A 230686-nucleotide genomic window follows, 5' to 3' on the forward strand; every position below is an offset into this window, starting at 1 on the left:
TCGAAGCGCTGGAAAATGAGCTCAAGACGCCCGAGGGCCTGTTTTACCGCTACCGCCACGCCGACGACTTCGGCACGCCCGAAACCACCTTCCTCATCTGTTCCTTCTGGTACGTGGAAGCCTTGGCCTGCGTGGGCCGGCTCGACGACGCCATCCGCGAGTTCGAAAAGCTCATCGCCTACGCCAACCACCTGGGCCTGCTCTCCGAAGACGTGGACGCCAAAACCGGCTCGCAGTGGGGCAACTTCCCGCAAGCCTATAGCCACGTGGGGCTGATGAACGCCGCCTACCGCATTGCTAAAAAGCTGGACCGACCCAACTTCGTGTAAGGCGCTGCTTGCTTAGCAAAGTGTGGCAATGCGGCTTGCGCTCGACGAATAACCGGCTATCATAAAAAAGCCCTGACACTGCGTAGTGTTGGGGCTTTTCTATTGAGCGCTACTATTATCTATCCAACTTCATTAACAGTAATTTCATCCTCCCAAAAACAGGCTACCAAGTAATCCAAATAAGGGTCCTTACCCGTTTCGTTCAAGCACCATTGCCAATCGACAATGTCTTCGTTGGATGGAATGACTAATTCGCTATCGTTCTCAAAATAGATTGTCAGATTGCAGGCTCTATCAAGCATCACGCTTGTGACTTCTTTTCTCATGTGGGCTGCCACTATTGTGCTCTTCGCCACAGAATCTTTATCCACTGCTGTTTCAAATGAACGGTAATGAGCACATAACCAGCCATTCAACACCTCTTCGTCTGGGGAAAGCACATTTTGGGCACAGAGATAGTAATCACCGAAGTCCAGCGTCCAATTATCACCTATATGAAATGAACAGATGAATGAGCCAACCAGCTTATCATTGAGTATTTCCAGCGCTTTCATTGGATTGAATTTTGACCAATACACTTTTACCAAAAGCTTGAAAATAGCTGCTGAATAGTTGGCCGCATTATACCCTGCCCGGACCCCTACAGCAACTCCCGCAGCAGCCCCCGCACCGCCCCCACCCCGTCCACGTGAAAGCGAGCAAGTGAGCGAGGAGCGCTGCCCACTTTCAGGGTGTAAGCGTCGGGCGGCATGGCGCGGAAGGTGTCCTCGTCGGTGCGGTCGTCGCCGATGGCCAGAATGAAATCGGGGTGGTAAGTGGCCACGGTGCGGGCCGCCGCCGTGCCCTTGTTGATGCCGGCGGTTTTGATTTCAACCACTTTATTGCCCTCCATCACCTGCAACTCGGTGTTGGAGGCCATGAAGGTGAGGTGGCTGGTGAGCTCGCGGGCGCGGCTGGCGCCCAGCTCGGCGTCGGCGCGGCGGTAGTGCCACACCAGGGAGTAGTCCTTTTCCTCGATGAAGGAGCCGGCCGTGCGGCTCACATACAGTTCCAGCACGGGACGGATGTCCTGCTTCCAATCGGCGCGCAACTCTTGGAACAGCGTCCACTCTTCGCCCGGGCTTCGCAGCCACACGCCGTGCTCGGCAATGAAATCGAGCGGCAGGTGGCCCAGCCATTCCTGCAGGGTGGCCCGGTCGCGCCCGCTGATGATGACCACGCGGTTGCGGGGCTCGTCGGTGAGGGCGCGCAGCAGCAAGCGCAGTTCCTCGTCGGGCTTGGCGCGCTGCGGGTTGGCGTGGAAGGGCGCCAGCGTGCCGTCGTAGTCAAGCAGCAGCAAGCGACGCTCGGCATCGTGGTAGTTCTTCTTCAACTGCTCGGTGGCGGCGGGTGTGAGCTTGGTGGTGGCCAGGGTCTGCTGATGGCTTTTGGCGTGGGCCAGCCGGTCCATAAACAGCTTGGTCCAGGCAAACACATCGTATTGGCGCACGAGGGCCTGCATGTTGGTCATGCGGGCCACCTGGTCTTCCTCGGGCATCACCAGGGCCTCGTGCATGGCTTCGGCCAGCTGGCCGGTGTCGGTGGGGTTGATGATGAGGGCGTCGGAGAGCTCGCGCGCCGCGCCGGCCCGCTCGCTGAGGATGAGCACGCCGCGCTGGTCGGCCTTGCTGGCCACGTACTCTTTGGCTACCAGGTTCATGCCGTCGCGCATGGGCGTGACGAGCGCTACCTCGGCCATTCGATAGAAACCCGCCAGCTCTTCCAGCGGGAAGGAGCGGTAGAAGTAATGCACCGGGTTCCAGGCAATGGTGCGGTACTGGGCGTTGATGCGGCCCACCAGCTCGTCGATTTCCACCTTCAAATCGGCATATTGAGCCACTTGGTCGCGCGAGGGCACCACCACCATCAGCAGGCTCACCTGCCCGCGCCACTCGGGGTAGCGCAGCAGCAGCAGCTCAAACGCCCGCAGGCGCTGGGCAATGCCCTTGGTGTAGTCGAGCCGGTCGATGCTCAGAATAACGCGCACCTCTTTCAGCGCCTCGCGGTACTCGCGCACGTGGTTATCAGCTGCTTCAGACGCGGCGGCTTCGGCGTAGCGCCGGTGGTCGATGCCCATGGGGAAGGCGTCGACGAGCACCGAGCGGGTGGGCGTTTCAATCTGGCCGTGCTGGTTGGGCAGGCCCAATAGCTGCGACACCGCACTCAGAAAGTGCCGCATATAGCCGAAGGTGTGGAAGCCGATGAGGTCGGCCCCCAGCATGCCGCGCAGCAGCTCGGTGCGCCAGGGCAGCACCCGAATCAGCTCGTAGCTGGGAAACGGGATGTGCAGGAAAAAGCCAATGGTGGCCTCGGGGCGGGCCTGGCGCAGCATCTCGGGCAGCAGCAGCAGCTGGTAGTCGTGCACCCAGATGGTGTCGTCGGGGCCGGCCTGCTCCAGCACGGCCCGGCAGAATTTCTCGTTCACGGCCACGTAGGCCCGCCACATGTCCTCGTCGTACACGGCCAGCTGGGCAAAGTAGTGGAAGGTGGGCCAGAGCGTGCCGTTGCTGAATCCCTCGTAGTAATCCCGGATTTCGGCCTCGGTCAGAAACACGGGGGCCATGCTGTCGGCGGCCAGCTGCTCGGTTACGAAAGCGGCTTCCGCTTCGTCTTCCACAAACAGCCCGGGCCAGCCCACCCACACGTTGCCGTCGGCCCGGTAGATAGAGCCCAGGCCGGTGGCCAGCCCGCCTTCGCTGGGCTGAAAAGTGAGGCCGTCGTCGGTGCGGAGGGCTTTCGTAGGCAGGCGGTTGGAGACAATAATCGTTCGCGACATAGCAATAGCAAGAATGGAAAGTCCTCATGTTTACGGGAAAAAGCCACTTTTCGCCGACACTGCATACTTTTCCGGCCCCACGGCTGCCTTTCCGGCCCGCCCCACCCGTCACCTGACACCGCACACGCGCACAAGAGAAATCCGCCATCCGCTGCGCTCCTGGCACTCGGCGGTGCTGCCCGGATTACGCAAAGATTCGACCACCCTGCCGGGCACCGGAGGTTGTTCCGGGTTATCCAAACGGCCCGTGGGCTGAGCCCCGCCTGCGTCGCGGCCATTGATGCCAAAAGGCCACTCACGGCATCGTAAGTGGCCTTTTAGCGCTTGCTTCTGAATTCAACGAATTTTCGAATCCTGACGCAAGCCTTAAAAAGAATGAGCGGCCCTTAGGGCGTGGTGATGTACGAGAAGACCAACTGGTAGGCGCCGTCCGGGCTTTCGTAGGTGTACGTGCCGCTGCCCTGCGCATTGCGGTCGGCAGATGGGGCCGTGGTGAGCAAGGTCGCCCCAACCATGGTTCGGATAAGAAGCTGGGCGTTGTTGTACTCTTTCATCGCAAAAGTGAAGTTGCCGTCGAGGGGAAATTCCACCGGCGTGCGGGTCAGGTCGATGTTGAGCGGCAAGCTGGCCGGGGTCAGGTCGGAGTACAGCGTCCCAAGCGACACATTCGTCGTGAAGGGCACGGAACTGCCCGCACGGCTGGTGCCCCGAAACTCAAAGCTGATGTCGGGGCCCGTGCCGTCGGTATCCCAGGGCTGGCCGGCGGGCGTCACAAAAGACATGCGCACCACGCGGATGCCGCTGAGCTTGCGTCGGCCCACGGTCACCACCGCCTTCTGGGTGGCGGCCTTGTTTTCGGTGTTGAAGGCCGTCAGGGTCACGGTGAAGGTGCCCGACTGGGCGTAGCGAACTTTCGGGTTGGGCTGGGTGGAAGTTTGCCCGTCGCCGAATGCCCACTCGTAGCGGGCAGCATTGGTGCTGGCGTTGCTGAACTGCAGTTCTTCGTCCACCTCCACCACCGGTCGGCTGGCCGTGAAGGCGGGGGCCGCGGCCGGAGCCGGGTCGCTGGATTTGGAACAAGCCGTGGCCAGCAAGCAGATGAGCAAGCCGTAAAGCGAAAGTATGTGTTTCATACCCGAAGATAACAGGGCCGGGAGCAGCAACCGCACCGGTTTGCTGCCCCTGGCCCGGCGGTGCTCCCTACTGCACATAGGTGCTGGTTGGTGCGGAGCACGGGGGCATCGAGTCGAAAAGACAACCGTGCATTAATGGTCGAGCCAGTGCTTAAAGGCCGGCGCGCGGCCGGCGCTCACGACCAGGGCTTCCTCCGCCACCGGGGGCGCTACCTGCAGCACCAGGCGCCCCTTGAAGTAGGGCCGGATTTCCTGCACCGCGGCTATACTCAGGATGAATTGGCGGTTGATGCGAAAGAAGTTTTGGGCGTCTAGCTGGCCTTCCAACTGGTCGAGCGTATCGGGAATGATGTACCGCTTGCCAGGGTGGGTGACGAGGAACACCACGCCCTCTTCGGCCAGAAAATATGCCACCTGGTCTACCGGCACGGCTTTCAGGGCCTGCCCGGCTTTCACCAAGAAGCGCGCGCGCGGCGTGCTGCGCACCAAGCGCTGCACGTTCTCCACGGCGGCTGGCAGCGCCGCCGGGCGCAGGGTTTCGTACTTCTGCAGGGCGCGTTCCACCTCGGCGGCTTGCAGGGGCTTGAGCAGGTAGTCCACGCTGTTCACCTGAAAGGCCTGGATGGCGTACGCGTCGTAGGCGGTAGTGAAGATGACGGGCGCGGCCACCGCCACCAGCCGGAAAATGTCGAAACTATTGCCGTCCGACAGGTGGATGTCGCAGAAAAGCAGGTCGGGGGCCGGCTGTTCGCGCAGCCATTCCACCGCCTCTTCCACTGAGCCCAGCGATGCCAAGACGCACGTGGCGGGCCGCAGGCGGGTGAGCAGGGCAGCCAGCGCCTGAGCGGCCAGGGGCTCGTCTTCAATGATAACGACGTTCATGCGGCGGGAGCGGTGAGGAGGGGGAGGCGAACGATGAAGGCCGCCGGCGTGGGCACAATTTCCACGGGGCGGTCGGTGAGGTGCTGGTAGCGGCGTTGGATGTTTTGCAAGCCCAGGCGGGTCGATGCCACCGCATCGGTGCGGGGCTGCCGGTTGTTCTCGACCACCAGCAGCCCGTCGGCAGCCGTCACCCTGATGCACAAGGGCTTGCGAATGGTGGAGCCGTTGTGCTTGATGGCGTTTTCCAGCAGCATTTGCACGGCGGTGGGCGGCACCAGGGCCTGTTCCCAGGCGGAAGGAATGTCCCATTCCACGCGCAGGGCCGCGCCAAAGCGGGTTTCCATGAGCTGGGCGTAGGCGCGCACCAGCACCATTTCGCGGTGCAGCGGCACTAGCGGCTGCGCCCCGGCATCGAGTAGAGCGCGGTACACGTCCGACAGCTGGCCCAGAAACTGCACGGCCCGGTCGGCGTCGATGTGAATCAGTGAGCCGAGCACATTGAGGCTATTGAACAGGAAGTGGGGGTCGACCTGATTTTTGAGGGCTTCGAGCTGCGCCTGGAAGGTTTCTTTCTGCAGCTGCGCGCCTCGATATAGCTCCTGCTCCAGGTTTTTGCGCACATGCTCGCGCTCCACGAAGTAGTAGAAGAACAACGACAGCACCGCGCTGACGGCCAGCGAAAGGCGCAGGACCTTGGGCGACACGTCGGCCGTGGGCACCAGGTAGTGCTGCGGCCAGGTGAAAAACAGCAGCCAGAATGCCACGCTCACCAGCACCACGCACTGCCCCTCCACCAAGGCTTTGGCCGAGGCGGGCAGACGCGTTAGGCGGGCCGGCCCGAAGAGGCGGGCAATGGGTGCGTGAATCAAGAAGGTGGCCAGCAAGAAGACAAACAGCAGCAGCAGTTGCCTGTAGCTGGCCTGCGCGCCCACCCACATAGTGCCATACTGGATGAACACCGCCATGTGGAAGACGGCGGTGGCCGCCAGTACCGCCAAGGCTATTTTTCGAATCATGGGGCCGGGTTGGGGCGACGCAGGGCGTCAGGGCAAGGGAAGAAGGCAGAGGCGGCCGCCCCTACTTGTTGTGCTCAGGGCCTCGCCACTGGCCTTGGAGCAACAAGGCAAAATTACCAAGCTGCCCGGCGAAAAGCTTCATTCGGCCGGCCGATTCACCAGACTTCTATCCCAGTTCATTGCCCCGAAATCCGGCTTCGACAGAAAGCCCTTTCGGACGGGTTCACGGCGCGGGATTATTGTCCCATCCTAGCTGCAGCCGGACGCTGCACTTCCCTCTCCCACCCTCATTCCCCGCTGCATGAAACTCCCTTCGTTTGACAAAGCAATGCGCATTTCCCGCACCCGGGGGTGCTGTGGAAAATGGCCAAGGCTGCCCTAGACAAAGACCGGCCGGTGCTGGTGCAAATCGTGGTGACGCGCCGCTGCAACCTGGCCTGCGGCTATTGCTACGAGTACGACAAGGTATCGAAGCCCGTGCCCCTGCCGGAGTTGAAAGCCCGCGTCGACACGCTGCGCAGGCTCAAGGCCGTGTTCGTGACGCTCAACGGCGGCGAGCCCCTGCTGCATCCGCACATTGCCGAGCTAGTCCGCTACATCGCCGAAGCCGGCATGGTGCCCATGATAAACACCAACGGCCACGTGCTCAAGGCTCCGCTCATCAAGAGCCTGAACGAGGCCGGCCTGTTTGGCATGCAACTGAGCTGCGACAGCCTGGAAGACAACGAGGTGACTGAGAAAAGCATGCGCCGGCTGCACCCCAAGCTGGAGCTGCTGCGGCAGCACGCCCAGTTCAGGGTGCGGGTGAACGGGGTGCTTGGGTCTGGCAACCCGGCCGAGATGGAGGAAGTGGCCAAGGCGGTGGTCGGGTTCGGCTTTGGCTTTCAGTGCTCGCTGATGCGCGACAGCCGCGGGCAAGCCCTGCCCCTGAGTGAGGAAGCCCTGCAGGCCTACCTGCGCATCCGGGCCATGAAAGGCCGCCTGCCGCTCGTGCTCCACGACAACTTTCAACTGCCCCTGGCCCGGGGCGAAAGCAAGAACTGGAAATGCCGGGCGGGGGCCCGCCACTTCGAGGTGGACGGCGCGGGCCTGGTGCACTTGTGCCAGCCCAAAACCGGCTCGCCGGCCAAGCCCCTGGCGGAGTACTCCGTGGAAGATATTCGCGCCCAATTCGACTGCGGCAAAACGTGCGCGGCCCGCTGCCCCATTGCCTACGCCCACCTGGGCAGCCGCCTCGACGGTTTTCGAAGCCAAAAAAGTGCCCGCACCTGATGGAACTGAGCCTGATTATCCCGGCCTTCAACGAAGCGCAACGTATCGGGCCCACGCTGCGGCGTGCGCACCTGTTTCTGGCCGCGCGCCCCGCCCGCTTCGAAATCTTGGTGGTCGACGACGGGTCGACCGACGACACGGTGGCCCTGGTCACGGCCCTGGCCGGCGAACTGCCCGGCCTGCGCGTGCTGTGCTCCGCGGCCAACCGCGGCAAAGGCCACGCGGTGCGCCTGGGCATGCGGGCGGCCCGGGGCCGCATCCGCCTGTTTTCCGACGCCGACGGCTCCACGCCCATTGAGGAGTTGGATGGGCTGCTGCAGGCGCTGGCGGCGGGAGCCGACGTGGCCATTGGCTCGCGCTACCTGGCGGCTTCCCAAGTCACGCGGCCGCAGCCCTGGTTTCGCCGGGTCTGGAGCCGGCTCGTCAACCGGGTGGTGCAGCGGGTGCTGCTGCCCGGGGTGGCCGACACGCACTGCGGCTTCAAGGCCATCACGGCCGCCGCGGCCGAGCACATCTTTAGCGCTTGCACCGTCGATGGCTGGTCGTTTGACCTGGAAGTGCTGGCCCGCGCCCGTGCCCAGGGGTTCCGCATCCAGGAAGTGGCCGTGCGCTGGGAAAACGACGACCGCAGCAAAGCCCGCATCCGGCAGCTTCCCCAAGAGTTCCGGCACGTGTACCGCCTCCGCAAGCAGCTCCGGCAGGAAGCGAGAAGGCCGGTAGTCATCCTCAGCGCCGGGTGAGCGGGGCTCGGGCGCTAACGATGGCTACCGAGCAAAAGCCTGCTTATGGGCTAACAATTAGTTCTTTATCTCCGCCCGCAGATGCTGGCAGAACTGTACTTCTTTTCTTTTTCTGCTTATGTCAACCAGCATCTTTTTATTATTTCTCTTTTTGGTGCTAGTGGGGCCTCCCGTGGTCATTCTGGTGCTCGGCCTGCGCTTCTACAAACTCAGCCAAATGGCGGACCTGATGGGCCGGGCCCGACAAATGCGATTGGTGTCGTTGGCGGCATTGGCCAGTGGGCTGACGGGCAGTTTCTACCTGTTGGTCATCGTTGTGTCTGCCAAGCTGCCCGGGGCGCACGGCCCCTCCCGCAGCAGCTTTCCCTGGCTGCACGAACACCCGCTCATCTCGGTGTTGCTCGCCGCCCTGGGCGTGACCCTGATGCTCGTGGCCCAGCCCGCCAAGCGCCCAGCCGGTCTCAGCTTCGGAGCCGGGGCACTGGCGGTGCTCATAGGGCTAGGCATTTATCGGGTTTCTACCGGCTACTAGGAAGACGTCATGCGAAACGCGTTTAGGCGCCGACGCCCCCTGTGCGCAGGTGCGATGCGTCGCGTAACCTACCAGCCACCCAACCTACCTACACGTCGGCAAGGGATTGGGTTTAGAGAAGGGGACGAAACCAGGGGCAATAATCAAAAAAGGCCACTCACGATACCGTAAGTGGCCTTTTAGCGCTCCCTCCTGGGCTCGAACCAGGGACCCTCTGATTAACAGTCAGATGCTCTAACCGGCTGAGCTAAGGAAGCTTTTTCTAGTCCGAAACCCGGTTGTTGTCGTTTCGGAGTGCAAATCTACAAACGCCTTTCAGGAATACACAAGCCTAGCGCAATGTTTTTTCTGAAAATTTATTCACTGCTTCAGTTGATAATATTGAGCAGAGAGCCTTGTTGGCTGACACTGTACTGCTTAAGTGGACGGGGAGCGGGCCCGCCAGTGACTTGCCCTTGCAAATTAAATTGTGAATTGCAGCAGGAATCGCGCATGAACAGGCGCGAATTGCGGTCCAGACTCACCGTGGCGCAGGCGTCGTAGGGCTGGTAGGGACAATTCCGCTCGAAGGCCAAGTAAGAATTTGCGTTTTGCCGAACCACAATCACCCCTTTCACGCCACCATCGCCAGCCGGGCCCTTCACCGGCAGCATTACGGCGCCGTTATCGAAACGCAGGCGGGTGTACTCCTGGCTGGTGAGGTTGATGCTCAAGTTCACCGGCGCGTAGGGGATGGCCGGCTGGTCGTTGTTTTTGCTACCGCAGGCGGCCAGCGCCAAGGCAACACAAGCAGCAGGAAACACCCAGGAATGACGGCTCATGGTTTACGGATTAGGTTAGGAAAGCAATAAGCCACTTCAAGGGCCAATTGGTTCGGCGCCCGAAGTGGCTTGTGCAGCAAACGCCAAGTGGCGGTGATTATTTCTTGAACAGCGAATTCACGAACGTGTATCGGTCGAAGAGCTGCAGGTCGGTCATCTTCTCCCCCACCCCAATGTAGCGCACCGGGATGCTGAACTGGTCCGAGATGCCGATGACCACACCACCCCGCGCCGTGCCGTCGAGCTTGGTGATGGCGAGGGCGGTTACTTCGGTGGCTTTGGTGAACTCCTTGGCCTGCATGAAGGCATTCTGGCCGGTGCTGCCGTCGAGCACCAGCAGCACTTCGTGCGGGGCATCGGGAATGGTTTTCTGCATCACGCGCTTGATTTTGCTCAGCTCGTTCATCAGGTTCACCTTGTTGTGCAGGCGGCCGGCTGTGTCGATGATGACCACGTCGGCGCCCATTTCCACCCCTTTTTGCACGGCATCGAAGGCCACGGCCGCGGGGTCGGTGTTCATGCCGTGGCTGATGACCGGCACACCCACGCGCTGGCCCCAAATGATGAGCTGGTCCACAGCAGCGGCGCGGAAGGTGTCGGCGGCGCCCAGCACCACCTTTTTGCCAGCGGCGTGGAAGCGGTGCGCCAGCTTGCCAATGGTGGTGGTTTTGCCCACCCCGTTCACGCCCACCACCATGATGACGTAAGGCTGGCCGGTGCTGCCCGCGCCATCCAGCACGGCCATCGACCCCGATTTATTGTCTTCCAGCAACCCGGCGATTTCTTCGCGCAGGATGCGGTCCAGCTCGCCGGTGCTCACGTATTTGTCGCGGGCCACCCGGGCCTCGATGCGGTCAATGACCTTGACAGTGGTTTCGATGCCCACATCGGCGTGCACAAGCAGGCTTTCGAGGTCGTCGAGTACGGCTTCGTCAACGGTGGCTTTGCCGACGACGGCCTTGCTTAGCTGCTCGAAGAAGCTGGTTTTGGTCTTTTCCAGCCCGGCATCAAGCGAGGCTTGCTGAGCGGGAGTTTCCTTGTCCTTTTTAAAAAAATCGAAGAGGCCCATGGGGAGGGGTATGAGGGTAGGAGGGCAAGAGGTTAAGAGTCGTAGAAATGAGCAACACGCCATCAGGCAACGGCTGGTGCCCTCTTAAACCCTCACCCTCCTACCCCCATCAACTAAAAAAGTCCCACGAAGGTGGGACTTTTTACGCTTTCAAAACGAAACTGGCGGGCAACTTATTTGTTGCCGGTGGCCAGGTATTCCTGCACTTTGTCGAGCAGCACCATTTCCTCGCGGAAGGTGTAAGCACCGGTTTTCTCCGATTTCACGGCCCGAATCACCTTCGCCCAGTTCTTGGCGTTCTCGGTGGTTTTCAGCGTAGCAACTACTTTCTTAGCCATTGTTCAGGTTATTTAATTTCCTTGTGAACGGTCATTTTCTTGAGGATGGGGTTGAATTTCTTCAACTCGATGCGCTCAGGCGTGTTCTTGCGGTTCTTGGTAGTGACGTAGCGCGAGGTGCCCGGCATCCCCGAGTTTTTATGCTCGGTGCATTCCATGATAACCTGCACCCGGTTTCCTTTCTTGGCCATCTCGACGGGGGTGTATGATTTTAATTTTTTAGGACTGCAAAGGTACGGGGATTTTTGGAAATTGCAAAGGGCTAGGCAACATCATGTAAAACAGCGGTTCTGCTAGGCGGAGTATCACGAAATAAAATTCCGCGGTACTCCGCCTTACTTTAGTTCCGGCAGCCTGAAGCCTTCTAGCGCGCTGGGCTCGGCCATGAGCTTTTCGATGTCGGCCACGGTGCGCGGGGCCTCAGCCGATAAATTCTCATGCCCGGTGGCAGTGATGAGGACGTCGTCTTCGATGCGGACGCCGATGTTCCACCACTTGGGGTCGCAGGGCGAGCCGGCGGGAATGTAGATGCCGGGCTCCACGGTGATGACGTTGCCGGCCTGCAGCGGGCCGTAGCTGCCGCGGTCGTGCACGTCGAGGCCGAGGTAATGGCTGGCGCCGTGCGGGTAGTAGCGGCGGAAATCTTCTTTCTTTTTGAGGATGCCCAGCTTAACCAAACCGTTGGCCACCACTTCCTGGGTGGCTTTGTTGGGCGCATCGAAGGGTGCGCCGGGCTTGCAGGCGGCAAACCCGGCTTCCTGGGCGGCCAGTACCAGCTCATAAATCTGGCGCTGGGCGGGGCTGAACGTGCCGGAGGGCGGCGCGGTGCGCGTCACGTCGGCCGAGTAGCCGTGGTATTCGGCGCCGCAGTCCATGAGCACAAGGTCGTTGTCGAGGCGCTGGCGGTCGTCGGTTTCGTAGTGCAGAATGCAGGCATTGGCCCCGCCGCCCACGATGCTGGGGTAGCCCTGAAACTCGGCGCCGTAGCGGCGGTACACGTACTCGTGCAGGCCCTGCACCTCCATTTCGCCCATGTCGGGGCGCATGAGCTTCATTACCTCACGCTGGCCCTGGGCGCTGATGCGAATGGCCCGCCGCAGCAGGGCCAGTTCCTCGGGCGTTTTGATGGCGCGCAGGCCGTCGAGCTTTTCGCCCAGCGTGGCGTCGTCGAGGCGGCCGGGCGGGTGGGCTTCGATGGCAGCCTTGCGGGCGGCATCGGTGGGGGCAGCCAGAAAAGCTTTTAGCAGCGGCGAAGCACCCAGCGCCGGGTTTTCTTTAATGGCCTGGCTGATGAACCCATTCGCGGCCTTGCCGTCGAGCAGGCCGTAGCGGCGCGTCATGTTTTCGGCTTCCGATACGGCGAGATTGTAGCCGGTGGCCAGGCCCGCTTGCTGGCGGAAGGTGTTCACCAAGCTGTAGAGGTCGGCCGGGTTGCGGGCGTCGTCGCGCGCGTCGGTAGGCAGGTTATCGAACAGCACTTTATCGAATTCCGCCCACTTGATGCCGGCGGCTTCGAAGTCTTTATTATCGGCCGCGAATTGCAGTTGCAGTTGCCCTTTGGCCCCGGCGGCGCCCAGGCGGCGGCCTGTCCACTGCTCGCGGGCGGGGTTGCGGGGCTGGGTAAACAGGGCCTCGGTGATGCCCGGCTGGCCGCCCACGGTGCGTGGTTCCTTGAAGAGCAGCAGCACGGCGTCGGGCTCGTCGCAGCCGGTGAGGTAGTGGAAATCGGGGTTTTGGTGGTAGACGTAGTTTACGTCGTTGGCGCGGTTGCGCACGGGTGCGGCAAACACCACGGCCACGCTGTTGGCGGGCATCTGGGCCCGCAGCAGCTCGCGCCGCTGCTTGTGGAAGGCCGGCGGCAGAAAATCGGTGGGCCGGGCGGGTGCCGGGTTGTTTACCAGCGGCTCGGGAATGGAAGTGGGCGTTTGGGCAGCGGCGCCAAAGCCGGCCAGCCCCAGCCAGCCGACCAGCGCCAGTTGAGAAACACGCTGCCACGGCCGCGGATTCGAAGAACGAGGGTAACGTAGCAGCATAACAATCAGCTTAGTGAGAAGAACCCAGTGCTAACGCAAGACAGATAGCCGCCAATAGACAAAGCCAGCGCCGCTACGGTTGCCTGAGAGACAACCGTAGCGGCGCTGGCTTTAGGTAGCAAGTCTTAAGCAGATAGTAATTAAGAACTTTGAGGTTCTTACTACTTGCTACTCAGTACTAAATACTTGAAAATCTAGTAAACGATGAAGCCCTGCTCCTTGGCCTTCTTCAAGGTGGCCATGATGCCGTTCTTGTTGATGGTGCGGATGGTGGAGGTAGCTACTTTCAGCGTTACCCAGGCGTCTTGCTCGGGCACGTAGAAGCGCTTTTTCTGCAGGTTCGGGTAGAACTTGCGCTTGGTCTTGTTGTTAGCGTGCGAAACGTTGTTACCAACGCGGGTACGCTTGCCGGTCAAATCACAAACACGGGCCATGATATCGGAGGGTTAATTAGTTACAAAGCAGGGAAACGGGCCGCAAATATCGGCAAAAGTCTGGCATTCACCAAACACCCGGGCTTATTTCTGCTCAGAAGGGCCCGGAGGGCTGGTTTTGGGCCGAAATTTCCAGGGACAGTGGCGGCAGCCGCTGCCGCAGCAGGTGCCCCGCCGGAGGTGGTACTGCTCAGTGAAAACGAGGTATCCTTCCGGCGTATAGTAAAAATCGCCGGGCTGGAGCGGCTGGGGCTGGGCTGGGGGCATGGGTGAATCAAAGTTAGAACCGGGCGCGTTGAATGGGAAGTAAGTCGTATCTTGTTCTCACAATCCGCCTATTCGTTCTATGAAAACATCTACTTTCTTCGGACGGCCCCTACTGGCCGGGGTGGCCCTGCTGCTGGCGCTACCCACCATTGCTCAGGGCCCGGCGCCGGTGGTGCTGACGGCCGATACCGCCCCGGCAGGCGTGCGGCCGGCCCTGACGCGGGAGGAAACCGCCCTGGCCGACCCCATGCGCGAGGCCTTGCGCACCCTGCCGCTGGCGAAAAAGAAGTTTTTGGCGGGCCTACCCACCGGCGACCAGTTTCTGCTGTCGGTGCGGGTAATTGCGACGGACACCAGCTTCCGGCAAGCCTCGGCGCGGGTGCTGGGCTGGCACGGCAACACGGTGCAGGCCCTGCTGCTGCCGCCCGCCGATGCGGCCGTGAAAGCAGAGCCCACGCCGGTGAGCTTCCCCGAAACCGCCGTGGTGGACTGGACCCTGCTGCGGGCCAGCGGCCGCGAAGAAGGCAACTACGTGGGCCGCTACATCGACACGTCGAAGCAGATGGAAAGCCTGCCGTTTCGGTAGGCCAACGCCACCCGGCGGGCGGGAAAATCGTAGTTTCGTGGGCTCACCCATTTTCCCACCTGACTTATGAATACGACCTCCTCCCCCACCGCCACCAGCCGCCGCGCTGAGCAGCTCATGCAGCTTGAAGACCGGTACGGCGCCCACAACTACCACCCGCTGCCCGTAGTGCTGAGCCGCGGCGAAGGCCCGCTGCTGTGGGACGTGGACGGCAAGCAGTATTACGATTTTCTCTCGGCCTACTCGGCCGTGAACCAGGGGCATTGCCACCCGCGCATCATCGGGGCGCTCACCCGGCAGGCGCAGCAGCTCACGCTCACGTCGCGGGCGTTTTTCAACGACCAGCTGGGCGAGGCCGAGAAGCAGCTGTGCGAGCTGTTTGGCTACGATAAGGCCTTGCTGATGAACTCCGGGGCCGAGGCGGTGGAAACGGCGCTGAAGCTGGCCCGCAAGTGGGGCTACCAGGAAAAGGGCATTGCGCCGAATTCGGCCCGCATTATCGTAGCCGAGCACAACTTCCACGGGCGCACCACCGGCATCATTTCCTTCAGCACCGATGGCGACAGCACGGGCGGCTTCGGGCCCTACATGCCGGGCTACCAGGTGGTACCCTACGACGACCTGGAGGCGCTGGAAGAAGCCGTGCGGGAGCCGCATGTGTGCGCCTTTATGGTGGAGCCTATTCAGGGCGAAGCGGGCGTGATGGTGCCGTCGGAAGGCTATTTGAAGAAAGCCGCGGCCATTTGCCAGGCCCACAACGTGCTGTTCATTGCCGACGAGATTCAGACCGGGCTGGGCCGCACGGGCCGCATGCTGGCCTGCGACTACGAGGGCGTGGACCCCGATATTCTCATCTTGGGCAAGGCGCTGAGCGGCGGCGTGCTGCCGGTGTCGGCGGTGCTGGCCAACGATATTATTATGCTCACCATTCAGCCTGGGCAGCACGGCTCCACTTTCGGCGGCAACCCGCTGGCCTGCGCCGTGATGCGCGCCGCGCTGGACGTCATTCGGGACGAGAAGCTGACCGAAAATGCTTTCCGGCTGGGCGAGATTTTCCGCGAGCGGATGCGCCAGGTGCAGGCCAAGCGCCCTGAGGTAGTAGACCTGGTGCGCGGCAAGGGCTTGCTGAATGCCGTGGTCATCAACCCCACCGAGGACGGCCGCACGGCCTGGGACGTATGCGTGACGCTGATGGAGCGCGGTGTGCTGGCCAAGCCCACGCACGGCGACATTATCCGCTTCGCCCCGCCGCTGGTGATTACGGAGGAGCAACTGCACGCAGCTTGCGACGTGATTGCGGAAGTGATTCTGGCCTTCTAAGCGCAAGGTTTCGCAAGGTTAAGAGAGGTTTCGCTAGGTTTGATGTGCCGCTAAACGCGGTTTGTGAATACACCTTGCGAAACCTCTTTTGACTTTGCGAAACCTTGCGCTATCGTATTGGGAGCACCAGTCCTTTTTCGGCCCGGCCGACGTGGCCATTATCGGCGCGGGTCTGGTTGGGCTCACGTCGGCGTTGTACTTGAAGCAGCAGCGGCCCAACTGGCGTGTGGTGGTGATGGAACGGGGCGCCCTTCCCAGCGGCGCTAGCACCAAAAACGCCGGCTTTGCCTGTTTCGGGTCGGTTTCGGAATTGATAGAACAGGAAAAGCGGGGCGACTTGCAGGCCGTGGTGGCAGCCCGTTTCGAGGGGCTGCAGCGGTTGCGCGAGTTGCTGGGCGATGCCGCGCTGGACTACCAGCCGGTGGGCGGCTACGAGCTTTTCCGGCACGAGGAAGCGGCGCTGGCGGCGGAGTGCCGCGAGAAAATTAATTATTTCAACGCCCTGCTGGCGCCGGTGGTGGGCCACGGCCGCACCTTTCGGGATGCGAGTGAAGAGGCGGGCCGTTTTGCTTTTGGGGGTGTGGGCACTTTGCTCAAGAATGAGCACGAAGGCAGCCTCGACACCGGGCGCATGATGCGTGGCCTGCTGGCCCGCGTGTGGGCCGCGGATGTGCCGGTGCTCACCAATTGCGAGGTAAAAGCCATCGAAACTGCCGCGGTAGGCTACTCGCTACCACTTGCCAATGGCGCGATTATCGAAGCCAACCGAGTGCTGTTGGCTACCAACGCTTTTGCTACTGAATTGCTGCCAGAACTGTCCGTAACGCCCGGCCGGGGGCAGGTGCTGGTGACGGAACCCCTGCCGGACGTACAGTTGCCGGGTACGTTTCACTACGACCACGGCTATGCCTATTTCCGGCAGTTGCCCGACCACCGCGTGCTGCTGGGCGGCGGACGCAACCTAGACTTCGCCGCCGAAGCCACCACCGCGTCCGGCCTTACGCCCGCCGTGCAAGCATACCTCGAAAACCTGCTGCACGAGGTCATCGTGCCCGGCCGGCAGCCGCGTATTGACTACCGCTGGAGCGGAGTGATGGGCTTCGGGCCGGCGCTGGCGCCCATCATCGACTGGGCGCGGCCGGGCGTGCTGGCCGCGGTGCGCTGCAACGGCATGGGCGTGGCCCTGGGCGCGGGCACCGGCTGGCGCGCCGCCGAAATGCTGGCCAACGCATAGCGGAAAGCCGATAGATTTCGTAGAGCACAGTTCAGATTCCACTTTCGGCTTTTCCTTATGCCCGTCGCTACGCGTACCCGCTTGTCTTCATTTCTGCTTCCTTCGCTTCTTGTGCTTGGAAGCTTGATAAGCAGCTGCCAAAGCAGCCGTCCCGGCTTTGCGTTTCAGCCTGCGCCAGGGCGGGCGACGCAGCTGGTAGCAGTTCCAGAAAACGCAGTGGCTGAAACGGCAGCAACCACAGTTGCGGCGACAACTCTGGCAGCAGTTTCCGCAACACCCATCGCGCCTTCGGTGGCACCTGGGCAACCTAAGTTAAAGCACCAGCGCAGCCTCCCCCGGCTTGCGGTTGTGGCAAAGGCACTGGCAACGCCCAAGGTCGGGCAGCTTAAGAAGCAGCCGCGGCGGGTGCTGCTCCAGCGGCCGCACGCCACGGCCGAGGCGGGGCTGGGCACCACGGTGCTGGGTGTGCTGGGCCTGATAATGCTGCCCATTGCCGCGCTGGGGCTGATTCTGAGCGGTGGCGCGCTGGGCTGGATAATTGTGGGCGGGCTGGCAGCACTGGCGGTGCTGGTGGCGTACATCGACCCGTTTGGACGGTAGAGCCTTTGGCATCAGCCGTTTTATAAAATCGAATAATTATTGCGCCAACTATCTATTAAGCAATTATTTGATAAAAAATCCTTATTTATTATAAAGTCTAACATACTGAAATATGCGTTAGGCTTTCCTTCGGCGGGCTAATGAACTTGGGGCATTGTATTTCATCACAATGTTCCGATGGCACGAGCAAGAAGTTGGGGCTGGCGCCTCTTGATTTTAATATGTTGGGCCGCAGGGTGTCGGAGTGAGCAGGTGGCTTTCCGGTCTCAACCTGTTGATAAACGCCAAGGCACTAGGTTGGCTTCCAAGGCAACAGTAGCTGCACAACCGGGCGAAACGGCCTGCTTCGTGAGTCGTTCGTTGCTGCTAGCTTCCGTAAATTCTCCATCGCCGGCGCTGTCGCGGCACAAACCACGCGGAGTCGGCCTCCCCCGTGCTGCCAAGCGCAGCGGGCAATTGCTACCACATGGCAAGGCGCAACGTCACTCGCTGGCTGTTGCGACTTCTACACTCAGGCATTCTATTGATGACCCGCCGTGGAATAGCATCATGTTTTTGCTGGGTGTGTCGTTGTGTGTAGCCGCGGTAATAACTGGCATCAACATCGGAGGTTGGTCAGGCTTAGGAGTTGGGGTGCTGCTGTATCTGGTCGGTACTTACATAGGGGCCAGGGGCTTTGCCGGGCCTAATAGACCAGCATCACCAAGCCCATCTTCGCGTCCGGCGCGGTTCCGCCGCCAGCTTGCTACCCTTCGCAGCTGGCAGCGGCTCAAGCTGGCGCGCAGCTCGACCACCTCGACCAGTCCTGGCGAAATAATCTTCACCGTAGGGACTTTGATGGTGCTGGTTGCGCTCATTCTGGGGCTTACCGGCGTATTGTCGGGTAATGTGGCTTTGCTGGTTGGATTGATAAGCTTTCTGTTGGCCGGTGCGGCCTACGGCGGCATCCGATAGCGGCGCCTGCCTCCAACATTACCTTTGCGCGGGCTGTTCTAACCCATCTTACCAAACATATCCGCTGTGTCTTTTCTCCCGACCCACCGCCCCCGCCGCAACCGCAAATCCGCCGTCATTCGTGATATGGTGCAGGAAACCCGCCTCACCGCCCACGATTTCATCTACCCCATTTTCATCACCGAAGGCCAGAACCAGACCGAGGAAATCAAGTCGATGCCCGGCATCATGCGCTTCACGGCCGACCGGGTGATTGACGAAATAGGGCAGTGCGTGGAGCTGGGCGTGAAAGCCTTTGCGCCCTTTCCCAACATCAATGAGGTGCTGAAGGACCCCATGGCCCGCGAAAGCACCAACCTCGAAGGCCTGTACCTGAAAACGGTGGCCGACATCAAGCGCCAGTTCCCGGAAGTGGTGCTAATGACCGACGTGGCCATGGACCCCTACAGCTCCGACGGGCACGACGGCGTGGTGGACCCCGATTCGGGCGAAATCCTCAACGACCCCAGCCTGGAAGTGCTGGGCCAAATGGCCCTGGCGCAGGCCCGCGCCGGCGCCGACATCATCGGGCCGAGCGACATGATGGACGGCCGCGTGGCCTGGATTCGGCGCATTCTGGATGAGAACGGCTTTCAGCATGTGAGCATCATGAGCTACACGGCCAAGTACGCGTCGGCGTTCTACGGGCCATTCCGCGATGCACTGTCGTCGGCTCCGAAGAAAGGCGACAAGAAAAGCTACCAGATGAACCCCGCCAACCGCCTGGAAGCCCTGCGCGAGTTGGCGCTGGACGAGGCTGAGGGTGCCGACATGGTGATGATTAAGCCCGCGCTGAGCTACCTCGACATCATTCGGGAAGTGAAAAACCACACCCACCTGCCCGTCACGGCCTACAACGTGAGCGGCGAGTACGCCATGATTAAAGCCGCTGCCCAAAACGGCTGGGTGGATGGCGAGCGCACCATGATGGAGGTGCTTACCAGCATCAAGCGCGCCGGTGCCGATGCCATTCTGACCTACTTTGCCAAGGAGGCGGCCGAAGTGCTGCGCCGCGGGTAGGGAATAACAATGTAGAGACGCGACACTTCGCGTCTCGGCGCTGAACGACCGGGACCGCGCCGCTTTCGTCCCCGCGCCATTCCCACACCATCGTTCGAACGCCGAGACGCGAAGTGTCGCGTCTCTACTTCGTTTCAGCGTCCTTCCATTGCCATTATATCAATGCTCACCATCCGCCGCGCTACCACTGCCGACATTCCCGACATCCTTGCCCTGGTGCGCCGGGTGGTGCCCCTCATGCAGGCCAGCGGCAACTTTCAGTGGACGGCTGACTACCCGAACGAGGCCGTTTTTGCCGCCGATATTGCGCACAACCACTTATGGGTAGCGGAACTGGACGGTGCCATTGCCGGCGTGGCCGCCCTCACGCAGGACCAGGACGCCGAATACGCGCAGGCCGACTGGGACGTGACCGAGCCCGCCCTCGTGACGCACCGCCTGGCCGTGGACCCAGCCACCCAAGGCAAAGGCGTGGCACTGGCCTTGATGAACCAAGCCGAAAAACAGGCCGTAGCGCAAGGTCTGAAGGTTTTGCGCGTGGATACCAACTCCGAAAACGTGGCCACCCAGCGGCTGTTTCCGAAACTGGGCTACCGCTTTGCGGGCGAGATTACGCTGGCGTTTCGGCCGGGGCTGCGGTTCTTCTGCTACGAGAAGCGGCTGGCATAGTGGATTTCTCGCGGCTTGGTTTGGTGGTGTTGCTGCTGGGGCTGGGCATGTTCTACAGCGTGCGCGCGGGCAAGCTGACCGTGAGCGCCGCAACCACCGGCGGGGTGCTGGGACTGCTGATTTACCTCGGCAGCGGCTTTGGTGGGCTGGGTCTGTTGGCGCTGTTTTTCGGCCTGGGCACAGCGGCCTCGGGCTGGCGCGTGGCCGAGAAGCGCCGCCTGGGGCTAGCCGAGGAGAACAAAGGACGCCGCACCGCCGGCCAGGTAGTGGCCAATGCCGGCGTGGCGGGCCTGCTGGGCTTGCTGGCCTGGCAGCTGCCGCAACACGCCCCGCTTGCAGACCTGATGCTGGCCGGCAGCTTTGCCGCGGCTACGGCCGACACGCTGTCCTCCGAGTTGGGTAACGTGTATGGCCGCCGTTACTTCAATGTGCTGACTTTCCGCCCCGATACACGCGGCCTGAACGGCGTGGTGAGCCTGGAAGGCACTTTGCTGGGGCTGGCCGGCACGGCCGTGCTGGCAGCAACCTACTGCCTTGGGGCAGGCTGGGGCACTACATTTGGCTGGCTGCTGGTAGCGGGCACGGCCGGCAACCTGATGGATTCGGTGCTGGGCGCTACGTTGGAACGGCGGGGCGTGCTGGGCAATAATGCGGTCAATTTTATCAATACCCTGACCGGGGCGCTGGTAGCGGGCGGGCTGGCGCAGTGGCTGGGGTAAGACCAGGAATCAGTGTATTACTTGGCCGTTGCAAAATCGGTTAGCGCGGCCAGTTCACTGGCTATCTGGCGCTCCCATTCCAGTTGTTTGTCGAGAAACAGGCCGTATTTGGTTTCGTCGGCGTACTGAACGACGCGTTTGTGGGCCTCGTCGTAGGCGGTGCGGAATAGTTCGTTGGGGTCGGGCTTACCGATGAGAATGATGCGCTTGGCCGAGGCCCGCAGCTGCTGGCGGAGCCGCCGGGAGGCCACTTCGTAGATATCCCACTCGGTTTGCATATAGCGTAGCTCCAGTGCGGTATGCAGGGTGTCGACGGGGTTCAGGTAGGAGGCAGAATGCTGAAAGAAGTTCTGCACCATGTGGTTGGCGCCCTTGCCCAGCAAGTCCAGGTTCATGCCTTGCAGCTGGATGCCGAAGAAGGCAAAGCTCTGGTTCAGGTTGTTTTGCGGCCGCACTTGCATTTGGAAGTCGCTGGGCCGAAGCCGGCGCGTGGGGCTCCAGAGCAGGTAGTCGGCCGACAACGGCTTTACCGGCTGCCACAGCTGAGCCCGACTCTGAATGCCGCTTAACAAAAACGCTACCAGTAACGCCCACTTGGCCATAATAAATCGGTTAGCAACCCGGTAAAACTGTTCTATCTGGCCTCAAACGGCCAGCGCCCCAGCCGCCGGCTCCACAGCAAAAACGCCACGGTGCCCAGCGCCATCATGCCCAATGCCGCCAGCTGGAAATAAACTTTAAAATGCACGCCGCCCCAGGTCACCTCGGCCGGGGCGATGCCCACAAACACGAACAACCACACCGCAATAGCCACGATGACGGGCAGCGGATAAAGCGGCATTTTGAACGGCAGCGCCGCCGTGCCCCGCCGCTTCCGGAGCAGCATCAGCCCCACGGCTTGGCCCACGAACTGCACCAGAATGCGCATGGCCAGGATGGCCGAAATGACTTCGCCCAGCCGGAACAGCAGGCTGAACACGAAGCCCACGCCGCCCAGCAGCAGCAGCGAGATGTAGGGGAATTGCTTGGTGGGGTGCAGCTTGCCGAACACGGGCAAAAACTCGCCATCGGCCGCCGCGGCGTAGGGAATGCGCGAGTAGCCCAGCAACACCGCAAACAGCGAGGCGAACGCTACCAGCAGCACCAGCCCGGTGGCAAAAGTGGCGGCGGCCGGCCCGTAGAGCCGCTCCACAAACACGCTCACAATGAACTGCGACTTGTCGCCGGCGCCCGCCTGCCAGGCCTGCACCTCCTGCCAGGGAATGACGGTGCCTACGCTCCAGTTCAGCAGCAGGTAGAGCGCCGCAATGCCGAGAATGCTCAGGAAAATGCTGCGCGGAATGACGCGCTGCGGGTTCACGATTTCGGCGCCGAGGTGGCACACGTTGTAGTAGCCGAGGTAGGAATAGATGGTTTTGACGGCCGCCTGGCCCATGGCCACCGAAATCAGCAGGCCCGGCAAGGCCGGAAAGCCACCGCTAGGGAAGATGTCGACGTGGTGGTTGGGGTGGGTGACGCCGCCGAAAATCAGCCAGCCCATGAGGCCCAGCACGCCCACCCACAGCGCCACGCCCAGCTTGCCAATGTCCTCGATGCGGCGGTAGAGCAGCACCACCAGTAGCAGCACCACGGTGCCGGCCACAGCTTTGGGCTGCCACCATTCGGTCATGGGCACGAGGTAGCCGAAGTATTGGGCGAAGCCGATGGCGCCCGAGGCCAGCACCAGCGGCGACTGAATGAGCGTTTGCCACACATAGAGAAAGGACATGTAGCGGCCCCACTTCTGCTCGCCATAGGCCAGCTTAAGGAAGCGGTAGCTGCCGCCGGCTTCGGGGTAAGCCGCGCCCAGCTCGCTCCAGATGAGACCATCGACGGAAGCGAGGGCGGCGCCCACCAGCCAGGCCAGCAGGAAATTCGGCCCCATAAAGCCCATCACGAGCGGCAGGGTGACAAAGGGGCCAATGCCCACCATGTCAATCATGTTTAGGGCGGTGGCCTGAACCAGGCCGAGGCGGCGCTGCAAAGAAGGTGCGGACATGGGGGCGAAAGTAGCGCGGAACGAGTACGCGGCACGCCTGGCACGAGTACTCCGAAGCTCCTGCTTCGGCCCGCCTGCACCAAACCCAGCAAGTCGTTCAGGGCGGGCCGAAGCAGGAGCTTCGGGGTACTCGCTCATCCAACCCCTACCGCCGCGGCCCCGTAAGCCTCGCCAATACTTCACCAAATCTTCATCTAAAATCCATGGCGGGCAGTTCTTCCAAAATTGTGGTGTACGGCGCCATTGGGGCCAACCTGGCCATTGCCGTGTCCAAGTTTGTGGCGGCGGCCTTCACCGGCAGCGCGGCCATGATGTCGGAGGGCATTCACTCGCTCGTCGACAGCGGCAACGGCCTGCTTATCCTTTTTGGCATGAACCGCAGCGCCCGGCCCGCCGATGCGCGCCACCCCTTCGGCTACAGCAAGGAAATCTATTTCTGGACGGTGATTGTGGCGGTTTTGATATTTGCCGTGGGCGGCGGCATGTCGCTCTACAAGGGCTACCAGTACATTCGCAGCCCTGCCCCGCTCACCGACCCTACCTGGAACTACTGGGTGCTGGGGCTGGCCATTGTGTTTGAGGGCGTGGCCTGCACGCTGGCCTACCGCGAGTTTCAGAAGACGCAGGGCGAGCAGGGTTTCTGGCAGGCGCTGCGCACCAGCCGCGACCCGGCCGTATTCGCCATTCTGCTCGAAGACTTAGCCGCGCTGGTGGGCCTGGTCATTGCGCTGGCTGGCATTTTCTTCGGGCACTTGCTCAACAACCTGTACCTCGATGGCGTAGCGTCCATGACCATTGGGGCGCTGCTAGTAGGCATGGCCGTGTTTATGCTCAGCGAAGCCAAGGGCCTGCTGGTGGGTGAAGGCGCCAGCCCCGACGTGCTGCGCCACCTCGAAACCCTGACCCGCCAGGACGCCGCCGTGAGCGAGCTGCGCGCCCCGCTCACCATGTACCTAGGCCCGGCCGACGGCATTCTGGCCCTCGACATCGCCTTTCACGACCACCTCACGGCAGTGGAAGTAGAGCAAGCCATCCAGCGCCTGCAAACCGCCATCAAAGCAAAATACCCCGAGTTCAACAAGATTTTTATCGAAGCCTCCTCGTTGGCCGGGCACGCCGACGCCAGTCCGGCCGTCGCGTCGTAGCGCGGGCTTTCAGTCAGCGCCCTACCCGATGATGCAACGCAGACTGGCAGCCCACGCTGCGGTCCAAACACTGCCTTAACCTCCCGCGTAAGCCCCCGTCATGAGTTCACCAAACAGTTCGAAATTTGCCATCTATGGCGCCATCGGGGCCAACGTGGCCATTGCCGCCAGCAAGTTTGTGGCAGCGTATTTCACGGGCTCCTCGGCCATGCTCTCCGAGGGCATTCACTCGCTGGTGGATAGCGGCAACGGCATTCTTATTCTTTATGGGGTAAAGCAAGCCGAGAAGCCCGCCGACAAGCGCCATCCCTTTGGTCGCAGCAAGGAGCTGTATTTCTGGGCTTTGATTGTGGCCATTCTGGTTTTTTCGGTGGGCGGCGGCATGTCGTTCTATGAAGGCATTGAGCACCTCAAGCACCCCGCTCCCATCACCGACCCCACCTGGAACTACTGGGTGCTGGGCCTCTCGCTGCTGTTTGAGGGCATTTCCTGTTTCCTGGCGTTCAAGGCCTTTAATGCCGACCGGGGTGACACGGGCTTCTGGGAAACCCTGCGCCGCAGCAAGGACCCGTCGGTGTTTGCCATTCTGCTCGAAGACCTGGCGGCGCTGCTGGGCCTGGTCATCGCGCTGGCGGGCGTGTACTTCGGCCATTTGCTGAACAACCCCTACCTCGACGGCGCGGCTTCCATTGCCATCGGCGTGTTGCTGGTGGGCGTGGCGCTGTTTCTCATCTACAAAACCAAGCGCCTGCTGGTGGGCACCGGCGTAGACGACGAAACCGTGGACGCCATCGAAGCCCTCGTGCGGGCCCAGCCCCATGTGGAGCAAGTGGGCCCGCCCCTCACCTCCTACCTCGGCCCGGCCGACGTCATTCTGGCCCTGGATGTGGAGTTTAAGGACAACCTCACGGCCGAGGAGATTGAGCACGCCATCGACAAGCTACAGGACGACATCCGGGCAAAATATCCCGAGATGAAACGCATTTTCGTAGAAGCTAAGTCGCTGTCGAGCCGGGTAGTAGCACGCTAAAAGACCATCATGCAGCGCGCAGCGAAGCATCTGGCCCGCTTTAACTAAACCCAATGGACTGGATTGCATTGCGCACGCGAGATGCTTCGCTGCGCGCTGCATGACGTTCTTTGCCTTCAACACCCCACCCCTACCCCGCCGCATGGCCAACGCTAACGCATCCAAACTCTCCCTCTACGGCGGCATCGCCGCCAACGTCGCCATTGCCATCAGCAAGTTTGTGGCTGCTTATTTCACCGGCTCATCGGCCATGCTCTCCGAGGGCATCCACTCGCTGGTGGATACCGGCAACAGCGGCCTGCTGCTCTACGGCACCGCCCAGAGCCAGCGGCCGGCCGATGCCGAACACCCGTTTGGCCACAGCAAGGAGCTGTATTTCTGGGGCCTGATTGTGGCGGTGCTCATCTTCGCCATCGGCGGTGGCATGTCGTTTTATGAAGGCATCAAGCACATTCAGCACCCCGAGCCCATCGAAGACGCCACTTGGAACTACGTGGTGCTGGGCTTGTCCTTTCTGTTTGAGGGCTTGGCGTTTTTTCTGTCGGTGAAGGCCCTGCTGGCGACAGCGGACCGCAACGTGGGCTTCGTGCAGATGCTGAAGACCAGCCGCGACCCGGCCGTGTTTGCCTCCGTGATGGAAAACCTGGCCGCGCTGCTCGGTCTGGCCATTGCCGGACTGGGCGTGTTTCTGGGCCATTTGCTGAACAATCCTTACTTCGACGGCGGCGCTTCCATTGCCATTGGCTTACTGCTGATGCTGGTGGCCGTGTTTCTGGTGGGGCGCACCAAGGGCTTGCTGGTGGGCACCGGCGTGGATGCCAATACCCTAGCCAACCTGGAGCGCATTGCCCGTGCCGCCCCGCAGGTGCGCGAAATCCGCTCGCCCCTCACCATGTACCTCGGCCCCAACGACGTCATCATGGCCCTCGACGTGGATTTTGCCGACAACATGAGCTCGACCCAGGTGGCCACCGCCGTGGAGGAACTGCAGGACGCCATCCGCAAGGAGCACCCCGAGGTGCAGCGCATTTTCATCGAGGCCAAGAACCTAGTGCAGGCCGCCGGGAAGTAGAACGTGTACCCCGAAGCTCCTGCTTCGGCTCGCGGCAGCATCGTTCAACGAGCCGAAGCAGGAGCTTCGGGGTACTCGTTCTATTTGCCGTCTCCACTAACCTCGGCCTTAACCTCCGGCGCCTTTTTTCAGTTTAAGCCATACCCTGCCCGTGCCCGCCTCAACCAGCGGGCGCGGGCATTCGCCTATTACCCCGTTTCCAAGCTATGGCCATTCTTACCCCCGAGCCCAACCCGTTTCAGTCCTTTTGGTGGGGCGGCTACGAGTGCACCGACCAACTCAACGCCTTTGGCAACCGCGTCGATTTCCTGCCCCTCACCGGCCATTTGCAGTTGATTGACGAAGATTATGCGGCCCAGAAGCCGTTCAACATCGGCACCGTGCGCGAGGGCATTCGCTGGGCCATGATTGAGAAAACGCCCTACCACTACGATTTCAGCACCGTGAAAACCATACTGGACGCGGGCAAGCGCCACGGCGTGCAGCAAATCTGGGACCTGTGCCACTTCGGCTACCCCGACGACCTCACGCCGCTGCACCCCATGTTTGCCCGGCGCTTTGCCGCGCTCTGCCGCGCGTTTGTGGATTTCTACCGCTCCGAGCGGCCCGACGACGTTCTCATCGTCACGCCCATCAACGAGGTCAGCTTCATCAGCTGGCTGGGCGGCGAGGCCAACGGTACCTCGCCCTACTGCCACGGCCAGGGCTGGCGCGTGAAGTACGGCCTGATGCGCGCCTACATCGAGGGCAGCTACGCCCTGCGCGAGGCCGACCCCAGCATTCGCCTGCTCACCACCGAGCCGCTCATCAGCATTGTGCCGCCGCCCAACCCCTGGCCCCAGCACCGCCGCGAGGCCCGCGACTCGCACAACAACCAGTTTCAGGCCACCGACATCCTCTGCGGCCGCCTGTGCCCCGAGCTGGGCGGCTCGCCCGAGCTGCTCGACATCGTGGGTTTTAACTACTATTACGACAACCAGTGGCAGCTGCACCCCTACCAGAAGCTGGGCTGGAACGACGTGCAGATGGACCCGCGCTGGGTGCCGCTGCACAAGCTGCTGCGCAAGGCCTACCAGCGCTACGGCCGCCCCTTTGCCATCACCGAAACCAGCCACCCCGGCGTGGACCGGCCCATTTGGTGGAAAATGATAGCCGAAGAGTGCGCCCACGTGCTGCGCAAGGGCCTGCCGCTGCAAGGCGTGTGCATCTACCCGCTCATCGACCGGCCCGACTGGGACCACCTCGACCAGTGGCACCGCTCCGGCCTCTGGGACGCCGACCTTTCGCAGCCCGGCCCGGCCCGCGTGCTGCACCAGCCCAGCGCTGAGGCCCTGCTCCGCGCCCAGGCCGAAGTAGCCGCCGCCAAGCCGCCCCGCCGCCGGCAAAGCGCTACCAGTATGCAAGCCAGCTTGTCGCTGGCCGCGCCTATTTTCAAGCCGTGAACCCAGTCACGGCCTACCTCAATACTCCCCTCGGCCTGCTGGCCCTCACCGGCTCCGAAGCGGGGCTGAGCGCCGTCACGTTTCTCAACGACGCCACCGAAACAGCTACTGCAGCGGCGGCCGTGCCGGAGTGCCTGCGCGAGGCGCACCGCCAGCTACAGGCCTATTTCGGGCGGGAGCTGCGGGAGTTCAGCCTGACGTATGCACCAGCTTTCGGCACCGATTTTCAGCGACAGGTGTGGCAGGCGATGCTGGGCATCACCTACGGCCGCACAGCCTCTTACCTGGATGTGGCCAAGCTGCTGAACAATCCCAAGTCGGTGCGGGCCGTGGGCGCGGCCAATGGGCAGAACCCGCTCGCCATTGTGTGCCCCTGCCACCGCATCATCGGGGCCGATGGCAGCCTGACGGGCTACGCCGGCGGCATGCACCGCAAAAAGTGGCTGCTGGAATTTGAGCAGCCCACGCGGCAGGGCGGGCTGTTTTAAGTTAAAACGAGTACCCCGAAGCTCCTGCTTCGGTCGTTGAACGATTCCAACGCGAGCCGAAGCAGGAGCTTCGGGGTACTCGTTCTTACGCCCCCACAAACTTCAGCAGCCCCTGGTAAATAACATTGTGCTGCCAATACAGCTGCAGCACCATGGGAATGTGGTGCCGGCCGGGAATGATGTTATAAGACGCGGGCTGCCCGATGGCATTCAGTCGGTCGCGAAATCGGCCTGAGCTGCCGCTGATGCTCGGGTACGTTTCGCCGCCCAGGTAGAACAGGAAGGGCGGAATTCCTGGCCGGATTTTGTAGATGGCCGACATTTCCTTCCACACCGCGGGGTCGTTGCAGAAGGGCACTTTGTACTGCGCGTCGCCCTCGTAGCGCATTTCCTTGAGGTAGCTGTACATGTCCAGCCCGGCCGGGTCGTCCATGATGGCGCCGCGCACGGGGTTTTGCGGGAGGCCGTTTCTTGCCAGCAAGGCGTCGTCGGTGGCCAGCAGGGCCGCCAGTCCGCCGCCGGCCGAGTGGCCCATCACGAACACGCGAGCCGGGTCGCCGCCGTACCGGGAGATGTTGGCGACGGTCCAGGCCAGGGCACGGGCACAGTCGGCGGCTTGCTCGGGCACGTGCACGGGCGGCGCCAAGCGGTAGTTAATGATGACGGCCACTACGCCCTGCTTGGCCAGGCGCCGGCCGATGAAGGTATAGATGTTCTTGTTGCCGCTTGTCCAGCTGCCGCCGTGAATGAACAACACCACCGGGTAGCCGGCCGCCGCGGATGCCGGTTTTTTAGGTGAATACACATCCAGCACGTGCCGCTCCTTATCGAAATCGGGCGCAGAAATGGCCACGTACGCCACGTTTTTGGTGCGGTGGCTGGGCCGGGCCATGGCAAACTCAGTGGCCAAAATGACCACCACGGCAGCCAACAACACGGCCACGGGGCCCAACAACAGAAATCGACGCATAAAACGGAAACGAATGAAATATCGCCAGGTTTGAGAAAGCGCCCAGCTGCGGCTCACCTACGCCCGGGCGGCGCCAGCAGTTTGCCGGGGGCCGCAATAGCGCAGACTTTTCATGCGCTTCGCCACACGGCCTGGAAGTGGCTCGGGTTGCGCCGGGGGCGCACGAAAAGCCTGCGCTACAGCCTCTGGCTTTATCTTTGTCAGAAACCGCGGCTAGCCCTTTTTAATAGCCGTCAGCTTTACTCATTCATTTATTTTTCAAGGTGTTTATCTCTGCTTCGCTCAAAATGATTTCCTCGGCGCTGACGGCGGCTTTGCTGCTGGGCGTGCTGCTGGCGACGCCGGCCCAGGCCCAGCGCCGGGGCAAAACCTCGGCCGCCAACCCCGACGGCAGCCTCGCCACCACCTCCACCGCGCCCGGCCGCCCAGCGCGCCTGCAGCCCATGTTTGGCGGTCTCAGCCCCGCCCAGGCCACCCAGCTTATTGGCGAGGCGCAGCTCAAGGCCATTGCCGCCAGCTTTGGCTCCACGGCTGAGGCCAGCGCGTTTTTCACCAGCAAAGGCTACGAATACCTGCGCGAAAACCAGCCCGACACGGCCGTGTACCGCTTCAACCTGGCCTGGCTGCTCGACCCCAAAAACGCCGAGGCCTACCGGGGCCTGGGCGTGGTGGCTAGCAACGCCTCCACGCCCGACGCCGCCATTGGCCTGCTAACCAAGGGCTTGGCGCTTGCCCCCAGCAGCGCGGTGCTGATGAGCGACCTGGGCACCAGCCACCTCATCCGCTACAACCAGACCAAGAAGAAAAAAGACCTCGCCACCGGCATGGAGCTGCTGCAGCGCGCCACCGCCGCCGACCCCGCCAACGCCGTGGCCTGGCAAGAGCTGGCCCGCGGCTACTTCTACCAGGAGAAATACACCGAGGCCTGGAACGCCGTGCACAAAGGCCAGTCCATCAGCCCCACCAGCCTCGATTTTAACCTCGTGTCGGACCTGCTGGCCAAGCAGCCCGACCCGCAGGGCACCTTCAAATAACTGCGGGCCGACAGACGGATTCCGGCAGCTTTGGCGTTGCGGTTCGTATACGCGCTTTCATCACCCATTTCTAATAGCATGCGGTTTCGCCTTTTTATCCTGGCAGTGTTGGCGGCTGGCTTTTTCAGCAGCCAGACGGCTCACGCCCAATACCATTACTCGGTGCGGCACTACAACCGCCAGGGCCGCCCTTATTACCGGGGGCCGCTGCACGTCACGCTCGGCGGGGGCACGGGCCTCTACAACGGCGACCTGGGCAACAGCCCCGGCGACAATTTCTTTGGCCCGGCCATCAGCGCGGGCATCCTCTACCGCCTCACGCCGCACCTGCACCTGGGCAGCGAGTTCAGCTACCTGAAACTGGGGGCCCGCGACAAGGCCAAGGAGCGGGGCCTGGCCTTCAGCAGCACCAACGGCCTGGGCACGCTTTTCCTGCGGTTCGACCTGCTGCCCGACGAGTCCATTTTCGCATCCTCCGTAACCGAGGCACCCACGTTCCAGGTGTTCGTGCAGGGCGGCGCCGGCCTGCTGCTGTTCGACCCCCGCTCCTACCTGGGCACCACGAGCCCAGGCGATAAAACGGTGTACCTAGCCCCGGAACGCAACGACTACCCCTACCTGGCCGGCGTGGCGCCGGTGGGTGGCGGCTTCAGCGTGCGCCTCACCGACCAGCTCCGCGCCAACGTCGAAGCCAACTACTACTTCACCACCACCGACCAACTCGACGACATCAGCGTGAAGCTGGGCGGGGCCTCGCGCGGCAACGACGGCTTTGGCACCGTGATGCTCAAGCTCGACTACTCGCTGGAGTAGGTTTTTATTTTCTGTCATCCTGAGCATTCTGCGAAAGCAGAGACGAAGGACCTTATCACGCCCGGACAAGTCGCTTCAACGTGGTAAGGTCCTTCGCTGCACTCAGGATGACAAACAACAAAAAGGCCCGCCAGCATTGCTGACGGGCCTTTTTAATGGCATTCGGTTAGCAAAAGGCTATTCCTTCACAAAGCGCTGGTGGAACACTTTCTGGCCGTCGCTCACGCTGATGGTGTACATGCCCTTGGCCAGGCCGCTGATGTTGAGCACGCCGTTGTTGAGCGTAGTGCCGGTCATGCGGGCGCCGCGCACGTCGCTCACCGTCACGGCGGTTACTTCAGCGTTGCCGGGCAGCACCAGGCGCAGGGCGTCGGTGGCCGGGTTCGGGAACAGCTCCAGGGTGCGGGCCAGCTCGTTGCCGAGCGGCGTAGCATCACCAGTCAGCATGGTGGGCGCAATGGCCGCGCCGCCCGTGATGTTGAGAGTGTAGTCTTCGGCCTCGCCGTAGCTGAAGGTGCCGCAGCTGGTGGTGGCCGAGTTGTCGCTCATAATCACGCGCATCACCGTGCTGCCGTTGCGGGCCGTGGTGGGCACCGTGAAGGTGGCGCTCAGGGTGCCGGCGCTGGCGCTGCTGCCGCTTACTACCAACTCGCCGGCATCGGTAAACACGCCGTTGCGGTTGTAGTCGATGTACACCTTCCAGTACTCGGTGTAGGCGGTGCTGGTGAAGCCGGCCGAGAAATACACCGTCTGCGACGAGCCGGCGGCTACGCTGGTGCTCAGGGCCGTGCCATTGTAGTAGCCGGCATCTTTGCCCGAAGTGCGGTTGATGCTGCCCAGTTGCACAAGGTCAATCCACTCGTACGACTGGCTGGTGCCCTTGATGGTGCAGTAAGTGGTAGTGGTGGGGGGCGGCGTGGTGGTGCCACCGCCGCTGTAGGCGGCGCCTACGCCCACGGCGTACCAGGCGTTGGTCACGGCAATTACCTGGGCTGACCCGGCGCCGTAGAGGTCGGTAGCCGCCTGAATGGCGTAGGTGCGGGCCTGGGCGTAGGTCGAGCTGGCCGTCATGTACACGCTTTCCATGCGGTAGGTGATTTTGGCAGCCGCATCAATGCCCTGGCCGGTCACGCTGTAGGTGTTGCCGCCTTCGTTGGTGCCCGATTTGCCCACCGCCAGGATGTAGAACCAGTGGTTGAGCACGCCCGAGTTGGTGTGCACGCCGCCCTGGTCATTCGCATTCGAGGGCGACGACGACAGCGGCGCCCAGTACTGGCCCTTGTAGTAAGCCGGCTGGCCCAACGACTTGGGGTCGCTCATCGAGCGCAACGCGGCCTGCTGCTTGTCGATTTCCTCGCCGATGAGCCAGGTGTTCTTGGCTTTCACGCCGCCCGAGGTGAAACCCAGGTTGGCCACTGCATAGGCTTCAATGCTGGCACCCCAGATGTCAGACAGGCCCTCGTTCATGGCGCCCGACTCGTTGGCGTAGGTAAGGTTGGCGGTTTTCTCGCACACGGCGTGGCCGATTTCGTGGCCGCACACGTCCAGCGACGTCAGCGGGCGGAAACGGGTGGCGCCGTCGCCGTAGGTCATGCGCACCCCGTCCCAGTAAGCGTTTTCGTAGCCGGCGCCGCCGGGCACATCGTCGAAGTGCACGTAGCTCTTGATGATGGCGCCGTTGTTGTCGAAGCTGTTGCGGCCGTGCACGTTTTTCCAGTAATCGTAGGTGGCCTGGGCGCCCACGTGGGCGTCGCCGGCCACGTTGTCGAAGTTGGCGTTGTTGTATTCAGCCGACGTCCAGTTGTTGTCGGCGTCAATGAAGTCGACGGCCGAGGTGTAGCTGTTGCTCTTGCGGCAGTTGAAGGTCTGGATGCCCAGGCCGCGGGTGGTTTCGCGCAGGAAGTAGCCGCCGGTGGTAGTCCCGTCGGCAAACGAGCGGGAGCCGCTGTAGGCCGTGGCAAAGGTGCCCGTAGCCGCCGCGTGCTTGATGATGTTGTCCTGCAGCACCACTTGGCCGGTGTTGGCGTCAACGTACACGTAGGAGCGGCTGATGGGCTGCGCGGCGTACACGTTGAACTTCCAAGCCAGCACCAGTGGGCCATTTTCGGGGTTCTGGCGCAGGTCGCGCACAATCACCAGCTCGCCGGCCGGCGCAAATTCGCTGGCGTTGGCCTCGTTGGTTTGCCACATGTACTTGCGGGCGCCCACGTGGGCCAGGGCCCGGCTCAGGGCCGTGCTCTCGTTCAGGCCGGGCGTGGTGTTCAGGCCCGAAATGCGCTCAAAGTCGCCGCTGATGCTTTCCACCGTGCCGCCCTTGGCGTGCACCGTGTAGTCGGCGTGCTCCACGCGAATGCCCTGGTAGTACTGCAAGAATTTCTGATGCGTGAAGCCGAGCTGGTCGGTTTCGACGCGGGCCACGCGCATCTGGTCGGCGTTGGTGAGGGCCAGCTGTTGGCGCAGCACCTGCTCGCCGTTGAGGCCGCGGTTGGCCATCTTGCCTTCGGTGTTGAACTGCACCAGCACGGGCTGCTTGTCGTCGCCCAAAACTTTGGTTTGGATGCGCGCGGCATCCTGAGCCTGGGCCGTGGTAGCGGCCAGTGCGCCGAGCAGGGTTAATGCTACAGCTGAGTATTGTTTTCTCATTTAATGGATGAAAAATGTGGTGGGAAGGACTTAGCACGTTTTGCAATATTCGTGCTTTAACAGCCGCAACATAGTCATTATTTCAGTCCGCAAACGTTACCGATTAAAAATTTTAATACAAATGACAAAATTTTGAACAAATGATGAAGACGGATTTGCACTCAGGCAAATTGAAATAATCCTTTACCCTGAAATGGCCAGACTGGACTTATTTTTGCTGCGATTGGGCACGGCTGAGGTAGTCGGCGGCTAAGGTCGACAGTGTCTTTACGCCCAAGGTCAGCCCGCTCTCGTCGATGCGGAAGCCGGCCGTGTGGTGGTCGGCCGCGGCAGCGGGGTCCTGCCCTTTGGCCATGCCGCCCACGAACAGAAACAGACCCGGCACCTTCTCCTGGTAGAAAGAAAAGTCCTCGGCACCCGTCACGGCCTTCATTTCCTGCACGTGCGCCGGGCCGGCCACGGCTTGTAGCGTGGGCAGCATGCGGGCCGTGAGGGCGGGGTCGTTGGTAGTGACGGGCACGTAGGGCTCGATGCTGACGTCGGCGGTGGCGCCGGCGCTCTCGGCAATGTTGGTGGCAATGCGGCGGATGCTGGCCCAGATTTGCTTTTGCACCTCGGGGTTGAGGGCGCGGATGGTGCCGCTCAGCTCCACATCGGGCGGAATGACGTTGTAGCGTACGCCGCCGTTGACGGTGCCCACCGTGACCACGGCCGCGTCGTCAATGAGCTTCACCTGCCGGCTCACGATGGTTTGCAGGCCCAGGATGATTTGGGCGGCCGTCACCACGGGGTCGACGCTGTTCCAGGGGTAGGCGCCGTGCGCGCCCTTGCCGTGCACCTTGATGGTGAACCGGTCGGAGGAAGCCATTTCGCCGCCGGGGCGGTAGCTCAGGGTGCCCACCTCGGTCTGGGCCTGAATGTGCACGCCGAACACGGCGTCCACCTTGGGCTTGTCGAGCACGCCCTCTTTCACCATGAGCTTGGCGCCGCCTTCCACGCCGGGCAGGGAGCCTTCCTCGGCAGGTTGAAAGATGAACTTCACGGTGCCGGGCAGGTCGGCTTTCACCTGGCTGAGCACCTCGGCGGCACCCATGAGCATGGCCACGTGGGTGTCGTGGCCGCAGGCGTGCATCACGCCCACGGGCTGGCCCAGGTAGGTGGCTTTCACCTTGGAGGCAAAGGGCAGGTCGTTGGCTTCGGTGAGGGGCAGGCCGTCCATGTCGGCGCGCAGAGCCACCACGGGGCCGGGCTTGCCCCCTCGCAGCACGCCTACTACGCCGGTGCGGGCCACACCTGTTTGCACTTCCAGACCCAGCTTCTTGAGGTGCGCGGCAATGAGGGCAGCGGTGCGGGTTTCCTGGTTGCCTAGCTCGGGGTGCTCGTGAATGTCGCGCCGCCAAGCAATGACCTTGGCTTCTTCTTGGGTGGCCAGTTGGGCAATGCGGGCATTGAGGGCGGCGTTTTGGGCCTGCGCGGCGGGGGCGGCAAGGCCCAAGGCAGCTGTGGTGGCCAGCAAGGAAAGCGTATAGTTGAAGCGCATAAGCAAAGCAATTTTTCGGCGGTGAATGAGCCCGTAGCGGCACCTGCGGGCGGGTTGCAATGTTACGCCAACGCTACCAACTCCCGCGCGGCAGTCAAGCTTATGCCGTATTTTTGTGGGATAATTCATTCCTGGTTAATTATCTGACTGCCTTCGCCCTGTGGCTACGCTTCTGAAACCGGCCGACTCCTCTTCTACCATTCCCGGTGCCCGCCCGGCCCCATGGGCGGCGGCCTGGGCCCGCACTGCCTTCCGGCTGCGCCTGGCGCTGGTGGTGTTGCTGATGGCCGCGCTGCTATCGGTAGTGCCGGGCTTCTTCCAATTCATTCAGGCGCGGCCGGGCCACTTGCTGGCCGACCCACTACTGGCTCTGCTGCCGGTACACGACGTGTCGGTGCCCACCTTCGCGCTGATTTACGGGGCCATTGCAGGCACGCTGGTGTACCTGCTGCCCCGGCCCAACCTGCTGCTGCGGGCGCTGTGGGCCTATTGGTTTCTGCAGCTGCTGCGCATGGGCACGCTGTGGCTGCTGCCGCTGGAGCCGCCCGCGGCCCTGGTGCTGCTGCGCGACCCGGTGATGGACCGCATTTTTGAAGTCACCACGCAGCCCATCGTGCGCGACCTGTTTTTCTCGGGCCACACCGCCACCATGACGCTGCTCGCGCTGGCCGTGCGCGGCCGCAAACTGCGCCGGGCGCTGCTGCTGATGACGGCGGCCGTGGGCGTGCTGGTGCTGGTGCAGCGCGTGCACTACAGCTACGACGTGCTGGCCGCGCCGCTCTTTGCCTGGCTGGCGTATTGGCTGGCGGGCCGGGTGTGCCGCAAAAAGCCCGCCGGCCAACAGGCCAGCGGGCTTTAAAACGGTGCTTAACCCGCTGCTTAAGGCGTAACCTTACGAATCTGGTTACCCTGCGGGCTCATGGTTTCCAGGCTGTAGCGTTCCAATAGTAGGTTGGGAGTGGTGGACGACAGGGCCGCATCGAGGCGGGCCACCAACAGGCGCTGCCCATCCGCCGACACGTCGAAGCGCCCGAACTCGTGGCTCGGAATGGCACTGGCCGAGGTGATGGGACAGGAGCCGCGCAGCTGCCGGGTGCGCCGGGTGGTGAGGTCCGTCACGCTTACCCCGGTGCTGGCCGCCCACGCCACTTCGCGGCCATTGGGCAGCCACTGCACGCCCCACAGGCCCGCAGAGCCCTGGGGCAAGACATTTAGGGTGTCGAGCTGGTTTGTGGCCAGGCTGTACAAGCACAGGCGCGGTTCGGACGCGGGCGAATTGGGGCCGCCCGCGTACGCCAGTCGCTGGCCATCCGGCGACCACCCAATTCCCTCAAACGCGCGGGTGCCGGCATCGGGCAGCAGCCGCACGAAAGCGCCCGTGGCCGAGTAAATGGCCAGGCCCGTTTGGGCATAGCTGGCGGCGCGGTACCAGCACAGAATCCGGCTCCCGTCCGGGCTCCAGTCTTCAATTCCGTTCAGGCTGCGGTTGGTAGCCGTGAACTGCCGCGCACTGTCGCCGTTGGCTTTCACTTTCCACAGTTCGCCGCCCCGCAGAAAGGCTATCCAGCCGGTGCGGCTCCAGGTGGCGGTTTTGCTGGCCACGCCGTCAAACAGCAGCTGGTACTGGTGCGTGCGCAGGTTCAGCCGGTACAGGCCGTAGGCCCCGCCGGTGAGGCCGGGCAGTTCGGCCACCACGGCGGCCTCGTCGGCGTTGGCCGGGTTGAAGCACCCCGAATACCACAGAGCATTGCCTTCAATCAGGGATTGATAGCCCAGCCAGCTCGCTGAATTGGGAATATTCACGCAGGGCGGGTCCACAGCTTCGGGTTCGGCCGCTGGCGGCGGCAGCGGCAGCGGGATATCGGGCAGGGAGCAGCCCGCCAGCCCGGCGGCCAGCCCCAGCGGCCCCGCCAGCCAGCGGCCCCAAGCCCGTACAATCGCAGGTAGTGCAGTCATTTTCTTTAATCAACTTTGGCCAGGCGGCCTTGCCGGACCCCGGTGCCGGTGATAATGCGGTATAAGTAGAGGCCCGCCGGCAGGTTGGCCAGCGATACCTGCACCGCGCCCGTCCGGTCATCCTGCCGGGCAATGGGCTGCTTTTCTGTCCGCACCGGCTGTCCATCCAAAGTAGTGAGCTGCACTTGCGCCGAGGGCTCGGCAAAATCGGCCGGGAAATAAAGCGTTGCCTGCCCGGTGGTTGGGTTGGGGTAGGCGCCGGCCATTGCCTCGGCGCTGTCTTCGGTTTCGCCGAAAGCGCTACGGGCACTGACGCCTTCCCGGTTGGGGTTGTACGTCAGCATGGCCAACCGCACGGCGCGGCCGTCCTGGCTGGTGTTGTCATTGGGATTGAACGGTATCCACGGCATGGCGGGCGTCGCTCTAGTGGTGCTGATTTCATAGGTAGGAGCAGGCAGCAGCTTATTCACCCTTTTATAGTCGAACAGCTGGTAAGCGTACCCTTCCACGATGACGGTCGTTTTGCTGCCGCGTCCCACTACCCGCACTTCCGGCTCCATGGTCACCATTTCCGTCGGCGTATAATTGGTAAACCCGGGGCCCGTGAAGGGCACGGGTGGCCCAAACAACGACTTGGTCTGCTCAATGCCGTTCAGGGCCCACAGGCGCACATCGTAAAAGCCCGCATAATACGGGACCGGAACCGTTATCTGCACCTTATATGCCTGGGCATTGTATATCCCCGGAAACAAGCGCGTGCCCCCTTCCATGTAATAGTTCTTCGCCCCGCCCGGCACCGGCGTCACCACCACGTTGGGCAAGGAAGGGTCGGCGGAAATAGCCGGCGAATGGTACATCCGATACATCGGCCCGTACAGGCTGCGCAAGGTGGCGGAGGCGTTGATTAATCCGGCGCCGCTGGCATCGTCTACGCCGGCTTGGGCCGGCGCGGGCGTCGTGATATCGCGCGCAAATATTTCCAGCAAATTTTCGACGTCCTCGGGCCACAGGTTATCGGCCGGCAGGCTGGGGTTGTTATACTGGCTCATCATCAGGGCCGCTACGCCGGCCGCGTGCGGTGCGGCGGCCGACGTACGGCGGAAAGAGACGTAGCTGTTGGGGGCCGTGTGGCCCAGCGTATTCACCGTTTGCGCGCCCGTGGCCGAAGTATTAGAAGCCGGAGCGGCCACATCCACAAAGGGATGGGGGGTGGACATGAAGCTGTTGCTTTCCTTAAAATAATTGCCGTTTTGGTCCGAGCCGCCCACGGTCAGCGTCCAGCTGTCGCGGGCCTGCGCCGGGTAAACCGCCTGCCAAGGCGTGAGCGCATTGTTGCCGGCCGACACCACCATCGTCACTTTGCTGAGGTGAGCCTGCCGAAGCGCATCCGTCAATACGCCATAGTCCAAGAATAGCCGGTACCCGTCGACTATCTCGCCGCCGCTGAAATTGAGCACCTGTGCTCCGGCGCCACCGGCACTCACGGGCAGTACGCCATCGAATATGGCCGACGCCACATCACTCATAGCGGCTAGCCCGGTATCATCAAAACATTTCAAGCTGTACAGCGAAACGCCCTGCGTGGTGCCGTTCCCCCCGGCGATGCCGGCTATTCCCAGGTTATTGTTGCGCACGGCGCCAATGATGCCCGCCACGGCCGTGCCGTGCCCATTCACATCCTGCAACGGGTTGGTGTTGGTACCGCTATTCGAACCCGTGGGCGTGACTTCGTTTTTCCCCCCGACAACTACCGATTGGTTGCCGAATTGCAAGTCTTCGTGGTCGGCCCGAATACCCGAATCCAGCACCCCTACTTTAATGCCACTCTTGCCGGTGGTGTGGTCCCAGGCCCCTTCCACGTTAATATGCGCGTTGGTGAAGGTCGCAGTAGGATGGAGTGAAGCTTGACTATTAGGGTAATTATTATCGTTGGCCGCACCGGTCAGGGTCATGGTCCAGTTCAGGTGGGCGAAGCCTACTAACGGAAACAATTCTCGCAATCTATTACATACCCCTTCTTCATTGGCATTCAAGGGCAAAGCCAATCGAAACATCGTCCAAAATTTTTCCAATGGTACTACTTCACCTACATTATCCATTCCGGTCGTTTGCTCCGGGTCTTGATTTGGTGCCAGCTTGTAGGCGGTTACGCCCGCCATATCAAAGCCCGCAGCTCTCGAGAGGGAATCCAGGGCATTGTCACTCACAAAAGCTGACAACGGAAGGCTCAGCACGCTTGGGTTGTTCAGCACGGTCACATCCAATGCTCTGGCATCAAGCCGAATCAGTATTTCGTCGTCGATATGGCAATTATTGCCCTTATCGTCGCATACAATTGGCCGGCTTACCTGCGCATTCGCTTCGGGAATGCGGCTTAATAACAGGCCGCTGAGCGCTAACAAAAAGGTAGTTTTGATTTTCATACTGGAGAAAGAACAAAGCGTAAAAAACAACAAACCATTAGGGCGAGCAAATTATCAATCAGGGTTTTACCATAAGCCGAAGGGTTTGGGTGAAGGAATTGCCCGTTATCCGACACAGGTATAAGCCTGGGGACAATGCGGCTACATCGACTGTCCATTCCCAACTGGTGGCCGTGGACCGCACCACTTGCACCGGTTCGGCTACGCGGTGGCCCACGGCGTCCAGCACCGTCAGGTGGCCCCCTACACCCGCCGGCAACGTGGCCGACACGCGGACCAGCCCGGCGGCCGGGTTTGGAAACAAGCTCATCATTGGGTTGAGCGCCCGGCCCACTCCCGCCGCCAGCGGCCCGAGCGCCAGCCGCCGGATGCGGTGGTTGCCGGCGTCGGCAATGTATAGTTCCCGCCCGTTGGGGCTGATGCTCAGCCCGTACGGAATGTTGAACTGGGCCTGCAAAGCCGGACCATCGGCAAAACCGGCCACGCCCGTGCCGGCCACGGTGCTCACCGCGCCCGTGGTCGCGTCGATGCGGCGCACGCGCGGGTTGTCGCGGTCGAGCACGTAAAGGTTGCCCGCCGCGTCGAGGGCCAGGCCCGTGGGGCTCGAAAACTGCGCGCTCAGCGCCGGCCCGTCGAGGCTGCCCTTCACGCCCGTGCCGGCGTAGGTACTCACCACGCCCGCCGGGCTGAGCTTGCGGATGCGGTGGGCGGTGCGGTCGGCCACGTAGAGGTTGCCGGCCGCGTCGCGGGCCAGGCCCTGCGGCTCGCGGAACTGCGCCGTGGCAGCCGGGCCGTCCACCATGCCGCTCACGCCGGTGCCGGCCAGTGTGGTCACGTTGCCGGCGGGGTCCACGCGCCGCAGGCGAAAATTGCCGGCATCGGCCACGTACAGGTTGCCCGCCGCGTCGCTCGTGACGCCGGTGGTGGTACCAAACCGCGCCGCCGGCCCTGGACCGTCCTGGTAGCCCCGCTGCCCGTTGCCGGCCCAGGTGCTCACGCCACCAGCGGGCAGCGCGACTTGACGAATGGAGCCATTGCCGGCGTCGGCCACATACAGGCTGCCGGCCGGGCCCAGCGTGAGGCCGTACGGCAGGCTAAAGGCGCTGAACAGCCCGTTGGGGTGGTCGAAATAGCCGAAGCCGCCGTTGCCGGCGATTTGCGTCACCACGCCGGCCGCGCTTATCAGGCGGATGGCGTTGTTGTTGGAGTCCGACACGTAGCAGTTTCCCTGCGCGTCCACCACCACCCCGTTAGGGCCGTTGAACTGGGCGGTGGCGGCCGGGCCGTCCGCTGTGCCGGCCGTGCCCGTGCCGGCTACGGTGCTCACCACGGCTTGTGCGGCCGCGGGGCGGGCATTGCCTAGGACCAGGGCCAAGGCGCATGAAATAGCGGTAGCCCGCACGGCAGCGGGCAGGCGTAAGTGCTTCATAGCCGGTAGAATGCGTGAGCGCCGTAAAGCTACCGGAAGGATTTACAAAAGCAAGCTATATTTTAGAGTAAGTAGAAAAGCTATGGCAGGGTACTCCTAAACCGTCATGCTGAGCGCAGCCGAAGCATCTTTACTGCAAGAGTAAATCAATTACTACTCGGTAGAGATGCTTCGGCTGCGCTCAGCATGACGGCTTATTGCTTCCGCTCACCTGCCCGCACTTTCTACAAATACTTCTCGTAAATCCCGGCCGCAATTTTTTCCACGATGCCCTTGGGCACCACGCTGGTGAGGCCGGCCGATACCTTGTTGAGCACGCCGGGGATGATTTCGGCCTCGCCGGCCAGCAGGCCGTTCACGGCGGCTTCGGCCACGGCCTCGGGCGTCATCGACACTTTGTTGGCGGTGGCCTGCAGCTCGGCACCCATGCCGGCGCGGTCGGCGAAGCTGGTGGTGGTGGCGCCGGGGCTCAGGCACGTCACCGATACATTGCTGCTTTTCAACTCGTAGCGCAGGCCGCGGCTGAAGCTCAGCAGAAAAGCCTTGCTGGCCGCATAGAGCGAGAGCGACGGCACGGCCTGATAGGCCGCCGTGCTGGCTACGTTCAGGATGTACGCTTTGGGCACTCGATGCAGGGCCGGCAGCAGAGCATGCGTGAGGGCCACGGGCAGGCTCATATTTAGCTGCAACATGTTTTGCTGCTCGGCCAGGCTGAGCTGCTCGAAACGGCCCCAGAGGCCGTAGCCGGCGTTATTCACCAGCACGGCCAGCTGGTCGGTTTGCTGGGTGGCCCAGGTGGCCACGGTTTCGGCCGCGCCGGGGGCGGCCAGGTCGAGGGCCAGCACTTGGGCCTGGCGCTGGTGCTTCTGGCCGATTTCCTCAGCCAGGGCGGTGAGTTGGTCTTCGGAGCGGGCCACCAGCAGCAGGTCGTAGCCGCGCCGGGCCAGCAACAGGGAGATGGAACGGCCAATGCCGCGCGAAGCGCCGGTGACGAGTGCGTACATGGTGGGTTGGTGGATTAACGAGTGGGAAATAGACCGTCATGCTGAGCGCAGCCGAAGCATCTCTACCGCGTAAGTAATTATCTACTCTCGCGGTAGAGATGCTTCGGCTGCGCTCAGCATGACGGTCAGGCGGCTTTGCTTTACTTCACCAAGTGCAGGAAGCGCAGGTAGAACGGCGTGGGGCTGTCTTCGCTCTTGGGCTGGTACTTGCCCGAGATGATGGGCACGTACATGACGCGGCGGCGGCTGGCGTCGCCGATAAGGGGCGACTGGGCCACGCGGTGCCACATGCGGCCGTCGTGCACGGTGAGGTCGCCGGGCTCGGTTTCGATGGCCATTTCGTTGGGGTCGTAGTACACGTCCTTGTAGTACTTCTTGCGAAACAGCATCTTGTGCAGGCCCTGGCGGTGGGTGCCGGGAATCACGCGCAGGCCGCCGTTGGTGGCCTTGGTGCCGTCGAGGTGCAGGCCCACGTTGAGCATGGGCCCGATGCGCTTGCCGTAGAACACGTCGCGCAGCGAGTCGGTGTGCCAGCCCATCTGGCTGAACTCGGAGCCGGGCACGTTCACGTAGTGGTTCACCACGAGGCCGTCTTTCTCGTTCTCGCCCACCCGGCCGCCTTCGGCTTCGAGCAGCGGAAACAAGGCCCGAAACCGCTCGTCCTGCAGCAGTTCGTGTAGCACAGGGTGGTGCTGCGAGGCAAAGGCGAAGCGCTGCACGATGGGCGCGCCGTCCACGTCCTTGCCGTACTTAATGGGCACGCCGTTCACTTTTTCCACGCCCTCGGCCAGCCACTTTGCTTGCACCTCCTGGGTGGCTTGCAGGATTTGCCGGACGTGTTCGGGCGAGGCAAAAGGACGAAAATGCAGGAAACCGTATTTAGCGAAAAAAGCCCGCTGCTCGGCCGTGAGGGCAGGGCCGAGGGTGAAGCGTGGGTAATCAGCAGATAGAGCCATAGCAGAAAAGGGCGGCCGGCGGGAGGGCCAACCGACATACAAAGATAACATGCCCGGCGCCGCCCCTGTCGGGCCGAAAGGGCGCTGGCGGCTGCGCAGCCGCTATAAACCGCCCCGACGCGCGAGGGTTTTAAACCGCCCAAGTACGCCCCCGGTGGGTGAACAGATTGTGAAAATGCTGCCGCCCCCCGCCCCTGCCGACGGCCAGCTTCGCTAAATACTTTACCGTCCCCAACTTAGCGGCCCCAGCCACGCGCTAAACCACCAGCTGCCCGCGTTAGATACCTGGCCCGGGCCCACGCCGGTTGCCAGGGTCCTGCTTAATTTTTATTTTCAATGCTTTTCCAATTACCCACCTTCCGGGCAACGCTCAATGCCTGTTCCGTAGACCGAGCCACTTTCACAGCGCACCCGGCCGGCCGCTTCTGCGGCCAGTGCCAGCGCGTGGTGCAGGACTTCAGCCAGAGCGCCGACCCTATTGCCGACCTGGCCGCCGCCCGCGCCGCCTCGCCCGACGGGCGGGTGTGCGGCACTTTCCGCCGGGCGCAGGTTGCCCCTGCCCCTACCCTGACGCGGCGGCTGCGCTGGTTTGTGATGGCGCTGGTGCTGGTGATGGGCCAGGGCCTGACGGCGCGGGAGGCCCTGGCGCAGGTGCGCAAGCCGGTGCCGCACAAGGCCGTTGCGCCCCGCAGAAAGTATACGCCGGTAAAGAAGCCAAAGCACGTGGCGGAGGCGGTACAGGAACAGATAATACCCGAAGAATTCATTCAGGGCGGCGTGGAATCGGTGGTGATGGAAGAAACGCTGCCGCTACCCGATAGCGCCGCTGTATATGGCTACGTGGAGCAGATGCCGGAAGCCCCGCAGGGCGGCGGCATGGCCGGAATAGTGGCTTATTTCCAGAAGAATATTCACGTCTCGCGGGCCGACCTGGACGAGGCCGAAGGCAAAGCTTTCGTGCATTTCGTGGTGACCGAAACCGGCGCTGTTGCCAATGCGCAAATTATAAAGAGTAGTGGTAGCGACGGGCTGGACGCGGCGGTATTGCAAGCTGCCCGCAACCTGACCGGCCTGCGGCCGGGCCGGCAAAATGGCCGGCCGGTGAAGGTGAGCATCAACCTGCCAATCGATATCAAACCGCAATAAGTCGGGTTGGTCCTCAGCATTTCCTTGAAATCCCCCATCTTCACGGCGCGCCTTCCGGCCCGCCTTGTTCATTCATCCTCCCAAGCCCACCGCTCCCATGGTCTTCACGCCCAGCCCCATGCTCCTCAAGCTGCTCTACACGCGCGGCAGCCTGCACAACCTGCCCAACAACGCGGGCGTGGCCTTCAGCATCAAAAACCGGCTCGACACCGTGAAGGTGACCGGTTTTAAGCAGGTGAAGATTGGGGAGACGGTGGTGCCGGCCGAGAACATCACCGTGGACCTGGGCGACGGCGAGCAGCGCCCCGCCAGCCAGATAAACGCCGACGGCCAAGCCATCGACCTGCCGGTGGGCCGCTCCCTCACCATTCGGCTGGCCACGCCGGCCCTGGCCGAGGGCATGCACCCGGTGCAGGCCTGGTTCTCGACCGATGCCTTCGGCGACCTGCACGTGGAGGTAGAAGACGCCATTGTGAGCGCCGCCAACCACAAGCCCCGCATCCCCCGCTCCGACGAAGACGACTACGCCGAAGCCGCCATTGCGGCCCGGCAGCGCTTCGCCGAGGAGTTTTCGGGCCAGGAGTTCAAGCACCTCAAGCAGTATTCGTTCGATGCCCACGTCCTGAAGGGCAACTGCGAGCATTTTGTGGGCGTGGCCCAGATTCCGGTGGGCCTGGCCGGGCCGCTCACCGTGAACGGCGAGCACGCGCAGGGCGACTTCCTGATTCCGATGGCCACCACGGAGGGCACGCTGGTGGCCAGCTACAACCGCGGCATGCAGGTGCTCAACCTGTGCGGCGGCGTGAAGTGCACCGTGGTGGGCGATGCCATGCAGCGGGCGCCGGTGTTCGTGTTCGAGGATGCACGCGGGGCCCGCGACTTCGGCAAGTGGGTGGAAGACAGCATCGACCAGATTCGGCCGCAGGCCGAAAGCACGTCGAGCGTGGCCAAGCTGCAGTACATCGACACGTATCTGAGCAACAAGTTTGCCTACCTGCGCTTCAATTTCAGCACCGGCGACGCCGCGGGCCAGAACATGGTGGGCCGCGCCACCTTCGCGGCCTGCTCTTGGATTCTGGAGAACTACAAGGGTCCGAAAATCGAGCATTTCTACCTCGAATCGAACTTTGCCACCGACAAAAAGGCCTCGCAAATCAACGTGATGCGCACCCGGGGCAAGCGCGTGGTGGCCGAGGCCGTGGTGAAGCGCGACGTGCTGATGCAGCGCATGCGCGTGACGCCTGAGCAGCTGGCCTATCACGGGCAGGTGAGCAACGTGGGTGCCTTCATTTCGGGCGCCAACAACAACGGCGCGCACTCGGCCAACGGCATCACGGCCCTGTTCATTGCCACCGGCCAGGACGTGGCCAACGTGAGCGAATCGAGCGCGGGCATCCTGTATTCGGAAGTGAACAAGGACGGCGACCTCTACATCAGCATCACCATCCCCTCGCTCATCGTGGCCACCCACGGCGGCGGCACCGGCCTGGCCACCCAAAACGAGTGCCTGCAGATGCTGGGCTGCGTGGGCCGCGGCACGGTGCGCAAGTTTGCCGAAATAGTGGCCGGCGTAGTGCTGGCCGGCGAGCTGAGCCTGGGCGCTGCCATTTCGAGTTCCGACTGGGTGAGCAGCCACGAGCAATACGGCCGCAACCGGTAAGAACGTGTACCCCGAAGCTCCGCTTCGGCCCGCGTCGGGAATCGTTCAACGGGCCGAAGCGGAGCTTCGGGGTACACGTTCTTACCGGTTCTACCATCTTCCACTTCATCCCCCATGAAACTCCCCTTTACCCTCCTGTACGCCGCCTTTGCACTCATCATCAGCAGCTTGCTCACGCCGGCCCGTGCCCAGCCCACCTACTCGCGCGACCTGGGCGAGCTGGCGCTGGGGATTTACCAGCAGGCCAACTCGCCCGGTGCGCTGGAGCGGATGCGCAAAGACCTCATCAAGGCGCCGGAGGCCTACCTCGTCAGCATCGACCAGCCGGGCGTGCTGGTGCTGCCCAACAAGCGCCGCGTGCGGGTGCCGGCCATGAAATACAACGTGGCCCTGCGCCTGCTCGAAGTGCGCGACTCGACCGGCAGCCACGTGTGGCCCCCCGGCAGCCTCGACGGCTTTTACATGGGCAAGGGGGCCGACACGCGGCACTTTCGCACTTTTCTGGTGCGCAACAGCGGCACCGAGCGCAACTTCGTGGAGGTGCTGACCGCCGACGACAATGCCTTTCTGGTGCTGGCCGTGCTGCACCACTACGTGCACGACGACGCCGTGCTGGACCCCGTGCTGCGCACCGAAGTTCGTCCGGCCCGCACCGAGATTGGCCAGGTCGTCGTGGCCGGCCCGTCCGTGACGCCGCAGGAGCCGCTGCGGGCCATCTCCCTCAACCGGAAGGAGGTAACGCGGCTGTTTGGCACCCGCGCGCCCCAGGTCGAGGCCTACGCCGCCAAGGAGCACCTCAGCTACACCGACCTGGCCCAGGTGTTGCGCATGGTGGAATACTACAACCTGCAGGGGAAATAGCCATATTCCGACGGTGATGCGGTGAAATTCAACCGTTAAGCTCTTGGATACTGGCCACATCTTTGCACCGCGGCCGCCGCTGACGTTGTAATTTTGCGTCTTGCCTCGGCTCTTTTTAACCTCATTATTCGTGAAATCCTTTTATTCGTTATTGACCTTTTTCGCCATGAGCACGGCCTGGTCCACGCCCGCCGCTGCCCAAATCTCGCGCGACGTTGCCGATGCACGCGCGGCCTACCAGCAAGCCAACACGGGCGCGGTGGCCGAAGGCTACCGCGCTTCGCTGAAGCAGCAAACCAGCGGGTTCGTAGGCGGCTCGGCTTTTCAGCTGGGCTTCCTGCGCACCGCCGATGGGCGCACCCTGCTGGTGCCCGGCTTGCGCTACCACGCCGGCCTGCACCTGCTCGAAGCCCAGGATTCCATTGACCTCGAATCGTCGCATTTGTGGCCCACCGGCAGCCTGCGCGGCTTCGACCTGGGCGAGGCCGGCGACCCCGCCGCCCCGGTGCGCCGCTTCCGCTCGCGCCTGGTGAAAGAAGGCAGCGCCGGCACGCGCCGCGAGTACGTGGAAGTCCTCACCGCCATCGACGCCGGTCCGCTGCTGCTGGGCTGGCTGTACGCCCCGGCCGACGATACGCCCACCAGCAAGCGCCCCCTGGTGGGCACGCTGGTGGCCGGCCCCGGCACCGTGGGCAACGAGCCCCTGCGCCCCCTCGAGCCCTCCGAGGCGGCCGTACTGCGCCTCTTCGGCGGCCGGGCCAACGACGTGCGCACCTTCGCCACCACTCAGCACCTCGACTACACCCGCCCGGCCGACATCGCCAAAATGATGGACCACTACAACCGCATTGCAGTGGTAAAATAACGCGCCGGCCCGGCAAGACGCGCGCTAAAGTTGTTAACAAAAAAGCCGACCCTTGCAGGTCGGCTTTTTTGCTATATGCCCGGTTAAGTCGCCTTATAGCGAGTTGGCCGTCACCTTAAAGCGCGTATCGGAGCGGATGGTGAGCGAGTCGCGGATGAAGTAGTTAGGCCGCTGCCGGCTGTACACCGTCAGCTCGTAGGTTTCCGATTTCAGGTATTCGTCGAGCCGTTCGGTGGTGGGCACCAGCGTCAGGGTTTTGGCTCCTCGGGGCGGGTTGTAGAGGTAAGCCAGCATAATCCGGTTGTTGGTTTTCGGCGTATTGATGTACACCTTGAGGCTGTCCAGAAAGTCGAAGTTGAGCGTGCTGGGGCTCACCAGCGTGAGCTGCATCTGGTCGAGCAGCACGTTTTTGACTTTGTCGCGCGTGGTTTTGTTGTTGCGGAACGAGGCCTCCGAGTTCGTGATAATGGAAACCGGCTTGGGCAGGCCCGTGTAGAAGATGCTGGGCGGGGGGATGCGCGAATTCTGCGACACATCTACCGTAAACGTCAGCAGCTCATCGAGCGCGTTTTTTTTGCAGCCGAATACCGTTAGCAGCACCAGCGCGGGGCCGAGGAAAAGCAGTTTTTTCATAGATGGTCGAACGGTTGGTTAGGTTTCGGTATACGCAGCCCGGCCGCTAAAAAGTTTGCCACCCGGCAGCATTCTAAAGTTAAGCACCCGCCGCTTAATCCATCATATCGGCCGAACGGGGCGGGTCGGGCACGAAGCCGGGGTTCCAGCTCATGGGGTAGCGGGCGTCCACATAAGGCAGCGCCGCCTCGGTGAGGTAGAGGGGGCGGAAGGTGTCCACCATCACGGCCAGCTCGTGGGTTTCGGTTTTGCCAATGCTGGCTTCCACCGTGCCGGGGTGCGGGCCGTGCGGCAGCCCCGTGGGGTGCCAGGTAAACGACGCCAAATCAACCCCTTTGCGCGACATGAAATTGCCGGCCACGTAGTACAGCACCTCGTCCGAGTCCACGTTGGCGTGGTTGTAGGGCGCCGGAATGCTGAGCGGGTGGTAGTCGAACAAACGCGGCACAAAGGAGCAGATGACGTAGTTGTGCCCCTCAAACGTCTGGTGTACGGGCGGCGGCTGGTGCAGGCGTCCGGTGATAGGCTCAAAATCGTGGATGCTGAAGGCGTAGGGGTAGAAATACCCGTCCCAGCCCACCACATCGAAGGGCGTGTGCGCGTAGGTCAGCTCGTGCAGCATGCCTTCCTTCTTCACGCGCACCACGTAGTCGCCCTCGGGCTGCTCGTGGGGCAACAACTCAGTGGGCGGGCGCATGTCGCGCTCACAGTAGGGCGAGTGCTCCAGCAGCTGGCCGAAGTGGTTGCGGTAGCGCCGCACCGTTTCCACGGGGCTAAACGACTCGATAATCATCAGCCGCACCGGGCCTTCCTCGAAGTGCAATTGGTGGATAATGGTGCGCGGCACCACCACGTAGTCGCCGGGCTCGAAGGCCACCTTGCCCATCTGGCTCCACAGCTCGCCGCGGCCTTCGTGCACAAAAATCACCTCGTCGGCCTGGGCGTTCTTGTAGTAATAATCCATCCGCTTCTCCGTGGGGTTGCAGATGCTCATGGTGACATCGGCGTTGCCGAGCAGGGTTTGTCGGGCGGCCAGGTAGTCGCCGCCGGTGCTGGTTTGGGCCAGCGTGCGCAGGTGCTCGGGCTGCAGCGGCCGGTCCTTCAGCAGCTTGGGCGCGTAGGGCCTGGGCTCGCCCACGTGCTTAATCTGGGTGGGCGGGTGCACGTGGTAGAGCAGCGACGACACGCCGTGAAAACCCAGCGTGCCCACGAGCTGCTCCGAATACAAGGAGCCGTCGGGCTGCCGAAACTGGGTGTGGCGCTTGCGCGGAATCTGGCCGAGGCGGTGGTAATGCGACATGGGCGGGTGGGATTTCAGGGGTGGATTGGGCCCGTGAAGTTACGAGTACCGTTTGTCATTGCGAGCGCAGCGAAGCAATCCGTCCTGTCAAAGCCAGACACGTTCTTTTGCGACAAGCTCCGGTAATGCACAGCGCTAAGGCTTTGTCACACTTATCAGGCTGGTCGCTGAGAACAGGACGGATTGCTTCGCTGCGCTCGCAATGACAACAAGGCCTCCATTACTTCCCCAGCAGCGCCAGCTGGGCCGAGCTGTCGCCCACGGCGTGCAGGGCGCTTTGCAGCTCGGCGTCCTGCTCGCGCAGCACCGTGTAGTAGGGCACTAAGCCGTAGGCGCTACGGGCGATGTAAGCCTTGAGCAGGTTGCGCAGCAGCGGCGCGCAGCGGCGCACGGTGGCCGGGTCGGCCTTCACGCCGTCCTGGGCAGCCTGGGCGGTCAGGCTCGCCAGTTGCGTGTCGGAGATGCGGAAGGTGGCGTTGAATTGCTCGAAGCGCAGGCCTTCCAGCTCGGCCTTGTGGCCCTGGTAGAAATTCAGGGCGAAGGCGCGGGCCACGCCGTGGGCAAGTAGCTTGGTGTAATAGGCCGAGTGGGCCACCGAGTCGCGCGGTACAAACACGTCGGGCATGATGCCGCCGCCGCCGTACACCGGGCGTCCGTGGTCGGTGCGGAATTTCAACTCCTTGGCAAAGCGGACGCTGTCGGCCGACTGCAGCTCGCCACGGGCGGCGCGGTGGGCCACGTCGGCGCTGTATTCGGCGTAGTTGGCGCCGTAGGGCTTCTGAATGGAGCGGCCCGCCGGCGTGTAGTAGCGGGCAATGGTGAGGCGCAGCTCGCCGCCGTCGCTCAGCGCGATGGGCTGTTGCACGAGGCCTTTGCCGAAGGTGCGGCGGCCCACCAGAATGGCGCGGTCGTGGTCTTGCAGGGCTCCAGCCACTACTTCGGCAGCCGAGGCGCTGCCTTCGTCTACTAATACTACTAAGGCGCCTTCCTCAAATTCGCCGGCCACTTTGGCGTAGGTCTGCGAGTCGTACTGCTCGCCCTTGCCGTCGGTGTACACGATTTTACGCGAGCCGCCGATGAACTCATCGGCCAGGCGAGTGGCGCGGTCGAGGTAGCCGCCGGGGTTGCCGCGCAGGTCCAGCACGAGGCGCGTGAGGCCCTGCCGGCGCAAATCGACCAGCGCGGCTTTGAACTCATCATAAGTATTCGAGGCAAAGCGGCTCACCTTAATGTAGCCGGTCTGGTCGTCGACCAAATAAGCGGCGTCAATCGACGAATTGGCAATGCGGCTGCGGGCAATGCTCAGGCGCAGCGGCTGGGCCAGGTGCCGGCGGCGCAGCTCCAGCATGAGGCTGCTGCCACGCGGGCCGCGCAGCAGCTCGCTGAGGCGGGCCGTGCTGAGGTGGGCGCCCGACACCCGCTTGCCAGCTATGCTCAGAATCTGGTCGCCGGGCTGCACGCCGGCTTGCTCGGCCGGGCCGCCGCTGAGCGGGGCCACCACCGTCATGGTATCGCGGAAAACGTTGAATTCGATACCGATGCCGTCGTAGTCGCTTTGCAGGAAGGCATCGGTTCTGTCCCGGTCACGGGCCGGGATGTACACGGAGTGCGGGTCGAGCTTTTCCAGCATCTGCACCACGGCGTAATCGGCCAAGCCCTCGGTGTCGACCGAGTCGGCGTAGTCGCGGTCCACGTAGCTCAGGATTTCTTTGAAACGCAGGTAGCCGCGGGCCGTGGCGTCGGGGTTTTCCGAGGAGGGCCGGAAGGGGTTGTTGGCCACCAGCGCGCCGGTGCCCATGGCCAGCAGTAGCATCAGGATTTGCCGCAGCCCGGCCCGCCGCTTCGTCGCGACGGGCCGGGTCTTCCCTAAAGAATTGAGCGGCGAAATAGGCATGTAAAGTATAGAAGTGCTCGAATAGAGTATAGCGTAGCGTAGGTCAAAACTATTGAAATTTTCTTAGCTCAAAACCTCAATACGTTCAATAACCTGAATTTATTCAATAAATACAACAATGTGTCTCTAAAACGCAAAATAAAGCATATCACAACGGCATATTGCAATTATTACCTTAGCCGAAGCGCTTATTTAATGCATGGCAAAATTATAATTTTGCTAATACATATTTTAAAGCAATTCGATGAGCCTGCAGGGTTTGTCGCTCAATCGGCTCTTTTCCGATGCCAGTGATATACAGCGCGAAAATTCGATACGAATACGGTTGAGCTTTGGATTTGGTCCTATCTGCGCGGGGCTTCCACGGCTCAAAGCGGCGTCGTTAGTAGGAGGTAGGCGCGGGGCCTGCCCCCGCCTATCGTTGAACGGAATCTTGCGGGCGGCGCGGATGGATGGACGGGGGCAGGCCCCGCCCCTACCTCGTTCGATGGCTTGCCACCGGCCTCACCATCTGAAAACAAAAAAGGCTGGCCCCTTGCGGAAGGCCAGCCCTTTTTTTCAACTATCGAAATGTCCGACTACGCCTTGCGGGCGCGACGCAACCGCCGCAACGCGTAGCCCACGCCGCCGGCCAGCAGCAGCGAGGCGCCGCCGTCGATGGGCACGTCGGTGGGCGTGACGGGCGGAGTGGGCGTGCCGGGGCCAGGACCGCCGGAACCGGGCTGCGCCCCGGCCGAGAAGCTCAGCAGCAGGCCCAGCCCGCACAGCAGCAGGAAGCCCGGCCGCCGCGTGGGGCGCGTGGTGCCCCCGGCACGAAGCCGGGGACACGGGAGCGAAACAAGTTTATTGTTCATAGCGCGTTAGTTAAGTACCAGTTTGCGGGTGAGCACGCCCGTGGCGGTGCTGAGGCGCACCGTGTACACGCCGGCGGCCAGGCCGGTGGTGGGCACCGACAGGCGCAGGGTGCCCGTGGGCGACGTGGCGGGGCCGGCGGCGCTGTACACGCGCTGGCCAATGCTGTTGAGCACTTCCAGGCGGGCTTTGGCCAGGGCCGTGGCCTGGCCCGACACCACTACTTGCACCACGGCCGTTTGCGAGTTGGCTGGGTTGGGGTACACCTGCAGCTCGGCGAAGGGCTGGGTGCTGGCCGTGGTAGCCAGCGGCCCGGCGGCCGGGTTAAGGTGCAGCACGAAGCGGCTGGTGCTCAGGCCCTGCGCCAGCGTGGCGGTGTAGGCGCCGGTGCGCAGGTTGTGCCAGGTGCCGCGGAGGCGGTCTTCCAGGTAGAGCGTGGCCGTGGCCGGGAAGTTGTCGAGGCGCTGCGGCGTGAAGGTGAACGTGCCGCCCGTGGGGGCATTCACGCCCAGCGGCAGGGCCTGGGGCTGAGTACCCTCGGGCAGGCCCTGGATGCTCAGGCTTTCGGGGCCGGCCTGCTGGTAGAGCGTGGGCTGCTGCCCACCGTTGAGCACCACCTTGAGGGCGTCGTAGTGGCTATCGAAGGCGGCGGTGGCGCCGGCTTCCTGGTACACGTAGAGCACATCGGCCAGGCTACCGGCGGCCGGAGCCTGCAGGGCCAGCTCCAGCATGGGGCGGGTTTCGGCCGTGTTGCGGTACTGCGTGGGGCTGGTGTAGGTGGTTTCGCGGGCGGCGTTGGTGAAGGTGAGCGTGGGCGAGCCACTGCTTACCCGGCCAAAGAAAGCCTGGCCCGAAGCCACAAGGTTAGCCCCGGCAGGCCCGGCGCCGTTCACGTAGCCCACGTAGGAACCCGCATACGGGCCGCTGCTCTGGTACACGTACAGCGCGTTGTCCATGCCCGTGGGGCGGGTTAGGTTGTTCCAGTTCAGCGGGGCCGGGTAGGGGTTGCCCAGCAGTTGCCAGCCCGAGTTGGCGGTGGCGCCGCGGCTCATGGTCAAGGCGTAGTTGCCGGTGCGCAGGGTGCCCGTCAGGTTGAGCGTAGCCGGGGCCAGGTTCACGGTGAAACCCTGGCCGGCCGTCAGCGGGTCGGAAGGGGCGGCGGGCGACTGCCAGCCCTGGTCAAACGTGCTGCTGCCGGCGGCTGTCAGGCGCGTCTCGTTGTAGGTGAATACCGTCGGGAAAGGGTTCACGGTATTGCCGGCCGTGTTGTAGGCTGGGTTCACCACCGGAGCGGGGCTGCCGGCGCCGTGCAGGTCGGCCACCGTGGCGCCGTTCACCGGCGAGGCAAAGTGGCGGTAGCCGAGGCCGGCGTTCAGGGCCGGGCTCACGTAGCGCTGGGCCGTGGCCGCGCCCGTCACCACGCCGCCCCCGGTGCGGTTCACCACCATGGCGGTGCCCGTTGCGTCCGATTCCAGCGTCAGGTTGCCGTTGGAAGCCAGGTTGCCGAGGTTGAGCGTGAGCACGCGGCGCAGGCCCAGGGTGGTTTGCAGCGTCACGCCCGCGGGGTTGTTCAGCGTCACATTCTGGAAGCGCACGGGGTTGCCGCTGATAACCTGGGCCGTGGGACCGCCGCAAATCAGGTTGCCCGAAGCCGCGTTGAGCGTGCCGTTGTTGGTCAGGTTGCCTTTCAGGTACAGGTTGCCGCTGATGCTCATGGTGGCGCCGCTGGCCACCGTGAGGTTGGTGAGCGGGAAGAAGCCGGCGCCCAGGGCCGGATAGTTGCCCAGGCTGCCCGGAATCATCACCGTGCTGGTGCTGTCGGGCACTTGGTTGCAGCTCCAGTTGGCGGCGTTGTACCAGTTGGTGTCCGTGGTGCCGAGCCAGGTGTTGAGGCCGGCGGCGGTGACACTCAGGTTGGTGCCGTTGTCGGCACCTACGGTGTTCGGCTGGCTGCCCACCACCCGGATGCGGTAGCCAATGCCGGCCACCGTATTGCCCGGCACGAAGCCGGCGATGGTGCCCGTGCCGGTACCCGTCAGGGTGCCCAGGCTCACCGGACTGGCAAACGAGCCGCTGGCGTTCGATAGCTGGGCCGTGAACACATTGCCGGCCGTGAAGCCCGTGGCCGTGAACGGCACGCTGAGGGCCGTGCCCGCGCAGTAGCCGCCCGTGAGGGCCGCCGTCTGAATGCTGGCCACCACTACCGGCGCGTTCACCACCACCGTGGTGCTAACCGTAGCCGAGCAGCCGTTCAGCGACACCGTCACCGAATACGTGCCGCCATTGGCCGTGGTGGCGCTGCTGATGCTCTGGTTGGGGCCGGTGGCGGTGTAGCCGTTCGGGCCGGTCCAGGCGTAGGAGGCGCCGCTGATGCCCGTGGCCGTGAGCGAGATGGTGCCGCCCGAGGCCACCGGCGAGTTCGAGCCGGCCGAAACCAAGCTCAGGTTCGTGATGGTCAGACTGGAGCCGTTGTCGTTGCTGACGATGGCCGGGCTGGAGCTTTGCAGGCGAATGCGGTAGCCGGTGCCCGACGCCGAGGCCGGAATGGTTACCATCAGCGTATCCGTCGTGACAGCCGTGCGGGCCACCGAGCGGATAACCGTACCGGGCGAGAACGCGCCGCTGGCATCCGAAAGCAATGCCGTAATGGTGTTGCCGGCGTTGAAGTTCGGGCCGCCGGCCGTGTAGCGCAGCATGTATACATTGCCCGCGCAGAGCGGACCAGCTAGCGGGGTCAGCGACAGCGTGGTCACGGGCACGGCGGCATTCACCGTCACGGGCGTGCTGGCCGAAGCCGAGCAGCCGGCCGCGTTGGTGATGGTGAGCGTGTAGTTGCCCGACTGCGCCGGGGTGGCGTTGGTCAGACTCAGGTTCTGGGTGTTGCCCACGGTGGCGGTGCCGCCGCCGTTGTACTGCACCGTCCACAGGTAGGAGTTACCAGTGGCGGCGGGGCCGCCGTTCAGCACGATGGTACCACCCGAAGCCACCGGCGAGTTGCTGGTCGCCGTCACCGTCGGCAGAGCGTTCAGGGTGATGTTCGAACCGTTGTCGTTGCTCACGATGGTGCTCGGGTTCGAGCCCACCAAGCGCACGCGGTAGCCGGTGCCCACCGAAGTGCTGCCGGGAATGGTAATCGAAACCGAGCCATTACCCTGGCCGCTGAAGGCCACCGAGCCAATGCTCACCGGCGCCGCAAACGAGCCGCTGGCATCCGAGAGCTGAGCCGTGATGGTGTTGCCGGCCGGGAACGGGTTGCCCGACACCGCGAAGCTGATGCTGCGCGACGCACCCAGGCAAATCGGACCATTGAAGGCCGTCAAAGCCAGAATCGGGTCCGTCGAGGGTTGCACGGTCACGTCCACGAAGCTGCTGTAGCTGCAGGTTCCCAGCGTCACGGTCAGGTTGTAGCGGGCTACGCCGGCCGTGGTGGTGCTGGCCGTGGGGCTGGCTAGCGTGGAGCTGAAGCTGCCCGGGCCGCTCCAGGCGTAGGTAGCGCCGCTGTAAGTTGGCGACACGCTCAGGTTGATGGGCGCGCCGTTGGCCACCGAGGCGGGGCCGGCGGCCTGGCTCACCGGCGTGGTGCCAATGGTGAGGTTGGCGCCGTTGTCGGTGCCCGTCACCGCCGGGTTGGAGGCCACCACCCGCACGCGATAGCCATTGCCGGCCGGCGTGGCCTGCGGAATCACGCCCGTGAGCACACCGCCCGTGGCGTTGATGCTTTGCAGCGTGCCCAGCAGCGGCGCATTGGCCGCAAACACCCCGCTGGCATCCGACAGCTGGAAGCTATACGTGTTGCCCGTCGCGAAGCGCGCCGTGTTGGTGCTGAAGGGCACCGTGAGGGTGTTGCCCGTGCAATACGAGCTGGCCGAAATCGTGCCCGTGGCAATGGCCGGCGGGTAGAGGTAGCTGGCCGAAGTGCAAGCTGTGCCGCCCGCCGTGGTCACGCAAATCTGCCCATCGGTGCCGCCCACTGGGGCTACCACCGTCAGGCCGGTGGTCGTGTTGTTGGTGATGGAGGCGGTGGCGGGCGTGCCGTTGAAGGTCACGGCCGTGGCGCCGTCCAGGTCGGTGCCCGTAATGGTCACCACCGTGCCGGCCGGGCCGGTGGCGGGCGTGAAGTTGGTAATCACCGGCACCGGGCAGGTAGTCGGGAAGAAATACACCCCGGCGTTGGTGAGCTGGATGCCCTGTGAGATGCCACTGGGTAGCGTGAGGCGCAGGCGCACCCCGCGCACGTTGTTCTGCACCGTGGCCAGGGTACGCGTCACGTTGAGCGGCGCAGTCATGCTGGCCGGCAACGTGGCCGTATAAGTGTCAACCTGGCTCCAGGCGCTCAGGTTGCCCGATACCTCCACGGTCAGCGTGTAGCTTACGGCCGTGCCGTTCACGTTGCGCAGGGCTAGTTGCACCTCCGAAACGGTGCGCAGCGTGCTGGCACCCAGGTCTGCCTGGGCGTAGTAGCCGTTGAGGAAGGTCGAGGAGCTACCCGTCACGGACCCGCCGTTGAACATCTGCTCCACGGCCGTGGCCGTGATGCCGGAGCCCGTGTAGCTGGCCGCGGGCTGCCCGGCCGCGTAATTGGGCGAGTTGCTGCAGCCACTCTTGGCAAACGCCCGGCTCAGCACCTGGCTCCACATGCCGTTGGCGTCGCGCACCCGCACGAAAATCCGGTGCTGGCCGCTGGTCAGGCCGCTGGCGTCGGCCAGCAGGTTGAGGTTGGTGAGGTTGGTGGCCGGCGTGGGAACGGGCACATTGGTACCCAGTCCATAGCCGGGGTCGGCGTCGAAGTAATACTCTGCCTTGTTCAGGTTAGGAATAGCCGCCACCGTGGGGTCTTCCACGTAAAATGCCCGGTTTAAGGTCTGGCTCCATTTGTTATTAACGTCGCGCACCCGGTAGTACAAGGTATGGAAGCCCACAGCCAAGGTGCCCAGGCCCACCGAGAAGCTCACGCCCGTGGCATTGGTGCCGCCGCCTGTGATGGGCGCGCTCTGGCCCTGGCCGTAGCCGGGGTCGCTGTCCACAAAGTACTCCACAGCCGCCAGGTTGGCGGGCGCAGCGGTGCTGCCGGCCGGCTCCACGTAGAAAATCTGGCGGTAGGTCTGGCTCCAAGCGCCGTTGGCGTCGCGCGAGCGCACGCTCAGCGAGTGGAATCCCGCGCTCACGCTGCCCAACCCCACCGTGAAGGCTACGCCTGCCGCGTTGGTGGCGCCGCCCGTGATGGCAATGGCCGTGCCTTGGCCGTAGCCGGGGTCGGTGTCGAGGTAATACTCGGCACCCGCCAGGGCGGGCACCGGGGCCGTGCTCGACGCCGGCTCCTTGTACAGAATCTGGCGGTAGGTCTGGCTCCAGTTGCCAGCGCCCGCCCGCGAGCGAATGAACAGGCTGTGGAAGCCCGAAGAAAGCGACGTCAGGTTGACCGTGAAGGGCAGCGCCGCAATGTTGGTGCCTGGCGTGGCGGGCAGGGTCACGGCCGTGCCCTGGCCGTAGCCGGGGTCGGTATCGAAGTAATATTCCACCCGGTCGAAACTGGGTGCGGTTTGGGCGTGCAGGGGCGAAAACAAGGCCCCCACCGCCGCCAGCAATAGCATCGCCAGGCCTAGCCCGGTATGCCGTATCAAGCGCAGCAGGTCCATAAACAGACGCAGAAAAACACCCCGCAAAGGGCGTCGTTCGCTTTAGTTATTGGAACGGGTGCTGATGGTGGCGTTCAGGCTGTTGCCCGACACCGCCTGGTTGAACTGGTAAATCGACGGCACGTTGGGAATGCCCGCGATGCGGTAGGGCAGCGTGCCGCCAAAGGCGCCCACGTCGGTACCGCTCTCGCCCGTGCCAAGGGCCGGGCTGCCCGTGCGCAGCTGAAACGCACCGTCCGTAGAGGCGGTGCCGCCCACGAAGATGGACGAAGGCGCAACACCCGACTGGTTGCCATTGGCCGTGCCGAAAGCCGCGTTGCCGCTGATGTTGTAGCTGTAGGCGTTGTTGCGCGGGGTGAAGTTGCTGCCTGTGCCACTGGTGTAGGTCAGGATGTTATTCTTGATTACCGCGTTGTCGATATCGATGCCGTAGCCGCTGTTGCCCGCCAGGTCGCCAATCACGTTGTTGGAAATAAGGATGTTGCCAAGGCCAGCGTAGCTCCCCGAAGTCGAGATGCTAGCACTAGCCAGAATGTTGTTGTTCAGGCTCACGTTGCTGACGGTGGTGGCGCCGTTCGTGTAGAAGGCCACCGTGCTGGTGATGTAATTCTGACGCACAATAGCCGTATTCAACGTCGCATAAGCACCCGAAGTGGCATTGTAGCCAATGTAGACCGTGCTGTTAATCCGGTTCCGCTCCACCGTGATGCTGCTGGCCGCGATGGAACAGAAGCCGTTGATGTAGCAGCCTGTGATGCGCGAGCCCGTGCTGCCTGCGGCGAAGGTGACACTCCCGGTCACCGATTCCCGCTTGTCGAGTTGCAAGGTGGGGTTCTGGTTCAGGTAATACCCGTTGCCGATAATGGTGAGCGGGCGCACGCACAGCAGGTTGCCGTAGGAAATGTCCGAGGGCTCCAGGTAGATGATGTCGCCGGCGCTGGAAGCGTCGTGGGCCGCCTGCAGGGTGGAGTAGATGTTGACGCCCGCGATGGTGAGGCCCGTGTTGTTCACGCGGCGGATGGTTTGGGCCTGGGCCAGGTGGGCGGCGGCCACGGCCAGCACGAAAAGGAAGGAAGCGAAAAGGTTTTTCATGGTACTGAAAAAAGGTTGAAAAATGGGATGAAAGGATGGGTGAAGGGAGCCCGAAAAGCCGGCTCCATAAGCTCAGCCGGATGCAGATGATTGCCTGTTGCCCAGCGCATGGCCAGTCCGCAGAGCCGCCACCATTGGCAGAAAAGGCAGGTCGAGAAGAGCGTAATTATTTACTCTTTCCAATATTTAACTGAACATTTACTATTCGACTACTGCTCTAAAGACAAAGTTTCCGTGCTGCGTAGGGCTTTATCAATACTTAATTTTAAGTATATTTCACCCGTTCTTCATCTTTCTAAAAACCCTCACCGTTATAGCGCCAGGGGATTTTTTCCCGAAAGCTGAACCATTCATCCACACCGAATACAGCAAAAATTCATCTACAACTATCCAGTATTCAAATACCTGCATTACCTACCCTTCTGTTCCTTATGCCTTACCCCCCGCCGCCCGCCTACCAACAAGTCCAGGCTGCTTGGCGACAGATTCATTCCGGCAGCCCCACGCTGGAAGTCGACGAGGCATCGGCTGTAGCCGCCGGCCGCCAAATGGCGCAGTACCTGTTCCACAACCAGTTCATGCTGCTCATCGACCTGCGCGTGATGCAACACCTCTTCGTGAGCCCGGGCGTGCAGGCGCTGCTGGGCTGCCCGCCGGCCGATTTCAGCATGGCCTGGCTCTACAGCCGCGTGCACCCCGACGACGCCGACCTGCTCGGGCAGGCCACGGCGGTATCGGCGCGCTGGCTCAACAAGCACCGGCAGGAGGCCCTGGGCCACGCCTTCACCGCCGACTACCGCCTGCGCCACCAGGCCGGGCACTACCTGCGCGTGCTGCGCCAAAATTTCCCGCTCGATTTCGCCCCCGATGGCACGCCCACCGTGGCCGGCAGCACCTTCACCGACATCACCCACCACAAGCGCACCCAGGACCTGTGTTTCCACGGCACCCACCCGGAGCTTCAGCAGTGGCTCGATGAGCTGCTGCGCCCCGCCGCCCACCTGGCCCTGACCTCCCGTGAGCGTGAGGTGCTCGACCGGGTGCTGCAAGGCCAAGGCTCGCAGCAGATTGCCGACCAGTTGCACGTCAGTGTGCACACCGTGAACACGCACCGCCGCAACATCACCGCCAAAACGCAGTCGCGCAATCCTTCCGAGCTGCTGCGCCACCTCCACGAGTAGCCGCGGGCCGCGCCGGGGCTACGGGAGGGCCGTGGCCGCCGCAAACGCCAGCAGCAGCCGGTTGAACGCCACCGGATTTTCCAGAAACGGCAGGTGGGCCGCCCCGGGCAGCAGGTGCAGCGACTGGCCCCAACGCGTGGGAGCGGCCAGCGTGTCGAAGTAGGCAAAATCGAGGGCCCGCTCCTGCTCGCCGGTGGCGAAGGCCAGCGGCACGGAGGTGGCCGCCACGTGGGCCCGCTCGTCGCGCAGCAGCCCGTTGCCGATGTAGGCGGCCAGCTCCGTCCGCACGCGCCCGTCGGCCCGCAATACGTCGGCCGCCACCAGGGCTTGTTCGGCGGCCGGGGCGTCGGCGCGCAGGCACCAGGCGGCCAGGGCTTCCGCCTGCGCGGCCGACAGCTCGGGCGCATACAATAGCTGCCCCGTGGCATCGAAGCGGAAGGCGGCGGCCAGGTCAGCAGTCCCCACGGGCGGGGCGCCGAGCAAGAGCAGGCCCCGCAACCAGGACAGCCGGGGCAGCTCTTCCAGCAGCAGGTTGCCGCCGTAGGAATGGCCCACCACCAGCGCGGGTCGGCCTTCTGCCAGGGTTTCAACAGCTGCCACGAGCGCCGCGCCCAGCCGGTCGGGCGCGTACAGGGCCGCCACGCGCGGCGAGAGCCCCAGCCCGGGCAGGTCCAGCGCTACCAGCCGGAATGCCTGCAGCTCCGGGGCTTGCAGCTGGCCCTGAAATAAGTCGGCGCCCATGGAATTGCCCGGTACGAAAACGACCAGCGGCCCGGCCGGGTCGCCCGCCTCGTAGGTGTGCAGGGCTGTTTCGAAAGCGGGCAGCGGCAGCAAAGCAGGGCGCATAAGGGAGTGTTTAAACCAAACCGGGGCTTGAATAAGCAGCGGCTTGCCGCCTGGCTAATGCCTATATTTCAGAAGACTGCATTGCCGATTGCGGCCGCCACAGAAAGCGCGGTACCAGCTGGCGGTGTCAATGAAAACGGCTGTACCAGGTTGCTATTAGGCTTATATTAGGCTTAAACCTACTGATGCTTCCCATGGGAAGCATTATTCAGGCATTTGATTTTTTAGTCATCTCATCCGTTCCGACCCGTTAGCTTGACAGCGGCAGGCATCTCGGGACAGCCGTACCTTTGTGCCAAACCGGGCACCTGCCCTCCCCTTTCGCCATGCCCCGCATTCTTGCCATCGACTACGGAAACAAGCGCGTAGGCCTCGCCGTGACCGACCCGTTGTGCATGATTGCCTCGCCGCTGGAAACCATCCACAGCAAGGACCTGGTGGCCTACGTGAAGGCCTACCACCAGCGCGAGCCCCTGCGGGCCGTGGTGGTGGGCATGCCCCGCACGCTGCTCAACGAGCCCACCGATGTGACCAGCGCCGTGGTGGGCCTGCTGCGCACGCTGCGCCGCGAGCTGCCCGAGGTGCCCATCCACGAGCTCGACGAGCGGTTTACCTCGCGCATGGCCCACGCCACCATGCTGGCCGGCGGCCTCGGCCAGAAAGCCCGCCGCGACAAAGCCACCGTGGACCGCATCAGCGCGACCTTAATTTTGCAGTCGTTTCTCGAATCGCCGCTGATGCGGGAAGTCTGATTTCAGTGGTTAGTGATGAGTGGTTAGTGGTTAATTCAACGGCTGGCCTTTTGAAACTAACCACTAACCGCTAATCACTAGTCACTAATACCATGATTTATTCCATTGTCGCCATCGGCGACCCCGTGCTGAAAACCAAAGCCAAGAACCTGCCCGCCGACCTACCCGCGGCCGAACTGCAGCAGCTCATCGCCGACATGTTTGAAACCATGTACTCGGCCAACGGCGTGGGCCTGGCCGCGCCCCAGATTGGCAAGGCCATTCGGCTGTTTGTGATGGACTCGGGGCCAATGGTGGAGCTGGACGAGGAAGACCTGGCCGAGCTCGAACCCGGCGAAGTGCCCGAGCAGGGCATCAAGCGCGCCTTCATCAACCCCCAAATGGTGAGCGAAACCGGCGAGGAATGGGGCTTCGAGGAAGGCTGCCTGAGCATTCCCGGCATCCGGGAGCTGGTGACGCGCCACGCCGACATTGTGCTGCGCTACGAGGATGAAAACCGGCAGGTGCACGAAGAGGCATTCTCGGGCATGGCCGCCCGCGTTATCCAGCACGAGTACGACCACTTGGAGGGCGTGCTGTTCACCGACAAGCTCTCGGGCTTCAAGAAGCAGCTGCTGAAAGGCAAGCTGGCCCGCATCAGCAAAGGCGACGTGCGGCACGACTACCGCATGAAGTTTGCCGGCGACGGCAAGCGGCGGTAAGGCAGCATTTAGCTCGCATTAAACACCATCTCTTGTCATCCTGAGCGTAGCGAAGGACCTTCTCACGACTGAACGGTTTGCAGTAAACCCAACGGCACAAACGTGAGAAGGTCCTTCGCTGCGCTCAGGATGATAGGTTTTATATTGGTTCTTTGATTAATTACGCAGCCGGCGCCGTATCTTGTTAGCCGTGAAAAAATACGGTTACGCTCTGCTGATTTGTTTGCCCCTGGTGTTTGTGGCCTACCGGGCGCAGGCCTGGGGCTTTTTTGGGCACCGGCTGCTCAACCGGCTGGCGGTGTACACCTTGCCACCGGGCATGATAGGCTTCTACAAGGCCAACATCGACTACCTGACGGTGAACGCCACGCGGCCCGACTCGCGCCGCAGCATTGTGCCCGACGAGGCGCCCAAGCACTTTCTGGACGTGGACCGCTACGGCGACAGCGCCGAATACAAGCTGCCGCGCAAGTACGCCGACGCCGTGGCCCGCTACGGCGAGGACTCGCTGCAGCGCCACGGCATTGTGCCCTGGAACGTGGTGACCATGAAAAACCAGCTCACCGCCGCCTTCAAGGCCAAGGACACCGACCGCATTCTGCGCCTCTCGGCCGATATGGGGCACTACGTGGCCGATGCCTGCGTGCCGCTGCACACCACCAAGAACTACAACGGCCAGCTCACCGGCCAGCGCGGCATTCACGGGCTGTGGGAGTCGCGCCTGCCCGAGCTATTGAGCTCTGATTACGACCTGTTTACCGGCAAGGCCGAATACATGGCGAACCCGACCGACGCCATCTGGGCGGCCGTGATTCGCTCGCACGCAGCCGTCGATTCGGTGCTGCTGTTTGAGAAGCAGCTAACGGCCCAGATGTCGGGCGACCAGAAATACGGCTACGAGCAGCGCGGCAACAACACCGTGCGGGCCTACTCGCGCGAGTTCAGCCGGGCCTACCACGCCAAGCTCAACGGGCAGGTGGAGCGCCAGATGCGCTACGCGGCGTCCCTCATCGGCGACTTCTGGTTTACCTGCTGGGTCGACGGCGGCTCACCCGACCTGCGCCAGCTACCCCGCACACCCTCCGAAAAAGAGCAGCTGCGCCTGGAGCAGGAGGCCAAGCAAACTGCCGTGGCCCCCACGCGGGTAGTGCCGGGCCACGACGAGTAAGCGGACTGGCTTATACTGTCATGTACGAGCGCAGCGAAGCAATGACAGGCATTACCATGCCGGGCTTCAATTCAACGGTTCCGTGGTGTGGACTTCGTCCAGGTTGACGACGGCGATGCCGTCGTCGGCTACTTCGTAGGCCCGAATGAAGCGGCGGTGCCACTCAATCTCGTCGTGGGTGTAGGAGTTACGGGCGTGCACGTCTTGGGCAAAGGTGTCGTCGTAGCCCTTTAGCTGCACGATGACTTCGATGCCCAGCCGGGCGTAGTCGTGGGCCTGCAGCCCGTAGAGCGGGCTCTCGGGGGTAATGTCGTGCACCAGCGTCCAGGTGAGGGGAAAAAAGCTGATGGCGCTACGCTCCAGGGGCAGCAGGTCGTAGCGCTGGTCGAGGGTGGCTTCGTCCACGGTTTTGAGGATGACGCGGGCCTGCAGGTCGATGAGGATGCTGTTGCGCAGGTTGGCGATGCGGAACTGCAGGCAGGGTGTGGCATCGGCCCGGCGGCTGATGAGGGCCGTGCGGCTGAACAGGATGCGTGCCGTGGGCCGCGAAAACCGCCCGTAGAGCAAGCCCGTGGCCAGCGCAAACGTGAGCACGCCCACCAATGCCTCCACGCTGGAGAGAAAGCCCGAGCCGTTGCTGCCGGGGTACACGTGCCCGTAGCCAACGGAGGTGAAGGTTTGGATGGAGAAAAACAGGGCGCTGAGAAAGTCCTGCCACCAGCCGTGCGGGGCGGCCACGCCGGGCAGGTCGTCGAGCCCCAGCGCAATGTAAGCCAGGGCGAAACCGACGTTCAACACCGTGAAAAACACCACCACAATGCCGATGAACGGCCACCACGGCATGGTGATGAGCCATTGGTAAGGGTCGTGCTGGTGCGGGCCGCCGCGCCGCCGCACGTTGAAAGTGCCGTCGTGGTTGATGGCGCGCTGGGTGCGGCGCGAGAATTTTTCGCCAATGCCGGGGTCGAGCGTGGGCATGCTAGGGGAGTTGATGATAAGCCTACGGCAAAGGAAAGGCAGTCCATCGCAACGGTCCGAATGAAAGCAGGAGCGGCGGCTCGCGATGAGGGAGTTCTTTTGGCTGCCCTTCTGAGCAGGGGCTTATCGACGAGCTACCTGTGCCCATTTCCAAAGGTGTTCCCAGGGTGAGCGCCGGCCCGCCGCTATTGCTGGGTGAGGTAGATTCGGTACGGCGATTCCTTCCCGACCACTCGCAGTGAACCGGCCACCAGTGGAAGACTTTCGCCCTGTTCGTAGCGGGGTTTGGCGCCGATGGGAGCGAAAAACCACAGCGCGGCCACGGGGTAGGGCATGCCGAGCAGGACGAGGTAATGAAAGAACTGCCGGCCGCGCTGGCCGGGGCCGACGCCGAGCAGCAGCACCCCTATCCCCACCAGCGGGCCGCCCAGGAGTAGCGCCAGCGCCAATTCCTCCCCCTCATATTCCGGCTCGTAATAGACGGTCTCGCTTATCCAGCGCTCCTCGCGCACGTAGCTCACGGTGTGGGCGCGCTCATATACGGCCGTTTTTACACCTGCCGCCAAGAGCAAGCAGCCCAGCAGCAGGGCCGGGGCCAGCCAGGAGCGCAGGGCCCGTTCCGCGTACACCCACCGGGCGTAATAAACCAGCAGCCCGACCGAAGCCAACAGGATGAATACGGTTCGGGCGGCCTGGGCAATTGGCTCCCAGAACCATACGAGCAAAGCCACTCCCAGCAGGCCACTCAACAGGCCGAACACCAGCCGCTCATTTGAAGTCATAAAAACACTCGATTCGGGATGAGGCAAAGCAAAAGCTATTCGCGGCAACCTGCCTTGCGGCGCACGCCGGTGGTGCAAACAGTGCCTCAATAGCCTCCCGCTTGGTGAATAAAAGAAGAGCTAAGCCGTGGCCCAACCACAGGACGCCCTGGGCTCCTTCCGCCGTTCATTACGGGGCCTGCCGCCCTCATGCGCGACGTGGCAGCTTACTTTCAACCAGTTCCAGCTCGCTCTGAAGAATATCCGTCATCAGGTAGTGCGCCCACAGCCGGGCATACCAGTTGAAAGGCGTGTTGATGTAAAACCGGCTCGACAGCGTGAGCCGGGTGCCGCCACCGGGCAAGGATTCCAACTCGTAGACGTCCTCCAGAATGTCGAGGTGTTTTCCGCCAATCAAGATGTGCTCGTCCATGACCGCCGGGGGAATGGCGTTGGGATTGGCGTCGACGCGCAGGACCAGTAAGCGCGCGGGCTGGTACTGGGTAATCGTTTCGTCGAAGTACAGGCCCTTTTCGTAGTAAGCCGTTCGTTTGCCGCCCACGCTCCGGGCATCCAGCGTGGTGCTCTTGTGTTTGGGAAACCCCAGCAGTGCGGAAACCGACATTTTGCTGGTGGGCGCACTCATCGCATGGCTAGTGGTCAATTGCTGCCAGACTTCTGCCGCGGGCGCGTTGAGGATGACGGCCCTTTGGATAACCATTTCCTGGGGTGCCGACGCCTTCTCCCCTTCTACCAGGCCCAGCGCCAAGGGCATCGCAACCAGCAGCGACACGTTCAAGGTGTTGGGCCGCTGCCATTTATTTTCATCCGAATCGTTTGGACCGCCGGACCTAGCGTTGCGCACGTGGTAGGCAATCAGGCCCCCAATGCCCGCGAACGTCGCGAAAATCGGGAAAATCATAATCCAGCAAATCGAGCCCTCTATCTTCAACAGAATCGTTACCAGGAGCACAATCAAGCTGGTGAGCCAGGGCTTGAAGAAGGCGGCGGTGCCGGAGGTCGTTTTGGCGGCCGGCATCAGAATGATGGTCAGAAACCCAATGACCACCGGCACCAAAAACAGGAACGTGACGCTCATGATTTCCATCAAGCCGTTGGCGGAACCAAAAAACAGTCGAATAACTAACCCGTACACGGCGGCGAAGGCGGCAGCAAACACGAACTTCATGGCACTTTTAATTAGGGACGTTGGGAATGGGGTTTGACGGTGACGAACACGACGTCTTTTTTGCAGTTATAGCGCAGGGGCAGCGTGTCGCCCAAGCCTTTGCTAATCAAATACAGGCAATTGCCGACCGTGGTCTTTAGCCTGTTCCACCGATAGAATAAGCGGCCCGGAAACAGGCCTTGGCCCGAACGCCACAGCACCACCTGGCTGCCGTGCAAATGGCCAGCAAAGGCCAGTTCGTACCGGCCGGGAAGCGCCGCTACGTCCACGGGCTGGTGCAAGCACAACACGCTGAAATCGACGTCTTCGGGCCGGTCACTCGTGCCGTTGTTCGTGATTTGAACCCGGCGGCCGTCCAGGCAAATCCGGACGGGCTCATCCGCCAGCCACACGAGGTGGTTTGCTTCGACCAGCTGCTTGATTTTCTGCACACCGAAAAAAACGTCGTGATTGCCGGCGATGACGAAGACGTTTTCCCGCCCCGCGATGAACTCCACAAACCGGGTGAAGTGCCGAAATCCAGCGGCGCTGTCCACGTAGTCGCCGCCCAGCAGCAGCACGCGGGGGTTCAACCGGTCGATTGTTGCCATCAGCCTGGCCACGGTGGGGCCGCTGAACCCGGTCAGGTGCAAGTCGGAGAGGTACAGCACGGTGAAGGCCCTGCCCGCCGCGACGGTGCACACTTCTTCCCGCACCTCAAAGTCGTGGTTGTATCCGATTTCTAACTTCATGCTGGTACCAGAGAAGGACAGACAAACAGCCGATGTGCCACCGACGCAGCGGCTGCCGCCGGTTTAGCAGCCCCGACAGCATGAAAACGCCAATGGCCAGCACCCAAATCAAGGCCCTGGCCAGGCCGATTCGGTGCGTTTCCCGGATGCTGGTTCGCAGTGGGTTCCTGGCCCGGTCGAGCAGCAAAGGAAACAGAAACAGGAAATGCACCTCCACCAGGTAGAAAACTAGCACCGCCAGCGGCGTCAGCAGTAAGCTCACCTTGCCCAGCGCCCAGAGCGCGCCGGCGAAGGCCAGCAAGCTGAGGCCGTATTTTAAGCCGCCGTATAATCCAAAACGGGTGGCGGCGTCAAACCCTGAGTTGGTTTTTGGCCCGTTTTCCGGCAGTTGCTCGAACATCCACCGCGCCCCCGTGGCAAAAATGCGGTGGGAAAACACCTGCTGCATCTGATGGGGCTGCCGATTGAATTGCCGTGCGGCTTGGGCAATCAGGGCCTTGACGGTCATGTTCTTAGCAGAAGATGAAATGAAACCAGGCCAGCCAGGCAATGCCGTTGCCGAACACGAGCATGCGATGGTAGGCGTTTTCCACCCGCCCGCAGCGTTTGATGTGGAAAACAAACTCGTCGTAACTGATGGCCACCACGGTGTAAATCAGAACCACCAGGATGGGAATTAACCAAAGCGTGGGCTTAGGATGCATCATGGCCCCCCACATGAGCACAAACATCGGCACCCCGCCCAGCCCCAGGGCCGCGGCCTCGGCGTCGCGCTCCTTCTTGGGAATTTTCATGTTGAGGGGGCTGCGGTGGTAGCGCCAATCCAATGCCCCGCCGAGGGTGGCCACCCCGCCCGCCACGGCCACCACCAGAAACTGCCACGGCAGGTAGGGCCATTCGCTGGCCAGTTTTAAGTGGTCGCTCCCGCGAAACGCCAGCAACAGGGCCCCAAATAAAACGGGGGGAACAAAGAGCAGAACCAAAGAAACGTATTGGCGGTACGGCTGGAAGTGGGGCATTTCTTAAGATATTACGAACGTCATCTAAAGCGCAGGCGCATCAATGGAATAGCCGGCCTTCCTGGTGAACGGCCCGGTTCAGCCACCAAGGGAGAATTGGTGTCAATTGGCGCGGAAAGCCAACGAAACAAAGCTACTATAAAGAACTTTGTATTACAAAGTAAATTATTTTGTTTTAGGCACTGGCGTCGCTCGTGCACGGCTTATAAACCATGTAGCAAGCACGCTGTCAATATATTACACCAAACCCACCATTGCTGCTTTTGCTCATGAACTTCTCTGACCTGTCCCTATGAAACCCTGCCGTGGTTGGGCGCATGCAACGTGACCGTGGCCGGGTGAGGGCTCCCCGCTTCTGCTGTTAGGAAGTAACGGCTGTCCAAGGCGTAAGCTTCCCGGGTGAGCACGCCTTCGCGAGTTCGAGCAGAGCCTCCTCCACGGATGCGCCGCTGGTCAGCAAGGGGTGCTGGGCGCGCACGGCCGGGTTGTATTCCAGAAAGTTCACCAGAAACCAGCCGTCAATCCCGGCGCACCCGCCTTCTTTGGCGTAATCAAAATCCACTTCGAGTCCGGGCATTGTCACCAAGCAGCCCGCGCCGTGAAAAGCGTACCGAAACTGCTGGTGCGCGTCCAAGTAGCCGGTTCGGCGCCGCTGGAAACCTGGCTCTTGGGCCGACTTGGCGTTTAACAAGGCCACGGCCCGAAACACCGCGGCTTGGTAGGCGTGAATCAGGCGGACGACTTGTTGCTTAACCGGGTGCATGGGACAAGAGAGGCTTGGTTCAGTCAAAGGGTCTGACCATCTGACCAGAAGAAAAAGCGTTTCAGATGGGCTATTGCTTGCCGTCAATCAGAGCGTGTACTTTTTGCGGAACTTCAATCCCCTCGGGTCTCCACCACAGCCCCCAAAAATCGATGGCAGTTTCATCCGGCAGCAGCAGTTCCCATTCCTTCAGCAGTTCTTCGGCATCCTCGCCTGCGTTCATGCACATATGCGTCCGTGGCGGTGGGCAATACTGATTCCACATGCCCACCACGACCCCAAGGGCGTGGTAGAGTTGCTTCTCCCGTTCGGCCAGTTTCGCTTTCAAGGCATCGTTTTCGACTTGTAAAGCAGCGAGGGTTGGGATTGCTTCCATATTCCAAGATAAGATAGCCTCATGCCGTATACCGCAACGGTGAGTTAACCGCATGTTGGCGGAGCCGGCCCAACCAGGAGACCCCAACGCGCAACTGCACTGCAATAGTAAAGCTGAACCATCGGCCGGGTTGCACAGTAGAGAGCGCAGGCGTTCAATCAATCCGCCACCCCTCTCCTCCTCGCTCGACCTCTATGAAAGGCGTTTATTCCCTCATCCTGCTCACCATTTCTAACCTGTTCATGACGTTTGCCTGGTACGGACACCTGCACTTGTTCAAGAAAATGGCCTGGTTTGCCAAGCTGGGGCTGGTGGGCGTCATTCTGGTGAGCTGGGGGCTGGCCTTGTTCGAGTACGTGTTTCAGGTACCGGCCAACCGGCTGGGGTTTGAGGAAAACGGTGGGCCGTTCAGCCTGTTCCAGCTCAAGGTCATTCAGGAGGTCATTTCGCTCGCCGTGTTCACGCTGTGCGCCGTGTTCGTGTTCAAAACCGACAAGCTGGGCTGGAACCACCTCGTGGGCTTCGGGCTGCTGGTGGCGGCTGTGTATGTGATTTTCAAGAAGTGGTGAGCCAAAGGCGGCAAGTGCGCTTTGGATAGCCGTAGCTCTTTCAGGCGGCCTTTGCGCCTGAACCTCAGGTGCAAGCTGCACCCGCCCGCTGGCCCGCTGCCGTTATGTTGGGCCAAGGCAGCAATGCCGTTGCCAGACCTGCAGCAGTCGCCGTTTTCGCCCCTACTTTACTGCGATTTATAATACTGATAATCAACCGGTATCTTATTGTCTACGGCCAATAAAAACCTAGCGACCCGGCCCGGCGTACCAGCCGCAGCGGCGTGGCTCTGCACGGCACGGTTTTTCTGCATTTTATGGCTCAATTTTTCTCTCGGATGCTGCTGGCGCTGCTGCTGGCAGGTGTTTTTAGGTTTTCGGCTCAGGCCCAGAAGGTGGGCCTCGTACTCAGCGGGGGCGGCGCCAAGGGCCTGGCCCACATCGGCGTGCTCAAGCAGCTGGAGAAAAACCACATTCCCATCGATTACATTGTGGGCACGAGCATGGGCGCCGTGGTGGGCGGCATGTACGCGGCCGGCTACTCGCCCGAGGAGATTGAGCAGATAGTGCTCAGCCCCGAGTTTCAGCGCTGGACCTCGGGCAAGCCTTTGGAGAGCAAAACCTTCAACTTCCTCACGGCCGAGCCCTCGCCCTCGGCCCTGCGCCTGGGCATTGCCATCGACTCCACCTTCAAGGCGCGGGTGAGCACCAACCTGGTGAACGACCTGAACCTGAACCTGGCCCTGGCCCGCCTGCTGGCGCCGGCATCGGCCAGCAGCGGCTACAATTTCGACAAGCTGTTTGTGCCCTTCCGCTGCATGGCCTCGGAGGTGTTTACGCGGCAGGTGGTGGAGCAGAAGTCGGGCTCGCTGTCCGACGCCATTCGCAACTCCATGTCGTTTCCGCTGGCGTTCCGTCCCATTCGCAACCTCGACGGCAAGTACTACTACGACGGGGCGGTGTACGACAACTTCCCCACCGGCACCATGAAAAAAACCTTCGCCCCGGACATCATCATCGGGGTGAACGTGGGCGATGTGGCCTTTAAGAAATACCCCAAGAACGACGACCAGTTGCTGGCCAGCACGGTGGCCTTTCTGGGCACAAGCGTGGCCGACACGGGCAGCGTGGGCAAAAACGGCATTTACATTCAGCCCGACCTCGACGGCATGGGCGTGGGCGATTTCGACCGGGTGAAGGACTTCATTGCCGAAGGCGACACGGCCGCCCTGCGCAACATGGAGAAAATAAAGGCCCGCATCGGCCGGCGCGTCGATTCGACGGAGCTGCAGAAGCGCCGGCTTGCCTTCCAGGCCCAGGCCCCGAAGCCGCGCTTCATCGACGTGAAAGTGAACGGCCTGCGCCCCGACCAGAACGAGTACGCGGCGCGGTTTTTCCGCAAATCCGGCCGCGAGTATTCGCTCGATGACATTGAGGAGGGCTACTACCGCCTGGCGTCGGACGACTATTTCAAGAACATTTACCCGCGCATTCGCTACGACGCGGCGCGGCAGGGCTACGTGTTCAGCGTGGATGCGCAGCGCAACAACAACGTGAGCACCGAAGTGGGCTTCGTGCTCTCGAACCGTCCTATTGATAATCTGTACTTTGGCATCGAGTACCGCTACCTGCGCCGGCTGCTTTACACGGCCTCGGCCGATGTGAGTTTGGGCCGTTTCTACAACGGCGCGCACGGCTCGTTCCGCATCAACATTCCCGCCAAGTTCGCCTACTTTTTTGAGCCCGAAATCACCTACAACCAGTGGGATTTCCAGAACACGGGCGGCGTGCTGGGGCGCGATGTCATCAACACCCAAGTGCGGCAGCAGGACACCAAGTTGGGCGGGCAGTTCGGCATCAGCCCCACCTACCGCAGCCGTTTCCTGCTCGATGTGGCCACCTTCGTGACCAAAGACGAGTACACCAATTCCAAGGAAATCAGGTCGGCTGATGTGCTCGATGCCACCGTGTTTCGGGGCGCCACGGCGGCCCTGCGCCTGGCCCGCAACACCCTCAACCGCAAGCAGTACGCCACCAGTGGCCACCGCTACGTGTACACGCTGCGCGGCGTCACGGGCGAGTCGGACTACACGCCCGGCTCCACGGCCCAACAGGAGGCCAGCACCAGCCACCGCGAGTGGGTGCAGTTCCGGGCCACCGTGGAGCGGTACTTCGGGCTGAAGGCCGACCGCCACGCCTGGGGCTATTTCGGGGAGCTGATGGTGAGCACGCAGGGCACGTTTTCGAACTACCGGTCGTCGCAAACCACGTCGCCGGTGTTTGCCCCGCTGCCCGACTCGCGCACGCTGTTTATGGATGCCTACCGTTCGTCGCGCTACGCCGCCGTGGGCCTGCGCTACAACCAGCCCTTCCTGAAAAAGCTGGAATGGCGCACCGAAGTGTACGTGCACGTGAACGGCCAGCCGCTCCGGCAGGGTGAAAACCAGGTGGCCGTGCGCCAGTCCGGCTTCGACCGGCCCCGCGTGACGGGTAGCACCGGCCTCATTTTCCAGACGCCGGTGGGCCCGCTGGCCCTGCACGCCCGCTTCTACGACGACCCGTCTGAGCGTTTCGGTATCTACGGACACCTGGGCTTCCTGCTGTTCCGCAGCCGCGCGCTGGAATAGGGCGTTAGGTGTTGGGTTTTAGGTATTCGGTGTTGGGCATTAGGTGTTGGGTACTCGGCAATAGACCGGAGGTTTCTGGCTTATATTCTAAAATCCAAACACCGAAAACCAACACTAAAACCTAACACCTAAAACCGCTGCCACCTCTTCCGGCGCCTCAAGCGGCAGCAAATGCCCGGCGCCCGGCACCACTTGGAACGGCGTGCCGGCTGGTAGCAGCGGCAGCGTGAGGTGCCGCTGGCTCTCGGGCGTGATGGCGGTATCGCCCTCTCCTACCAACAGGCAGCAGGGCACCTGCACCCGCGTCATCAGGGCGGTGATGTCTTCGCGGGCGCCTTCCAGCAGCCAGTGGGTCCAGGCGGCCTGCGTGGTGCGCAGGTTGTCGGCGATGACGCGGGCGCGCAGGTCGGGGGCGATGGGGCGCCGGGTAATTTTGCGAAAAGTTTTTTCGGCTTCCTCGGGCTTGCCGTGGGCGGCCACGGAGGCGGCGCGGTCTTCGTCGGTCATGGGCTCGCCGGCGGGCGGCGAGGGCGAGAGCAGCACCAGCCGGCGCAGGCCGGCCGGTTGCCGCGCGGCCAGGGCCAGGGCCATTTTGCCGCTCATGCTGTGGCCGATGAGGGTGAATTCTGCCACGTTGTGCTGCGCTATAAAGGCGGCTATCCAGTCGGCATAAGCCCGCACCGAATAGTCGAACCCCGCGGGCACGGCCTGGCCGCCAAAACCGGGCAGGCTAGGCGCGAGCAGGGCCGTACCGGGGGGCAGGAGTTGGCGCAGCAGGTCGTATTCGCGGCCCGAGCTGGCCCAGCAGTGCAACGCGATAATGGTGTGGGGCATAAGAGGAATGAGTAGCGTAAGCACTACCGTACGCAGTAGGCTTGAATAAGCTGTAGCCGGCCCTACTTGTTTGAGTCCGGCGGATAACCGGCTTTGGCAACCCGATGCCTTAAGTCGCGCAAAGGCTCGCCGGTACAGCACTTGTTTCAGCAGCTGCCGACCAAGCCGCTTGGTGGCGCAGCCAGTTGGCTGTCAGGACCTGGCCTGCATAAAACAACTTTTTTCACCAACGATGCAAACCGCTGCCCCTTTATTTCCCGTAAGTGCGCCTCAATTACTTATTCGCAGTGCCATAGCACGACTTTGGACATTCTTATCGTCCTTTAAATTACGTATTTCTACGCCGCCTCTATCTGCAATAAACCCGTACTATCCCGGTCCACTCTCCTTTTATTGCAAGCCCTGCCCTTGGTCGCCTGCCGGCCAGCGCCAGTTATTCTATTCTACATGAAATCAACTCTGGCGCTGCTGACGGCAGCGGACGAAGAAGCGCTGGTGCAGCGCCTCCTCGCCCGCGACGAACAAGCCCTCTGATTGCTCCACGACCACTACGCCCGCAACCTGCTCACCGTCATCCTGCGCCTGGTGCGCCACGAGGAACTGGCCCGCGACGTGTTGCAGGAGGGCCTGCTGAAGGTGTGGCTCAGCATTGCCCGCTACGACCCCGCCCGGGGCCGCCTCTTCACCTGGATGGTGCGCGTGTGCTGCAACCAGGCCATCGATGCCCTGCGCAGCCCGCGCCACCGTTTCCACAGCGCCAACAAGTCGCTGGAAGTGGGCGGGGCACAACAAGCCTTGGCGCCCGTTTCCTTCAACCCCGAGCACATCGGCCTACGCGAGTTGGTAGTGCGCCTCAAGCCCCGGCAGCGCGAAGTCATCGACCTGCTATATTTCGGCGGCTGTACCCAGGTAGAAGCCGCCGAGCAGCTCGGCATTCCGCTGGCCACGGTGAAAACCCGCGCCCGCGCCGCCCTGCTGGTGCTGGGAAATCTGGCGAAGTAAGGCTTGGAGGTTGGTTTTAGGTGTTGGGTGTTGGGTATTGGGTTCTAGGAATTAGAAAAGAAAATACCGCACCGCCTAACACCTAAAAACCAACACCTTACCGCGGGCATTCCTCCCGTGTCAGGCTCTCGTTGATGAGAATGGCGGCGCGGTTGCCCTCGGCGGCGGCTATCAGGGCCTGCTGGGCGCCGGGCGTGGTGTCGCCGGCCGCGTAAAGGCGCGGAATAGACGTTTGCATCCCGCCATCCACCCACACGGCCCCCTTGCTGGTGATGCGGGCACCCAAGTCGGCGGCCAACGAGCTGCGCTGCAGCTGCGGCGCGTGCAGAAACAGGGCGGCCCGCTCCAGCTGGCTGCCGTCTTCGAACTCGATGCATTTTAAATCGCGCGCTGCCGTGCCAATGAGCCGGGCAATGGGCGCGTCCTGCACCCGGATGTTCTGGCGGCGCAGGCGGCGGCGGGCGTTGGGCGTGAGGTGGCCCGGGCCGTTGGTGACCACCACAATGTCGGGGCTCCAGCGGCTCACCAGCAGGGCCAGGCCCGTCACGGTGCGGCCCTGGCCGTACACGGCTAGGGGCTGGCCGCGCACCTCCCAGCCGTGGCAGTACGGGCAGTGCAGCACGCCCCTCCCCCACAGCTCCCGAAAGCCCGGCAGCGGCGGCAGCACGTCGGACACGCCCGTGGCCAGCAGCACGCGCCTAGCGCTGCACTCAAACGGCGCGTCGTTGGCGGTGCCGCGGCCGGTGGCCACAAAGCCGCTGCCTTGCCTGGCCAGGGTTTCGATACGCAGGCACTGCACTTCCACCGTTTCGTAGGGGCGCAGCTGCTCGTGGCCCAGGCGCAGCAGTTCGTCGGGGGCCACGCCGTCGCGGGTGAGGAAGCCGTGCACGCCCGGCGAGCATTCGTTGCGGGGGCGGCCGCCGTCGGCCAGCAGCACGCGGCGCAGGCAGCGCCCCAGCGTGAGAGCCGCCGAGAGCCCGGCGCTGCCCGCGCCAATAATCAGGACATCGTATTGCATCAACTGCGGGAAAGGTCGGTTGCTGTAACTGCCCGCGCGGCGCTGGGGTTGTGCTAAAAGCAAAAAAGCCCTCCCCGGCGTGGGGAGGGCTTTTAGGTCGAATCACCGGCCAGGCCGGAAGCAGCCTTATTCTTTGATGAGGCGCTTGGTGAGGTTGATGGCCTGGCCGTTGTTCTGGCCACGCACCAGCACCATGTAGGTGCCGCTGGCGATGGTGTTCACGTCCAGGGCCTGGGCCACACCGGCTTCGCGCGTCACGCTCAGCACTACGCGGCCCGTGGCATCGAGCACGCTCACCTGGTAGGTGCCGGCGGGCAGAGCCGTCAGGTCGAGCTGCGTGGTCGAGGTGGCGGGGTTCGGGAACAGGCTGATGGCGGGCTCGGCAGTCGTGGCCGTGAAGCTCACGGTGCGCACCGGCGAGTAGGTGGCCGTGCCGTCGGTGTCTACCTGCTTGAGGCGGTAGTACACCAGGCCCGTGGCTTTGCGGCCGATGCCGGCGTCGGTCAGGGCGTAGGCCGTGGCCACGGAGGTCGAGCCCTGGCCTTTCACTTGCGCGATTTTCACGAAGTCGGTGGCGTTGAGGCTACGCTCCACGTCGAAGTGTTCGTTGTTCTTCTCCGAAGCCGTGTGCCACACCAAGGCGGCGTCGATGTTTTTCACCGCCGTGGCCGTGAAGTCGGTCAGCTCCACCGGCAGCGGGTTGTTGCCCGTAGTCAGCGTGAAGCTCTGCACCGTCACCCCGCCGAACAGGTCGACCGTCGTGATGCTGACCGTGGTCGAGCGGCCCGCGCGGGGCAGCAGGTTGCGGTTCACCACCGTGAACAGGCCGGTGCTCGAAGTGTAGCGGATGCCGATGGCGGCCAGTGCCGTCGAGTCAGCTACGCTCAACTTGCCAAACGAGATACCATCTTCCACAGCGCCGGTACCGGTGGCGGGGGCCCCGCCGTTGGTGGCGTAAATCAGGCCAGCCGTGTTATACACTGCGCCGTTCGGGTCGATGCCGTAGGCCAGCACGTCGCCGTTCTGGTACTGGTTGTTGTTGCCGCCCTTAGCGGGCGTAGCCGTGTACACAGCGGCGTTATCCGAGCCGACGGGCACCAGGTAGATGGCCGTGTTCGAAACTGCACCCAGCGCATCGGTAGCCGTGTACTGGAAGGCTACGTTGCCCACGAAGTTCGGCGTCGGGTCGAAGCGCAGCGTGCTTGCCTGGGTGGGCGTCAGCCCCGACAGGCCATCGGTCACCAGCGTGTAGGTGCCGCCGTTGTTGTAGTAGAGGCGGCCCTGCGCGGCATCGGGAGCTTTCGTTATCGTGTAGGTAATGGCGTTGCCCTCGGGGTCGATGGCGCTCAGGGGCGAGATGGCCAGCTGGTTGGTGTTGGCCGAGTTGCTCTGGGGCGCCTGCAGGGTGTTCACCACGTAAGCCGCCACCGGCGCCTTGTTGATGATGGCCGTAGACTGGGTCGAGGTGTTGTTGCCCGCGGCACCCGCGTCGCCGGTAGCCGTGGCAAAGCCCGTCACATCATACGAAGCAGCGGGGGCTGCGAAGGTGATGACGTTCGACACCGCGTTGGCCACGCCGGGGTTCAGGGAGCTGGGCACCGGGATGGTGATGGTAGCACCCGAGGCCACCGTAATCAGCGCGCCGCCGTTCAGCGAGTAGGAAGTAACGCCAGCAGGCAGTTTCACCGTCTGGGTCACGTTGCTCACGTTCGACAGACCGGCCGTGCTCGTCACCACCGTGTAGCTCACCGGCGCGCCGGCAATGGTCTGGTCGGGGCCGGTGATGGCCGTGGCCACGTCCGGGGTCAGCGTCACGTTCACGGCGCTGGTGGCGATGTTAGCGAGGACAGAGCCCGAGGTGGGCTCGGCCTGGTCGGCGCGCACGATGGCCGTGGCCACTTGCGGCGTGGTGCCGGGCACCACCAGAGTCAGCGTGTTCGTCACCGAGCCGGTGGGGAACGAAGCCGTCAGGAAGGTCACCACGCCCGTGGCCGGGTCGTAGGTGCTCGTGGGGTAGGTGGCTACACCGGTCGTGGGGTTCACGCTGGTGGGAGCCACACCGTTAATGAGCAGGGCATTGGCGCCCGAGGTGGGCAGGCCGGGAGCCAGCTCTACGCGCTGCACCACGTTGGTGGCGGTGGTACCGGCCGTGTTGTTGCGCGTCACCACCGAGTAGGTGATGGTGGAGCCCGCGGCCACCGACGACGGCGTGGCCGGCGTGGTGATGCTGATGCTCGTGCCCATGTCGATAATCGTCCCGCTCACCGGTTTGATGGTGGTGGCAATGGTAGCGGTGTTGTTGCGCTCCACCTGGTCCACCACGCCGCCGCTCACCACCACGGTGGCCGTGGGCTGAATCAGGTTGGTGTTGGTGGGCACGTCGAAGGTGATGGTGCCGGTGCTGCTGTCGAGCGCACCCACCGCCTGGTTGGTTTGGGTGGTGAAGCGCACGATGCCATCGGCCGAGTTGTAGCCCGTCGTGGTCGAGTTGGCCAGCGCCGTACCGTTCACGTCGCGCACCACCACGCCAGTCAGGCCGGTGGGCAGCTGCACCGTCGTTACCACGGTGTTTGCCACGCTGGGGCCGTTGTTGGTGGTTACCACGGTGTAGGTCATGGTGCCGCTAGCGAAGGCCGAAGTCCGGCCCAGGATGGCCACCTGCACGTCAGCCGCCGGGGTCAGGGCCGTGGTTACCACAGCCGCATTGTTGATGGTCGTGCTTTCCGGCGAGCTGGTGCTCACCTCGGCCGTGTTGGTCAGGTTCGTGTTGCCGTTGGCCGGGGCGTAGTAGGCAATGGTGTTGCTGGCTGTGGCGCCGGCCGCCTGCGAAGTGAGGCTGGCGAAGGTCACGAGGCCCGTGTTCTGGTTGTAGGTGGCGCCGCCGTAGGTGGCAGTCGTCACGCCGGCTACGGTAGCCACCGAGGTCGGGGCCGCGCCGTTGATGAGCAGGGCGTTGGCGCCCGTCACGGGCAGGCCGGCCGGAATGTTGGCCAGCTGCACCACGCTGTTGGCGGGGGCTGGGCCGTTGTTGGTGGTCGTCACGTTGTAGCTCAGCAGCTGGCCAGCGGTGGCCGTGGCAGGACCGGTGATGGTGGTAGCCACGTCGGTCAGGGCCGGGTTCACGGTCAGCTGGGCGGTGGCCAGGTTGTTGGCCGGCACGTTGTCGATGGTCGAGGTCGACACATCGGCCGTGGCCGTCACCACGCCCGAAGTCGGGGCGTTGAACACCAGCGCGTAGGTCAGGTAGTTGGCCGAGCCCGTGGCCTGCGAGGCTGTAGAGCCCGAAGTCACAATGCCCGTGCTCGAATCATAGGTGATGGCCGTCGTGCCCGAGCCGTAGGTGGCCAAGGTGCCCGAAGTGCTAGTGGGCGCTACCGGCGTACCGCCATTCACGCCAATCTTCAGCGCGTTGGCACCCGTGATGGGCAGGCCCGTGGGAATGGCCACGCGCGTCACCACACCGGTGGCGGCATCGCGCCCGTTGTTGCCTTCCGTCACCGTGAAGGTCACCGACGTGCCGGCGTCCACGCTCGTTACCGGCGTGCCGGGAGCAGCCGTGGTAGCTACGCCCACCGTCACGAAGGCGTTGGCAAACTTGGTGGCATCCGGCATAGCCGTTACCGTGGTCGAGGCCGTGCGCGAGTTGTTGGTCCCATCCGTGTCGCCGCCCGTCGTCGAGGGCGTCACGTTGGCCACCACTGAGTAGTTGCTGCTGGGGACCGTGAAGCTCACCGTGTTGTTCACCGTCTGGCCGGCGGCCAGCGAGGCGATGGCCGGGAAGGTCACCGTGCTGCCGCTGATGGTGGCGTTGCCCGTCACGAAGACGTTGGTGGCACCGGCCGGCAGCGTCACGGCTTGCACCACGTTGGGAGCGGCCGAGGGGCCGTTGTTCGAGGTGGTCACGTTGTAGGCCACCTGCGTGCCCGCGGTAGCCGTGGTCGGGCCGCTAATGGTCGTGGCCACGTCAAACACCGTGTTCGAGTTGATGGTGGCCGACTGCTGGTTGTTGGCCACGAGGCCGGCCTCGTTCGAGGCGGTGCTGATGGCGGCCGTAGCCGCTACCGCGCCCTGGGGCTGGGTGTAGCTGATGGTGGCCGTGAGGGCATTGCCCGCACCAGCCGCCAGCGAACCAATCGCGCCGCCGGTCGGGGTGGCCGTGAAGGTCACCAGGCCCGTGGCCGAGCTGTAGATGAAGGAGATGCCCGTAGGCGGGGTGATGGTGACGTTGGTCAGGCCGGTGGGCAGCTGAATGGTGGGCACCACGCTGGTAGCCGCCTGCGGGCCGTTGTTGCTGAAAGTAGCCGTGAAGGTAGCGAGGGCGCCAGCATTCCGCGGGCCGTTGCCCGAAATCGTCGCCACGACATCCGCCACGCTGTTCACCGTCACGCCCAGGTTGAAGAAGTCGGGAGCGGCCGTCACCGTGCCCTGGCTGGTGGTGGTGGTCACGTTGCTGGTCAGGGTGGCGCTGCCGGTGGTATTAGCCGCCGTGTAAGCGAAGCTGTACGAGTTGGTAGCGCCGCTGGCCAGGCTCACCGGCGCGCCGGTGAAGTAAATCACGTTGCCGCTGAAGGAGGTGCCGGGGTAAGCAGCCACCAAGTCGGACCGCTGCTGGCTGCTCAGCGATGCGCCGGCCGGCAGGGTCACGCGCTGCGTCACGCCGGCGGCCGTGTTGGGGCCGTTGTTGGTGAAGCTGGCGATGTAGGTGCCCGAGGGCTGGCCGGCGTTCAGCGTAGCCGGGCCGGTTACCACCGTCGTCACGTCGGCCACTTCCACCACCGGAATGGTGTAGGTAGCCGGGCCGCTGGTGATGGTGCCGCCGTTGTTGTTGGTGGCACTCGTGATGCCGTTGGCATCGGTCGAGGTGTAGGTGAAGCTCACCGTGGTGGCGACGCCGAATACTGGCGTGTAGGTCAGGGTGCCCAGCAGCGCCGGGGTAATCTGCGTGGCGGCAATGTTGGCCGCCGTCAGCACCGTGCCGTTGTAGGTCAGCGTGCCCGTGGCGGGCAGCGACGTGAGGGTGTAGTACTGAATGGTGTTGGCCGTGCCATCCGAGAGCGTGCCCGATACCGAGCTGCTCAGGTTGGGGTTGAGCACCGTGGCGCCGTTGTTGTCCGGGATGTTCACGTTGGTCACGGTGTTGGGCACCGGAGCCGCGTTCAGGGTCGCATTACCCGAGAATTCCGACGTCACGCCGCCCAGCGTGGCCGTGCTCGTGAGCAGGTTGCCGGCCACCAGGCCCGTGAAGCTGCCCGTGAGCGGAATCGTGAACGTGAAGCGGTTGGTGGCATCGGTGCCCTGGTTCAGGCCGTTCACGTTGCCGGGGCCGTAGGTGCCCGTGCCGGCGTTGGTGTCCACGCCGGCCGCGCCTTCTGTGTAGGTGCCCAGGTAGGTCTGGCCTTCACCAAAGCCGCTGGGGTCGGCGGTAGCGCCGGGGCTGAAGAACTCAATCACCGAGTTGGGGCGGGCATAGCCCTGCACCACCAGGTTGGAGCCCACCACCGTGGCCGAGGTAATCACCGGGAAGTTGAGCAGGCCATTGGGGCCGGTGTCGCCGTCGCCGTTGTCGTTGATGGTCACGTAGGGAGCCGTGCCGGTGGCTTCGGCGCCCGTGTTAAGGTCGATGCCGATTTGGCCGGACGCGGCGCCGCCATTGGCCGCCAGCACCGTGCCGTTGTTGTAGATGGAGTTCTGGGTAACCAGCGTGGCAGCAGCGTTGCCCTGCACCTGCACGCCGGCGCCGTAGCTACCGGTCACCACGTTCTGGCTCACGGTGTTCTGCGTGCCGTAGATGCGGATGCCGGCGGTTTCGTTCGGCGCCAGGGCCGAGGTGCCACGGCCGTTGCCGCTCACCGTGTTGTTGCTGATGGTGATGGAACCCGCCGACACGTAGCTGTCCACGCCCACCCCGGTGTTGTTGATGATGAGGTTGCCCGTTACCGACGAAGCGCTGCCCTGCAGGTCAATGCCGTCGAAGCGGGTATCAACCAAAGCGTTGCTGCGGATTTCGTTGTTGCTGATGGTGATGTTCGTCACCCCGCCGTTCGTCGAAATGCCTTTGCCGGCGTTGAAGCCGATGAGGTTGTTGCTCACGGTGCTGGCCGTGGTGCCGCCCGTGAAACGGATGCCGTCCGAAACGCCACGCGTGGTGCCGAGGTCGGCAAACGAAGTAGCCGAGGTGCCAATCATGTTGCGGGAGATGGTGACCCCACCCACCGCCACGCGGATTTCAGCGTTGGCGTTGTCGTCAGCCGTAGAACCGAAGCCGTTGATGGCCAGGCCCATGATGCTGGTGCCCGTGCCGCCGGCAGCAATGTCGAGGCCCACGCCGATGGTAGCGCCCGCGGCTTTGCTAATCTGCACCTCGGGGCCGTTGAGCTGGCTCAGGGCCGTGGTGCCGGTGCCCACGTTGCCACCAACGCCCAGCAGACGGTCGTTGGAGTTGCCGATGTTGTAGGTCTGGGTGGCGCCGTTGATGGCCAGGTTGGGGCTCGAAATCGCCGGCAAAGCCGTGGCGGCATTGATAATCGCCACCCCGCCGGTCAGTTGAGTGGCCGGAATCATGAAGATACTCGTTTCTACACTGGCCGGCAGAGGCACACCAGCGCGGCCAGCAGCCGTAGAAGTAGCGGCCAGGTTCTCGGCGTTGGTGTAGAAACCGGCTTGGGCCAGCAGGTTTTCGCCGCCCAAGGCGTTGGCGTTGGTGATGAACTGGCGCAGCGAGCCCTGGCCCACGTCGTTGGTGTTCACCACCACGTCGAAGTTGAAGCCGAAGTCGGGGCCGTTGTTGGCGCTCCCGCCGGTCACCGCTACCGTGGCAATGCTTTCGGTCGTGACGGTGCCGCTGCGCAGGTCGAGCAGCGTCTGCGAGCCGTTGTTGGCGGCCGCGTCGGTGAAGGCGGGGTTGAAGCCGCCCACGGCGGTCGTCGTGCCGTTGTAGGTCTGCACCGCTACCTGGGTGCTGGTGTAGCCGGCCGTGGCCGAGCCCGTGAAAGTGGCGCCCGCGCGGCTCGAAATCACCGAGCTGTTCACCACGCGCACCGTGTAGCCGGTGCCCGTGGGCGCATTGAAGGTGTACTGGCCGTTGGCATCGGTGATGGCCGTGGCCACCAGCGCGTTGCTGCTGTTGTAGAGCTCTACTTTGGCACCCGGGCGGCCCACGGCGCCGGTGGCCGTGCGGGGCCGGCCCGCGCCGCCGCCGTAGTTTACGTCTTCAAACACATAGCCCGTCAGGGCCGCCACGATGGTGGCGTTGCCCGAAAATTCCGACGTCGAACTGCCCACCGTGGCCGTGCTGGTCAGCGCCGAGCCCACCGCCGGGGGCGTGGTCAGCGGAATGAGGAACGAGAAGCGGTTGGTGTTGTCGGTGCCCTGGTTCAGGCCGTTCACGGGGCTGGTGTAGGTGCCCGTGCCGCCGTCGAGGTCAGCGGCGCTGCCTTCGGTGGCGCTGCCCAGGTAGGTGCGGCCCTGGCCGAAGCCGACGTTGGCCGCCACGCTGTTGGCCGTGCCGTCGGCCGTAAAGAATTCGATGACCGAGCCGGGGCGGGCGTAGCCCTGCACCAGCAGGCCGCTGCTTGTCACGGCGGCGTTGGTAATGACCGGGAAGTTGAGCACGCCGTTGCCGCCCGTGTCGGCGTCGGTGTTGTCGTTGATGCTGACGTTGGAGTTGGCGCCGGTGGCCCCGTTGTAGGTGGTGGCTGTCGTGTTGCCCTCGGCCGTGGTGAGGATGTCAATGCCCAGGCGGGTATTGCCAAAGGTCGAGTTCTGCGAAATCGTGACGTTGTTGGCGGCAGCTTCCACCAGCACGCCCGAGCCGTTGTTGCCGCTCAGCACGTTGCGCTGAATGACGGTCGGGTTGGTCGAGCTGAAGACGCGCAGGCCCGAGCCTTCCACGCCTGTGCCGCTCACAATGCCCTGGCCGTTGTTGCTGATGGTGTTGTCCTGGATGGTGTTGCCGCCGGCCGCCACAATGGCGCCGTTCACGATGTTGCCGTAGCCGTCGATGCCGTGGCCCAGGCTTTGCGTAATCAGGTTGCCCGACACGGTGTTGCCCGTGCTCGCGCCCTGCAGCTCTATGCCGTCGAACACCAGCCCTTCGGTGGGGTAGGTTCCGACCCGCACTTCCTGGGCGTTGCCGCGCAGTTCGTTGTTGCTGATGATGTTGTTGTTGGCGCCGTTGCCGTCGCCAAACACCCAGATGCCCATGCCCCCGTTGTAGCCAATGAGGTTGTTGCGCACGGTGCCGCCGTCGGAGTTGTAGAGGTAAATGCCCTGCTCGGTGCCGCGCACGCCCGTGCCGGGGTCCGCAAAGTTGATGGCCGTTGCGCCAATGATGTTTTGCTCAATCAGGGTGTTGGTCACGTCCGTGGCCACGCCTACCTGGTTCTGGTAGCCATAGATGCTGAGGCCGCGCACCGTGGCGTTGTTGGCTCCGGCTACGAACTCCAGACCGGTGCCGGTGCGGGTGCCTTTCAGCTGCACTTCGGGGCCGTTGAGCTGGCTCAGGGCCGTGTTTGCGGTGCCTACGTTGCCGCCGGCGCCCAGCAGCCGGTCGTTGGTGTTGCCGATGTTGTAGGTTTGGGTAGCGCCGTTGATGGCCACGTTGGCGCCGTTGATTTGCGGCAGCACGGTCAACGTGTTGATGACGGCCACGCCGTTGGTGAGCTGGGCGGCCGGAATCATGAAAATGCTCGTTTCGCGCCCGGTGGGCAGGGGCACGCCGGCCCGGCCGGCGGCCGTAGAGCCGGTGGCCAAGTTTTCAGCGTTGGTGTAGAAGCCAGCCTGGGCCAACAGGTTAGAACCCGTCAGCGCGTTGGAGTTGATGATGAACTGGCGCAGCGAGCCCTGGCCGCTGTCGTTGGTGTTCACCACGGTGTCGAAGTTGTAGCCAAAGTCAGGGCCGGCCGTTGCCAGACCGCTGACGCTGATAGTGGCAATTGATTCAGGCGTCACGGTGCCGCTGCTCAGGGCGGCCAGTGTTTGCGTGCCGGAGTTGGCGGCTGCGTCGGTGAACCGGGGGTTCTCGCCGCCCACGCGCGTTGTGGTGCCGTTATACGTTTGCACCGGCACGAGGGTGTTCACATAGCCCGTGCGCGAAGAAGTCACCGTGCTGTTCACCACGCGCACCGTGTAAGAACCGGCCGGCACATTGAAGGTGTATTGGCCGTCGGCATCGGTGGTGGTGGTGGCCACAAAGGCCCCGGAGCTGTTGTACAGCTCTACCGTAGCGCCCGACCGGGCCGAAGCCCCTGCGGCCGTTATGGGCCGGCCCGCGCCGCCGCCGTAGTTCACGTCTTCAAACACGTACCCGCTCAGCGAGGGCGTGCTCGACGCGGTTAAGCCGAGGTAAAACACGTCGCCCCCCTGCCGCTCGTTGGCAACGGGCCAGCTGCCGCTGCCGTCACCGTGCACATACAGGTTAAACTGCAGCGACGTAACGCCACCCGCCGGCGTATTTGCCACTACCGAGCCGCTCGCAAAATTACCCGCCGTAAAGGTGGTGCTGGAGTTTCGGATTTGTGCGGCGCTCACAGCCAGGTTGGCGGTGCCACTCAGCTTGCCAAGCGTCACTCCCGAGGTAACCAAATCAAGGTCGGTGGTGAACCCAACAATGCCGGTATTGCCACCCAGGTCGGTGATTTGAATAACCGGGTTGGCAATGGGCTGGCTGAAGGTGATGGTCAGCGTTGAGTATAAGAAGCGGGTCGTGCTCGGGGTCGTGCCTTGGCCCTGCAGGGCATTCACCGAGTTGTACATGCCCACCGACCGGTTAACGGTGGTGTTGATGCCCGTGCCCGTCGGGCCTGTAGGCGCCGAAGTGTAAATGTTATTTGCGTAAGTGGTCCCGAAAAGCCCCTGCATCGTGGGGAAGAGGGCCGTTCCGGTTGCGTTGACGTTGTTGCCGTTGATGGTTGCGCCAAACGACGTTCCCGTGTTCGTCGTCGGAACGCTGGTCACGTTGGTGTACTGCTGCGGGGCGCCAAGGCTAAACGTGGCCGTCACGGCCGGATTCACCGCCGTAAAAACGTTGTCGTTCGGGTTGTTAGCGTTGTTTTGGAACGTGATGACTTGGTTCGCAATGCTTGGGCCGTTAGCCGTCGTATTGCCCGCACCGGTCGCAAACTCCAGCGTCGGCGTCTGGGCCAGCGCCACGCGGCCAAAGGTAGGCAGCAGCAGCAGCAGCGCCAGGCGCCACCGGGGTTGTGTTGGATGATTGATGGTACGGGCTGCCTTTAGAGGAGGGCCCAGCACCATACTTCGTAAGGATGTTTCCATAAGTCTTACGTGGTTGGAAAAGAAGTAAAAAAGTAAAAGGGTTAAAATGAATTCGAAATCAAAAAGGCACTTTATTAAATCGTAAAGGCACTATTCAGCTACAAAACTAGAATTGCCCCATTTTTATCGGTAGTGCTTTTCGCCTAACTCCCTCCCCTTGCCGGTAAATGCCCAAAATGCAGGGGCGAACGGCCGGGATTTACCCGCTCTAAAGCCAGTCCAATGCATGCTCCCAAAGGGTATCCCGGCAGCAAATACGTTAGCGAGAGTAAATTCCAAAACCATAAAGTGCAATTTTACGTAAGCATAAAATCAAGCTTTGGAGCTCCGATAATGCCAACTAAACGCGCTTTAAATCACATCTATAGCATTAACTGACCCGTAGTTACGATTCGAGAAAACGCTCGGATTGCGACCTGTGTAAAGGTTTTATTATGTTCCTCAAATTCATTCAGAAAACGCTATAACAGTTTAGCTATTAGACCTGAAATGGGCGTGTTGCGACGCAGCACAAAAGCACAAAGCCCCGCCGGATACCGGCGAGGCTTTGTATTTCTATCAGATTGCCCGCGCACCGGGGCAACCTGCGTGCGTTAGCGGCGGATGAGCGGCAGGGTTTGGCTAATGCCGGCACCTTGCACCCGCACAACGAAGGCGCCCTGCGGCAGGCCTTGCAAATTGAGCGGCGCGGCCACGGCGTCCAACTGTTGCGTGCGCAGCACGCGGCCGGTCAGGTCGAGCACCTGCACCCGGTAGCTGCCGGTGGGCAGGCCGCTGAGGTCCAGCGTGGCGTTGCCCGGGCTGGGGTTGGGGTAGAGCGACACCGCCGTCTTGCCCAAGCCAAACACTACCTCGCGCACCGGGCCGTAGGAAGCGGTGCCATCGGCATCGACCTGCTGCAGGCGGTAGTACACCGTGCCCTGGGCCAGGCGGCCCACGCCGGCGTCGGTGAAGCGGTACTCGGTGGTGCGGGCGGTATTGCCCTGGCCGCGCACCGTGCCCACGGCCGCAAACGTGGTGCTGTTGAAGGAGCGCTCCACCACGAAATGGTCGTTGTTTTTCTCCGAAGCCGTGGCCCAGGTCAATAAGGCGTCGGCCTTCGCGGCGGTGGCTTCGAAAACCGTCAGCTCAACGGGCAGCGGCGTGCTCACGGCCGCGTTGCGGAAGTTGGCATCGGGCTGGCCCGTGCCGGTGCGGGGCGCGGCCGAAGGGGCACCGCCGTAAGCGGGGTCGTACAAGTCAACAAGGCCGTTGAAGTTGTCGTCGTGGTAATAAGCCGAAGCGGGGTCCAGGAAGGCGGGAATCTTGTCGCCGGCCACCGTTTTGCTCAGTTGCAGGAAAGCCGACACCGTGGTGCTGCCAGCCGGGCTGGCCACAACGTAGTAGGCGGCCTTTTCCGTGTTGGCAGCGGCAAAGGCGCGGGCCTTGGCCACAATCTCGTCGCCGGCGTAGCCGTTGCCGCTGGTGTCGAAGCCTTCGCTCCAGTCGGCCGTTTGCCGGTAGATGGGCAGGGCCGATTTTGACGCGTTGTCGTTGTCTGAGTCGGTATCGAAGATGTCGGCCGTAGCATCGCCGTCGGTGTTGGCCACGGTGGTCAGGGCTGTGCCAACCGTCTGGCCGGAGCCGGGGGTCGGGTCGTACGTGTTGTCGATGCCGTCGCGGTCGGTGTCGGTGCCGCTGGGAGCGCGGTAGGCCGCCGTGGTCTGGGCCTCCAGGTTGTCGGTGATGCCGTCGTTGTCAGAATCGAGGTCCAGGAAGTTATAAGCCCGGCTGGTCAGGGTTCCGTTGGTGCGCGAGTCGCCGTCGGCATCGCCCAAGGTGTATTTGCTAACGCCGGATTCGGTGGTCGTCACGGTTTGGCTCGAACCGTTGCCGGTTACCGTACGCGTTACCGAAGTTTCCACGGCATCGGGCAAGCCATTAGGCCCTACACCGGCAGAGGCACCGGCAGAGCTTGCAGCGGCGGCGGCGCTGGTGGTGTAGCGCCCCAAAGTCGCGTCAAACGAACTCTGGTAGATGTAGGTTCTCGCACTTCCCCCGTTGCCCGTATTGTAGGTAGCCGGTCCGTAGGTATACGTCGGGTTGGCATTGCCATTGGCCTCAAAGGCATCGGTCAGGCCGTCGCCGTCGGCGTCGAGGTCCTGGTGGTTGGGAATACCGTCCTGGTCAACGTCGAAAATATCGTTCACGCTGTCGCCGTTGGCGTCGCGGAAGGCGCCCAGCACGGGGTGCACGTAATTGACATCGAGGTAGGCGGGTACGCTCGCACCGGCCACAAATTTGCTGGGGTCCACGTAGTTGGTGTTCGTAGAGGCCACGCCCACGGGCGAAAAGGCCTCCACGGCGTCCACCACGCCGTCGTTGTCGTCGTCGATGTCGACCAGGTCGTCCACGCCGTCGCTGTCGTTGTCGCAAGCCGTGGTGTAGGCAAAGGTTTTGGCCCCCTGAAACACGGTGAAGCCGTAGGTCCAGCTGTTCACGGTGTAGGTGTCACCTTCGTTGTTGTTGGCGCCCCAGATGTGCACACCCGGCGTCGAGTCCAGGCCAGTTAGCTGCACGCCTTTGGTGGTGAAGTTGGTCAGGTTGGTATCGTCCCAGTACAGCAGGTCGTAGGCCGCGTTGCCGGGGCGGGCGTTGCGCACCCGGAAGCCGTCGGGGTTGCCTTCAGCATCGAACACCGGGAAGTTGATGGTGGCGCCTTTGCTGGTGAAGTTGTACTTGATGGTTTGGCCGGTTGGGTTCACCACGGCGTTGTTCTTGTCGCGGCCGTTCCACACAATCGTGTTATAGGTGCCGCCGGTCACGAATTGCTGCAGCAGCACGTCGTTGTTGTTGTTGATGCCGTCGCCGTTCAGGTCAATCAGGATATCAAAAGCGCCCGTTTCGTCGCTGCGGGTGGTGAAGGCCACCTGGGTCACGCCGCTGCTGCAAAACGTGGCGGCGCTGGTGCTCACCGTCGGAATGGCCGCGCTGGGCCAAATGGCCACGTCGGGGCTGTTCACGAAGTTGGGGTACTGCGCGTAGCTGGTGCGGGTAGTTTGGCTGCGCTGGCGCGTTGCCACCGTGTTGCGGGAAGTGGCGTCATAAGTCGAGCCGAACTCGTTGCTCACGAAGTAGAACGACAGCGGGCGCATGCCCGCCAGTTCCACCTGCTTCACGAAGTACTGGCCTGGCGTCTTGCGGCTCTCTACCATAGGATAAAGGTTGAACGTGGCCGACAGGCGGTTCTGGAAATTGTCGGTCGATGTGCTGGAGGCACCTGCCGAGAAAGCCCAGTGCTTGCTATACAGACGGCCGGGCTTTTCCACGCCGCCGCTGCGCACCGTGAAATCCCAGAAGTCGTATTCCGAGCGCTTGTTGTCCTCCGACATGGTGCTTTCGCCCACCTGGGTGAACTCGATGTAAAACTCTTGGGCGCTGCCCGTGGTGTTGGTGTAGGTCAGCGGCGCGTAGCCGCCCGCGTTGGGTTGGGGTCCGGCCAGGGCCTCGGTGGCCGTGTTGATGACGCCCGTTTGGGCCAACAGCAGGGCTTGGTTGGTACTGGCCGTGTTGCGCGCCAGCGTGGTGGTTTGCGCCACGGTGCCCGCCCCGGAGCCGTAGCGCAGGGTCAGGGTCAAGTCCGATTGAACGATGGCCGCATCAGCGCCTGCCCGCACGATGCGGTGCACGCCGTAGTAGAGCACCTCGTTGGGCTCCAAATGCACATAGAGGCGGTAGTCTTCCGAAAACGCCTCGCTGGTGGGTCCCACCCAGGTCGAGGGCTTCAGGAAGCCCAGCGACACGGCCGCCGGCGAGTTGTCGTCGTGCGACAGGTAGCCCGAGCGGGTGTTGGCGGCATCCGTCAGCGCAACGGTGGGGTTGGTGTTGGGCGTTAGCTGCTTCGAGCCCTCGGCCAGGGCGCTGGCCGTTGAGCCCAGCAGGGTCAGCGCAACCAGCAAGCTTGTTTTTAAAGGTAAGGGTATGTTCATGTGAAAATCTGATAAAATTGAAAGGAGTACTGTTTAGATGCGTTGTCGTCAGGGCCGCTTCCCAATGGGTTTCTTCGCCTAAAGCCCAGTTTGTCAGTGCAGATGCCGCTGGCCCACCGGTTTGGCCCTGGCGCTGTAGCTGGTAGCGGAGCAACCGCTGGCTCAGTGAGCCCAGCGTGCAGCGCCCTTTGCGCTTTTATAGAACTATCCTAGGGGAATATCTTTTATTTTTATTACAGGATAAAGCGTTAAAGTACAAAATAACAATCATTGCCCAATCAGGCACACACGCAGATTAATTGTACAAAGTAAATACATACTGTCCAGTCATCATGCATTCTTTGTCATAATTTAATTGTGAATAAAATCCACAAGGTGCCTCTTTCAATGCCAATGATGCCATTGACAAGCTAAAGGAGCAGGCCGTATAAAAACACATGCCCTATTGCGACAATAGGACTTACAACGCAATCAAATTATTTTACCTTTAGCAGCATAAACAATAAATTATAAATTATCAAAAAATAATTTATTGATTTTTTTATCTTTAATTTACACTATGCCATTAAATACAGAAAAGGCGAGCCCTCCCGCTTGGGACGACTCGCCTTCCGGCAATTAAGGGTGGAATGGCTTCGGGGCTAGCGTCGGCCGCTCGCCTTGACCAGCTCGCGCAACGGCTCGTTGAAGCCCACGGCATTCACCAGCTCTTCCAAGGGCAGGTGCAGGCGGTACTTCCAGAAGTGGGTGGGGTTGCTGGGCACGTTGATTTGCTCGTCGTGCGGGTTGGCGCGGCGCAGGTGGCTGTCGATGGCCAGCAGGTCCTGCAGCGGGAAAATGGCCCACATGGCCGGCGAGTGCAGGTGCTGCACCAGGATTTCGCGCGCCACCCAAGGCTCGCAGTAGAACGGCGCTACCTCGCGCCAGTGGCCCAGCATGGTTTCGAAGAAGCGCTGGGTGCGCACCCGGTCTTCTTCCCACCAGCCGCGCACGGTGCTCATGTCGTGGCTGCTGGTCGTGACCACGCTCAGGTAGGGCGCCGCGTCGGGGTGGCCGAACTCGGTGGCGGGGTCCGAGGGCATGCGCTGGATGTTGAGGCCCAGGATGCCGAGCTCCTTCATCACGCCGGGCACCGAGGCGGGCACCATGCCCAGGTCTTCGCCGCAGATGAGCATGTCGGTGGCGTAGCGCACGGGCGGCAGCTTCACCAGGCCCTGCTGGCGCCAGAATTCCTCGTGGCGACGGAAGAAAAAGTCAATGTAAATGTCGTCGTAGAGGCGGCGGCGGTCCTCGTCGCTGTCCAGCTCGCGGAAGGAATAGCTCTTGTTGAGCGTGATGCGCGGGTGGTAGAAGTCGTCGCCGGCCGGCACGAACAGTACCTCGTTCACCAGCGCAAACAGGCCCTTTTGCACCCAGGCAAAGTATTCGGCGTGCTCGGGCTCAGCCACTACTTTGGCCGCGATGTAGGCTTCAATCTTACGCTGGGTGTCGACTTCCTCTTTCAGGTGAATGCGGCCGTAGCTGGCGTCGTACATGTATTCGTCGAACACCTGCTGGGCCTCACCTTGGAAGATGTCCTGCAGCATGTGCCAGCGGATGTAAGGCTCGCATAGCCGCGAGTAGTCGAACCAGCCCAGGCGGCGCTCAATCTCATGGCGGTGCAGTGGCAGCGCGGGCGAGAAGTGCCCCAGCAGGCCCTCCACCGACTCAATCGGCATCTCCCAGATGCGGAAGAAGCCCAGGATGTGGTCGATGCGCAGCGTGTCGAAGTAGCGGGCGAGGTGGCCCATGCGCTGTTTCCACCACTGGTAGCCGTCTTCGGCCATGCGCTCCCAGTTGTAGGTGGGGAAGCGCCAGTTCTGGCCGGTGGTGGAGAAGTCATCCGGCGGGGCGCCGGCCTGGCGGTCCATGTGGTAGAGCTCGGGCTGCGTCCAGGCGTCCACCGAGTGGCGGTAGATGCCGATGGGCAGGTCGCCCTTCAGCACCACGCCGCGGGAGCGGGCGTAGTCAACGGCAGCCAGCAGCTGCTTGTCGAGGTGGTATTGCACGAAGAAGAACAGGCCGTACTCGTCGTAATCGGGCGCAGTTTCCGCGGTGAGGGCTTCCAGGTTTTGCGGGCTGCGGAATTCCTCGGGCCACTGCTGAAAGTCAGCGGTACCAAACCGGTCGCGCAATGCGGAGAAAGCCGCGTAGGGCACCAGCCATTCGGCCTGACTGGCGAAGAAGGCGCGGTAGCCGGCATCGGCAAGGAAATTCTGCTTCTCCTGTTTATATAACAGCTTCAGGAACTTCCACTTGGCGTTCATCACCGGCTCGTAGTCCACGAAGTCCTTGGCGTTAAATTCCTGTTTAAGCTGAGCCAGTTCCTTGGCGGCTTTCTTGTCCTTGAGCGCGGCAATGCCTTCGAGGTGGATGAACTGCGGGTGCAGCGCAAACACCGAAATGGCCGCGTACGGGTACGAATCAACCCAGGTGTGGGTGGCCACGGTGTCGTTGATGGGCAGAATCTGCACCAGTTGGAGGCCGGTTTGCACGGCCCAGTCGGTGAGCAGCTTCAAATCGGAGAACTCCCCTACCCCAAGGCCCTGCCCTGAGCGCATGGCAAACACGGGCAGCGCCACGCCGGCCCCGCGCCAGGCGTCGGGGTAGCGGTAGCCTTCGTCGTTGAAAACGCGGGCGGCGGTGTGGTCCTGGCTGGCGGGCACCACGCGGTTTTCACCGCCTTCCATGTCGAGGGCGTGGCCGGCGGCGGCATCCCACATGGCGTATTTGTAGTGGCAGTCCTCGCCGGGGTTTTGCAGCGTGATGCGGCCGGTCCAGGTCGGGTAGTCGGCATCCGAAAGCACCAATCCCTTGGTGTTGTCCCAGGCGCCCAGCGCCGGGTCGGAGCCGAGAATGCACAGGCCCAGGTGCGGCGCCACGCGGGGCGCCACCAGTTGAAACACGGTTTCGCCAGCGGCCGGGGCGGGGTTGGTGCCTGGTGCTTGGTGCTGGGTGCCTGGGTCGGTTTCTTCCGTAGCAGCTTTAGCGGCTTTTGTGCCTTTGGCGGCTTTCCTGGCTTTCGGGGCCGGTGCCTCAACCGGCGCGACCGGCCGGCTGGGGCGGCGGAACAGGGCTTTGGTGAAGGCCGCCGTCAGCAGCTCGTTTTCGGGCTGGGCGGGGGCGCGCCAATAGTCGGCCAGCCGCACGGCCGGAGTGCGGGCGGCGTCATAGGCCACCGAGCGGTTGGGGCCGTACTCCCAGTGCTGGGCGCCGGTGTTGGCATCGAGCAGTACATACTTATAGGTGAGGGCACCGGCGGCATCTGGTACTTCCAGGTCGAGGCTCCAGCAGGTGGTGGCTTCGTCGTAATGCATCAGGGCAGCCCCAGCCAGCTGCCAGCTGCCCAGCGCGGGCAGGGAGCCGCACACGGCCATTTGCTGGCCAAACACGGTGCGGTAAGGAAGAGAAAAACGTACGGTCATGGGATGCTTGGTGGGATTTCGGGCCGAAGATAAGGCGGCGTTTAGTGAGGATGGAGGAATGAAACTCAGTCGCGTGGGGTGAAGTCGCGGCGCGGCCCACGCTTTTGTGCAATCGATTGAACATATGCCCGGCACAGGCCGCCCCAACCCCGCTCATACGGACGAGCTTATTGCCTCGAATTATTCGTTTCGCATTCCACATTCTTAGTGAAGCCCGGCGCCCGCGTCCAACCCCGGCGTACGATTTTGCGTTTGGAATAGCTGCTTTGCCCCGTGTAGCTGCTAATCCCGTCCTGCTTTGTCCACTTTTCTGCGTCGTGCCCTTTACGGATTGTTGGGCTTAATTGCCCTCGTGCTGCTGCTTGTCATTGCAGTGGTGGTATTTCTGCAATTCGATGCCGGACAGGACTTTGTGGCGAAGAGAGCCGAGAATTACCTGCGCGATAAGCTCAGTACGGAGGTGCGCATTGGCAAGTTCCGGACCGATTTCCGCCACGCCATCAACCTCGACGGCGTGTACCTCGAAGACCAAAAGAACGACACGCTGCTGTCGGTGGGCCATTTAGGCGTCGATGTCGCCATCTGGGACCTGCTGCACAAGCAAATCAACGTTTCGAATATCGAATTGAACAACGGCCGCGTGCGCCTAACCCGCACCGAACCCGATTCGGTGAACAACTACGATTTTATCGTTAAAGCTTTCACCGACCCCACCGCGCCGGTCGATACCACGGCTTCGGGCTTGAAGTACGACATCGGCAAAGCCCGGCTTACCAACATCTACTTCACGCAGGACGACCAGGTCACCGGCTCCGCTATCCGGGCGCGCATCGGCGAGTTCACGGCCAACATGGACGAGGTAGATGTGGACAACTCCATCTACAAGGTGGATAACGCGGCCCTGCGCCGCTCGGCCATCAGCATCACCCAAACCAAAACGGCGCCCGAGGTGGAAAACCCTGGCCCGACCGAGCCGCTGACCCTGCAGTTTGGCCTGAACCGCGCCACCCTCGACAGCGTGCGCTTCACTTATAAGAACGAGCCGGCGGCGCAGTACATCAACACCAACATCGGCCTGGCCGACGTCACGGCCAAGGACATTGACCTGCAGCGACAGCGCGTGAACCTGGGCAAGCTCACCCTCAAAAATACCACCTTCGCCTACGCCCAAAACGAGCAGGTGCCCGTGGAGCAGCGTGTGGTGAACCCCGCCGAGGCCGTGCGCAAGCTGGACGAAGCCACCGACAAGGCCAAGGCCGCTACCGGCCAAACCGCCGCCTCGCCCGGCTGGCGCGTGAACCTGGACCAGTCCGACATCAACGGCCTGGCCGTGAAGTTCGACAACTTTAACCAGCCGCAGCAGCGCACCCGCATCCCGGCGCTCGATTACAACCACCTCGACTTCAGCAACCTCGTGCTGAACACGCGCAACCTGCGCTATTCCGAAAACCGCACCACTGGGCGCGTCGATAACCTGGCCGGCCAAGAGAAAAGCGGCTTTCGGGTGGATAAGTGGCAGGCTAACGTGGTCTACGACTCGGTGCAGATTCGCCTCGACAGCCTCGATTTGGTGACGCCGCACACCCGCATTCGGCGCACGCTGGCCATCGGCTACGAAAGCCTGGCAGCGCTGGGCGACACCAAGAACCTGCCGAATCTGAAGATTGAGGGCGACCTGCACGACGTGCGGCTGGGCTTCCGCGACATTCTGTACCTGGCGCCGGACCTGGCCGGCACCTCGCCCTTCAATACTGGCCCGAACCAGTCGGTGCTGCTGAATGGGCAAGTGGTCGGGCGCGTGGGCGACCTGACGATTCGCAACTTCGAGTTTGTGGGCTTGCGCAACACCATTGTGAAAGCGCCCCGCATCCGCATCACCGGCCTGCCGGAGGTGGACGGCCGGCTGTACGTCGATGCGAACCTGCGGCAGTTCAGCTCATCGCGGGCCGATGTGCTGAGCCTCGCGCCGAAGGGCAGCATCCCCAACAACATCAGCATTCCGCCCACCTTCGCGGTGAGCGGCACCTTCAAGGGCTACCCCACCACGCTGCAATTCAACACCGACCTCACGGCCCGCACCAGCTACGGCAACCTGGCCTTCAGCGGCAACCTCGGCCGCAAGCAGGCCAATGGGCGGCAGCCGCTGGTGGGCACGTTTGCCATTGGCGGGTTCGATTTTGGCAAGCTGCTGAAGGACCCCACGATTGGGCGCGTCACGGCCACGGGCCGCATCAACGCCACGGGCAACCTGCAGGACCCCGGCACGCTGGTGGGCCAGGTGCGCGCCAACGTGCAGAGCGCCCGCTACAACGGCTACACTTATAAAGGAGTGGCCGCGACGGTGGACCTTGACCGCAACCGCTACGTCATCAACGCCAGCAGCAAAAACGACCCCAACCTCAACCTCGACCTGAGCGCCGTGGTGAACCTGCGCGACCCGCGCAACCCCACCTACGAGGTGACCAACCTGAACCTGCGCGGCGCCAACCTCACGGCGCTGGGCTTCTACACCGGCGGCGACCTGCGCGTGCAGGGCAACCTGAAAGCCAACCTGCGCGGCTCCAGCCTGAATACGCTGAACGGCACCTTCAGCGGCCAGAAGATTGTGATAGTGCGCGACAACCAGCCCTTCGCGCTCGACTCGCTCAACGGCCGCATTGTGCAGACGGCCACCCGCACCACGGCCACCATCACCTCCGACATTGCCAACGTGAACCTCGACGGCAACGTGCACCTCGGCGACATCGCTCCCGAGTTGCAGCAGCACCTCGACCGCTACTTCGATGTGCCGGGCGTGAAGTACGTGCCCAGCTCGGCCGACCGGCATTTCACGTACTCGCTCAAGCTGAAAGACCCCAAGCTGGCCACCAAGCTGGTGCCGGGCCTGAAACGGATTTCGCCCTTCACGCTGGCCGGCGACTACTCGCGGCAGGCGGCCCGCCTCACGGCCAACACCAGCATTCCCGTCATTCGGTACCAGGACCCCAAAGGCAAAACCCAGTACAGCATTGATTCGCTTCGCCTGAACGTGGACTCCGACCCCAGCAAGCTGAACTATGCCCTGCGCCTGGCCCAGGCCGCGCAGGATACCACGCTCCGGCTGCGGCGGCCGAGCATTGTGGGCAACGTGGCCAACAACAAGCTGTTCAGCCGCGTGGCCATTCTGGGCGACTCGGCCAACCGGGAGCGGCTGGCGGTGGCCGGCACTTTGCAGGCGTTGGCCCAGGGCAGCGGGAAAAATAGCAGCGTGGTGTATGAGTTTCAGGCGGCGCCCGAGCAGGTTATAAACTACGAGAACTGGACGGCCGGCGCCAACAACTTCGTGCGCTACTACCCCAGCGGCGCCGTGGTGGCCGATGGGTTGAACCTGACCAACGGCCGCAGCACCCTGGCCCTGCAAAGCCAGAACCCGCAGGTGCCTACCTCGCCGCTGGGCGTTACGTTCACCAATTTCGAGCTGGCTGAGCTGGTCAAGATTGTGCAGCAGCAGGATTCGCTGGTGGCCGGGCAGCTCAACGGCACGGCCCGCATCGACAACCTGGGCAAGCCCAACCAAGCTTTCACGGCCGATGCCACCATCAAAAACCTGGTGTTCCAGAAGGCCTCCATTGGCGACATTGCCTTGCGCGCCACCAACCCCGCCCCCAGCCGTTACGACATCGACGCACGCCTGACCGGCGGCGCGGCCGGCACCGTGGGCGGCGCAGGCAATGATGTGCACGTGACGGGCACTTACCTGGCCAGCAGCGCCACCCCGCTCAACCTTACCGTGGACGCCAACCGCCTCAACCTGAAACTGGTGGAGCCCTTCTCGGTGGGGCAGGTGCGCAGCGCCACGGGCTACATCCGCGGGCAACTGACGGTGACGGGCGCGCCCGCTGCGCCGGTGGTGCGGGGCACGCTCAATACTTCCGATGATGCCGGTTTCATCGTGCCGCAGCTGGGCTCACCGTTCCGGCTGCCCAACCAGGCGCTCACGTTCGATGACCGGGGCATTGCCTTCAACAACTTCACGGTGCTGGATTCGGCCTCGAACAAGGCCGTCATCAACGGCTACCTGTTGAGCAAGGACTTCGTGAACTACTCCTTCGACATGCGGGCCACGACCAACAACTTCCTGGCCGTGCGCAGCACCCGCGAAAACAACGAGCTGTTCTACGGCCGCTTGGTGCTCGATTCGGAAACGCGCCTGACCGGGCCGGTCGAGCTCATTAAAATCGATACCCGCGTAACGGTGGCCAATGGCTCCAACCTCACGGTGGAGTCGCCGGCCGCCACGCCCACCACGCAGGAGCGCACCGGCATCGTCGAATTTATCGACAAGAGTGCCCCGCTCGATACCATGCTGGCTCGCAAAGTGGCCCTCGACACCACCAAAGTGAATGCCACGGGCTATGACATCACGGCCGTGGTCACCATCACCGACCGCACGCCCTTCACCATCGTTATCGACCCGGTGAGTGGGGACAACTTGCGCGTGCGTGCTGCCGGCACGCTCAACACCAACATTGCCCCCGACGGCACCATCTCGCTCAGCGGCCGGCTGGACGTGGCGCGTGGGCAGTACCACATGTCGCTCTACAGCCTGGCTTCGCGCGATTTCCTGCTGAGCCGCGGCTCGTCCATCACCTGGGACGGCGACCCCTACAACGCCACGCTCGACCTCACGGCCATCTACAAGGTGCAGGCCGCGCCGGCCGAACTGCTGGCTGGCCAGGGCACCGACGACCTGACCAGCGCCACGGTATCGCGCAACCGCCTGCCGTTTAACGTGCTGCTGAAGGTGACCGACCAACTCAGCAAGCCCACCATCGGCTTCGACATCACGCTGCCCGAAAACCAGCGCGGCGCCCTCGGCGGGCAGGTGGAGGCCAAGCTCGCCCAACTGCGCCAGCCCAACCAAACCTCGGAACTGAGCAAGCAGGTGTTTTCGCTGCTGATTCTCGGCCGGTTTGTGGCCCAAAACCCCTTCCAGACCAGCAGCGGCGAAGGCATCGTCGCTTCGCAGCTGCGCGGCAGCGCCAGCGCCGTGCTCACCGACCAGCTCACCAATCTCACCGACAAGTACCTCTCGGGCCTGGGCCTCGACCTGGGCGTGACCAACCAGGCCGCCTACGGCGCCGACGGCAGCCAGGGCAGCCGCACCGACCTGAACGTGGGCCTGCGCCGCCAGCTGCTCAACAACCGCCTCACCGTGCGCGTGGGCACCGACATCAACCTGAGCGGCGGCACGGGCACCCAGGCCACCCGCGGCCAAAACAGCGCCAGCAACCTGGCCGGCGACGTGAGCATCGAGTACCGTGTGCTGGCCGATGGGCGCCTGCGCGTGCGCGTGTTCCGCCAAAACAGCTACGAGGACATCGACGGGCAGATTATCCGGACCGGCGCGGGCCTGGTGTTCCAGCGCGACTACCAGGACTTGAAAGAACTGTTTTCGAAGGTGCCCAAGGACATTAAGGCTGAACGCCGGGCCGACAAGAAGGAAGCCAAAGCGGAAAAGAAGGCCGAAAAGGACTCGGTGCAGAACCAGCCCTCGGCCCGGGTGGATACCACGCGGACGCCTAAAAAATAGCGCAACGAAGAATGAGGAATGGAGAATACGATATGACTAACAGAGACTCGGGTACGGGCGGTCTGAAATTGCTTATGAAGCCGTTTCCACTGCTTTTCGCTGTGTTGCTGGCGCTCTCCGCTTGCTCGGGCCTGAAGTATGTGCCCGAGGGTCAGAAGCTGTACACGGGCAGCAAGGTCATCATCAAGTCGCCCGAGAAGCTGCCGAACCAGAGCGCGCTGCAAACCGAGCTCGAGTCCGTCATCACGCCCAAGCCCAACGGCTCCATTCTAGGCATGCGGCCCAAACTGTATTTCTGGGGCCGCGGCCAGGGCAAGAAAAAGGGCCTGGGTAAGTTCCTCGCCGACAAGTTTGGCGAGCCGCCGGTGCTGCTGAAAGATGTAAAAATCAAGGCCACCAGCGGCCTCATCACCAACCGTCTCTACAACAACGGCTTCTTCAAGGGGGTGGTGACCAACGAGGTAAAAACACAGGAGAAAACCGCCCAGGTGAACTACACCGCCACTACGGGTGAGGTGTACACCATCCAGGAAATCCATTTCCCCGACCGCGACACGCTGGTTGACAAGGACATTCGCGCCACCCAGCCGCGTACGCTGCTGAAGGTGGGCGATGCCTACAACCTCAACACCTTCACAAATGAGCGGGTGCGCATCGACAACGAGCTGAAAAACGCCGGCTATTTCTATTTCAACCCCGACTACATTCTGTTTCAGGTCGATAGCACGCTGCACAACAAAATCAACGTGTACCTGCGCGTGAAGGCATCGGCCCCTACCAAGGCCACCCGGCCCTACTGGCTCGACCGCGTGAAGCTGAACACCAACTATGTGCTGACCGACACCACTACCCGGCAGCCCATTATCTACAAGAAATACGAGTACTACCCCGACGAAGACGTGTTCAAGGCCAAGGCCATTACCAACGCCACCTTCCTGTACCCGGACAGCTTGTTCCGCCGCAAGCGCCGCGACCAGACCATCAGCCGCCTGATGAGCCTGAACACGTTCAAGTTTGTAGAAATCCGCTTTTTGCCGTCCACGGCCGGCGACTCGGCCGGCCGCGCCCGCCTCGACGCCGACGTGCGCATGACGCAGCTCAAGAAGAAAAGCCTGCGGGCCGACCTACAGCTGGTGAGCAAGAGCAACGGCTTTACCGGCCCGGGCCTCACTGTATCGTTCCGCAACCGCTCGGCCCTGCGCGGCGGTGAGCAGCTGCTGGTGAACGGCGTGGTATCGACCGAAACGCAGACCGGCAACGGCAATGGCGCCCTGGGCCTCACCAGCTACGAGTACGGCATCAACGCGCAGCTGCTGTTTCCGCGGCTCGTGGTGCCCAATCTGCCCCTGCTTGATGTGCGCCTGCCCAACTCCGATTTCCAGCCGCGCACCACGCTGGGCGCCGGCATCCGCACGGTGACGCGGGCCAACTACTTCTCGCAGAACTTCTTCAACCTGAACTACGGCTACACCTTCAAAACCAAGATTACCAACGAGCAGGAAGTCCGGCCGATTGATATCACCTACGTTCAGTTTGCCCCTACCGACACGTTCAACAGGATTCTAGCCGAGCGACGCTACCTGCGCACGGCCTTCGAGCAGCAGTTCATCCTGGCCAGCTCCTACCGCTACACCTACAACCAGCAGGTGCTGGAGCAGCGCCGCCAGCAGATTTACTTCAGCGGGCAGGTGGAAGGCAGCGGCAACTTGGCCAGCCTCATTGCCGGCTCCACGGGCCAGACGCGCAACCCTCCCGAGCGCGGCTACACCGTAGGCGGCCAGCAGTTCAGCCAGTACCTGAAATTCGACCTGGAGCTGCGCGAGTACTACCGCATCAGCCCGAACCCCGCTTCCGGCAATCGCATTGTGGGCCGCTTGCAGGCCGGCGTGGGCATGCCCTACGGCAACTCGGTGGTGCTCCCCTACCCCCGCCAGTACGGCATTGGCGGGCCCAATAGCATCCGGGCTTTCGCGGCGCGCGGCATCGGGCCGGGTACCTACAAGCCTGCGCCCGGCGAGCAAACGCTCAACCAGTTCTACGACCAGGTGGGCGACATTCGCCTCGAAGGCAACCTCGAATACCGCCAGGACCTGGTGCCCTACCTCAAAGGCGCCGTGTTCGTGGATGCCGGCAACATCTGGCTGGCCAACGAAGACCCCGACCGACCCGGCGGCAAGTTCAACCCCAGCACTTTCCTCAAAGAGCTGGCCGTGGGCGCCGGCGTAGGCTTGCGCGTCGACGTGCAATTCTTCGTTATCCGTTTCGACTACGCCATTCCCTTGCAAGCCCCCTACGGCACGCCCGACAGCAAAACCGGCCGCTTCAACCTGGCCATCGGGTATCCCTTCTAAGCGAAAAAAATAGTGCCGGGTGCAAGGTGGCCCCTGCCGCACGCACGCAAGCCGCGGCCAGGCGTTAGCTTTGTGGTTGCTTACTGCACCCCGACATTGTTTTTGCTTATGAAACCTTCGCTACTTGTAACGGCGCTGCTGGCTGGCAGCATCAGCGCGGCCGCGGCCCAAACCACGGAAGCGACGCCTGCCCCCCCGGCTCCGGCCGATTCCACCTCGGCTAAGACGTGGTGGGCCGTGGGCGCGAAGGCCGGCGGCGTCTACAGCAGCTTTCAGGGCAGCGACGCCCGGGCCGTTTCCAGCAAGTACAAGCTGGGCTACCAGGCCGGTCTGACGGCCGATTTCCGCCTTGCCAGCACCCTTTCGCTGCACCCCGAAGCGCTGTACACACGCAAAGGCTCCGACTTTGCCGAGGCGGCCCGCAACCGTACCCTTACCTACCTCGACGTGCCGGTGCTGCTGCGCTATCAGCCATCCGGGCTGTTTCGCGCCAGAGGCGTGTTTTTTGAAGGAGGCCCGCAGGCCAGCCTCCTGCTCAGTGCCGAAAACGAAGCCAAAGACGACGTCAAACCGGAGTTCAACAAGCTCACCTATAGCTTCGCCATGGGCGCCGGCTACCAGCTCGCCAATGGTCTTTCGGTAGGCCTGCGCTTCGACATCGGCATCAGCAACGTCTATAAGTCAGTGCCCGCCGCCGCATCCCTGGGCCGCGGCGATTACCAGAGGAATGCCAAAAACGACGCGTTTTTGCTTTCCCTTGGCTACTCGTTTGCCCGGAAACACTAGCCCGCGCCCATTGCCGCAGCCACCGGTGGCCCGGCCTTAGCGAATTATCGGCATCCGCTCAAACGGCCGCTCCCGGTCGAACAGATAGCGGTAGGTGGCGTGCGTCTTCAGAATTTTGGCGCCGATGGAGCGAATGGTGACCAGCATGCGCGGGTTGAAGTCGCCAATCCAGTTCATTTCGATGTCGGCATAGCCTGCATCGATGAATGCCTGGCGGGCATACACCAACATGGCCGCGTCCACGCCCTTGCCCTGGTGCTCAGGCACCACGCCGTAAATGATGCCAAACAGCTTCTTGTCGCGTCGCTGCATGTAGTGCCGTTGCTCCCACAGGAAGCGCAGCTTGCCCACCAAGTTCAGCCGCCGGCCCACGTGCTTGAAAATCTGGTTCAACTCGGGCAGGCTGATGAAAAAGGCCACTGGCTCTTGCCCATGGTAGGCAAACCAGAGCAGGCGCTCGTCCACCACGGGCTTCATTTCCTTCACAATCTTACGGGCCTCGTCCAGCGTCATGGGTTTCACCCCCGAGTGCTTAGCCCAGGCCAGGTTATACACGTGGTGAAAATCCTGGGCAAGCTTCTCGGCGTCCTGCTTGCGGGCGTGGGCGAAGCGGTAAGTTGCGGCGTGCTCCTCGGCCCGCTTGGCAAAGCTGGGGTGTAGCTCGGCCGCCGTGGTACGGTAGCAGGTGTATTGCTTAAAATACAGTTCGAACCCGTATTGCTCAAACAGCACCTTGTAGTACGCCGGGTGCCAGAACATGCCGTAGTTGGGCTCCAGGTCGTAGCCGTCGATGAGCAGGCCCCAGAACCGGTCCCGCTCGCCAAAATTGATGGGGCCGTCCATGGCCTGCATGCCCCGCGCCGCCAGCCACTGCCGCGCCGCCTCAAACAGCTGGTTGGCCGCTGCCTGGTCGTCGATGCACTCAAAGAAGCCCATGCCGCCGGTGGGCAGGTCGGCGTTTTGCACGTCCACGGCGTCGCGGTTCAGGAAGGCGGCCACCCGGCCGATGGTTTGGCCACCGGCGTTGGTGAGTACCCAGCGGGCGCACTCGCCGTTTTTGAACTTCGGGTTTTTGGCGGGGTCAAACACCGCCTCTACCTCGTTTTCGAGGGGGCCAATGTAATTGGGCACGGCGGCGTGCAAGCGAGCCGGTAATTCAATAAACTCCCGCGCCAGGCGGGCATCAACAACTTCCAGTAGCGGCATATGCAAGGCGGTGCACCGCGGCCCAGCCACGCAAGCGCGCCGCCGAAAGCCCGGTAACAGCGCAAAGAAACGGCCTAACTACGGCTTCATACCTGTTGCTCCTGGCAAGGGCTGGCCCTCATGCTATCAACAGTGCTTGCTCGCCTTCGGTTGCCAGCGTTAAATCTGCTTGGTGGCCAGTTGGCCGGCTGAGCTGGTCGGGTTGGGCATATCGACCAGCCGGGTGGTGCGCAACTGCCCCATCACGAAACAAAAGGGGCATTCTCTTCGGCCGTCGCCCATACCGGATACCCGGTCGGCTGGCTCAATTTTCTGCCCTACCCGGCATTTAGGATTTGTATGATAAACCTCTGACGCGGGTTTGCCCAATGAAATTGAATAAAATGGTGTGTTGTATTTCATAGCGTTGCGTTGGTGGCGGGCAGATTACCATGCTTGCTTTCGCTGCACACAAACACTCATCTGCGAAATAAATGTACTAAAAACATAATATATATACCTCTTTTAAGTAAAAATCTTCTTTATTATTTGAAAAACATTATTTGCTACAACGATTAGTTCACCCACACCCATTTGCCTAATTTCTAAATATTCTATGTTGCTTCTGAATATTATTAACTGAAAATTCTTGTAATTTATCAAATTAGTAATATAATTTATATGGTTGAAGCTGGCGAAAAAGAACAAAAAAACCCGACCGTGAGAATGACGGCCGGGTTATGGTCGCAGGCAGCAGTTCACTGCTAGTCCTTGGGCTTTACTTTGGTTTTACCGCTGCGCTTGCCCTTAATCTTGGTATCGCTCGGAATGACCGGAGCCTGAGTTACACTGGTTGTATTAGACGGCTCCACTGTTGTGGTCGTGGACTCGGTGGTAGTGGACGAAGCGGGGGCTTGCGCCGGAGTGGCCGGATAAGCGGGCGTGGCCGGCGTTACCGTGGTCTGCCGGGTAGTGGTGGTTGTCGTGCTCGACTGCGCACTAGCCGAATAGCCCGCCGTGACGAACAGTAGCGCCAAAATGAGTTGCTTTTTCATAGGAAGAATATGTTTAGGAGAACGTTGAGCCGGCATAAATCAAATACAGGCTGTGCGTTGGCTTAAACGACAGCGCAGCCCAAAGGGTTGAGTCTCTGTTTTCCGCCCGACTGCGGGCAGGCCACAAAAAGACCAAAGGCCCACCAGCATTGCGCCAGAGGGCCTTTAGCAGCGTCGGCGGAAGCCGGGTTTAGTTGGAAGCCATTGCTTCGGTGGCAGCCGGGTTGCGGGCCATCGCATTCTTTTTCAGGTAGCGGTTGGCTTCCTGGTACAGGTCCGATTTGCGCTCGGCCTGTTGCAACACCACCTGAAAGTAGCGTTGCGCGAGGGGCCGGTTGCTGGCTTGGGCCGCCAGCCGGCCCAGCCCGGCTGCGGCAAACAGGTAGTAGCCGCCCTTGGTCTGCCCCACCGACTCGGAGAACACCATACAGCGCTGGTAGAAATCCTGCGCGGCCGCGAAATTGTGGTAGCGGTGCTGCTCCACGTAGCCCAGGTAGTAAGCCGCGGCGCGGCCGCTGAAGCCTTCGTAGCCGGGCAGGCCTTTATTCACTTTGGCCAGGATGTCGCGGCTGGTGCGCTCGCACTCGGTCAGTTCGCCTTCGGCAAAGGCGTTTTGGGCACGGGCACGCTGAAAGCAGCTATTGTCGGGAAAGTCGCGGGTGAGGTCGCGGGCAACGGCGAGGGCGCCCGCCGTGTTGTTCTCGCGCGGGCTACCCAGAATGCGCATCCGAAAAAAGCGGGCCTCGGCGGCGGTATAGAAGCCGTGTTGGGCCACGTCGTCGAGCTGGGCCAGGCCGGTGGTGCGGTTGCCCTTGGGGAAGAACCAGAGCACTGGGCGCAGCCAACGGTATTCCTCGGCAATCCAGACGGCGTAGTAGTTGAACAAGCCTTCGCCGAACACAAACTCGGGGCTCAGGCCGTTGGCCTCGCGGCTTTTCTGCAGGTAGGTGAGGGCGCGCTTGCTGCTCACGGTGGCCTTGCGCCAGTCGTGGCGCTCGGCGTGCAGGCGGGCATCGAAGCCGTAGGCAGCCGAGAGGAAGAAGCTGGCTTCGTAGTTGTTGTTGTCGGCGTCGTAGAGCTTCTGGGCCTTCGTAGTGGCCGTGTCCATATAGGCGAAGAAGGTCTTGTCGTACTGCTGGTTGTAGGTGTTGCTGGGCATGATTTTCCACCACGTGCTCAGGCCCAGCAGGAAATAGGGCATGGGGTGCTGGGGGTAGCGCCGTCGCAACGACCGAAACTGCCGCTCGGCCTGGTCAAACTTGAAGTTGTAGAGGTTGTGCACCGCGCCGTCCAGTTCCGTCTGAATGTCGGCATTGAGCAGCAGCCACTCTTTGGTATCGACGGCGGCCGGGGCCACCACCACGTCGTCGAGCGCCACCTCGGGCATGGCCCGCACCGTGTCGGCCGCCGAGGGCAAGGCGGCTGGTACCTGGGCCAGCGCGCTGGTTAATGAAAAAAACCCAACTATTCCTGCGCTCGCCAAACGCAGGGCACGACGAAATCGGTAGAAATTTGCCATGTGAGAGACCTAGTATAATTTAACCGATATTTTACTTGATAAACAAGAGAGGAAAGAAGCAGGAATTCGCTTTATAAAGCTTAATTCAAACCAATTTAGACACTTTAATAAATTATCGATACAAATTTAACAGATATAATTTTGCCAATTTTTTGACCAAACAATTCTTTATGCAATACCCAGGTATAATCCAATAAATAGCACATTGAGTAGCTACCTGGAAAACTCAACCAAGCCGTGGAAAAGCTGAGCTGCGTTGAAAACCTCACCTACGATTTTGGAGTTGAAATCAGATTTCACCGCCAACAAACCACCGGCTGGCCCTTGGTCAGCTCCTTTCCCTGATTTTTATGGAATACTTACGTTTGGGCAATACCGGCCTACAGGTTTCGCGCATTTGCCTGGGCACAATGACCTACGGCACCCCCACCGAGCGCTGGCCCTGGGCCCTGAACGAAGACCAGAGCCGGCCCTTCATTCAGAAAGCGCTGGAACTCGGCATCAACTTCTTCGACACGGCCGACGTGTACAGCAACGGCGCCAGCGAGGAAGTGGTGGGCCGGGCCCTGCGCGACTTCGCCAAGCGCGACGAAGTGGTGCTGGCTACCAAGGTTTATAACCCCATGGGCCCAGGTCCCAACGATAAAGGCCTGTCGCGCAAGCACATCATGAGTGCCATCGACGCCAGCCTCAAACGCCTTGGCACCGACTACGTCGACCTCTACCAGATTCACCGCTGGGATTACAACACGCCCATCGAAGAAACCCTGGAGGCGCTGCACGACGTGGTGAAGGCCGGCAAGGCGCGCTACATTGGGGCGTCGTCGATGTACAGCTGGCAGTTTGCGCAGGCCCTGTACCTGGCCGACAAGCACAACTGGACGCGCTTCGTGAGCATGCAGCCGCACTACAACCTGGTGTACCGCGAGGAGGAGCGCGAGATGCTGCCGCTGTGCGAAGACCAGAAAATAGGCGTCATTCCATGGTCGCCGCTGGCGCGGGGGCTGCTCACGGGCGGCCGCGGCAAGGAGCGCAACGAAACCGAACGCGCCAAAACCGACGCCTTCGGCAAAAGCCTCTATGGCCGCGACGACGACTTTGCCGTGGCCGACCGCGTGACGGAAATTGCCCAGCAGCACGGCCTGCCCAACGCGCAAATTGCGCTGGCCTGGATGCTGAGCAAATCCGTCATTACGGCCCCCATCGTGGGCGCCAGCAAGCCCGGCCACCTCGAAGACGCTGTGGCGGCAGTAGGCGTAAAGCTCAGCGCCGAAGAGATAAACCGGCTGGAAGAGCCGTACCAGCCGCACCCTGTGCTGGGCTTCTCATAGGATTGGGCAGAATAAATAAAAGAAGGGTCAGGCTGAGCGCAGCCTGACCCTTCTTTTATTTATTCTAAACGCCCTACTTCTTCAGCACCATGTATCCGTAGGCTGGCAGTGAAATGGTGCTGCCCACGGCGTAGGTCCCGCCCTGCAGGGCATTGGTCCAGCTTGTGTTGGCCAAGGCGGTGGGTACGGTGAAGGTTTGCACCGAATTGCGCACGTTGACGAGCACGAAGGCCTGCTCGGTGCCGGCGGTTTTGGTGAAGGCGCACACGTTGGTGGTGCTGTAGGCGGTGGGCGTGCCGGCGCGCAGGGCCGGGCTGGCGGCGCGGGCCGCCATCAGCTGCTGGTAGGCGCGCTTCACATCGGAGTTCACGCCCCACTGCACCTTCACGGAGGTGAAAGGAAAGGGGATTTTTGCGGCCATGCCAGCTTCCTGGCCATTGTAAATCATGGGCACGCCCTTGTAGAGGGCCGCCACCACAAAGGCCGACATGGCGCCCGCTTTGCCGCCAAACTGCGCCACGGGTGTGCCGTCGGAGCTGTTCACGTCGTGGTTGGTGGTGAAGCGCACCACCTGCTGCGTGCCGGTAGCGCCCGTGTATTCGCTGGCATTGAGGGCATCAAACGTGGTGGCCGGGGCGTTGCTGGCGTACACGCTGCGGATGCCGCCGTAGAAATTGAAGCCGAAATTGTAGTCGAAGCCCGAAGCGAAATTGGCGCTGCGGGTGGCCTCGGCCAGCAGCAACAGCTTATGGGTTTTCACGTTGCGCAGCGTGTCGATGGCCTGCTTCCAGAAATCGTTGGGCTGAAAGTCGGCGTAATCGAAGCGGAAGCCGTCCACATTGGCCGTATACACCCACGACTTGATGGCCGAAATCATCTCGGCCCGCATGTAAGCGTTGCTGAAATCGAGCTGGGCCACATCGGGGAAGGTGGTGCCGTTGTTCGACACGGCCGCGATGCCGCCGGCTGGGCTGGCTTTGTACCAATCGGGGTGGGCGGTAATCCAGGCGTTGTCCCAGCTGGTGTGGTTGGCCACCCAGTCCAGCATCACGGCCATGCCGCGGGCATGGGCCGCGTCTACCAGGGTGCGCAGGTCGGCAAGGGTGCCAAATTCCGGGTTCACGGCGCGGTAGTCCTTCACCGCGTAGGGCGAATTTACCGATTTGCTGTCGGTGCCCACCGGGTAAATGGGCATCAGGTATAGCACGTTCGTGCCCACGGCCTTGATGGAATCGAGGCGGGCCAGCACGCCGGCAAAGTTGCCGCTCTGGCTGAAAGCGCGCATGTTCACCTGGTAAATCACCGCGTCCTCGCGGTTGGGCACCCCATTGTAGGGCGTGCCGTACTGCGGCGGCGTGGGCGTAGAGGTGATGTTCGGCGTGTCAATGGTGGGGAATGCAGCATCCTTGTTGCAGGCGGCCAGCAGCCCCACAGCGGCCAGCACCAGCGCCTTGGCACGTAAAATTTGACGAATCGACATAAGAAACTGATTAAGAAAGCGAAAAGAAGGAACGGCTAACAACGACTATTTCAGCGGCTTGAAGCTGACGGCCGCGCCGCCGCCCGGCGCCAGCTGCAGCTTCAGCGACGACTTGCTGGTTACTGTTTGCTTGGTGATGCGGTAGGCCATGGGGTTTTTCTGCCAGTCGGCCCCCTTGCCATCGGCATAAATAATGGCCTCGTAGCGCTGGCCGGGCGTCAGGAAATCCAGCTTCACGGGCTGCTGGCGGGCGTTTTCGTCGGTGATGCTGCCCAGGTACCATTCGTCTTTGCCTTTGGCCCGGCGCACGGTGGTGAGGTAGTCGCCGGGCTCGGCGGCTAGGATGCGGGTATCGTCCCAGTCCACCGGCACGTCTTCAATGAACTGAAAGGCATCGAGATGCTTATTGTAAGCCTCGGGCAGGTCGGCGGCCATTTGCAGGGGCGAGTACATGGTCACGTACAGGGCCAGCTGCTTGGCCAGGGTGGTGTGCACCTGCTTGCCCTGGTTGCGGGCAGGGTTCCAGTCGTCGAGCTTGATTTGGAAGATGCCGGGCGTGTAGTCCATCGGTCCGCCCATAAGGCGGGTGAAGGGCAGAATGGTTTCGTGCTCGGGCGGGTTGCCGCTGCTCCAGGCGTTGAACTCGTTGCCGCGGGCGGCCTCATTGGCCAGCCAGTTGGGGTAGGTGCGGTGCAGGCCGGTGGGGTGCACGCTCTCGTGCATATCCACCATAATGCGGCTATCGGCCGTGCGCTGGGCCGTGTGCACGTAGTGGTTCACCATCCACTGCCCGTCGTGGTGCTCGCCGCGCGGGATGATGCGGCCCACGTAGCCGGTTTTCACGGCGTCGTAGCCGTGCTGCTGCATGAAGCGGTAGGCGGCATCCTGCCGGCGCTCGTAGTTGGTGACGGAGCTGCTGGTTTCGTGGTGCATGATGAGCTTCACGCCCTTGCCGGCGGCGTAGCGCTGCAGCTCGTCCACGTCGAAATCGGGGTAGGGCGTCACGAAGTCGAACACCTCCTCCTTCCAGTTATTTGCCCAGTCTTCCCAGCCCACGTTCCAGCCCTCCACCAGCACGCCGGGGATGTGGTGCGCAGCGGCAAAGTCGATGTATCGCTTCACGTTAGCGGTGTTGGCGCCGTGGTGGCCGTTGTTTTTCAAAGCGCTCCAGTTAGTGCCGGCAAGCTTGATGTTGCTGGTATCGGCGTAGTTCCAGCTGGCGCGGTTCACGTGCATCTCCCACCACACGCCCACAAACTTCTGGGGTTGAATCCAGCTCGTTTCGGGCAGCTTGCTGGGCTCGTTCAGGTTCAGGATGAGCTTGCTGGCCAGCACAGCCGGGGCATTATCGGCCACCACAATAGTGCGCCAGGGCGTGTGCTCCGGCGCCTGCAGGTAGGCTTTGGCGCCGGTGCCGGTGGCGTCGGGCACCAGTTGGCTGCTCAGGCTGAAGGTCTGCGTGTTCACATTCAGGAACAGGGCCGGGTAGTTCACCAGCGCCGCCTCGTGGATGTTCACGTACAGCCCGTCGTCCGATTTCAGCATCAGCGGCGTTTGCACCCGCTTGGGGTCGGCCTTCTGCTGAATGGCCTCGATGGGCGTGGTGTTCACCTCGCTCAGGCGGCTGGTGGTGTAGGCATACTCGTTCGAATCGTAGTCGCCCGGAATCCAGAACGCCTTGTGGTTGGCCGGCAGGTTGAACTCGGTGTGCTCGTCCTGCACCTTGAAGTACTGCAGCCTGGGCTGCTTAGGAAATTCGTAGCGAAAGCCCACGCCATCGGCAAAAACGCGGAATACCACGTCCAGCTTGCGCCCGTCGGCCGCTGGCTGGCGCAGGTGCACCGTGAGCTGCTGGTAGTGGTTGCGAATGGTTTTTACCTCGCCCCACACCGGCGTCCAGGTTTCGTCCACGTCCTTGGTTTCGCTACCCGCCAGCACCAGCGGGCCGTCAAAGCCCTTGCCGTCGGCAAAGCTCAACCCCAGCCGGGAGGGCTTGACCACGGTTTTGGCCCCATAAGCCACGGCATAGGTGGGGCGGCCGTCGGCCCCCAGCGCCACGGTCAGGCTCACGTTATCGAGGCGGGCTTTCAGGGGCGTGGCAGGCTGGGCCTGGGCTCGGTAAGCGGCCGGGAGCAGGCAAATTGCCAGCAGAAATTTTCTCATAAGATAGATAACGGACAACGCTCAAGCCCACACTGGCCGCAGCGGTGCCCAAGGGTCAATCCTCTAAAATAAGTGGTTTAATTTGATGGAACGACGGCGCGGAGCCCGGCCCCGCGCCGTCGTTTGGCATTCAGGAAAGCAGCGCCGCTACCGCCGCACCTCTACCCAGCGGCTGCTCACGCCGGCCGCCGTTTGCAGGCGCAGCACATACACGCCATCGGCCACGCCGGCCAGCCCAAACGTGAAGGCGCTGCCCGTGCCTTTTTGCTCAGCCACTACCTGCCCCAGCGGATTCAGCAGCGTGGCGCGCACAGCCCCAACCGGGCCGGCCAGCCCACCCAGCTGCACCGTCAGCTGGTCAGTGGCGGGGTTAGGATACACGGCTACGTCAGGTGCAGCGACCGACTTGCTCGTGGCCAGCGCGGTAGCTACCGGCGCGAACGCCACGCCCCGGAACGAGGTATTGGCCGCCAGCGGCACAAAGGGCGCGGGTAGGGCGGTGGTGCTGGGCGCGGCATTGTAGCCCGCCTGGTCGGTCACGGTGTAGAGCCCTCCCCCACCGCTGGCAATCAGCTGCACGGCCGCGCCCACACGCTGGCCCGTGAGGCCGCGCAGCAGCGCCGTCGTCGAGCCGCCGATGGTGCCGTTCAGCGTCCAGGTGCTGCCCACCAGGCTCCATTTCTGGATGCCGCCGGTGGCAGCGTCGTCGGTCACGTACACCACGTCGAGGCCCGGCACGGTGCTGCTCAAATCAGCAAAGTAAAAGCCGTAGGGGCTGGGGCCCGTGGCCGTGGGGAAGCCCGGCAGCAGCGTCACGGCGGCGCCGGCGGCCGTGGGCAGGCCGGTACCAATCTGGTTCAGGCCGTAGTTGGAATTGGCGGCCGAGGTGGCATACAGGTGGCCGCCGGCAATACCCAGAATGCGAAAATTCACCACCGAGCCGGTGTTCAGCGCCGTAGTCGCCCCCGTGTTGCCGAAAGGCACGTAGCGGATGCCGCTGTTGCCGCCCGACACGTAAAACGCACTGCCATCGGTGCTCACCGCCGTGCGGATGTTGGAGCCCGAAAAAGCGTCGTTGATGCGGGTGTTGGTGTCCACGCTGCCGTCGGCGCCGATGCGGGCCACGAGGCGGTTGTTGGTGGTGCCGCTGTTGGTGCTCGTCACGATGCCGGCCGTGCCGGGCACGGCGTTGTAGCCGGTGAGCAGCAGGTAGCGGCCGTCCACGGTGCGGGTGATGTTATCGGAAGTAGCGGTGCCGCTGTTGGTAAAGGCCCGCACGGTGCCGTTGTCGGCCGTGGGCAGGGCAATGCTGCGCACCAGCGTGCCGCTCAGCGTGTATTCGTCCACAAATTCGGGTGTGGCGGCCGTGGTCAGCGTGGCCGAGCCGTCGCCCACGCGCACCGTGGCGATGTTGCCGGGCGTGAAGGCCGTGGCGTTGGCTGGCGACGCAACCTGTTGGTAGGCAACTTGCTGCAAAGCGACGGCTTGGGTGGGCGTAATGCCTAGGTCGGCCGCGGCCTGCTCGGTGGCGCCCAGGGTGCGCGGGTCCACATTCGTGAGCTGGTAAAACAGCACCAGCGCGCTCAAATAGCTGCCCGTGCTGCTGGGGTGCACGTAGTCCACGTTCCAGAGGTTGACCTTAGTGGGGTCGGGCGTGTAGGGGTTGCGGGTGGCCACGCCGTTTGTGATGGCGCGCAGCCAGGCATCGCCCACCGAGGCCACGGCGGCGTAGCGGCCATTGGCCGCAAACTGCCGGTAGTAGCCGTTGTGCAGGTCGGCCGTCATCGTGTCGATGGGAAAGCCCGTGTAGGCCTGGCCGGCGGGGTAGGTGAAATCGGGGCGGCCCCAGGTTTGGTAGAGGTAGACCTGCGCGGCCGGGTTGGCGGCGTGAATGGCCTGCTCCAGTTGCGTCGCGGCGGTGTAAAAGGCGGCGCGGTTGCCCCCGCGGGCCGTGGGCACCGGCCTCACGCTCTGCTCCTGCAACACCACCTTGTCCCAGTTTGGCTGCGCGATGACCGACAGCGCATTGGTGTTATGAAATTGCAGCGACGTGCCACTGACGGCTTCAATCTGCACGTTGTAGTTCAGGCCAGCCTGCACCGTGAACTTCTTGAAAATGCCGGGCACGCCGCCAAACGCGTTGGGCATGCCCGCGTCGTGGGCGCGCGGGTTGCCGGCGGGCAGGCCGAAGTTCAGGTCCGTGACGGCGGCGGAGTTGTAATACAGCACCGGCGTGTATTGGCCGTGCGTGAAGCTGTTGCCCACGAACAGTACGCGGGTCTGGGCCTGGGCCGCAGTGCTCAAGCCAAGCGCCGCAACGGCCAGCCCAAGCAGGCGCCGGGCGCCCCGAGGGGTAAACGATGTCAGCATAGTAAGAAGGGAAAAGTGGGAATTGAACAGGCCCTTGCATCCGCCACGCCGCGCCAACCGGGCCGTGCCCAGCGTCGCGTTGCCGCAGTCGTTTTGGAGGAGAAAGTGCTCAAAACTACCCCGCGCGCCAACCGGCCGGAATTTGTCAAACCCCAGTATGAAAAATATCAACCCGTATTCATAACAAATATTTCATTATCAATTAATTAATTCAATAATTTCACCCCGAAGTATAGAAGATATATCACCAGAATTGCCGCCAATATGCCATAAAAAAAGGGGCAAAGTCCCTTCCAAATCACCCAATTCTCACTTGTTCCCTCCCGTTTCACTACACCGCCTCGATGGCCTGAATGCGCGCCTCGAACTCCTCGTTCGGCACCACCGACCGGTTTTTCACCCGCGTTTTGTAAGTGTAAATCGTGTTGATGGAATAACCCAGCATGCGGCTGATTTGCTCGCTGTCGGCGATGCCCAGCCGGATGAGGGCAAAGATGCGTAGCTCAGCCGTGAGCAGCTGGTCGTCGGCCAGCACCACCCGGTCTTCCTCCCGAAACAAGGCGTTGAACTGCGCAATGAAGTTGGGGAAAAGTCGCAGGAAAACTGTATCGAAGCCGCGCAACAGTTCATTGCGCTCAGTCTTGATGTTGACGCCATCGACCAGCTTTTGCAGGCCAACGTACTGCTTGCTACTGAGCAAAGCTTCCACCCGTTTCTTCAGGTTTTCGAGCTTGTCGATGTACTGCGAGTTGTTGTGGAAGTAGTAGCCGATGTACTCTTCCTTAATCTTATTGGCTTCGTTGAGGCCGTGGTTGAGCTGGTGCAGCTCGTCGTTGCGCGCCTGCAGCGCGCCGTTGGCGGCGGAAAGAAGCTGGTCGGCCCGGCGCAGCTTGCGCAAGGCTAGTCCACTCACCACCGCAAAGGCAATGACCACCCCGGCCAGCGCCGTCATGATGATGGCGTAGGTTTTCAGCGACTTGCGCTGGCTTTCGATGATGTTAATTTTCTGCCCCTCAATGATGGACGATACGTGGCTGATTTCAATTTGCCGCTGCCGTGCTTTGTAGAAAGCGGCATTTTCGCGCGCTTCGCGGATGAACGTGTAGGCGTTTTGGAGGTCGCCCTGCCGGTAGCAATAGTCGGAGAGCTTGAAAATGGCCGTGGTTTCCTTGGTGGCCGTTTTCACGTCGGCAATGGCCGCCCGTAGCAGCAGCTCAAACGCCTTGCCGGGCTGGCCAGCCAGTTCGTAGAGGTAAGCGGTGGTGCTGGCGCTCACAGCTAACTGGTGCAGCGTGAGGTGCGGCAGCCGCAGAATTTGCGCATAAATCATTTCTCCGGCCCGCAAATTGTTCATTTTCTGGGCCCGGAACTCCTGTACCGACAGGTAATCGTAGGAGCCGGGCCGGCTGAACTGCAGGGCCGTGTCGGCATACGCTAGGGCCCTGGCATAGTAGCCCGGGCGGTACACCTGGTCCTGGTTGAAATTGCCCAGGTCGCTGTAGGCTCTGGCTTTCAGGAAGTAGAAGCTTTGTTTGTCGGACCCACTCAGCAGCGTCGGATTGATGCGGTCCAGGGTGTCGAAGGTTTCCTTGAATAAGCCCGACGACAGCAGCACAAACGCCAGCTTTAGCTTGGCCAGTTCTATTTTCTCCGGGTTGCGCAGTTGGGCCGCCAGCTGTGTAATCCGCTGGCAGTAAGCAAACGCCGAGTCGTACTTAAACGCCTTGTACTCCTCGTAAATGCGCACTCCCAGGTCGAATCTGGCATTGTCGCTGGCTTCGCTGGAGGCGAAGTCGGCCGTCAGGGCCGCAATGCGGTTCAGGCGCTGCCCATCGTATTCCTTCTTGTGAGCCAGCACTTGGTTCAGCTCCGTGAGCAGGCTGTCGGTGGTGCCCGCTCGGTCGTTTGCACCAGCCAGCAAACCGTTGAGCAGCAAGCCACAAAAAAGAAGGAAGCGCTTCACGAAATAGCTCAGGTTGCTAAAAGGGAGTGATAACGGGCGGACTGGCCGGCCTGTCAGCTTTAAAGCAAGCCGCGCCAAAAGCAAAACCGCCACTCAATCTTACAACTGAGTGGCGGTTTCTGTGTGGGAAGTAAAGGATTCGAACCTTCGACCTCTTCGGTGTGAACGAAGCGCTCTAAACCAACTGAGCTAACCTCCCAAATGCATCAACACAAGCGTTGGCTACACTTGCGGTAAAAAAATCAGCCACTCAGCTTGACGCCTAAGTGGCTGATTTTTACTGTGGGAGATGTAGGGTTCGAACCTACGACCCTCTGCTTGTAAGGCAGATGCTCTGAACCAGCTGAGCTAATCTCCCGTGGGGTTGTTCCCGTTTGGGATTGCAAAGATGGGAGGTGATTTTGAAAATGCCAAACGCAACACGGATTTAGCACCCTGATTTTTTCGCGCCAAGGGCTGTTTCAGCAGCAATTCGCTCATTTTCAGGCCAAGAATTTTTACTGAAAAATGTCGCTTGGCAACGTCATTGGGCAGGCGCCTGGGCTGGCAACGTATTCAGGCCGCTCCCGTTAAGCTTCCAAATCTCACTTTCCAACCAAACTTTCTTTCCCGATGGACACCCAACTCCTTCAAAACTACTCCGAGCAAGAGAAAACGGCTTACCTGAGCGCCATTGCCAGCCTCGCCACCGCCGACCGCCAGGCCTCCCAAGCCGAAGGCCAGTTCCTACAGGCCCTGTGCCAGCAAGCGGGCCTCTCCGAAAGCTCGACCCAGCAGGTGGCCGCCGCGGCCCAAAACGCCAGCAATGAAGGCATCCAGCAAAACCTTGACGCGCTGAAAAGCAGCGACCTGCGCTTCTCCCTCGTCACCGACCTCATCAGCTTCGCCCGCGCCGACGGCTCCTACGCCAACGACGAAGAGGCTATGATAAGCAAAATGGCCCAGTACCTCGGCATCAACCCCGAGCAAAAACAGGCGTTGGAAACCGTGGTGGACCAAGCCGCCACCGTGGCCCACGACCCGCAGGACCCCGCCAAGCAAGGGTTCTTCGACCGCATTGGCGACAAGCTCTCCAACGTGGGCATCCCCAAAACTGCCCTGATGACCGGCCTGCTCGGGGTGGTAGCCCCCATGGTGATTTCGCGCGTGATGAGCGGCGGCAGTCATAACCAAGGCTACGGCAACCAGGGCGGCGGTGGACTGCTGGGTGGCCTGGGTGGCGGTGGCAGCCTGGGCGGCCTGCTGGGCGGCGCGGCAAGCACCGGGCTGGGCGGTATGCTCGGCGGCCTGCTTGGCGGCGGCATGCTCGGCGGCCTGATGGGCGGTGGCAACCAGGCCGCCAACTATCCGCAGCAGGGCTCGGCCATCGGCAACGGCGGCCTGGGCTCGATGATGTCCATCCTCGGCGGCCTGGGCGGGCGCCCCAACTCGCAGCCGGCCAGCGCGGGCGGCAGCGGCCTGGGTGGCCTGCTGGGCAGCAGCAGCCTGGGCGGCATGCTCGGCGGCCTGTTTGGCGGGCGCTAGGACCACGGATTCGCTCGGATTTATCGGATTCCACGGATTTTGTGGACGACTACCTAATAATATCTCCAACCAAAAAGGCCGCTCGTATGAGCGGCCTTTTTGGTTTTTAAACCAGCTTCAGTCCTACAAATTGCGCCGTCCACGAAATCCGCGGAATTCGATAAATCCGAGCGAATCCGTGGTCTGTGGGTCAGGGTTTGGCGGGCGGTGCTACCACCGGCGTGCCGGCAAACACGCCGCCGTGCTGCTCCACCATTTCCACGAGGCGGTAGTTGAGGTCTTCTTTCACGTCGAGGTATTCGTCGTAGCTCGTGGTGTCGACGAAGTACTGCACGGTGACTTCGCGGCCGGCAGGTGTGAGGGCATTGAATTTCATCTGCACGTCCTGCGTCACCAGCGGGTGGGCCTGCATGGCCTTTATTGAGTCGGCGATGATGGCGTGCAACTGGACACTGGTGGTTTTCTGGTCGAAAATGAGGGTGAAGCCCACGCGGCGCGAGGTGCGCAGCGAGAGGTTATCCAGGGGCTTGTCAATCATGCTTTTGTTGGGCACGGTGACGTAGCTTTTCTCGGCGGTGCGCAGGCGGGTGCTGCGGAAACCAATTTTCTCCACGGTGCCGCTCACGTCGCCGGCTGTCACCAAGTCGCCCACGCCAAAGGGCTGGTCGAGGAAGATGGTGAAGGAAGCAATGAGGTTTTCGAGGCTTTCCTTAGCGGCGAAGGCCACGGCCAAACCGCCGATGCCGAGGCCGCCAATTAGGGCCGTCACGTTCACGCTGAACACTTCGCCCAGCACCACCAGCACGCCGATGATGATGACCAGCACCTTCAGCAAATCCTTGGCGAAGGGCAGAAACTGACTGTCGAGCCGGGTGGCGGTGGCGGTTTGGCGCAGCTCGTTGCGGCGCTGCACCACCAGCAGGGCAAAATCGACCAGCCGCAGCACCACCCAGGTAATGGTGAGGATGATGCCCAGCAGAAACACCCGCAGCAGTGCCACCTTGGGCCAGGGCTCGATGCCGGGCACCGCGTCGGGCGGCATCGGGTAGCGCAGCACCCCAAACGCCAGGTACAGGGTGGCCAGCAACAGCAGCACCGACAGCGGCTGAATCAGCAAATCGTGCAGCTCCTGTTCGGTCACGCCGGCCGTGTAGCGCTTGGTGAGGCGAAACAGAATGGCACTCAGCAGCCGCGACATCAGCCGCCGCAAGGCCGCGCCCACTAATAGAATAAACCCGGCCAGCAGGTACTGGCCAATGGAATTGCCTAGAATTTCGTGATTCAGAAAGGGAGGAAGCGCCATCAAATAGAAAAATGGTGTGCTGTAGAGACGCATAATGGCGTCTTGTTGTTTGCGCCATTCGCCCGTCATCGCACAATGACGAGACGCCATTAGGCATCTCTACTTCGCCCGAATGGCAATTACCGGGTCCAGGTTGGCCGCCACGGCCGCGGGCACAATGCCGGCAATGACGCCGATGGCCACTGAAATGAGCAAGCCCAGCGCAATGCGGGCCGTGGTCATGGTGAGCGGCAGAGCGTCCTGCGGAATCGTTGTCACGAGCCAGACCAGGAAAAGGCCGGCCCCGCCGCCAATGAGGCACAGGCAGATGGCCTCGAACAGGAACTGAAAAAGGATGAAGAAGTTCTTGGCCCCCAACGACTTCTGAATACCAATGATATTGGTTCGCTCGCGCACCGACACAAACATGATGTTGGCAATGCCGAAGCCGCCCACCAGCGTGGCCAGCCCGCCAATCACGGCCCCGATGACACCGATGCGGCTGAACAGCGTGCCAATCATCGAGGCAATCATTTCGGGTCGGTTCAGGGCGAAGTTGTCTTCCTCCCGAGGCTTGAGGCCGCGGATGTTGCGCATCACGCCCTGCAGTTCATATTCCAAATCGAGCAGGCCCGCGTCCTCGTCGCGGCCTTTCACGGCGATGGACGTGCTCGGGCCGTTACCGTAGCCGGAAGTACTCACGCTGAACAGCTTGGCGAACAGCGGGAAGGGAATGATGCAGTTGTCGTCGTTGCTGGCAATGGTGAGCAGCTTTTTGCCCTCTTTCTCCATCACGCCGATGACGGTGAACGTGCGGCCGCGCACCTTAAACTCCTTGCCCAGGGCATTGCCGTTGGGAAACAGGTTTTCGGCAATGATGGCGCCGATGATGGCCACCGGCCGACCCGCGTCCATCTCCTGAGTAGTGAAATAGCGGCCTTCCTTGAGGGGCACGTTGCGCACCGTGCGGAAATCGTAGGTCACGCCCTGCAGTGCACAGTCAGCCACCGAGTTGGAGCCGGCTTTGAAGGTGTTGCTGCCGCTGGCGGCAAACATGGCCACACCTTTGTTATTCGGCCCAAGCTGACGGCGCAGCTGCTGAAACTCGCGCGGCGTGGGGTTGGGGCGGTTGAAGTATTTCCACCAAGGCGAGTCGGGCGAGAAAATGAACGGCCATTTCTGGACGTAAATGATTTTGTCGCCCACAAAATCGAGGCTGCTGCGAATGTTGGTTTCCAGCGAATCGACGACGGTGAAGACGGCGATGATGGAAAAAATGCCCACCGTGACGCCCAGCAGCGACAGAATGGTGCGCAACAAATTGGCCTTGAGGGCGTCGAGGGCGAAGCGAAAGCTTTCGAAGACGAGACGAAGCGTGAGCATAATGAACGGAGCGAGTGCAGAAAGAAGGAACGATGGCCGGTAGCGCCTGCAAAAGTGCACCGGATAACTTTCGCCGCGGGCGGCGGTTTTTCGTAGAGGCGATTTACAAACTCAAAAGACGGGATTGCGCGGGGAAGTTGCTGACGGTGAAAGCCCGCCCGCAAAGCCAGCCTTCTCCAAAAAAACGATACTCCCGAAAAAAGCCGTACTTTTGCCTCCCCAAATTTCCGTATATTCCCCAATTACTGCCCTATGGCGATGAAATTGCATGAGTTCAAATTTGAACTCCCCGAGGAGCTGGTGGCCATGCACCCGGCCCGCAACCGCGACGAAAGCCGCCTGATGGTGGTGCACCGCGCCACCGGCCAGATTGAGCACCGCAACTTCAAAGATATTCTCGATTATTTTGACGAAGGCGACGTGTTGGTGTTCAACGACACGAAGGTATTCCCCGCCCGCCTCTACGGCAACAAAGAAAAAACCGGCGCTAAAATCGAAGTGTTCCTGCTGCGCGAGCTGAACAAGGAGCTGCGCCTGTGGGACGTGCTGGTGGACCCCGCCCGCAAAATCCGCGTGGGCAACAAGCTGTACTTCGGCGAGTCGGACATGGTGGCCGAGGTGATTGACAACACCACGTCGCGCGGCCGCACCATCAAGTTCCTGTTCGATGGCACCGACGAGGAGTTCCGTAAGGCGCTCTACGAGCTGGGCGAAACCCCGATTCCGAAGGAGGTTATCAACCGCGAAACCGAAGCGGCCGACAAGGAGCGCTACCAGACCATCTACGCCGAGCACATTGGCGCGGTGGCGGCCCCATCGGCCGGCCTGCACTTCACCCGCGAGGTGATGAAGCGCATGGAAATCAAGGGCGTGGAGCCGGCGTTTGTGACGCTGCACGTGGGCCTGGGCACCTTCCGCACGGTGGACGTGGAAGACCTGACCAAGCACAAGATGGACTCGGAAAACTTCATTGTGACGGCCCCGGCCTGCGAAGTGGTGAACAAGGCCCTCGACACCAAGAAGAAGGTGTGCGCCGTGGGCACCACCACCATCCGCGCCATGGAAGCGTCGGTGTCGGCCAATGCCCGCATGAAGCCCACGCAGGGCTGGATTGACCGGTTCATCTTCCCGCCCCACGATTTCAAAATCGCCAACTGCATGCTCACCAACTTCCACATGCCGGAGAGCACGCTCATCATGCTGGCGTCGGCCTTCGCCGGCTACCCGCTGCTGATGGAAGCCTACAAGGAAGCCATCAAGGAGAAGTATAAGTTCTTCAGCTACGGCGACGCCATGCTGATTCTGTAAGCATTCGAGCCGCTGGCTTTCGGAACGCCGGAATTCCTTGTCAGGAGTTCCGGCGTTCTTTTTTGATAGAACTTCGCGCCGATGAAAACCCCTACCCTTCCCCGCCAGGCCCCCGGGCTTCCCAGCGCCCAGGCACCCCGGCTCGCCATTCTGGTAGCCGGCGGCAGCGGCACGCGCATGGGCGCCGACCGGCCCAAGCAGTTTCTGCTGCTGCGCGGCGAGCCCGTGTTGCTGCACACGCTGCGTCGCTTTGCCGAGCCGGCGCTGGGCGTGCGGGAAATTGTGCTGGTGCTGCCGGCCGACCAGATTGATACCTGGCAGGCGCTGTGCGCGCAGTTCAGCATTGATATTTCGCACCGGCTGGTGACGGGCGGCGCCACGCGCTGGGCTTCGGTGAAGGCCGGCCTAGCAGCGCTGAAGGACTATCCGGAGGGCCTAGTGGCCGTGCACGACGGCGTGCGCCCGCTGGTGTCGCGCCAGGTGGTGGAGCGCACCTACGCCGCCGCTGCCACGCACGCCGCCGCCGCCGCCGCCGTGATGCCGAAGGACTCGGTGCGGCTGGTGTCGCAGCACGGCTCCGCGGCCCAGAACCGCAGCCGCCTGCGCCTGATGCAAACGCCCCAGACGTTTGAAATCGACCTGCTGCGCCGCGCCTATGTCATGCCGGAGCTGGCCTCCTTCACCGACGACGCCACGGTGGTGGACGACCTGTGCCGCGTGCAGCTGGTGGATGGCGACTACCGCAACCTGAAAATCACGACGCCGGAGGATTTGGTGGTGGCGGAGGCGCTGCTAGCAGCCGCACTGTAGCGCGAACTTTGTAGTTCGCGTGCCAGCACGATACCCGAACGGCGCGGGCCACGCGAACTACAAAGTTCGCGCTACTTTCGCCCTCCCACCCATCAATCCCCCCAATGCAATACACCAGCCTGCTCTACGACGTGCGCCCCGACGGCGTGGCCACCATCACCCTGAACCGCCCGGAGGTCTTCAACGCCTTCAACGACCCCATGAGCTACGAGCTGCAAGACGCCCTGAAGCAGGTGGCGCGCGATGCGGCCGTGCGGGCCGTGGTGCTTACGGGTGCCGGCCGCGCCTTCTGCTCGGGCCAGGACCTGAAGGCGGCGCAGGAAGCCGCGGCCGCCGAGGGCAAGCCCCGCTCCTTCTACGACTCGCTGCACCAGCGCTACAACCCCATCATCCGGGCCATGCGCGGACTGCCCAAGCCCATCATTGGGCGTCTCAATGGCGTGGCGGCGGGCGCCGGCTGCTCGCTGGCCCTGGCCTGTGATGCCATTGTGGCCAGCAGCGACGCCTCGCTGATTGAGGTGTTCATCAACATCGGGCTGGTGCCGGATTCGGGCTCGTCGTGGTTTTTGCCGCGGCTGGTGGGCACGCTTAAGGCGTTTGAGCTGTGCAGCCTGGGCTCAAAAGTGCCCGCCGACGAGGCGTTGCGGCTGGGCCTGGTAAACCAGGTGGTGGCGCCCGAGCAGCTGGATGAAGCCACTTACGCGCTGGCCGCCCGCTACGCCTCGGCACCTACCAAGTCCATCGGCCTCATCAAGCAAATGTTGAACAAGGCCGGTGCAGCCACCCTGGACGAGATGCTCGATTACGAAGCCCACTGCCAGCAGATTGCCGGTGAATCGGCCGACTATCAGGAAGGAGTGAAGGCTTTTAGTGAGAAGCGCAAGCCGGCATTCACCGGAAACTAAAACGCTGTACTAACTGATTTTCGCAGCACGCACTTTCCATCAATGAAAAGAGCCGTCCCAAAAAGGACGGCTCTTTCTATATGCAGCGGAAAACTGTTGGGCCGAAGCCCCCGGTGTACTAGCGGAGCGTGATGGTGCGGGTGCGGCCGTTGATGGACACCGTGGCGGAATTGTCGCAGGTGCCGTTGCCGTAGTCCATTACCATGGTTTTGCCCTTGGTGTTGCTGATGCTGATGGCGCCCTGCACGAAATACTTAAAGCAGTCGCCGCGCTTGATGAGGGGCGTCTGGATGGTGGTGGTGTAGGCTACGCCTTTGCGGTTGGTGCCGGCCGAGGAGCCGGTCACGCTGAACACGTCGTCGGCAAACTGGGGCGTGCCGAAGCCGGCGGTTTGGGTGAAAGTCCAGCTGGCGGTCCAGGAGTGGGTGCCGCCATTGTTGGCGCGGATGATGCTGGCGTTGGTCACATCCACCGAGAACGAGCCCAGCCCCAGGTCGGTGAAGGTGCGGGTGGCGGTGTGCTGGTTGCTGTTCACGAAGTAGTTCTGGCGCGTGACCACGGCGCCGGCGCGGCGCGTCAGCACATCGGTGGTGAAGCGTACCAGAATCTGGCCGCGGCGGTTGCGGCCGTCGGGGCACAGGCAGTCGGTGGGACCGAAGTCGATGGTGAGCGTGCGGGTGTTATAGTCGTAGGTGCGGGTGGCGCAGGCGCCGAAGCGGGTGCGGAACTCGGCGTCGGTGGTGGCGTAGGCCGAGCCCTGCACGCTGGGGTCGGTGGGGCCGGCCAGCTTGGCGTCGGAGCTCACGGCGGTTTCAATGTTGTCCTCGCTGCGGTCTTCGGCGGTGGTGATGTCGTCGGGGGCGGCATCGTCGGCTTTGCGGTTGCAGGCGGTGGTGAGCAGCAGGCCGCTGGCGAGGCAGGCAAACGTGAGGGAACGGAGTGAAAGAGTGCGCATGGCTAAAAGAAAGTGAAAATATAACGATGTTGAAAGATGAACTGCCGTTGTGGCCGGTTGGAAGCCGCTGTTGCAAACAAGTTTAAAGCCCGCTTAAAAAATCTTCAAAAACCCCCTACCTGGCCCCTCGTATAGCGGGCAACGCCTTTTCACCCCACTCAAACTCCACTCCTATGCGCCTTTCACTGACTGTTTTGCCTGCCGTGCGGCGGCTGTTGCTGGGCGTGGCCGTGCTACCGCTGGCTGTGGCTTGCTCCTCCAACGGGAGCGGTGGCCAGGACGCCGAAGCCCTGAACGAGCGCAAAATCAACGAAGCCGACATCACCGACAAGCAGGAGGCCGACGCCAAATTCCTGGTGCGGGCCGCCAGCAACGCCCTGCTGGAAGTGGAGCTGGGCAAGCTGGCCCAGGCCCGGGCCACGGCGCCGGCCGTGCGTGCTTTCGGCACGGACGTGGTGAAGAGCCGGCTCGACCTGCTGGCGGCCCTGCGCACCCTGGCCGCGGCCAAGCAACTGGCCGTGCCTTCGGCGCTGGGCGACGACGAACAGAGCGCCTACCACGAAGCCAGTACCCAAACCGGCAGCCAGCTCGACAAGCGCCTGATGGCGCTGCTGGTGAAGGTCCAGAAGCAGGACGAGGATGCTTTTGATGACATGAAAGACGACGCTTACGACGGCGACATCCGCGGCCTGGCGGCGAAGTACCACGCCCCCCTTGAGGAGCAGCTGGATGCCGCCAAAGAAGCGGCCGAAGCGGCGGAAAAACTGCCGTAACGGCTTCGGCACGGCTTCAGCATTTGCTCACGTAGCTAGCTGAATTTTAGCACTTCACCAACACCTTTCTTTTCCGATGAAACGCCCCTTCATTACCCTCTTTAGCACGGCCATAGTGCTTCTGGCCGCTACCAGCTGCAATTCCAACGACTCCGTGAAAGAAGCCCAGAAAACCAACGAGGTGAAAGCCGACAGCGCAACGGCCAATACCGAAATGGGCAAGGTTGAGAAGACAGGCATGGACTATGATTCCGAGTTCCTGACCAAGGCGGCCAGTGGCGGCATGCTGGAAGTAGAGTTGGGCAAGCAGGTAGTGGCCCGCGCCATCACGCCGCAGGCCAAAGAGTTTGCCCAGCAAATGGTGGACGACCACTCCAAAGGCAACGCCGAGCTGATGGCCCTGGCCACCAAAAAGAACATCACTCTGCCTACTACGCTGGGCGACGACCACCAGAAAGTGCTGAAGGAAGTGACCGAAGAAAAAGGCGTGAAAATGGACCAGAAATACCTCAAGGAAATGCTGGAAGACCACGAGGAAGACGTGAAAGAGTACACCGACGCCTCCATCAAAGCGGCGGACCCCGACATCAAGGCCTTCGCGGCCAAGACGGTGCCGATGCTGAAAATGCACCTCGACATGGTGACGAAGATGAAGCCGGCCGTTGACGCCGCCAAGTAGGCTGCTTCTGCTCAATTCCTAAGGTTCGCTCCGGGTTCGGGGCGAACTTTTTTATACCCGACTACGGCTCAGCTTACTGATATTCAACGGTTCTGCTTAGCAATTTTATTAACCAAACCGTGCAACTACAACCCGTAATTATTCCGTACCACCCGCAAGCACGTCATTGCTAACACCTTTTTCTAACTTTTCCTTTCCCACACCATGGTACGTTCCTCCCTTCTTCCCCTGCTGGCTACGGGCCTGCTCACGCTGGCCTCCTGCGGCGACGGCAACAAATCGACCACCGAAAGCAGCACCGACAGCAACATGGCCAATACGCCGGCCACTGGCACTGATACTACCGCCGGGGCAGGCTCCGCCATGGGCGATAGCAGCGCGATGGGCGGCGATGCGATGAGCGGCGGCTCGGCCAAGGCGGACCCCAACGGCCCCACCGGCCCTCACAAAGACGACAAGGAATTCATGATGACGGCCGCGCACAGCGACCAGAACGAGATTCAACAAAGCAAAATGGCCCTGGCCAAGGGCGTGACCGGCATGGCCAAGGAAATGGCCAACAAGATGATTGCCGACCACACCAAGTCGACCAACGACCTGAAAGCCATTGCCGCCAAAAAAGGCCTGACCCTGCCCACCGACATGGACGCCGAGCACAAAGCCCTGGCCCCGGCCATGGAGAAACTCTCGGGCAAAGAGTTTGAGACCCGCTACCTGGCCCAGATGCAGACCGACCACCAAAAGACGGCCAATACCATGGCTTCCCACGAGAAAATGACCCAGGACGCCGACCTGAAAGCCTTCATCGGCAAGACCCTGCCGGTGGTGGAACAGCACTTGGGCATGGCCCAGCAAGGCTCGAACATGAAGATGTAAGCATCGGTTTTCGACGCTTCATCCTGCAAAAACGCCGCTTCGGGAAACCGGGCGGCGTTTTTCATTGGTCGCCATCCTAATATTGCCAGGCTGGCCTTTGGGCCGCACCTAATCCCATGGATGGCAACGAGAAAGCCCAACACAACCGCGACGCGTTTCAGCTGGAGCGCCTGATTTTGTTCACCGATGCCGTGTTTGCCATTGCCATCACGTTGCTCGTCATTGAGCTGAAGGTGCCGGAGCTGGAACACCGCACCGAAAGGGAGGCCTGGCACGGCTTTTTGCAACTGATTCCCAAGCTAGGAAGTGTTAACAGTGATTGGTAGTTTGGGGCATGGAAAGAATGCTCACGGATGCGCAATGGGCGCGGTTGGCGCCCCTCTTGCCGGGTCGGGAAGGCACGAGCGGTGGGCGCGGGCGCGACAACCGCCAGTTCGTGGAAGCCGTGCTCTGGCTGGCGCGCAACGGGGCGCGGTGGCGGGCCCTGCCGCCGGAACGCGGCAACTGGCACACGACGTACACGCGCTTCCAGCGCTGGGCGGCCGCGGGTGTGTGGCAACGCGTGTTCGAGGCCGTGCAGGACGAAACCGCCCTGCACACGCTGCTGGTGGATTCGACCACCGTGCGGGCCCACCAGCACGCGTCCGGGGCGCGCAAAAAAACGGACCGCAGGCCCTCGGCCGCAGCCGCGGCGGGCTGACGTGCAAGCTGCACGCCGTGGCCGACGCCCGCGGCCGGCCCGTGCGCTGCTGCCTCACGGCGGGCCAGCGCCACGACGCCCCGCAAGCCTTGCCCCTGCTCGAGGGCTTGGCCCCGGTCCACCTCATCGCCGACCGGGGCTACGATTCCGACCCGCTGGTGGCCGCTTTGGCTGCCCGCGGCACCCACGCCGTGATTCCGCCCCGGCGCAAGCGCCGGCACCCGCGGGCCTACGACCCGGCCCGCTACGCCCAGCGCCACCCCATCGAGCGACTCTTCAGCCGCCTCAAGCAATTTCGACGCGTGGCCACGCGCTACGACAAGTTGGACCGGCATTTTCTGGCTTTTATTCACTTAGCAGCAACTGTGCTCTGGCTGCGCGATTGTTAACACTTCCTAGTAGGCTTCTTCATCAGCTTCTTTATCATTGCTATCTACTGGGTGGCGCACCACCGCATCTTCCGCTTCGTGCGGCACCTGGACAGCCGACTGATTTGGCTGAACATGCTGTTTCTGCTCTGTATTGTTCTCATGCCCTTCACCACGGCCTACCAGAGCGAGTACGCCATGCTGCGCACGCCCTGGATTATCTACAGCATCAACATCATTGCCACGGGGCTGATGCAGGCCCAGCTGCAAAACTACCTGCGGCACCCAGGCCACGGCGTCACGGCCGCCCACGAGCGCACCCACCCCGACCTCGACCTGCTGCGGCCCCTCTCGTCGCCCATCGTGTTTGGCACCAGCATTTTGCTGTCGTTCTTCGTGCAGCCCTGGATGCTGCGAATGGTGCCCGCGGTGGCATTTCCGCTGCTGGCCCTGCTGCTGCGCCGGCGGCACCAACGCCTGGAGCAACGCTACGCTCAGTCGGCAGTTGAACGGCAACATTCGTGAGGTTACTTCTCGGGGAATAAAAAGAGGCCGGCAAATACTTATTTGCCGGCCTCTTTCGCAGTGTTTGTTATGGTCAGGCCGTGGCGTACTTGCTCGTGCGTAGTTCCTCGGCCAGGAAACGGGCCGTATGGCCTTTGCCGGCCTTGGCCACCTGCTCGGGCATGCCCTGGGCCACGATGGTGCCGCCTTGGGCCGACCGATGCCATTGCCCAATCTCAGCGCCCTCCTTTCAGACGAGCCACCGCTTCTTCGAAGTTCTCGGCGCGCAGGTATAAGATTCTCAGTTTGCCTTCACGACGCTTGTCGAGCAAGCCCATGTTTTCGAGGTGCATCAGGTCGTTCCGGGCCGTGTCGTACACCACACCGAAACGATGTTGCACTTCCCGAATGGTCCAGATGGCGTCCGGGTCAGTTATCAACTCTTGCAATATGGAAACCTGACGCTGATTGAACTGGTCGAACTGCCGGAAGCTGCGCAGCTGTTTTTTCTCGGCCACCTTGCGCTCGATGTATTGCTGCAGGCTGGTGAACGCTAGGTCGAGGGTCTTCACCTGATAATTGATGAAATACGTCAGGTCGTTGCCGTCGTATTCGGTATAGAGGTAGGCCCGTGCATATTGGGAGGCCGATTTATGAATGATACGCGAAATCGACATGTACTCCAGTTGCCAATAGCCCTTGCGCAGCAAATACCAATAGAACACCGCCCGGGCCGTGCGGCCATTGCCGTCGGCAAAGGGATGGATGTATCCGATAAGAAAGTGCAGAATGGAGGCCCGCACAATGGGGTGAATAAACGAGCCCGACGTACCGCTTTGGCTGGGAATCTCGTCGTTAGCCAGCGCGCAGTACCAGCGCAGCAGTTCCGGCAAATGCCGCTGCAACGGCGGCACGTGTACCACCTCCCCGGTCGTAAAATCCTCGACCCGCACGTCGTCGTTTTGCCGGAACTGGCCTTCGTGCGCGGGGTCGCCTAGGGAGCCCTGCGTCATGCGGGCCTGAATTTGACAAAGCATCTCCGGCGTAAGAGCTTGTTTTTTTTGCTCCAGAATGTATTGAATGGTTTGGTAATTATTGAAAATCATCAGTTCCGAAGCATTGCGTGGCTTGCGCTTCTTCCGTAGCATGTCTTTGGCTACTTCCCGGGTTGTCGCAGCTCCCTCTAGCTGGCTGGAGGCAATAGCTTCCTCCATAATAGAACCCACCAGATAGCGTGTACGGTCCTCAGCCGGTATCAGGCTGTCGGTCTGCATAATTCCCCCCATGTACAGGTCAAACCGGTGCAACTTTTCTAAGGTGGGCTCAGTCACTTGGTACCGAAACCGACACCCGGGGATGTTTGGTACGGCTAATTCCCGTAAATTACCCAGCCGGCTGCTCTTAACTAGCAGCCACACCGGCCCCGGAACAAAACCATCGGGCAGTTTTTGCCTTTTCAACTCAGACCAATAAAGGTATTCGTAATTGGCTTTTCGAACCACGTTATTCACGTCTCCGCTGGTCCAATAGCGGACCATCTCTTCGGAGCCAAAATTTTCAAAAGAACTAGCAGGCGGGTGCTCAATGTTCATAATACTAAAACTTACCGATTTATATAACAATCGGTAAGTTTTAGCAAAGATAACCCGTCCGACCGAAACTTACCGATTTGTGTAAAAATCGGTAAGTTTCGGTCGGACGGGTTATTTATGGCTAACCGGCGGTGTATTTCTACAACTTATTATCTCCTGCGTACTTGCCTGTGCGTAGCTCCTCGGCAAGGAAGCGGGCGGTGTGGCCCTTACCGGCCTTGGCCACCTGCTCGGGCGTGCCCTGGGCTACAATGGTGCCGCCGCCCGCGCCGCCTTCGGGGCCAACGTCGATGATGTGGTCGGCCACCTTAATCAGGTCGAGGTTGTGCTCGATGATGAGGACGGTGTTGCCCTTGTCGGCCAGCTTCTGAAGCACGTCGGCGAGGTGATTAATATCCTCGAAGTGCAGGCCGGTGGTGGGCTCGTCGAGGATGTAGAAGGTCTTGCCCGTATCCTTTTTGCTGAGCTCGGTGGCCAGCTTCACGCGCTGGGCCTCGCCGCCGCTCAGCGTGGTGGCCTGCTGGCCCAGCGTGAGGTAGCCCAGGCCCACGTCGTTCAGGGTCTTGATTTTGCGCAGGATGCGGGGCTGGAACTCGAAGAACTCCACGGCCTTCTCCACGGTCATGTCCAGCACGTCGGTGATGGACTTGCCTTTGAAGCGCACTTCCAGCGTTTCGCGGTTATAGCGGCGGCCTTTGCAGGTTTCGCAGGGCACGTGCACGTCGGGCAGGAAGTTCATCTCGATGGTGCGAATGCCGGCGCCCTCACAGGTTTCGCAGCGCCCACCCTTCACGTTGAAGGAGAAGCGGCCGGGGCCGTAGCCGCGGATTTTGGCTTCCGCCATCTCGCCAAACAGCTGCCGTATTTCGGTGAACACGCCCGTATAAGTAGCTGGGTTGGAGCGCGGCGTGCGGCCAATGGGCGACTGGTCCACTTCAATCACCTTGTCCACCAAGTCCAGCCCTTCGATGCTGCCGTACGCCAGTGGCTCCTTCTTCGAGTTGAAGAAGTGCTGGTTCAAAATCGGGTACAGCGTGTCGTGGATGAGTGTAGACTTGCCTGAGCCCGACACGCCCGTGACGGCCACCAGCTTGCCTAATGGCACTTTCAGGGTCACGTTTTTCAGGTTGTTGCCCTTGGCGCCTTTCAATACCAGCTCGGTGCCTTCGCCCTTGCGCTTTTTCTTTTGCAGCTCGATGTGCTTCTGCCCGCTGAGGTACTGCGAGGTAAGCGAGCCGGAGTTGAAAATCTCCTGCGGCGTGCCCGAGGCCACAATGTGGCCGCCGTGAATGCCCGCGCCGGGCCCAATGTCCAGCACATGGTCGGCGTTGAGAATCATGTCCTTGTCGTGCTCTACCACAATCACCGAGTTGCCGATGTCGCGCAGGTGCTGCAGGGCCTTGATGAGCCGCTCGTTGTCGCGCTGGTGCAGGCCGATGCTGGGCTCGTCCATGATGTAGAGCACGCCCACGAGCTGGGTGCCAATCTGGGTGGCGAGGCGGATGCGCTGGCTTTCGCCGCCGCTCAGCGTGCGCACGGGGCGGTGCAGGTTCAGGTAGTCGAGGCCCACTTCGAGCAGGAAGCCGATGCGCTTGCGGATTTCCTTCAGCAGCTCGCGGGCGATGACGTTCTGGCGCTCCGTCAGGCGGTCTTCCAGGCCCTCAAACCAGCCAGCCAGCTCGTTCAAATCCATCACCGACAGCTCGCCGATGTGCTTGTCGTCCATCTTGAAGTGCAGGCTTTCCTTTTTGAGGCGGTAGCCCTGGCATTCGGGGCAGGGCTGGGCCTGCGCGTACTGCGCAATCCACTCGCGGATGTTGTCCGACTCCGAATCCATCTGCCGGCGCAGGAAGGGAATAATGCCCTCAAATGGCTCCGTAAAGGCGCCCTTGCCACTGTCAGCTTCGTCCTCCGAAATGCCGTGCAATAGGCGCTTCAGCAACTCCTCGGGCAGCTTGTCGATGGCGGTGTTCAGCGTGGCTTTGTTCTTCTTGAGGATGAGCGAGAGCTGCTGGAAAATCCAGATATCGCGGTACTCGCCCAGCGGCGCGATGCCGCCGCGGCTGATGCTCAGCTTGCGGTCGGGCAGCACGGCTTCTTCCGTGATTTCCTGCACCTCGCCCAGTCCGTTGCAGGTGGGGCAGGCGCCGTAGGGCGAGTTGAACGAGAAGGTGTTGGGCGCCGGGTCGTCGTAGGCGATGCCGGTGGCCGGGTCCATCAGGAAGCGCGAGAAGAACTGCGGCTGGGCCTTTTTGGCGTCGGGGTCGAGCACCAGCATGGTGCCCTTGCCGTGCGTGAGGGCGTTCTGCACCGAGCCCGAGAGGCGGAATCGGTCTTCTTCCTTCACAATGAGCCGGTCGATGACAATTTCGATGTCGTGGATTTTGTAGCGGTCCACCTGCATCTTGGGCGTGATGTCGAGGATTTCGCCGTCTACCCGCACCTTGGCAAAGCCCAGCTTGGCAATCTTCTGGAAATCCTCGCGGTAGTGGCCCTTGCGGCCCTTCACCACGGGCGCCAGCACCACCAGCTTCTTGCCGTCGAAGTGCTTGAGGATATAGTTGATAATCTGGTCATCCGACTGCCGAATCATCTTCTTGCCCGTGGCGTAGCTGAAGGCTTCGGCCGTGCGGGCGTAGAGCAGGCGCAGGAAATCATAGATTTCGGTGATGGTGCCCACCGTGGAGCGCGGGTTGCGCGAGGTGGTCTTTTGCTCGATGCTGATAACCGGCGACAGGCCCTCAATCTTGTCCACGTCGGGCCGCTCCAGCCCGCCCATGAAGCTGCGGGCGTAGGCCGAAAACGTCTCCATGTAGCGCCGCTGCCCCTCGGCATAAATGGTGTCGAACGCCAGGCTGCTCTTACCCGAGCCCGAGATGCCCGTGAACACCACCAGCTTATTGCGCGGAATCTGCACGCTCACGTTTTTGAGGTTGTGCTCGCGCGCGCCGTACACTTCAATGAAGGGCGCGTCGATGTGGTGCGTGGAGCCATTGGCTGCGGGCGTGGTCTCAACCGGCGGCAGTGTCTCGGGCGTCTGGTGTTGCAGGGCCACTGCCACGCTGGCCGGGTTGGGCTGGCTGGCCGCGGCGGCTTCCGGTTCGGTGAGGGCGCCGGCGAGCTGCTTTTTGAGCGCGGCGGCGGGGGCAACTGGTTTTTTCTTGGCGGAAGCGGCGGCTTTGGGAGCTTTGGCAACCGGGTCAGCAGTGGATTTTTTGGCCATTCAGGAACGCAGCGAATAAGTGCGTAAAGGTACGTAGATAGGGCGCCGAAGGCTAACCCGAAAGGCATATTTGCCAGTCGGGTTAGCTTTTGGTGCGTCGGGGTGTAACAGCAAGAGCGGCCCGTTTGTCCCCGGCTTTCTCACAGAAAATAAACGGGCGAGGGTTCCTGGCATTTGGGCGACGTTTTCTGCCGCTGAATCTACCTTTTCCGGCACATTGGCACTTGCCTTGCACCTATGCGGAAGCAGCGCCGTTAGTGGCCTGTTAGTCCATTTTTTCCAACCCAATAGCATGAAACCCCTCGCAAGACTTTTTGGCGCGACCCTGGTGGGCGCGTTTGCCCTGTTGGCCGCACCGGCCGCCCAGGCGCAGGTGGGGGTGAATATTAATATCGGCGTGCCGGCCTGGGGCCCCCAGGTGCCCTACGGCACGCAGTATTACTACATCCCCGAAATTGATGGGTATTACGACCTCTACAACCAACAGTACATCGTGTTCCAGGACGGCTACTGGGTGCCCCAGCCCGAGCTGTATGGCTACGACCCCTACCTGTTTCACCCGGTAATAGTGGACTACCGCGGCGCGCAGCCCTGGTCCCGCCTCGATTACTACCACCAGCGCTACGCCTACCAGCCCTACCGCTACTACGCCCGCCCCGGCTACTATAGCGGCGGCTACGGCTACAACGGGTACGGCAGCTACGGCCACCCGCGCGCCGGCTACTACTCCAACGGCCGCGGCTACAACGGTCCCGGCGGCTACCGCGGCCACGACAACCGCGGCGGCAACGCCTACCCCGGCGGGAATTACAACCCGCCGCGCGGCAACCAACCGGCCCAGCCGCAGCCGCCTCAGGGTGGCTACAACCCCGGCCCGGGCCAGAACCCGGGCAACCACGGCGGCTTTGGCGGCAACAACGGTAGTGGGCGCAATAATGCCCCCCTCCGGCACGGCCGCAGCTAGACTGGCCACCTGAGTGCCATCAACCTACCATTTACCAATGCAGTATAATAGCGCCCGGCCCGGTGCCGGGTGTTGCCTGCTTCATTCAATACTTTCCTCATGAAACTGATTCCCAACCTGCTTTGCGCCGCGCTGTTTGGTGGCGCCTCGCTGGCCGCGGCCCCCGCGGCCCAGGCCCAGATTAACGTCAACATCAACACAGGGCCGCCCGCCGTGGTAGGCGCCCCAGCTGATGCTCAGTATTACTACGTGCCCGAAATAAAGGGCTACTACGACGTGCCAGCCCGCCGCTACATTGTGCAGCGCAATGGCCAGTGGACGCGCGTGGAACGGCTGGAGGGCTACAACCCCGCCAACTTCCACCCGCAGTACATCGAATACCGCGGCAACTCGCCCTGGACCTACCGCGGCGGCAACCCCAGCAACGGCGCCCTGCCCCCCGGCCAGGCCAAAAAGATGGGCTACCCCGCCAACCCCAGCAACGGCGGCCTGCCTCCCGGGCAAGCCAAGAAGATGGGCGGTGGCAAAGGCCACGGCCACGGCAAGCACTAGCGCAGTATTCATCCGATTTTAGAAAAGAAAAGAGCCGCCCATCAGGGCGGCTCTTTTCTTTTCTAACGCTGCGTAGTTGCTGATTTATTCTATCACCAACCGTTTCGCGATGGTGCCTGAACCCATGCTTAAGCGCAAAGTGTAAATGCCGGTTTTGAGATGGCTGGTGTCAACCTGGCCTTTGGCACCGTTGACCGTAGCTGGCAGGACCTGGCGCCCCACTTCCTGGCCCAGCGCGTTAAACAATGCGGCCACAACGGGCCGGATGGCTAGTTCGGCCGGAATGGCAATGTTCACCACTCCGTGGGCCGGGTTCGGATAGAGGCTAACCAAGGCCGCTTCGCGCGTTTCACGGGCGGCCAGGCCGGTCCGGCTGATGACAAACTGGGTATTGGGCCGGTTGCCGGCAAAGCGCACCGTGGGAATGGCCGAACTGTTCACCTGTGTGGCGTGAATGCCGGTAGTGCCCACGGCCGTGTACTGCCAGCTGATGTCGGCGGTGGGGGTGCCGTTGCGGTACCAGTCGACCAGCACTTCCACGTTGCTGGTGCCATTCCAGGCAAACGGCGTGCTGAGGGTGAACGTTTTGTAGCCCACACCGGTGGGCAACGACAGCGTGTTGTTGCTATACACGGCGGTAGCACCTGCCACTTCGGTAGCCCAGTCCACGGGGTTAGGAGCCAGGAGCGTAGCCGAAGTACTTTTCATGTACACATTGAGCTGCGAATCGGCACTGGTCAGCTCGCCGGTGCCGCCCTTCAACCAGGCAATGCTCACGATATTGCCGGCCACCGCGCCCGCCGCCGCCAGTTCAGCTGCGGAGAAGATGGACACCGTACGGGCGTATTTGTTGGTGGTAGTGCTGGTACTCAGCAAGACATTGGTGGAAGACGCCGATGTGCCAGTGCCAACCGTGGCAGTGACCGTGACCGGAGCCTGCGCCCGCGCCGCGGACATGCCGGCCACCAACAGCAGCCCCAAGCTGGCCCGCTTCAGATTTTGGAAAAGGGTAACGAGTGCATTCATAGCGTTATGGCTTTATGAAGAAAGCATGAAAAAGTACGTCAATGTAGTCATTTAAAATTGCTTACTTATTGAATGGCAATACTTAGCTTTTTCGCCTAGTACATGCCGCAAACAAAAAAGCGGCTCCCGTGGGAACCGCTTTTTTTGTTTGCATACTTGTCGGACCGGCTTTAAAACGCCGCGTTCTTGGGGTAGCGCGGGAAGGGAATGACGTCGCGGATGTTGCCCATGCCCGTCACGAACAGCACGAGGCGCTCGAAGCCCAGGCCGAAGCCGGCGTGCGGGGCGCTGCCGAAGCGGCGGGTGTCGAGGTACCAGTCCAGGTCCTCGGTGGGCACGTGCATCTCGGCCATGCGGGTGGTGAGCTTGGTGTAATCTTCCTCGCGCTGCGAGCCGCCGATGATTTCGCCGATGCCGGGAAACAGCACGTCCATGGCGCGCACGGTGCGGCCGTCGTCGTCCAGCTTCATGTAGAAGGCCTTGATTTCCTTGGGGTAGTTGGTGAGGATGACGGGCTTCTTGAAGTGCTTCTCCACCAGGTACCGCTCGTGCTCACTCTGCAGGTCGGTGCCCCAGTCCACGGGGAATTCAAACTTCTGCTTGGCGGCTTTCAGGATATCGATGGCCTCGGTGTAGGTGAGGCGCTGGAAGGCGTTGTCGACCACGAAGTTCAGGCGGCCCAGCAGCTCCTTGTCGTACTGGTCGTTGAGGAACTGCAGGTCGTCGGCGCAATTGGCCAGCGCGTACTTCACCAGGCTCCGGAGGAAGTCCTCGGCCAGGTCCATGTTTTCTTCGAGCTCGTTGAAGGCCACTTCGGGCTCAATCATCCAGAACTCGGCCAGGTGGCGGGCGGTGTTGGAGTTTTCAGCCCGGAAGGTGGGGCCGAAGGTGTAGATGCTGCCCAGCGCCATGGCCGCCAGCTCGCCTTCGAGCTGGCCCGAAACGGTGAGGTTGGTTTGCTTACCGAAGAAATCCTGGGTGAAGTCCACCGAGCCATCGGCGGTGCGGGGCGGGTGCTCGGGAGGCAGCGTGGTCACGCGGAACATCTGGCCGGCGCCCTCGGCGTCGGAGCCCGTGATGATGGGCGTGTGCACGTAGTAGAACCCGTGGCGGTTGAAATAATCGTGAATGGCAAAGGCCAGCGCGTGCCGAATGCGCAGCACCGCCCCGAAGGTGTTGGTGCGCGGGCGCAGATGGGCGATGTCGCGCAGGTGCTCCAGCGAGGTGGCTTTCTTTTGCAGCGGGTAGGCTTCGGCATCGGCGGCGCCCAGCACGATGATTTCGGTGGCTTGGATTTCCACCGCCTGGCCCTTGCCCTGCGAGGCCACCAGCGTACCCCGAATGGCCACGGCGGCGCCGTTGCTCACGTCTTTGAGGCTTTCCTCGGGGAAATTTTCGGCGGCGGCCACGGCCTGAATGGTGTGGAGGGTGGAGCCGTCGTTCACGATGATGAACTGCACGTACTTGTTGCCGCGGCGGGAGCGAACCCAGCCTTTGACGAGGACTTCGCGGTCGAGCTCCTGGCTGGCCAGAAGCTCTTTGACGGTGGACCGTTTGAGGGACATAACTTGCGGGGGAGCGGATTGTAAGAGGGCAAAGGTAGGGCAGTGAACGTGTACCCCGAAGCTCCTGCTTCGGCCCGGACGAACGATGGACGTTCTGCCAATCCGAAGCAGGAGCTTCGGGGTACTCGAACTGTGCGGCGCTTGCCAACTAACTTTTCAGGCCAAGATTTAGTAAAATTGACCTCCGCTTCCGCCTTTCCGTACTTTCGTTACTATGCAACGCCTCGACCTCAAACAGCTCCTTTCCCAAAAGCTCAGCCCGCAGCAGATTCAGTTCATCAAGCTGCTGCAAATCCCGACGGCGGAGCTGGAGACGCGCATCAAAGAGGAGATGGAGGTGAACCCGGCCCTGGAAGAAGACGAATCTGACGACGCCGAGGAGCTGGACCGCGACGATGACGACAGCGACGACTCGGACGACCCCGACGCCAGCCTCGACAACGACGAGAACACGCTGGACGAGGATTTTGACGACCGCAGCGGCAACGACTCGGAAATGGCCGACGAAATGCCCGAGCCCGACCTGGCGGCCAAGGAAGACCTGGCCTCGACCGACGACGCGCCCGACAACACCGACCTCGACCTGAGCGACTACCTCAACGACGACGAAATAGCGGGCTACAAGATGCAGGGCGACGGCCCCGGCGAGGAGGAAGAACGCGACACCCCGCTAGCCGACACCAGCGCCTCGCTCATCGACTCGCTAATGGACCAGCTGCACTTTGCCGACCTCGACGAGCGGCAGGAGGCCATTGGCCAGCAGCTCATTGGCTCCATTGACGGCGACGGTTACATCCGGCGCGACCTAGCGGCCATTGCCAACGACCTGGCTTTTAGCCAGAACCTGGAGGTGACCGTGCCCGAGATTGAGGCCGTGCTGCGCGTGGTGCAGCAGTTCGACCCGCCCGGCATTGCGGCGCGCGACCTGCCCGAGTGCCTGCTGCTGCAACTGGAGCGCCGCCCGCAGGACGACAATACCGTGAATGCCGAGCGTATTCTCACCGAAACCTTTGAGGAGTTCACCAAGAAGCACTACCCGCGCATTCAGCAGCGGCTCGATTTGGAAGATGATGAGCTGAAAGAAGCCATCAACGTCATTCTGAAGCTGAACCCCAAGCCGGGCGGCAGCGGCCCCACGGGCCTGGGCAAGACGCAGTACCTGATGCCGGACTTCATCCTGACGAACGACAACGGCGTGCTGAACCTGACCCTGAACGCCCGCAACGCCCCTGAGCTGCGCGTGAGCCCGGCCTACACCGAGATGTTCCGGACCTACGACAAGGCCGCCAAGAAGGACGCCAAGATGAAGGAGGCCGTGACCTTCGTGAAGCAGAAACTAGACTCGGCCAAGTGGTTTATCGACGCCATCCGGCAGCGGCAAAACACGCTGCTGCGCACCATGAACGCCATTGTGGAGCTGCAGCGGGAGTTCTTTGTGGAAGGCGACGAGAGCAAGCTCAAGCCGATGATTCTGAAAGACATTGCCCAGATGATAGGCATGGACATCTCGACGGTGAGCCGGGTGGCCAACTCCAAGTCGGTGCAAACCGAGTTCGGCATCTACCCGCTGAAGTACTTCTTCTCCGAAGGCATTGCCACCGACTCGGGCGAGGACGCCAGCAGCCGCGAGGTGAAAAGCATCCTCAAAGACCTCATCGGCAAGGAAAGCAAGGAACGGCCTCTCAGCGACGATAAGCTGGAAAAGATGCTCAACGCCCGCGGCTACAACATCGCGCGCCGCACCGTGGCCAAGTACCGCGAGCAGCTCAACATTCCGGTGGCCCGGCTGCGTAAGGAGCTGTAAGGCCTCGTTCTGGCGGGCGCCTCCCCCCGTCCCCCTCTCCCCAGGGAGAGGGGGAGCCAGACGCTGGGAGCATAACCGGTGCCCCCTCTCCCTAGGGAGAGGGGGTCAGGGGGTGAGGCGCCCGCTAGAACGAGGCTCCTTCACCGCCATTAACCCTGCCGTCATCATATTTACAGGGTGAAAACTGACGCCCTGCCTTCCCCCACCCTGCCCACCGACGTAGCGGAGCTGCAAGAGCTGCTGCTCACCGAGCGCGCGCGCCGCGAGCTGGCCGAAGCCGAAGCCCAGCGCCTGCACGCCCTGGCGCAGGTGCCGATACTCAACCCCAACCCCTCCCTGCGGCTGGACGCCAGCGGCCAGCTGCTGTATGCCAACCCCGCCGCCGAGGCCCTGGCCCATGAGCTGAAAAGCAACGGCCCCTCGCGGCTGCGGCCGCAGCTGCTGCACGCCGCCACCCAGGCCCTGCGCACCGGCGAGGTGGGCCGGCGCGAAGTGGTGGCCAACGGGCAGCACTTCGTGCTGCACGTGGTGCCGCTGCTGGAAGAGCAAACGGCCCTGCTCTACCTCACCGACGTGACCGACCAGCGGCAGGCCGAAAAGCGCAACGACGAGCTACGCGAGTTTTATGAAACCGTGCTGGCCCACCTGCCGGCCGTGGTGACGGTGCTCGACCCCGACCAGCGCTACCGCTACATCAACCCCTACGCCGAGCCCGACCCGGCCGCGCGCCAGGCGCGCATCGGCCGGTCGTTTGCCGACCATGCGGCCACCGTGGGCCTGCCCGGCGCCGTGGTCACGCGCCGCCGCCGCCTGTTTGAGCGGGCTGTGCAAAGCCGCCAGCTGGTGAGCTGGGAGGAGCGTTGGCCCGGCCCCGAGGGCGAACCCAACCTGTACTGGCTGTGCTATTACCAGCCCGTGTTTGGGCCCGATGGCGGGCTGCGCGAGGTGCTGTGCTACGGCTTCGACATCACGGTGCGGCGGCAGGCCGAGGCCCGCAGCCGGCAGAGCGAAGCCGAGCGCGACGCCCAGCAGGCCTTCACCAACCTGGTGCTCGACCTCAACCCCAACCTGATTTGGGTGCGCGACGCCGAGGGCCGCACCATTTTTGAGAACGCTGAGATGCGCCGCCAGCGCCAGCACATTGCCGACGTGGGCAAGGCCGTGTCGATGGAAGCGGCCATGAGCAAGGAGGAAATTCAGCAAGCCATTCTGGCCGACCAGCAGGTGCTCAACACCGGCGAGCCGCTCACCACGCAGTTTTCGATGCGTCTGGCCAACGGCGAGACGGTGTGGTACCAAACCGTGCGCTGCCCCCTGGTGCCGGCCGACGGTACCACCCAGGTGCTGGGCGTGAGCACCGACATCACGGCCCTGAAGCAGGCCCAGCACGCGGCCGAAGCCGCCGCTACGGCCCGCGAAAACTTCCTGGCCAACATGAGCCACGAAATCCGCACGCCCCTGAACGGGGTGCTGGGCATGACCAGCCTACTGGCCAAAACCGGCCTCAACGAGCAGCAGCTCAACTACGCGGCCATCATTCAGCACTCGGGGCGCCACCTGCTGAACGTGGTGAACGACGTGCTCGACATGGCCAAAATCACCTCCGGGAAGCTGGAGCTGGAGCAATCGGCTTTCAACCTCTGCGACTCGATGGCACACGCAGGCCAGCCGCTGGCCATTCAGGCCCAGGAGAAGGGCATTCGGGTGGTGGGCACGCTGCTGCGCGACTCCTGCCCCCACCCCTGGGTGCTGGGCGACTCCTACCGCCTCAACCAGGTGCTCATCAACCTGCTTTCCAACGCCATCAAGTTCACGCCCGTGGGCGGCACTATCACGGTGGGCGGCTACTTTGTGAGCGAAACCGAAGACACCCTCACCACCGAGTTCCGGGTGACGGACACGGGCATCGGCATTGCGCCCGAGAAGCTGGAAACCATTTTTCAGGAGTTTACCCAGGCCTACGCCGACACCACCCGCCAGTTTGGCGGCACCGGCCTGGGGCTGAGCATCAGCCGGGCCCTGGTGCAGCAAATGGGCGGCAAGCTCACGGTGCAAAGCGAGCTGGGCAAGGGCAGCTCGTTTTCCTTCATCACCACCCTGCCCAAGGCCAGCCCCGAAGCCCGCGCCGCGGCCCTGGCCCCGCAGGTGCCGGTGCAGGAGGCGGCCGTGCGCGGCGCCCGCGTGCTGCTGGTGGAAGACAACCCCGTGAACCGCGAAGTGGCTCAGCTGCTGCTCGAAGGCCACGGCGTCATCGTCGACGAAGCGGCCAGCGGCATCGAGGCCCTGGAGCTGTTTGAGCTGCACCGCTACGACGTGGTGCTCATGGACATTCAGATGCCGGGCATGAACGGGCTGGAAGCCACGGCCCGCATCCGCGCCCACGCCGAGCCCACCAAGGCGGCCACCCCCATCCTGGCCCTCACGGCCAACGCCTTCCGGGCCGATGCCGAGAAGTACGCCGCCGCCGGCATGAACGACACGCTGCCCAAGCCCTTCGACGAGGCCGAGCTGCTCAGCAAGCTGGCCTCGCTGATGGCCGGCGGCAGCGCCCTGCCCAAAACCAAGGCACCCGAGCCGGTAATCGCCGAACCGGAACCCGCGGCTCCTGCACCGCCTGAGCCCGCGCCCGTAGCGGCCCCGCCTACCCCATCGGCGTCCGCCGCCACGGCCCCGCTCTACAGCCTGGGCTTGCTGCGCGAAACGGCCCACGGCAGCGTGGCCTTCATGAACCGCATTCTCACCTCCTTCCACACCAACACGCCCGCCAGCGTGGCGGAGCTACGCACCGCCCTGGCCGCCGCCGACTGGCCCGCCGTGGCCGCCGTGGCCCACCGCCTGCGCCCTTCCCTGAACCTGGTGGGCGCTGCCCGGGTAGTGCCCCACCTGCAAGTGGTGGAATCGAAAGACGCCCCCGAGGCCGGGCGGCGGGCCGCCACGGAAGGGTTCATCCGGGAGCTAACGGCTTTGCTGGACGGGCTGCCGGAGCGGGTGACGGCTTGATGAGAGCGACTGGAGCCAGGGCAGCCGCAGCGGCGCAGGCCCCGTTTTCAAGAAGCCGGTGGCTGGTCTGGCTAGGCGCAGCTGGCTTGCTGGGCGCTTGCGAAAGCAAGCCCGGGCCGCTGGATGCCGCCGCGCTGCCCGTGCCCACGGGCTCTCCTGCCGGCTTGTTTGCGGGGGTTGATTCTTTTGCGTACGTCCTCCCAAGGGCCACCGTCACCGGTGGCTGCTATCTGCTGGCGCCCGAGCGGGGCGAACCGTTCGCAACCGTGTTTTACCGGCCAGCGGCTGCCCAGGCCTGGCAGGAGGTGGGCAGCTTTCCCAACGTGCAGGCCCTCGACACGGCCAATATTGACGGGCGAGACCGGGCGGAACTGTTGGTCACCAGCGAGGTGCAGGCCTACGGGACCGGCGGGGGCACGGCTTGCCAGACCCTGACCATTTACCAGTGCGAAGCGACGGCGCGCAAAGTATTTGAAGCGCCTATTCGCTACGTTGACGAATGGTACGGCCACGACGAGCCCAACAGCCGCCATTACTACGAATCAACGCAAGCCGTTCAGGCCCGCTACGGGGCGCTTTGGGTGGGCCGGCCCCGCAGCAGCAAGGCCCTGCGCTGCAATGGCTACGACCTCTGCATCGGCTGCACCCCCAAACTAAAACCGGGCCGCTACGCTCTGCGCCGCGACACCGTGGCCTGGGTTGCTCCCTAGCGGAGCAGAGCCACGGGCCTCCGCCAGCCAGTCGATTCCGGGCAAAGGCCGGGAAGCAGAAGACGTATTCAGCTGCCGCTGCGTCAGGGCTGCACCACCAGCCGCTGGGCAGGGCCCACGCCGGCGCCGTCGGCACCCACCACCCGAACTAGGCAGGTCTTCGGCGTTGGCGTCGGTGAGGTGCATCAGGCCCTGGGGCAGCAACTCCTTCAGCTTCTCGGGGTGCTGGCGGTAGGTGGGCACCAGCTTCACGGCGTTGGCGTCCTGGGCAAACACGCGCATGGCGCGCAGCACGTCCTTCTTCGAGCGCGTGAGGGTTTGGCCGGTGGCGCCCTGGCCCTCGCGGGCCACCACGCTGCCAGCCAGGGCCTGGGCGGCGGCCTGCAGGTCGGCGCTCAGCTTCTTGAGGGCGGCGTGGGGGCTGGCGGCGGTGGCCGTGGCGGTGTAGTTCAGGAAGCCCAGAAATGTGGCCCGGCTGCACCGGATGTTGGCAAAATGATTTTCGTAAAGGTCGTGGTAGGGAGCGGCCATGGGCGGGAATGGGTTGAGGTTAAAGGATGGCGGGAAGGCAGGGAAAAGAACGGATAATGAGGTAGAAGAGAGAATAAAAAAACACGTCATGCTGAGCGTAGCCGAAGCATGACGTGTTTTCCTTTTTATCCCTCCTCAGCGCAGTTCCAGCCGGGCGGCGGCGCGGGGTTGGTCGGCCTGCTCGGGCACGAGTTCGACCAGGTAGAGCCCCGGCGGCAGCCCGGCCACCGGCAGCGTTGCCTCAGTTGTGCCCGCCACCACGGCCACCTCCCGCAAGGTGCGGCCCAGCGCGTCGCGCACAAGCAGCCGCCCCGCCCCGGCGCCCGCTGGCAGCACCGCGCGCACGGCCTCCCCCGCCCCGGCCGGGCTGGGGTATGCGCGCAGCGGTTCGCCCGCCCGCATTGTGCTGGCCGCGGCCGTGGGCAGGCGCGCCACCAGCTTGTAGCGCCCCAGCCAAGCCTGCTGGGGGCCGGCCCCGCCGCGGGCCGTCAGCCGCTCGGCCGAGCCGGCCACCACTATCGAGGAGTCGGCCTGCGCCTGCCAGTCCCACACCCCCACCGCGTACATCCCGCCAATCGCAAACTCCTCCTCCCGCACGATGGCCCCGGTCACCGGATTGAGCGTGGTCAGGTACAGGTAGGGCGATTGCCGTTCGGTGAAGCTGAGCACCTGCAGCGCGCCCGAGGGCAGCTGCCGCACCCGCGTGGGGCGCTGGGCCCCGCCCCGGCGGGCGGGCAGGCGCGTGGTCCAGCGCAGTTGCAGGGCCGTGTCGAAGCAGGCCACGTACCCCCAGCGCCGCGCGCTCGTGCCCTGCACCGAGTCGGCCCACCCCGCCAGGGCGTACGCGCCCCCACCGGCCAGCGGCAGCGTGTTGTTGAAGGTGCGCAGCACCTGGGCCTTGGCTTCCAGGGAAGCGGCCACGGGCAGCGTGGCCTGGCGCAGCTGGGTGCCCGCCGCGTCGGTTTCCACCAGCCAGGGCCGGTTGGTGTAGCCGGCGCGCGTGCCGGGCGCCAGGTAGCCGGCAAAGCCGGTGAGCAGGTAGCCCCCGCGGGCCGTGCGCAGCACTTCGTTGGGGTAAGGGATGGCCCGCACCGGGTAATGGTAAACCCGCGTCCAGACCACATTGCCCAGCGAGTCGGTGCGCGTGAGCGTGTAGACATCGGTGTCGGCCGTGGACGGGGTGCCCGGGTCGTAGCCGAAGCCCGTCATCGTGAAGCCCCCGTCGGCCTCGCGCAGGGCGTTGCTGGGCGTGGTACGCACCTGGGCCATGGGCAGCACCTGTTTGCGCACCGACACGCCCCCGGCCGTGAACCATTCCAGGAAAGGCACAGCCACGTTGACGCTGCCAACCGGCACATAAGCCGTGCCCACGAAGGCAAAGCCCGCCCCCCAAGGCAGCAGCGCCTGCTCACAGGTAAACATGTCACTGGCCCGGTGCTGCCACACCACCTGCCCGCCCGCGCCGTACGCCCCCAGGTACGCCGGCCAGCCCAGGTTCGCCTGCACTCCTTCGCAACCGCCGGCCAGATACTGCCCCCGGTAGGAGAACACGCGCAGGTAAGCGGCCTGCGAAGCATCAGGCGAACGGGGCGCCAAGTTTTCCCACACGGTTTGCGTCAGCAGTTGGGCGCGGCCGGGCAAGGCCACACCCAGCAGCGCCGCCACGAGGACGGCGCTACGGTAAAATCGGTGCAACATTTGGTGGCTTTACTGAATGACGACGCGTTGGGTAGCCTGCACCGCGCCATCGACCACCAACTGGCAACCGTAGATGCTGGCCTTGAGCCAGCGCTTGGCGCCGCAAGCGGCAGCGGCGGTTCGGGAAAACGTAGAGAACTGCATCATAAAAAATGGGAAAGGGGGACGAAACGGCGACTGGATGGCCGCCGGGCAAGCAGTCGCTTGCCGACAGCAAGGTAGCCGATTTTGCTGTATTTCAATGCCTTTAGCTAAAATACTACCGCCGCCCCAGGCGCCATTCTGCCGTCAGCTCGAAGTAGGGCAGCACCCGGTTGGTTTCGCGCTCCAAATCCGCGGCCGCGTAGCTGGTGCCGATGTAGCTGCCCCGCCCCACGGCGTAGGTGGAGTAGGTGCGCAGCCACTGCAGCCACAGGCTGGCCGCGAGGTTGAAGCCGGCCGTGGCGCGGCGCTCCACGGCCACCTCGGGCCCCTGCTGCCGGGTGATGTTGTGCAAGTAAATCAGGCTGCTGGCGGGGTTCAGGGCCGAGGCGTCGGGCAGCAGGGCGGCGCGGCCGTAGTTGCGCTGCTCCAGCAGGCGGTAGCCCAGGCGCAGGCTGGTGCTGCCGCGCGGCCCGGCCCAGCTTTGGCGGGCGCCGATGTTGAGGTCGTGCGTCACGCTGGTATCGAGGGGGCTTTCGCGGAAGCGGGTCCAGTCGAGCTGGCCCACGCGGTTTTCGCGGCGCACGTAGTCGGCCAGCAGCAGCAGGCGGGGGCGCAGCTGGTAGCTGAGGCTTTGGGTTTGCTCCAGCACGCGGCTGGCGCGGTTGCGGGCCTGCTCGGTGGCCTGGTCGCGCACCTGGTAGCTCACCCACAGGTGGTACTGCGAGCGGATGCTCCACTTGCCTGGCGCCCACGTGAAGCCCGGCTCCCAATGCAGCAGGTGGTCGGCGTAATTCTCCGCGCTTAGCCCGGCCCGGATGAACACTGTTTGGCGGTATTCGCCGGCCACGCCCAGCGTGGTGCGGAAGGACCCGGCCCAGCGCCCGGTCCACGTCAGGCGGGCCAGGTGCTGGGCCTCGTCGCGGATTTGCTGGTTGTCTTTGCTGGGGGCGTCCACGCGCAGCAGCTGGGCGCTGCCCAGCAGCGCCAGCGCGTGGCGGGCCGTGGGCAGCCAGGTCAGGTTGCCCTGCCAGAGAATGGTTTGCTCGGTGATGTCCTTCACCTGCTCGCGGGCCAGGGCCGCGGCCAGGCGGGGCGCGCTCAGGCGGCGGGAGTTGTCGAGGTAGTAGGCGCGGGTGCGCTCGCGGTAGTTGAAGGCGATGCTGGCCTGCAGCTGGGGCCGGGCAAAGCGCAGCTCCTGCCGGGTGTCGATTTCGCGCTGGCGGTAGCCCACGTCCTGCAAAGTGTCGGCCCGCTCGCTCAGTCGCCGGTACCGAAAGGCCCGGGTGGGCAGCAGCACGCTGTTGTCGGAGCGCAGCGTGGCGTATTCGCTCAGCTTGTAGGTGGCGCCGGCCTGCGCCAGCACCGTGTCGGACTGAATGCGCTGCACCGAGCCCAGCAGGTAGTCTTCGGCGCGGTTGGTGCGGTAGCCCAGGCGGCCCTGCACCAGCAGTGGCGCATTTTCCAGAAAAGCCTGCTCACCGGCAGCCTCGGCCACCAGCCGTTGCAGGGTGCGCGGGCCCAGCTGGGCGCGGGTGCCCAGCACGCGCACGGCCAGCGGCGGCGCGGCCGTGCCGTTGAGGAAATAGAGCGCGGCCGCGTCGAAGCCCAGGGCCACGCCGGCGTCGGAGCGGCCATTGCGGTGGTCGGTGGCCAGGCCAGCCAGGGCCGTGAGGTGCAGCTGGCTCAGGGTGTCGAGTGGGCTGGCGGGGCGCAGGCGGCGGTGGTAGCCCAAGCGGCCCAGCCACAGGCCGGTGCGCGTGGCGTTGGCGCGGCTCTGGTCGTAGTGCAGCTGCTGGCCCAGCTGCCAGTGCTGGGCGTCATCAAGCGTGAAGACGTGGGCCACATCCGCGCCGTAGTCCTGGCGCACGAAGGGCGGGGTGCCGCGCGAGTCGTAAATCCAGTCACTCCCCACGCGGTAGCGCAGCTGCTGGCGCGGCCCCAGCTGCAGGTAGCCCAGCGCGGCGCTGGTTTGCACAAAGGTGCTCACGCCCACCCGCCGGGCCCGGGCCAGCAAAAACAGGGCCGTGTCGGCCCCGGCCGGGCGCAGGCCCCGGAACACCGGGCCGAATGTGGTGGCCCCTACCTGCGCCGCGGCGCGTGGGGCCGGCACTAGGAAAAACAATAAAATCAGTCCGGCCACGGCACGCCGAATGAGGGGCCGGCAACCCGCCTCCATCCACCTTTCGCGCACCGAAAAACCTTGAATTGCCACGCAGCCATGCCCCGCAAAATAGTGCCTCACGGAACGGTTTCGGGAAGGTAATACATTCGCGCGGCAGGCGCTGCAAATCCTTTTTCAAGAGGTGATTTGCAGCAAACTTCTTCCCAGTTCCATTCCTATTGCCGTTATTTGCCAAACCTACTCCTGTTGCTAGTTTTTCATCCTGCCGCTACAATGAATCATTATCTTATCCGAAACTCCTTATTGGCAGTGCCCGCGGCGCTGCTGCTCTCGGCGGCGCCGGCCCTGGCCCAGCACGTGCAGTGGGCCGCCCGCCTCGTCGCGGTATCGTCCTACAAGTCGGAAGGCAAAGACCCCTTCTCCCCCAACCAGGTGTTGGGCGTGCCCAACGCCCTGCCGCTGGGCCAAATCAGCAACGACGCCTGGATTCCGCGCAAGGAGGGGCCGAATGAATTCATTGAGGTGCGCTTTGCCCGCTCCATCGCGGCCCAGCAGGTTACCATCATCGAGAACTTCAACCCCGGCTCCATTACCAAAGTGGAGCTGGTGGACACCAAGGGCGAGCACCACGAGGTGTACGCCAACGCCAACCCCGGCCCGCTGCCCGAAACCTTCCGCACGCTGGAAATTCGCTTCCCCGCGGCCGACTACCGCACGCTGGGCGTGAAGGTGTACATGAACACGGCCAAAGTGGAAGGCGTGAACCAGATTGACGCCATCGGCGTGGCCGACGTGGCCTCCACCATGGTGAAGCAGGACTTCACGGAGCCCAAGGGCCCCGACGCGGTGAAGTCGACGCAGTTTGACTCGTCGCTGGTGAGCCTGGGGCCCAACATCAACACCCGCTACGTCGACACGCACCCCGTGATTTCGCCCGACGGCCGCACGCTCTACTTCGCCCGCCAAAACCACCCCGGCAACGTGGGCGGCGGGCGCGACCCGCAGGACATCTGGTACTCGAAGCTGGTATCGGGCCGCAACAAAACCTGGAGCCTGGCCAAGAACATGGCCGAGCCCAGCAACAGCCCCGAAGACCCCAACGGCCTGGCCTCGGTATCGGCCAACGGCCGGTCGGCCCTGCTCATCGGGGTGTACGAAGACGGCCTGATGCAGCCCAAGGGCTTCAGCATGAGCAAGCAAACCCCCGGCGGCTGGACCAAGCCGGTGAAGGTAGAAATCGACGACTTCTACAATAAAGACCCCGAACACATCGACGGCTTCCTGGCCACCTCGGGCAAGGCTCTGCTCATGGCCGTGCAGCGCAACGACGGCGCCGGCGGCCAGGATTTGTACGTGAGCTTCCCGAAAGTGGACAAGCTGCCCGAGGGCGTGGCCACCGTGAAAGCCCAAACCGAGTGGACCAAGCCGCTCAACCTGGGCCGCACCATCAACACTGCCGGCGCGGATTTTGCGCCCTTCCTGGCGGCCGATGAGAAGACGCTGTACTTCGCCAGCGACGGCCGCGGCGGCTACGGCAAGTCCGACATCTTCTACACCAAACGCCTCGACGATACCTGGACCAACTGGAGCACCCCGCGCAACCTGGGCCCGGTGGTGAACTCGCCCGACTTCGACGCTTACTACACCATCTCGGCCGCCGGCCAGGATGCCTACCTCGTGTCGTCGCGCAATGGCGTGGACGGCTCGAAGGACATCTTCCGCATCTCGCTGGCCCCCGCCTTCCAGCCCGAAGTGGTGACGCTGGTAACCGGCCAGGTGCTCGACGTGAACACCAAGAAGCCCATCCGCGCCATCATTCACTACGAAAACCTGCTCACGGGCGAGGAAATCGGCGTGACCGAAACCGACCCGCGCGACGGCTCCTACACCATTGTGCTGCCCAGCGGCGTGCAGTACGGCATGCGCGCCGAGGCCAAAGGCTACATCGCCGAAAACGCTAACCTCGACGTGACGGCCAAGGACAAGTACTCGGAGCAGAAGCAGGACCTGTACCTCGTGCCCTTCGACGTGGGCCAGACCGTGAAGCTGAACAACATCTTCTTCCAGCAAAGCAAGTACTACCTCAACACCAGCTCCTATCCCGAGCTGCTGCGCCTCATTCGCATCATGAAGGACTACCCCACGGTGGAAATCAAGATTGCGGGCCACACTGACAACCAGGGCGACCCCGCCCTGAACCTGAAGCTGAGCCAGGACCGCGTGAACGAGGTGAAGAAGTACCTGGTGGCCCACGGCATCAACGGCGGCCGCATCACCACCGAAGGCTTCGGCGGCACCAAGCCCATTGCCAGCAACGACCAGGAGGAAACCCGCTCCCGCAATCGCCGCGTGGAATTCACGATTACCAAGAAATAGCGCGCCGCGCGCCGCTTGGCCTTCCAAACGAAAAGCCCCGGTACCGCTTGGCACCGGGGCTTTTCGTTTGGAAGGCCAAGCGCTTACTGCTTGGCCGTGGCCTCGGCTTCAACAAAGGCGGTGAGGCGCCCTTCGGAGCTTTCGATGCCCACCAGGTCGAGCAGGTCCTGGTAGAAGGAGGCGGTTTGCTGGCGGTCCTCCAGGGTTTTCATCAGCGGGTTGATGCGGCTCAGTCCGGCGTCGAGGCTTTGCAGGAAGGCCTCCTTGGTGGGATTGGTGCGCGTGGCGAGGGCCAGAAAATCCGAAGTGGACTGCGCCAGCATGCGGTTGGTCATCGGGCGGGCCTCTACGGGCAGAATTGCCGCCTTCTTGCCCACTACCACGGCGTCCTGCGTTTGCTTAAGCAGCTTTTCAAGCTTGCTTGCCGCTTTGCTGGGTATGGTAATGGAGGTTTGGGCATAGGCGTTGCCTGCCAGGAAAATGAGGGCTGCGAGCAGAAGTTTGCGCATAGGAGAAAGGGTTTGTGCCGCGTTGTAACACGGCAGATTCATGGTCAAAGATAATTTGAAAGAACAATATTCATACCAATTAAATTAAATAATTTGTAGAAATATAAATAATCAAGCTGGCTTTGGGCATAGTCTTGCTCGCTGAGTAGGGCCATAAAAAAAGAGCCGCAGCGTGGCGATGAACTCGTTATGAGCCCTTTACCACACTGCGGCTCAAACCATGCATAAGCTGGTTAGCCTGACTGCCGCTGCCGTCACTCGAAAGAATAAATGCAGCAGCTATGTCTAATTAATAAGCGCGGGCGAAATACGCGCGGCGCGGGCTCGGCTTGCCGGTTACCATGCAGATGCCTTCCTCGTCGGGCTCGGCCAGGGCCAGGCAGCGCACGGTGGCTTTGGTTTCGTCCTTGATGCGCTCCTCGGTTTCGGAGGTGCCGTCGTAGTGGGCCAGCAGGAAGCCGGGCTCCTCGTCCAGCATGCGCTTGAACTCGTCGTAGCTGTCCACACGGGTGGTGTGCGTGTCGCGGAAATGCCGGGCCTTGCTGTAAATGTTGGTTTGGATGTCGGTTAGCAGCTGGTCGACGGTGGCCACGATGTCGGCCAGGGGCAGGCTCATTTTCTCCTTGGTGTCGCGGCGCACCACTTCCACCATGCCGGCGTCGAGGTCGCGCGCGCCAATGGCCAGGCGCACGGGCACGCCCTTCAGCTCCCACTCGGCAAACTTGAAGCCGGGCCGCTCGGTGTCGCGGCTGTCGAGCTTCACCGAAATGCCGCGCGCGATGAGGCCCTGCTGAATGGGCCGGATGCGCTCGATGAGGGCATCCAGCTCGCCGGTTTTGTAGATGGGCACGATGACCACCTGGATGGGGGCCAGCTTGGGCGGCAGCACCAGGCCCTCGTCGTCGGAGTGGGCCATGATGAGGGCGCCCATCAGGCGGGTGCTCACGCCCCAGCTAGTGCCCCACACGTGCTCGCGCACGCCTTCTTTGTTCGAAAACTGCACGTCGAAGGCCTTAGCGAAGTTCTGGCCCAGGAAGTGGCTGGTGCCGGCCTGCAGGGCCTTGCCGTCCTGCATCAGCGCCTCGATGCAGTAGGTGTCTTCGGCGCCGGCAAACCGCTCGTTGGGCGTTTTCACGCCCTTCACCACGGGCAGGGCCATGTGCTCCTCGGCAAATTCGGCATACACGTCGAGCATCTGGCGGGTTTCGGCCACGGCTTCTTCGGCGGTGGCGTGGGCCGTGTGGCCTTCCTGCCACAGAAACTCGGCCGTGCGCAGGAACAAGCGGGTGCGCATTTCCCAGCGCACCACGTTGGCCCACTGGTTGATGAGCAGCGGCAGGTCGCGGTAGCTCTGCACCCAGTTTTTGTAGGTGTTCCAGATGATGGCCTCGGAGGTGGGGCGCACCACTAGCTCTTCCTCCAGCTTGGCGTTGGGGTCCACGCGGAGCTTGCCCGGCTTGTCGGGGTCGGTCTGCAGGCGGTAGTGCGTCACTACGGCGCACTCTTTGGCGAAGCCTTCGGCGTTTTTTTCCTCGGCTTCGAACAGGCTTTTGGGCACGAAGAGCGGGAAGTAGGCGTTTTCGTGGCCGGTGCGCTTGAACATGTCGTCGAGCTGGCGCTGCATTTTTTCCCAGATGGCGTAGCCGTAGGGCTTAATAACCATGCAGCCACGCACGGCCGAGTTCTCGGCCAAGCCAGCACGCTTCACTAACTCGTTGTACCAGAGAGAATAATCTTCTTGGCGGGTAGGCAACTTTTTGCTCATAAAAGGCATCTGAAGGAGTAATCGAAAAAGTTCCAACTCTGGTACAACATTTGAATTAACCCAGGGGCACCGTTTCGGGGTCAAATTACGTTAGGAATACGCGTACCTCATACGGGGCCAGCCCGGCCCGGCCACCCCGAGGCCCTACCGACTTTCCGGTAGACGCCGCTCCCGGCTTACCAGTATTTTGGGCCGAAGGGGGGCTGATTATTAGCCTCTTCATCCTGCTTCCACCGTATAGTGCGTTACTTTACAACAGCTACCCACCCTCACCTTTTTGCCGTCATGAAAAACACACTCACCGCCTTGTTGCCCGCCCTGGCCCTGCTCGCGCTGGGTGGCTGCGCGAGCACCGCCGGCCTCGCCACGTCGGAAGACGACGGGGTCTATTACTCCTCGAAGGACCGCACCACAGCCGTGGTGGCTGCCGCGCCAGTGCCGGCCAACGCCGACGAAGCCGCCAACCCCGACTACAACGGCAGCCCGGCCCGCTCATCGGCCCGTCAGGGCAGCGGCTCCGACCAGTACTACGACAACACGTACACCTACATGAAGGGCGTGCCCACCAGCCCGGGCCTGGGCTACTACGCCCCGTATAGCCCCTACACCACCCTGAGCTACGCCGGAAGCTATGGCTACGGCTGGGGCGGCGGCGCCTGCGGCTTCTCGCCCTACCCCTGCGTTGGGGTTTATGACCCGTTCTACAGCTCGTTTTATAGCCCCTTCTACAGCCCGTTTGGCTATGGCTACCGCTCGGGCATCAGCATCGGCATAGGGTTTGGCTACGGCCGCTCGTTTGGGTATGGCTACTCGCCCTTCGGCTATGGCTACGGCGGCTACGGCGGGTTCTACGACCCGTTCTATTCGCCTTACCACTACGGTGGCCCCTTCTACGGCGGCTACTACGGCCGCGGTGGCTACTACGGCAACAGCTACAACGGCGGCAGCTACGGCAACAACGGCTACGACAACCGTGGCAACGGCCGCACCTACGGCCACCGCACCGACCGGGCCTCGGAAGGCCGGGCTTCGGCTTCCAGCGTGAGCGGCGGTACCACGTCGGCTCCGGTGCCGGCCAGCGGCGGGCGGATGCGTAGCGAGATGGCGACCCAGCCCAACTCGACGGCCGGTGGCGTGACGCCTGACCGGAACCGTGGGCGCGGCGAGGCCGGCTCCGTCACCGCTTCCCCGGCGCAGGAACAAAGCACCGGTGGCTTCAACCGCCCCCAGCGCATCGACCGTTCAGCACAGCCGCAATACGGCGACATGGGCCAACCGGCCACTATTTCCCGCCAGCCCGAAATAGCGCCCGCGCAGAGCCAGGATGGGCGCGACAACGTTCGCGGCCGGTGGCGCAACGCCGACGTGAACGCGCAAGCCGGCCAGGCACAGCCCATGGCCACTCCGCAGCCGGTGGAGGGAGAGCGGCGCCGCGGTGGGTTCTTCCGCAGCTTGGGCGGCGACCAGCCGGCCAACAACGGCGGCCAGATGACCCAGCAGCCGCAACGCAGCTACGAGCAGTCGCGGCCGCAACGTACTTATGAGCAGCCCCAGCGCACTTTCGAGCAGCCGCAGCAGCAGCGCAGCTACGAGCAGCCCCGGCAGGAGCGCACCTACAGCCAGCCCAGCCAGCCTTCGTATTCGGCTCCGTCGTACGGTGGGGGCAATAGCGGCGGTGGCGGGGGTGGCGGCCGCCGGGGCCGTGACTAATTGAATCGGTTTGTTTTCTGCAAAAATTCCCTTTAGCGAGCCGGCCAAACGGCCGGCTCCTTTTCTTTCCCATTCTTATGAAAAACCGGATATTATGGCTTAGCCTGGCCCTCGTAGCGGGGCAGGCCGGCCACGCCTTTGCCCAAGGCGCCAGCGACGCGCTGCGCTACTCACGCCTGCAGTTTGGCGGCCCGGCCCGCACGCAGGGCATTGCCGGGGCCAACGTAGGCCTCGGCGCCGATTTTGGCAACCTTACCAGCAACCCGGCGGGCCTCGGCCTGTTTCAGAAGTCGGAGCTGCACATCACGCCGGGCGTGGGCGTGGGCCAAAGCGACGGCCGCATCGAAGGCATCTCCGACGCCGCCGTGAACGACACCAAGAACAGCTTCCATATTGCCAGCACGGGTGTGGTGCTGGCCAACCGCAAGGCCGACACCGAAGAGGGCGATTGGCGCGGCGGTGCGTTTGCGCTGGGCTTCACCCGCTTGGCCGACTTTAACATCAGCTCCAACTACAAGGGCACGTTTGGGCCAGGAACCCCTTCTTTTCTGGACCGGCTCCGGCCCAGCGCCGGGGTGCAGCCGCAGAGTTTCTACGACGACCTGGACGCCCAAGTAAACAACAGCCGCTACACCTCCGACCTGGGCCTGGCCTACGGCGCGTATCTGGCTAACATCTCGGCTTACCGCCGGGGCACCCGCGGCGACTCGGCCGTGGTGCTGCGCGTGCAGGGCGACCAGATTACGCAGAGCGAGCTGGTGACCAACTCGGGGTCGGTGTCGCAGTTTGATTTGGGCTACGGGGCCAGCTTCCGCGACCGGCTGTACATCGGCGGCGGCATCGGCATTGTGAGCTCTAACTTCACCCAAACCCGCACGCTCACGGAGTCGGACAGCGACCCCACCACCCACTTCCAGAGCCTGACCAGCAGCACCGAGCTGCGCACCAAGGGCAGCGGCTTCAACGCCCGGCTGGGCGTCATCGTGCGGGCCCTGGACAATCTGCGCATCGGCGCATCGGTGCAAACGCCGACCTTCATGCGCCTGAGCGATACCTACAACGAAAGCCTGGTGGGCAGCTTCAGCGCCACCGGCACCGACCGCGTGCCCGGCGACCTGCCCGTGGGCACCGGCCCGAAGGTATCCTTTCAGCCCAACGACTACGACTATACCCTCACCACGCCTTTCCGGGCCAACGGCGGCGTGGCCCTCACGCTGGGCAAGCACGGCTTCGTGACAGGCGACGTGGAATACGTGGGCTACCGCCAGGCGCGCCTGCACAACGACCCCAATGGCGCCAACGGCGACGACTACTCTTTCTCGGCCGAGAACATCGCTGTGCGCAACCTCTACAAGAACACCGTGAACCTGCGCTTCGGCGCCGAGGGCCGCTTCGACGTGTTTCGGGTGCGGCTGGGCTACGCCCGCTACGGCGACCCGTACGTGGCCGACGCCAAAGACGACCGGTCCCAAAACTTCTACACCGCCGGCCTGGGCTTGCGCCAGGGCAACTTCTTCCTCGACGCGGCCGGCGTATACACCACGTTCAACCAGGTGTACACGCCCTACAACGTGAGCGGCCTGGAGCCCACCATCAAGGTGACCAACTCGCGCTTCACCACCAGCGTCACAGCCGGTATCACGTTCTAGCCGCACGGCTACAAGCAACTTGTTCTGCACTAAAAAAGGCGTCCTCTTCAAGAGGACGCCTTTTTTATTCGCTGGCGGCAGGGTCTATTTTGTCACCTTTACCGAGCAGGTAAACTGCGGGGAAGTGCCCAGCACGATGTTATTCACCAGCAGCAGGCCGGTGTACGTCACCGATTTCTCAGTGACCTGAAAGGCCACCACTTGGTTGCGCGCCAGCACATCGGTATTGAACGGATTGATGAAAGCCGTCCCGGCCGTGAAGGCATTGTTAATGGCCGCCACCGTGGTGATATTGGTAAAATCGGTGTCGTTGAGCCGCGTGGCGCGCAGCACGGTGGCCTTGCGGTTGTTGCGGGGCCAACGCTGCGGGCTCAGCTTGAAGATGCTGGTGTCGGCAGGGGCGTTCAGGCTTACATAATTGCCGTCGGGGCTAAAGGCTATTAAATCGACCAGCAGCTGATTGCTCTGCACCGTGGTTTCGCGGTTCAGCACGGCATACTTGGGCAGCAGCAGGCCCGTGCGCAGGTTTAGAAACACCCGGCGGCTGTCGCGCGTGCTGGCAGGCACGGCGCGGTTGCGGGGCACGGGGCGCAGCTGGGCAGTGTAGCTGTGGTACACCGCCGCCGAATCGGCCTTGCGCACCGTGAGGCGCAGGGCCCGGCTGGCCGACTCCCCCTTTTTATCCTTGATGGTGTATTGCCACTGCTCGGTACCCGACGTGGCGCGCGCCACAAAGGCGTTGTTAAACAAGTACTCGCCTCCAGCCGGTGGCGGGTCAGACGCCTTAAAAACCGGCTTGATGAGGGAATCGAGGTACACAATGGTTTGGTCGTCGGGGGCTTTATCGGGGTCGAAGCTCGACACCGGCGTGGGGTAGCTGATGGGGCTGAGGCCCGGGCTGTAAGCCACTTCCACATGCAGGCGCTTCAGGGAATCGTCGTTGCTCACGGCGTAGACGCGCGTGGTGAGGGTATCGTTGGGACTCACCGTGCGGTTGCCCGACGTGAGCGAAGACGCGCCTATCAGGTCGAGCCGGACGGGCCCGTTGGTTTTGGAACAGGCCGCCAGCAGCGCGGGCAGGCAAATCAGCATCAGATGGCGGAAACGCATGGTGCAAAGGTAACGGTGAGCCGGGCTGAGGCTGAGCGCCGGCCCGGCGTGGTCATCAACGGCGCCGGGCCGCCCATATTTTGCCGACGGCGGCAGCGACTCCCTTTTGCCAGCGTTGGTGAGCCTGGCCGGTACGCCCAAACCGTGTATGCCCGCTCTTCGTGCCCTGCCAACACTTCGTCGGCCTGCAACGACGGTTCGGTTGCTTCCGCTTGAAGACCGATAGGCAACGGCTCCTTCTTTGGAGCATGAAAACGCTCCGCCACCTCCGCCCTGCCCTTTTTGCCCTCATATGCGCGCTGCTCTTCGCCGCCCCGGCGGCCCACGCCCAAACCCTGCGCAACGGCACGCCCGCCCTCACCACCTCCGACGGCGTGCGCCTTTACGTGCGCGTGGCAGGTCAGGGGCAGCCCTGCGTGTTCGTGCACGGCGGGCCAGGTGCCGGCTCCGATGTGATTGAAAAGCTCGCCGGCCCGGCGCTGGAGCCGAATTTTCAAATGATTTACCTCGACCAGCGCGGCAGCGGCCGCTCAGCCAGCGCACCCGCCGGGGCCTACGAGCTGCCCCGCCTAGTGCAGGACCTGGAGGAATTGCGCCACCAGCTGCACGTGGAGAAATGGGTGCTGATGTCCCATTCCTTCGGAGGCATCATCGCCACGGCCTATGCCCGGCAATACCCGCAGCGGGTGCTGGGCCTGGTGCTCACCAACAGCATCCTGAACCTGCCCGCCTCGATGGAAAGCATGGCCACACACGGCTACGCCCTGCTGCCCACCACCACCCGCCCGCCGCTCGATGCCGCCGCGCCCCTGCCCCAACGCTTCGGCATGGTGATGGCCCTGCTCAACCAGCAGCACCTACTCAATCAGCTGATGTACGCCGACGACTCCACCGCCGCCCGCGTGAGCCGCGTGCAACGCCAACCAACTGCTGCCAACCACGACTTCGCCGCCTCGCTCTACCGCCCGGGCGTGATTAATGGCTACCTCGAAGACTTCACTGCCGCCACGCCGCGCCTGACCATGCCCGTCCTCGTACTGCCCGGCCAGTCCGACGACGTGACCGGGCCACAGCACCAGTCCTTCCGCTTCCCGCACCAGCGCGTGCTGCCCCTGCCCGGCAAACACTTTGTCTTACTCGAAAACCAGCAGGGTGTGAGCCAGGCACTGGCCACGTTCAGCCGGCAGTTGGCTCAGGCGAACAAGTAGTAGTTGTCATGCTGAGCGCAGTCGAAGCATGACAACTCCCCGAATGCCAACAAAAAAGGGCTCCCGTTGCCGGGAGCCCTTTTTCTCACTCAATCAATCGAAACTAGTACGGCTTGGCGTCGTGCGCCACGGCCTCGGCTTCAGCCACGGCTTCGGAGCCCTTGGCTTCGTTGTACTGGTTGCCGCCCTCGGCGTTCTGGCCGCCGCGGGCAGCGGCCAGGCCGTCGGCCAGGCGCTTGCCCCAGTCGGGGTCGCAGTTGGTGCACAGCTCCACCATCTTATCGCTCACGGTGCGGTTGGCCGTGGCCAGGGCGCCCACCATGTTGTTGATGAGGTCGTCGCGCTCCCAGTCTTCGTGCAGGCGGTAGCGCTCACCGGCTTGCTTGAAGTTGTTCTGGCGGTCGATGGTTTCGCGAATCAACCGGCCCTTGTACTCCGGCATGTGGTCGGGGGCGGTGCGGGGCGCCTCCTTCAGGCCGTTCAGCGAGCTGGGCTCGTAGTTGATGTGGTTGTTCTGGCCGGGGGCCGAGTCCACGTGGTAGGCCATCTGACCGTCGCGCTGGTTAGTGGCCACGTGCTTCTTGGGCGCGTTAATGGGCAGCTGCAAGTAATTGGTGCCCACGCGGTAGCGCTGCGTGTCCGAATACGAGAACGTGCGGCCCTGTAGCATCTTGTCGTCGGAGAAGTCGAGCCCATCCACGAGCACGCCGGTGCCGAACGCCGACTGCTCCACTTCGGCGAAGTAGTTCTCGGGGTTGCGGTTCAGCGTCATCATGCCCACGGGCAGGTGCGGGAACTGGTCTTCGGGCCAGATTTTGGTGTCGTCGAGCGGGTCGAAGTCCAGCTCCGGGTGCTCGTCGTCGCTCATAATCTGCACGCGCAGCTCCCACTTGGGGAAGTTGCCCTTCTCGATGTTCTCGAACAGGTCCTGGGTGGCGTGGTTGAAGTTCTTGGCCTGAATGGCTTCGGCTTCGCTGGCGGTCAGGTTTTTGATGCCTTGCTGCGGCTCCCAGTGGTATTTCACCAGCACGGCGTCGCCGTTTTGGTTTACCCACTTGTAGGTGTTCACGCCCGAGCCCTGCATCTGGCGGTAGTTGGCCGGAATGCCCCAGGGCGAGAACAGGAAGCTTACCATGTGCATGGCTTCCGGCGTGTTCGAAATGAAGTCGAAGATGCGCTCGCCAGTCTGGCGGTTGTGCACCGGGTCGGGCTTCTGCGAGTGAATGAGGTCCGGAAACTTCATGGCGTCGCGGATGAAGAACACCTTCAAGTTGTTGCCCACCAAGTCCCAGTTGCCATCTTCGGTGTAGAATTTCACCGCGAAGCCGCGCGGGTCGCGCAGGGTTTCGGGCGAGTGGCCGCCGTGGCCCACCGTGCTGAAGCGCACGAACACCGGCGTCTCCTTACCGGCCGTGTTGAACAGTTTGGCGCGGGTGTACTTCTCAATGGGCTCGTTGCCTACTTTGCCGTAGGCTTCGAACACGCCGTGGGCGCCGGCGCCGCGGGCGTGCACCACGCGCTCGGGCACGCGCTCCCGGTCGAAGTGCGAGATTTTCTCAATGAACTGGTAGTTCTCCAGCGTGGCCGGGCCGCGGTTGCCCACGGTGCGGGTGTTCTGGTTGTTGGTAAGGGGGTGGCCCTGGCGGGTGGTCAGGGTCTGGGCGTTTTCGCCGGAGGCCATGCGGCCGTCCTGCGAGGTACCCGCGCCGTTTACGGCCGTGCCCGTGCCGTCGCCGGAGGTGGGATTTTGCTCTTCACTCATGGTTGAATAAGATTAGTGGAAGGAATGTAAACCGCTGTGTTTGCTGCGCAAATAACGCCAAACAAGCCGGGCATGTTTGATAGAATTTGGTTATACAGCCATTAGAAAAGAGTCGAAAATGGCCAATGCACAGTTTAAGCTGGGCAGTAGCCCCTGCAGCGCTTTGCCTATACTCGTCTGGCATGTTGGGCTCTACCATCCTGAGCACAAGCAATACAAGTTGGCTCTACCGCCGGGTTCCGCGCACCATCCGTGCCTTCCCAAACATATCGGGCACCACGCGCACGTCCTCAAAAGCTTCCGGCAAAAGCAAAGCGGCCGTTTCGGCCCCAAGCGCTTCGTTGATTTCCCAGTAAACGCTGCCACCAGCGGCCAGCAATTCCCGGCCCACCTCAGCCAGGCGGCGGTAGAACAGTAGCGGGTCTTCATCGGGCACAAACAGGGCCGTGGCGGGCTCCCAGGCCAGCACGTTTTCGCGCATCAATGGCCGCTCGCTTTCGCGCACGTAGGGCGGGTTGCTCACCAGCACATCGAGCGAGCCAGCGCCCATGCCATCCGGCATTCCCTGCAGAATATCGACTTCCTGAAAGGCCACGAGCGGAGCGTAGCGCGCCGCGTTGCGCCGGGCCACGGCCAGCGCCTCGGCCGAAATATCCACGGCCAGCACCTGGGCCTGGGGCAGTGCGCGGGCCAGCGCCAGCGCCAAGCAGCCCGAGCCGGTACCCACGTCGAGCATGCGCAAACCTCGGCGCCCGCGCTGCTCCTGCGTGATGAGGTGCACCAGCTCCTCGGTTTCGGGACGCGGAATGAGGGTGGCGGGCGTCACTTCCAGCTCCATGTCGGCGAAGTAGGCGGTGCCCAGCACGTACTGCACGGGCTCGTGGGCCAGCAGGCGGGCCTGCAGGGCCGGCAGCGCCACCTGGGCGGCTTCGGGCACGGGCTGCTGGGCATCCATCATGCGCTGCAGCGAGTCGATGCCTAATAGGTGTTCCACCACAAGGGCGGCAATGTTTTCGGCTTCGCGGGTTGGGTAGAGGGGCTGCAGGGCAGCAGCGAGGTCGGTAGTGAGGCGGCGGACGGTCATCGGGACAAATGTAGGCGGCCGGCGTAGCTGCGGCGCGGCTGCTACCTTCGTCATGATGAAAACAGACGACGCCACTTTCATGCGCCGCGCCCTCGATTTGGCGCAGCAAGGCACCGGCTACGCCCGCCCAAACCCGCTGGTGGGCTGCGTGGTCACGCACCAGGGCCGCATCATCGGCGAGGGCTGGCACCAGCAGCACGGCGGCCCCCACGCCGAAGTGAACGCCCTGGCCGCCGTGGCCGACCAGGAATTGCTAAAGCAAAGCCGTGTGTACGTGACGCTGGAGCCCTGCGCCCACCACGGCAAAACGCCGCCCTGCGCCGACCTGCTCATTGCCAAGGGCGTGCCCGAAGTGGTAATATGCAACGACGACCCGTTTCCGCTGGTAGCCGGGCGCGGCCTGGAGAAGCTGCGCGCCGCCGGCGTGCGCGTCGAAACCGGCCTGCTGGCCGAGGAAGGCCGCTGGCTGAACCGACGCTTCTTCACTTTTCACGAAAAGAAGCGCCCCTACCTGGTGCTGAAGTGGGCCGAAACGGCCGACGGCTTCCTGGCCGGGCGCTACTTTCAGCCGGTCCAAATCAGCGGGCCCCAGGCGGGCCTGCTCACCCACCGCTGGCGGACCGAGGAGCAGGCCATCCTGGTGGGCACGCGCACGGCCCTGCACGACAACCCCCGCCTGAGCGCGCGCGACTGGCCCGGCCAGCAGCCCACCCGCCTCGTCATCGACAAAAACCTGAGTTTGCCGCCCACGCACAACCTACTCGACGGCTCGCAGCCCACCCTCATCTACACCTACCGCCAGCCTTACCACAAAGCCAACCTTGACCTGGTGCACCTTTCCGAAGCCGACGACCTGCTACCCCAGGTGCTGGCCGATTTGTATGAGCGCCAGGTGCAGTCGGTGCTGGTAGAAGGAGGCCCCACAGTGCTCAACGCCCTGCTCAATGCCGGCTTGTGGGACGAAATCCGCGTGTTCCGCTCGCCCATGACGCTCGGGCAGGGCATTGCGGCGCCGCGCCTGGGCTTGGGTGGCCTGCGCAGCCAGGAAAACGTTGGGCCGGACCAACTGTTCTGGTACGTAAACAAATAAACAGCTGCCCTCGCTGAGCGCAGCGAAGGACCTTACCTGGTTTGAACAGCTCTGCTGTAATTAAAACAGCGCAAGCGCGCTAAGGTCCTTCGCTGCGCTCAGGATGACAAACAAATAACTATTGAAGAATCTCATGGCCGAATCCCTCACCCTCGACACCACGCTCACCAAAGCCGAGCAATACCAGCAGCTGCTGCCTCAAATCGAAGCCCTCACCGCAGGCGAGCCCGACCTGACGGCCAACCTGGCCAACACGGCGGCGGCCCTGCGGCAGGCGTTTGGCTTTTTCTGGGTGGGATTTTATCTGGTGAAAGGCGATGAATTGGTGCTGGGTCCATTCCAAGGGCCCATTGCCTGCACGCGCATCCGCCATGGCAAGGGCGTGTGCGGCGCCAGCTGGGCCCGGGCCGAAACCGTGCTGGTGCCCGATGTGGAGGCCTTCCCCGGACACATCGCCTGCAGTTCAGAGTCGAAGTCGGAAATCGTGGTGCCAGTCCTGAAAAATGGTCAAGTAGTGGCTGTGCTGGATGTGGACAGCGACCAACTCAACCATTTCGACCAGAACGACCAAGCCGCCCTGGAGCAGCTGATGCAGCTAGCAGCGCAGTGGTTTTAGGCCTTTTTTCTTCTACCCGCTGCGATGCATTTCCCTTTATACAACGGCATATGCGGGTTGGTGATGGGCCTGTGGACGGTCAGTGCTGCCAACGTCCAGCCGGCCCGGCCCGCGCTGGCGGGCGTGGTCGTGGACGCAGCCTCCGGGCAGCCCGTGCCGTTTGCGGTGGTCGAACTGAAGCGGCTGGCGCTGGGGGTGCAGGCCACCGAGCAGGGCGCGTTCCTGCTGGAGTTGCCGGCTACCCTCAGCGCAGCTGACTCTTTGCAAGTCTCGTCGCTGGGCTTTGAAAAGGCGGCGGTGGCCGTACCTGCGGCATCGCCGATGCGGGTGGCGTTGCGGCGGCTGGCAGTAGCCCTACCCGAAACCGTGGTGCGGCCGCCAGCGCCGCCGGTACGCCTGGGGCCCACCGCCCACGGCACGAAATTCGGCTTTAGCGGTGGAAGCAGGCTAACGGCCGAGCGCGCCCAGGGCTGGCAGGTGGCCCGCAAATTCACCGATGCTCCCGCAGGCACGGTGCAGGCCGTCCGGTTCTACGTGAAACCCGGCGTGCACTGCGGCAAAACCAGCCTGCAGGCGCCTTTTCGGGTGCGGCTGTACGCCGCCAACGGCCCGGCCGGGGCACCGGGCACCGATTTGCTGCTCACCTCCGTCGTAACCCACGCCCTCGCCGCCGGCTGGCACGAAGTCGATTTATCCAGCTACTGTGTTCCAGTGCCGCCCGAAGGTTTTTACGTGGCGATGGAGTGGCTTTATACAAATGCCGGTTTTGGGTGTAATTACACCTATACTTCGGCGAATAAAGAGCGAAAATCCGGCTATAACTACGGCCAGACCTTGGGCGGCTACCTGGGGCCAACCTCTGCGCCCGGCTGGTACCTGAGTGCAGGCTACCCGTGGCAGGAATTTCATCAGCCTGCGCAGCTGGCCGCTCACGGCGACCCCAGCGCGGCCATTCAGGCCCTGGTGCAACCAGACTAACGTTTATTCAATCTCCTTTCCTATGAAAAAGCATTTCCACTTTCTCGGCGACTGGCGCCGCAACGTGCTGCTGCTCGCCGCCGCCAGCAGCCTCGGCCTCACGCTGCCCGCCTGCTCCGATAGCAACGACACCCGCACCGACGACAACGGCGCCGAAGGCAACTGGGGCGGCGAAACCTACAGCCAAGGCGTCATCACCGAAATGACTGAGGTGAGGCCCGGCGAGTGGAAAATCACGGCCGAGCGCCCCGCCGGCAAGGAAGAAGTGGCCGCCATCCTGCACCACGCCGATGGCAAAACCGATACCCTGCAAGGCCAGGCCCTGCAACGCCAGATGCAGGACTACAGCCGCCGCAACCCCGAAAACCACGTCGGCAACAGCAGCATGATGAACGTGCTGATGTGGAGCGGCATCGGCTACATGGCCGGCCGCTACATGACGCCCAACCCCGCCTACTACGCCAACCCCGGCGTGATGCAGCAAAACCAGGCCTGGCGCAGCACCGTCCAGGACGAGCGCCGGGGGGGGCGCGGCTTCTTCGGGCGCGGTTTCAGCGGCGGGCGCACCTCTCCGTCGGCCGGCATTCAGGAAAGCCGCTCCACCATGCGCAGCTCGCCGCGGCCCAGCTTCCGCAGCAGCGCACCGGCGGGCCGCAGCAGCGGCTTCGGCAGCCGCGGGGGGTTCCGTGGGTTTGGAGGGTAACATCTGTCAATGCTCAACAAGGCCGTCATGCAGAGCGCAGCGAAGCATCTCGCGTGTGGTAGCAAATCTTTTCCAGCGCTTGGGTTAGCTGAGACAAGCGAGATGCTTCGCTGCGCTCTGCATGACGGCCCCTTTTCTCAATCAAAATGATAAACCTTCTCCCCCTTTCTGGCGACGTGGCCCCGGCCGTGCGCACCCTGGGCTGGGACTGGGCCATCGAGGACGCCTGCCAGCATTACGTAGCCCGCGAAGCCGTGCAGCTCAGCGAAAACGAGGCCGAAGCCCTGCTGCAAGCCGCCGACACGCTCTATGACATGCTGGTGGAAGCCATTCCCGACCCCATTCCCGACGAGCTGCTGCGCAAGCTGGCCATCCCGGCCAATCTGTGGGAGGCCGTGCGCCACTCCTGGAACGACGAGCGGCACTGGCACCTCTACGGCCGCTTCGACCTAGCCCTGACCGCCGATGGACCCAAGCTCCTGGAATTCAACGCCGACACCGCCACCAGCCTGCCCGAAACCGCCGTGGTGCAGTGGGCCAGCCTGGTGGCCGCCGGTCAAGCCAGCGACGAACGCCAGGCTAATGGCCTGTTTGAATGCCTCGAAGACCAGTTCCGCCACTGGCGCGGCCTCAACAACGACCGGCAAGCCACCTTGCTGCTCGTGCACCTGCCCGACAGTGCGGAGGACGAAGCCAACTGCGCCGTTCTGGCTGAAGCCGCCCGCACGGCCGGCTTTGCCGACGTTTTTATCTGCTCCGTGGATGCCATGACGGTATCGGTGCAGGGCGAGGAACGGGGCGTGTGGGCCGAATCGGTGCCCGGCGAGTGGCAGAAGTTCGACTTTCTGTTTAAGCTGGTGCCCTGGGAAATCCTGGCCGAGGAAGAGCCCGAGCTGACCGCCGACCTCGCCCATCTGCAACTCACCCGCGACGTGGTAACGGCCAACCCTGCCTACACCCTGCTGTTCCAGAGCAAAGCCCTGCTGGCGCACCTCTGGGACGTATTCCCGCACCACCCGCTGCTACTTGAAGCCAGCCTGAGCCCCCTGTCCGGCCACCACGTGCGCAAACCCCTGCTGGGCCGCGAAGGCCAGAACGTCACCGAAATCCAACCCGACGGCCGCCCCGGCGCCGAAGTCCCCGGCGAGTTTGGCCAGCAGCCCCAGCTCTACCAGCGCTGGGCCGAGCTGCCCACCGACGCGCAAGACCGTCGCTATCAGGCCGGCGTGTTCTGGGCCGGCGAGGCCTGTGCCATCGGCTTCCGTCGCGACACCGGGCTCATCACCAACTTGTCGGAGTTCGTGCCGCATATCTTGGTCTGAACCGCAGATTTTCGCAGATTAAACGGATAAGAACGGATTCACATGGGTCCGTTCTTTTTTATTGTAATAGATTTTGATTCAATAAGTGAATCTGGTTTTGACAAAGCGTTTAAATTCTAACGAAGGACCTCCGAAGTTTATGAGCAGGCCGATGGGTAGACGGTACGCCTCCAAATAGTTGATAATTTGGGCGTGGTGAGTTTCATTCAAGGCGCTCAGAGCTTTTAGCTCTACCAATACAGTATCGTTCACAAGAAAATCTACCCGGCGCGAGCCAATTTCATTTTGGCGGTAATAGATGGGCATCTCCAGTTCACGCTGCGCCACCACCCCGCATTGCTCCAATTCAATAGCTAACGCCCGCTGGTAAATCACCTCTTGAAAACCAGGGCCCAGCACCCGGTGCACCTGCATAGCACAACCAATGATTTTGCCCGTCAATTCTTTGTACGAGCCTAAATCAACTTGCGCTTTCTCCATACTTGAATTTCTATTTCAACAAGATAGCGAATTTGATAAAGCCAAAAAAAGAACGGACTCATGTGAATCCGTTCTTATCCGTTTAATCTGCGAAAATCTGCGGTTCAGACCTTCAGCTGGCAAATCACCGTTTCGCCGCCTTTTACTTTCTGGCCCAACTCCACCTTTACTTCGGTGTCAAGGGGCACGAAAACGTCGACGCGCGAGCCGAACTTGATGAAGCCGAACTCTTCGCCTTGGCTCACTTCGTCGCCCTCGTTCACGTACCACACAATGCGGCGGGCCATGGCGCCGGCAATCTGCCGGAAGAGCACCAGCGGGCCAGCGTCGGACTCCACTACCACGGTGGTGCGCTCGTTTTGGGTGCTGCTTTTCGGGTGCCAGGCCACGAGGTAGTTGCCGGGGTGGTACTTGAAGTATTTCACCAAGCCCGAAATCGGGTTGCGCGTCACGTGCACGTTGATGGGCGACATGAAAATGCTGATTTGCTTGCGCTCATCCTCGAAGTACTCGGGCTCGAACACGTTTTCAATCACCACCACCTTGCCATCGGCGGGCGCTATCAGCAGGTCTTCGTGGGTGAACATGTGCCGGAACGGGCTCCGGAAGAACTGCAGAATCAGCAGGAAGATGATGACGGTAGCGCCTGCAAACAGGCGGTTCACCAGCGTGTTACCCCGGTTGAAATAGAACATCAACAAGTTGAGCGCCAGCAGAATCAGCAGCGTCACAAACAGAATGCGTCGTCCTTCTTTATGTATTTTCATGAACCGCGGATTGAACGGATATTTTACGAGTAAACGGGTTTTCTCAGATTGCGAGGGGCCGTCAGGGTGATGCGTCGGGGTGAATTCCGGCAAACAAAGGTCGGCAGGAAAACTAAAAAGGCACGAACCTCGCGGCCCGTGCCTTTTCAAGAACAATTACGTCAGGATTTTAAAAACGGTTGAAGCACTGCCTTCACAACCCGCGGAACCACAGAAAATCTGTTTAATCCGTTAAAATCCGTTCCATCTGCGGTTCTTAGAAGCCGCCACGGAACTTGTAGGTCTGGGCCACTTTGTCGATGGCCACCACGTAGGCGGCAATGCGCATCGGCACCTTGTACTTCTGGCTGGTCTGGTACACCTTCTCGAAGGCCTCCGACATGATGCGGTCGGCGCGCTCGGTCACCATGTCGAGGCTCCATTTGAAGCCTTGCTTGTTCTGCACCCACTCGAAGTACGACACCGTGACGCCGCCCGAGTTGGCCAGAATGTCCGGCACCACCATAATGCCCTTCTCGTTGATGATGGGGTCGGCCGAGGCCGAGGTGGGGCCGTTGGCGCCTTCCACGATGAGCTTGGCCTTGATGTCGTGGGCGTTGTGCTCGGTGATGACGTCCTCCACGGCGGCGGGCACCAGCACGTCCACGTCGGAGGTCAGCAGGTCGTTGGGGTCCATCGGCGTGGCGCCGGTGAAGCCTTCGAGGCGGCCGTTGTGGGCGTTTTTGTAGGCAATGGCTTCGTCAATGTTAATGCCGTTCTCATTCCAGTAAGCGCCCGAAATGTCCGACACGGCCTTGATTTTCACGCCTTGCTGGTGCAGCAGCACCGCCGCCCACGAGCCCACGTTGCCGAAGCCCTGCACGGCGGCCGATACTTCCGTCGGCTTCAGGCCCAGTTTCTTGAGCGCGGCCAAGGCCGACACCATCACGCCGCGGCCGGTGGCCTCGGTGCGGCCCAGCGAGCCGCCCATTACCAGCGGCTTGCCCGTCACCACGGCGGGCGAAGTCATGCCATTGGTTTTCGAGAATTCGTCCATCAGCCACGCCATTTCGCGGGGGCCGGTGCCCATGTCGGGAGCCGGAATGTCGCGGTCGGGGCCGAAAATGTCTTTAAGGGCCAGCGTGTAGCCGCGCGTCATGCGCTCAATTTCGCCGGCGCTCATGGTGGTGGGGTCGCAGATGATGCCACCCTTGGCACCGCCGTACGGGATGTCGACCACGGCGCACTTCCAGGTCATCCAGGCCGCGAGGGCCTTCACCTCGTCGAGGTGTACGTTCTTGTCGTAGCGGATGCCGCCCTTGCTCGGGCCCAGAATGGTGTTGTGAATGACGCGGTAGCCTTCAAAAACCTTGATTTTGCCGTTGTCCATCGTCACCGGAATATGCACAATCACCTGCTTGTCAGGTGCTTTAAGCACGTTGTAGGTTTCGTCGTCGAGGCCAAGGATTTCGGCGGCGATGTTGAAACGCGACATCATCGATTCCAGCGGGTTTTCGCGGTCGACTTTCGGGGCCGGTTCTTTATACACGGTATTAGCAGCCATGCGGAAGGGGGTTGGTTTAAGGAAACGTTGGGTGGGACGATAGGTACGTTTTAGGCCCGCAAAGGTATTGGTTTTGGCAGGATGCGGAAGGAATTTGCCGCAAACGTTTGGGGACGGTTGTAACTACCTGTCACTACGGAGCATCCAGCTGTCATTGCGAGCGCAGCGAAGCAATCCGTCCTGTCAGAATCGGACACACCCTTTTACCAGAAAGCCCCGGCACTGCGCAGTGCCGGGACTTTCTGGGTTTAAAAAGCTTTGTCACATCATTGAGTGGGTCGCTGAGAACAGGACGGATTGCTTCGGCTCCGCCTCGCAATGACAGGCTCTCCGTCTTTTCGCTCGGCCCCTACCCCGCCAGCAGCTGCAGCAGCGCCAGCACCGGCAGCACCAGCAAAAACGCGTCGAACCGGTCGAGCAGGCCGCCGTGGCCGGGCATGATGCTGCCCGAGTCCTTCACCCCCACGCTGCGCTTGAGCATGGATTCGGCCAAATCGCCCAGCGGCGCGAACACGGCCACCACGCCGGCCGCCACCAAACGGTGCGTGAGCGGCATGTCGGGCAGCATGAAGCCGATGGCCCAGCCCACCACCAGCGTGAGCACGAAGCCGCCGGCCCAGCCTTCCCAGGTTTTGCCGGGCGAGATTTTGGGGGCCAGCTTGTGCTTGCCGATGGCCCGGCCCACGGCGTAGGCGCCGATGTCGGACGCCCAGATGAGGAAGAGCAGGACGAAGATGCGGCGGTAGTCGTAGCCAGTGCCATTAAACGACAAGAGACTTAGCGTCACCATCGGCATAGTCACATAGAGAAGCCCAAGAAGAGTTACGGCAACATCAGCAAACGGCTGCTTACTTTCAGGCCATTTGCGCATTTCTCGCAACAGCAGAATAACAGGGGTCAAAAACGCGATAACTAGCAGCGCATTGTAACAAATGAACCAAGCTTCAGAGGTCAAACTTGAGACCAGTGAACCACTTGTTATGGCTACGTAGCCATCGGAAGGACCTTGCGTGCCAGGTTTAAATATGTGTTCCAGATGCCCTGTCAGGCTTTGTCTTGTATGAAACAAAGCAAAGGCCAACGTACTAACCCCCACCCCAATCCACGTGGCCGGCGCGTAGCCGCCCGCCCGCATCATGCGGTAAAACTCCCACAGCATCACGGCCTGCACAGCGGCGAAGAACAGCCCAAACGTCCAGGGGCTGAACCAGACGCTGCCCAGCAGCAGCGCGGCGCCGATGATGCCCCAGGTGATGCGCAGCTGTAGGTTGCTGGGGCCAGTTTTGTCGGCGTTGGTTTCGGAAGAAAGCGGGGGTGTAGAGTCGGCCAAAGTAGGAAAGGGTGTAGAGACGCGACCCTTCGCGTCTCGGCGTTTGAGCTTGAATTAGGGCAATTACGGTTGTTCGGACGCGTCGTTCAACGGGCAGAAGCGAAGGGTCGCGTCTCTACACCGTTCGGGTTACGCCTTCGCTGCTGAGGGTGAGCATCTGGGTGGGCGGGGCCACGGCGGCGGCCGTCATGCGCTGATGCAGCAGGTAGAGCACCACCACCGTGAGCAGGCCCGAGGGCAGCACCAGCCACCACGGCAGCGCCTCGTTGGAATCGGCATCGAAGCCCCAGCCCAGCGCGCCCTGCTGGGTGAGATAGAGCAGCAGCAGCTGAAAGGCATTCTGGGTGAAGTGCGCCGCCATACTCACCAAAATATTGCCGCTCCAGAGGTATAGATACCCCAGCACCAGGCCCAACACAAAGCGCGGCACAAACCCGAAAAACTGGAGGTGAATGGCCGAAAAAATGGCCGCCGCCACCCACACGCCCACGTGCGGCGAAAACCAGCGCACCAGGTTTTTCTGCACCACGCCCCGGAAAACCAACTCCTCGGCCACGGCTGGCACCAGCGCCACCACCACCACGCCCACCAAAAACCGCGTGCCGGTATTGAACCGGGTGAGGAATTTGGTGAGCACGGCAGCGCGGTCTTCGCTGGCGCGGGCCCACACCTCAAAATCGTGCAGGGCGGTGGGGAAGTGCGCCCCCGCGTTCCAGGCAATGATGACCGACATCAGCGGCATGATGACGAGAATGAGCGCGGCCGCCGCCGCCAGCCACCAGCCCGCCCCCAACCGGCGCGGGCTGAAGTACTCGGCCCAGCCGTAGCCCAGCGCCGAGGCCAGCGCCAGCGCGCCACCCCCAAACACCAGCCCCAGTGTCACGCCCTGAATCATCATCATCACGCCCCAGCCATTGGGCGATTCGGTGGGGCGCTGCATGGCCGTCATCAGCTCACCCATCGACAGGCCGAAGCCGCCTATGCCCCAGGCAAATATCACGGCGTAGGCCACGCAGAGGCAAAGCACCATGAAGACCAGCAGAAATATAATCTGGAGGCCGGGGTGCAGCGTGCGGGACAGGAAACCTTTCATGGCGGGGCGCAAGTTGGGAAGGGCGTAAATTTACCGCAGTTTTTAACTTAGGCTTAATCAAACAAAGAACGTGCTTCGTTTCGGCGTGGCGCCTCACCCCCAGCCCCTCTCCCAAAGGAGCGGGGTGCCAGCCGACATTTAGAGCCGAACCGGTGCCCCCTCTCCTTTGGGAGAGGGGGTCAGGGGGTGAGGCGTAAGACCGGAACGAAACACTCTTCTTCATCCAACTCCTTATTTCCCGTGGTCAAAATAGGCAACATCTCCCTCCCCGACTTTCCGCTCCTGCTCGCGCCCATGGAGGACGTGAGCGACCCGCCCTTCCGCGCCGTGTGCAAGGCCAACGGGGCCGATTTGATGTACACCGAGTTTATTTCCTCGGAAGGCCTCATTCGGGCGGCCGCCAAGAGCCGCAAGAAGCTCGACGTGTTCGACTACGAGCGGCCCATCGGCATCCAACTCTTTGGCTCCGACGTGGAGACCATGGGCGAGTGCGCGGCCATCAGCACCGAGGCCGGACCCGACCTCATCGACATCAACTACGGCTGCCCGGTGAAGCAGGTGGCCTGCCGCGGGGCCGGCGCCGCCCTGCTCCAGGACATTCCCAAAATGGTGGCCATGACGGCCGCCGTGGTGAAAAGCACCCACCTGCCCGTGACCGTGAAAACCCGCCTGGGCTGGGACGAGGGCACCAAAAATGTGGAAGAAGTGGCCGAGCGCCTGCAAGACGTGGGCATCCAAGCCCTCACGGTGCACGGCCGCACCCGCGCCCAGCTCTACAAGGGCGAGGCCGACTGGCGCCTCATCGCCAGCATTAAAAACAACCCGCGCATCCACATCCCCATCTTCGGCAACGGCGACATCGACTCGCCCCAGAAGGCGCTGGAATACCAGCAGCGCTACGGCGTGGACGGCGTGATGATAGGCCGCGCCAGCATCGGCTACCCCTGGATTTTCCGGGAGGTGAAGCACTACGTGGCCACCGGCCAGCTGCTGGCCCCGCCCACGCTGGAAGAGCGGGTGGCCATGTGCCAGATGCACTTCGACCGCAGCGTGGAGTGGAAGGGCCCGAAGGTGGGCATCTTTGAGATGCGCCGGCACTACGCGCACTATTTCCGCGGGCTAGAGGGCGCCAAGGCCTGGCGCACCCGCCTGGTGGAGGCCGGCACCCCGGCCGAGGTGTACGAGATTTTGCAGGAGATTGCCAGCAGCGACGCCGTACTGGTGGGCTAGCAGAACACGCCTAGAACGTCATGCTGAGCGCAGCCGAAGCATCTCTACCGCAATAGTAATCCAACCATTTGAGTTACTGTTGCGGTAGAGATGCTTCGGCTGCGCTCAGCATGACGTTTTTTCTAACACATACATGATTCCGATTTACGAAAAGAAAACCCGCATCAAAATCCTGGTGGCGGCGCTGGCCCTGCTTATCGGGGCGGCCACCGTCATCTACACCAACTGGTTGGTGAAGCGGGTGGCCGAGCGCGAGCAGCAGCAGATTCAACTCTACGCCAAAGCCCAGCAGTTTACCGTTAATTCGGAAACCATCAATCCGTTCATTTTTGACCAAATCATCAACGGCAACACGACCATCCCGGTCATTCTCACCGACGGCACCAACATCGTCAGTGCCAAGAACATCGACATGCTGCCGCGCCTGCCCGAAGCCGATTCGATGGCTGTGCTGCAGCAGGAGCTGGCCAAGATGAAGCTGCTGCATCCGCCCATTGTGGTGGAGCTGGGGGCCGGGGCGCGCAACTACATCTACTACCGCGACTCGCAGCTGCTGCGGCAACTGCGCACCTACCCGCTGGTGCAACTGGTGGTGATTGGCTGCCTGGCCGTCATTGCCTACTTCGCGTTCAGCGCCTCGCGCCGGGCCGAGCAAAACCGCGTGTGGGTGGGCCTGGCCAAGGAAACGGCCCACCAGTTGGGCACGCCCCTCAGCAGCCTAGTGGGCTGGCAAAGCTACCTGCGCGAGAGCGACCGGTTCCGCGACGAGCCCATTGTGGAGGAGCTGGGCAAGGACATCCGCCGCCTCGAAATCATCACGGAGCGGTTCAGCAACATCGGCTCGGTGCCGGTGCTCAAGGACGAAAACCTGCTGCAAACCACGCGCAACGCCATCGAATACCTGCAAAGCCGGGTGTCGAAGAAGGTAGTGTTCAAGATTGAATCGGACCTGCCGATGGATACGCCGGCCCGTATCAACGTGCCGCTGTTCGACTGGGTCATCGAAAACATCTGCAAAAACGCCGTGGACGCCATGGACGGGCGCGGCTCCATCACGCTGCACCTGCGGCGGGTGCGCACGCGCCGTACCTGGTACCGCCGTGGCGCCCCGCCCCGGCAGGTGGCCGTCGACATCACCGACACGGGCAAGGGCATTCCCAAAAACAAGATGGAAAGCGTGTTCATGCCCGGCTACACCACCAAAAAGCGTGGCTGGGGCCTGGGCCTAGCGCTGGCCAAGCGCATCATCGAGAACTACCACGAGGGCAAGCTCTTCGTGAAGTGGAGCGAGCAGGGCCGCGGCACCACCTTCCGGGTGGTGCTGAACCAGTGAGAGGTGGGACTGTGAGAAGTGAGACTATGAGAATGGCAAGCGGGCTTATTCCATTCTCATAGTCTCACTTCTCACAGTCCCACCTCTCATCGGTTCGTAATCTCCACGTAGGCGTTGCCCGTGACGGGCTTGCCATTGTGCGTGCCGGTTACGCGGCACATGCCTTCCCAGTAGCGCAGGTTCAGCACTTTGAAGACGCGCAGGTTCAGCTCCTGGTTGGGCACGAGGGGCGTCACGGTGAGGTCGTAGCCTTTGCTGGGCACGCTGATGTGCCAGGTGGCGGGGTATTTTTTCTTTGAAGTGGGGCTGGTCCAGTATGTGACAGGCTCCAGCTTGAAGTCGGTTTCGGCGAGGTGCAGGTTTTCGCCCTTGGCCCCGAAATGCGAGCCGCCGCCGATGTGCTGGCCGGTTTTCATGTCGTGCACGGTGTAGAGCATCAACTCCTCGCGGGGCTCGTCGAGCTGCAGGCTGAGCCAGTCCCAGGCCACGTTGCGCTTGTTCACGCCGCCGCAGTTCCACTGGCGGTCGTACCACAGCTCGCCGGTCACTTCGTGCGTTTTGCCCGCCACTTCGATGGTGCCGGTGGCCGCGAGGCGGGGGTAGCTGTAGTAGCCGGCCTGGGCCACGGGGCCGTACTGCTCGTAGCCGGTGCCGCCGTGCAGCAGCACGGGCTTGGCGGGCGTGGTGCGCAGATTGATGGCTTGGCCGGCGTGGTTGGTCATGCGGGCCTGCAGCTGGTAGGCGCCCTCCTGCCCGGTCAGCGTCCAGGTTTGGGCGGCTTTGGGCTGCTGGAGGCCGATGGGCAGCGTGGCCGTGAGCGGCTGGGGCAGCTTGCCCAGGTAGTAATCGTAGCGGAACTGCTGGGTTTGCGGGTCGGTCAGGGCGAAGTGCACCATTTGCTGGTCTTGCTTGCCGCTGGGGTTGAAGTGGAAGAAAACGTATTCTACCCCAAAGGTTTCGCCGGTTTTCACGTCCTTCAGATGGCCCGTGAAATACCACCATTCCAAGGAGTTATTCACGTGCGGCGCCTCCTCCTGGGGCAGCTGGGCGCGGCCGGGGAAAACGTCGTTTTTGGTGGTGGGCTTGAGGATGGAACAGGCCGAAACGGCCACGAGCAACAGGGCAAAACGCAGAACCTTCATACCCCTTGAGAAGGCTTTTCCGGGCAGAAAGGTTTGGGGCTAAAGTCCCTTTTATCCCTCCTGCCAACGCCTTAACCCGCCTCGCGCGCTCATATTCCGGGCCGTCAGACCGGCTTCATAAAGTCCTTATTGTGTAAATTTTGAATTGACAAAGCCAGTTTCTGATAACGTACTTCCGGCCATGAGCAAAAGCTACTGCCTGCTACTTAATCCAGCCGCGCTGCTACTGTCATTTTTCGTTGGCAGCGCGCAAGCCAGCCACGCCCAGTCCCCCATCGAACCGGCGGCAGCGGCCAGGCGCAATATTGTTTCGGTCTCGCCGGTCGAGCTGTTCTACAAAACCCAACTGGGCTACGAGCGGGGTGTAGGCCCGCACAGTTCGGTGGGCCTGCTGGGCAGCTACCACTACGGCAACCTAGCGGGCTACCAGGGCTGGCAGACGACGGGCTATTACCGGCACTTCTTCACCCGGCAGTTTCCCACGGGCCTCTACCTGCAGCTGCAAGCCAGCGTGTGCAGCTACTGGCAAGACGCCAACCTGATTAATCAGAAAACCAGCAAGCCCTACTCCTTGCGCTACCGGGGGCTAAGCGGCGGCGGCGGCCTGGGCCTGGGCTACCGGGGCTACTTTCTGCGCCGGGCCACCGGCGGGCGCCTGCTCTGGAATGCCCTGCTGGGCCTGCGCGGCCAAGCCCGCCCGGTTGCTACCTACGATGAAACCATTTACAGGCCCGAAGTTGGCTTCCTGGGTATCAGCGACGACGCAAACTGGTACTTGGGCCCCAGTCCAGGCTCGCTGGCGCACGGCCTGCTGACGCTGGATTACCAGTTTTGACCCTTAAAGCTTAGCCCCGTGGCGGCGCTACCGGCGGCGTAGGCGGCACCATGCGGCCCATGATGTGGCCCCGGCCTTCAGTCGATTCCATCTTGATGTTGAGCTCGATGGGCTGCGCGGCCGTGCGCACATTCACGGGCACATCCTGCGGCTTGAGCTCAAAGGGGTTGCCCGTCACGTGCAAGGTGAGTGCGCCGGCTTGCACGGGCTCCCAATTGGGGGCCAGCACCAGCTCGAAGCGGCCATTTTCGTCGGCGGTAGCGCCGTATTGGGTTTTGTTGATGAACACGAAGGCTCCCGCCACGCCAGGGCCCTTTTCGCCATCCAGTACCTGCCCGCGAATGACTATTTGCTTCTGCGAGGCAGCCGGGTCGGCCACGGCGGCGGTGGGTGTGGGGGGCGGCGCCTGGGGCGGCTTGCTGGCGCACGACGATGCCAGCGGCTGCCAGCCCAGTAGGGCCAGCGCCGCCCACAGCCAGCGCCGGGGCCCTTGCAGCCGCACGACGGGCCGGGGCGTGAGCGGGGCGGCCAGCAGGCCGCACACCCGCTGCCCGCCGCGTGCCGCCAGAAACGCCAGCACCTCGGCCTCGCTCATGCGGGTGAAATCGACCACTTCGGTGGCGCACACGGCGCAGTGGCGGCCCTGGGCGGTGGGCGTCATGGCGGCCCAGCTTTCGGGGCAGGGCTGCGGAATGCGGAGAGCAGGGCTGGTAGTCATGCGGCGAATGTAAGGTTTTGGCGGCTTAGCCGCGCCGGAAGGGGCGCGTGAGCCAGTATTTGCTCCAATTGTAGAAGCGGCGCGGGTGCCAGGGGGCAGGCGGCATTTTGCTGTAATAGGCAGTAATTACTACCTCACCCATCATCCGGTCATCAACTTGCAGTTGAAACTGCTGTTTCACACCTACCTCGGCCAACGGCAGGGTGTGCTGCTGCTTCTTATAGCCAACGTAATTCACTAAGAACTCTACACTTCCTTTGCTAAGAAGCTGTGCGGGTACAGGTAATTCGAAAGCCCCATCAGCATTTGTAACCGTGCCTATAAGGGTATTATTGAACAGAATCGTGACGTACGGCAGCCCCTGATGAGTCGAAGCATCGGTCACGGTGCCGCGCAGCACCAGCGGCTCGGCAGCTCGGGCAGCAACAGCTGCCGCAGCGGATTGCACCACCACGGTATCGCCCATTATTTCCTGTTGCGGCGGCAGTGGCTGGTGTTCTTTGAGCGTGGTCGTCTCTTTCGCCGGGCCCGGCGGCGCGGACGGCACCGGGCCGCCCCAGTAGCGGGCGCGCCATTCCGCGGGCACCTGGGCTTTGGTTTCTGTTGCCGTGCCTTCGCGCACGCCCCATACGGCCGTGGCGGCCGCCAGCCAGGTGCGCCAGCGCGCCGGCATTGGGGCAGCCGGGGTGGCGCGCTGCAACGGCCGCCCGAGCTGCCCCGCCGCGAAACGGCCGCAAGTGCGGCCGCCCGCGGCACCGGCCAGCAGGGCCAGAATTTCGGCGTCGGTTTTGTGCGTGAAGTCGACCACCGTTTTCTGGCAGGCGGCGCAGTGGCGGCCTTGGGCGACGGGCCTCATGGCATCCCAGCTTTCGGAGCAGGGCTGCGGGATATGAAGGAACGTGGTGAGGCGCATGAGCACAGGCTTTGGCTAACTGATGCCCAAACAGTGAAAACTGCACACATTGCTACCCAAAATCTCGTACCTTGTTCATCACCAACCTCCTTTTCCGACGTGCGATGACTACTGCTCTACGCGTTGCCCCGCTGGCGCTGCTGCTGGCACCATCGTTTGGCCACGCCCAGGCGGGCGCGGCCGGTGCCATTGGCCTGGAAGTGCCCGCCCCCGCGCCGCCCAGCAAAGGCCACTTCCTGGCGGGCGCTTATGCCGTGGGCGCCTACTCGCCGCTGCCCACTACCGGCGGCTATGGCTACGGCGTGCAGCCGTTTTTGCGCTACCAGCTCGGCAGCAGCGCCAGCAGTCGGCGCCGGCCGTATGTGCAATACAGCTTCGCACCCTACCGCGTGCCCACCTACGGCGCCGGCCCCTTCGCCGGGGCTGAGGCGCAGGGCCTGCCGGCCAACCCGGGGTTTGCCCCGCTCGCTCTGCGCAACGCGCCGTATGGCGCGCTGCCCTACGGCAGCTACGGCGGATTGGGGGCTTTTTCAGTGGGAATTCCGATGCAGATAGGTCGCAGCTCGGCCATGCTGAACGTGGGCGGCACGCTGCTGCAGGGGCTCCTGAACCCGGCGTATTGGTAAGTGCTTTGCGGGCGGCGAGGCAGCAAACCCGCGCCGGGGCGCTATCTTTTGCCCTTCAAACCCGCCCCTCCACCTTTCATGAGTTCCCAGAAGTCCTTGTTTCGCCGCAAAACCATTGCGGCCATTCTCCAAAACCCACCCGCCGACCACGAAGGCCAGGCCGGCGGCCTGGCCCGCCACCTCACCGTGCGCGACCTCACGGCGCTGGGCATTGCGGCCATCATCGGGGCAGGCATCTTCAGTACCATCGGCAAGGCCAGCCTCGACGGGGGCCCGGCGGTGTCGCTGCTGTTCGTGTTCACGGCGGTGGCCTGCGCGTTTTCGGCGCTGTGCTACGCGCAGTTTGCGGCCACCATTCCGGTCAGCGGCTCGGCTTACACTTATGCTTATGCCTCGTTTGGCGAGTTAGCGGCCTGGATTATCGGCTGGGCGCTGATAATGGAGTACGCGGTGGGCAACATCGTGGTGGCCATTTCTTGGTCCGATTACTTCACCGGGCTGCTCGATGGAATTGGGTTACACATCCCCGACTACCTCAGCACCGGCACCCAGAGCGCCTACCAGGGCTATCACTCGGCTCTTAATGCCATGATTGCGCATCAGCCGCTCACGGCGGCGCAGGAGGCCAGCTACAAGCTCTGGGCCACCGCGCCGCTGCTGTTCGGCGACTTTCACCTGGTGTGCGACCTGCCGGCCTTCCTCATCACGGTGCTCATCACCGCGCTGGTGTATGTGGGCATCAAGGAAAGCAAGAACGCCTCCAACCTGCTGGTGCTGCTCAAGCTGATTGTGGTGTTCGTCGTCATTGCGGTGGGCGCCTTCTACGTGCAGCCGGCCAACTGGACGCCCTTCGCCCCCAACGGCGTAAGCGGCGTGCTCAAGGGCGTGTCGGCCGTGTTTTTTGCCTACATCGGCTTCGATGCCATCTCGACTACGGCCGAGGAGTGCAAGAACCCGCAGCGCGACTTGCCCAAAGCTATGATGTATGCCCTCGTCATCTGCACGGTGCTCTACGTCATCATCACGCTGGTGCTCACGGGCATGGTGAGCTACAAGGAACTCGGCGTGGGCGACCCGCTCTCCTTCGTGTTTGCCAAAGTGGGCCTCTCGCGCCTGTCGGGTCTGGTGGCGGTGAGTGCGGTGTTTGCCATGGCCTCGGTGCTGCTGGTGTTTCAGCTGGGGCAGCCGCGCATCTGGCTCACGATGAGCCGCGACGGGCTGCTGCCATCGGTGTTTTCGCGCATCCACCCGCGCTTCCACACGCCTTCGTTCAGCACCATTGTCACGGGCTTTTTTGTGGCCGTGCCGGCGCTGGTGCTGAACATGGATTTGGTGGTGGACCTCACCAGCATCGGCACGCTGTTCGCGTTTGCGCTGGTGTGCGGCGGCATCCTCATCATCGACCCCTATGGCAAATCGGAGGCCCGCTTCAAGGTACCTTACATCAACGGGCAGTGGCTGGTGCCGCTGATTCTGGTCATCGGCGCTTTCCTGGTGATTCGCTACAACGCGGCCGCCAACCACGAGTTCTGGCTCGACGCCAGCGGGGCCCATGGCTGGCTGCAAACCGATGCCGTGAGCGGCAAGGTCACGGGCGGCTTCGCCCACCAGATTCCCACGCTGGTGTTCTTCCTGTTCTGCATCGGGCTGAGCATCTTGTCCTTCCGCAAGAAGCTGTCGTTGCTGCCCACCTTGGGCCTGCTCATCAACCTCTATTTGATGACCGAGCTGGGCATCAGCAACTGGACCTTGTTCTTCGTGTGGCTGCTGATTGGGCTGGCGGTATACTTCGGCTACGGCTACCGCAACTCCCGGCTGGGCAAGTCCGGCCCGCAGCCCGTGGCGGCGTAAGCACCCAACTTGACCTGGCAGCAAAAAGGCCGCGACGAGGATTTCGTCGCGGCCTTTTTGCTGATTTTCTGAGCGATGCCGCCTGGACCACCGCGCAGCCAACGATGCTCAGCCGCTACCTGCCTAACTTGCTGAGGCGACAAGCGTACCGCCTGCCGAGCCGCCCCACCTTCGAGAAACGGGACCGAATTTTCGTTTAGGGCTATATTTCGAAAATTCGGCGGGTGCCATAGCACCCTTTCGGCCGCGTTTTTTGACCTTTCCTCCTTGCTTCAAACCCATGCTGGCACCTTCTCCGGAACCGTTTCATTACCTGCTCGAAGGTAGCCGCCAAACGTCTTTTATCTACAACGTGAGCATCGGCGAGCTGGTGTACGTGAGCGCAGCCTACGAGCAACTCTTCCCCGGCCACCGGCGCGAAGACGCCTCCGCCGACCTGCCGCACCTGCTGAGCTACCTGCCCGCCGACGACCAGGCCTACGCCCGCCAGTGCTTTGCCGAGCTGGCCCACGGCCAGCTGCACGACGACCTTTTGCTCCGGGTGCAGCCGCGGCCCGACCAGCCGCCGCGCTGGCTGTGCGTGCGGGCGCACCGCGGGGCCACGCCCGAGGGGCAGGTGCTACTGGCCGGCACCGTCGACGACGTGACGGTGGAGCAGGAATACATCCGCAACGCCGACAAGTACATGGCCAAGAAGAACACCACGCTGGAGATTCTGTCGCACGACCTGGCCGGGCCGTTTAACATGCTCCAGCAGCTGGCCGAGTTCATCGGGGAGAAAACCCAGGCGCTCAACGACCCGCAGGTGGAGAAGCTGATTCGGGTGATGCAGGACACCTGCCGCGACAGCGTGAACCTCATCCGCGACTTCGTGGACGGCGAATTCATGGAGTCGGCCAGCGTGGAGCTCAAGCGCGCGCGCGTGGAGCTGGTGCTGGCCCTGCGCCAGATTATGGAAACCTACCAGCAGGGCGAGCACCTGGTGGCCAAGCGCTTCAGCCTGCGGGCCGCCCAGCCCAAGGTGTTCGTCGAAATCGACCACAACAAGTTCCTGCAGGTCATCAACAACCTGATGTCGAACGCCATCAAGTTCACCCGCGAGGGCGGCCACATCGTGGTGAGCGTGGAGCAGCAGGCCCAGCACGTGCTCGTGGCCGTGGCCGACGACGGCATCGGCATTCCGGCCGAGCTGCTGCCCGTGCTCTTCGACCGCTTCACCAAGGCCCGCCGCCCGGGCCTGCGCGGCGAAAAAACCACCGGCCTCGGCATGCACCTCATCCAAACGCTGGTGCGGCTGCACGGCGGCACCATTTGGGTGGAAAGCGAGGAAAACCGGGGCACCACGTTCTATATCCAACTGCCCAATTCTGCGGTTCAGCCCGCGGAGTAGCCGGGTTCTTCTGCGTTGCCCTCCGTTGGCCCCCCTGGCATGAGCCCCGGCGAAATCCACTTCCTCACCTTTCGCCTGCACGGAAGCATCCCGGCCGCCACTGGGCGCGAGTTGAAAGCCGAGCTTCGCCAGGCGCAGGAGGCCGGCACCGACCACCGCCGCGCACAAAAGCAATTCTTTGCCAAGTTCGACGCCGTGCTCGACCGGGCGCCCATCGGCCCGCGCCACTTCGAAAACGAGAAAATAGCCGAAGTACTGGCCGGCGAAATCCTGATGCTGGAAGAAACCGGCTTCCGCGTGCACGGCTTTGCCATCTTGCCCAACCACGCGCACTTCGTGCTCGAACTGGCCAAGAATAGCCGCCTGTCCTTCGCCAAAGCCATCGACCTGCTGCACCTGCGCACCGGCACCGCCTGCCGCCGCCTCGTGCGCCCCAAGCTCCCGCCCGAAGCCGAGTTTTGGCAGGTGGGCTGGCACGAATACGAGGTGCAGGACGATGCCGAACTCACCCGCCTGCTGGCCTACGTGCGCGGCAATGCCCGGCAGGCGGGATTGCCGGCGCGGTTTGGGGAGTGGCCGTACGTGAATGAGTAATTGAGGGAAGCACCTGTCATCCTGAGCGCAGCGAAGGACCTTATTACGTCAGAAATTTCCAGCGTAATAAGGTCCTTCGCTGCGCTCAGGATGACAGGTGCTTGCTTACTACTTGGCCCGGTGAATGATGAGCACGCCGCCCAGAATCACGACCATGCCCACGAAGTGCCAGATATTAAACGCTTCGCCATCGAGCGCGCCCAGGGCCAGCGCTACGATGGGAATGAGGTAGGTGCTGGACGAGGCAAACAGGGCCGTTGACTGCTGGATAAGCTTGTTGAACAGCACCATGGCCACCGCCGTGCTCATGGTGGCCAGCAGCGCAATGTAGCCGAAGGCCGTCCAGGCGCCCGGCGCGGTGGCCATTTTGTGGAGGAAATCGGTGGCCAGCAGCAGAAACGCCAGTGCCGGCCCGCCGATGAGCATCAGCAGCATGGATGTCACGGCCACCGGCGTCAGGCCATTGAGCTTGTGCTTAATCACGTTCACGCTCACGCCGTAGCCGATGGTGGCGGCCAGAATGTAGAGGCCGTACCAGGCGTTGCCCTCGCCGGCGGGCGTAGCATCGCCGCCGCTGCCGCCGAGCTGCAGCATCACCACCGTGCCCGCCAGCCCCAGCGCTATACCCAGCACCCGCGGCCCCGTCAGCTTCTGCCCAAACAGCAGCGCCCCCACCAGCAGCACGAACACCGCCGTGAGGGCATTGAGCACGCCCGCCAGGCCCGAGGCCAGCTTGGTTTCGGCATAGGCAAACAGGAAGGCCGGCAGCAGCGTGCCGACCACCCCGCTCAAAGCCAGCCACTTGAAGCGGCTGCGTGCCACGCCGCCCACGTGCCGCAGCGCAAACGGCAGCAGCAGCAACGACGCCACGCTCACGCGAATGGCCCCCAGCTCCAGCGCTGAAAACACCACCAGGCCCTTCTTCATCAGAATGAACGAAGTGCCCCAAATGCAGGCCAGCACGATGAGCAGCACCCAGGCCATGGGCGTGGTAGCGGCCGGCGCAGGAGGAGCCAGGGCCTCGCTGGCTTCGAGGGAAGCCGTTTCATCGGTGGCGCCCACGGCCCCGGGGTTGCCGCTGGCCTGGAACCCGCCCGAGGCAACCCCGGCGGGGCGGGACGCGAGTGAGGAATCAGTGGCAGCAGGGTCTTTCGATAACATGGGGCAAAGGTACGCGCCCCCCGCACGGCGGTTATGCCGGAAAGTTGCGGCTTTGGGACGGGGCGCCCGGTACGGGGCGGCTGATTTTCGTCAGCCATCAATTGGCCGGTTGCCCTCACTGCCCCTGGGGCCGGCCGGGCAGCTGATATTCGTCAGGTTTGGGGGCGAACCCTGGCTTCGCCTTGACTGTTGGTAGGGCGTACCGAAATCCTGCCGTAATTTTGTCGTCCGATTTCGTGTCGTTTCTATCTATGTCGCATCCGTTCAAGGCCGTTAGCCTATCCTTCAAGAAAGCGCCGCTGGCCATCCGCGAGCTGCTTTCTTTAGACGAGGCCGCCTGTCGCCGCTTTCTACACACGCTGCACAACGAGCTGGGCCTCAGCGACCTCCTTGTACTCAGCACCTGCAACCGTACCGAGGTATACTACGCCGCCGAGGACGACCGCAGCCGCGAAATTATCCTCGCCCTCGGCGACCTCAAAGGCCGCCCCGACGTGGGCCAGTTCCTCCCCTACTTCGACCTGCTGCCCACCGCCGACGCGGCCGTGCAGCACCTCTTCGAAGTGGCCATGGGCCTCGACGCTCAGGTGGTGGGCGACCTGCAAATCAGCAACCAAGTGAAGACGGCCTACCAGTGGGCCGCCGATGCCGACGCCGCTGGCCCTTTCCTGCACCGCCTGCTGCACACGGTATTTTTCACCAACAAGCGCGTGCAAACCGAAACCAGCTTCCGCGATGGCGCCGCCTCCGTGAGCTACGCCGCCCTGGAGCTGGTGGAAGAATTGACCGCCGACGTGGCCAACCCCAACGTGCTGGTGGTGGGCCTGGGCGAAATCGGGGCCGACGTGTGCCGCCACCTTGCTGCCAGCAAAGGTTTTGGCAACATTACCATCTGCAACCGCACCCGCGCCAAAGCCGAAGCGCTGGCCGAAGAGTGCGGCATGAACATCGTGGACTTTGAGAACCTGGTGCCTGCTTTGAAAGAAGCCGACGTTATCATCTCGTCCATTAACCGCGCCGAGCCTTTCTTCACCAAAGAGCTGGTGCAGCACCTCGACGTGCTGAGCTTCAAGTTCTTCATCGACCTGAGCGTACCCCGCAGCATTGCCTCCGACGTGGAGCAGGTACCCGGCGTGCTGGTCTACAACATCGACGCCATTCAGAGCAAGGCTTCCGCTGCGCTGCAAACCCGCCTCGACGCCGTGCCGCAGGTGCGCGCCATCATCGGCGAGAGCATCGCCGGCCTCAGCGAGTGGAGCAAGGAAATGATGGTATCACCCATTATTCAGAAAGTGAAAGCCAGCCTGGAGCAGCTGCGCCAGGAAGAGCTGGACCGTTTCCAAAAGAAAGCCACCCCCGCCGAAAGCAAGTTGCTCGACGAAGCCACCCGCTCGCTGATGCAAAAGGTGCTGAAGCAGCACGTGCTGCAGCTCAAAGCCGCCTGCAAGCGCGACGACGCCGGCCAGCTGGTGGAGCTGCTGGGCGAGCTGTTCGACTTGGAGAAGCAGCCGGCGGTGGTTTAAGCCCTGTTCGTCTGTCATTGCGAGGGCGTAGCCCGTGGCAATCCGTCCTGTTCTCAGCGACCAACCCATTAATGTGAAAAGCCCCGGCACTGCGCAGTGCCGGGGCTTTGTGGTAAAAGAGCGGGTTTGGTTTTGACAGGACGGATTGCCATGGGCTACGCCCTCGCAATGACAGACGCTTATGCCTGTTCCATAATCTTCTCCCGCTCCTTGATGCGCAGGTCGTTGTTGGCGGCGGTGGGTACCACCGTTACTACCACGTATTTTGAGGTGGGGGTGTTGCTCACTTTGGCCACGCTGCCAATGGGCACCAGCGGATTGGCCTCGGGGAAGTAAGCCGATACGTTGCCTTTCGGGATGTCGTAGGGCACGGCCACGAACTTCTCCACGCGGCGCTGCTCGCCTTTGTAGTGGCTGGTGATGTCGATAAGGTCCTTGGCCTTGAGGCCGCGGGCGGCCATGTCGGCCGGGTTCATGAACAGCACGCGGCGCTCGCCGTGGATGCCGCGGTACCGGTCGTTGTACTCGTAAATGGTGGTGTTGAACTGGTCGTGCGAGCGCACGGTCATCAGCACCAACTGGTCGGGTTCGAGGGGGTACTTCTCCAGCGTGGTTTTGCTGAAATTGGCCTTGCCGTTGTCGGTGGTGAATTTGCGCTCACGGGGGCCGTTGGGCAGGTAGAATCCTCCCGGCTTGCGCAGCTTCATGTTGTAGTCCTCAAAGCCGGGGATGACGCGGGCAATGTGGTCGCGGATAACGTCGTAGTTCTCCGTCATGGCCACCCAATCGGTCTTGGTTTTGCTGCCGAGCGTGGCAATGGCCATGCCGCAGATGATGGCCACTTCGCTGAGCTGGTCGCCCTCCACGGGCACCAGCACGCCCTTGTTCTGGCTCACCACGCCCATCGAGTTTTCGCAGCTGGTCATTTGGTGTCCAGCCTTTTGCATGTCGATGTCGGCGTGGGCGAAGGTGGGCAGCAGCAGGCTGGTTTCGCCCGTTACCAAGTGGCCGCGGTTGAGCTTGGTGCCCACATACACGGTCAGCTTCTGCTTGCGCATGGCTTCAGCTATCACTTCGGTATCGGGGCCGGCGGCCAACAGGTTGCCGCCCAGGCTGAAATACACCTTGGTGTGTCCCAGCCGCATGGCCTTGATGGACTCCACCACGTCGAATCCGTCTTTGGTGGGCGGCGTGAAGCCGAATTCCTTCTGCAAAGAGTCGAGAAACGATTTGGGCATGCGCTCCCAGATGCCCATGGTGCGGTCGCCCTGCACGTTGGAGTGGCCGCGCACCGGGCAGGTGCCCGCGCCGGGCTTACCGATGGCGCCCTTCATCAGCAGCAGGTTCACAATTTCCTTCACCGTTTCGACGCCCTGGCGCTGCTGCGTGATGCCCATGGCCCAGCACACGATGATTTTCTGCTTGCGGGCAATAATGTTGGCCGCCTCCAGCAGCTGCGCCCGCGAAATGCCGCTGATTTCCTCAATGTCCTCCCAGCTGGTATTGAGAATGTTCTGCTTGAATTCTTCAAAACCAGTCGTGAATTCTTTGACAAACGCGTGGTCGAGCACCTGGCCGGGGTTCAGGTCTTCGGCCTCGAACAGGTGCTTCATGATGCCGCGTAGCAGGGCCATGTCGCCGTCGATGCGCACCTGCAGGTACACGTCGGTTATTTGCGTGCCGCCCCCCACCAGCGCGCCCAGCGCTTTGAGCGGGTTCATGAAATCCTGCGGGTTGCGGAAGTGGTTGAGGCCGGCTTCAATCAGGGGGTTCACGCTGATGATTTTGGCGCCGTTCTGCTTCGCGATTTGCAGGGCCGAGAGCATGCGCGGGTGGTTGGTACCCGGGTTCTGGCCCATGATGATGAGCACCTCGGCCTCGTGAATGTCGTTGAGTGTGACCGAGCCCTTGCCCAGTCCGGTGGTGGGCGTGAGGCCCGAGCCGCTGCTCTCGTGGCACATGTTGGAGCAGTCGGGCAGGTTGTTGGTGCCAAACTCGCGGGCAAACAGTTGGAACAGGAAGGCCGGCTCGTTCGGCACCTTGCCCGAGGTGTAGAAAATGGCCTCCTCCGGCGACTTCATGGCGTTTAGCTCCCGGGCAATGATGTCGAACACATCGGGCCAAGCAATGCGCGAGTAGTGGTTGTCGCCGGGGCGCTTCACCAGCGGGTGCGTGAGGCGGCCGGCGTTGTTGAGGTCGCGGTCGGTCATGCGCGACAGTTCAGCCAAGCTGTGCTTGGCAAAGAACTCGGGGCCGGCGGCGCGGTGGTCGGAGTCGGAAGCGCTGGCCTTGGCGCCGTTCTCGCAGAACTCGGCCACCGAGCGGTGCTCATCCGGGTCGGGCCAGGCGCAGCTGGAGCAGTCGAAGCCGTCCTTCTGATTCATTTTCAGCAGGGCATGGGTGCCACGGGTCATGCCGCCTTCGGTCCAGCTAAACTGCATCGACTTGAGCACGGCCGTGACGCCGGCCGCAATTTTTTGGCGCTCCTCCAGCTGCAGGCCGGTGAGGGCTTCGGGCGGCTGGGCCAGCACAGGGTGTTCATACTTGGCGTTGGCCACGTCGGGGGCGGGAATATGGGCGTGCACGTGCGTACGGTTGGGGTCGGAGCGGTAATGGTTGGGCGCGGGGGCGCTGCCCTGGTCGGGCCGCTCGCCGCTTTTGGGGGCGTTGGCTTCGGCGCCCTGCTCGTGGGCGCGGCCGGCCTTGCTGGGGTCGTTTTGCGGGGAGTGCGGGGTATCAGGCATCTTGAAGGGTTGAGTTTTAAGTGTTGAATGTTGAATTCAAAAGGGCCGAATCTTAAGAGGCTGCCGGAGTACTCAACACCCAAAAATCAGCCCTCAACATTTCCTTAGTGCTTGCAGTCTAAATCCTTCTCTACCAGAATGCGCAGGTGCTGATTGTCGGCCAACGGCAAGTTGTGCGAAAAGCCGTTCTGGTCGGTTTCGAGCCAGGTTTTGGCCAGCTCGAAGGGCACCAGCACGGTGAGCGCGCCGGGCTCGTAGTGAATTTGCACCGGCTCCTCGTTGAGCATGGTTTGGGGGCGCTCGGAGCCGCGCTCCAGGGCGTAGGTCAGGCGTTGCTCGGGGCCGAGGCCGAAGTGCACGGCACCTTCCACGCGGCCTTGCTGGGCAAATTCGGCTAGCTCGCCCTCGGAGAGGCGCAGGCGCAGGGTGTCGTCTTCGATGCGGAGTTTCATGACAAGGTAGCTGTGAGGGAGGTGATGTTTAATGTAACGTAAGTGGGGATTGACCGTTGCCATCGGCTGTCTGCGGCAAATCCTGTACCTTAGGAGGCCATATTGCGTTGTACGGTCATCTTTTCCTTTCGGGGTGCGGTTGGCTTCTTCCTTCAAATGAAAAAAGGGCTTGCCTGCTGCCTCCTTGCTTTCCTGCTGCTGCCTAGCGCTAATGCCCGGGCGCAAACCAATGCGCTGCCCGACTCAGCACGAGCGTCCGCTTCGCTGCCTGCCGCTTTGTACCGGCATTACGCGGCCGACATGGGCTTCGAAACCCGCCTGTACAATGGCCCGGAACACGCCAACTACCTGGCTGGCAATATCCGCGGGCATCAGTACTTCGGCGCGGCCGACTCTCAAACGGGCTCGGTTTACTACAGTGGCGTGCTGTATCCGGAAGTGGAGTTGCGCTACGATTTGATGCGCGACCAAGTGGTCATCAAGGCCCCTGCCGACGATTACTACCTGCAGCTGGTTTCCGAAAGTCTGGCCCGGTTCACCATCGGCACGCATGCCTTTACGCGCGTAGTGGTGGCCGCCGATGAAGAGGCCCCGCTTCGAACCGGTTTTTACGAAGTGCTGGCCGATGGCCGGGCGCGCCTGCTGGCGGCGCGGCGCAAATCGGTCCAGCACCGTTCCACAGGCACCAGTATGCAAGACGAAGTGGAAGAACAGGTGTCCTACTTCATCAGCAAGGACGGCCATTATTACAAAGCCAGCAGCGCCAATTCGGTGCTGAAGCTATTTCCCGAGCAAAAAGCCGCCCTCCGCAAGTTCCTCAAAGCACAGCAGCTGGATTTCAGCACCGAAGGACGCGAACGAGCCTTGACGGAGCTGGTGCGCTACGCGGCGGCCACAGTGCCCCTGCCTTAGTGGGGCGCCGCCTCTCCAACCAGCTTGCTCTTTGCCCAAACGCCTGTCGCGCCTTAGCAGAATCTTTTCTACCTGTTTCGCCTGCATGAAAAAGCTTTACCGCTTCGTTGTTTTGATTGTGTGCTGCCTGAGCAGCCGATTGGGCTTGGCTCAGCAGGCCGAGCCGCTCATCAGCGGGAGCTTTCAGGACCTGAGCGTGGAGCAGTTGGCCAAGCAGCTGGAGGCCCGCAGCAGCTACCGCATTTATTTCGATTCGGCCGCGGTGCGGGGTGTGCGGGTGCGGGTAGAAGCCCGGGAGCAAACCGTGGCTTCGGTGCTGCGGCAGGCGCTTGAACCCACCGCGTTGCGGTTTTCGATGGACGCAGAAAACCACGTTTTCATCACCAAAGGCGGGAGCCTGCCGTTGGTGCTGCCCAGTGGCTTTTTTGAAAAGCCAGCGACGGCCGCGGTGGCCGATAGTGCGGCGGGCACGCGCCGGCCGGTGCCGGTGGCCGCCAGCCCGTCGCAGCTCTACGAAATTGGGCGGCCGGGCGCCGCACCGGCCAGCGGCCGGGCCACGCTGAGCGGGCACGTGCGCGCGGCCAAAACCGGCGGGCCGGTGGCGGGCGCCACGGTAGTAGTGGATGGCTCCGGCGTGGGGATGGCCACCGACGCGCAGGGGTATTACGCGCTGACGCTGCCCGTGGGGCCGCACGTGCTCAACATCCGGGGCATTGGCATCAAGAACACGCGGCGCCGCGTGCTGCTGCTGTCCGATGGCCAGCTCGACGTGCAGATGGAAGAAGACGTGGTGGTGCTGAAGGAAGTGGTGGTGGAGGCCGAGAAAACCAAGAACGTAACCGGCATGCAAATCGGGGTCGAGAAGCTCGACATCAAGACCATGCGGCAGGTGCCCACGGCTTTCGGCGAAACCGACGTGATGCGGGTGGTGCTGATGCTGCCGGGCGTGAAATCGGTGGGCGAAGGCAGCAACGGCATCAGCGTGCGCGGCGGCGGCACCGACCAGAACCTGATTCTGTTCAACGACGCCACCGTCTACAATCCGTCGCACTTGTTCGGCTTTTTCTCGGGCTTCAACCCCGCCATTCTCAAGTCGGTGGAGCTGTACAAAACCGGCATTCCGGCCAAGTACGGCGGGCGCCTGTCGTCGGTGCTCGACATCACCACCCGCGAGGGCAACAAGCAGAAAATCGCCGGGGCCGGTGGCATTGGCCTGCTCACCAGCCACCTCGCCCTAGAAGGCCCCATTGTGAAAGACAAAACCTCGTTTCTGCTGAGCGGGCGCACATCCTATTCCGACTGGCTGCTGGGCAAGCTGCCCAGCCGCACCCTGCGCGAAAGCACGGCGTCGTTCTACGACGTGAATGCGCAGGTCAACCACACGTTTGACGCGAATAACTCGCTTTCGGTCAACGCCTACCTCAGCCGCGACCGGTTTAAGTTCGGCTCCGACACCACGTACGCCTACCAGAACCGGAACGGGAGCGTGAAGTGGCGCCGCACCTTCAGCAGCCGGCTGTTTGGGGTGCTCACCGGCACTTACAGCCGCTACGATTACCAGATAGAAAGCGAGCGCAACCCCGTCAACGCCTCGGTGCTGCGCTTCGACATTGAGCAGGTGGGCGGCCAGGTCGATTTCAGCTATTTCCACAGCTCGGCGCACACGCTCGACTTTGGGGGCAGCACACTGCGCTACGGCATGTCGCCGGGCAGCTTGCGAGCCCGCGGCGACCAGTCGCTGGTGGTGCCGCAAACGCTGGCGCGCGAGCAAGCCCAGGAAAGTGCCCTCTACCTCTCGGACCGGTGGGACGTGACGGCGCGCTTTTCGGTGTACCTGGGGCTGCGCTACTCTTTTTACCAGGCGCTGGGCCCGCGCGACGTGTACCGCTACGAGGACGGCCGGCCGCTGAGCCCCACCACCGTGCTCGACACGATGCGCTACGGCGGTGGCAGCACCGTGGCCACCTACCACGGCCCCGAGTACCGGGCCTCGCTGAAGTACTCGCTCAACGACAACTCGTCGGTGAAAGCCGCCTACAACCGCACGCGCCAGTACATTCACCAACTCACCAACACGGCCTCCGTGTCGCCGACCGACACCTGGAAGCTGAGCGACGCCTACGTGCGCCCGCAGGTGGGCGACCAGGTGTCGGTCGGCTACTACCGGAATTTCAAATCCAACACCATTGAAACGTCGGTAGAAACCTATTACAAGGTGATGAGCGACTTCCTGGACTATAAAGGCGGCGCCAAGCTGCTGCTCAACCCCCACCTCGAAACCGACGTGGTGAGCGCCCGGGGCAAAGCGTATGGGGTGGAATTCTCGGTTCGCAAGACCGCGGGCAAGGTCAACGGCTGGCTGAACTACACCTACGCCCGCACCCTGGCGCAGGTGAACCCCGACAACCCGGCCGAGCGCATCAACGGCGGCGCCTACTACCCCAGCAACTACGACAAGCCCCACGAAGTGAACCTGGCCGGCAACTACCGCTTCAGCAAGCGCTTCAGCACGTCGGTCAATTTTAACTACAGCACGGGGCGGCCCATTACGCTGCCGCTGTCGAAGTACTACATCGACGGCACGGGCCGCGTGTATTATTCCGACCGCAACGCCTACCGCGTGCCCGACTACTACCGCGTGGACTTTTCGATAAACATTGAGGGCAACCACCGCATCAAGAAGCTGGCCCACAGCTCCTGGACGGTGGCCGTGTACAACGTAACCGGCCGCGCCAACCCGTATTCGGTTTATTTCAAGTCGGTGGCCGGGCAAATCAAGGGCTACCAGCTGTCCATTTTTGCGCAGCCCATTCCCACCGTTACCTACAACTTCAAATTTTGACCCGCCCTATGTTGCGCGCCTTGAAATACTGTGTGCTGGGGCTGTTGCTGAGCCTGACGGCCTGCGTGGAACCCTACGCGCCGCCGGTGATAAGCTCGCCCGCCCGCTACCTGGTGGTCGACGGCTTCATCAACCTGGGCGGCGTCACCGTTATCCGGCTGACGAGGAGCCAGAGCCTGGCGGCCAGCACCGTGTCGCCCTTCGAGCTAAAGGCCATGGTAAGCATCAAAGACGATGCCGGCGCCCTGTATCCCCTCACCGAACGACTGCCGGGCACCTACTCGTCCCAGCCTCTTACCTTGAGCGCCAACCGCCGCTACCAGCTGCAGATAAGCACGGCCACGGGCCGGCGCTACGCCTCCGACCTGGTGGTGGCCAAAGTGGCCCCGCCCATCGACAGCGTCACCTGGACCGCTGACAGCAAAGGGGTGCAGCTCTACGTGAGCTCGCACGACCCCACCAACGCCACCCGCTACTACCGCTGGCGGGGGCAGGAAACCTGGCAGTTCAACTCGGCTTTCCGGTCCGAGTACGAATACATCAACGGGACTATGCGGCCACGCATCGAGAATATCTACACGTGCTGGGCCACGGCTAATTCCACGTCCATCCTGCTGGGCAACACCCTCAGGCTGAGCAACGACGTGGTGGCCAAAGCTCCGCTTCACCTGCTGCCCCGCAACTCGTATAAGTTGCGCGTGAAGTACAGCCTGCTGGTGCAGCAGCTTGCCCAAACGGCCGAAGAATACACCTACTGGGAAATGCTGCAGAAGAACACCGAAAGCCTCGGCACGCTCTTCGACCCGCTGCCCACGCAGCTCACCGGCAACGTCCACTGCCTGGACGATGCCGACGAGCCCGTGCTGGGCTACGTGGGCGCCACGTCCGTGACCGAGAAGCGCCTCTTCATCGACCGGGCGCAGCTGCCCCTGGGCACACTCTACGAAACCGGCTACGAAAGCTGCATCTATCAGGACACGATTCCGGTGCGCCTGGTCAACGACATTTTTCGGAACCCCATCAACGTGCCCACCATTGCCCTGCTCGACGCACGCTTCAACCCCACCTTCTACCTGGCCGCGTCGCCCGACTGCGTCGACTGCCGTCGGCGAGGCACTAACGTGAAGCCAATTTTCTGGCGTTAAGCACTTTCACGAGCCGCGTTGCGCGGCCTTTTTCGCGCTCCTTTTTTCAATGGAATACTACCCGCTTCTGACGTATTGCCGACGGCGGGCGCGCTTGCTTGGCGCGGCCGCGGCTTGGCTGCTGAGCCTGGGTGCGGCCCGGGCTCAGCAGCCAGCCGACTCCCTGCTGCCGGCCATTGGCCCGCGCTTTGCCGCCTACAGCCAGCGCGTGCCCACCGAGAAGCTCTACCTGCACGTGGACCGGCCCAGCTACTTGAGCGGCGAAACCATGTGGTTCAATGCCTACACCGTAGCCGCCGCCCCCCACCGGCCCCTGGCGGCGAGCAAAGTGGCCTACGTGGAAGTGCTTGACCGCGAGAACGTGCCCGTGCTGCAAACCAAAATCGGGTTGGTGAATGCCACGGGGTGGGGGTCGTTGGTGCTGCCCGTTTCCCTGCCCTCAGGCCGCTACACGGTGCGTGCCTACACCCGCTGGATGCAGAACGGCGACCCCGAATTGTATTTTCATACCACCGTGGGCGTGGTGAACACCCACACGCAACCGGGCCTGCCGGCGGCCGGCCCGGCCGCCGCGCCCGATGCTCAATTTTTCCCCGAAGGCGGGCACCTCGTGCAAGGCCTGCTCAGCAAGGTGGGTTTTAAAGTCACGGACGGGGCCGGGCACGGCGTGGCGGCCACCGGCGTCGTGCTCGCCCCCAACGGCGCGCGCGTGGCGCAGTTTGCCACGCTGCGGCAGGGCCTGGGCAATTTTTCTTTCGTTCCGGCCAGCGCGGGCGGGGGGTACCGGGCCGAAATCAAGCTGGCCAACCGCCCGCCCATCTCCGTGAGCCTGCCCGTGGTGGAAACCCGGGGCTACGTGCTGCGCCTGGAAGATGCCAGCCCCGACCGGCTGCGGCTGGTGGTGCAGGCCACCGGCACCGGCGATGCAGAAGAGCGCCTCTTCCTGTTGGCGCACGCCGGGCAGCAGGTGGCGGTGGCGGCCACCGGCCAGCTCTTCGAGGGCAAAGCCATGTTCAGCGTGGCCAAGGCCGGGCTGGCCGATGGCGTCTCGCATTTCACGCTGTTCAACAGCCGCCGGCAGCCGGTGTGCGAGCGGCTGTATTTCCGGCCGCCGACCCAACTGCTCCGCCTCGCCCCCCAAACCGACAAGCCGCAATACGGCACCCGCGAAAAAGTGAGCCTGCGGCTAACGGTCCCTGGTCCGGCCAACTTGTCGGTGGCCGTGTACCAGCTCGATTCGCTCTCGGCCGCGGGTGGAACCGACGTTGCGCCCTACCTGTGGCTGACCTCGGAACTGCGGGGCGTGGTAGAAAACCCGGAATACTACGTGACAGGCCAAGGCCCTGACCGCGCCGAAGCCGCCGACAACCTCATGCTGACCCAGGGCTGGAGCCGCTTCAGGTGGGCCGACGTGCTGGCCCCCCGGCCCGAGCCGCTGCAGCACCTCCCCGAACTCAACGGCCATGTGGTGCGGGGCCGGGTGGTGCAGAGCGCCACCGGCGCGCCGGTGGCCAACGTGCCGGTGTACCTGACGGTGCCCGGCCGCCATTTTCAGCTTTATAATTCCGTGAGCCGGCCCGACGGCAGCATCCGCTTCGAACTGCCAGCCCTGCACGGCCCTACCCAGCTCATTGTGCAGCCCAATACCGAGCGCGATACCCTGTACCGCGTCGACCTGTTATCGCCGTTTTCCACGCGCTATGCGCAGCGGCCGGCGGCTTCGCTGCAGCTGCCGCCCGGCTGGGCAGCCAGCCTGCGCCGGCGCCATGTGCAGTCGGAAGTGCAGCTGCACTTCCAAAGCAAGCCACCGGTCTACCCCATTCCCCGCCCCGATACGGTGGCCTTCTATGGCAAGCCCGACGAGCGTTATTACCTCGACCAATTTACCCGGTTTAAGACCCTGGAAGAGGTGATGCGCGAATACGTGCCGGGTGTGATGGTGCGCACGCGCAAAGACGGCTTTCACTTCCTGGTGCTCGACCACAACGCGCGCAACGTGCTGGAAAGCCCGCTGGTGCTATTGGACGGAATGCCCGTTTTTGACACCAACAAAATCATGGCCATTGACCCCCTGAAAATCAAGCAGCTCGATGTCATCACGGCCCGCTATTTCCACGGCCCGCTCGTGTACAACGGCGTGGTGAGCTACACCACCTACAAAGGCGATTTAGGCGGGGCCGCGCCCGACCCCTACGCCCTGCTGCAGGACTACGAGGGGCTGCAGGCCCAGCGCGAGTTCTACGCGCCCCGCTACGACACCCCGCAGGCCGCCCAGAACCGCTTGCCTGACTTCCGTAATCTGCTTTACTGGAACCCCAACGCCAGTGGGGAGGAGCTCACGTTTTACACCTCCGACCAGGCCGGCAAATACCGGGTGGTGGTGCAGGGCCTTAGCCCCAACGGGGCGGCGGGAAGTGGCAGCTTCGATTTTGAGGTAAAACCGCCCCTATAGCGCCCCGGCAGCAGCGTCGACGAGCCCTTCGCCGGGGTTCTCCGCCAGCCGCCAGCCGTGGCTGTAGATGTTGAACCGCTCGTTGCGCACAAAGCCTAGCACCGTCATCCCGAAGCTCTCGGCGGCTTGCACCGCCAGGCTGCTGGGCGCCCCCACCGCCGCCAGAATGCCGATGCCCGCGGCGGCAGCTTTTTGCACCAATTCGAAGCTGACGCGGCCGCTCACCAGCAGCACGTGCTGGTGCAGCGGCAGCCACCCCGCCAGCAACGCGGCTCCTATTAACTTGTCCAGCGCGTTGTGGCGGCCCACGTCTTCGCGCAGCAGCAGCAGCTCGCCTTCCGGCGAAAACAGCGCGGAGGCGTGCTGCCCGCCGGTTTGCTCGAAGCCGGCCTGGGCGGCGCGCAGCTTCTCGGGCAGCTGGTGCACCACCTCGGCGCACAGGTACGGGCCGGCGGTGGGCAGCACCGGGCAGGAGGCGGTGCGCACGGCGTCGATGCTGGTTTTACCGCACACGCCGCAGCTCGAACTGGTGTAGAAATGCCGCTCTATCGCCTGAAAATCGACTTGCACGTGCGCGGCCAACTCGGCTCGCACCACGTTGCCGGCTTCTTCGGCCTTCTGCACATCGGGGCAGGGAATGACGCCGAGCAGGTCGGACTGGGCGTGAATCAGGCCTTCGGTGAGTAGAAAGCCGGCGGCCAGCTCCTCGTCGTGGCCGGGCGTGCGCATGGTCACGGACAGGGTGCGGTGCTCACGCTGGCCCTCGGCTTCGTAACCAACGCGGATTTCCAGCGGCTCCTCAGCGGCCAGCTGGTCGGAGGCGGACACGGGCGGGCCGGCGCCGCTTACTTTTTGAATGGTGACAAATTCGTAGCTGGCGGCGGGAAGCAGAATGGCGGGGTTCATGGGCGGGCGAAACAGAAATCTGGAACGTCATGCAGGGCGCAGCGAAGCATCTTGGCCGCTTTCAGTAAACCAATCGTCCAACGAAAGGATTAGCGGTGGCGGGCAAGATGCTTCGCTGCGCCCTGCATGACGTGCTTCCGAACGGACGTTCTTGGTGGCTTGACGTTCTTGCGAAACCATCCGCCTCCTTTCCCTCGCTCCTTCCGCTGCCCATGAAAATCAAGAAACTCACCCGCAACCTCACCTTCTGGGTACTGCTGGCCATTGTGGCGGGGGCGCTGCTGGGGCACCTTGCGCCCGCCAAGGCGGTGCAGATGGAGTCGCTGGGCAAGCGGTTCATCGACGTAGTGAAGCTGTTCATCAACCCGATTATTTTCCTCACCATCACGCTTGGCATCAGCACCATGGGCGATTTGAAGAAGGTGGGGCGCATTGGCGGCAAGGCGCTGCTGTACTTCGAAATCGTGACCACGCTGGCGCTGCTCATTGGGGTGGGCGTGGCGGCGCTGGTGCGGCCCGGCGCGGGCGTGAGCACCGGGCGGCTCGATACGGGAAAGGTAGACGAGTTCACCAAACGGGCCACGGAGTTTTCGTGGGGCCACTTTCTAGCCGATAACCTGACGCTGCAAGTTCTGCTTGTGGCCATTGTGCTCGGCATTACGCTCAGCAAGTACGCCGGCCGCAAGCCCATCATTCACTTTCTGAAAGAAGCCTCGAAATACGTTTTCCGCGGGCTGCACCTGGTGATGCTGCTGGCGCCCATTGGCGCGTTTGGGGGCATGGCGTTCACCATCGGCAAATACGGCATTGCCACGCTGCTGCCGCTGGGCAAGCTGATGGCGACGGTGTATCTGACCATGGGCGTGTTCGTGTTTCTGGTGCTCGGGGCCATTCTGCGCTCCTGCAACGTGGGCATGTGGTCTTTTCTGAAATACCTCAAGGCCGAGCTGCTGATTGTGCTGGGCACCTCGTCGTCGGAAGCCGGCCTGCCGGGCCTCATGGAAAAGCTGGAGCGCATGGGCTGCGCCCAGCCGGTGGTGGGGCTGGTGGTGCCCACGGGATATTCCTTCAACCTCGACGGCACTACCATTTACCTGTCGCTGTCGACTTTATTTCTGGCGCAGGTCTTTCACGTCGACCTCTCCGGCGCCCAGATTCTGACCATGATGGGCATTCTGATGGTGACCAGCAAGGGCGCGGCGGGCGTGGCGGGCAGCGGCTTTGTGGTGCTGGCCAGCACGCTCACGGCCATGAAGGTGATTCCGGTGGAAGGCCTGGCCCTGCTGCTGGGCGTCGACCGGTTTATGTCGGAGGCGCGCAGCATCACCAACTTCATTGGCAACGGCGTGGCCACCGTTTTCCTGGCTCACCACGAAGGCGCCCTCGACCACGAAATGGCCGTGGAGGCGCTGGGCAAGCGCCTCAAGCCGCTACGCTTCCGCCGGGGCTACACCAGCGGCGAATACCTGGGCGAGGCCGCCGAGCAGGCCAGCGAAATGGCGCGCCTGCTCAAAAACAGAAAGTAGAACGTGTACCCCGAAGCTCCGCTTCGGCCCAGCGGAATTGTTGAAAAACCTCCGCCGAACCGAAACGGAGCTTCGGGGTACACGTTCTAAAGCCGCACCTTTGCCCCGATGCAACCAACCCTCCCGCCCCCCGCCCCCACGCGCCCGCCCATCCGCTTCGACCGCAACGAGGTGGCCGGTGCCTTTGGCGACCTGGGCACCGACCTGCCGCTGCTCATCGGCGTCATCGCGGCTTCAGAAATCGACAGCGCGAGCGTGCTCATTCTGTTTGGGTTGATGCAGGTGCTCACCGGGCTGTGGTACCGCATGCCCATGCCCGTGCAGCCGCTCAAGGCGTTTGCGGCGCTGGTCATTGCCCAAAAGCTGCCGGGCAGGGTCATTTTTGGGGGCGGGCTGGCCATTGGCGTCAGCATGTTTTTCCTGTCCGTAACCGGGCTGATTGATGCGCTGGCGCGGTTGGTGCCCAAGGCGGTGGTGCGCGGCATTCAGTTTGGGCTGGCCCTGCAGTTGGCCACGCTGGCCCTCACCAAGTACGTGGGCGCCGACGGCGCGGCCGGCTACGCGCTAGCGGCGGCGTCCTTCGTGGTCACGGTGGTGCTGTTTGGCAACCGGCGCTGGCCGGCGGCGCTGGTGGTCATTGCCCTGGGCGTGGCCTATGCGCTGGTTTTCAAGCTCGATTTGGACACGGCCCGGAAAGCCGTGGGCCTGCATCTGCCCGCCTGGCACCTGCCCCAGCGGGCCGATATCCTCACCGGCGCCGTGCTGCTGGCGCTGCCCCAGATTCCGCTGTCGCTCGGCAACTCCATCCTCGCCACCAAGCAAGTGGCGCATGATTTATTTCCGGAGCGGGCGCCGCTCACCATCAAAAAAATCAGCTTTACCTATGCCCTAATGAACCTGGCGAATCCGTTTTTCGGCGGCTTTCCGGTGTGCCACGGCTCGGGCGGCATGGTGGGGCACTACGCGTTTGGGGCGCGCACGGGCGGCTCGGTGGTTATCTACGGCGGCATTTTCCTGGTGATGGGACTGTTTTTCAGCCAGGGCTTTGCCGATGTGGTGCAGATTTTTCCGCTGCCGGTGCTGGGGGTGCTGCTGCTGTTTGAGGCGCTATCGCTGGCCACGCTGCTGCGCGACGTGAGCAGCCAGCGCCCCGACCTGCTGGTGGCGCTGCTGGTGGGTCTGCTCTGCGCGGGGCTGCCCTACGGCTACCTTGTGGGGCTGGTGGTAGGCACGGCCATCTACTACGCCCAGCAGCGCGGCTGGGTGGGACTGGGGAAACACTAGCCGCCTTCCCAAGTCAGGAAGGCCGGCTACGGGGCCGCATAAGGCGCTGCCGGCGTTGGCTCCACGGCGGCTTCTTCGGGCAGGATGCGAACCGGCCGCTTGTGCTCATCCACGGCCACGAAGGTGAACAGGCCGGTTACGGCTTTGTGGCGGTCTTCGGAGTACATCTGCTCCACAAATAACTCGACGCGCACCTTGAGGCTGGTGCGGCCCACGTGCTCGATGCTGGCCACCAGCTCCACCAGCGAGCCGCCGGGAATGGGGTGCGTGAAATCGACCCGTTCGGACGAAACCGTCACCATTTTCAGGCGCGAGAAACGGGTGGCGGCGATGAAGGCCACTTCGTCCATGAGCAGCAGCGTGGTGCCGCCGAATAGCGTATCGTAATGGTTGGTGGTGTTCGGAAACACGGCTTTGAAGATGCGCGTTTCGGCGCGGGCAATGCGGTCGGCCAGGAGCATGAGGCAACGGGAGAAAAGGTGAGAAATGGCCTCCGTTTGCGCTCAAGCCCCCTATCCATAAGCCTGCCACCGGCCGCACGCTGCCCCGGCCACGCCCAAAGCGCAGCGGCACCGCACCGCCGATGCCAGCCCCATAGCGCGAGGGCAGCATCACTCGGCGGCCGGCAGGTCTCCTGACTTGTTTCGGGCTGGCCCCGCCCTTCTCGGCCTGCTTGCGCACGGCCAATGGGCATGAGTGGGGCCGCCTGCTCCGGCCCCTTGGCGGCCGGAAAACTCACAGTAGCGCGTCTGTTCGGGAGTTGCACCCGATTCCCTTTTAATCTTTACCCCGGCCGAAGCCCGGGTGAAAAACCGTCCGCTGATTGAAGGAATTCAAACCGAGAACCAACGGGGCGAAGGTACGGCGCGGGCGGAGTAATAAGTGGTGAATACCATTTCGCCTGTCATCCTGAGCATTCTACAGCAGCCCGCGAATCCAGCCGCCGTCCACCGGAATGGAGGTGCCGGTGATGTAGCTGGCCCGCTCCGAGCACAGAAACGCGGCCAGCGCGGCAAACTCCCGCGGCTCGCCCAGCCGTCGCATTGGAATCTGGTTTTCCCAGCGCGCCGTAGCATCGGCGGCCGAAATGCCTTCTTTGGCGGCCGTGGCATCGGCTAGCCCCACTACCCGCTCGGTGCGCGTGTAGCCGGGCAGGATGTTATTCACCGTGATGCCTTCGGCGGCTACTTCGGTGGCAAGGGTGCGGGCCATGCCGGTCACGGCCGCGCGCAGGCTGTTGGAGAGCATCAGGTTTTCCACCGGCTGCTTCACCGAGATGGAGGTGATGTTCAGGATGCGGCCCCAGCCACGTGCCTTCATGCCGGGTAGCACGGCGCGCGTCAGCTCCACCACGCTCGTGAGGAGCAGCTGCGTGGCAGCCTGCCACTGGTCAGCGTTCAGCGTATCGAAGGTGCCGGCGGGTGGACCGCCGGCGTTGGTTACGAGGATGTCGATGCGGCCGAAGCGCGCCTGTGCAGCCTGCATCAGGCGGGCTACGTCGGCGGGGTTGGCCACATCGGCCACCAGGCCCAGTACTGGCACGCCGGCGCTTTGCTCAATGGCCGCGCAGGTTTCGCGCAGGGCTTCTTCGCCCCGCGCGCAGAGCACCAGCGAGGCCCCTTCGGCGGCCAACTCTTCGGCCACGGCGCGGCCCAGGCCCTTGCTGGAGGCGGCCACCAGGGCCACTTTGCCTTTCAGTCCGAGGTCCATGGGCTTATTTCTGGCGCAGGTAGTCGTCCGATTTGTCGAGCCAGTCCTGGCGGGGCGGGCTGAAGATATCCACGTCCAGCGTGTCTTCGAGGGCTTCGGCCTTGTGGGGCACGTTGCCGGGGATGTGCAGCACTTCGCCCACGCCTACCACAATGGGCTCGGCATCTTCGGAGCCAATCCAGAAGCGCAGCGCGCCTTCCAGAATGTAGGTTATCTGCTCATTCTCATGTTGGTGCAGGGGCACGATGCAGCCTTTCTTGAGGTAGACGTGGGCCAGCATCATCTTGTCGCCGGTGATGAGGCGACGCGAGAGCTGCTCGGTCACCTGCTCCTTGGGCATGGCGTCCCAGGTGTATTTGGTGGCGGTGGGGTTTTCGGGCATTGAATTAGGCGTAAGGCTGTGGGCTGATTAGTAGACCGGTCATGCTGAGCGCAGTCGAAGCATCTCTACCGCGCAAGTAACCTAAATGTTAGAATTACTGGTGCGGCAGAGATGCTTCGACTGCGCTCAGCATGACCGGTCTTTTTCATTTCCTACTTTCCTACACCCGCACCCGGCCCGCTACCGCCGACACGCACAGCCCCATGAAGGCAATGAAGGCGAACGACACGCGCAAGCTCGTGGCCCCGGCCACAAACCCGATAATGGGCGGCCCCAGCAGAAAGCCGAAGAAACCGATGGTGGACACCGCCGCCAGCGCCATGCCCGCCGACATGTGCGTGGACCGGCCCGCCGCCGAGTACACCAACGGGACCACTGCCGACGTGCCAAAGCCCACCAGCAAAAAGCCCAGCAGCGCCGCCGGCAGCACCGGCAGCAGCACCGCAATGCTGAGCCCCGTGGCCGTGAGCAACCCGCAGAGCTGAATCACGCGCTTCGGGCCGAGGCGCGCCGCCAGCCAGTCGGCCCCGAAGCGCCCGGCCGCCATGGTGCTCATGAAAGCCGTGTAGCCCGCCCCCACCCAGGCTTTATCGGCCTGGATGACTTTCTTGAAGTACACCCCGCTCCAATCGAACATGGCCCCCTCGCAAATGAGCGCGCAGAAGGCAATGGCCCCCAGCCCCAGCAGCTCTTTATCGGGCCGCACAAAAATGGGCTGGTCGGGGTCGACGCCGCTGTCCTGACGCACGGTGTAGCCGGCGCTTACCACCAGCCCGGTCAGAATAAACAGCGCGATGCCCACAAAGTGCAGGCCCGGCGGCACCGCGTGCCCAATCATAAACGAGCCAATGGCTGCCCCCACGAAGCCTGCCAGGCTCCACAGCCCGTGAAAGGAGCCCATGATGGGCTTGTGCTCGTACAGCCGCTCTACCCCCACGGCCTGCGTATTCACCGAGATATTGGTCAGGTTGCCACCCACGCCAAACAGTATCAGGCAGGGCACCAGTTGGTAGAGGTTCTGGGCCCAGCCCAGGCCCAGCAGCGCCGCGGCGTAGAGCACCACGCTGCCCAGTATCACCCGGCGGCTGCCGTGCCTGGCCACCAGCCAGCCGGCCAGCGGCAGCGTGAGCAGCTGCCCCAGCGGTATGGCCAGCAGCACGCCGCCCAACCCGGCCTCCGAAATGCCCATGCGCTGCTGAATGCTCGGAATGCGCGAGGCCCAGGTGGCAAAGCATAAGCCTAACAAAAAGAACAAAGCGCCCACGGCCACGCGGTGGGCTTGGCGCGAAATCGTGCGCGCCGGAGAAATCACTGAAACCATATTGTTTGCCGCCCACCGCCGCGCCGAAGTGCCGCGTCCCGCACGTTGTTTGCCGTAAAAGTAAGTTTGCCAAACGCCCGCGGCGCTCGGGAAGTTTTCTCCGACGCCCATTATTGAACAGCAAAAGGCCCGGCGCACTTAAAGTGCGCCGGGCCAAAAGTCGACCTTCCGTCCTGCTTAGGCGTTGGTGTCGAGCGTAATCTGCGTCACCACATCGCGCAGCAGCAGGGTAATGGAATCAACCAGCGGCTGCAGGGCTTCGGCCTGGAACGGGCCTTCCCACTGGTCGAGCGCCTCCACGGGCGGCAGCACGTGCAGGGCGTGCAGGTGCTCCACGCTGGGCTTGAGCGTGTGGGCCGTGGTTTTCAGCAGCTTGATGTCGCCTTCCTGCATGCCGCGGCTCAGGTTTTGGGTGGCTTCCTCGCAGCTTTCCACAAAAGTTTCGAGCATAAAGGCCACAAATTCCTGGTCGCCTTGGCCTGCCACCAGCAAATCGGCAATGGAGTAGAGCTTTACCTCTGCCGCTACCGGCGGGGCTGCCGGCGGGGCCAGCAGCTCGGGCGCATCAGCCAGGCTGGGAAACGGAGCCAGCTCAGGCTCTAGGGCGGGCAGGGGCATGGTCAGGGTCCAGTCGCCCACCACGCGCAGCAACTCTTCCTCTTTGAAGGGCTTGGCCAGGTAGCCGTTCATGCCGGCCGAGAGGCACTTCTCGCGCTCGCCTTTCACGGCGTTGGCGGTGAGGGCCACAATGGGCGTGGCCAGCCCCAGCTGCTGGCGCAGCAGCGCGGTGGCCGCGTAGCCGTCCATCACCGGCATCTGAATGTCCATCAGAATCAGGTCGAAGCGCGTGTGCTGGGCCAGCTCCACGGCCATGGCGCCGTGCTCGGCTTCCGTCACCTGCACGTGGGCGTGGCTGAGGAAGGTTTTGGCAATCTGGCGGTTGAAGCGGTTGTCTTCTACCAGCAGCACCTGCTTGTTGCGCAGGTACTGTATGGTTGGGCTATTGGGCGGCAGCACCACTTTGGGCGTCAGGTCCTCGGCCGTGCCCGTGGGCAGGCGCAGGGCAAAGGTCATGGTGGTGCCCTTGTTGCGCTCGCTCTGCAGCTGCACGTCGCTGCCCATCAGCTTCACCAGGTTGCGGCAGATGCTCAGGCCCAGGCCCGTGCCGCCAAACTTGCGCGTCACCGACGAATCCTGCTGGCTGAACTCGCTGAAAATGTGCTGCACAAACTCCGGCTCGATGCCGATGCCCGTATCGGCCACCCGGAACACCACTTCGCCGATGCCGCCGTCGGCGTCGGGCTGGAAGTCGCAGGTGATGGCCACGTAGCCCGTTTCGGTGAACTTGATGGCGTTGCCAGCCAGGTTCAGTAGCACCTGCCGGATGCGGTAGGGGTCGCCGAGCAGCACGCGGGGCACGGCCGGCGCCACCCGTGTGAGTAGGCGCAGGCCCTTTTCTTCGGCCTTATAGTGCAGGGTTTGCTCAATCTCGGCCAGCAGGTGGGTGGGCGTGAAGCCGACTTGCTCCAGCGCCATCTTGCCGGCTTCCAGCTTCGAAAGGTCCAGAATGTCGTTGATAATCACCAGCAAGTGCTCGGCCGACGTGCTGATGGCCTGGCGGTAGCTGTCCTGGTCGGGGGCCAGCTCGGTTTTGGCCAGCAGCTGGCTCATGCCCAAGATGGCGTTCATGGGTGTGCGGATTTCGTGGCTCATGTTGGCCAGGAAAATCTCGCGGGCCCGCACGGCACTCTCGGCCGCCAGCTTGGCGTGGCGCAGGGCCCGCTCGGTGGCCACCCGCTCCGTGATGTCGAGACCATAGGCCACCAGCATGCGCGGCGAGCCATCGGGGTGAAACACGGGCTGCAGGCAGCGGAACTGGTGCCGCAGGCCCTCAGGCCGGTCAAAGGTTTCTTCAAACGTCACCAGCCGGCGCTCGCGGAAGGCCTCGCGCAGGCGTTCCTGGCGCTCCTCGGCCAGCGTCAGCGGGTAACCGTATTGCGCGCAGTACTCAAAATTGTCTTTGCCAATCACCCATTCGCGCTTCACGGGGTCTTTGATACCGCTTTGATTCACAAACAGGTAGCGGCCATTGGGGTCGAACACGCCAATGTCGCTGGGAATGTGGTTGAGCGTGAACTCGAAGAACTCGCGCTGCTCTTCCAGCTTCTGCTCAGCCCGCCGGCGCTTGGTGATGTCGGTGCCCGTGCCCACCACCATGCGCACGGCCCCGTCGGGGCCCAGCACCGGCACGTAGTAGCGCAGCAGTTGGCACGGGCCATCGGGCGTTTGCAAGGTTTCCTCCCACTTGGCTTCGACGCCCGTGTCAATTACTTGCTGTAGCAGCCGCTGCCGGGTGGCCCCGATTTCGGGCGCCACCCCCCGGCGCTCGCAGTATTCGGCGTTGGTCTTGCCGATTACCCACTGCCGCATTTCGGGGTTGCTAAAGGCCTTGGCGTTGACCGCCTGGAAACGCTGCTCGGTGTCAAACACGGCCACGTTCACCTTCAGGTGGTCGAGCGCGGTTTGGTAGAATTCTTTTTGGTCGGCCAGCCGCTGCTCGGCGCAGCGCAATGCTGCCTGCGCTTCGGCCAAAGCCTGGCGCAGCTGAGCCACCTGCCCGTTTTCCTGGGCAAACTCGGCGGGCAGCAAGGTTTGGCCTTCGCTTATTAATGGCCGAAGGGTAGAATTGTAAAAATCAGTCATAGAATATAATTACGACCTTGTATAGCACTAGCAAATATACGGTAATACCCTATGCTAACACTCTTATTGTCTACTTATTAAAATAAATAAAATTGCACTTTTATTTTTAAAATTATAAAACGCATTTAACCCAATGTGCAATAGAACGGGGTTAACTACAAGAAAGCCTAAGGCTTGTGAAAGACTTACGGGGCTGTGGATATTTCCGGATTTAAGCTGGTTTTTTGCGCGATTTTCCACTCACAGCAAAGCCGACAGTTCCCGCTGATACGCGGCGTTGTCGGTCATGCCATTGTGACCCGCGCCGGGCAGCAGCACCAACCGGTCGGTGGGTTTAAGCAGCGCTTTCAGTCGGAGCGACGACTGGTGGTATATGACCTCATCCCGGTCGCCGTGAAACAGCACGATGGGGGCTTTGACCTGAGTTATCAACTCATTGGTAGGCAATGGGTAGCGCACCAGGAAACCCGGCACAAACGGATACAGCCGCGCCGCCAGGTCGCGCATGCTGAAATAGGGCGCCTGCAGAATCAGCAGCTTCGGGTGCTGCTGGGCGGCCAGCCAGGTGGCCGGGCCCGTGCCCACGGAGTAACCCAGCACCACCGTGCGGCTTTCGGGGTATTCGGGCAGCAGCTGTTGGTAGGCCGTCTGCACGTCGCGGAGCAGCTGGGCTTGGCTGCTGATGGCGCCCTCGCTTTTGCCGTAGCCGCGGTAGTCTAGGAAGAACACATCGTAGCCCAGGCGGGTGTAAACGGGCGCGGCCTCGGCCCAGCTGCTCACGTCGCCGCCGTTGCCATGCAGGTAAAACACCAGGCCCTTGGAATGGGGCGCGTGGAATAGCAGGCCGTGCAGGCGGGTGTCGTCGGCCATTTTGAACCACCGCTCCTCGAAGCTGCCCGGATAGCGAAACCGGTGGTCGGCCGGCAGTCGGCTGGGGAAAAACAGCAGCTTTTCCTGCTTGAAATAAAGTACGGCGCACAGCAGCACGTACAGCCCGGCCAGCACGCTCAGAATAATCAAAACAACTTTCATAGCACCAGGGCCGGCTATAAGGCCGCGAGCCCGGCGGCAAGGTAAAGCAGCCGAGGCGGCCTAGCCGCCAATGGTGGCCATGCTCTCGAAGCTGAGTTGGTGCAGGGGCCGCTGCCGCTCGGCCTCGAAGCCGTTGGCGGCGCGGTGGCGGAAAGCGGCCGACAGGGCCGCCACGATTTCCTCGTCGGTTTTGCCGCCGCGCAGCAGGGCCCGGGTATCGAGCACGCCCTGGTCGTAGAGGCAGGTTTTGATGCCGCCTTCAGCGGTGAGGCGCAGGCGGTTGCAGGTGCCGCAGAAGGTGCGCGAGTAGGCCGCGATGATGCCCACTGTGCCCTGGTGCCCGGCAATGGTGTACTCCGAAGCAGTGGCACCGGCGGCCATGCGCACCGGCGTGAGGTCGCCAAAGTGCGCCTCCAGATGCTGTCGAATGCGGACGTGGTTCCAAGGCAGGGAGGCGGGGCCGGCCTCGTGGCTGCCGCCGTTGAAGGGCATTTCCTCGATGAAGCGCACGTCCACGGGCAGGTCGCGGCTGAGGGCAGCCAAGGGCACGAGGGCGTCGATGTTCTGGCCGTCCATCACCACGGCGTTGATTTTCACCTGAATGCCGGCATCAAGCAGGGCGTAAAAGGTTTCCAGCACCTTGGGAAGCTCGTCGCGCCGCGTGATTTGGAAGAACCGCTCGCGGTTCAGCGTGTCGAGGCTGAGGTTCACGGCCTTCACGCCCAGGCGGGCCAGGGCGGGCACGTGCGGCGCGGTGAGCACACCGTTGGTGGTCAGGCTTATATCGTCAATGCCGGGTAGCTCGGCCAGGCGCTCCATGAAGGGCACGAGGTCGCGCCGCACAAAGGGCTCGCCGCCGGTGAGGCGCACTTTGCGCACGCCCAGCCCGGCCAGCAGGCCCGTGAGGCGCAGCATCTCTTCGTAGCTCAGCAGCTCGTGCTTGGGCATGTACTTGATGCCTTCTTCGGGCATGCAGTAGAAGCAGCGCAGGTTGCAGCGGTCCGTCACGGCCAGGCGCAGGTATTCCAGCGGGCGGCCGTGCTGGTCGTAAAGCGGCGTGCGGGCCGGGGCGGCGGAAGCGAGGAGAGATGGAAGCACGTTTATCACCAATTTTGCCGGGCTGTACGTAAGACTGCCGGCCTGTGGTAAACCCCGGACGCCGGGCCGGTGTTCAGGCCACAGCCCAAAGTGCCGCCTGCGGCTGATTTTCGCCCAAGTTTACGTCGAAAGATATGTCCTTAAAAGTCGCTCTCTTCGGCATCACCCGCGACATCGTGGGTACGTCCGTCATCGAATTGCCGGCTCCCGCTCCAGCCACCGTGGGCGAGCTGCTGGCCGAAATGCGCCGCCAGTACCCCGCGCTCGGCGAGCTGCGCAGCTGCGCCGTGGCCGTCAACAACGAATACGCCAACGCCGACCAGCCGCTGCACACCGTGGACGAAATTGCCTTGATTCCGCCCGTGGCCGGCGGCTGATTTTTTAGTATTCAGTAGTCAGTATAGAGTAGTTAGACAATTGCTCTTGCCCGATACTCACTACCCAATACTTCCTACTTGACACTCCATGACCCCTACCCTTTCCATCACCGACCAGCCCATCGACATTGCTGCCGCCCTCGCCGCGGTGCAAACCGACGCGGCCGGGGCGGTCAATTCTTTTATTGGCACGGTGCGCAACCAGTCGGGCGGCCGGCCGGTGCGCCGCCTGCACTACGAGTCCTACGACAGCATGGCCCTCACGCAGCTGGGCCACGTGGTGGCACAGGCCTACGAAAAGTGGCCCATGCTGCAGGAAGTGGCCGTGGTGCACCGCAAAGGCACGCTTGAGCTGGGCGACGTGGCCGTGGTGGTGGCCGTGGCCACCCCGCACCGCGCCGAAAGCTTCGCCGCCTGCCAGTTCATCATCGACACGCTGAAGCAGGTGGTGACCATCTGGAAGCGCGAGGAATACGAGGACGGCACGGAGTGGGTGGCGGCGCACCCGTAAACTATTCGTCATGCTGAACGCAGTGAAGCACCTTATCACGCCAGAACCAACCGTTCCAGCGTGATAAGGTGCTTCACTGCGTTCAGCATGACAGGCGTTGGTGAGTGTGCTGCTTACTTCGCCGGAATCAGGTAGCCCAGCGACAATTGGAACGCCGAGTGGCGGGCGTTTTTCAGGTCGCCGTTGAAGTAGGTGCCGTTGTCGGACTTCACAAAGTCGCTGAAGGCGCCGGTGTAACGCAGGTTCAGGCTCAGGCCGTTATCGGCCTGGTAGCCGATGCCGGCCAGGTAGCCCAGCTCGTTGCGGTTGAGGCCGCTCACGTCGCGCTTGTTCTGGGATTCCGTGGTAGTGGGCGTGCCGTTCAGGGCCGAGGTGGTGGTGACTTTCGTCTCGTCGTTGGCGCTGATGAGGTAGGAATACTGCGGGCCGGCCTCGGCAATGAAGCCACCGGCATTGATTTTCAGGAGCACCGGCACGTCGAGGTAGTTATAATTTACCTGGCCTTCGCGCTTCTGCTTGGTACCGAGAAGGTTGGTGTATTCAGCAGGCTTGTTTTCGAAGCCTTTTTGCGAATACAGCACTTCGGGCTACACCGAGAAGAAGCCGTCGCTGATCACGGGCACGTTCACCAGCACGCCGCCCAGAAAGCCCACTTTGTTGTTGTAAGTCGATTCGTTTTTGATGTCGCCGGCCAGGTTGGAGTAGTTGGCTCCGGCGCGCAGGCCAAAGCGCACATCCTGCGCCTGAGCCGAAGAAACAGCGGCCGTGGCCAGAAGCAAGGCGGCTGGAATGAGGACTTTTTTCATGATAGTAATAGCGAGTGAATGAATAAACGCTGGCGGGCGGAATTCGAAAAGTGTGCCAACCTGTGCTGCAAACGCCCTTTTCTTCCCTCACATTGCATCCATCGCGCACGAAAAAAGCCTGACTACCGTGGCGGCAATCAGGCTTTCAGAAAGTTAATCAAGAATCTTTTTTCTGGGCTTTGAGCTGCCTGGCCGCCGGCCTGGCTGCCTTTTCCAGCAAATCAGCGGGCCAGCTCCTGCTCGGCGGCGGCCCGCTCCTCGGGCGTGTTCACGTTGCGCAGCTCCTCGGCCACGGGCGCGGTCAGCAGCTCGATGTCGGAGTTGATGAGGGCCTTGCGCGGGCAGGAGTAGCCCAGGCTCAGAAACCGCAGCAGCTGCCCGTAGCTGCGCGGCTCCCAGATGCTGACCAAGGGCTCGGGAAATTCATCCCAGGGGCTGCGGAACGAGGTGGCCATGCGCGCCGGCTGCCGGTTGCTCACCAGGTGTTCCAGCGTGTCGCGGGTGAGGAAAGGCAGGTCGCAGGCCAGCACCAGCCACGCCGCATTCGGGTCGGCCTGAAAGGCCGATAGGATGCCGCCCAGCGGCCCCAACCCCAGAAAGGTATCGGGCAGGGGATTGAGCCCGGCGGGCAGATTCGCTGCCTGGTCGGGCCGCACGGATACGCGCACGTCGGGGCAAAACTCGCTGAGCAGCGCGGCGGTGTGCTGGCGCTGGTCGAGGTCGTGGTAGTGCAGGGCGCCCTTGTCGGTTTGCATACGCTCGCTGCGGCCGCCGGCTAGCACGAGGCCGCGCAGCACCGGCACGGCCATTTGGTACCACTGCTTGATGAAGGCGGCTATTTTTTGGGTTTCGGGCAGGCGCAGCACGGGCGGCAGCGGCGCGGCGCTGAAGTGTTCGGCCAGCACGGCGGGCAGCTCCGTCTGGCCTTCAGCCAGCAGAATAAGTCGCACATCGGTGAGGCGGTCGAGCTTCTTGTCCAAGGGCTTGCGCGGGTCGACGATGACGACCTGCTGGCGGGCGCGGAAGTGGTTGCCATTCACCAGCACCACGCTTTCGTGAGCCAGCAGCTCGGGCTGCGTGAAGCGGTCCAGCACCCTTGTGAGGTTGAGCTGACGGTGGGTGATTTTATCAACCAGCTCTGCCGAAAGGCCGTTTTCGGCCACATAGGGCATGGCTTTGCTGGTCGCGGCCGGTGCATCCGCGGCGGCATCGCCGGCGGCGTGGTCGGCATCCACGTAAGCGACGCGCAGTTGGGGCGCCAGCAGCGGCAGCAGCTGCGCTACCAGCGTCTGAATGTCGCCGCAGGGCGCGCCGAGAATGGCGAGTTCGTGGCGGCCAAATTCGCCCACGTCGGGGCGGGTGAGGGCGGCGTGCTTGAAGCGTTTTACGGTTGAGCTAGGCAGACTATCCATGCCGGAATTTACAAATTTTCGAACCGATTGAAATCTTTCTTGCCGCCGGTTTTGGCGATAAGCTGCACGTTATCAATCGTGATGTCGTGCGAAAAGGCCTTGCACATGTCGTAGATGGTGAGGGCGGCCACGGTGGCACCGGTCAGGGCCTCCATCTCCACGCCGGTGCGGCCCGTGACCACGGCCGTGCACACCACGCGCAGCGCGTCAGCGCCCTCGGGCTCAATGGTAATGCTGCAGTCATCGAGGCCCAGCGGGTGGCAAAGCGGGATGAGGTCGGCCGTTTTTTTGGCGCCCATGATGCCCGCCAGGATGGCCGTGTGAATGACCGGGCCTTTGTGCGAGGGCATCTCGCCGGCCTGCACGCGGCTCAACAGTTCCTCGCCCAGCACCACGCGGCAGTGGGCGCGGGCCACGCGGCGGGTGGGCGTTTTCTGGCCCACATCCACCATGGTGGGTTGGTTGGCGGCGTTGACGTGGGTAAAATTCTTGGTAAGCATAGGTCGTAGAGACGTGGTTTGTCTACTAATCGTTGAGTGAAATGCGCTGGCTGTAGCGCGGACTTTGTAGTCCGTATCGACAAGCTAAAATCCGAAATGACACCCGAACGGTGCGGGGACGCGGACTACAAAGTCCGCGCTGCTTCTCATCTAGCTAACTCAGCCCCCAAATGTTTTGTGGCAAACTATTGAGCCAGGCAGCCGTTTTCTAACCGGCGCCGGCCCGCATGGACCGCGCCTGCTGCGGCAAATCCGCCGCGCCGGCCCATTTAAGGCCGCTCCTTTCCCCTATCTAATTATGAACAATACCGCATTAGTCGTCGGCGCCAGTGGCATCATCGGCAGCAACTTAGCCCAGGAGCTGCTGGCCCACAACTGGACCACCTACGGCCTGGCCCGCCGGCCCGATACCAGCATTCCCGGCCTGCAACCCGTGGCCGCCGATTTGATGAACCCTGCCAGCCTCGAAACCGCCCTGGCCGACATTCAACCCACGCACGTGTTCATCACCAGTTGGATGCGCCAAGACACCGAGGCCGAGAACATCCGCGTGAACAGCGCCATGGTGCGCAACCTGCTGGCTGTGCTCGGGCCAAAGCACTCGGTGCAGCACGTGGCCTTGGTTACGGGGCTGAAGCACTACCTGGGGCCGTTTGAGGCCTACGTGAGCGGGGGTGTGCCGCCGCCCACACCTCTGCGCGAGTCGCAGCCCCGGCTGGCGCTCGACAACTTTTATTACGCTCAGGAAGACGAGGTGTACGCCGCGGCCGAGCGCGACGGCTTTACTTGGAGCATTCACCGGCCGCACACCATCATCGGCAAGGCCGTGGGCAACCTCATGAACCTGGGCACCACGCTGGCCGTGTACGCCAGCATCTGCAAGGAAACGGGGCGGCCCTTCCGCTGGCCCGGCTCGCAGGCGCAGTGGGAAGGCCTGTCGGACGTGACCGATGCCCGCGTCATTGCCAAGCAGTTGGTGTGGGCCGCCACCACCGAAGCCGCCCGCAACGAGGCCTACAACGTGGTGAACGGCGATGTTTTCCGCTGGAGCCAGCTGTGGGGCCGCCTGGCCGAGTGGTTCGGGGTGGAGGCCGTGGGCTTCGACGGCACCATTCACCCGCTGGAAACCGAGCTGGCGCAGGATGCCAACACCTGGCGCGAAATCGCAACCAAGCACGGCCTGACCGAGCCGGATTTGAACCGCCTGGCTTCGCCCTGGCACACCGATTTGGACCTGGGCCGGCCCATTGAGGTGATGACGGACATGGCCAACAGCCGCAAGCGCGGCTTCACGGTATTTCAGAGCACGGAAGACTCTTTCTTCGACTTGTTCGCGCAATTGCGTCAGAACCGGCTGATTCCGTAGCTTCCCAGAATTGGTAGGGGCGGGGCCTGACCCCGCCCGTCGTTGAACGGTCAGATGTAGTATTGTTCAACGACGGGCGGGGGCAAGCCCCGCCCCTACTTTCTATCAAACTCCATCCCATGCTTTCCCCCGCCGAAGCCATCGCCCTCGTCCTCGCCACGGCCCGCCCGCTGCCGCCCGAAACCGTGCCCCTGCTCCACGCCGCCGGCCGCGTGCTAGCCGAAACGCTGACGGCCGACCGCGACTTTCCGCCTTTCAACCGGGTGGCCATGGACGGCATTGCGGTGGCCCACGCCGCCTGGGCTGGCGGGCAAACGGAATTTGAAATTCAGCACGCGCAGTACGCCGGCGCCCCGTCCCGGCCCCTGCTCGACCCCAGCAAGGCCGTGGAGGTGATGACCGGCGCGGTGCTGCCCGCCGGCACCGACGTAGTGGTGCGCTACGAGGACATCCTGCTACACGACAACCGCGCCCGCATCCAGATTGCGGCGCCCGAAACGTCCGGCGTCAACATCCACCACCAGGCCGCCGACCGCCGCGCCGGCGATGCCCTGCTGACGCCCGGCACCCGCCTGGGTCCGGCCGAGCTGGCCGTGGCCGCCACCGTGGGCGCCGCCGAAGTGGCCGTGACGCGCGCCGCCCGCGTGGCCGTGGTGAGCACCGGCGACGAGCTGGTGGGCATTCAGGAAACGCCGCTGCCGCACCAGATTCGGCGCTCCAATGCCTACGCGTTGCAGGCGCTGTTCACGCAGGACGGAGCCGCGGTTTCGCTCTTCCACCTGTCCGATGCACTCGATGAGCTGCGCGACGGCCTCACCAAAATCCTCGGCGCGGGCTTCGATGCCGTGGTGCTGAGCGGGGCCGTGAGCAAAGGCCGCGCCGACCACCTGCCGGGCCTGCTGCGCGAGCTGCACGTGCGCGAAATTTTCCACGAAGTGCAGCAGCGCCCCGGCAAGCCGCTGTGGTTTGGGGCCCGGGAAGGCGGGCCGGTGGTGTTTGGCTTGCCTGGCAATCCGGTTTCCACCTTCATCACGGCTTGCCGCTACGCGCGGCCCTGGCTGCGCGCCGTGCAGCAGCCGGAAGGTGCGCCGGCAGTAGCAGCGGTTGAAACCCCTGCGCCGGCCGTGCTCACAGTGGATATCAACTTCAAGCCCCAGCTCACACACTTCGTGCCCGTGCGCCTGACCGTGGATACCGAAGGCCGGCGCCTGGCTACGCCGCTGCGCGTGGGCGGCTCGGGCGACATGTTGAGCCTGGTGGGAGCCACGGCGTTTCTGGAGCTGCCGCCGGAGCCGGCCGTGTTTCTGGCGGGCAGTGCGTGGCCGTGCTGGGTGCTGTAAGCTGGCTTTTATGGTTCTTTAGTTGAACTTCTGGCCCCGGACTGCGTACAGCAGCCCGAGTCGCAGCGCCAGCGGCTGAGTGTTGAGGGTGGCCCGGCGCACTGGCCACCGTCTTTTTTCTCACCGGAAGCCACCCGAATTATGCCGACGAAAAAAGCAAGCACCGCCAAAAAAGACCCCTGCTGGAAAGGTTACGAGCAGGAAGGAACCAAGAAAAAAGACGGCAAGACCGTCCCGAATTGCGTGAAGAAAGACTAGCTCTTGTAGCGGCTTTGTATAGCAGAAGGCCCCGGCCTGCGCCCACTTGGCGCGGGCCGGGGCTTTGTTTTGGAGGTAGGCCCACGGGGCCAAATTGATTTAAAGGGTTGCGTCGTATCTTCGCCCTACGCTGCTATCCAGAAAGACCGAGGGACCGGGCCCGATGACGTCTTGGCAACCTACCGCGAGTAGGTGCCAACTCCCGTTTCACCGCTGTTTTTGGTGAAAGAAGATGACAGCCGGAACTGTGCCAGCCCGCACGGGTTTCTTTCTGGATACGCGCTTACGTAGCTATTCGACCCCAGAAAAGAAATGCCCACCGCCACCCTCGCCGCTCCTTCTCCGCTTCCCCAAATCCTGCGCCAGCGCCTGCTGATTCTCGACGGCGCCATGGGCACCATGATTCAGCGCCACCCGCTCACGGAGGAGGACTTTCGCGGCGCCCGCTTCGCCGACCACGACCGGCCCCTGCGCGGCAACAACGACCTGCTGAGCCTCACGCGGCCCGACATCATCAAGGGCATCCACGCCGAGTATTTCGCCGCCGGGGCCGACATGGTGGAAACCAACACCTTCTCGGGCACCACCATTGCACAGGCCGACTACGGCCTGGAGCACGTGGTGTATGAACTGAACTACGAGTCGGCCCGCCTAGCCCGCGAGGCGGCCGATGAATACAGCACGCCCGACAAGCCGCGCTTCGTGGCCGGCGCCGTGGGCCCCACCAACCGCACTGCCTCGCTCTCGCCCGACGTGAACCGGCCCGGCTTCCGCGCCGTGACGTTTGACGAGCTGGCCACTGCCTACCTGGAGCAGGTGCGCGGCCTCGTGGATGGCGGCGTGGACACACTGCTCATCGAAACCATCTTCGACACGCTGAACGCCAAGGCGGCGCTCTACGCCGTGCAGAAATTCTTTGACGATGGGGGCCGCGTGGTGCCCGTCATGATTTCGGGCACCATCACCGACGCCTCGGGCCGCACGCTGAGCGGGCAGACGGTGGAGGCATTCTGGAACAGCATCAGCCACCTGCCGCTGCTGAGCGTGGGGTTGAACTGCGCCCTCGGTGCTCACCAGCTTAAGCAGTACGTGGAGGAGCTGAGCCGCATTTCCGACGTGCACATTTCGGCCTACCCCAATGCCGGCTTGCCCAATGCTTTCGGTGGCTACGACGAGTCGGCCCAGGAATTTGCGGCGCTGGTGGAAGACTATTTGAAAGACGGCATCGTGACGGTGGTGGGTGGCTGCTGCGGCACCACGCCCCAGCACATCGCCGAACTGAGCAAGCTGGCCGAGCGGTACAAGCCGCGCGAGTTGCCGACTGAGTTGCAGCCCGCCACCCACCTCAGCGGCCTGGAGCCATTCGACATCAAGCCCGAGAGCTTGTTTGTGAACGTGGGCGAGCGCTGCAACGTGACGGGTTCGCGCGCTTTTGCCCGGCTCATTCGCACGGGTGCTTATGAGGAGGCGCTGGCCGTGGCCCGCGTGCAGGTGGAGGAAGGCGCCCAGGTGCTCGACATCAACATGGACGAGGGCATGCTTGATTCGGAGCAGGCCATGACGACGTTTCTGCACCTCATCGCCTCCGAGCCCGACATTGCGCGGGTGCCGGTGATGATAGACTCCTCGAAGTGGAGCGTGATTGAGGCCGGCCTGAAGTGCGTGCAGGGCAAGAGCATCGTGAACTCGATTTCGCTGAAAGAGGGCGAGGAGGTGTTTTTGCAGCGGGCCCGCACGGTGCGCCAGTACGGCGCGGCCATGGTGGTAATGGCCTTTGACGAAGAAGGCCAAGCCGATACCTACGAGCGGCGCATTGCCATTTGCCAGCGCAGCTACGACCTGCTGATGGGCATCGGCTTCCCGGCCACCGACATCATTTTCGACCCCAACATCCTCATCGTCGGCACCGGCATGGAGGAGCACCGCAACTACGCGGTCGACTTCATCGAGTCGGTACGCTGGATTAAGCAACACCTGCCCGGCGCCCTCACCAGCGGCGGCGTGAGCAACATTTCGTTCTCGTTCCGCGGCAACGACGTGGTGCGCGAGGCCATGCACGCGGCCTTCCTCTACCACGCCATCCGGGCCGGGCTGGACATGGGCATTGTGAATCCCAACCAGCTGGCGGTGTACGACGAGGTGCCCAAGGACCTGCTGGAGCTGGTGGAAGACGTGCTGCTCAACCGCCGCGCCGACGCCACCGAGCGCCTGCTGGAATTCGCCGACACGGTAAAGAAGAAGGACAAGGTAGAAGCCGTGGCCGACGCTTGGCGCAGTCTGCCGGTACAGGAGCGCCTCTCGCACGCGCTGGTGAAGGGCATTACCGAGTTTATTGACGAGGACACCGAAGCGGCCCGCCGGGAACTGGCCCGGCCGCTCGACGTAATTGAGGGCCCGCTGATGGCGGGCATGAACGTGGTGGGCGACCTGTTTGGGGCCGGCAAGATGTTCCTGCCGCAGGTGGTGAAGTCGGCCCGTGTGATGAAAAAGGCCGTGGCCTACCTGGAGCCGTACCTGTTGGCCGACAAGCAGGGCTCGGACCGGCAGACGGCCGGCAAAATCCTGATGGCCACGGTGAAGGGCGACGTGCACGACATCGGCAAAAACATTGTGGGCGTGGTGCTGGCCTGCAACAATTTCGATATTGTGGACCTGGGCGTGATGGTGCCCCTCGAACGCATTCTGGACGAAGCCCAGGCGCAGAACGTGGACGTTATCGGCCTCTCCGGCCTCATCACCCCTTCGCTCGATGAGATGGTGTACGTGGCCCAGGCCATGGAAAAGCGCGGCATGAAAACCCCGCTGCTCATTGGCGGCGCCACCACCTCGCGCCTGCACACGGCCGTAAAGATTGCGCCGGCCTACAGCGGCGCCGTGGTGCACGTGAACGACGCCTCGCGCAGCGTGGGCGTGGCGGCGGGCCTGCTAGGCTCGGGTGAAGTGGCGTATGCCGAGACGGTGGCCGCCGACTACGCCGCGCTGCGCGCCGACTACGCCAGCCGCCAGCGCGAGAAGAACTACCTGACCATCGAGGCGGCCCGCGAAAACGGCTTTAAATCTGACTGGAGCGCGGTTTCGATTACCAAGCCCAGCTTCCTCGGCACCAAGGTGCTGGAAGACTACGACCTGGCCGAGCTGGCCGAATACATCGACTGGACGCCCTTCTTTCACACTTGGGAGCTAAAGGGCCGCTACCCGCGCATCCTCACCGATGAGACACTGGGCGAGGCCGCCACCAAGCTGTTCGAGGATGCGCAGGCCATGCTCAAGCGCATTATTGACGGCAAGTTGCTGTCGGCCCGCGCGGTGCTGGGATTCTGGCCGGCCAATACGGTGGATTACGACACCATCGAAATCTACGCCGATGATTCGCGCGACACAGTAGCCACCGAGTTTTTCACCTTGCGGCAGCAGGGCGAGAAGGGACCACGCATTCCCAACCTCGCCTTCTCTGACTTCCTGGCGCCGAAGGCATCGGGACGCGCCGACTACCTGGGTGGCTTTGCCGTGACGGCCGGCATCGGCATTGAGACACTGCTGGAACAGTTTGCGGCCGACCACGACGACTATTCCAGCATCATGGTGAAGGCCTTGGCCGACCGCTTGGCCGAGGCCTTTGCCGAGCGTCTGCACGAGCGGGTGCGCCGCGAGTTCTGGGGCTACGCGCCCGACGAGCACCTCACCGGCGAAGAGCTGGTGCAGGAGAAATACCGTGGCGTGCGCCCTGCCCCCGGCTATCCCGGCTGCCCCGACCACACCGAGAAAATTACGCTCTTCCAACTGCTCGACGCCGAGGGCAACACCGGCATTTCGCTTACCGAAAATCTGGCCATGTACCCGGCCTCGTCGGTGAGCGGCATGTACTACGCCCACCCGGATGCCCGCTACTTCGGCCTCGGCCGTATTGGCCTCGACCAGGTGAGCGACATTGCCCACCGCAAGGGCATGGCCACAGCCGAGCTGGAACGCTGGCTGATGCCCAACCTCAACTACGAGCCGAAGAAATAGTGTAGCGTGGACTCTGTGAGTCCGCGCCCTACAGTGTCAATAGAAAGTTCCGACCTCACGCTTCCATGCGCGGACTCGCAGAGTCCACGCTACATTCAATGAAAGTTACCGACCACCTGGCCAAGGCCAACGGGAAAACCCTTTTCTCCTTCGAAGTGCTGCCGCCGAAAAAGGGCGAAAACATCCACAACCTGTTTTCGAACATTGAGCCCCTGATGGAGTTCAAGCCGCCGTTTATCGACGTGACCTACCACCGCGAGGAGTACGTGTACCGCCACCACCCCAACGGCCTGCTGGAAAAGAAAACCGTGCGCCGCCGGCCCGGCACCGTGGGCATTTGCGCGGCCATTAAAAACCGCTTCGACGTGGACACCGTGCCCCACCTCATCTGCGGCGGCTTCACGAAGGAGGAAACCGAGAATGCGCTGATTGACTTGCACTTCCTGGGCATCGATTCCATCCTGGCCCTGCGCGGCGACCCCATCAAGAGCGAGGGCGTGTTCAAACCCGAGCCCGACGGGCACGCTTATGCCTGCGACCTCATTGGGCAGGTGGCCAACCTGAACAAGGGCGAATACCTCGACCAGGAGCAGGACGACGTGTGGGCCACCAACTTCTGCATCGGCACGGCCGGTTACCCCGAAAAGCACTTCGAGGCTCCCAACTACAACGCCGACATCCGCTACCTTAAGCACAAGGTGGACCGCGGCGCCGACTACATTGTGACGCAGATGTTTTTCGACAACGAGGAGTTTTTCCGGTTCGAGAAGCTGTGCCGGGCCGCGGGCATCGACGTGCCCATCATTCCGGGCCTCAAGCCGCTCACCACCAAGAGCCAGCTCACCATGCTGCCCCGCTCCTTCTACCTCAACCTGCCCGAGCCGCTGGTGGAAGCCGTGAGCCAGTGCCGCGACAACGACGCGGCCCGCGCCATCGGCATCGAGTGGTGCCTCAACCAAAGCCGCGAGCTGATGGCCCACGGCGTGCCCTGCCTGCACTACTACAGCATGGGCAAGTCGGAAAGCATTAGGCGGGTGGCAGCGGAGTTGTTTTAGAGCCGGTTCTGAGACAAATCCAGCACGTCGTGCAGCGCGCCAGCGAAGCCCCTTTACCGCGAAGGCAATTCAATCGTATGGATTGATAGTTGTGCAGTAAAGAGGCTATGCTGGCGCTTTGCACGACGTTCTTTTTTAAATCTGACGGACCCCTAAAGTGCTCGACGACCTGTTTGCCCAACTACGCACGGCCACGGCACCGGCCGAGATTGAGGTGCTGCAAAGCGGCATCTGGCAGCTCTGGCTCACGAGCGGCGACGTGGCCCTCGACAAAATGCTGGAAGCTGGCATGCGCGCCATGCAGGCCGAAGACCAGACGCTGGCCATTAAACATTTTACCGAAATAATTCAAATCAATCCGGAGTTTGTCGAGGCCTGGAACAAGCGCGCCACGGCGTATTATTTGCGGGGCGAATACCGGGCTTCGCTCGACGACATTGCCGAGACGCTGCGGCGGGAGCCCCGGCATTTTGGGGCGCTGTGGGGCGAGGCCAGCATCTGGCGCCAGCTCGGCGAGTACCGGCGCGCATTGCGGGCGTTAGGGCATTTGGCCGCCATTTGCCCGCACTTGCCTGGCCTCCACGAGCAGCAGCTTTACCTACGCGAGCGCCTCGAAGACGGCGGTGCGCTGGAATAGCAGCATGGGAAAAAAGAAGATTTTGCTACCTTAGGTCTCAGCAAACGTTTGGGACCGAACCAGCGGCAATTTCTCCTTTTTCAATACCCGTGCCACTATGAATAATTACATTTACGCTATTTGTCAGTTTCCCCTCTTCGCATTGGCACTGACAGCTAATGCCCAAAAAATGCACACCACCAAATGGGAAAGCGGCCAGCTCGACCGGCGCACCAAAGTGGGCGTGTGGGAATACTATGGCTACACGCCGTCGAAAGAGCAGGTGGTGGTGCAGCGCTACGACCACTCGGCCAAGCAGTTGCTGTACTTCCGGCCCAGCGGTGAGTTTATTTATAACATCGAACTGAAGCCGGGCCAGTGGAAACGCCACGCCGTGGACCGGCCGCCGCTGTTTATCGGCGGCGACCCGGCCCTGGCCACTTACACCACCCAGCTGCAGTACCCCCTGCAGGCGCAGGAGCGCAACATTCAGGGCCAGGTCACGGTGGGGTTTGCCGTCGACACGCTGGGGCAAGCCAGCGGGCACCGGGTGCTGCGCAGCATCGGGGGCGGCTGCGACCAGGAAGCCCTGCGCGTGGCCCGCACCATTCCCAACGAGTGGATTCCGGCCAAAGTGGGCAGCCACGCGGTGGCGGCCGAATATGAGCTGACGCTTACCTTTCGGCTGGCCCAGCCGTAGAAGGCCGGGCGGCATTTTGCCCTACTACCCGCCTTGCGCTATGAAATCACCCTTTGAAGGAAAAAGCGGCCGCAGCTGCGCCCTGTTGGCCGGCACCTTAGCAGCCCTCACGCTCACCCTGGCTGGCTGCGACTCGACCCCGAACGAGCGCCGGGCTGCCGCCCGCAACGCCGGCCGCGAGCTGGACACGCTGGCCAGCAGCGCGGCCCACAAACTCGCCCGCGTGGGCAAAGGCGCCGCCACCTACGACGCCGCCAACCGCGCCCGTCGCGCCCGTCCCCTCGACCCGCGCCAGCAGATTGCCATGGAAACCAAGCTACTGGGCCCCTACTCGGGCCAGGTGAATGCCCTCACGCCGGCCGACCTGCCCAACGCCTACACCCAGTTCATCAGGGAGGTGAGAGCCGAGCGCGCCACCTGGACCGACCGCGACTGGGACTACGCCCGCGCCGTGTACCAGCGCCTGAACGACCAGCTCAAGCAGATTCGGCTCGACATGCCGGCCCGCTACGAAGTGGCCATCCGGGCCCGGCAGGCCGAGTGGGTGACACTGCAAGCCGGGCACACGGCCTCGGGCATCAGCAATGCTACCAAAGTGCAGCCGAAATAAGGGTTGAATGTTGAGGATGGAAGGTTGAGTTGACCTTTTTCGTTAATCAATGCTCGGCATTCAGCCCTCAACACTCACCCCTCAACACTTCCCGAAGTGCCCGGTCCTGATTCCATCGTTTTCCTCGAATCGTTTTACGAACCGATGGCGGCCAACCTGGCCCGCACCCGGCTGGAAGCGGCGGGCATTCCCTGCTTTCTGAGCAACGAAAACCTGGTGTCGCTGCTGCCGCTCTACAGCCCCATCACGGGCGGCGTGCGGCTGTACGTGCGCCAGCACGACGCCGAGGCGGCCCTGGAAATCCTGCACCACGAGCCGGTGCCGCTGGCCACCGAACCCGACGTGGCCTCCTTCGCCGCCGATGCGCCCGACCCCGTGACACCGCGCTGCCCCCGTTGCGGGTCGTCGGACGTGGCCTGGGGGCCGGCCACGCGCAACACCTACGGCTTCTGGGAATCGGTGCTGTCGGTGCTGCTACGCTTTCCGGTGCGGGGCAGCCGTTACCATTGCTTTCACTGCGGCAATGAGTTTAAGTAGTGGGGTATTTCGTTAGAAATGAATACTAGCCTGTCCGGTCGTTGCGTTGTCCAAACATGAGTCGCCCGAAAAACCGCCGCTTTTGGCTGCTGATGCTTCCGTGGTTGCTGACCACGCTAATGGCGCGAGCCCAGACGCCGCCGGCCATTAATGGCCTGAAGGGCGACTATTACGAAGGAATCAACTTTGAGAAATATGTGCTAACTCGCCGCGACGCCACCATCGATTTCAATTGGGGCCACGAGCCGCCCGCGCCGGGCCTGCCGGCCGAGGATTTTTCGGTGCGCTGGACGGGCTGGCTGGTGCCGCCTACCAGCGGCGAATATACCTTCCACGTGACCGTAGACGACGGTATCCGGCTGTGGCTGAACGATAAACTTCTACTAGATGAGTGGCGCGGGCAGCCCGTAAGCTCATACACCGCCACCGTGACGTTGCGGGCTGGCGAGCCCTACCGCCTGCGGGTCGATTATTGCCAATACCGCCTCGATACCCGCGTGTTCGTCAACTGGGCGCTGCCTTCGACGGTGCCTTCTTCCTGGCGAAATCTCTGGGGCATGACCACTGATAAGCCCAAGCCCGTGCCCATTTCGTCGGCCTACCTTTCTCTAAATAACCCCAAGCTTGTAGCAAAGCGCGAGACCCCATCTCCTCCGGCGCCTGCCCCCAAGCCCCTGACCGTCAACAAGCCCCAACCTGTCCCGCAGCCGCCGAGCAGAAAACCGGCGGCCGTAGCTCCCGTGCCCCAAACGCCGCGCCCGATAGCCAAAGCGACTCCGGCAGCCGCGCCGCTGCCCGTGGCGAAGCCCCTTCCTTCCCCTCCCCCCGTTTTGGCCGACTCTGGCCGCACAGCCTCCGCGCGGCTGGCCACGCTGGCCGTGGGCGAGGCCATGACGCTGCCCGACTTGTACTTCGCCCAGGGCCAGGCGCGGCTGCTGCCGGAGTCACGCTTGGCGCTCGATGGCCTGGCCGCCACCCTGCACGCCCAGCCCACGCTGCGCTTCGAAGTGCAGGGCCACACCGACAACGTGGGCAATGCCGAACTCAACCGCCAGCTGTCGCAGCAGCGGGCCGATGCCGTGTGCCTCTACCTCACGGCCCACGGCGTGGCCACCGGGCAGCTGCGCCCCGTGGGCTACGGCGGCACCCAGCCCGTGGCCGACAACGCCGACCCCGCCCAACGCCCCCGCAACCGCCGCGTGGTGCTGCGCCGGCTGTGAATAAGAACGGCGTAGGGGCGGGGCTTGCCCCCGCCCGAATGCCTGGGTTGTTGCGTGTTTCGTTCGCCGCTGGGCCGGGGCAAGCCCCACCCCTGCGCCAATCAGGCTTTAGCAAACGTCAACCCCACCGGCCTTTCTGCGTTGCAACAGGGCATCTATCCGCCCCATTTCTATGGCCTTCGCCACCCGCATGACCCAGGCGCTACGCCAACACTGGCGCCACTACTTGGTAGAAGCCGGCGGCATCATGGCGTTTCTCGCGTTTTCGGGTTCGGCGGCGGTGCTCTGCCACCACCCCGATTCGGCGGTGGCACGGGCGCTGGGGCCGCAGGAGTGGGTGCAGCGCGTGGGTGTGGGCCTGGTGGTGGGCAGCCTGATTGCCGCCATGGCCTATTCGCCCTGGGGCAAACGCTCGGGCGCCCACTTCAACCCGGCCGTAACGCTGGGCTTCTGGCACCTGGGGCACATAGCCACAGCCGATGCGCTGTGGTACGTGCTGGCGCAGTTTGCCGGGGCTTTGGCGGCGGGCGCGGGCATGCACTGGGCGCTGGCGCCGTGGTTTGACCACCCCAGCATTCATTACAACACCACCAAGCCCATCGACGGCCCCCACGGCTGGGCGCTGGCGCTGGGCGCCGAAGTGCTCATTTCCAGCATGCTGATGCTGGGCCTGCTGTGGTCGCTGCACTCGGCCCGGGGCAAGAAGTGGACGGGCGCGCTGGCGGGCGCGCTGGCGGGCGCGCTGCTGGCGCTGTTTGTGGTGGTGGAGGCCCCGCTGTCGGGCATGAGCTTGAACCCGGCCCGCACCCTGGGCACCGCCGTGGCGGCGGGCGAGGCGCCGCATCTGTGGCTGTATTTTGTGGGGCCGCTGGGGGCCATGTGGGCCACGGCCGAGGCTTTTCGGCGCTATCGGCAGCGGCGCGTTTTGGCGGCGCGCCCGCCCCGCTACCCCGACAACAGCCCAATGTAATCAACAGCCTTTCTCAGGGTTTTCGCGTAATGCAGGGCAATCCATTCCTCCTTGCTCATGCCCACCAAAAAACCCGCGGCCGCCAAACCCGCCACTAAAAAAGCTCCCGCTGCCGCCAAAGGCGCTCCCGCCAAAGCCGAGCGACGTCCCACGGCCAAAGACATGAAGGCGGCCGCTCAGAAGCTGCCCTACCCCGCCAAGCAGGCTGACATGACGCTGCAGCCCGACTCCGACCTGTCCAACTACCGGGCCGCCGGCAAGCTGCAGGATAAAATTGCCCTCATCACCGGGGCCGACTCCGGCATTGGCCGGGCCGTGGCCCTGGCCTTCGCTAAGGAAGGCGCGCACGTGGCCGTGGTCTTTAACGAAAACGTGGAGGACGCCGAAAAAACCAAGCAGCTGGTGGAGCGCGAAAAGCGCAAGTGCCTGCTGCTGCAGCTCGACGTGCGCGACTCGGAGCAGTGCAAGCAGGCCGTGCGCCGCACCCTGGCCGAGCTGGGCGGCCTGAACATTCTGGTGAACAACGCCGCCTTCCAAAACAGCCAGGAGAAGTTTGAGGAGATTCCGGAAGAGCAAATTCGCCGGACCTTCGACACCAACATCTTGGGCTACATTTGGATGGCGCAGGCGGTGATTCCGCACCTGAAAAAGGACGATTGCATCATCAACACGGGCAGCATTGTGGGCATCACGGGCATCCCGATTCTGGTTGACTACGCGGCTTCGAAAGCAGGCATCCACGCCCTCACCAAGTCGCTGGCCCTGTACCTCGGCGAAAAGGGCATCCGGGTGAACTGCGTGGTGCCCGGCCCGGTCTGGACGCCCAACATCCCCGGCACCATGCCGCGCGAGGAAATCGAAAAATTCGGCCACGAAGTGGCGCTCAAGCGCCCGGGGCAGCCCGAGGAACTGGCCCCGGCCTACGTGCTGCTGGCCTCGCAAGACGGCTCCTTCATGACCGGCAGCCTCGTGCACGTGACCGGCGGCAAGCTCAGCAGCGACGAGTAACCCCCGCCCATCCTAATCGACTTACTGCCAGGCAGCCGGCTCACCAGCCGGCTGCTTTTTTATGAATTTTGTTTAAGAAATAAACCCTGAAAGTTGAACCCTTTGGATGGGCTTCCCTCGTAAGGAGTATTAGCTGAGCCGTTTCGGACGATGCGGCTGTCAGCCCAAGCTTCTTATATGCCCACTCCCGAATACCCAAGCGGCACCGTGCGCGCCCTGCTGGACAGCGCGCACGTTTCCGAGGCCACCCGCGCCGCGCTGCAAGCCCGCCTCGATGCACCCGCGGCCTACGCGCCGCGGTTTCTGGCTCCCGACGCCTACGCACTGCTCGAAGCCGTGGCCGCCCGCCTCTTCCCCCAGCCCGACCGGCCCACGCAGCCTGTGCCCCTGGCCCCGGCCGTGGACCAGCGCCTCGCCGAAGGCCGCGCCGACGGCTGGCGCTACGACGCGCTGCCGCCTGACCGCGAGGCCTACCGCCTGGGCCTCGGCGGCATCCAGGAAATTGCGCAGGCGTTGTTCCAAGCCAACTTTATGGACCTGAACGCCACCGGACAGGACGCCGTGCTGAAGGCGCTGGCCACCGGCAACCCGCCCGGTGCCACCTGGCAAACCCTCGATGCGGGCCGCTTCTTCGAGGAACTATTGGCCGAGCTGACCGAGACCTACTACGCCCACCCGCTGGCCCAGGAGGAAATTGGCTACGTGGGCATGGCCGACCTGCCCGCCTGGTCGAAAATCGGCCTCAACGAAAAAGAAGACCGGGAACTTGGTGAGGTGGTGAGATAGTGAGTTGGTGAGTTTGATTTTGTATCGACGCATTTGGCGTCAGGCGAACATCATACTTCCTGCCATACCAGTTCATCACTCACTATTTCATCACCTCACTATTTCATCACATCACTATTTCACCATTATGCCCGACGAAGAAGTTCTCGAAGAAGGCGTCCTCAACCCCGTGAAGCCCGAAGTGCAGGACCCGCTGCTGCGCGCGCTGCTGGCCGATGAGCCCGAAGCCAAGCCGGCAATGGCAGATATTCCTTTGGAACAGCCCCAGGCCGTGGAGCCCGAAGCCGACGAGGTGGACTGCGTGGTGATAGGGCTGGGCGCGGGCGGCGCGCCGTTGCTGGCCCGCCTGGCCATGGCCGGCCTGAAAGTGGTGGCGCTGGAAGCCGGCCCCTGGCACAACCCCGAGAAGGATTTCGCAACCGATGAAAGGGCGCAGGACTTCCTGTTTTGGAACGACGAGCGCCTGGCCGCCGGCCACGACCCGCTGGCCATGGGCAAAAACAACTCCGGCACCGGCGTGGGCGGCTCCACGTTGCACTACACCGCCTACACCCCCCGCCCCCTGCCCGATGACCTGACTCTGCAGCGCGACTTTGGCAAGGGCGAGGACTGGCCGGTGAGCTACCAGGAGCTGGAGCCGTATTATGAGGAGTTGGAGCAGTTTCTGGGCATTTCCGGTCCTACGCCCTACCCCTGGGGGCCAGCCCGCCGCAAGGGCTACCCGCTGGCGCCGCTGCCGCTGAACAGTGCCGCCCAACTCATGGTGCGCGGCGCCGAGAAGGTGGGCATTCGGACCTCGCCGGCGGCCAACGCGGCACTGTCAGCGCGCTATTACCAGGAAGGCATCGGCTGGCGTGAGGCCTGCACCAACCGCGGATTTTGCCAGGCCGGCTGCTCCAACGGCGCCAAAGCCAGCATGGACGTGACCTTCATTCCGCTGGCCGTGAAGCACGGAGCCTACATCCGGCCCAACAGCTTTGTGACCGAGATTGAGCGCGACGCACGGGGCTACATCACCGGCGTGGTGTATACCCAGAACGGCGAGCAGCAGCGCCAGCGCTGCCGCCACCTGTTCCTCTGCGCCGGCTCGGTGGAAACCCCGCGTCTGCTGCTACTCAATGAGCTGGCTCTGACCAGCGGGCAGGTGGGCAAAAACCTGATGGCCCACCCCGGCCTGCAGGTGTTCGGCACCTTTGCCGAGGAAGTGCGGCCCAACAAAGGCATTCCCGGTGGCTTGATTTCGCAGGACACGCATCGGCCTCAGGACGCGGATTTTGCGGGCGGCTACCTGCTGCAAAGCATCGGCGTGATGCCCGTGACATTTGCCGGGCAGGTGGCGCGGGGCCGCAAGCTCTGGGGCCAACCGCTGCGCGACTACATGCGCCAGTTCAACCACATTGCCGGCATCAACATCCTTGGCGACTGCCTGCCCCACGCCGACAACTTCCTGGAGCTGGCCGAAGAAAAAGATGCCCGCGGCCTGCCCAAGCCGCGCCTGCACTTCACCGCGCAAGACAACGAGCAGCGCATGAATGCCCACGCCGAGAAGATGATGCGCCGCATCTGGGAAGCTGCCGGCGCCACCGACATCTGGGCCTTCCAACGCTATGCGCACGTCATCGGCACGGCCCGCATGGGCCGCAGCGGCGACGACGCCGTGGTGGACGCCAACGGCCGCGCCTTCGACGTGCCCAACCTCTACATTTCCGACAACTCCGTTTTCCCCAGCGCCCTGAGCGTGAACCCGGCCCTGACCATCATGGCCCTGAGCCTGCGCACGGCCGACAAGTTTCTGGAGCAGCAACAGCGGCGCGACGCGTGAACGATGTAGGAGCGGGGCTTGCCCCCACCCAGCTGGTCGTGCCGGCCCAACGGCTTCGTTCAACGACCGGGCGGGGACAAGCCCCGCCCCTACATCGTTCATAATCAACAACAATTAATGAAAACCTTCCTCACCCACATCAAGGAGAAGTTCGGCGACGGCGGCTACGCGGGCGACGAGTTCGGCGGCGCCCGTGGGCACGACGGGCGCGGGCTGCCCACGGGCCAGCCCAACAACTTCATGTTTGCCACCGGCATCGAGTGCTCGAACCCAACCATCGACCACGGCCGCACCCGGCGCGACCTGCTGCAGGAGTGCGGGCACTACGAGCGCTGGCGCGAAGACTTTGCCCTGGTGAAGGAGTTGGGCCTGAAGGTGCTGCGCTACGGCCTGCCCTACCATAAAACCCACCTCGGCCCCGGCCGCTACGACTGGGAGTTTGCCGACCAGGTGATGGCCGAGCTGCAGCGCCTCGAAATCACACCCATTCTGGACTTGCTGCACTTTGGCGTGCCCGACTGGCTGGGCAATTTCCAGAACCCCGAGCTGCCCATTCACTTTGCCGACTACGCCGCCGCCGTGGCCGAGCGCTACCCCTGGGTGCGCTATTACACGCCCATCAACGAAATCTACGTGACGGCCCGCATGAGCGGCAAAGACGGCCTCTGGAACGAGCAGCTGAAAACCGACCGCGGCTTCGTGACGGCCATGAAGCACCTGGTGGCGGCCAGCATCATGGCCACCCAGCAGATTGCCCAGCGCCGGCCCGACTGCATCATCGTGCAAAGCGAGTCGGCGGAATACGTGCATGAGCTGCGCGCCAATCCCTCGCCGGAAGTGACGCTGGAAAACAAGCTGCGCTTCGTTTCGCTCGATTTGCTGTACGCCCACCACCCCGACGGCGACGTGCTGAACTACTTGCTCGACAACGGCATGACGCGGCGCGAGTACGACTGGTTTATGGCCGGCGAGCCGCCTGGCTACCAGATTATGGGCAACGACTACTACGGCCGCAACGAACGCATCATCCTGCCCGACGGCACCGAGTGCACCAGCATGGACGTGCTGGGCTGGTACAACATCACGCTCGAATACTACCGGCGCTACCGCAAGCCCGTGATGCACACCGAAACAAACGTGTTCGACGCCCACGAGGCACCCACCTGGCTCTGGAAGCAGTGGGTGAACATCCTGCGGATGCGCGCCGAGGGCGTGCCCGTGCTGGGCTTCACCTGGTACTCGCTCATCGACCAGGTGGACTGGGACATCGGCCTGAGCCGCCCGGTGGGCAAGGTGAATGCCTGCGGCCTCTACGACCTCGACCGCAAGCCGCGCCCCGTGGCTGCCAGCTACAAAATGCTGCTGCAGGAATACGGCCAGATTACCATTGTGCCCCACGGCGAGCTGTTTGAGGTGACCAAAGGCCCGGCCACCCTGAAAGTGGAAGTGTAATGGAAGGCGTTTTGCTGCTGCGTGTGGCCCAGGCTTGGCCCCTGCCCGGCCTGGGCTTGCTGGCGCTGCCCGAAGGCACCGCCCCAGCGCTGGCGGCCTACGGCTTGCACGCGGCGCTGGCCGTGGCCGCGGTGCTGCCCGATGGCACCCGCCACGCCGCCACGGCCACCGTGGAGGAAGTGACCCGCCCCGACGCCGCCGAGCCCCCCACACGTGGCCTGCTGCTCGACCTTGGCGCGGCGGTGGAGCTGCCCGCAGGCACGGCAATCTGGCTGGTCGACGCCAGCAGCAACCCCTACGCCGGCCTACACTGAGCAGAGCGGGGTGTTGAAGCTGCCAGCGTAGCCTCTCGGAGCAGCTCATCATTAAATTGGCGGGAGCCCTTCGGAAGTGACGGCGCCCGTGTCTTTTTTAGCACGGCGTACTGCTGGCCTTCTGCCAACGGTACAGCCGCGATTGTTTTTACTTCAACGGGCAGGAAAGTGAGGAAGGGCTCACTTTCCTGCCCGTTCCGTTGGGCGGGCCTTGACTGCAATCCGGCCAGCAGGTTTAATCGTTCAGCCATTTTTTTCTCCGTTGGCTGCGGAACTAGTTGGGAGCCACCCTTGCTTTGCGTAAATTGCGAGACTACTACTCGTCCTGGTATTTGGCTCTTTACTACACTCTATGAAATTTCTTGCTCCGCTGCTCCTGGCCTGCCTCTTGGTATTGCCAGCCGCAGCCCAGCGCATCATCATAAGCGGCCAGGTAGTGGAGGCCACGAACGGCGAGCCGGTGCCGTTTGCTTCCATCTTCATTCCCAAAACCAGCGCCGGCGTCACGGCCGATGCCGACGGCAAGTTCAAGCTGGCCGTGGCCGGCTCGCCCGATTCCATTGCGGCCTCGGCCATGGGCTTTGCCACCCAGCGACGCAAGCTCACCAACGCGCCCACCCAAACGGTATTGTTCCGGATGAAAACCGGCGGGGTGACCTTGGGTGAAGTCTTCGTCTCATCGCGCCAGCCCGAAAACCCAGCCTTCCGTATCCTGCGTGAAGTGCAGAAGCACAAGCCTGAGAACGAGCGCAACGCCCTGCAGGCGGCCGAATTCGATTCTTACAACCGCATCGAAACCAGCCTCATCGACCTGCCCAAGGCCCTCTCCAACCGCAAGGTGGTGAAGGACATCCGGGCGCTGGCCGTGCGGCGGGGTGCCATCGCCGCCGCCGACCCCGACGCGCCGCTGCCCGTGTTTGCCTCGGAAGTGGGCTCGCGCGTGTACCAGAAATACACGCCCCTGCGCCGCCGCGAAGACCTGCAGCACAAGCAGATGCGCGGCGCCGGCCCACGTGAGGGCTCGGTGCTGAGCCAGATGCTGGGCTCGAACTTCCAGAACTTCGACTTCTACCCCAACTGGCAAAACGTGCTGGGCAAGGACTTCATCTCGCCCATTGCCGAGGGCGGCCGCATCACCTACGAGTATGAGCTGCAGGACTCGGTGTTTGTGGGCAAGGACTGGTGCTACAAGATTGCCGTGACGCCCAAGCGCAGCCACGACCTGGCTTTCAAGGGCACCATCTGGATTACGCAGCAGGGCTACGCGCTGCGCCGCATCGACGTGGTGGCCAGCCCCGAGGCGAACATCAACTTCGTGAGCGACCTGCGCATTTACCAGGACCTGACTTCGCCGGAGGATGGCCCCGGCATCGCAGCCCGCACCAAGCTGCTCATCAGCGTGCGGCCCTACGAGAAGCAGGCGGCCATGCTGGTGCGCTTCACCACGGTGAACAGCAACATTACGCGCAACAAGGTGCACACCGAGGCCGGTTTCTACGACCAGCCCATCGTGTCGTCGCTGATGGAAACCGACGATAAGGCCAGCGGCCTGCTGGGCGGTTTGTCGCCGAACGGGCCGGGCTACTTCGACCAGCACCGGCCCGACACCCTGAGCCTCTCAGAGCAGCAGACCTTTGCGGTGCTCGACTCGGCCAAGCAGCTGCCCTCGGTGCGCAACGTGCTCGACTGGGTGGAGCTACTGGTGAACGGCTACAAGCGCGTGGGCAAGCTCGACCTGGGCCCCATCTCGACGCTGTATGCCCGCAACGACTTCGAGGGCAACCGCTTCCGCATCGGTTTCCGCACCACGCCCGAAATCAGCCGCAACTGGCTCACGCAGGCCTACCTGGCCTACGGCACCATGGATGGCCGCTTCAAGTACGGGGCGCGGGTGAGCTACATCGCCGAGCGCCGGCATTGGACGGTGTTTTCCGGCGAGTTCAAGCACGACGTGGAGCAAGCAGCCTTGCTCGACAACGACTTCCTCGACAATAACAACCTGTTTGTGGCGGCGTCGCGCTGGGGCCGCTTCAAGCAGGGCCGGCCGGTGCTGCGCGACCTCACCTCGTTCAGCGTGCAGCGCGACCTGTTTCACGGCTTTACGCAGACCATGACGCTGCGCTACCAGTACGTGAACCCGCTGTTTGAAATTCACTCGCGTCCCCCCGGCCCCGGCAACCCCATGCCCACCGACGAGCCCGGCTCCAACATTCTGCACCTGAGCGAGCTGGTGTCGGAATCGCGCTTCGCGCCCGACGAAAACCTGGTGCAGAGCGAAAACCGTCGCCGCGCCGTGGGCCTGAAGCGCTGGCCGGTGTTTGGCTTGCGCTACACGCTGGGCGCCATCGACTGGACGCGCGGCAACTTCATGTACCACAAGTTCAACCTGTCGGTGCAGCACAGCGTGTCGTTGGGCCAGCTGGGCCGCCTCACCTACCGGGCCGAGGGCAACTACATTCCCACGGCCCTGCCCTACTTCATCCTGAAAACGCCACTGGGCAACCAGACGCCCTTCTACAACGCCAACGCCTTCAACCTGATGAATTACTTCGAGTTTGTGACGGACCGTTCGGCTTCGCTGCGCCTCGACCACCACTTCGAAGGCTTGTTCATCAACTCCATTCCCGGCCTGCGCGCGCTCAACTGGCGCTTCGTGGCCACCGGCAACGTGCTCTACGGCAAGCTCTCGGACCGCAGCCGCCGCATCAACCGCGACTCGCCCGACCTGCCCGGTCAGATTTCGACGCCCTACGTGGAAGTGGGCTACGGCGTGGAAAACATCTTTAAATTCATCCGCGTCGACTTCATTCACCGTCTCACTTACCGCGACGTGCCCGGTACGCACAACTTTGGCATTAAAGTAGGCGCGCAGTTCCGTCTGTAACCCCTGCGTGAGTAAGTACTTGCTGAGCCCACCGGTCGAAAGCCGGTGGGCTTTCTGTATTTTAGACGCCTTATGCAACAGGCACGTATTTCTGGTCGGCCCCGTGGCCAGCGCAATGGACTAAGGGAAAAATTCTCACAGCTCATTTTAAGCGCAGCTTTGCTGCTGCTGAGCTTTGTGGGGACCAGCGGCGTGGCCTGGGCAGCGCCCGAAGACACGCTGGTGGTGAACCCAGCCCAGCAGGCCGTTTACCTCGACGAGAATTATTACAGCATGCTGGAAGACCCTTCCGGCCAGCTTACCGTGGCCGATGTGCAGTCGCCGGCCTGGAGCCGCCGCTTCGTGATGATGCGCGGCTCGGGCCACCCGGCCAACATCAACCGCACGCACAGCGCCTACTGGCTGCGCCTCACCGTGCGCCACGCCCCCACCGAAACAGCGGCCTGGTACCTGGAGCTCTACGACTCGCACATTGGGCAGGCCGTGTTTTTCCGGCCCCGGCCCGGCGCGGCGGCCGGCTACGACAGCGTGACGACGGGCGCCAACCTGCCCTTTGCCACCCGGCCCCATCCTTATAAGAATTTCCTGTTCGACATTCCGCCCCGGCCCGGCCAAACCGCCACCTACTACCTGCGCCTGCACTCCGACACGCGCACCAGCTTCCGGGCCATGCTGCACAGCAGCGCGGGGCTGATACCGGAACTGTCGGTGCAGTACTGGCTGCTGGGCGTGTTCTACGGCATCCTGGTTATCATGCTGCTGTACAACCTGATACTGTTCTTTTTCCTGAAGGAGCAGACGTACTTGTCCTACGTACTGTACGTGCTTAGCGGCACGCTATTGTTTCTGACGGAAGACGGGCTGGGGTTTCAGTACCTGTGGTCCGACTGGCCTAGCTTCAACCACTTCATTGGCGCAATGGCGCCGGTGCTACTGCTCATCACGTTTGCCGTGTACGCGAGCGGCTTTCTGGACATGGCCTCGCGCCTGCCGGCCCTGCACCGTCTGGGCCGCTGGGTGGTGGGGCTGAGCACGGGCCTGCTGGTGCTCGATGCGGCGGTGGTGCATTCGGGCTTTAGCTTCTGGCTGTATTTGCTGCCGTATGGCTTGCTGTACTACTCGGCCTTCTGCGCCTACCGCAATGGGCTGCGGCCAGCGCGCTACCTGCTGCTGGCCCAGGCGCTGGTGGCCAGCAGCCTCACCTTCCTCATCATGCGCAAGCTGGGCATCGACTTTTATAACAATGCCTACACCGTTTACAGTCTCTACGCGGCCTTCGTGGCCGAAGTAGTGATTCTGAGCTACGCGCTGGGCGAAAAGCTCAAGGGCCTGATGGACACCACCCTGCTCACCCAGCACCGCCTGCTGAAGCAGCTGCGCAAGAAGCACCAGGCCCAGGACCGCCTGGTGGAGCAGATGCGCGAAAACCAGCAACTGAAAGACCAGCTGAACTCCGAGCTGGAAGCCCTGGTGACCCAACGCACCGCCGAGCTGCGCCG

General features: G+C 62.8%; 179 protein-coding genes, 3 tRNA genes, 1 pseudogene and 2 riboswitches (2 of these 185 cut by a window edge). Of the genes and pseudogenes, 91 read left to right on the plus strand and 92 right to left on the minus strand.

Features of this window, described 5'->3' with window-relative positions:
• Window positions 1-329 carry the final stretch of a glycoside hydrolase family 15 protein gene (locus MTP16_RS02635; RefSeq protein WP_243515730.1) on the plus strand. It extends 1456 nt beyond the left edge of the window, so the window shows 329 of its 1785 coding nt (coding positions 1457-1785); its start codon lies beyond the left edge, outside the window; the stop codon is at window positions 327-329.
• Between the two features lie 119 nt (window positions 330-448).
• On the opposite strand, the gene MTP16_RS02640 is transcribed toward MTP16_RS02635, so the two are convergent.
• The 5 genes from MTP16_RS02640 to MTP16_RS02660 all read right to left on the minus strand — a co-directional run bounded on the left by MTP16_RS02640 (window position 449) and on the right by MTP16_RS02660 (window position 6175).
• Window positions 449-883, minus strand: a complete 435-nt coding sequence (locus MTP16_RS02640) for a hypothetical protein (RefSeq protein WP_243515732.1) — start codon at window positions 881-883, stop codon at window positions 449-451.
• Window positions 884-969: 86 nt separating this feature from the next.
• Complete coding sequence (locus MTP16_RS02645) at window positions 970-3144, minus strand: bifunctional alpha,alpha-trehalose-phosphate synthase (UDP-forming)/trehalose-phosphatase (RefSeq protein WP_243515734.1); 2175 nt, start codon at window positions 3142-3144, stop codon at window positions 970-972.
• 386 nt (window positions 3145-3530) lie between these two features.
• Window positions 3531-4277: a PKD domain-containing protein gene (locus MTP16_RS02650; protein ID WP_243515736.1), complete on the minus strand. Its 747-nt coding sequence runs from the start codon at window positions 4275-4277 to the stop codon at window positions 3531-3533.
• Between the two features lie 132 nt (window positions 4278-4409).
• A complete protein-coding gene (locus tag MTP16_RS02655) occupies window positions 4410-5159 on the minus strand; it encodes a LytR/AlgR family response regulator transcription factor (protein ID WP_243515737.1) in 750 nt (249 codons plus the stop codon).
• Entirely contained in the window at window positions 5156-6175 is a 1020-nt protein-coding gene (locus MTP16_RS02660) for a sensor histidine kinase (RefSeq protein ID WP_243515738.1), read from the minus strand. The genes MTP16_RS02655 and MTP16_RS02660 overlap by 4 nt, the downstream gene beginning before the upstream one ends.
• A gap of 363 nt (window positions 6176-6538) precedes the next feature.
• Between MTP16_RS02660 and MTP16_RS02665 the strand changes: the two genes are divergently transcribed.
• The 3 genes from MTP16_RS02665 (at window position 6539) to MTP16_RS02675 (ending at window position 8719) form a co-directional block, all read left to right on the plus strand.
• Window positions 6539-7447, plus strand: a complete 909-nt coding sequence (locus MTP16_RS02665; protein ID WP_243515739.1) for a radical SAM protein — start codon at window positions 6539-6541, stop codon at window positions 7445-7447.
• On the plus strand, window positions 7447-8187 hold the full coding sequence (locus MTP16_RS02670; protein WP_243515740.1) for a dolichyl-phosphate beta-glucosyltransferase: 741 nt from the start codon (window positions 7447-7449) through the stop codon (window positions 8185-8187). Before MTP16_RS02665 ends, MTP16_RS02670 begins: the two co-directional genes overlap by 1 nt.
• Window positions 8188-8305: 118 nt before the next feature.
• Window positions 8306-8719 (plus strand): hypothetical protein, encoded by a 414-nt coding sequence (locus MTP16_RS02675; RefSeq protein ID WP_243515741.1) that lies wholly within the window; start codon window positions 8306-8308, stop codon window positions 8717-8719.
• Window positions 8720-8902: 183 nt separating this feature from the next.
• Here the strand turns inward: MTP16_RS02675 and MTP16_RS02680 are convergent.
• From MTP16_RS02680 to MTP16_RS02715, 8 genes are all read right to left on the minus strand, one after another.
• Window positions 8903-8976: transfer RNA gene (locus MTP16_RS02680), tRNA-Asn, on the minus strand.
• A 111-nt stretch (window positions 8977-9087) separates the two neighbouring features.
• Entirely contained in the window at window positions 9088-9540 is a 453-nt protein-coding gene (locus tag MTP16_RS02685) for a Rieske (2Fe-2S) protein (RefSeq protein WP_243515742.1), read from the minus strand.
• Window positions 9541-9637: 97 nt separating this feature from the next.
• Window positions 9638-10609 carry a signal recognition particle-docking protein FtsY gene (ftsY, locus tag MTP16_RS02690; protein WP_243515743.1) on the minus strand — a complete coding sequence of 324 codons (972 nt, stop codon included), beginning with the start codon at window positions 10607-10609 and terminating at the stop codon, window positions 9638-9640.
• 173 nt (window positions 10610-10782) lie between these two features.
• Window positions 10783-10947 (minus strand): DUF4295 domain-containing protein, encoded by a 165-nt coding sequence (locus MTP16_RS02695; protein WP_083322258.1) that lies wholly within the window; start codon window positions 10945-10947, stop codon window positions 10783-10785.
• 8 nt (window positions 10948-10955) lie between these two features.
• Window positions 10956-11138 carry a 50S ribosomal protein L33 gene (gene rpmG / locus MTP16_RS02700; protein WP_196285948.1) on the minus strand — a complete coding sequence of 61 codons (183 nt, stop codon included), beginning with the start codon at window positions 11136-11138 and terminating at the stop codon, window positions 10956-10958.
• A 144-nt stretch (window positions 11139-11282) separates the two neighbouring features.
• Window positions 11283-12980 carry an aminopeptidase P family protein gene (locus tag MTP16_RS02705; RefSeq protein WP_243515745.1) on the minus strand — a complete coding sequence of 566 codons (1698 nt, stop codon included), beginning with the start codon at window positions 12978-12980 and terminating at the stop codon, window positions 11283-11285.
• Between the two features lie 194 nt (window positions 12981-13174).
• Window positions 13175-13414, minus strand: coding sequence for a 50S ribosomal protein L28 (rpmB, locus tag MTP16_RS02710; RefSeq protein ID WP_196285946.1), 240 nt, complete (start codon window positions 13412-13414; stop codon window positions 13175-13177).
• Window positions 13415-13498: 84 nt separating this feature from the next.
• The gene (locus MTP16_RS02715; protein ID WP_243515747.1) at window positions 13499-13681 is read right to left on the minus strand and encodes a DUF5522 domain-containing protein; all 183 of its coding nucleotides are present in this window, start codon (window positions 13679-13681) and stop codon (window positions 13499-13501) included.
• A gap of 79 nt (window positions 13682-13760) precedes the next feature.
• Here MTP16_RS02715 and MTP16_RS02720 point away from each other — a divergent pair, with 79 nt between their 5' ends.
• The 7 genes from MTP16_RS02720 (at window position 13761) to MTP16_RS02750 (ending at window position 20822) form a co-directional block, all read left to right on the plus strand.
• Entirely contained in the window at window positions 13761-14267 is a 507-nt protein-coding gene (locus tag MTP16_RS02720) for a hypothetical protein (protein WP_243515749.1), read from the plus strand.
• A gap of 66 nt (window positions 14268-14333) precedes the next feature.
• Window positions 14334-15587 carry an ornithine--oxo-acid transaminase gene (gene rocD, locus MTP16_RS02725; RefSeq protein ID WP_243515751.1) on the plus strand — a complete coding sequence of 418 codons (1254 nt, stop codon included), beginning with the start codon at window positions 14334-14336 and terminating at the stop codon, window positions 15585-15587.
• Window positions 15588-15681: 94 nt separating this feature from the next.
• A complete protein-coding gene (locus tag MTP16_RS02730) occupies window positions 15682-16821 on the plus strand; it encodes an NAD(P)/FAD-dependent oxidoreductase (protein WP_243515753.1) in 1140 nt (379 codons plus the stop codon).
• Between the two features lie 348 nt (window positions 16822-17169).
• Window positions 17170-17421 carry a hypothetical protein gene (locus MTP16_RS02735; protein WP_243515755.1) on the plus strand — a complete coding sequence of 84 codons (252 nt, stop codon included), beginning with the start codon at window positions 17170-17172 and terminating at the stop codon, window positions 17419-17421.
• A gap of 1020 nt (window positions 17422-18441) precedes the next feature.
• Window positions 18442-19434 (plus strand): porphobilinogen synthase, encoded by a 993-nt coding sequence (hemB, locus tag MTP16_RS02740; protein WP_262922655.1) that lies wholly within the window; start codon window positions 18442-18444, stop codon window positions 19432-19434.
• Window positions 19435-19596: 162 nt separating this feature from the next.
• Window positions 19597-20103 (plus strand): GNAT family N-acetyltransferase, encoded by a 507-nt coding sequence (locus MTP16_RS02745; protein WP_243515758.1) that lies wholly within the window; start codon window positions 19597-19599, stop codon window positions 20101-20103.
• Window positions 20103-20822: a DUF92 domain-containing protein gene (locus tag MTP16_RS02750; RefSeq protein ID WP_243515760.1), complete on the plus strand. Its 720-nt coding sequence runs from the start codon at window positions 20103-20105 to the stop codon at window positions 20820-20822. The genes MTP16_RS02745 and MTP16_RS02750 overlap by 1 nt, the downstream gene beginning before the upstream one ends.
• 17 nt (window positions 20823-20839) lie before the next feature.
• Here the strand turns inward: MTP16_RS02750 and MTP16_RS02755 are convergent, their stop codons facing one another.
• Window positions 20840-21424: a hypothetical protein gene (locus MTP16_RS02755; RefSeq protein ID WP_243515762.1), complete on the minus strand. Its 585-nt coding sequence runs from the start codon at window positions 21422-21424 to the stop codon at window positions 20840-20842.
• Between the two features lie 32 nt (window positions 21425-21456).
• Window positions 21457-22860 (minus strand): APC family permease, encoded by a 1404-nt coding sequence (locus tag MTP16_RS02760; protein ID WP_243515765.1) that lies wholly within the window; start codon window positions 22858-22860, stop codon window positions 21457-21459.
• A gap of 203 nt (window positions 22861-23063) precedes the next feature.
• Here MTP16_RS02760 and MTP16_RS02765 point away from each other — a divergent pair, with 203 nt between their 5' ends.
• From MTP16_RS02765 to MTP16_RS02785, 5 genes are all read left to right on the plus strand, one after another.
• Window positions 23064-24005 (plus strand): cation diffusion facilitator family transporter, encoded by a 942-nt coding sequence (locus MTP16_RS02765; protein ID WP_243515766.1) that lies wholly within the window; start codon window positions 23064-23066, stop codon window positions 24003-24005.
• Window positions 24006-24105: 100 nt separating this feature from the next.
• Window positions 24106-25035: a cation diffusion facilitator family transporter gene (locus MTP16_RS02770; protein ID WP_243515769.1), complete on the plus strand. Its 930-nt coding sequence runs from the start codon at window positions 24106-24108 to the stop codon at window positions 25033-25035.
• 142 nt (window positions 25036-25177) lie between these two features.
• Complete coding sequence (locus MTP16_RS02775; protein ID WP_243515771.1) at window positions 25178-26107, plus strand: cation diffusion facilitator family transporter; 930 nt, start codon at window positions 25178-25180, stop codon at window positions 26105-26107.
• A gap of 206 nt (window positions 26108-26313) precedes the next feature.
• On the plus strand, window positions 26314-27549 hold the full coding sequence (locus MTP16_RS02780; protein ID WP_243515773.1) for an amine oxidase: 1236 nt from the start codon (window positions 26314-26316) through the stop codon (window positions 27547-27549).
• The gene (locus tag MTP16_RS02785) at window positions 27546-28037 is read left to right on the plus strand and encodes a methylated-DNA--[protein]-cysteine S-methyltransferase (protein ID WP_243515775.1); all 492 of its coding nucleotides are present in this window, start codon (window positions 27546-27548) and stop codon (window positions 28035-28037) included. The genes MTP16_RS02780 and MTP16_RS02785 overlap by 4 nt, the downstream gene beginning before the upstream one ends.
• A gap of 85 nt (window positions 28038-28122) precedes the next feature.
• Here MTP16_RS02785 and MTP16_RS02790 read toward each other — a convergent pair whose 3' ends face one another.
• Window positions 28123-29007: an alpha/beta hydrolase gene (locus MTP16_RS02790; RefSeq protein ID WP_243515777.1), complete on the minus strand. Its 885-nt coding sequence runs from the start codon at window positions 29005-29007 to the stop codon at window positions 28123-28125.
• A gap of 263 nt (window positions 29008-29270) precedes the next feature.
• On the opposite strand from MTP16_RS02790, the gene MTP16_RS02795 reads away from it, so the two are divergent.
• Together MTP16_RS02795 and MTP16_RS02800 are read left to right on the plus strand one after the other, a co-directional pair.
• Window positions 29271-30041 (plus strand): tetratricopeptide repeat protein, encoded by a 771-nt coding sequence (locus MTP16_RS02795; RefSeq protein ID WP_243515779.1) that lies wholly within the window; start codon window positions 29271-29273, stop codon window positions 30039-30041.
• A gap of 78 nt (window positions 30042-30119) precedes the next feature.
• Window positions 30120-30854 carry a hypothetical protein gene (locus MTP16_RS02800; RefSeq protein ID WP_243515781.1) on the plus strand — a complete coding sequence of 245 codons (735 nt, stop codon included), beginning with the start codon at window positions 30120-30122 and terminating at the stop codon, window positions 30852-30854.
• A gap of 177 nt (window positions 30855-31031) precedes the next feature.
• Here the strand turns inward: MTP16_RS02800 and MTP16_RS02805 are convergent, their stop codons facing one another.
• Window positions 31032-33497, minus strand: coding sequence for a M4 family metallopeptidase (locus MTP16_RS02805; protein WP_243515783.1), 2466 nt, complete (start codon window positions 33495-33497; stop codon window positions 31032-31034).
• A 208-nt stretch (window positions 33498-33705) separates the two neighbouring features.
• Window positions 33706-35037: an amidohydrolase gene (locus MTP16_RS02810; protein ID WP_243515785.1), complete on the minus strand. Its 1332-nt coding sequence runs from the start codon at window positions 35035-35037 to the stop codon at window positions 33706-33708.
• Between the two features lie 160 nt (window positions 35038-35197).
• On the opposite strand from MTP16_RS02810, the gene MTP16_RS02815 reads away from it, so the two are divergent.
• Complete coding sequence (locus MTP16_RS02815) at window positions 35198-35896, plus strand: sphingomyelin synthase family protein (protein ID WP_243515787.1); 699 nt, start codon at window positions 35198-35200, stop codon at window positions 35894-35896.
• A 20-nt stretch (window positions 35897-35916) separates the two neighbouring features.
• Here MTP16_RS02815 and MTP16_RS02820 read toward each other — a convergent pair whose 3' ends face one another.
• The 5 genes from MTP16_RS02820 to MTP16_RS02840 form a co-directional block, all read right to left on the minus strand.
• Window positions 35917-36993, minus strand: a complete 1077-nt coding sequence (locus tag MTP16_RS02820; protein WP_243515789.1) for a TolB family protein — start codon at window positions 36991-36993, stop codon at window positions 35917-35919.
• 5 nt (window positions 36994-36998) lie between these two features.
• The gene (locus tag MTP16_RS02825) at window positions 36999-38945 is read right to left on the minus strand and encodes a S8 family peptidase (protein WP_243515791.1); all 1947 of its coding nucleotides are present in this window, start codon (window positions 38943-38945) and stop codon (window positions 36999-37001) included.
• Window positions 38946-39474: 529 nt separating this feature from the next.
• Entirely contained in the window at window positions 39475-40845 is a 1371-nt protein-coding gene (locus MTP16_RS02830) for a T9SS type A sorting domain-containing protein (RefSeq protein WP_243515793.1), read from the minus strand.
• Window positions 40846-41069: 224 nt separating this feature from the next.
• Window positions 41070-41849, minus strand: a complete 780-nt coding sequence (locus MTP16_RS02835; RefSeq protein ID WP_243515795.1) for an SDR family NAD(P)-dependent oxidoreductase — start codon at window positions 41847-41849, stop codon at window positions 41070-41072.
• 140 nt (window positions 41850-41989) lie between these two features.
• Window positions 41990-42805 carry a phytanoyl-CoA dioxygenase family protein gene (locus tag MTP16_RS02840; protein ID WP_243515796.1) on the minus strand — a complete coding sequence of 272 codons (816 nt, stop codon included), beginning with the start codon at window positions 42803-42805 and terminating at the stop codon, window positions 41990-41992.
• A 336-nt stretch (window positions 42806-43141) separates the two neighbouring features.
• On the opposite strand from MTP16_RS02840, the gene MTP16_RS02845 reads away from it, so the two are divergent.
• The 4 genes from MTP16_RS02845 (at window position 43142) to MTP16_RS02860 (ending at window position 47337) form a co-directional block, all read left to right on the plus strand.
• A complete protein-coding gene (locus MTP16_RS02845; protein ID WP_243515797.1) occupies window positions 43142-43951 on the plus strand; it encodes an energy transducer TonB in 810 nt (269 codons plus the stop codon).
• 64 nt (window positions 43952-44015) lie between these two features.
• Window positions 44016-45611: a hydroxymethylglutaryl-CoA reductase gene (locus MTP16_RS02850; RefSeq protein WP_317244088.1), complete on the plus strand. Its 1596-nt coding sequence runs from the start codon at window positions 44016-44018 to the stop codon at window positions 45609-45611.
• 114 nt (window positions 45612-45725) lie between these two features.
• On the plus strand, window positions 45726-46472 hold the full coding sequence (locus MTP16_RS02855) for a hypothetical protein (protein ID WP_243515798.1): 747 nt from the start codon (window positions 45726-45728) through the stop codon (window positions 46470-46472).
• Window positions 46473-46638: 166 nt separating this feature from the next.
• Entirely contained in the window at window positions 46639-47337 is a 699-nt protein-coding gene (locus MTP16_RS02860) for a hypothetical protein (RefSeq protein ID WP_243515799.1), read from the plus strand.
• A gap of 93 nt (window positions 47338-47430) precedes the next feature.
• Here the strand turns inward: MTP16_RS02860 and MTP16_RS02865 are convergent, their stop codons facing one another.
• The 6 genes from MTP16_RS02865 to MTP16_RS02890 form a co-directional block, all read right to left on the minus strand.
• Window positions 47431-47970 (minus strand): hypothetical protein, encoded by a 540-nt coding sequence (locus tag MTP16_RS02865; protein WP_243515800.1) that lies wholly within the window; start codon window positions 47968-47970, stop codon window positions 47431-47433.
• Between the two features lie 94 nt (window positions 47971-48064).
• Window positions 48065-49270, minus strand: a complete 1206-nt coding sequence (locus MTP16_RS02870) for a homogentisate 1,2-dioxygenase (protein ID WP_243515801.1) — start codon at window positions 49268-49270, stop codon at window positions 48065-48067.
• Between the two features lie 220 nt (window positions 49271-49490).
• On the minus strand, window positions 49491-51164 hold the full coding sequence (locus tag MTP16_RS02875; protein ID WP_243515802.1) for a S41 family peptidase: 1674 nt from the start codon (window positions 51162-51164) through the stop codon (window positions 49491-49493).
• A 578-nt stretch (window positions 51165-51742) separates the two neighbouring features.
• On the minus strand, window positions 51743-52018 hold the full coding sequence (locus MTP16_RS02880) for a PID-CTERM protein-sorting domain-containing protein (protein ID WP_243515804.1): 276 nt from the start codon (window positions 52016-52018) through the stop codon (window positions 51743-51745).
• A gap of 6 nt (window positions 52019-52024) precedes the next feature.
• Window positions 52025-57652, minus strand: coding sequence for a T9SS type A sorting domain-containing protein (locus tag MTP16_RS02885; RefSeq protein WP_243515806.1), 5628 nt, complete (start codon window positions 57650-57652; stop codon window positions 52025-52027).
• 42 nt (window positions 57653-57694) lie between these two features.
• The gene (locus MTP16_RS02890; RefSeq protein ID WP_243515808.1) at window positions 57695-58744 is read right to left on the minus strand and encodes a right-handed parallel beta-helix repeat-containing protein; all 1050 of its coding nucleotides are present in this window, start codon (window positions 58742-58744) and stop codon (window positions 57695-57697) included.
• A gap of 431 nt (window positions 58745-59175) precedes the next feature.
• On the opposite strand from MTP16_RS02890, the gene MTP16_RS02895 reads away from it, so the two are divergent.
• Window positions 59176-59925, plus strand: coding sequence for a helix-turn-helix transcriptional regulator (locus MTP16_RS02895; protein ID WP_243515810.1), 750 nt, complete (start codon window positions 59176-59178; stop codon window positions 59923-59925).
• An 18-nt stretch (window positions 59926-59943) separates the two neighbouring features.
• On the opposite strand, the gene MTP16_RS02900 is transcribed toward MTP16_RS02895, so the two are convergent.
• A complete protein-coding gene (locus MTP16_RS02900) occupies window positions 59944-60771 on the minus strand; it encodes an alpha/beta fold hydrolase (protein ID WP_243515812.1) in 828 nt (275 codons plus the stop codon).
• A 326-nt stretch (window positions 60772-61097) separates the two neighbouring features.
• Here MTP16_RS02900 and ruvX point away from each other — a divergent pair, with 326 nt between their 5' ends.
• From ruvX to MTP16_RS02915, 3 genes are all read left to right on the plus strand, one after another.
• A complete protein-coding gene (ruvX, locus tag MTP16_RS02905; protein ID WP_243515814.1) occupies window positions 61098-61523 on the plus strand; it encodes a Holliday junction resolvase RuvX in 426 nt (141 codons plus the stop codon).
• A gap of 92 nt (window positions 61524-61615) precedes the next feature.
• Window positions 61616-62224 (plus strand): peptide deformylase, encoded by a 609-nt coding sequence (gene def / locus MTP16_RS02910; protein ID WP_243515816.1) that lies wholly within the window; start codon window positions 61616-61618, stop codon window positions 62222-62224.
• Window positions 62225-62414: 190 nt separating this feature from the next.
• Window positions 62415-63392, plus strand: coding sequence for a zinc dependent phospholipase C family protein (locus MTP16_RS02915; RefSeq protein WP_243515818.1), 978 nt, complete (start codon window positions 62415-62417; stop codon window positions 63390-63392).
• A gap of 66 nt (window positions 63393-63458) precedes the next feature.
• Here MTP16_RS02915 and MTP16_RS02920 read toward each other — a convergent pair whose 3' ends face one another.
• From MTP16_RS02920 to MTP16_RS02955, 8 genes are all read right to left on the minus strand, one after another.
• On the minus strand, window positions 63459-64370 hold the full coding sequence (locus MTP16_RS02920) for an ion channel (RefSeq protein ID WP_243515819.1): 912 nt from the start codon (window positions 64368-64370) through the stop codon (window positions 63459-63461).
• Between the two features lie 185 nt (window positions 64371-64555).
• The gene (locus MTP16_RS02925; RefSeq protein ID WP_243515822.1) at window positions 64556-65152 is read right to left on the minus strand and encodes a hypothetical protein; all 597 of its coding nucleotides are present in this window, start codon (window positions 65150-65152) and stop codon (window positions 64556-64558) included.
• Window positions 65153-65339: 187 nt separating this feature from the next.
• Entirely contained in the window at window positions 65340-66320 is a 981-nt protein-coding gene (locus MTP16_RS02930; RefSeq protein ID WP_243515824.1) for an SRPBCC family protein, read from the minus strand.
• A gap of 11 nt (window positions 66321-66331) precedes the next feature.
• Window positions 66332-67051, minus strand: a complete 720-nt coding sequence (locus MTP16_RS02935) for a metallophosphoesterase (protein ID WP_243515826.1) — start codon at window positions 67049-67051, stop codon at window positions 66332-66334.
• Window positions 67017-67559 carry a hypothetical protein gene (locus MTP16_RS02940; protein ID WP_243515827.1) on the minus strand — a complete coding sequence of 181 codons (543 nt, stop codon included), beginning with the start codon at window positions 67557-67559 and terminating at the stop codon, window positions 67017-67019. The genes MTP16_RS02935 and MTP16_RS02940 overlap by 35 nt, the downstream gene beginning before the upstream one ends.
• Window positions 67560-67563: 4 nt before the next feature.
• Window positions 67564-68034 carry a hypothetical protein gene (locus tag MTP16_RS02945; RefSeq protein WP_243515828.1) on the minus strand — a complete coding sequence of 157 codons (471 nt, stop codon included), beginning with the start codon at window positions 68032-68034 and terminating at the stop codon, window positions 67564-67566.
• A gap of 397 nt (window positions 68035-68431) precedes the next feature.
• The gene (locus MTP16_RS02950; protein WP_243515829.1) at window positions 68432-68833 is read right to left on the minus strand and encodes a DUF6896 domain-containing protein; all 402 of its coding nucleotides are present in this window, start codon (window positions 68831-68833) and stop codon (window positions 68432-68434) included.
• Between the two features lie 70 nt (window positions 68834-68903).
• Complete coding sequence (locus tag MTP16_RS02955) at window positions 68904-69209, minus strand: hypothetical protein (protein WP_243515830.1); 306 nt, start codon at window positions 69207-69209, stop codon at window positions 68904-68906.
• 194 nt (window positions 69210-69403) lie between these two features.
• Between MTP16_RS02955 and MTP16_RS02960 the strand changes: the two genes are divergently transcribed.
• Together MTP16_RS02960 and MTP16_RS02965 are read left to right on the plus strand one after the other, a co-directional pair.
• Window positions 69404-69778 carry a DMT family protein gene (locus MTP16_RS02960; RefSeq protein ID WP_243515831.1) on the plus strand — a complete coding sequence of 125 codons (375 nt, stop codon included), beginning with the start codon at window positions 69404-69406 and terminating at the stop codon, window positions 69776-69778.
• Between the two features lie 296 nt (window positions 69779-70074).
• The gene (locus MTP16_RS02965) at window positions 70075-72384 is read left to right on the plus strand and encodes a patatin-like phospholipase family protein (RefSeq protein ID WP_243515832.1); all 2310 of its coding nucleotides are present in this window, start codon (window positions 70075-70077) and stop codon (window positions 72382-72384) included.
• A 114-nt stretch (window positions 72385-72498) separates the two neighbouring features.
• Here MTP16_RS02965 and MTP16_RS02970 read toward each other — a convergent pair whose 3' ends face one another.
• The gene (locus MTP16_RS02970) at window positions 72499-73218 is read right to left on the minus strand and encodes an alpha/beta fold hydrolase (RefSeq protein WP_243515834.1); all 720 of its coding nucleotides are present in this window, start codon (window positions 73216-73218) and stop codon (window positions 72499-72501) included.
• 534 nt (window positions 73219-73752) lie between these two features.
• On the opposite strand from MTP16_RS02970, the gene MTP16_RS02975 reads away from it, so the two are divergent.
• Window positions 73753-74220 carry an RNA polymerase sigma factor gene (locus tag MTP16_RS02975; protein WP_243515836.1) on the plus strand — a complete coding sequence of 156 codons (468 nt, stop codon included), beginning with the start codon at window positions 73753-73755 and terminating at the stop codon, window positions 74218-74220.
• Between the two features lie 97 nt (window positions 74221-74317).
• Here the strand turns inward: MTP16_RS02975 and MTP16_RS02980 are convergent, their stop codons facing one another.
• The 4 genes from MTP16_RS02980 to MTP16_RS02995 all read right to left on the minus strand — a co-directional run bounded on the left by MTP16_RS02980 (window position 74318) and on the right by MTP16_RS02995 (window position 92942).
• Complete coding sequence (locus tag MTP16_RS02980) at window positions 74318-75238, minus strand: NAD(P)/FAD-dependent oxidoreductase (protein WP_243515838.1); 921 nt, start codon at window positions 75236-75238, stop codon at window positions 74318-74320.
• A 126-nt stretch (window positions 75239-75364) separates the two neighbouring features.
• Entirely contained in the window at window positions 75365-85510 is a 10146-nt protein-coding gene (locus tag MTP16_RS02985; protein ID WP_243515840.1) for a right-handed parallel beta-helix repeat-containing protein, read from the minus strand.
• Between the two features lie 593 nt (window positions 85511-86103).
• Window positions 86104-89478: a T9SS type A sorting domain-containing protein gene (locus tag MTP16_RS02990; RefSeq protein ID WP_243515842.1), complete on the minus strand. Its 3375-nt coding sequence runs from the start codon at window positions 89476-89478 to the stop codon at window positions 86104-86106.
• Window positions 89479-90119: 641 nt separating this feature from the next.
• Window positions 90120-92942: a 4-alpha-glucanotransferase gene (locus MTP16_RS02995; RefSeq protein ID WP_243515844.1), complete on the minus strand. Its 2823-nt coding sequence runs from the start codon at window positions 92940-92942 to the stop codon at window positions 90120-90122.
• A 298-nt stretch (window positions 92943-93240) separates the two neighbouring features.
• Between MTP16_RS02995 and MTP16_RS03000 the strand changes: the two genes are divergently transcribed.
• The 3 genes from MTP16_RS03000 to MTP16_RS03010 all read left to right on the plus strand — a co-directional run bounded on the left by MTP16_RS03000 (window position 93241) and on the right by MTP16_RS03010 (window position 101651).
• A complete protein-coding gene (locus MTP16_RS03000) occupies window positions 93241-98514 on the plus strand; it encodes a translocation/assembly module TamB domain-containing protein (RefSeq protein WP_243515846.1) in 5274 nt (1757 codons plus the stop codon).
• Between the two features lie 101 nt (window positions 98515-98615).
• The gene (gene tamL / locus MTP16_RS03005) at window positions 98616-100865 is read left to right on the plus strand and encodes a translocation and assembly module lipoprotein TamL (RefSeq protein ID WP_243515848.1); all 2250 of its coding nucleotides are present in this window, start codon (window positions 98616-98618) and stop codon (window positions 100863-100865) included.
• A 108-nt stretch (window positions 100866-100973) separates the two neighbouring features.
• A complete protein-coding gene (locus MTP16_RS03010; protein ID WP_243515850.1) occupies window positions 100974-101651 on the plus strand; it encodes a porin family protein in 678 nt (225 codons plus the stop codon).
• A gap of 36 nt (window positions 101652-101687) precedes the next feature.
• Here the strand turns inward: MTP16_RS03010 and MTP16_RS03015 are convergent, their stop codons facing one another.
• The 4 genes from MTP16_RS03015 to MTP16_RS03030 all read right to left on the minus strand — a co-directional run bounded on the left by MTP16_RS03015 (window position 101688) and on the right by MTP16_RS03030 (window position 105410).
• Window positions 101688-102857 (minus strand): hypothetical protein, encoded by a 1170-nt coding sequence (locus tag MTP16_RS03015; protein ID WP_243515852.1) that lies wholly within the window; start codon window positions 102855-102857, stop codon window positions 101688-101690.
• 159 nt (window positions 102858-103016) lie between these two features.
• Complete coding sequence (locus tag MTP16_RS03020) at window positions 103017-103259, minus strand: hypothetical protein (RefSeq protein ID WP_243515854.1); 243 nt, start codon at window positions 103257-103259, stop codon at window positions 103017-103019.
• A gap of 341 nt (window positions 103260-103600) precedes the next feature.
• Window positions 103601-103891: a hypothetical protein gene (locus MTP16_RS03025; RefSeq protein ID WP_243515856.1), complete on the minus strand. Its 291-nt coding sequence runs from the start codon at window positions 103889-103891 to the stop codon at window positions 103601-103603.
• Between the two features lie 190 nt (window positions 103892-104081).
• Window positions 104082-105410 (minus strand): tol-pal system protein YbgF, encoded by a 1329-nt coding sequence (locus tag MTP16_RS03030; RefSeq protein ID WP_243515858.1) that lies wholly within the window; start codon window positions 105408-105410, stop codon window positions 104082-104084.
• A gap of 350 nt (window positions 105411-105760) precedes the next feature.
• Here MTP16_RS03030 and MTP16_RS03035 point away from each other — a divergent pair, with 350 nt between their 5' ends.
• Window positions 105761-106741, plus strand: a complete 981-nt coding sequence (locus tag MTP16_RS03035) for an aldo/keto reductase (RefSeq protein ID WP_243515860.1) — start codon at window positions 105761-105763, stop codon at window positions 106739-106741.
• A gap of 73 nt (window positions 106742-106814) precedes the next feature.
• Here the strand turns inward: MTP16_RS03035 and MTP16_RS03040 are convergent, their stop codons facing one another.
• The 6 genes from MTP16_RS03040 to MTP16_RS03065 form a co-directional block, all read right to left on the minus strand.
• Window positions 106815-108221, minus strand: a complete 1407-nt coding sequence (locus MTP16_RS03040; protein WP_243515861.1) for an alpha-amylase family glycosyl hydrolase — start codon at window positions 108219-108221, stop codon at window positions 106815-106817.
• A 45-nt stretch (window positions 108222-108266) separates the two neighbouring features.
• Entirely contained in the window at window positions 108267-110384 is a 2118-nt protein-coding gene (locus MTP16_RS03045) for a glycoside hydrolase family 97 protein (protein WP_243515862.1), read from the minus strand.
• A 147-nt stretch (window positions 110385-110531) separates the two neighbouring features.
• Complete coding sequence (locus MTP16_RS03050) at window positions 110532-112754, minus strand: T9SS type A sorting domain-containing protein (protein ID WP_243515863.1); 2223 nt, start codon at window positions 112752-112754, stop codon at window positions 110532-110534.
• 331 nt (window positions 112755-113085) lie between these two features.
• Entirely contained in the window at window positions 113086-114717 is a 1632-nt protein-coding gene (locus tag MTP16_RS03055; protein ID WP_243515864.1) for a DUF6377 domain-containing protein, read from the minus strand.
• 124 nt (window positions 114718-114841) lie between these two features.
• Window positions 114842-114916: transfer RNA gene (locus tag MTP16_RS03060), tRNA-Val, on the minus strand.
• Window positions 114917-115000: 84 nt separating this feature from the next.
• Window positions 115001-115075 (minus strand) — tRNA-Val (locus MTP16_RS03065).
• Between the two features lie 254 nt (window positions 115076-115329).
• Here MTP16_RS03065 and MTP16_RS03070 point away from each other — a divergent pair.
• Window positions 115330-116241, plus strand: a complete 912-nt coding sequence (locus MTP16_RS03070) for a TerB family tellurite resistance protein (protein WP_243515865.1) — start codon at window positions 115330-115332, stop codon at window positions 116239-116241.
• Window positions 116242-116431: 190 nt separating this feature from the next.
• Here MTP16_RS03070 and MTP16_RS03075 read toward each other — a convergent pair whose 3' ends face one another.
• Window positions 116432-117544 (minus strand): mechanosensitive ion channel family protein, encoded by a 1113-nt coding sequence (locus MTP16_RS03075; RefSeq protein ID WP_243515866.1) that lies wholly within the window; start codon window positions 117542-117544, stop codon window positions 116432-116434.
• 99 nt (window positions 117545-117643) lie between these two features.
• Entirely contained in the window at window positions 117644-118906 is a 1263-nt protein-coding gene (locus MTP16_RS03080) for an ABC transporter permease (RefSeq protein ID WP_243515868.1), read from the minus strand.
• Window positions 118907-119164: 258 nt separating this feature from the next.
• Between MTP16_RS03080 and queA the strand changes: the two genes are divergently transcribed.
• From queA to MTP16_RS03095, 3 genes are all read left to right on the plus strand, one after another.
• Entirely contained in the window at window positions 119165-120214 is a 1050-nt protein-coding gene (gene queA, locus MTP16_RS03085) for a tRNA preQ1(34) S-adenosylmethionine ribosyltransferase-isomerase QueA (protein ID WP_243519956.1), read from the plus strand.
• A gap of 81 nt (window positions 120215-120295) precedes the next feature.
• Complete coding sequence (locus MTP16_RS03090; RefSeq protein ID WP_243515870.1) at window positions 120296-121024, plus strand: 2-C-methyl-D-erythritol 4-phosphate cytidylyltransferase; 729 nt, start codon at window positions 120296-120298, stop codon at window positions 121022-121024.
• Window positions 121025-121128: 104 nt separating this feature from the next.
• Window positions 121129-121929, plus strand: coding sequence for an enoyl-CoA hydratase-related protein (locus MTP16_RS03095; RefSeq protein WP_243515872.1), 801 nt, complete (start codon window positions 121129-121131; stop codon window positions 121927-121929).
• Between the two features lie 118 nt (window positions 121930-122047).
• Here the strand turns inward: MTP16_RS03095 and MTP16_RS03100 are convergent, their stop codons facing one another.
• Entirely contained in the window at window positions 122048-122884 is an 837-nt protein-coding gene (locus MTP16_RS03100) for a hypothetical protein (RefSeq protein WP_243515874.1), read from the minus strand.
• Between the two features lie 173 nt (window positions 122885-123057).
• On the opposite strand from MTP16_RS03100, the gene MTP16_RS03105 reads away from it, so the two are divergent.
• The 6 genes and pseudogenes from MTP16_RS03105 to MTP16_RS03130 form a co-directional block, all read left to right on the plus strand.
• Entirely contained in the window at window positions 123058-123657 is a 600-nt protein-coding gene (locus tag MTP16_RS03105; RefSeq protein ID WP_243515876.1) for a DUF4142 domain-containing protein, read from the plus strand.
• Between the two features lie 76 nt (window positions 123658-123733).
• Window positions 123734-124336 carry a DUF4142 domain-containing protein gene (locus tag MTP16_RS03110; protein ID WP_243515878.1) on the plus strand — a complete coding sequence of 201 codons (603 nt, stop codon included), beginning with the start codon at window positions 123734-123736 and terminating at the stop codon, window positions 124334-124336.
• A gap of 204 nt (window positions 124337-124540) precedes the next feature.
• Window positions 124541-125212, plus strand: coding sequence for a DUF4142 domain-containing protein (locus MTP16_RS03115; protein WP_243515879.1), 672 nt, complete (start codon window positions 124541-124543; stop codon window positions 125210-125212).
• A 116-nt stretch (window positions 125213-125328) separates the two neighbouring features.
• Window positions 125329-125538, plus strand: coding sequence for a TMEM175 family protein (locus MTP16_RS03120; RefSeq protein WP_243515881.1), 210 nt, complete (start codon window positions 125329-125331; stop codon window positions 125536-125538).
• 8 nt (window positions 125539-125546) lie between these two features.
• A protein-coding gene (locus MTP16_RS03125) for an IS5 family transposase (protein WP_243508759.1) occupies window positions 125547-126301 on the plus strand; the annotation gives its coding sequence in 2 pieces (ribosomal slippage) (window positions 125547-125880 and window positions 125880-126301; 756 coding nt in all).
• An 18-nt stretch (window positions 126302-126319) separates the two neighbouring features.
• A pseudogene (locus tag MTP16_RS03130) lies at window positions 126320-126805 on the plus strand (TMEM175 family protein); the annotation flags it as partial.
• Between the two features lie 215 nt (window positions 126806-127020).
• Here MTP16_RS03130 and MTP16_RS03135 read toward each other — a convergent pair.
• Window positions 127021-128376, minus strand: coding sequence for a Fic family protein (locus MTP16_RS03135; RefSeq protein WP_243515885.1), 1356 nt, complete (start codon window positions 128374-128376; stop codon window positions 127021-127023).
• 139 nt (window positions 128377-128515) lie between these two features.
• Window positions 128516-131599 (minus strand): excinuclease ABC subunit UvrA, encoded by a 3084-nt coding sequence (gene uvrA, locus MTP16_RS03140; protein ID WP_243515887.1) that lies wholly within the window; start codon window positions 131597-131599, stop codon window positions 128516-128518.
• Between the two features lie 292 nt (window positions 131600-131891).
• On the opposite strand from uvrA, the gene MTP16_RS03145 reads away from it, so the two are divergent.
• Window positions 131892-132563 (plus strand): hypothetical protein, encoded by a 672-nt coding sequence (locus MTP16_RS03145; RefSeq protein WP_243515889.1) that lies wholly within the window; start codon window positions 131892-131894, stop codon window positions 132561-132563.
• Window positions 132564-132662: 99 nt separating this feature from the next.
• Window positions 132663-133115 (plus strand): hypothetical protein, encoded by a 453-nt coding sequence (locus tag MTP16_RS03150; RefSeq protein WP_243515890.1) that lies wholly within the window; start codon window positions 132663-132665, stop codon window positions 133113-133115.
• 84 nt (window positions 133116-133199) lie between these two features.
• Here the strand turns inward: MTP16_RS03150 and MTP16_RS03155 are convergent, their stop codons facing one another.
• Both MTP16_RS03155 and asnS read right to left on the minus strand, forming a co-directional pair.
• The gene (locus MTP16_RS03155) at window positions 133200-134141 is read right to left on the minus strand and encodes a T9SS type A sorting domain-containing protein (protein ID WP_243515892.1); all 942 of its coding nucleotides are present in this window, start codon (window positions 134139-134141) and stop codon (window positions 133200-133202) included.
• 170 nt (window positions 134142-134311) lie between these two features.
• Window positions 134312-135706, minus strand: coding sequence for an asparagine--tRNA ligase (gene asnS / locus MTP16_RS03160; RefSeq protein WP_243515894.1), 1395 nt, complete (start codon window positions 135704-135706; stop codon window positions 134312-134314).
• Window positions 135707-135920: 214 nt separating this feature from the next.
• Between asnS and rpoN the strand changes: the two genes are divergently transcribed.
• The 3 genes from rpoN (at window position 135921) to MTP16_RS03175 (ending at window position 141220) form a co-directional block, all read left to right on the plus strand.
• Entirely contained in the window at window positions 135921-137510 is a 1590-nt protein-coding gene (gene rpoN, locus MTP16_RS03165) for an RNA polymerase factor sigma-54 (protein ID WP_243515896.1), read from the plus strand.
• 177 nt (window positions 137511-137687) lie between these two features.
• The gene (locus MTP16_RS03170) at window positions 137688-140510 is read left to right on the plus strand and encodes a response regulator (protein ID WP_243515898.1); all 2823 of its coding nucleotides are present in this window, start codon (window positions 137688-137690) and stop codon (window positions 140508-140510) included.
• A gap of 86 nt (window positions 140511-140596) precedes the next feature.
• Window positions 140597-141220, plus strand: a complete 624-nt coding sequence (locus tag MTP16_RS03175; protein WP_243515900.1) for a hypothetical protein — start codon at window positions 140597-140599, stop codon at window positions 141218-141220.
• On the opposite strand, the gene MTP16_RS03180 is transcribed toward MTP16_RS03175, so the two are convergent.
• From MTP16_RS03180 to MTP16_RS03195, 4 genes are all read right to left on the minus strand, one after another.
• Window positions 141164-141751 carry a hypothetical protein gene (locus tag MTP16_RS03180; protein ID WP_243515902.1) on the minus strand — a complete coding sequence of 196 codons (588 nt, stop codon included), beginning with the start codon at window positions 141749-141751 and terminating at the stop codon, window positions 141164-141166. The genes MTP16_RS03175 and MTP16_RS03180 overlap by 57 nt on opposite strands.
• 135 nt (window positions 141752-141886) lie before the next feature.
• The gene (locus MTP16_RS03185; RefSeq protein ID WP_243515904.1) at window positions 141887-143449 is read right to left on the minus strand and encodes a hypothetical protein; all 1563 of its coding nucleotides are present in this window, start codon (window positions 143447-143449) and stop codon (window positions 141887-141889) included.
• Between the two features lie 9 nt (window positions 143450-143458).
• On the minus strand, window positions 143459-143596 hold the full coding sequence (locus MTP16_RS03190; protein ID WP_243515905.1) for a hypothetical protein: 138 nt from the start codon (window positions 143594-143596) through the stop codon (window positions 143459-143461).
• A 112-nt stretch (window positions 143597-143708) separates the two neighbouring features.
• Window positions 143709-145703 (minus strand): hypothetical protein, encoded by a 1995-nt coding sequence (locus MTP16_RS03195; RefSeq protein ID WP_243515906.1) that lies wholly within the window; start codon window positions 145701-145703, stop codon window positions 143709-143711.
• Between the two features lie 285 nt (window positions 145704-145988).
• Between MTP16_RS03195 and MTP16_RS03200 the strand changes: the two genes are divergently transcribed.
• Entirely contained in the window at window positions 145989-148091 is a 2103-nt protein-coding gene (locus tag MTP16_RS03200) for an OmpA family protein (protein ID WP_243515907.1), read from the plus strand.
• 83 nt (window positions 148092-148174) lie between these two features.
• Here MTP16_RS03200 and MTP16_RS03205 read toward each other — a convergent pair whose 3' ends face one another.
• Both MTP16_RS03205 and proS read right to left on the minus strand, forming a co-directional pair.
• Entirely contained in the window at window positions 148175-148600 is a 426-nt protein-coding gene (locus MTP16_RS03205) for a DUF4844 domain-containing protein (protein WP_243515908.1), read from the minus strand.
• 289 nt (window positions 148601-148889) lie between these two features.
• Entirely contained in the window at window positions 148890-150365 is a 1476-nt protein-coding gene (proS, locus tag MTP16_RS03210) for a proline--tRNA ligase (RefSeq protein WP_243515909.1), read from the minus strand.
• 285 nt (window positions 150366-150650) lie between these two features.
• Here proS and MTP16_RS03215 point away from each other — a divergent pair, with 285 nt between their 5' ends.
• Both MTP16_RS03215 and MTP16_RS03220 read left to right on the plus strand, forming a co-directional pair.
• Window positions 150651-152075, plus strand: a complete 1425-nt coding sequence (locus MTP16_RS03215; protein ID WP_243520132.1) for a mediator complex subunit 15 domain-containing protein — start codon at window positions 150651-150653, stop codon at window positions 152073-152075.
• A gap of 77 nt (window positions 152076-152152) precedes the next feature.
• Window positions 152153-153724, plus strand: a complete 1572-nt coding sequence (locus MTP16_RS03220; RefSeq protein ID WP_243515910.1) for an OmpP1/FadL family transporter — start codon at window positions 152153-152155, stop codon at window positions 153722-153724.
• Between the two features lie 84 nt (window positions 153725-153808).
• Here the strand turns inward: MTP16_RS03220 and MTP16_RS03225 are convergent, their stop codons facing one another.
• Window positions 153809-154834 carry a hypothetical protein gene (locus tag MTP16_RS03225; RefSeq protein ID WP_243515912.1) on the minus strand — a complete coding sequence of 342 codons (1026 nt, stop codon included), beginning with the start codon at window positions 154832-154834 and terminating at the stop codon, window positions 153809-153811.
• A gap of 248 nt (window positions 154835-155082) precedes the next feature.
• Here MTP16_RS03225 and MTP16_RS03230 point away from each other — a divergent pair, with 248 nt between their 5' ends.
• Window positions 155083-156042 carry an alpha/beta fold hydrolase gene (locus tag MTP16_RS03230; RefSeq protein WP_243515914.1) on the plus strand — a complete coding sequence of 320 codons (960 nt, stop codon included), beginning with the start codon at window positions 155083-155085 and terminating at the stop codon, window positions 156040-156042.
• A 103-nt stretch (window positions 156043-156145) separates the two neighbouring features.
• Here the strand turns inward: MTP16_RS03230 and MTP16_RS03235 are convergent, their stop codons facing one another.
• Together MTP16_RS03235 and prmC are read right to left on the minus strand one after the other, a co-directional pair.
• Complete coding sequence (locus tag MTP16_RS03235) at window positions 156146-157804, minus strand: catalase (RefSeq protein WP_243515915.1); 1659 nt, start codon at window positions 157802-157804, stop codon at window positions 156146-156148.
• Between the two features lie 226 nt (window positions 157805-158030).
• Window positions 158031-158888 (minus strand): peptide chain release factor N(5)-glutamine methyltransferase, encoded by an 858-nt coding sequence (gene prmC / locus MTP16_RS03240; RefSeq protein ID WP_243515916.1) that lies wholly within the window; start codon window positions 158886-158888, stop codon window positions 158031-158033.
• 55 nt (window positions 158889-158943) lie between these two features.
• On the opposite strand from prmC, the gene ribD reads away from it, so the two are divergent.
• The 5 genes from ribD to MTP16_RS03265 all read left to right on the plus strand — a co-directional run bounded on the left by ribD (window position 158944) and on the right by MTP16_RS03265 (window position 163597).
• Entirely contained in the window at window positions 158944-159978 is a 1035-nt protein-coding gene (gene ribD, locus MTP16_RS03245; protein ID WP_243519958.1) for a bifunctional diaminohydroxyphosphoribosylaminopyrimidine deaminase/5-amino-6-(5-phosphoribosylamino)uracil reductase RibD, read from the plus strand.
• Between the two features lie 133 nt (window positions 159979-160111).
• Window positions 160112-160594, plus strand: a complete 483-nt coding sequence (locus tag MTP16_RS03250; RefSeq protein ID WP_243515917.1) for a GAF domain-containing protein — start codon at window positions 160112-160114, stop codon at window positions 160592-160594.
• Window positions 160595-160618: 24 nt separating this feature from the next.
• Complete coding sequence (locus MTP16_RS03255; protein WP_243515918.1) at window positions 160619-161572, plus strand: hypothetical protein; 954 nt, start codon at window positions 160619-160621, stop codon at window positions 161570-161572.
• Window positions 161573-161594: 22 nt separating this feature from the next.
• Window positions 161595-162275, plus strand: a complete 681-nt coding sequence (locus MTP16_RS03260; protein ID WP_243515919.1) for a hypothetical protein — start codon at window positions 161595-161597, stop codon at window positions 162273-162275.
• A gap of 146 nt (window positions 162276-162421) precedes the next feature.
• Window positions 162422-163597 (plus strand): glutathionylspermidine synthase family protein, encoded by a 1176-nt coding sequence (locus MTP16_RS03265; protein WP_243515920.1) that lies wholly within the window; start codon window positions 162422-162424, stop codon window positions 163595-163597.
• A 78-nt stretch (window positions 163598-163675) separates the two neighbouring features.
• Here the strand turns inward: MTP16_RS03265 and MTP16_RS03270 are convergent, their stop codons facing one another.
• From MTP16_RS03270 to MTP16_RS03290, 5 genes are all read right to left on the minus strand, one after another.
• Window positions 163676-164077: a GxxExxY protein gene (locus MTP16_RS03270; RefSeq protein WP_243515921.1), complete on the minus strand. Its 402-nt coding sequence runs from the start codon at window positions 164075-164077 to the stop codon at window positions 163676-163678.
• A gap of 104 nt (window positions 164078-164181) precedes the next feature.
• Window positions 164182-164844, minus strand: coding sequence for a phosphatidylserine decarboxylase family protein (locus tag MTP16_RS03275; RefSeq protein WP_243515922.1), 663 nt, complete (start codon window positions 164842-164844; stop codon window positions 164182-164184).
• A gap of 256 nt (window positions 164845-165100) precedes the next feature.
• Window positions 165101-166387, minus strand: a complete 1287-nt coding sequence (locus tag MTP16_RS03280) for a Glu/Leu/Phe/Val family dehydrogenase (RefSeq protein ID WP_243515924.1) — start codon at window positions 166385-166387, stop codon at window positions 165101-165103.
• A gap of 349 nt (window positions 166388-166736) precedes the next feature.
• On the minus strand, window positions 166737-167717 hold the full coding sequence (locus tag MTP16_RS03285; RefSeq protein WP_243515925.1) for a phosphatidate cytidylyltransferase: 981 nt from the start codon (window positions 167715-167717) through the stop codon (window positions 166737-166739).
• A gap of 115 nt (window positions 167718-167832) precedes the next feature.
• Window positions 167833-168810 (minus strand): CPBP family intramembrane glutamic endopeptidase, encoded by a 978-nt coding sequence (locus MTP16_RS03290; RefSeq protein WP_243515927.1) that lies wholly within the window; start codon window positions 168808-168810, stop codon window positions 167833-167835.
• A 240-nt stretch (window positions 168811-169050) separates the two neighbouring features.
• Here MTP16_RS03290 and dusB point away from each other — a divergent pair, with 240 nt between their 5' ends.
• Complete coding sequence (gene dusB, locus MTP16_RS03295; RefSeq protein WP_243515929.1) at window positions 169051-170040, plus strand: tRNA dihydrouridine synthase DusB; 990 nt, start codon at window positions 169051-169053, stop codon at window positions 170038-170040.
• Between the two features lie 133 nt (window positions 170041-170173).
• The gene (locus tag MTP16_RS03300; protein WP_243515931.1) at window positions 170174-171373 is read left to right on the plus strand and encodes an ATP-binding protein; all 1200 of its coding nucleotides are present in this window, start codon (window positions 170174-170176) and stop codon (window positions 171371-171373) included.
• A gap of 86 nt (window positions 171374-171459) precedes the next feature.
• Here MTP16_RS03300 and MTP16_RS03305 read toward each other — a convergent pair whose 3' ends face one another.
• A complete protein-coding gene (locus tag MTP16_RS03305) occupies window positions 171460-172515 on the minus strand; it encodes a lipocalin-like domain-containing protein (RefSeq protein WP_243515933.1) in 1056 nt (351 codons plus the stop codon).
• A gap of 181 nt (window positions 172516-172696) precedes the next feature.
• On the opposite strand from MTP16_RS03305, the gene MTP16_RS03310 reads away from it, so the two are divergent.
• The gene (locus MTP16_RS03310) at window positions 172697-173350 is read left to right on the plus strand and encodes a hypothetical protein (protein ID WP_243515935.1); all 654 of its coding nucleotides are present in this window, start codon (window positions 172697-172699) and stop codon (window positions 173348-173350) included.
• 10 nt (window positions 173351-173360) lie between these two features.
• Here MTP16_RS03310 and MTP16_RS03315 read toward each other — a convergent pair whose 3' ends face one another.
• Together MTP16_RS03315 and MTP16_RS03320 are read right to left on the minus strand one after the other, a co-directional pair.
• Entirely contained in the window at window positions 173361-174068 is a 708-nt protein-coding gene (locus tag MTP16_RS03315) for a carboxypeptidase-like regulatory domain-containing protein (protein ID WP_243515937.1), read from the minus strand.
• A gap of 25 nt (window positions 174069-174093) precedes the next feature.
• The gene (locus MTP16_RS03320) at window positions 174094-174981 is read right to left on the minus strand and encodes a carboxypeptidase-like regulatory domain-containing protein (protein WP_243515939.1); all 888 of its coding nucleotides are present in this window, start codon (window positions 174979-174981) and stop codon (window positions 174094-174096) included.
• Between the two features lie 104 nt (window positions 174982-175085).
• Between MTP16_RS03320 and MTP16_RS03325 the strand changes: the two genes are divergently transcribed.
• From MTP16_RS03325 to MTP16_RS03340, 4 genes are all read left to right on the plus strand, one after another.
• Window positions 175086-175607, plus strand: a complete 522-nt coding sequence (locus MTP16_RS03325) for a hypothetical protein (RefSeq protein WP_243515941.1) — start codon at window positions 175086-175088, stop codon at window positions 175605-175607.
• A 78-nt stretch (window positions 175608-175685) separates the two neighbouring features.
• Window positions 175686-177458 carry an amino acid permease gene (locus tag MTP16_RS03330; RefSeq protein WP_243515943.1) on the plus strand — a complete coding sequence of 591 codons (1773 nt, stop codon included), beginning with the start codon at window positions 175686-175688 and terminating at the stop codon, window positions 177456-177458.
• A gap of 280 nt (window positions 177459-177738) precedes the next feature.
• A complete protein-coding gene (locus tag MTP16_RS03335; RefSeq protein ID WP_243515944.1) occupies window positions 177739-178848 on the plus strand; it encodes a sensor histidine kinase in 1110 nt (369 codons plus the stop codon).
• 39 nt (window positions 178849-178887) lie between these two features.
• Window positions 178888-179442 (plus strand): hypothetical protein, encoded by a 555-nt coding sequence (locus MTP16_RS03340; RefSeq protein WP_243515946.1) that lies wholly within the window; start codon window positions 178888-178890, stop codon window positions 179440-179442.
• Between the two features lie 108 nt (window positions 179443-179550).
• Here MTP16_RS03340 and MTP16_RS03345 read toward each other — a convergent pair whose 3' ends face one another.
• Entirely contained in the window at window positions 179551-180603 is a 1053-nt protein-coding gene (locus tag MTP16_RS03345) for a DMT family transporter (protein ID WP_243515948.1), read from the minus strand.
• A gap of 251 nt (window positions 180604-180854) precedes the next feature.
• On the opposite strand from MTP16_RS03345, the gene hemA reads away from it, so the two are divergent.
• Window positions 180855-182126, plus strand: a complete 1272-nt coding sequence (gene hemA / locus MTP16_RS03350; protein ID WP_243515950.1) for a glutamyl-tRNA reductase — start codon at window positions 180855-180857, stop codon at window positions 182124-182126.
• Between the two features lie 179 nt (window positions 182127-182305).
• Here the strand turns inward: hemA and MTP16_RS03355 are convergent, their stop codons facing one another.
• Together MTP16_RS03355 and MTP16_RS03360 are read right to left on the minus strand one after the other, a co-directional pair.
• Complete coding sequence (locus tag MTP16_RS03355) at window positions 182306-184870, minus strand: FdhF/YdeP family oxidoreductase (protein ID WP_243515951.1); 2565 nt, start codon at window positions 184868-184870, stop codon at window positions 182306-182308.
• 104 nt (window positions 184871-184974) lie between these two features.
• A complete protein-coding gene (locus tag MTP16_RS03360) occupies window positions 184975-185322 on the minus strand; it encodes a DUF7009 family protein (protein WP_243515953.1) in 348 nt (115 codons plus the stop codon).
• A 156-nt stretch (window positions 185323-185478) separates the two neighbouring features.
• Here MTP16_RS03360 and MTP16_RS03365 point away from each other — a divergent pair, with 156 nt between their 5' ends.
• From MTP16_RS03365 to MTP16_RS03380, 4 genes are all read left to right on the plus strand, one after another.
• Window positions 185479-186234 (plus strand): hypothetical protein, encoded by a 756-nt coding sequence (locus MTP16_RS03365; protein WP_243515954.1) that lies wholly within the window; start codon window positions 185479-185481, stop codon window positions 186232-186234.
• 85 nt (window positions 186235-186319) lie between these two features.
• The gene (locus MTP16_RS03370; RefSeq protein ID WP_243515956.1) at window positions 186320-189076 is read left to right on the plus strand and encodes a TonB-dependent receptor; all 2757 of its coding nucleotides are present in this window, start codon (window positions 186320-186322) and stop codon (window positions 189074-189076) included.
• Between the two features lie 8 nt (window positions 189077-189084).
• The gene (locus MTP16_RS03375; RefSeq protein WP_243515958.1) at window positions 189085-190221 is read left to right on the plus strand and encodes a DUF4249 domain-containing protein; all 1137 of its coding nucleotides are present in this window, start codon (window positions 189085-189087) and stop codon (window positions 190219-190221) included.
• Between the two features lie 49 nt (window positions 190222-190270).
• Window positions 190271-192673: a hypothetical protein gene (locus MTP16_RS03380; RefSeq protein ID WP_243515959.1), complete on the plus strand. Its 2403-nt coding sequence runs from the start codon at window positions 190271-190273 to the stop codon at window positions 192671-192673.
• On the opposite strand, the gene fdhD is transcribed toward MTP16_RS03380, so the two are convergent.
• Complete coding sequence (gene fdhD / locus MTP16_RS03385) at window positions 192668-193579, minus strand: formate dehydrogenase accessory sulfurtransferase FdhD (RefSeq protein WP_243515961.1); 912 nt, start codon at window positions 193577-193579, stop codon at window positions 192668-192670. The two genes, MTP16_RS03380 and fdhD, sit on opposite strands and share 6 nt — an antisense overlap.
• Before the next feature lie 218 nt (window positions 193580-193797).
• Between fdhD and MTP16_RS03390 the strand changes: the two genes are divergently transcribed.
• Both MTP16_RS03390 and MTP16_RS03395 read left to right on the plus strand, forming a co-directional pair.
• A complete protein-coding gene (locus tag MTP16_RS03390) occupies window positions 193798-195105 on the plus strand; it encodes a cation:dicarboxylate symporter family transporter (protein WP_317244106.1) in 1308 nt (435 codons plus the stop codon).
• 108 nt (window positions 195106-195213) lie between these two features.
• On the plus strand, window positions 195214-196389 hold the full coding sequence (locus tag MTP16_RS03395) for a putative sulfate/molybdate transporter (RefSeq protein ID WP_243515965.1): 1176 nt from the start codon (window positions 195214-195216) through the stop codon (window positions 196387-196389).
• Between the two features lie 26 nt (window positions 196390-196415).
• Here MTP16_RS03395 and MTP16_RS03400 read toward each other — a convergent pair whose 3' ends face one another.
• The 7 genes from MTP16_RS03400 to moaA all read right to left on the minus strand — a co-directional run bounded on the left by MTP16_RS03400 (window position 196416) and on the right by moaA (window position 204635).
• On the minus strand, window positions 196416-196850 hold the full coding sequence (locus MTP16_RS03400) for an acyl-CoA thioesterase (protein ID WP_243515967.1): 435 nt from the start codon (window positions 196848-196850) through the stop codon (window positions 196416-196418).
• A 146-nt stretch (window positions 196851-196996) separates the two neighbouring features.
• Window positions 196997-197221: riboswitch (cobalamin riboswitch) on the minus strand.
• 86 nt (window positions 197222-197307) lie between these two features.
• The gene (locus tag MTP16_RS03405; protein ID WP_243515970.1) at window positions 197308-198099 is read right to left on the minus strand and encodes an SDR family oxidoreductase; all 792 of its coding nucleotides are present in this window, start codon (window positions 198097-198099) and stop codon (window positions 197308-197310) included.
• A 4-nt stretch (window positions 198100-198103) separates the two neighbouring features.
• Complete coding sequence (locus MTP16_RS03410) at window positions 198104-198481, minus strand: cupin domain-containing protein (protein ID WP_196285836.1); 378 nt, start codon at window positions 198479-198481, stop codon at window positions 198104-198106.
• Between the two features lie 160 nt (window positions 198482-198641).
• The gene (locus MTP16_RS03415; protein ID WP_380287110.1) at window positions 198642-199802 is read right to left on the minus strand and encodes an MFS transporter; all 1161 of its coding nucleotides are present in this window, start codon (window positions 199800-199802) and stop codon (window positions 198642-198644) included.
• A gap of 177 nt (window positions 199803-199979) precedes the next feature.
• Window positions 199980-202505, minus strand: coding sequence for an ATP-binding protein (locus MTP16_RS03420; RefSeq protein ID WP_243515973.1), 2526 nt, complete (start codon window positions 202503-202505; stop codon window positions 199980-199982).
• A 240-nt stretch (window positions 202506-202745) separates the two neighbouring features.
• Window positions 202746-203537, minus strand: a complete 792-nt coding sequence (locus MTP16_RS03425) for an alpha/beta hydrolase (RefSeq protein ID WP_243515975.1) — start codon at window positions 203535-203537, stop codon at window positions 202746-202748.
• Window positions 203538-203597: 60 nt separating this feature from the next.
• A complete protein-coding gene (moaA, locus tag MTP16_RS03430) occupies window positions 203598-204635 on the minus strand; it encodes a GTP 3',8-cyclase MoaA (RefSeq protein WP_243515977.1) in 1038 nt (345 codons plus the stop codon).
• Between the two features lie 134 nt (window positions 204636-204769).
• Between moaA and MTP16_RS03435 the strand changes: the two genes are divergently transcribed.
• On the plus strand, window positions 204770-205012 hold the full coding sequence (locus MTP16_RS03435) for a MoaD/ThiS family protein (RefSeq protein ID WP_243515979.1): 243 nt from the start codon (window positions 204770-204772) through the stop codon (window positions 205010-205012).
• Window positions 205013-205100: 88 nt separating this feature from the next.
• Entirely contained in the window at window positions 205101-205523 is a 423-nt protein-coding gene (locus tag MTP16_RS03440) for a molybdenum cofactor biosynthesis protein MoaE (RefSeq protein WP_243515981.1), read from the plus strand.
• Between the two features lie 113 nt (window positions 205524-205636).
• Here the strand turns inward: MTP16_RS03440 and MTP16_RS03445 are convergent, their stop codons facing one another.
• The 4 genes from MTP16_RS03445 to moaC all read right to left on the minus strand — a co-directional run bounded on the left by MTP16_RS03445 (window position 205637) and on the right by moaC (window position 208241).
• On the minus strand, window positions 205637-206104 hold the full coding sequence (locus MTP16_RS03445) for an outer membrane beta-barrel protein (protein WP_243515983.1): 468 nt from the start codon (window positions 206102-206104) through the stop codon (window positions 205637-205639).
• A 6-nt stretch (window positions 206105-206110) separates the two neighbouring features.
• Window positions 206111-206329 (minus strand): hypothetical protein, encoded by a 219-nt coding sequence (locus MTP16_RS03450; RefSeq protein WP_243515984.1) that lies wholly within the window; start codon window positions 206327-206329, stop codon window positions 206111-206113.
• A gap of 221 nt (window positions 206330-206550) precedes the next feature.
• Window positions 206551-207741 (minus strand): NTP transferase domain-containing protein, encoded by a 1191-nt coding sequence (locus MTP16_RS03455; RefSeq protein ID WP_243515985.1) that lies wholly within the window; start codon window positions 207739-207741, stop codon window positions 206551-206553.
• 8 nt (window positions 207742-207749) lie between these two features.
• Window positions 207750-208241 carry a cyclic pyranopterin monophosphate synthase MoaC gene (gene moaC / locus MTP16_RS03460; RefSeq protein WP_243515986.1) on the minus strand — a complete coding sequence of 164 codons (492 nt, stop codon included), beginning with the start codon at window positions 208239-208241 and terminating at the stop codon, window positions 207750-207752.
• A gap of 298 nt (window positions 208242-208539) precedes the next feature.
• On the opposite strand from moaC, the gene MTP16_RS03465 reads away from it, so the two are divergent.
• The 17 genes from MTP16_RS03465 to MTP16_RS03545 all read left to right on the plus strand — a co-directional run.
• A complete protein-coding gene (locus MTP16_RS03465) occupies window positions 208540-209607 on the plus strand; it encodes an SDR family oxidoreductase (protein WP_243515987.1) in 1068 nt (355 codons plus the stop codon).
• Window positions 209608-209726: 119 nt separating this feature from the next.
• On the plus strand, window positions 209727-210947 hold the full coding sequence (locus MTP16_RS03470; RefSeq protein WP_243515988.1) for a molybdopterin molybdotransferase MoeA: 1221 nt from the start codon (window positions 209727-209729) through the stop codon (window positions 210945-210947).
• 388 nt (window positions 210948-211335) lie between these two features.
• A riboswitch (SAM riboswitch) is annotated at window positions 211336-211444 on the plus strand.
• Between the two features lie 73 nt (window positions 211445-211517).
• The gene (gene metH, locus MTP16_RS03475) at window positions 211518-215213 is read left to right on the plus strand and encodes a methionine synthase (RefSeq protein WP_243515989.1); all 3696 of its coding nucleotides are present in this window, start codon (window positions 211518-211520) and stop codon (window positions 215211-215213) included.
• Between the two features lie 98 nt (window positions 215214-215311).
• On the plus strand, window positions 215312-216268 hold the full coding sequence (gene metF, locus MTP16_RS03480; RefSeq protein ID WP_243515991.1) for a methylenetetrahydrofolate reductase [NAD(P)H]: 957 nt from the start codon (window positions 215312-215314) through the stop codon (window positions 216266-216268).
• A gap of 157 nt (window positions 216269-216425) precedes the next feature.
• Window positions 216426-216905, plus strand: coding sequence for a tetratricopeptide repeat protein (locus MTP16_RS03485; RefSeq protein WP_243515992.1), 480 nt, complete (start codon window positions 216426-216428; stop codon window positions 216903-216905).
• Window positions 216906-217074: 169 nt separating this feature from the next.
• Window positions 217075-217584 carry an energy transducer TonB gene (locus MTP16_RS03490; protein WP_243515993.1) on the plus strand — a complete coding sequence of 170 codons (510 nt, stop codon included), beginning with the start codon at window positions 217075-217077 and terminating at the stop codon, window positions 217582-217584.
• A 40-nt stretch (window positions 217585-217624) separates the two neighbouring features.
• Complete coding sequence (locus MTP16_RS03495) at window positions 217625-218194, plus strand: hypothetical protein (protein WP_243515994.1); 570 nt, start codon at window positions 217625-217627, stop codon at window positions 218192-218194.
• Between the two features lie 96 nt (window positions 218195-218290).
• Complete coding sequence (locus MTP16_RS03500; protein ID WP_243515995.1) at window positions 218291-218731, plus strand: putative signal transducing protein; 441 nt, start codon at window positions 218291-218293, stop codon at window positions 218729-218731.
• A 92-nt stretch (window positions 218732-218823) separates the two neighbouring features.
• Complete coding sequence (locus MTP16_RS03505) at window positions 218824-219951, plus strand: PA14 domain-containing protein (RefSeq protein ID WP_243515996.1); 1128 nt, start codon at window positions 218824-218826, stop codon at window positions 219949-219951.
• Window positions 219952-220123: 172 nt separating this feature from the next.
• Window positions 220124-220921: an aquaporin gene (locus MTP16_RS03510; RefSeq protein WP_243515997.1), complete on the plus strand. Its 798-nt coding sequence runs from the start codon at window positions 220124-220126 to the stop codon at window positions 220919-220921.
• A 162-nt stretch (window positions 220922-221083) separates the two neighbouring features.
• Window positions 221084-221929: an SDR family oxidoreductase gene (locus MTP16_RS03515; protein ID WP_243519960.1), complete on the plus strand. Its 846-nt coding sequence runs from the start codon at window positions 221084-221086 to the stop codon at window positions 221927-221929.
• A gap of 177 nt (window positions 221930-222106) precedes the next feature.
• Window positions 222107-222715, plus strand: a complete 609-nt coding sequence (locus tag MTP16_RS03520; protein WP_243515998.1) for a gluconate 2-dehydrogenase subunit 3 family protein — start codon at window positions 222107-222109, stop codon at window positions 222713-222715.
• 127 nt (window positions 222716-222842) lie between these two features.
• Window positions 222843-224537, plus strand: coding sequence for a GMC family oxidoreductase (locus tag MTP16_RS03525; protein ID WP_243516000.1), 1695 nt, complete (start codon window positions 222843-222845; stop codon window positions 224535-224537).
• Window positions 224538-224654: 117 nt separating this feature from the next.
• Window positions 224655-225989 (plus strand): family 1 glycosylhydrolase, encoded by a 1335-nt coding sequence (locus MTP16_RS03530; protein ID WP_243516002.1) that lies wholly within the window; start codon window positions 224655-224657, stop codon window positions 225987-225989.
• Entirely contained in the window at window positions 225989-226303 is a 315-nt protein-coding gene (locus tag MTP16_RS03535; protein WP_243516004.1) for a hypothetical protein, read from the plus strand. The genes MTP16_RS03530 and MTP16_RS03535 overlap by 1 nt, the downstream gene beginning before the upstream one ends.
• Before the next feature lie 352 nt (window positions 226304-226655).
• Window positions 226656-229187 carry a DUF5686 and carboxypeptidase-like regulatory domain-containing protein gene (locus MTP16_RS03540; RefSeq protein WP_243516006.1) on the plus strand — a complete coding sequence of 844 codons (2532 nt, stop codon included), beginning with the start codon at window positions 226656-226658 and terminating at the stop codon, window positions 229185-229187.
• Between the two features lie 159 nt (window positions 229188-229346).
• On the plus strand, window positions 229347-230686 hold the 5' portion of the coding sequence (locus MTP16_RS03545) for a 7TM diverse intracellular signaling domain-containing protein (RefSeq protein ID WP_243516008.1). It continues 616 nt past the right edge of the window; 1340 of the gene's 1956 nt are visible here — the first part of the coding sequence; it begins with the start codon at window positions 229347-229349; its stop codon lies off the right edge, out of view.

The organism is Hymenobacter monticola, from assembly GCF_022811645.1.
GTDB lineage: Bacteria > Bacteroidota > Bacteroidia > Cytophagales > Hymenobacteraceae > Hymenobacter > Hymenobacter monticola.

Excerpts from the sequence above, each read along its gene's own strand:
- moaC (WP_243515986.1), bottom strand. The coding sequence starts at position 208,241 with ATGCTTACCAAGAATTTTACCCACGTCAACGCCGCCAACCAACCCACC.
- MTP16_RS02830 (WP_243515793.1), bottom strand. The coding sequence starts at position 40,845 with ATGAAGCACTTACGCCTGCCCGCTGCCGTGCGGGCTACCGCTATTTCA.
- MTP16_RS03535 (WP_243516004.1), top strand. The coding sequence starts at position 225,989 with ATGGAAGGCGTTTTGCTGCTGCGTGTGGCCCAGGCTTGGCCCCTGCCC.
- MTP16_RS03300 (WP_243515931.1), top strand. The coding sequence starts at position 170,174 with ATGATTCCGATTTACGAAAAGAAAACCCGCATCAAAATCCTGGTGGCG.
- MTP16_RS02995 (WP_243515844.1), bottom strand. The coding sequence starts at position 92,942 with ATGACCGTACGTTTTTCTCTTCCTTACCGCACCGTGTTTGGCCAGCAA.
- MTP16_RS03230 (WP_243515914.1), top strand. The coding sequence starts at position 155,083 with ATGAAAACGCTCCGCCACCTCCGCCCTGCCCTTTTTGCCCTCATATGC.
- MTP16_RS03200 (WP_243515907.1), top strand. The coding sequence starts at position 145,989 with ATGAATCATTATCTTATCCGAAACTCCTTATTGGCAGTGCCCGCGGCG.
- MTP16_RS03185 (WP_243515904.1), bottom strand. The coding sequence starts at position 143,449 with ATGTTGCACCGATTTTACCGTAGCGCCGTCCTCGTGGCGGCGCTGCTG.
- MTP16_RS03490 (WP_243515993.1), top strand. The coding sequence starts at position 217,075 with ATGCACACCACCAAATGGGAAAGCGGCCAGCTCGACCGGCGCACCAAA.
- MTP16_RS03520 (WP_243515998.1), top strand. The coding sequence starts at position 222,107 with ATGCCCACTCCCGAATACCCAAGCGGCACCGTGCGCGCCCTGCTGGAC.
- MTP16_RS03265 (WP_243515920.1), top strand. The coding sequence starts at position 162,422 with ATGATAAACCTTCTCCCCCTTTCTGGCGACGTGGCCCCGGCCGTGCGC.
- MTP16_RS03215 (WP_243520132.1), top strand. The coding sequence starts at position 150,651 with ATGAAAAACACACTCACCGCCTTGTTGCCCGCCCTGGCCCTGCTCGCG.
- MTP16_RS02950 (WP_243515829.1), bottom strand. The coding sequence starts at position 68,833 with ATGCACCCGGTTAAGCAACAAGTCGTCCGCCTGATTCACGCCTACCAA.
- MTP16_RS02790 (WP_243515777.1), bottom strand. The coding sequence starts at position 29,007 with ATGCGTCGATTTCTGTTGTTGGGCCCCGTGGCCGTGTTGTTGGCTGCC.
- MTP16_RS02970 (WP_243515834.1), bottom strand. The coding sequence starts at position 73,218 with ATGCCCCACACCATTATCGCGTTGCACTGCTGGGCCAGCTCGGGCCGC.
- queA (WP_243519956.1), top strand. The coding sequence starts at position 119,165 with ATGAAATTGCATGAGTTCAAATTTGAACTCCCCGAGGAGCTGGTGGCC.
- MTP16_RS03455 (WP_243515985.1), bottom strand. The coding sequence starts at position 207,741 with ATGGATAGTCTGCCTAGCTCAACCGTAAAACGCTTCAAGCACGCCGCC.
- MTP16_RS02880 (WP_243515804.1), bottom strand. The coding sequence starts at position 52,018 with ATGAACAATAAACTTGTTTCGCTCCCGTGTCCCCGGCTTCGTGCCGGG.
- MTP16_RS02805 (WP_243515783.1), bottom strand. The coding sequence starts at position 33,497 with ATGAGAAAACAATACTCAGCTGTAGCATTAACCCTGCTCGGCGCACTG.
- MTP16_RS03345 (WP_243515948.1), bottom strand. The coding sequence starts at position 180,603 with ATGTTATCGAAAGACCCTGCTGCCACTGATTCCTCACTCGCGTCCCGC.
- MTP16_RS03365 (WP_243515954.1), top strand. The coding sequence starts at position 185,479 with ATGAAAAAAGGGCTTGCCTGCTGCCTCCTTGCTTTCCTGCTGCTGCCT.
- MTP16_RS03375 (WP_243515958.1), top strand. The coding sequence starts at position 189,085 with ATGTTGCGCGCCTTGAAATACTGTGTGCTGGGGCTGTTGCTGAGCCTG.
- MTP16_RS02940 (WP_243515827.1), bottom strand. The coding sequence starts at position 67,559 with ATGACCGTCAAGGCCCTGATTGCCCAAGCCGCACGGCAATTCAATCGG.
- MTP16_RS02870 (WP_243515801.1), bottom strand. The coding sequence starts at position 49,270 with ATGTCGCATTACCACCGCCTCGGCCAGATTCCGCGCAAGCGCCACACC.
- MTP16_RS02900 (WP_243515812.1), bottom strand. The coding sequence starts at position 60,771 with ATGCGCCCTGCTTTGCTGCCGCTGCCCGCTTTCGAAACAGCCCTGCAC.
- MTP16_RS02720 (WP_243515749.1), top strand. The coding sequence starts at position 13,761 with ATGAAAACATCTACTTTCTTCGGACGGCCCCTACTGGCCGGGGTGGCC.
- fdhD (WP_243515961.1), bottom strand. The coding sequence starts at position 193,579 with ATGAACCCCGCCATTCTGCTTCCCGCCGCCAGCTACGAATTTGTCACC.
- MTP16_RS03255 (WP_243515918.1), top strand. The coding sequence starts at position 160,619 with ATGCATTTCCCTTTATACAACGGCATATGCGGGTTGGTGATGGGCCTG.
- MTP16_RS03305 (WP_243515933.1), bottom strand. The coding sequence starts at position 172,515 with ATGAAGGTTCTGCGTTTTGCCCTGTTGCTCGTGGCCGTTTCGGCCTGT.
- MTP16_RS03015 (WP_243515852.1), bottom strand. The coding sequence starts at position 102,857 with ATGCCGCTACTGGAAGTTGTTGATGCCCGCCTGGCGCGGGAGTTTATT.
- MTP16_RS03220 (WP_243515910.1), top strand. The coding sequence starts at position 152,153 with ATGAAAAACCGGATATTATGGCTTAGCCTGGCCCTCGTAGCGGGGCAG.
- MTP16_RS03380 (WP_243515959.1), top strand. The coding sequence starts at position 190,271 with ATGGAATACTACCCGCTTCTGACGTATTGCCGACGGCGGGCGCGCTTG.
- MTP16_RS03530 (WP_243516002.1), top strand. The coding sequence starts at position 224,655 with ATGAAAACCTTCCTCACCCACATCAAGGAGAAGTTCGGCGACGGCGGC.
- MTP16_RS03540 (WP_243516006.1), top strand. The coding sequence starts at position 226,656 with ATGAAATTTCTTGCTCCGCTGCTCCTGGCCTGCCTCTTGGTATTGCCA.
- MTP16_RS02820 (WP_243515789.1), bottom strand. The coding sequence starts at position 36,993 with ATGACTGCACTACCTGCGATTGTACGGGCTTGGGGCCGCTGGCTGGCG.
- MTP16_RS03370 (WP_243515956.1), top strand. The coding sequence starts at position 186,320 with ATGAAAAAGCTTTACCGCTTCGTTGTTTTGATTGTGTGCTGCCTGAGC.
- MTP16_RS03120 (WP_243515881.1), top strand. The coding sequence starts at position 125,329 with ATGGATGGCAACGAGAAAGCCCAACACAACCGCGACGCGTTTCAGCTG.
- MTP16_RS03425 (WP_243515975.1), bottom strand. The coding sequence starts at position 203,537 with ATGAAAGTTGTTTTGATTATTCTGAGCGTGCTGGCCGGGCTGTACGTG.
- MTP16_RS02780 (WP_243515773.1), top strand. The coding sequence starts at position 26,314 with ATGGCCATTCTTACCCCCGAGCCCAACCCGTTTCAGTCCTTTTGGTGG.
- MTP16_RS03070 (WP_243515865.1), top strand. The coding sequence starts at position 115,330 with ATGGACACCCAACTCCTTCAAAACTACTCCGAGCAAGAGAAAACGGCT.
- MTP16_RS03135 (WP_243515885.1), bottom strand. The coding sequence starts at position 128,376 with ATGAACATTGAGCACCCGCCTGCTAGTTCTTTTGAAAATTTTGGCTCC.
- MTP16_RS02825 (WP_243515791.1), bottom strand. The coding sequence starts at position 38,945 with ATGACCCTGACCGGTGCGGCCAACGATAATAATTACCCTAATAGTCAA.
- MTP16_RS03315 (WP_243515937.1), bottom strand. The coding sequence starts at position 174,068 with ATGACTACCAGCCCTGCTCTCCGCATTCCGCAGCCCTGCCCCGAAAGC.
- MTP16_RS02845 (WP_243515797.1), top strand. The coding sequence starts at position 43,142 with ATGCTTTTCCAATTACCCACCTTCCGGGCAACGCTCAATGCCTGTTCC.
- uvrA (WP_243515887.1), bottom strand. The coding sequence starts at position 131,599 with ATGGCCAAAAAATCCACTGCTGACCCGGTTGCCAAAGCTCCCAAAGCC.
- MTP16_RS03320 (WP_243515939.1), bottom strand. The coding sequence starts at position 174,981 with ATGCGCCTCACCACGTTCCTTCATATCCCGCAGCCCTGCTCCGAAAGC.
- MTP16_RS03145 (WP_243515889.1), top strand. The coding sequence starts at position 131,892 with ATGAAACCCCTCGCAAGACTTTTTGGCGCGACCCTGGTGGGCGCGTTT.
- MTP16_RS02935 (WP_243515826.1), bottom strand. The coding sequence starts at position 67,051 with ATGAAGTTAGAAATCGGATACAACCACGACTTTGAGGTGCGGGAAGAA.
- MTP16_RS03310 (WP_243515935.1), top strand. The coding sequence starts at position 172,697 with ATGAGCAAAAGCTACTGCCTGCTACTTAATCCAGCCGCGCTGCTACTG.
- MTP16_RS03205 (WP_243515908.1), bottom strand. The coding sequence starts at position 148,600 with ATGCGCAAACTTCTGCTCGCAGCCCTCATTTTCCTGGCAGGCAACGCC.
- prmC (WP_243515916.1), bottom strand. The coding sequence starts at position 158,888 with ATGACCGTCCGCCGCCTCACTACCGACCTCGCTGCTGCCCTGCAGCCC.
- MTP16_RS03105 (WP_243515876.1), top strand. The coding sequence starts at position 123,058 with ATGCGCCTTTCACTGACTGTTTTGCCTGCCGTGCGGCGGCTGTTGCTG.
- MTP16_RS02660 (WP_243515738.1), bottom strand. The coding sequence starts at position 6,175 with ATGATTCGAAAAATAGCCTTGGCGGTACTGGCGGCCACCGCCGTCTTC.
- MTP16_RS03100 (WP_243515874.1), bottom strand. The coding sequence starts at position 122,884 with ATGCGCACTCTTTCACTCCGTTCCCTCACGTTTGCCTGCCTCGCCAGC.
- MTP16_RS03040 (WP_243515861.1), bottom strand. The coding sequence starts at position 108,221 with ATGTCGATTCGTCAAATTTTACGTGCCAAGGCGCTGGTGCTGGCCGCT.
- MTP16_RS03035 (WP_243515860.1), top strand. The coding sequence starts at position 105,761 with ATGGAATACTTACGTTTGGGCAATACCGGCCTACAGGTTTCGCGCATT.
- MTP16_RS02745 (WP_243515758.1), top strand. The coding sequence starts at position 19,597 with ATGCTCACCATCCGCCGCGCTACCACTGCCGACATTCCCGACATCCTT.
- MTP16_RS02695 (WP_083322258.1), bottom strand. The coding sequence starts at position 10,947 with ATGGCTAAGAAAGTAGTTGCTACGCTGAAAACCACCGAGAACGCCAAG.
- asnS (WP_243515894.1), bottom strand. The coding sequence starts at position 135,706 with ATGTCCCTCAAACGGTCCACCGTCAAAGAGCTTCTGGCCAGCCAGGAG.
- MTP16_RS02645 (WP_243515734.1), bottom strand. The coding sequence starts at position 3,144 with ATGTCGCGAACGATTATTGTCTCCAACCGCCTGCCTACGAAAGCCCTC.
- hemA (WP_243515950.1), top strand. The coding sequence starts at position 180,855 with ATGTCGCATCCGTTCAAGGCCGTTAGCCTATCCTTCAAGAAAGCGCCG.
- MTP16_RS03110 (WP_243515878.1), top strand. The coding sequence starts at position 123,734 with ATGAAACGCCCCTTCATTACCCTCTTTAGCACGGCCATAGTGCTTCTG.
- MTP16_RS03465 (WP_243515987.1), top strand. The coding sequence starts at position 208,540 with ATGAACAATACCGCATTAGTCGTCGGCGCCAGTGGCATCATCGGCAGC.
- MTP16_RS03280 (WP_243515924.1), bottom strand. The coding sequence starts at position 166,387 with ATGGCTGCTAATACCGTGTATAAAGAACCGGCCCCGAAAGTCGACCGC.
- ribD (WP_243519958.1), top strand. The coding sequence starts at position 158,944 with ATGAAAACAGACGACGCCACTTTCATGCGCCGCGCCCTCGATTTGGCG.
- MTP16_RS03020 (WP_243515854.1), bottom strand. The coding sequence starts at position 103,259 with ATGAAATACAACACACCATTTTATTCAATTTCATTGGGCAAACCCGCG.
- MTP16_RS02860 (WP_243515799.1), top strand. The coding sequence starts at position 46,639 with ATGAGCACGGCCTGGTCCACGCCCGCCGCTGCCCAAATCTCGCGCGAC.
- MTP16_RS03080 (WP_243515868.1), bottom strand. The coding sequence starts at position 118,906 with ATGCTCACGCTTCGTCTCGTCTTCGAAAGCTTTCGCTTCGCCCTCGAC.
- MTP16_RS02840 (WP_243515796.1), bottom strand. The coding sequence starts at position 42,805 with ATGGCTCTATCTGCTGATTACCCACGCTTCACCCTCGGCCCTGCCCTC.
- MTP16_RS02770 (WP_243515769.1), top strand. The coding sequence starts at position 24,106 with ATGAGTTCACCAAACAGTTCGAAATTTGCCATCTATGGCGCCATCGGG.
- MTP16_RS03050 (WP_243515863.1), bottom strand. The coding sequence starts at position 112,754 with ATGCTGACATCGTTTACCCCTCGGGGCGCCCGGCGCCTGCTTGGGCTG.
- MTP16_RS02705 (WP_243515745.1), bottom strand. The coding sequence starts at position 12,980 with ATGCTGCTACGTTACCCTCGTTCTTCGAATCCGCGGCCGTGGCAGCGT.
- MTP16_RS03450 (WP_243515984.1), bottom strand. The coding sequence starts at position 206,329 with ATGAAAAAAGTCCTCATTCCAGCCGCCTTGCTTCTGGCCACGGCCGCT.
- MTP16_RS03505 (WP_243515996.1), top strand. The coding sequence starts at position 218,824 with ATGCTTCCGTGGTTGCTGACCACGCTAATGGCGCGAGCCCAGACGCCG.
- MTP16_RS02890 (WP_243515808.1), bottom strand. The coding sequence starts at position 58,744 with ATGAAAAACCTTTTCGCTTCCTTCCTTTTCGTGCTGGCCGTGGCCGCC.
- rpoN (WP_243515896.1), top strand. The coding sequence starts at position 135,921 with ATGCAACGCCTCGACCTCAAACAGCTCCTTTCCCAAAAGCTCAGCCCG.
- MTP16_RS02755 (WP_243515762.1), bottom strand. The coding sequence starts at position 21,424 with ATGGCCAAGTGGGCGTTACTGGTAGCGTTTTTGTTAAGCGGCATTCAG.
- MTP16_RS02990 (WP_243515842.1), bottom strand. The coding sequence starts at position 89,478 with ATGAACATACCCTTACCTTTAAAAACAAGCTTGCTGGTTGCGCTGACC.
- MTP16_RS02985 (WP_243515840.1), bottom strand. The coding sequence starts at position 85,510 with ATGGAAACATCCTTACGAAGTATGGTGCTGGGCCCTCCTCTAAAGGCA.
- MTP16_RS02670 (WP_243515740.1), top strand. The coding sequence starts at position 7,447 with ATGGAACTGAGCCTGATTATCCCGGCCTTCAACGAAGCGCAACGTATC.
- MTP16_RS03260 (WP_243515919.1), top strand. The coding sequence starts at position 161,595 with ATGAAAAAGCATTTCCACTTTCTCGGCGACTGGCGCCGCAACGTGCTG.
- MTP16_RS02800 (WP_243515781.1), top strand. The coding sequence starts at position 30,120 with ATGCGGTTTCGCCTTTTTATCCTGGCAGTGTTGGCGGCTGGCTTTTTC.
- MTP16_RS02925 (WP_243515822.1), bottom strand. The coding sequence starts at position 65,152 with ATGACTTCAAATGAGCGGCTGGTGTTCGGCCTGTTGAGTGGCCTGCTG.
- MTP16_RS03330 (WP_243515943.1), top strand. The coding sequence starts at position 175,686 with ATGAGTTCCCAGAAGTCCTTGTTTCGCCGCAAAACCATTGCGGCCATT.
- MTP16_RS02665 (WP_243515739.1), top strand. The coding sequence starts at position 6,539 with ATGGCCAAGGCTGCCCTAGACAAAGACCGGCCGGTGCTGGTGCAAATC.
- MTP16_RS03495 (WP_243515994.1), top strand. The coding sequence starts at position 217,625 with ATGAAATCACCCTTTGAAGGAAAAAGCGGCCGCAGCTGCGCCCTGTTG.
- MTP16_RS02865 (WP_243515800.1), bottom strand. The coding sequence starts at position 47,970 with ATGAAAAAACTGCTTTTCCTCGGCCCCGCGCTGGTGCTGCTAACGGTA.
- MTP16_RS03420 (WP_243515973.1), bottom strand. The coding sequence starts at position 202,505 with ATGACTGATTTTTACAATTCTACCCTTCGGCCATTAATAAGCGAAGGC.
- MTP16_RS02765 (WP_243515766.1), top strand. The coding sequence starts at position 23,064 with ATGGCGGGCAGTTCTTCCAAAATTGTGGTGTACGGCGCCATTGGGGCC.
- MTP16_RS03360 (WP_243515953.1), bottom strand. The coding sequence starts at position 185,322 with ATGAAACTCCGCATCGAAGACGACACCCTGCGCCTGCGCCTCTCCGAG.
- MTP16_RS03435 (WP_243515979.1), top strand. The coding sequence starts at position 204,770 with ATGTCCTTAAAAGTCGCTCTCTTCGGCATCACCCGCGACATCGTGGGT.
- MTP16_RS02775 (WP_243515771.1), top strand. The coding sequence starts at position 25,178 with ATGGCCAACGCTAACGCATCCAAACTCTCCCTCTACGGCGGCATCGCC.
- MTP16_RS03470 (WP_243515988.1), top strand. The coding sequence starts at position 209,727 with ATGCTTTCCCCCGCCGAAGCCATCGCCCTCGTCCTCGCCACGGCCCGC.
- MTP16_RS03290 (WP_243515927.1), bottom strand. The coding sequence starts at position 168,810 with ATGAAAGGTTTCCTGTCCCGCACGCTGCACCCCGGCCTCCAGATTATA.
- MTP16_RS03025 (WP_243515856.1), bottom strand. The coding sequence starts at position 103,891 with ATGAAAAAGCAACTCATTTTGGCGCTACTGTTCGTCACGGCGGGCTAT.
- MTP16_RS02855 (WP_243515798.1), top strand. The coding sequence starts at position 45,726 with ATGAAACTCCCCTTTACCCTCCTGTACGCCGCCTTTGCACTCATCATC.
- metH (WP_243515989.1), top strand. The coding sequence starts at position 211,518 with ATGCCCACCGCCACCCTCGCCGCTCCTTCTCCGCTTCCCCAAATCCTG.
- MTP16_RS03340 (WP_243515946.1), top strand. The coding sequence starts at position 178,888 with ATGAGCCCCGGCGAAATCCACTTCCTCACCTTTCGCCTGCACGGAAGC.
- MTP16_RS03075 (WP_243515866.1), bottom strand. The coding sequence starts at position 117,544 with ATGGCGCTTCCTCCCTTTCTGAATCACGAAATTCTAGGCAATTCCATT.
- def (WP_243515816.1), top strand. The coding sequence starts at position 61,616 with ATGATTTATTCCATTGTCGCCATCGGCGACCCCGTGCTGAAAACCAAA.
- ftsY (WP_243515743.1), bottom strand. The coding sequence starts at position 10,609 with ATGGGCCTCTTCGATTTTTTTAAAAAGGACAAGGAAACTCCCGCTCAG.
- rocD (WP_243515751.1), top strand. The coding sequence starts at position 14,334 with ATGAATACGACCTCCTCCCCCACCGCCACCAGCCGCCGCGCTGAGCAG.
- MTP16_RS02955 (WP_243515830.1), bottom strand. The coding sequence starts at position 69,209 with ATGGAAGCAATCCCAACCCTCGCTGCTTTACAAGTCGAAAACGATGCC.
- MTP16_RS03525 (WP_243516000.1), top strand. The coding sequence starts at position 222,843 with ATGCCCGACGAAGAAGTTCTCGAAGAAGGCGTCCTCAACCCCGTGAAG.
- MTP16_RS03115 (WP_243515879.1), top strand. The coding sequence starts at position 124,541 with ATGGTACGTTCCTCCCTTCTTCCCCTGCTGGCTACGGGCCTGCTCACG.
- MTP16_RS03325 (WP_243515941.1), top strand. The coding sequence starts at position 175,086 with ATGACTACTGCTCTACGCGTTGCCCCGCTGGCGCTGCTGCTGGCACCA.
- MTP16_RS03405 (WP_243515970.1), bottom strand. The coding sequence starts at position 198,099 with ATGGACCTCGGACTGAAAGGCAAAGTGGCCCTGGTGGCCGCCTCCAGC.
- MTP16_RS03010 (WP_243515850.1), top strand. The coding sequence starts at position 100,974 with ATGAAACCTTCGCTACTTGTAACGGCGCTGCTGGCTGGCAGCATCAGC.
- MTP16_RS02810 (WP_243515785.1), bottom strand. The coding sequence starts at position 35,037 with ATGCGCTTCAACTATACGCTTTCCTTGCTGGCCACCACAGCTGCCTTG.
- MTP16_RS03395 (WP_243515965.1), top strand. The coding sequence starts at position 195,214 with ATGCAACCAACCCTCCCGCCCCCCGCCCCCACGCGCCCGCCCATCCGC.
- MTP16_RS03400 (WP_243515967.1), bottom strand. The coding sequence starts at position 196,850 with ATGCTCCTGGCCGACCGCATTGCCCGCGCCGAAACGCGCATCTTCAAA.
- MTP16_RS03045 (WP_243515862.1), bottom strand. The coding sequence starts at position 110,384 with ATGAGAAAATTTCTGCTGGCAATTTGCCTGCTCCCGGCCGCTTACCGA.
- MTP16_RS02895 (WP_243515810.1), top strand. The coding sequence starts at position 59,176 with ATGCCTTACCCCCCGCCGCCCGCCTACCAACAAGTCCAGGCTGCTTGG.
- metF (WP_243515991.1), top strand. The coding sequence starts at position 215,312 with ATGAAAGTTACCGACCACCTGGCCAAGGCCAACGGGAAAACCCTTTTC.
- rpmG (WP_196285948.1), bottom strand. The coding sequence starts at position 11,138 with ATGGCCAAGAAAGGAAACCGGGTGCAGGTTATCATGGAATGCACCGAG.
- MTP16_RS03275 (WP_243515922.1), bottom strand. The coding sequence starts at position 164,844 with ATGAAAATACATAAAGAAGGACGACGCATTCTGTTTGTGACGCTGCTG.
- MTP16_RS02965 (WP_243515832.1), top strand. The coding sequence starts at position 70,075 with ATGGCTCAATTTTTCTCTCGGATGCTGCTGGCGCTGCTGCTGGCAGGT.
- MTP16_RS02930 (WP_243515824.1), bottom strand. The coding sequence starts at position 66,320 with ATGAAGTTCGTGTTTGCTGCCGCCTTCGCCGCCGTGTACGGGTTAGTT.
- MTP16_RS02920 (WP_243515819.1), bottom strand. The coding sequence starts at position 64,370 with ATGCCCACGCTCGACCCCGGCATTGGCGAAAAATTCTCGCGCCGCACC.
- MTP16_RS03180 (WP_243515902.1), bottom strand. The coding sequence starts at position 141,751 with ATGGCCGCTCCCTACCACGACCTTTACGAAAATCATTTTGCCAACATC.
- MTP16_RS03415 (WP_380287110.1), bottom strand. The coding sequence starts at position 199,802 with ATGGTTTCAGTGATTTCTCCGGCGCGCACGATTTCGCGCCAAGCCCAC.
- ruvX (WP_243515814.1), top strand. The coding sequence starts at position 61,098 with ATGCCCCGCATTCTTGCCATCGACTACGGAAACAAGCGCGTAGGCCTC.
- MTP16_RS03410 (WP_196285836.1), bottom strand. The coding sequence starts at position 198,481 with ATGCCCGAAAACCCCACCGCCACCAAATACACCTGGGACGCCATGCCC.
- MTP16_RS02655 (WP_243515737.1), bottom strand. The coding sequence starts at position 5,159 with ATGAACGTCGTTATCATTGAAGACGAGCCCCTGGCCGCTCAGGCGCTG.
- MTP16_RS03095 (WP_243515872.1), top strand. The coding sequence starts at position 121,129 with ATGCAATACACCAGCCTGCTCTACGACGTGCGCCCCGACGGCGTGGCC.
- MTP16_RS03190 (WP_243515905.1), bottom strand. The coding sequence starts at position 143,596 with ATGATGCAGTTCTCTACGTTTTCCCGAACCGCCGCTGCCGCTTGCGGC.
- MTP16_RS02875 (WP_243515802.1), bottom strand. The coding sequence starts at position 51,164 with ATGCCTATTTCGCCGCTCAATTCTTTAGGGAAGACCCGGCCCGTCGCG.
- proS (WP_243515909.1), bottom strand. The coding sequence starts at position 150,365 with ATGAGCAAAAAGTTGCCTACCCGCCAAGAAGATTATTCTCTCTGGTAC.
- MTP16_RS03155 (WP_243515892.1), bottom strand. The coding sequence starts at position 134,141 with ATGAATGCACTCGTTACCCTTTTCCAAAATCTGAAGCGGGCCAGCTTG.
- MTP16_RS02715 (WP_243515747.1), bottom strand. The coding sequence starts at position 13,681 with ATGCCCCCAGCCCAGCCCCAGCCGCTCCAGCCCGGCGATTTTTACTAT.
- MTP16_RS03030 (WP_243515858.1), bottom strand. The coding sequence starts at position 105,410 with ATGGCAAATTTCTACCGATTTCGTCGTGCCCTGCGTTTGGCGAGCGCA.
- MTP16_RS03250 (WP_243515917.1), top strand. The coding sequence starts at position 160,112 with ATGGCCGAATCCCTCACCCTCGACACCACGCTCACCAAAGCCGAGCAA.
- MTP16_RS03235 (WP_243515915.1), bottom strand. The coding sequence starts at position 157,804 with ATGAGTGAAGAGCAAAATCCCACCTCCGGCGACGGCACGGGCACGGCC.
- MTP16_RS03090 (WP_243515870.1), top strand. The coding sequence starts at position 120,296 with ATGAAAACCCCTACCCTTCCCCGCCAGGCCCCCGGGCTTCCCAGCGCC.
- rpmB (WP_196285946.1), bottom strand. The coding sequence starts at position 13,414 with ATGGCCCGTGTTTGTGATTTGACCGGCAAGCGTACCCGCGTTGGTAAC.
- MTP16_RS02640 (WP_243515732.1), bottom strand. The coding sequence starts at position 883 with ATGAAAGCGCTGGAAATACTCAATGATAAGCTGGTTGGCTCATTCATC.
- MTP16_RS02675 (WP_243515741.1), top strand. The coding sequence starts at position 8,306 with ATGTCAACCAGCATCTTTTTATTATTTCTCTTTTTGGTGCTAGTGGGG.
- MTP16_RS03225 (WP_243515912.1), bottom strand. The coding sequence starts at position 154,834 with ATGCGTTTCCGCCATCTGATGCTGATTTGCCTGCCCGCGCTGCTGGCG.
- MTP16_RS02650 (WP_243515736.1), bottom strand. The coding sequence starts at position 4,277 with ATGAAACACATACTTTCGCTTTACGGCTTGCTCATCTGCTTGCTGGCC.
- MTP16_RS02980 (WP_243515838.1), bottom strand. The coding sequence starts at position 75,238 with ATGCAATACGATGTCCTGATTATTGGCGCGGGCAGCGCCGGGCTCTCG.
- MTP16_RS03335 (WP_243515944.1), top strand. The coding sequence starts at position 177,739 with ATGCTGGCACCTTCTCCGGAACCGTTTCATTACCTGCTCGAAGGTAGC.
- MTP16_RS03270 (WP_243515921.1), bottom strand. The coding sequence starts at position 164,077 with ATGGAGAAAGCGCAAGTTGATTTAGGCTCGTACAAAGAATTGACGGGC.
- MTP16_RS03440 (WP_243515981.1), top strand. The coding sequence starts at position 205,101 with ATGACCCCTACCCTTTCCATCACCGACCAGCCCATCGACATTGCTGCC.
- MTP16_RS02885 (WP_243515806.1), bottom strand. The coding sequence starts at position 57,652 with ATGGACCTGCTGCGCTTGATACGGCATACCGGGCTAGGCCTGGCGATG.
- MTP16_RS02960 (WP_243515831.1), top strand. The coding sequence starts at position 69,404 with ATGAAAGGCGTTTATTCCCTCATCCTGCTCACCATTTCTAACCTGTTC.
- MTP16_RS03510 (WP_243515997.1), top strand. The coding sequence starts at position 220,124 with ATGGCCTTCGCCACCCGCATGACCCAGGCGCTACGCCAACACTGGCGC.
- MTP16_RS03515 (WP_243519960.1), top strand. The coding sequence starts at position 221,084 with ATGAAGGCGGCCGCTCAGAAGCTGCCCTACCCCGCCAAGCAGGCTGAC.
- MTP16_RS02685 (WP_243515742.1), bottom strand. The coding sequence starts at position 9,540 with ATGAGCCGTCATTCCTGGGTGTTTCCTGCTGCTTGTGTTGCCTTGGCG.
- MTP16_RS02835 (WP_243515795.1), bottom strand. The coding sequence starts at position 41,849 with ATGTACGCACTCGTCACCGGCGCTTCGCGCGGCATTGGCCGTTCCATC.
- MTP16_RS03150 (WP_243515890.1), top strand. The coding sequence starts at position 132,663 with ATGAAACTGATTCCCAACCTGCTTTGCGCCGCGCTGTTTGGTGGCGCC.
- MTP16_RS02760 (WP_243515765.1), bottom strand. The coding sequence starts at position 22,860 with ATGTCCGCACCTTCTTTGCAGCGCCGCCTCGGCCTGGTTCAGGCCACC.
- MTP16_RS03355 (WP_243515951.1), bottom strand. The coding sequence starts at position 184,870 with ATGCCTGATACCCCGCACTCCCCGCAAAACGACCCCAGCAAGGCCGGC.